This window comes from Streptomyces sp. NBC_01537 (assembly GCF_045040445.1).
Lineage (GTDB): Bacteria > Actinomycetota > Actinomycetes > Streptomycetales > Streptomycetaceae > Actinacidiphila.
Genome location: NZ_CP109392.1, coordinates 7,438,058 through 7,667,658, shown reverse-complemented (window position 1 = coordinate 7,667,658; position 229,601 = coordinate 7,438,058). Strand labels below are relative to the sequence as shown.

The window sequence follows — 229,601 nt, the reverse complement described above, 5'->3', positions numbered from 1 at the left end:
GGCTGCTGGAGCCCGCGTACCTGAGCGCCGGCACCGCCGAGGGCGGCTCCGGCTTCGGGGGCGGGCCGGCGGAGTGGCGGGCCCGCCGCGCGATGATCGTCGAGGGGCTGCACCGGGACGGCACCTTCCTGGACATCGGCTGCGCGAACGGCCTGCTGATGGAGTCCGTGCGGGAGTGGGCGGCCGAGCGGGGCCGGTCGGTGGAGCCGTACGGGATCGACATCGCCCCCGGGCTGGTCGCTCTGGCCCGGCGGCGGCTGCCGCAGTGGGCGGACCGGATCCAGGAGGGGAACGCGCTGGACTGGCGCCCGGCGGACGGGCGGCGCTTCACGTTCGTCCATGTGCTGGCCGACTGCGTGCCCCGGGCCCGGCTGGGCGAGCTCATACGGCACGTCCGGGAGCTGACCGAGCCGGGCGGGCGGGTGCTGCTGAGCGTCTACCAGCCCACCGGGGGCGGGGACGTGTCCGCCGCCGAGCGGATGGCGGAGGCGGGCATCTGGGCCACCGGCACGGCAACGGGAGACGGCCCTCCGGGAACGGCGACGACGGCCTGGATCGACGCGTAACCTCGAAGGCGGACGGAGCCGACGCCGGGGGAGGCGCAGGTGGCCCAGCAGTCAGACCCAGGCGGCCCAGGCAGCCCGGCAGCGAACCCGATCGTGCACGGCTTCCCGCACCTCGACACGATCCGGGCCGCGCTGACCGCGCTGTACAAACGGCTGTCGTCCGACATGGTGGACAGCTTCCCGGCGAGCGTGCGCCCGGAGGCGGTGGACTTCCCGCCGGAGGAGGATCTCTACCTGGGCGCGCAGCGCATGGCGCATGTCATGGTGCAGCACTTCCGGCTGCCGGAGGCCCGGATGGTGGTGAGCTTCCGGGACATGGTGCACGCGGGCAACGTGGAGCTGGCGGCCGGGCCGGAGTACTTCATCGAGCTGCACGCGCGCTTCAAGGAGGACCGCCGCGATGTGGGCGCGGCCCTGGCCCATGAGGTGATGCATGTCTTCCTGCACCGCCTCGATCTGGAATTCCCCGGCACGCGCGACAACGAGATCCTCACCGACACCGCCACCGCCTACCTGGGCGCGGGCTGGCTGCTGCTGGACTCCTACCGCGAGGAGCCGGCGCGGCGCGGTGAGCGGGTGCTGATGTCCGCGTCGAAGCTGGGCTATCTCACGCCCGAGGAGTTCGGCTACGTCCTCGCCAAGCGGGCGCTGGCCTTCGGCGACGACATCGAGCCCTGGCTGACCAGCGCCCAGGCCCGCGACGCCTACCGGGCCGGGCTGGCGGTCGCCCGGCAGGACCTGCGCCGCCCGCCGATGCTCGCCTGCGGGTGGGCCGGGCGGCGGCGTTACGCGAAGGACCGCCGCTCCGGCACCGCCCTGCCCTCCGCCGGTTACGCCTTCGAGGGCCGGGGGCTGTCCGGGCCGCTGCGGGTCTCGTTCCCCTGTCCGACCTGCCATCAGCGGATCCGGGTGCCGGTGCGGGGCCGGGTGAGGGCGCGGTGCGGGCTGTGCCGGACGGTACTGGAGTGCGACACCTGAGCGTTCCGGCCGAGCGCTCCGGCCGAGCGGCCTCAGAGCGAGCCGAGGAAGTCCAGCAGCGCCGCATTGACCTCGTCCGGCCGCTCCTGCTGGGTCCAGTGGCCGCACCCCGGCAGTATCACAGGCTCCCGCAGCGTCGGCACGAGCTGCGGGAGTACCGGGATCAGCTCCCGCATCCCGGGGAAGGCGGTGACCACGTCCCGGTCCCCGGCCACGTAGAGACCCGGGACCTGGAGGGCGGCGCCCGCCCAGGGGGCGGTCAGGGCCCAGTTGCGGTCGGCGTTGCGGTACCAGTTGAGGGGGCCGGTGAAGCCGGAGGCGGTGAACTCGGCGGCGTAGACGTCGAGATCGGCCTCGGTGAGCCAGGCAGGGAGTTTCCCGGGCTCGGGGTAGAGGTCGAGGAAGCCGGTGCCGGGCGGGATGAGGGGGACGGCGGGAGACTCATTCGCCGGGTTGTCGCCGGACAGGCCGTGGAGGAAGCGGCGCAGGGCGGCCCGTACGTCGGCGCCGAACTCGGCGTCGGACACACCCGGTGTCTCGATGTAGTTCCAGTAGAAGCGGCCCTCGTACAGCTCGCGGAACGCCCCCAGCGGCGGCCGGTCCCCCCGGAACGGGGGCGGCACGCTCAGCCCGGCCACCCCGCGTACGACATCGGGGCGCAGCAGCGCCGCGTGCCAGGCCACCGGCCCGCCCCAGTCGTGGCCGACGACGACGGCCTGCCGCTCCCCCAGCGCCTGGACCAGCCCGATGACGTCGCCGACGAGGCTGAGCAGGTTGTACGGCTCGACGCCTTCGGGCCGGTCGCTGCTCCCGTAGCCGCGCTGGTCCGGGCCGACCACGTGGTACCCGGCGGCGGCCAGCGGGGCGAACTGGTGCCGCCAGGAGTACCAGAGCTCGGGGAAGCCGTGCAGCAGCACGACCAGCGGTCCCTCACCCTCCTCCGCGATGTGCAGGAGCGTGCCGTTCGCTTCGACGGTGCGGTGGGTGACCATGGCGATGAGGCTAAGGGCGGGTCCACCACTTGCGCAGCACCCCCTCCGCCGGTTTGCCGTGCGGGGTGTACGCCAGGCTGGCGGGGGTCTCGCCGCTGCCGGGCCAGTCGTCCCACATCCACCAGTTGACGCCGGCCCACCAGCGCCGGCCGTCGAAGGCGGAGAACAACGCCTCGTAGGCGGCGGCCTGTTCGGCGGCGCCGCCGTGCCCGCTGACGGTCCAGGAGTACGGGGCCGTGGTGGCGCCGCGCTGGCTGACGTAGCCGGCCTCGGTGAACAGGATCCGGCGGTGGTGGCGGGCGGAGTAGGCGGCGAGTTCGCGGGCGATGGGCCGCCAGGCGCGGCGGAGCCGCCGTACGTCGGTCGTGGGGTGGTCGGCCAGCGGCCAGTAGGCGTCGATGCCGATGAGGTCGAGGGAGTCCCAGAAGGGGATGTGGCGGTATTCGTCGTAGTTGGCGGCGTAGGTGAGGGGGCCCTGGTAGACGGCGCGGACGGCGGCGATGACGGATCGCCAGTGGGCGCGGTCGCGGGAGGTGCCGGCGAGTTCGGTGCCGACGGCGAGCTGCTGGACGCCGAGTCGCTGGGCGAGGCGGGCGTAGTGGGTGATGAAGCGGGTGTAGGCGGCGAACCAGGCGGCGGGGTCGGCGGGCCGGATCTCGGCGCGGTCGAGGTCGCCGGGCAGGTCGACGTGTGGCTTGAGCTGGACTTTCAGGCCTGCGGCGTGGGCGAGGCGGATGACGCGGCGAAGGCTCGCGTCGTCGGCGGTCTCGCCGGTGGTGTGCATGGCGGGGTCGTGGATGCCGGTCTGGTACCAGGTGGGGGTGAAGGACACCCAGCGGGCGCCGGTGGCGGCGATCTGGCGCAGATAGGGCTCCGCGCGGGGGCTGTCGTAGTCGTGGACGTCCCAGGCGGGCAGGGCGATGCCGCGGATGCGGTCGTCCGGAGCCCAGTCCCTTCCGGAGGCCGACGTGCAGGCGGTGGCGAGCGCGAGGACGACCGCCGCAAGAGCCGCGGCGGTCGTCCTCCTGAGCGATGAGGTCACGAAACAGCCGTGGGGCTGACGAAGGTGTAGCCGAGGGCGCGGATGCCGTCGACGGTGTCCTTGAGCGGCTGGACCGGGTAGTAGGGGTGGTAGAAGAAGCTGGCGAAGCCGTCGCGCACGGCGAGGTTCGCCTTGGCGGAGGCGATCAGGTCGGCGGGCAGGCGCGCCGGGTGGTTGTTGTAGGCCTCGGCCTCGTAGTTGCCGATGTTCTCCGGGAGCACGGTGGTGCCGTACACGTCCTTGACGACGTAGGGGAAGAACTGGCCGATGAACTGGTTGGGGGTGGCCGTGCCGCCCAGGGTCCCGGAGAAGTAGAGCGAGCGCTCCAGCCGGGCGTTGAAGTTCTTGGCGAAGACCTTGTAGTCGGCCGCCGAGGCGGCGTAGTGCGGGGTGGTCCACAGCGCGGGCTTGGGCAGCCCGGCCAGGGTGAACTGGGTGAGGGCGGCGGTCACCCTGGTCTGCGCCCACAGGGCGGAGTCCTCGGCGACGGTGCCGTCGTAGACCACGTTGTTCGAGGCGTCGACGTGAGCGCGGTAGAACTCGAAGTCGTCACCGGTGACGCCGTCGTAGGGGTTGGCGACATTGCTGTACTGGTGCGTGTAGCCGTGGTCCATGAGGACGGCGCCGCGCGCCAGCATGTACTTCAGCGCGGACACGACCTGCGGGCGCTGGACCAGGGTGATGGTCTGGGCCGTGCCGTTGTTGTACGTCCCCTTGGGGTCCTTGTAGACGGGGATGACGTTGATGCCGTACGGGATCTTCTCCGAGTAGAGGTAGTCGGCGATGGCGCGCAGCTCGGCCGGGTCGGAGTCGGGGCTGATGTCCTCCAGGCGCATCATCGCCCGGTGCCGCTCGGCGGTGGCGGGGGCGAGGGCGTCGAAGAGCAGGTCCTCGAAGGCGATGACGCGGTCGCTCTCGGAGACGAAGGCGAAGGGGATCTCCCCGATGTACGTCAGGTTCGAGGAGCGGACCGCCCACGGGAAGGTCGTCCCGGTGGCGGAGTCCGTGGCCTGCGCGAGCGAGGTGACGGCCGGATAGCCGGCGCCGGTGAGGATGTTGGGGCGCAGCACGCCGCCGTCCTGGCCGGCCGGGATGTTCCGGGTGAGGTTCTGGTTCCGGTACGCCACCTGGTTGACGGTGCCGACGCCGCCGGCGGTGGTGAAGTACGAGGTGGTCGGGTCCCAGCCGTATTTCTGCTGGAACGCGGTGACGCCGGCGGCGTTGGCGAGCGACCAGATGTTGTCGCCGAGCCAGGTCACCGGGTGGGTGGTGGCGACGGCGTCGGTGTAGAAGGCGGCCGGGATGGCGTCGGGTGTGGAGCCGCCGTAGTAGGTCGAGCCGAGGTAGATCGTCGCCGTGTACTGGTTGACCAGGCCCGCGGTGTACTGCGAGACGGGCTTGGCGGCGACGGTGCCGAAGTGGCCGGCGAGGTTGGCGGCGGCCATGGCGTACAGCTCGCCGAGCTGGCCGTAGGGGCCCGCGGTGTCGTAGAGCACCAGTGCCGAGGTACCGGCCGCGGCGGCCTGCGGGGCCTTCACGGTCTGCACGGTCTGCGCCGCCCGTACGGTCTGCGCCTGCGCGACCGGCCGGACGTACGCCGCCTGCCGCACGGCCGCCTTCGCGACGGGGGCCTTCGCCCTGCGGGTCCTGTCGGCGGAGACCTGGGACGACGCCCAGCCCTTCAGGTCGACCTTGGCCACGCCGGACCGGTCGCGCAGGTCCTCGCCGTGGCGGTGGTGGCCACCGGCCGGTTTTCCGGCTCCAGCGCCGTTCGCGGTGGCCAGGAATACGCCGCCGAATAGCGCGGCGACCAGCGCGAGAATACTGGAGACCCGGAAGATCCGTGGCCTCCTCGATCGGGATTTCATGTTCCCCCCATTGGAGCGTATAGCGAAGGGCCGATTGTTCAGCCCCGTCAATCGCGGTGTCAACAGGGGAGGTTATTCATTTATATATTCGAATCCTTGTCAACATTTTCAAACATTTCACCATGCAGCACAACGCACCTCAGTACCTCACACGAGTGAACTTCCACTCACACAAGTCACTCCAGCAGCCCAATCGCCCCAACAGATCCGATCACCGGAGATGACCATCGAATACCCTCCGCTATCTTTCCCCATGCACCACTCATTGGGGGGAAACAACTCATGTACGGAAGACCCGCCCTGGGTACGATGCTGCCGTTGGCAGGAATGACCGGGGCGCCAAAAGTCATACCTGGAATTCCCTACGCCAAAGCGCTGCAAGCCACCGCCGGCGCAGGATTCATGCTCTATTGCCTGATCGCATTCACCCTCTTATTGGTCCGGATCTGGCTGCGCAGCACCAGCAGGAGCAGCAGGGACCGCCCGTGACCGAGGAACCGTTCCTGTGGGCCGCCATGGCCATCATCGTCATGGCCGGCTGCTACAACACCGTGCTCTTCACGCTCTCCCGGTTCCGGATCCGCCGCTCCCGCGTCCCCGGCACCGAGCGCTTCTACGTCTTCCTGCTGGCCTGCCTGAACGAGGAGAAGGTCCTCGCCGAGAGCCTGGCCCGCATCACCTCGCTGCCCATCGGCAACTTCGTCGCCCTCGTCATCGACGACGCCTCCGAGGACGGCACCGCCGACATCGTCCGCGCCTGCGACCACCCCCGCGTGCGGCTCTACCAGCGCCGCCTCCCCAACGCCCGGCGCGGCAAGGGCGCGGCGCTCAACGCCGGCGTACGCCACCTGCGCACGTCGGGGCTGCTCGGCTACCGCGACGCGCAGGACGTGATCCTGTGCGTCGTCGACGCGGACGGACGGCTGGACCCGCATGTCGTGCAGGCCGTCGACCCGTTCTTCGACGACCCGCGCACCGGCGGCGTCCAGATCGGCGTGCGCATGTACAACCGCACGCAGGGGCTGATCGCGCGGCTGCAGGACATGGAGTTCGTGGTCTACGGCGACGTGTTCCAGAGCGCGCGGCGCTTCCTGGGCAGCGTCGGCATGGGCGGAAACGGCCAGTTCATGCGACTGTCGGCGCTGGACTCGCTCGGCGGCGACGGCCCGTGGAGCGACAGCCTGACCGAGGACCTCGACCTCGGGGTCCGCCTCATCGCGCACGGCTGGCGCAATCAGTACTGCCCCACCGCCGCCGTCTCCCAGCAGGCCGTGCTCGACGTACGGCGGCTGGTCCGCCAGCGCTCCCGCTGGTTCCAGGGACATCTCCAGTCGGCCGGCCTCGTGCCGACCATCCTGCGCGACGTCCCCGGCCGGGCCGCGATCGACCTGCTCTACCACCTGTCCAGCCCGGTGCTGATCCTGCTGACCTCGCTGCTGCCGCTGTCGTTCCTGATCGCGCTGGGCGGCATCGTCGTGGCCTCGGTGCGCATCGGGCATCCGCTGGTCTCGCCGATGTGGCTGGCCGGGCCGTATCTGCTGTCGTTCACGGCGGCCTACACGTACGGATACGTCTACGCCCGGCGCGAGCGCAGCCTCGGCCTGCTGCGGTCGGTGCTGGTGGCCCACATCTTCATCTTCTACGGCTACATCTGGTTCGCGGCCGGCTGGTGGGGCCTGTGGCGGATGGTCACCGGCAAGCGGACCTGGCTGAAGACCGCCCGCACCTGACGCCCGCATCACTTCGCGTCACTTCGTATCGCTTCACTTTCCATCACCCCAGGGGGACCCGTCCATGTCCACAGCCATGCCCGCATCCGCCCAGGGCGCGATCCGCGCCATGCTCGTCCTCGGCACCCGCCCGGAGGCGATCAAACTCGCGCCCGTCGCCCGGGCGATGGGCGCCGCAGCCCTCTTCGAACCGATCGTGGTGACCACCGGCCAGCACCGCGAGATGCTGCACCAGATGCTCGGCCTCCTCCAGGTCCAGGTCAGGTCGGACCTCGACGTAATGCGCGACCGCCAGCAGCTCTCGGAGCTGACGGCCCGCCTGGTCGAGGGCCTGGGCGAGGTGATCCGGGCCGAACGCCCCGACCTCGTGGTCGTCCAGGGCGACACCACGACCGCGCTGGCCGGGGCACTGGCCGCCTTCTACGAACGCGTACCGGTCGCGCACGTCGAGGCGGGCCTGCGCACGGGCGTACTGGACAACCCCTTTCCGGAGGAGCTGAACCGCCGGCTCATCGGCCGTATCGCGCGCTGGCACTTCGCCCCGACCGCGCGCTCCGCCGGGCATCTCACCGCGGAAGGCACCCCCAGCGCGCAGGTGTTCACCACCGGCAACACCGTCATCGACAACCTGCTGTGGGTGCTGGAGGCCGGCGTCGGGCGCAGCGCCTTCCGCAGCGGCGCCGGGAGCGGCCTGCGCAAGGTGCTGCTCACCCTCCACCGCCGGGAGAACCAGGGCGACCGGATGCGGGCGATGGGCCGGTCGGTGCGGCGGCTGGCGGACCGGGGGGATGTGGAGATCGTGCTGCCGCTGCACAAGAGCCCCGCCGTCCGCGAGGCGCTGCTGCCCGAGCTGAGCGACCATCCCCGGATCACCGTGACCGAGCCGCTGGACTATCTCGACTTCGCCGCCACCCTCGCCGCCTGCGACCTGGTGCTCACCGACTCCGGCGGCATCCAGGAGGAGGCCCCCACCCTGGGCAAGCCCGCGCTGGTGCTGCGTACGACCACCGAGCGCCCGGAGGCGGTCGAGGTCGGGGCCGCCCGGCTGATCGGCACCGAGCCCGAGGCCGTGCTCAAGGCCGCCGGCCAGCTGCTGGACGATCCCGACGCCTACCGGCGGATGGCCGCGGCGGGCAATCCCTTCGGCGACGGGCGGGCCGCGGAGCGGATTCTCGCCCAGCTCGCCGAGGACTTCGCGGAGGATTTCGGGGAGGACATGGGCTCGTTGGCACCGCTTGCGGCATTCGTCCCCGAACAGGGCGGCCCGGGGACATACTGACCGGCATGGGGTCCCAGCGCCGCCGTCGTCGCGGTGTCGTCAGCCGCCGGACGGCGCTGCTCGCCGTACTCGCCCTGGGCATCGCCGTCACCGCGTACGCGTGCGGGCCGAGCAGCCCGGGAAGGGCATCGTGGGCGGACGGGTCCGTCCACGGCGCCTGGCGGTCGGTGTACGACGGCTACGGCGAGAACTCCGGCCACGACGGCACGCTGACCATCGCCCCGCAGGCGGCCCGCCTCCCGGAGGAGACGCACGCCGGGCTCATCGTCTCCACCGCCGTCTACGGGGACATGGTCTACTCGGCGCGGATGCGGGCCGTCGCCCAGCTGCGGACCCCGAGGCCCAACCCCTGGGAAGTGCCGTGGCTGCTCTGGTCGTACACCGACCCCGAGCACTTCTACTACGTCACCCTCAAGCCCAACGGCTGGGAGCTCGGCAAGCGCGACCCCGCCTACCCGGGCGGCCAGCGCTTCCTGGCCACCGGCCCGGCCCGCTTCCCCGTCGGCCGCTGGTACCAGGTGCTGGTCACCCAGCGGGGCGCGGCCTTCTCGGTGCAGGTCGGCGGCCGGGAGCTGACGTCGTACACCGACACGGAGCGGCCGTACGGCGGCGGCAGTGTCGGGGTCTATACCGAGGACGCCCGGGGGGAGTTCCGCGACCTGACGGCGCGGAACCTCCCCCCGGGCACTTGATTGGTTACACCTGCCGCTGGTGCGGGATGAGCGCGGCCGCCGGGGCCAGCCCGCGGTCGTAGCCCGCCGCGACCCGCACGGGGGCGGGCTGGTCGCGCAGCAGGGCGGCGGGCAGGAGGACGACGGCGGTGATGCCGCCGGCCCGGCTGTGGCGGAGTTCGACGTGGATGTCCTGGCGCTGGGCGAGGCGGTTGACGACGAACAGGCCGAGCTGCTTGGTGTCGAGGAGGTCGACGCGCTGGGACTGCAGCTTGCTGTTGGCGGCGGCCAGGGCGTCGTCCTTCATGCCGAAGCCGCTGTCCTCGATCTCCAGGAGCAGGCCGTCGTGGCCGACCTGCGCGCGCACCTCGACCTTGGTGCTGGGCGGGGAGAACGAGGCAGCGTTCTCGACCAGTTCGGCGAGCAGGTGGATGACGTCGGCGACGGCGGGCCCGGCCAGGGAGACCGGCGGGACCTCGCGGACCTGGACGCGGTTGATGTCCTCGATCTCCGCGACGGCCGCGCGCAGGACGTCCACCAGGAGGATGGGGTCGCGCCAGCCGCGCCCGGCGGGGATACCGGAGAGGATGAGCAGCGACTCGGAGTGCCGCCGCATGCGCGTGGTGAGGTAGTCCAGGCGGTACAGGTCCTCCAGCTCGACCGGGTCGTGGTTGCGGCGCTCCATGGTGTCGAGCAGGTCGAGCTGGCGGTGCAGCAGCACCTGGCTGCGGCGCGCGATGCTGACGTACACACCGGAGATGCCGCTGAGCAGCTCGGCGCGCTGCGAGGCGGCCTTGAGCGCCGCGCGCTGTACGGCGTTGAGCGCGGTGCCGACCTGCGCGAGCTCGTCGCCGATCAGCCTGCGCACTGGGGCTTCGGCGTCGATGTCGACGCCCTGGCCCGCGTGCAGGCGGCGCATGGCCTGGGGCAGGCGGCGGCCGGCCACGTCCAGGGCCGAGTTGCGCAGGTCGAGGAGTTCGACGATGAGGCCGCGGCCGACCTTCACGGAGACCAGCAGCGACAGCAGTACGCCGACCAGGCCCAGGACCACCGCGACTCCGGAGCCACCGAGCGTGGCCAGGCCGAAGGGATTGACGGCCGCGGCCGCCACGGTGCCGGCCGCGCTCTCGGCCCGGCCCAGGTCCTTCAGGACGGTGGCCGCCGAAGCGTCCCAGGTGGCCAGGGAACCGGCGGAGACGGCCGGGTCGCCGGGGCCCGCGCTCTGCACGCTGTTCTCGGCCGACCGCAGCTTCTTGAAGTCGTCGCCGGACAGGATCGCGTTGTACGTCGCCCGGTCGGCGGTGTGCAGGTCGGCGATGGCGGGCTGCAGGAGCAGCCGCTGGGTGGCGACGGCGCCGACGAAGATGCCGTACTGGTTCTTGGTGAGCGTCCCCTTCGCGCGGGCGGCGCCGAGCACCGCGTCCTCGCGGGCGATCGCCTCGCGGGCGCGGGAGAGTTCGAGGACGACGCGGGCCTCGGAGGTGACCTCGGTGTCCTGGAGGCCGGTGAGCGCGCCGGTGACGGCGAAGCCGTGCTCGATGACGGCGGTGTAGTCGGTGTACCGGGTGTCGAAGGAGGTGTCCGCGCGCAGCGTCGCGATCGCGCTGATGTCCTTGTCCAGCCGGCTGATCCGGCCGGGCAGGCTGGAGTCGAGCAGTCCGGCGTCGGCGCTACTGGCGTTGATGCCGTTCTGGAGGGCGGTCGCGGCGGCGTCGGTGGCCTTCTGGACGGCGGTCAGCTTCTTGCCCCCGCCCCGCAGAGCGGCGGCGCGCTCGGCCTGCAGGGCGGTGGTGAACGCGTCGAGCGGGGTCAGCAGTTGGGAGTTGACTTCCTTGAGCCGCTGCAGGTCGCCGATGTTGGAGGCGGTGTTGACGGCGGCGAATCCCCACAGCGCCATCAGGGACACGATGGGGAGCATGAGCAGGGAGACGATCTTCGCTCTGACCGATCTGGGGCGCAGCCGGTCGGCGTTACGGGTGCCACGCATGGGGGGACCTCGTTCGGTATGTCAGGCGGTGATGAGTTCGACCTCGCGGAGCAACTCCGCCGACAGGGCGGTGTCATGGCGCTTGCCGGTCGGGGAGAGCGCCACATACGCGGAGGTGAGGAAGAGGAACGAGCCGAGCAGCACGGCGAGCGGGAAGATGAACTCGGTGGCGGTGGCGCCCGGCAGGGAGGCGCTGCTCGGGTCGAGGACGATGCTGACCGCGTACATCGCGGTGTAGTGCATGCTGACCACGGCGATGCCCATGACCAGGGACGCGATGGTGGCGACGACCGGGCCGCGTACGGTCAGCGTGATCGCGAGCGCCGCGGTGGCGGCCACGACCGCGATCAGGACGGAGAGGGCGACCATCTTCGGGTCGTAGTTCACCTCGCCGTGCAGATTGAGGGCCGCCATGCCGATGTAGTGCATGGCCGCGACTCCGAGGCCGGTGCCCAGGCCGCCCATCAGCACGGCCCGTATGCGGGACTTGCCGAAGCCCGCCGTGAAGACACCGGCGCCGACGACCGCCATCGCGACGACCAGGCTGAGCGCGGTGAGCGGGACGTCGTACCGGATGGGGGTGCCGGTGACGCCGAAGCCGAGCATGGCGATGAAGTGCATGGTCCAGATGCCGGAGCCGATGGCGATGGACGCGAGGACAAGCCAGTTGCGCTTGGAGGGCCCGCTGGACTCCAGGGCCCGTACGGTGCAGCGCAGTCCGAGCGCCGCGCCGACGCAGGCCATCGCGAAGGACAGTACGGGGGTGACCCAGCCGGCGCTGAAATGATCGACATGACCCATGGGGGGATTCCTCTCAGGTACCACCGGTAACCCGGAAGGGGGATCATGTCACTTGCCCGGCGGGCCGAACACCGGGCGAAGCAGGCATCCCGGCGATGCCCGCACAATTGGCCACCGTGAAGTGGATAACACTTACGGGGTTCCGCATACACATTCACCGCATGCGCACATTGCGCATACGCGCACGTCACAGCGCCCGCCTCCGGTCGGGTGGAGGCGGGCGCTGTGCTTCCGTTCCGTACGCCGTTGTACGGGAACGCTTATGGAGGCGTCAGACCGTCAGCGGGCGGTCCGTCGGCCGGATCGGGGCCGGCAGGGTGCTGGCGCCGGTGAGGAAGCGGTCCACCGCGCGGGCGGCGGAGCGGCCCTCGGCGATGGCCCAGACGATCAGCGACTGGCCGCGGCCGGCGTCACCGGCGACGAAGACGCCGCCGACGTTGGTCGCGTAGTCGCCGTCGCGCGCGATGTTGCCGCGCGCGTCCAGCTGCAGGCCGAGCTGCTCGACCAGGCCGTTCTTCTGGTCGGTGCCGGTGAAGCCCATGGCCAGGGTGACCAGTTCGGCCGGGATGACCTTCTCGGTGCCCGGCTGCGGGACGAACTTCCCGTCCTCGAACTTGACCTCGACCAGGTGCAGCGCCTTGACGTTGCCGTCCTCGTCGCCCTCGAACCGCACGGTGTTGACGGCGTAGACCCGCTCGCCGCCCTCCTCGTGCGCCGAGGTGACCTTGTACGTCATCGGCATGGTCGGCCAGGGCTGGTTGGCCGGGCGGCTGTCGCTCGGCCGGGGCATGATCTCCAGCTGGGTGACCGAGGCCGCGCCCTGGCGGTGGGCGGTTCCGACGCAGTCCGCGCCGGTGTCGCCGCCGCCGATGACGACCACGTGCTTGCCTGCGGCGCTGATCGGCGGGGTGACGAAGTCGCCCTCCTGCACCTTGTTGGCCAGCGGCAGGTACTCCATGGCCTGGTAGATGCCCTTGAGCTCGCGCCCCTCGGCCGGCAGGTCGCGGGCCTGGGTGGCGCCGGCGGCGATGACCACGGCGTCGTAGCGCTTGCGCAGCTTGGCGCCGTCGAGGTCGGTGCCGATCTGGACGCCGGTGCGGAACCTGGTGCCCTCCGCGCGCATCTGCTCGATGCGGCGGTTGATGTGCCGCTTCTCCATCTTGAACTCGGGGATGCCGTAGCGCAGCAGCCCGCCGATGCGGTCGGCGCGCTCGAACACCGCGACCGTGTGGCCCGCCCGGGTCAGCTGCTGGGCGGCGGCCAGACCGGCAGGTCCCGAGCCGATGACGGCCACGGTCTTGCCGGAGAGGCGGTCCGGGGGCTGCGGGGTGACGTCGCCGCTGTCCCAGGCCTTGTCGATGATGGTGACTTCGACGTTCTTGATGGTGACGGCGGGCTGGTTGATGCCCAGCACGCACGCCGACTCGCAGGGCGCCGGGCACAGCCGCCCGGTGAACTCCGGGAAGTTGTTGGTGGCGTGCAGGCGCTCGGAGGCGGCCTGCCAGTCCCCGCGGTAGGCGTAGTCGTTCCACTCGGGGATCAGGTTCCCCAGCGGACAGCCGTTGTGACAGAACGGGATGCCGCAGTCCATGCAGCGGCCGGCCTGCTTGCTGATGATCGGCAGCAGCCCGCCGGGAACGTAGACCTCGTTCCAGTCCTTCTTGCGCTCGTCGACCGGGCGGGTCGGGGCCGTCTCGCGGGCCGTGGTGAGGAAGCCCTTCGGGTCAGCCATTTGCCGCCTCCATCATCTTCGCGGTGGTCTCGGACTCGCTGAGTCCGGCCTGCTCGGCGGCGTTCTTGGCGGCGAGCACTGCCTTGTAGTCCCTCGGCATGACCTTGCCGAAGCGGGTCAGGGTGTTACCCCAGTCGGCGAGGAGCCTGGTGGCCACCGTCGAGCCGGTCTCCTCCTCGTGGCGGCGCACCACGTCGTGCAGCCACTTGATGTCGTCCGCGTCCAGCGCCTCGACGTTCACCATGCCGGTGTTGACGTTGTCGGGGTTCAGGTCGATGACGTAGGCGATGCCGCCGGACATGCCGGCCGCGAAGTTGCGGCCCGTCTCGCCCAGCACGACCGCCCGGCCGCCGGTCATGTACTCGCAGCCGTGGTCGCCCACGCCCTCCGAGACGACCGTGGCGCCGGAGTTGCGGACGCAGAAGCGCTCGCCGGTGCGGCCGCGCAGGAACAGCTCGCCGCCGGTGGCGCCGTAGCCGATCGTGTTGCCCGCGATCGTCGAGTACTCCGCGAGGTGGTCGGCGCCCCGGTCCGGGCGGACGATGACGCGGCCGCCGGACAGGCCCTTGCCGACGTAGTCGTTGGCGTCGCCCTCCAGGCGCAGGGTCACGCCCTTGGGGAGGAACGCGCCGAACGACTGGCCGGCGGAGCCGACGAGGGTGATGTCGATGGTGTCCTCGGGCAGGCCCGCGCCACCGTACTTCTTGGTCACCTCGTGGCCGAGCATGGTGCCGACCGTGCGGTTGACGTTGCGCACCTTGACCTGGGCGCGGACCGGCTCGCCGTTCTCCAGCGCGTCGGCGGCGAGCTTGATCAGCTCGTTGTCCAGCGCCTTCTCCAGGCCGTGGTCCTGCTCGATGGTGCGGTGCAGCGAGGCGCCCTCGGGAAGCTCGGGCACGTAGAAGAGCGAGGACAGGTCCAGGCCCTGCGCCTTCCAGTGGTCGACCGCCTGAGTGGTGTCGATCAGCTCGGCGTGGCCGACGGCCTCCTCGATGGTGCGGAAGCCGAGCTCGGCGAGCAGCTCGCGGACCTCCTGCGCGATGAACTCGAAGAAGTTCACGACGTATTCGGCCTTGCCGGAGAAGCGCTCGCGCAGCTCCGGGTTCTGGGTGGCGATGCCGACCGGGCAGGTGTCCAGGTGGCAGACGCGCATCATGACGCAGCCGGAGACGACCAGGGGCGCGGTCGCGAAACCGAACTCCTCGGCGCCCAGCAGCGCGGCGATGACGACATCACGGCCGGTCTTGAGCTGGCCGTCGGTCTGCACGACGATGCGGTCGCGCAGGCCGTTGAGCAGCAGCGTCTGCTGGGTCTCGGCCAGGCCGAGCTCCCAGGGGCCGCCCGCGTGCTTCAGGCTCGTCAGAGGAGAAGCACCGGTGCCGCCGTCGTGGCCGGAGATGAGGACCACATCGGCGTGCGCCTTGCTCACACCGGCGGCCACGGTCCCGACGCCGACCTCGGAGACCAGCTTCACGTGGATGCGGGCGTCGGGGTTGGCGTTCTTGAGGTCATGGATCAGCTGAGCCAGGTCCTCGATGGAGTAGATGTCGTGGTGCGGCGGCGGCGAGATCAGGCCGACGCCCGGCGTGCTGTGCCGGGTCTTCCCGATCCACGGGTAGACCTTGTGGCCGGGCAGCTGACCGCCCTCGCCGGGCTTGGCGCCCTGGGCCATCTTGATCTGGATGTCGTCCGCGTTGACCAGGTACTCGCTGGTCACGCCGAAGCGGCCGGAGGCGACCTGCTTGATGGCGCTGCGCCGCGCCGGGTCGTAGAGGCGGTCCGCGTCCTCGCCGCCCTCACCGGTGTTGGACTTGCCGCCCAGCTGGTTCATGGCGATGGCCAGCGTCTCGTGCGCCTCCATCGAGATGGAGCCGTACGACATGGCGCCGGTGGAGAAGCGCTTGACGATCTCCGAGACCGGCTCGACCTCGTCGATCGAGATCGGGGTCCGCTCGCCGTCCTTGCCCCCCTGATCCTTGAAGCGGAACAGCCCGCGCAGGGTCATCAGGCGCTCGGCCTGCTCGTCGACCCGCGAGGTGTACTGCTTGAAGATGTCGTAGCGGCGCGAGCGCGTGGAGTGCTGCAGCCGGAAGACCGTGTCCGGGTCGAACAGGTGCGGCTCGCCCTCGCGGCGCCACTGGTACTCGCCGCCGATCTCCAGGCGGCGGTGCGCGGCGGCGATGCCGGAGGCCGGGTAGGCCTTGGCGTGCCGGGCGGCGACTTCCTGGGCGATGACGTCGAGACCCGCGCCGCCGATCTTGCTGTCGGTGCCGGTGAAGTACGTGTCGACGAACTCGGCGTCCAGGCCGATGGCCTCGAACACCTGCGCGCCGCGGTAGGAGGCGACGGTGGAGATGCCCATCTTGGACATCACCTTCAGCACGCCCTTGCCCAGTGCCTTGATCAGGTTGCGGATCGCGGCCTCGGGCTCGATGTCCTGGAGGAACGTTCCGGCCCGCAGCAGGTCCTCGACCGACTCCATCGCCAGGTACGGGTTCACCGCCGCCGCGCCGAAGCCGATCAGCAGCGCGACATGGTGCACCTCGCGCACATCGCCGGCCTCGATCATCAGGCCGACCTGCGTGCGCTGCTTCGTACGGATCAGGTGGTGGTGGACCGCCGAGGTGAGCAGCAGCGACGGGATCGGTGCGTGCTCGGCGTCGGAGTGCCGGTCGGACAGCACGATGAAGCGCGCGCCGTCCTCTATGGCCGTGTCCGCCTCGGCGCAGATCTCCGCCAGGCGGGCGGCCAGCGCCTCGCCACCGCCGGAGACCCGGTAGAGGCCGGACAGCGTCGCCGCCTTCAGGCCCGGCAGGTCGCCGTCGGCGTTGATGTGGATGAGCTTGGCCAGCTCGTCGTTGTCGATCACCGGGAAGGGCAGGGTGATGTTGCGACAGGACGCCGGGGACGGCTCCAGCAGGTTGCCGGACGGGCCGACGGCGCTGATCAGCGAGGTGACCAGCTCCTCACGGATGGCGTCCAGCGGCGGGTTCGTGACCTGCGCGAACAGCTGGGTGAAGTAGTCGAACAGCAGCCGGGGGCGGGCGGACAGGGCCGCGATCGGCGAGTCCGTGCCCATCGAGCCCAGCGGCTCGCCGCCGGTCTTGGCCATCGGCGCGAGAATGACGCGCAGCTCTTCCTCGGTGTAGCCGAAGGTCTGCTGGCGGCGGGTGACCGAGGCGTGGGTGTACGAGATGTGCTCGCGCTCGGGCAGGTCGTTGAGGTGGATCAGACCGGCTTCCAGCCACTCCGCGTACGGGTTCTCCGCCGCGAGCTGGGCCTTGATCTCGCTGTCCTCGATGATCCGGTGCTCGGCGGTGTCCACCAGGAACATGTGGCCGGGCTGCAGACGGCCCTTCTTGACCACCTTCTCCGGGGCGATGTCCAGCACACCGGACTCCGAGGCCAGGACCACCAGGCCGTCGTCGGTGACCCAGTAGCGGCCGGGGCGCAGACCGTTGCGGTCCAGCACCGCGCCGACCTGGACACCGTCGGTGAAGGTGACGCAGGCCGGGCCGTCCCAGGGCTCCATCAGGGTGGAGTGGTACTCGTAGAACGCGCGGCGGGCCGGGTCCATCGAGTCGTGGTTCTCCCACGCCTCGGGGATCATCATCAGCACGCTGTGCGGCAGCGACCGGCCGCCCAGGTGCAGCAGCTCCAGCACCTCGTCGAAGGTCGCGGTGTCCGAGGCCTCCGGCGTACAGATCGGGAAGACCCGCTCCAGGTCCCCGCCGAACAGCTCGCTCTTGAGCTGCGACTCGCGGGCCCGCATCCAGTTGCGGTTGCCCTTGACTGTGTTGATCTCGCCGTTGTGCGCGACGAACCGGTACGGGTGGGCCAGCGGCCAGCTCGGGAAGGTGTTCGTCGAGAAGCGGCTGTGCACCAGCGCGATCGCGGTCGCGATCCGGCGGTCGGACAGGTCCGGGAAGAAAGGCTCCAGCTGGCCGGTGGTCAGCATGCCCTTGTAGACGATCGTCCGGGCCGAGAGCGACGGGAAGTACACGTCGGCCTCGCGCTCGGCGCGCTTGCGCAGCACGAAGGCGGGCCGGTCAAGATCGATTCCGGCCTTTGCGGCGCCGTTCGCGTCCTCGACGAAGAGCTGCGAGAAGTACGGCATGGTGCTGCGCGCCGTGGCGCCCAGCAGCCCCGGAGCGACCGGCACCTCACGCCACCCGAGGACCTTCAGGCCCTCCTCGGCGGCGATCCGCTCGATCGACTCGACGGCCTTCGTACGGTCCTCGTCCTCGACGGGAAGGAAGGCGATGCCTACCGCGTAGTGGCCGGCGGCGGGCAGAGCAAACCCTGCCTCGGCCACGGCCTCGCGCAGAAACGCGTCCGGAACCTGGAGCAGGATGCCGGCGCCGTCGCCGGAATCTGGCTCGGAGCCGGTGGCCCCTCGGTGCTCCAGGTTGCGCAGTACAGTGAGCGCCTGCTCGACCAGCGCGTGATCAGCCTCGCCGGTGAGGGTGGCCACAAAGCCGACGCCGCATGCGTCGTGCTCGTTACGCGGGTCGTACATACCCTGCGGGGCGGGGCGCCCATCCATGTGGGCCCAGCGCGAGCCGGTGGGCTCGGGCTGCGTGGACGCGGAACGCATCGGCTCTCCCGTCGTCGTCAATTGGCATATGTCATGCGCATCTGGGACGACGTTGGCCCTCTGCGATTTCGTGCAGGTTACATGATGGCCGGATGGCCGAAAAGTGGATAGTCCGCTTCCATCATGTGGACAGAAAGGCGCTACGAGCAGGCAGGATGTGACCGGCGTCGCTCCCGTGAGACGCGGGCGGCTCTGCCCACGGCGCCACAGGGAGATGCCCTGCGTTGGCCGAGCTGAAACGCGCGGGTAACAAGAGGCTTGTGGCCGGTTCGCGTGTCACCCGAGGGCAGTGCCGAACAAAGCGCCCAGAACGAAGGTAACCCCCGCAGCCGCTCCGCCCAAGACCAGCTGCCGCAGCCCGCTGAACCACCAGCTCCGCGCCGTGACCTTCGACACCGCCGCCCCGCACGCGAACAACCCGACGAACGCCAGGATCAGCGCGGGCCACAGTGCCGTCGCCCCCAGCAGATACGGCAGCACCGGCAGCAGCGCCCCCAACCCGAACGAGACGAACGAGCTCAGCGCCGCCACCAGCGGCGACGGCAGATCCGTCGGATCCACCCCCAGCTCCTCGCGGGCGTGTATCTCCAGCGCCTGCTCCGGATCCACCGACATCTGCCGCGCCACCTCCTGCGCCAGCGCAGGCTCCACCCCGCGCGACACATACAGCGACGCGAGCTCCCGCAGCTCGTCATCCGGATTACGACTCAGCTCCAGCCGCTCCAGCGCCAGCTCCGCCTCCACCAGCTCCCGCTGCGACGCGACCGAGGTGTACTCCCCCGCCGCCATCGAAAACGCCCCCGCCGCGAGACCGGCGAAGCCGGTGATCACGATCATGCGCGGCGAGACGGCCCCTCCGGCCACCCCCGTGATCAGCGCGAGGTTGGAAACCAACCCGTCCATCGCCCCGAACACCGCCGGCCGCAGCCAGCCCCCGCTCACATCCCGGTGCTCGTGATGGCTCACATGCGTCACGCTGCGCTCGGCGGTCCCGGCGGTCTCGGCTGTCTCGATCGCCATTGACGACATGACGCACCTCTCCCCTCTCACCCAGGGCTCCGCCCTGGCTCCCACCCGAAAAACACCTTGACCGTACGCCGCGATTCCCTTCGTTTCCAGCAAGGAAAGCCTGCCTTACCTGCGAAAACGCTGCGCTTCAGCCCGTCCGGCGATTGAGGACACGCCCGAAGGGCGTTCGGGGGAAACAGCTCGGCCGCCGCACCCGGTGGGTGCGGCGGCCGTGAAAGGTGCTCGGCGCGTCAGGACTTCTTGGCAGGCGCTTCTTCTTCATCAGAGGCTTCCTCAGCCTCAGGCTCGGCCTCAGGCTCGGCGTCGGCAGCATCGGCGTCGGCGTCGGCCTTGGGCTCGGCCTCCTCCGGCTCAGCACCGTCACCCACGGCGGCTTCCGCCGCCAACGGCTCGACAACCTCTTCCCGCCCGGGCCGCCGCTTCGCCGAGATCACGAAGTAGGCCACGGCCCCCAGGAAGACGATGATCGACGTCCAGTCGTTCAGCCGCATGCCCAGGATGTGATGCGCGTCATCGACCCGCATGGACTCGATCCAGAACCGGCCAACCGTGTACGCGGCCACGTACACCGCGAAAGCGCGCCCGTGCCCGAGCTTGAAGCGCCGGTCTGCCCAGATCACCAGCAGGGCGACACCGACGCACCACAGGGACTCGTACAGGAAGGTCGGGTGGTAGGTGGCGAGGTCCGGCGAGTCGACCGGCCGGTGGGCGGGGTCGATCTTGAGGGCCCAGGGAAGGTCCGTGGGCCGGCCGTAGAGCTCCTGGTTGAACCAGTTGCCCCAGCGGCCGATTGCCTGGGCGAGGGCGATGCCGGGGGCGAGGGCGTCGGCCCAGGCGGGGAGGGGGATGCCGCGGCGGCGGCAGCCGATCCAGGCGCCGACGGCGCCGAGGGCGATCGCGCCCCAGATGCCGAGGCCGCCTTCCCAGATCTTGAAGGCGTTGACCCAGTCCTTGCCGTCGCCGAAGTAGAGCTCGTAACTGGTGATGACGTGGTAGAGGCGTCCGCCGACCAGGCCGAACGGCACCGCCCAGACGGCAATGTCGGCGACCGTGGTCTTCTGGCCGCCGCGGGCGACCCAGCGCTTGCCGCCGAGCCATACGGCTACGAAGACGCCGATGATGATGCAGAACGCGTAGCCGCGCAGCGGAACAGGGCCCAGGTAGAGCACTCCGCGCGACGGACTGGGGATGAATGCAAGGTTCATGGCAAAGTCCGACGCTACCCTGCCGGGCGGGCGAGCGGGCACCCGCCCGGCAACGGACGGATAACGCTCAGCCGGAGGCCGACGGACTCGGCGAGGCTGCGGACGCGGAAACACTGGGCGTCGCCGTCCCCGCAGGCTTCCCCTTGTTCGCCGTCGCCACCAGCTGCTTGAGCTTGTCCGGGGTCAGAGGGTTGTTGGTGTCGGCGTAGATGTTCTTGCCGTTCAGGAGCACGGTCGGGGTGGAATTGAAGCCGGACTTGCCGAAGGCGGTGTTGGAGGCCTTGATCCAGGCGTCGTACGTCCCGTCGTTCACGCACGCCGTGAAGGCGGCGGTCTTCAGCCCGGGCACCTTGCCGGCCAATTCCAGCAGGTAGGGCTTCTTGGCGAACTTGTCGTCGCTCTCGGAGGGCTGGTTCTCGTAGAGGACGTCATGGAACGCCCGGAACTTGTTCTGGTCCTGCGCGCATGCCGCCGCGTTGCCCGCGTTGAGCGAGCCGGTGCCGCCGAGGTTGCCGTCGATGATCCGGACGAGGTGGTACTCGACCTTGAGCTGGCCGCTGTCCTGGAGCCCGTGGATCGTGTCGCGGTAGTTCTTCTCGAACTGGCCGCACGCCGGGCAGCGGAAGTCCTCGTAGACGGTCAGGGTGGACGGCGCGTCGGTCGCGCCGCTGGGGATCACGAGCTTGTCGGTGCCGGTCGCGCCCGCCGGGGAGGCGGCCGCGCTGGTGCCCCCTGAGCCGCCACCGCTGTTGGCGGCCACGACGCCGATCACGGCGGCGATCGCCAGCACGGCGACCACGCTGCCGCCGACGATCAGCGCCCGCTTGCGCTTCTCACGCGCCTTGTCCTTCTCACGCTGTTCCTGCAGCCGCTCGCGGGCGGTGCGCTTGCCTTCACGGTTCTTCTCGCTCACACCCCTGCACAACGAACCGGGGGCACGCATGCGCGCACCCCCGGCCCGAATTCGCCCGTACGAGCTACTGCGGTGGCCGCGATCGTTCGCCGGGTTGCGCAGCCGGCCGGCTGTGCTGTGTCCTCAATCGCCGGACGGGCTGAATTCAGCCCGTCCGGCGATTGAGGACGGAACCGGCAACCGGACGGCCCCGGCGAATCCCGTTCCGGCCACCGCCCTAAGCGCCGCTAGGAGCGGCTCCGTACGCCCTTCGCCAGATCCGCGGCCAGCTCACGCACGCCCGCCAGCCCGGCCGCCTCGTCCGGCGCGTCCAGCATGCGCTTGACGAAGGCGGAGCCGACGATGACGCCGTCCGCGAAGCCCGCGACCTCCGCCGCCTGCTCGGCGTTGGACACGCCGAGGCCGACGCAGACCGGCAGGTCGGTGGTGGCGCGGGTGCGGCGGACCAGGTCGGAGGCCTGGGCACCGACGCTGACCCGGGTGCCGGTGACGCCCATCAGCGAGGCGGCGTAGACGAAGCCGGAGCCCGCCGCCGTGATCTTGGCCAGCCGCTCGTCCTGGCTGCTCGGCGCGACCACGAAGACCGTGGCCAGGCCGTGCTGCTCGGCGGCCTTGCGCCATCCCTCGGACTCCTGGACCGGCAGGTCGGGCAGGATGCAGCCCGCGCCGCCCGCCTCGGCCAGCTCGGCGGCGAAGCGCTCGGCACCGTAGCGGTCGACGGGGTTCCAGTACGTCATGACCAGGATCGGCGCCCCGGTCGCGTCATGCGCCTCGCGGACCGTGCGCAGCACATCCGCGATGCGCACGCCGCCGCGCAGCGCGATGTCGTCGGCGGTCTGGATGACCGGGCCGTCCAGCACCGGGTCGCTGTGCGGCAGGCCGACCTCGACGATGTCGGCGCCACCCTCCAGGGCCGCCTTGACCGCCGCGATGCCGCCGTCGACGGTCGGGAAGCCGGCCGGGAGGTAGGCGATGAGGGCGGCGCGGTTCTCGGCCTTGGCGTCCGCGAGCGCCTTGTCCAGCTTTTCGACGTTGCCGCTCACTTGCCCGCTCCCTTGCCCGCGTCGTCGTAGAGCCCGAAGTAGCGGGCCGCCGTGTCCATGTCCTTGTCGCCGCGCCCGGAGAGGTTGACCAGCAGCAGCCCCTCCGGACCCAGCTCGCGGCCGATCTCCAGGGCCCCGGCGAGCGCGTGCGCGCTCTCGATCGCCGGGATGATGCCTTCCGTACGGGACAGCAGGCGCAGCGCCTGCATCGCCTCGTCGTCCGTGACCGGGCGGTACTCGGCGCGGCCGGAGTCCTTGAGGTACGCGTGCTCCGGGCCGATGCCCGGGTAGTCCAGGCCCGCCGAGATCGAGTACGGCTCGGTGATCTGGCCCTCGTCGTCCTGGAGGACGTACGAACGCGAGCCGTGCAGGATGCCGGGCTCGCCGGCGGTCAGGGTCGCGGCGTGCTCGCCGGACTCGACGCCGTGGCCGGCGGCCTCCAGGCCGATCAGGCGGACACCGCCGTCCGGGATGAAGGCGTGGAAGAGGCCGATGGCGTTGGAGCCGCCGCCGACGCAGGCGGCGACCGCGTCAGGGAGCCGGCCGGCCCGCTCCAGGATCTGGCGGCGCGCCTCGACGCCGATGACGCGGTGGAAGTCCCGCACCATCGCCGGAAAGGGGTGCGGGCCGGCGACCGTGCCGAAGAGGTAGTGCGTCTCGTCGACATTGGCGACCCAGTCGCGGAACGCCTCGTTGATCGCGTCCTTCAGGGTGCGGCTGCCGGACTTGACCGCGATGACCTCGGCGCCCAGGATCCGCATCCGGGCGACGTTCAGCGCCTGGCGCTGGGTGTCGATCTCGCCCATGTAGATCGTGCAGTCCAGGCCGAACAGCGCGCAGGCGGTGGCCGTCGCCACGCCGTGCTGCCCGGCGCCGGTCTCCGCGATCACACGGGTCTTGCCCATCCGCTTGGTGAGCAGCGCCTGGCCCAGCACATTGTTGATCTTGTGCGACCCGGTGTGGTTCAGGTCCTCCCGCTTGAGGAACACCCGCGCCCCGCCCGCGTGCTCCGCGAACCGCGGCACCTCGGTGAGCGCGCTCGGCCGGCCGGTGTAGTTCACCAGCAGATCGTTCAGCTCGGCGGCGAACGCCGGGTCCGTCTTGGCCTTGTCGTACTCCGCGGCCACCTCGTCGACGGCCGCGACGAGTGCCTCGGGGATGAACTTGCCGCCGAAGGCACCGAAGTAGCCCTCGGCGCTGGGGATCCGGCCCTCGGGGTCCGGGATGAAGAAATCGTCGGATGACATGACGGTATTGGCTCCTCGCGTCCTTACGGAACGGATAAACGGTACGTATCGTCCGCGACGGCCCGCGCGAGAACGCACGCGAAAATCAGCAGCTCAGCAGCTCACTCGGTGCTCAGCGTGCGGTGACGGCCGTCGCAGGGCCGACGCGCCATCGGCGACCGTTCACCTGGCCCGGCTCGCACCCGATCACATACCGCACCCTGCGTCCCAGCACGCGCCTCGCCGGCGCGCGGCAACCGCGCGGGCGGCAGCCACGGCGCAGACGCGCATAGGCGTCCGGGGAGCCGAGGGCGGTGGACAGGGGCATGCCGCTCATCCTAGCCCCAGGCTTGGATGTAATCAGCCTCGGCCGTGCCGCAGCGCCGGGTGCGCGCCGGCGGCGACGAGATCGGCGACGGAGGCCTTGGGGTCGCGGCCGGTGACGAGGGACTCGCCGACGAGGACGGCGTCGGCGCCGTCGTTCGCGTAGGCGATGAGGTCGTGGGGGCCGCGTACGCCGGACTCGGCGATCTTGACGATGTGGTCGGGGATCTCGGGGGCGACCCGGGCGAAGGTGCCGCGGTCGACCTCGAGGGTCTTGAGGTTACGCGCGTTGACGCCGATGATGCGCGCCCCGGCATCCACCGCGCGGACGACCTCGTCCTCGTCGTGGACCTCGACCAGCGGGGTGAGGCCGATGGACTGGGCGCGCTCGATGAGCGAGATCAGCGCGTCCTGCTCCAGCGCGGAGACGATCAGCAGCGCCAGATCGGCGCCGTGCGCGCGGGCCTCCCACAGCTGGTACGCGGTGACGATGAAGTCCTTGCGCAGCACCGGGATGTCCACCTTGGCGCGTACCGCGTCCAGGTCGGCCAGCGAGCCGCCGAAGCGGCGCTGCTCGGTGAGGACGCTGATGACGGCCGCACCGCCCGCCTCGTAGTCGGCGGCGAGCCCGGCCGGGTCGGCGATGGCCGCCAGCGCGCCCTTGGAGGGGCTGGAGCGCTTGACCTCGCAGATGACCTTGACGCTGTCGCCGCGCAGCGCGGCGACCCCGTCCTTGGCCTCGGGGGCCTTGGCCGCCGCCTCCTTGAGCTCGTCGAGGGAGACTCGTGCCTGCCGCTCGGCGAGGTCTTCGCGGACTCCGTCGATGATCTCGTCGAGCACACTCACGCGAGCGGTCCCCTTCCATGAGCGAAATGATCAGGCCAGTGAAATAGGTGTTCCACCAGCAATGCGATGGTAACCGGCGGCGAGCGGAGGACCCGCATCCGGCAGGGCATAAGCCCACTACGTGGACATACCTACGGTGCCAGGGCCGCTCCGAACGGCAGGTTCCGGACAATCGTGAAAGCGATCACAACCGCCGCGACACCCCACACATAGGCGGGTTTCAGGCCCACCGTGAAGGGCCGCCCGCGGACCGTACGGGAGAACCAGACGACCCAGAAGACGGCGAAGGCGGCATAGCCGGCGACGGCCAGCGCGTTGAACCCGAACGCCGCGCCGAGGTCGCCGTGCGCGACGGCGTACGCACTGCGCAGGCCGCCGCAGCCGGGGCAGTAGATCCCGGTGTAGTGCAGCAGCGGGCACACCGGGTAGTGCCCGGGGGTGTTCGGGTCCACGGTCGCGACATAGGCGAAGGCGGCGGCCACCCCGCCGAGGACGGCGAGGGGCGTGGCGAGCGGTGCCGCGCGTGTGGCGGCGGTTGTCTTGGGCCTCACGGGCAGATTCTCCCCCGGAAACGGCGAACGGCGCAGCCGCGAGGCCACGCCGTTCGCGTGAACGAAAGTCCGGTCGGAACGAGTCCGGTCAGCCGTGCGCGGACGCCTTGGTGTCCTTGCCGAGGCCCGCCGCGCGCATGGCCATGCCGACGATGCCGCCCAGGCCGGCCACGATGAGCCCGGCGAACATGCCGAGCGGCTCTGCCAGGACGACGAAGGCACCGGCGATGCAGAAGCCGATGAAGGCGATGGTCACGCCGGTCCAGGCGGCAGGGGTGTGTCCGTGGCTGTTGCCCGCCATGAGTGCTCCCAAGTCGTTCTACAGGTTCTGAGGTTCAGAAGGTCGGCATCATTGTCCCCTGCTCACGCACTGTGCCGCGCAGGGGGGTCACCCGGCGCGTCAGCCGGCTTCGGTGGGGTCCTCGCCCCGGTCCAGCGCCTTCCACAGGTCCTCCGGCCGGTCGGGGTCCACGACCGGCTTGCGCTGCCTGCGCATGCCGGGTTCGGCCCCCTCGCGGTCGTACCGGCTGGACATGGCCGGCCAGGCCCGGCCGCGTACGAGAGCGATGATCCCGGCCGCGAGCAGCAGGGCCCCGCCCGCGGCGGAGAGCAGCGGCCAGGCGGTGGTGGTGTGCTCGCTGACGGTGGCATGGACCAGGGCGGTGGCCGTGGCGGCCGCCGCGTTCATCGCGGAGGGGTCGTCGAGCGAGGACAGCGCCGCGGCGACCGTGCCCGCGCCGCACAGCGCCAACAGCCCCGCCAGGGCCACCCGGCCCGCGCCGCGCACCGCGAACACCGCGACGAACGCCGCCATCGCCACCAGTGCCAGCGACCCCGGCAGCCCGCCCACCTGCTGCCCGGTGGCGCTCACCGACCGGATCCCGCCGGCGCCGATGTCGACGGTGCCGTTCATCCAGATCCGGCCTTTGGCGAGCAGCACGATCGTGGCGCCCGCCGCGCCGAGCAGCAGCGCGGCGGTGACGCTCCGGCGCGCTCCACCGCCACCGCCACCGCCCCGGGCAGCGGGCGGTACGGGGGCTTCGTCAGTACGGGGCTGGGTCACGGCAGTCACTCCACCACTATCGCCTATCGCCGCAGCGCGTTCGCGGTCGCCACCGCGCGCAGCACCGCCGCCGCCTTGTTCCGGCACTCGGTGTCCTCCGCGACCGGGTCGGAGTCGGCGACGACCCCCGCTCCCGCCTGCACGTACGCCGTGCCGTCGCGCAGCAGCGCCGTACGGATGGCGATGGCCGTGTCGGAGTCCCCGGCGAAGTCCAGATAGCCCACGCAGCCGCCGTACAGGCCGCGCCTGGTCGGCTCCAGCTCGTCGATGATCTGCATCGCGCGCGGCTTGGGCGCGCCGGACAGCGTCCCGGCCGGGAAGCACGCGGTCAGTACGTCGAAGGCCGTGCGGCCCGCGCCCAGGGTCCCCGTCACCGTCGAGACGATGTGCATGACGTGGCTGTAGCGCTCGACCGACATGAAGTCGACGACCTCCACGCTGCCCGGCTCGCACACCCGGCCCAGGTCGTTGCGGCCCAGGTCCACCAGCATCAGGTGCTCGGCCCGCTCCTTGGGGTCCGCGAGCAGTTCCTCGGCCAGCGCCTGGTCCTCCTGCGGGGTCGCCCCGCGGTGCCGCGTTCCCGCGATCGGGTGCACCATCGCGCGGCCGTCCTCGACCTTGACCAGGGCCTCCGGGCTGGAGCCCACCACATCGAAGCCGTCGAAGCGGAACAGGTACATGTAGGGCGACGGGTTAGTCGCGCGCAACACCCGGTACACGTCCAGCGCGCTCGCCGGGCACGGCGTCTCGAAGCGCTGCGACGGAACGATCTGGAACGCGTCCCCCGCCCGGATGTACTCCTTCGCCGTCTCCACCGCCGCCTGGTACACCGCCCCGCCCGAGCGGGACTCGATCTCCTCCGGCAGCTCCGACGGCGGCAGCTCCACCGCCCCCGAGTCGATCGGCCGCGCCAGATCCGCCGCCATGGCGTCCAGGCGGGCCACGGCGTCCGCGTACGCCTCGTCGATGCCGGTGTCCAGGTCGTTGTGGTTGATCGCGTTCGCGATCAACAGCACCGAGCCGTCCCAGTGGTCCAGCACGGCCAGGTCCGAGGTCAGCAGCATCGTCAGCTCGGGCAGGTGCAGATCGTCCTGTGCGTGGTCGCCGATCCGCTCCAGACGGCGCACGATGTCGTAGCCGAGGTAGCCGACCATCCCGCCGGTGAACGGCGGCAGCCCGGCGTCGTCATGCAGGTCCCGCGGGGTGTGCAGGGTCTCCACGGTCGCCCGCAGCGCGGCCAGCGGATCCCCGTGCTCCGGCACCCCCACCGGCGGCGTCCCGATCCAGTGCGCCTGCCCGTCCCGCTCCGTCAGCGTCGCGTCGCTGCGTACGCCCACGAAGGAATACCGCGCCCACGACTTCCCGTTCTCCGCCGACTCCAGCAGAAACGTCCCCGCGCGCTCCCCGGCCAGCTTCCGGTACAGCCCGACCGGCGTGTCCCCGTCCGCGAGCAGCCGCCGGCTCACCGGGATCACCCGGCGGTCCATCGCGAGCTTCCGAAACGTATCGAGGTCCGGCGTAACAGTGCCCCTGGCAGTGCCCCTGGTCATGGCGGCAGCCTAGTGGGTCAGCTCAGCGGCAGCGGATCCGCGTCGAAGCAGGTGCGGTCGCCGGTGTGGCAGGCCGCGCCGACCTGGTCGACCTTGACGAGAAGGGTGTCGCCGTCGCAGTCCAGGGCCACGGCCTTGACGTGCTGGACGTGGCCGGAGGTGTCGCCCTTGACCCAGTACTCCTGGCGGCTGCGGCTCCAGTAGGTGCAGCGGCCGGTGGTGAGGGTGCGGCGGAGCGCCTCGTCGTCCATCCAGCCGAGCATGAGAACTTCGCCGGTGTCGTACTGCTGGGCGATGGCGGGCACGAGGCCGTCGGGGTTGCGCTTGAGGCGGGCGGCGACGGCGGGGTCGAGCGGGGAGTTCATGGGTCCATTCTGCCGCCGTCAGCCCACCAACCGGAAAAGCCGTATAAGGCGCATAGGGCACAACTCGCCTGACCTGTCGTCAGCAAGTGGTCACCCCTGTCACGAGTTCGTATCCGAGTGAAGCTGACGTCACCCGTATGGGGCATGCTTCGTTCATGAGTTTTCCTCCGCCGCCACAGCCCGATCAGCCCCAGCCCGGCCAGGGCGGCGGCTACGGCTACGGACCACCGCAGGGCTTCGGACCGCCGCCCCCGCCGCAGGGCGGCGGCGGTTACGGCTATCCCGACCAGGGCCAGGGCGGCGGCTACGGCTACCCCGACCAGGGCCAGGGCGGCCAGGGCGGCTACCCGCCGCCGGGCGGGGGCGGCTACGGGGGCTACGGCGGCGGCCCCGGCGGCTACCCGCCGCAGCCGCCCCCGCCGCCGAGCGGTGGCAACGGCGGGAAGATCGCCGCGATCGTGATCGGCGCGGTGATCCTGGTCGCCGTCCTGGTCGGCGCCGCCGTGGTGGTCCTGGGCGGCAACGACGACGACACGACGACGACGGCGTCCGGCAGCGGCAGCCCGACCGCGTCCGGGTCGACTTCCGCGCCGACGCCCTCCGACGACCCCTCGTCCTCCGCGACCGGCGCAAGCTCGGACCCGACCGACAGCCTGGTCCCGTTCGTCGTCCTCGCCCCCGGCAAGTGCTTCGACCACCCCGGCCTGAACAGCCACGTCAAGGTCGTCACGACCCGTTCGTGCAGCACTCCGCACGACGGCGAGGTGATCGCCAACGAGACTCTCACCGGCAGCTTCACCACCGAGGCCGAGCTGCAGACCAAGGTCCTCAAGCTCTGCGAGAAGGACGCCAAGGCCCGGCTCGCCAAGATCTCGCCCGACGGCAGGACCTATTACTACTACGCCATCTACCCGTCGCTGGCGACGTACCAGATCCAGAACAAGGACACCATCTCCTGCTCCCTCACCCTCAGCAACACGGTGGACGGCAAGCAGCTCACCAAGGCCCTGCCGTAGGGGTGTCAGGGCGTGTCCGGCGGCCGGAGACGTACGCTTGACGGTATGTCGACTCATGCACAGCGTGAACGTCTGCTCCTCGCCGACCTGCTGGAAAGTGTCGGACCCGAGGCCCCCACCCTCTGCGAGGGCTGGACCACCAACGATCTGGCCGCGCATGTCGTGGTCCGCGAGCGCCGCGCCGACGCGTCCGCGGGCCAGCTGATCCCGCAGCTCGCGCCCCGCCTGGAGCGCGTGCGCAAGGAGTTCGCCGTCAAGCCGTACGAGGAGCTGATCCAGCTCATCCGCACCGGCCCGCCGCGGCTGTCCCCCTTCGCCCTCAAGCAGATCGACGAGGCGGCGAACACGGTCGAGTTCTTCGTCCACTCCGAGGACGTACGCCGTGCCCAGCCCGACTGGACGCCCCGCGAGATCGACCCGGTCTTCGCTGACACGCTCTGGTCCCGGCTGGAGCGCAGTGCCCGCCTCCTCGGCCGCAAGGCCCCCGTCGGCGTCGTCCTGCGCCGCCCCGACGGCCAGACCGCGGTCCTGCACCGCGGCACCCCGGTGGTCACGGTCACCGGGGAGCCTGCCGAGCTGGTCATGTTCGCCTTCGGCCGTACGGAGGCCTCGCGGGTGGAGACCGAGGGGGACAAGGCCTCGATCACGAAGCTGTACGAGGCGAAGCAGCTCGGGATCTAGCCTTCCGCCGTCCTCGCGGCGCGAACGTCACCGCACTAGCGCGGCAGCTCGGCGCGCCTGAGCGCCGGGGACGCCAGCCCGTACGCGCCCGCGAGCACCGACACGGCGGCGCTCACCGTGAAGACGGGCTCCAGCCCCCAGGCGGCGATCCCGGCGCCCATCAGCGGGTAGCTCAGCGGTGCGATGCCGACGGTGAAGAGGGTCATCACCGAGCCGACCCTGCCCAGGTACGCGGAGTCCGACGTGGCCTGGAGCAGCGCGCCCACCAGGGCGCCGCCCAGCCCTGCCAGCAGACCGATCACCACGCCCGCCCCGACGGCCAGTGGCAGCGACGGCACGTAGGCCATCGCACCGGCCGCGACCGCGCCCAGCGCGCTGCAGCAGGCCAGGACGAGCCCGGCGCGCGGCACCCGGCCGCGTACGGTCAGCAGCAGCGAGGCGGCGCCCGCGCCGGCCCCGAAGCCGCCGATGATCCAGCCGAGCCCGGCCGCTCCCCAGCCGCGCTCGTCGGACAGCAGGGTGACGCCGATGTTCAGCGGACCGGTCAGCCCCAGCTCGCCCACCGCCCCGACGATCACGAGGGAGGCGAGCACGCGGTTCCGCCGGATGTACCGGATGCCGTCCACCAGGTCGCGCCAGGCCGGCCTCCCCGGCCGCGTACGGTCGTCACCGGGCAGCGGCCCGACCCGCACCGCCACCAGCAGCCCCAGGGACACCGCGAACAGCGCGCCCGCCACCGCGAAGGCGCCGGCCTCGCCGCCGACAGCCATCGCCAGTCCGCCCAGCGGCGCCCCTGCGACCGTGGCGACCCTCACGGCCAGCCCCTTCATCCCCTGGACGCGGGCCAACTGGTCCGGGCCAGTGATGCGTGGCGGAAGGGCGCTCACAGCGGGCATGAACAGCGCGTCCACCGCGCCGAAGACCAGAGCCACCGCCACCAGGGCCCACAGTCCGGGCGTGGTGACCGCCAGCAGCCCTGCCATGGCCAGGATCACGACGCAGCGCGTCGCGTCGCTGCCGATCACCACCTTGCGCGGCCCGAAGCGGTCCGCGATCACTCCCCCGCCGAGCATTAACGCCGCCCTCGGCACCGACCCGACGGCCAGCACGAGACCCGCCTGCGCGGCGCTCCCGCTGCGGGCGGCCGCCCACGACAGGGCGAGGAAGTAGACGCTGTCGCCGATCAGCGAGGCGGCGAACGCGGCCAGCCAGCGCAGGACGTTGCCGTCCCGGTGCGCGTGCTTGGTGGTGGCTGTGACGGTGTTCGTGGGTATCCGGGTCGCCAGCATCGCGGCGTCCTCCTTCTTCAAGGTCTTCACAGGTCAGTCGCGGAAAGGGAATCCGTACAGGTGCAAGGCCACGTGCTCGCGGCCCTCGGCGTCGCCCGCCTCGTCGGCCGCGCGGCCACGGTCCTGCCAGCGGCGGGCCAAAGCCGCCATCTCATCGGCCAGTTGCCGCATCTCCTCCGAGGTCAGGCGGACCATGTACTCGGAGCTGAACGCCACGTCCTCCCACGCCTGCGGCCATGCGCCGTGCTGGTCGAGGTAGCGCGAGTAGCGCTCGTACCGGGTCGCCAGCACTTGGCGGTTCATCTCGCTCATCACCGCCGCGCCCTCCGGCTGCCCTGCGAAGTCCGAGCTGCGCACGCTGAAGCCGCGCTCCGAGGACGGCTGCCACCACCGCTCCCGCCCGTCCGAGCTCTCGCCGGGAGCCTCGACGATGAAGCCGTGCTCGGCGAGCTTGCGCAGGTGGTAGCTCACCAGCGACACGGCTTCGTCGACCTGTTCGGCAAGTTGGGAGGCGGTTGCCTTACGGGCGGTGTGGAGCGCCCGGTAGAGCTTGATGCGCAGGGGGTGGGTGAACACCTTGAGCGCCTTCACGTCGGTGATCCACCGGGTCTCATCGTTGGCCATGTCCACGACGATAGATAGGAAAGGGAAGTTGCGCAATAGATTTTGCGCAACTTCCCTTTCCTGTCTCTTCCTCTCCTCGCCGGCGCCACCCGCATCGGGGAGACCGGCACGGGCTGCGGGGTCGGCCTGGCATGGCTGGCCTCGGGCATGCGGCAGCCCGGGGCTGTCGCGGTGAGCGTCGAGCGGGACCCGGTGCGGGCGGCGGCCGCCGCGCAGGTGTTCCAGGGGCGCCCGGACATCACCGTCCTACGCGGCGACCGGACGGCGATCGCCGAGCACGGCCCGTACGACCTGCTGGTGCTCGACGGCGGGGGCCAGGGCGAGGGCGACGGGCTCCCGGCCGACCCCGAGCGGCTGCTGCTGCCGGGCGGGGTGCTGGTCGTGGACGACTTCACGCCCGCCGACACCTGGCCCCCGCTCCACGAGGGCCGCCCCGACGAGGCCAGGCTGCACTGGCTGACCCACCCCGCCCTGCGCACGCTGGAAATCCCCCTGGCCCCCGACCTCGCGGTCCTGGTCGCGACCCGGCGCTTCCCCGGTCAGCTCCCGTAGCCCCGTACGTCCCGTACGGCCAGCGGCGCGAGGCTGATGGCGACGTAGCCCAGCCCGACGTACAACAGGGTCCGGCGGACGCCCAGTTGAAGGGCGACGGGACCGGCCAGGGCCTGGCCGACCGGGGTGGCGGCGTAGGAGCCGAGCCATTCGTAGGCGCTGACCTTGGAGAGGGAGGAGGCGGGGATCTCGCGCTGGAGGACGGTCTCCCAGAGGGGGTTGAAGATCATCAATCCGACGCCGCTGAAGAAGGCCGCGATCGCGACGGGCACGGGAGAAGAGGCCTGTGACATCACCAGCATGGGTGTCGTGCACAGCGTGGCGACGAGCACCGCGAGCCGGAGCGGGCGGCGCGGGCGGATCCAGACGGTCAGCAGGCCGCCGGTCACCGCGCCCGCTCCGAGGGTCGCCATGATCGCGCCCCAGGCGCCCGCGCCGCCGAAGTCGCGGGCGCTGACCAGGGGGCCGAGTACGGACAGGACCGCGGCGCACATGTTCGTCAGCGAGGACATGAGGATCAGGCTCCACACCCACGTACGTGACCGGAACTCCCGCCAGCCGTCCCGCAGATCGGCCACGATGCGGCTGCCCACCGGTGTCCCGGTCCCGGCGGGCAGCCGCAGCCGGGCCAGGCAGGCCGCGCTGACGGCGAAGGTCGCGGCGTCGGCGGCGAGCGCCCAGCCGGACCCGACGGAGATGACGAGCAGGGCCGACACGAGCGGCCCCGCGACCATCGAGACGGAACGGGAGGCGGTGTGCAGGGCGTTGGCGGCCTGCCTGTGGTCCGTGGGCACGGTCTGCTGGATCAGCCCGGACACGGCGGGGGTGAACATCGCGCTCGCGGCGCCGTTGACGGCCTGGAGGGCCATGAGTTGCCAGATGTGGGCGTGCCCGGTGATCAGCAGCCCCGCGCAGCCGCCCTGCCCGGCCACCCGCACCAGGTCCGCGCCCAGCATCACCCGGTGCTTCGGCAGCCGGTCCGCGAGCACGCCGCCGAGCAGCATGAACGCCACGACCGGCACCGTGCGCGCGGCCAGCACCAGCCCGAGGTCCCCCGCCGAGCCGGTGAGGTCCAGCACCGCGAAGGCCAGCGCCGGGCCGACCAGGCAGTCGCCGAAGGACGAGGCGAACTGCCCGGCGAAGAACCACCGGAATGCCGGTATGCGCAGCACGCCCAGCCGGGGCGCCGCCTCCCCCGTGGTCACCGTCATGGCCGTCAACGTAGCGGCGGGGACGCCCCGACCGTCACAGAGGTTTCCCTACGCTTCCCGCGCAGCGGTCACCGCACCGGGTGACCCGCCTCGCGCAGTGCGCCCTTGACCTCGCCGATGCGCAGGTCGCCGAAGTGGAAGACGGAGGCCGCCAGCACGGCGTCGGCGCCCGCCGCGACCGCCGGGGCGAAGTCGCCGAGCTTGCCGGCCCCGCCGCTGGCGATGACGGGGACGGTGACGTGCGCCCGCACGGCGGCGATCATCTCGGTGTCGTAGCCGTCCTTGGTGCCGTCGGCGTCCATGGAGTTGAGCAGGATCTCACCGGCGCCGAGTTCTGCCGCGCGGTGGGCCCACTCGACGGCGTCGATGCCGGTGCCCCGGCGTCCGCCGTGTGTGGTGACCTCGAACGACCCGCTCTCGGTGCGGCGGGCGTCGACCGACAGGACCAGCACCTGGCTGCCGAAGCGCTCGGCGATCTCGCTGATCAGCTCGGGGCGGGCGATGGCGGCGGTGTTGACGCCGACCTTGTCGGCGCCGGCCCGCAGCAGCTTGTCGACGTCGTCCGCCGACCGGACGCCGCCGCCTACCGTCAGCGGGATGAAGACCTGCTCGGCGGTGCGGCGCACCACGTCGTACGTGGTCTCGCGGTCGCCCGAGGACGCGGTGATGTCCAGGAAGGTCAGCTCGTCCGCGCCTTCGGCGTCGTAGAGCTTGGCCATCTCGACCGGGTCGCCGGCGTCGCGGAGGTTCTGGAAGTTGACGCCCTTGACGACACGGCCGTTGTCCACGTCGAGGCAGGGGATGACTCGGACCGCGAGGGTCATTCGGGGGCTCCTCGGAATGCTTCTACTTCGACCTCGACCAGGACGCGCGAGTCGACGAAGCCGGCCACCACGACGATGGTCCCGGCCGGGCGTACGGCGCCGAACAGCTCCTTGTGGGCGCGGCCGACGTCCTCCGCGTCCCGGGCGTGGCTGAGGTACATGCGGGTGCGGATGACGCTCTCGGGCCCGAGGCCGAGCTTCTCCAGCGCGGCGAGCGCGTTGCCGAAGGCCAGCAGGGCCTGGTCGTACGGGCTGCCCTCGCCGCGCACCGCTCCGCCGACGAGCGGCATGGTGCCGCCGACGAGGACCCGGTCCCCGGCCGCGACGGCCCGGGCGAAGCCCATGGTCTCCTCCCAGGGGCTGTCGCTCTGCACGCGCTGTACTGCGGCTGCGGCTGCGGCGGGGGTTTCAGTCATCGTGATACGGCCTCCAACGCCTCTTCCAAGGTGAACGCCTTGGCGTAGAGAGCCTTGCCGACGATGGCGCCTTCGACACCCTCCGGAACAAGGGTCGCAATCGCACGCAGGTCGTCAAGGGAGGAAACGCCGCCGGATGCGACAACCGGCTTGTCGGTGGCCGCGCAGACGTTCTTCAGCAGCTCCAGGTTGGGGCCCTGCAGCGTGCCGTCCTTGGCGATGTCGGTGACGACGTAACGGGCGCAGCCCTCGCTGTCGAGCCGCGCCAGCGTCTCGTAGAGGTCGCCGCCGTCGCGGGTCCAGCCGCGGCCGCGCAGGGTCGTGCCGCGTACGTCCAGGCCGACCGCGATGCGGTCGCCGTGCTGGGCGATGACCTTGGCGACCCACTCGGGGGTCTCCAGGGCGGCGGTGCCGAGGTTGACCCGGGTGCAGCCGGTGGCGAGGGCGGCGGCGAGGGTGTCGTCGTCGCGGATGCCGCCGGACAGCTCGACCTTGATGTCCATGGAGCGGGCGACCTCGGCGATCTGCGCGCGGTTGTCGCCGGTGCCGAAGGCGGCGTCGAGGTCCACCAGGTGCAGCCACTCGGCGCCGGACTGCTGCCAGGCGAGGGCGGCGGCCAGCGGGTCGCCGTAGGACGTCTCGGAGCCGGACTCGCCGTGGACGAGGCGGACGGCCTGGCCGTCGCGGACGTCGACGGCGGGGAGGAGTTCGAGGCGGTTCGTGCTCATGGGTCGGGGCGTCCTAAAGGGTCTAAAGGGTGTCGAGCCAGTTGGTCAGCAGCTGGGAGCCGGCGTCGCCGGACTTCTCGGGGTGGAACTGGGTGGCCCACAGGGGGCCGTTCTCCACGGCGGCGACGAAGGGCTCGCCATGGGTGGCCCAGGTGACCTTCGGCGACCGGATGTTGGCGTTGGTCACCTCCAGCTCCCATTCGCGGACCGCGTAGGAGTGCACGAAGTAGTAGCGCTCGTCCGGGTCCAGCCCCGCGAAGAGCCGGGTGTCCTCGGGGGCCTTCACCGTGTTCCAGCCCATGTGCGGGACGATCGGCGCGCGCAGCGGCTCCACGGTGCCGGGCCACTCGTCGCAGCCGTCGGTCTCGACGCCGTGCTCGACGCCGCGCGCGAAGAGGATCTGCATACCGACGCAGATGCCCATCACGGGGCGTCCGCCGGCGAGGCGCCGGCCGATGATCCACTCGCCGCGTACGGACTTCAGGCCCGCCATGCAGGCGGCGAAGGCACCGACGCCGGGGACCAGGAGCCCGTCGGCGTTCATGGCCTTGTCGAAGTCGGCGGTGATCTCGACCTCGGCCCCGGCCCGGGCCAGGGCGCGCTCGGCGGAGCGGACGTTGCCGAAGCCGTAGTCGAGGACGACCACGTTCTTGGTCATGACAGCCCTTCCGTCCTTCCGTTACAGGCCTAGAGGCGTAGGAGACCGGCGGCCAGCGACATGGCGGAGCCGATGCCGAGCAGCACGATGACACCCTTCGGGAGCTTCTGCTTCCAGAAGGAGTAGACCCCGCCGGCGAGGAAGAGCCCCAGCAGGATGTAGAGCGTCGATGCCTTGTTCATCACAGGGCGCCCTTGGTCGAGGGCAGGATTCCCGCCGCGCGCGGGTCGCGTTCGCTGGCGTAACGCAGCGCGCGCGCGAGCGCCTTGAACTGGCACTCCACGATGTGGTGGGCGTTGCGCCCGTACGGGACGTGGACGTGCAGCGCGATCTGCGCCTGCGCGACGAAGGACTCCAGGATGTGCCGGGTCATCGTGGTGTCGTACTCGCCGATCATCGGCGCCATCTTCTCCGGCTCGGTGTGCACCAGGTAGGGGCGGCCGGACAGGTCGACGGTCACCTGCGCGAGGGACTCGTCCAGCGGGACGGTGCAGTTGCCGAAGCGGTAGATGCCCACCTTGTCGCCCAGCGCCTGCTTGAAGGCGGCGCCGAGGGCGAGGGCGGAGTCCTCGATGGTGTGGTGGGAGTCGATGTGCAGGTCGCCCTCGGTCTTGACGGTGAGGTCGAAGAGGCCGTGGCGGCCGAGCTGGTCGAGCATGTGGTCGTAGAAGCCGACGCCGGTCGAGATGTCGGTCCGGCCGGTGCCGTCGAGATCGATCTCGACGAGGACCGAGGTCTCCTTGGTGGTGCGTTCCACGCGGCCTACGCGGGTCATGGTGCCTAGCTCTCCTTCATGCTGTGCTCTTTGAACAGCGCGCGTGCCGCTTCCAGGAACGCGTCGTTCTCGGCCGGGGTGCCCGCGGTGACCCGCAGCCAGCCCGGTACGCCGTTGTCACGGACCAGGACGCCGTGGTCGAGGATCGCCTGCCAGGCGGCGTGGCTGTCCTCGAAGCGGCCGAACTGGACGAAGTTGGCGTCGGAGTCGGTGACCTCGTAGCCGATCGCGCGCAGCTCGTCGACCAGGCGGTCCCGCTCGGCCTTCAGCTGTTCGACGTACCCGAGCAGGGTATCGGTGTGCTCCAGCGCGGCGAGCGCGGTGGCCTGCGTGACGGCGGACAGGTGGTACGGCAGGCGTACGAGCTGCACGGCGTCCACGACCGCCGGGTCGGCGGCGAGGTAGCCCAGGCGCAGCCCGGCCGCGCCGAAGGCCTTGGACATGGTGCGGCTGACCACCAGGTTGGGGCGGCCCTCGATCAGCGGCAGCAGGGAGGGGCGGTGGCTGAACTCGCCGTACGCCTCGTCCACCACGACCAGGGAGGGGCGGGCGGCCTGCGCGGCCTCGTACAGCGCGAGGACGGTCTCGGCCTCTACCGCCGTGCCGGTGGGGTTGTTCGGGGAGGTGATGAAGACCACGTGCGGCCTGTGCTCGGCGATGGCTCGCGCGGCGGCGGTCACGTCGATCGTGAAGTCCTCGTTGCGCGGGCCGGAAAGCCACGCCGTGCCGGTGCCGCGCGAGATCAGCCCGTGCATCGAGTACGAGGGCTCGAAGCCGATCGCGGTACGGCCGGGGCCGCCGAAGGTCTGCAGCAGCTGCTGGATGACCTCGTTGGAGCCGTTCGCCGCCCAAACGTTGGCCATGCCGACTTCGTGCCCGGCGGTGCGCGTGAGGTATTGCGCGAGCCCGGTGCGCAGCTCGACCGCGTCCCGGTCCGGGTAGCGGTTGAGGTCCCGGGCCGCCTCGCGCACGCGCTCCGCGATGCGCTCGACGAGGGCCTCGGGCAGCGGGTACGGGTTCTCGTTGGTGTTCAGGCGTACGGGGACGTCGAGCTGGGGGGCGCCGTACGGGGACTGGCCGCGCAGTTCGTCCCGGATGGGGAGGTCGTCAATGCCGGTCACGAACCCGGTACCGTCCAATCGAATCGGGCCCTGACAGCGGCCCCGTGTGCAGGGAGGTCCTCGGCGTCGGCGAGGGTGACCACGGTCGCGGCGACCTCGGCGAGCGCCTCGCGGGTGTAGTCCACGACGTGGATGCCGCGCAGGAAGGACTGCACGGACAGCCCGGAGGAGTGGCAGGCGCAGCCGCCGGTGGGCAGTACGTGGTTGGAGCCGGCGGCGTAGTCGCCCAGTGAGACGGGGGCGAAGGCGCCGACGAAGATCGCACCGGCGTTGCGCACGCGGGCCGCGACGGCGGCAGCGTTCTCGGTCTGGATCTCCAGGTGCTCGGCGGCGTACGCGTCCACGACCGCGAGCCCCTGGTCGATGCCGTCGACCAGGACGATGCCGGACTGGCGGCCGGCCAGCGCGGGGGCGATCCGGTCCTCGACGTGCTTGCTGGCCGCGACCTGGACCGCGAGCTCCTTCTCGACCGCCTCGGCCAGGTCGAGGGAGTCCGTGACGAGCACGGCGGCGGCCAGCGGGTCGTGCTCGGCCTGGCTGATCAGGTCGGCGGCGACGTGCACCGGGTCGGCGGTGGCGTCGGCCAGGATCGCGATCTCGGTCGGCCCGGCCTCGGCGTCGATGCCGATCCGGCCCTTGAGCAGGCGCTTGGCGGCGGCCACGTAGATGTTGCCGGGCCCGGTGACCATGGTCGCCGGGCGGCACTCCTCGGTGCCGTACGCGAACATCGCGACGGCGGTGGCGCCACCGGCCGCGTACACCTCGTCGATGCCGAGCAGCTCGCACGCGGCGAGGATCGTCGGGTGCGGCAGTCCGCCGAACTCGGCCTGTGCGGGCGAGGCCACGGCCATCGAGCCGACCCCCGCCTCCTGCGCGGGCACCACGTTCATGATCACGGACGACGGGTAGACCGACCGACCGCCGGGCACGTACAGCCCGACGCGGTCGACCGGCACCCAGCGCTCGGTGACCGTGCCGCCCGGCACCACCTGCGTGGTGTGGTCGGTGCGGCGCTGCTCGCGGTGCACGATCCGGGCGCGCCGGATCGACTCCTCCAGCGCGGCGCGCACCTTCGGGTCCAGCTCCGCCAGGGCTCGCTTCAGCGCCTCGGCGGACACCCGGACCCGGTCGATGACGACTCCGTCGAACTTCTCCGCGTAGTGGATCAGCGCCGCCGTTCCGCGATGCTTCACGTCCTCGCAGATCGGGCGCACCTTCTCAAGGGCGGCCTCGACGTCGAAGTCGGCACGGGGCAGCAGGTCGCGGTCGATCCCGCCCTCGGGAAAGGCGGAGCCGCGCAGATCGATTCGGGAGATCACCCTCCCAAGTGTAGAGAAAGCCACTGACGGGCTGCTCGGAGTATCAGTCCCTGATACAGCCATACAGCCATACGGCCCCCATCGGATGATCATTGCCGATAGCGTTTCCGTCGCCGCTGTGAGCCACGGGAGGGAACCCCGGTGACCGAAGAGCCGCCGCAGGACTGGACGCCGGTGGAGCAGGACCTCTGGGAGGCCTTCCGCCGTGGCGAGTGGTGCGACCTGCGCACCGGCATCCCCGAGCGGGACGATCCCGCCGCCGACCGCTTCTGGGGCGCGGACCGGACCGTGCGCGCCGAGGTCATCGCCCGTCTGCTGCTGGACGGGCCGTCGGCCGTGCCCGGCCGGGTGTCGTGCGTCAAGCTGTCGGGCGCGCAGATCAGCGGGGAACTGCAGCTGTCCGGCGGCAACGTGGTGCCGTACGTCGAGCTGCGGGACTGCCGCTTCGAGCAGGTCGTGATGCTCTCGGAGTGCCAGTTCACCACCGTACGGCTCGTGCACTGCGCCATCCCGCGCCTGGAGGCCGCCCGCCTGCACACCACCGGCGACCTGCACCTGCCGCAGTGCACCGTCGAGGGCGGCATCCGGCTCACCGACGCCCACATCGGCACCGATCTCCTCCTCAACCAGCTCACCGTCCGCCGCGACCGGCACGGCCGCGCGATCGCCGCCGACGGGCTGAACGTCGCCCAGGACGTCGAGGCCGAGCTGATAGAGGCCACCGGCGAGATCAGCCTGCGCAGCGCGCGCATCGGCGGCCGGCTGAGCCTGCGCGGCAGCGTCCTGCACAATCCGTACGGGCGCTACGCGCTCAACGCCGCCCGGGTCCAGGTCGAGCACACCCTCTACCTGAGCGCGGGCTATGTCGGCTCGGGCAGCAACAGCGGGACCCCGCCGATGGGCGTGCGCACGCGGCATTTCACCTGCGAGGGCGGACTGCGGCTGGACGACGGCCGGTTCGGCAACGCGGTGATCATCAACCAGGCGCGCTTCCGGCTCACCGGCAACCAGCAGCTGTCCCTGCGCCGCGTCCAGACCCCCGAGCTGCGGCTCACCCTGGAGGAGCCGCCCAGCGGGCTGATCTCGCTGGCCGGGGCCCGGGTCGGCAACCTCACCGACACGCGCGCATGCTGGCCGGAGGCGGCGGGCGTGGACCTGACCGGCTTCACCTACGGCTCGCTGAGCCCCGAGGGGCCGTTCCCGCTGCGCGAGCGCATCGCGTGGCTCGCGGCGGCGACCCCCGAGTACAGCCCGGAGCCGTACGAGCACCTGGCGGCCGCGCTGCGCGTGAGCGGCGAGGACTCCGACGCCCGCGAGGTGCTGCTCGCCAAGCAGCGGCGGCGCCGCGAGACGCTGCCGGTGGCAGGCAAGCTGTGGGGCTACCTGCAGGAGATCATGGTCGGCTACGGCTACCGGCCCGGCCGCGCGGCGGTGTGGATGGCGCTGCTGTGGGCGGTCGGCGCGGTCTTCTTCACCTTCCACTACCCGCACAACACCGAACCCCCGCCGACGGACTCCGGCGCCTATCCGCACTGGGAACCGCGGCTCTTCGCACTCGACCTGCTCCTGCCGGTCATCAACCTGGGGCAGGACAACGCCTGGCGGCTCACCGGCTATGTGCAGTGGGTGGCGGCCGTGCTCACGATGCTGGGCTGGATCCTGGCCACCACGGTCGCGGCGGGCGCCTCACGGCTGCTGCGGCGCGGCTGACAAACCCGGACGGCAACCGGGCCGACCGCTCATAACCGGCCACTGACCACAGACAATTGCGTACAGATATCGAATCTTCACCGAAAGCACAGGCGACAGATCGATAAATGGCCGTTCAATGAGCCCATCATGCCTGTCCTACGCTCCCTGGTCGCCGCGTCGCGCATGCTGCGGCACACACCGCACATCGGTGCCGATCTGCCGCCCGATGACGCGGTGCTCCTCGACGCGCCCGACGACCGGCTCGCCTCGGCCGCCTCCTGCCTGCCCGCCGGTGACTTCAAGCCGGTCGCCGAACTGCTGGCCTGGACCCGCGACACCGCCTGGTGGGAGACCCGCGACCGCTACGTGGGCTGGCTCGCCCAGCAGCACCTGACCGACGGCTCGGACTGGCTGGAGAGCTGGCAGGACGCCGATCCCGCCAGCCCCGACCTTGCCCTGCTGCGCGCCGAGTCCGCCGTCCGCGGCGCCTGGCTGGCCTCCGGCCCCGGCCATCGCACCGCTCTGCTGCGCGAAGCCGGCCCCCTGGTCCGCGCCGCCGCCGACGCGGCTCCCGCCGACCCCGTCCCCTGGCGCATCGCCATCACCCGCGCACGCGGCCTGCGCGCGCAGCGCGAGGACTTCGACGGCCTCTGGGCCCAGGTCCAGTCCCGCTCCCCGCATCACTTCGGCTGCCATGTCAGCGCCCTGCGCTTCCTGCGCGCGCACGACGCGTCCCGCCCCAAGGAGTACCTGGCGTTCGCCGCCGACGCCGCCGACAGCGTCCTGCCCGGCTCCCTCGTGCTGGGCCTGCCGCTGGTGGCCGCGTACGAATACCTGCTGGCCGGCGGCCGGGAGGCGGACACCTACGTGGACACCGCCATCGCCGGCGCCCAGGAGCTGTCCGCCTGGCACCCCGCCGGCGACCGCGAGCCCGCCGAGGTGCGCAATGTCCTGGCCCAGATGCTGATGCTGCGCAAGCGGTGGCCCGAGGCCCTCGACCAGTTCCGGGCGATCGGCGTCCACGCGACCGGATTCCCCTGGTCCCGCCTCGGCGACGAGCCCCGGCGCGAATTCCTGGAGATGCGTACCGGCGTACGCGTCCAGCTGGCCTCCACCGTCCGCCTCTGGGCCAAGCCCGGCGGCCCTTACACATAGGCTTGCCGACTGTGACCGCTCGCATCCCGCTCTTTCCGCTCAATTCGGTGCTGTTCCCCGGCCTCGTGCTGCCGCTGAACGTCTTCGAGGAGCGGTACCGCGCTCTCGTACGCGACCTGATCGCCCTCCCGGAGGAGGCGCCCCGCCGCTTCGGCGTCGTCGCCATCCGCGACGGCCACGAGGTCGCGTCGAAGGACTCACAGGACGAGGGCGCGGCCGCCGGATTCGGGCCGGACCCGGCCCAGGCGCTGTTCACGGTGGGCTGCGCGGCCGAGGCCGCCACGATCGGCGAGCGCGAGGACGGCGGCTTCGAGATGGTCGCCAGCGGCACCACCCGCTTCCGGCTGCTCTCGGTGGACGCGAGCGGCCCGTACCTCGTGGGCGAGATCGAGGACCTGCCCGAGCAGCCCGGCGAGGGCTCCGGCGCCCTGGCCGCGGGGGTCGCCCGGGCCTTCCGTACGTACCAGAAGCGGGTTGCCGGAGCCCGCGAGCGCACCCTCGCCTCCGGCTCCGGCCGCGAGCTGCCCGACGAGCCGTCCGTGCTGTCCTTCCTGGTCGCCGCCGCAACCGTCCTGGACACCCCCGCCAAGCAGTCCCTCCTCGAAGCCCCGGACACCGCCACCCGCCTGACCGAGGAGCTGCGCCTGCTGCGCCGCGAGGCCGCCGTCATCGGTAAGCTCCGCACCCTGCCCGCCGTCGAGCTCACCCGGCAGGCCCCCAGCCCCAACTGACCAATTCCTACGGAACGCGTACCCATGGCCAAGAAGAAGTCCCCGTCGGGCTCCGGCGGCACCCCCGCCACCGTGGTTCTGGAGAAGGCCGGCACCGCCTTCACGCTCCATGCCTACGACCACGACCCCTCCGCCGCCCTCGGCTACGGCGAGGAGGCCGCCCAGGCCCTCGGCACCTCCCCCGAGCGGGTCTTCAAGACCCTCGTCGCCGACATCGACGGCTCCCTCACCGTGGCCGTCGTCCCCGTCGCCGGCTCGCTCGACCTCAAGGCCCTTGCCGCAGCCACCGGCGGCAAGCGCGCCGCCATGGCCGACCCGGCCGCCGCCGAGCGCACCACCGGCTACGTCCGGGGCGGCATCTCGCCCCTGGGGCAGCGCAAACGGCTGCCGACGGTCGTGGACGCCTCCGCACTGGGCCACGACACGGTGTTCGTGTCGGCGGGCAAGCGCGGCCTCGATGTGGAGCTCGCCCCGGCCGATCTGGTGGCGCTGACGGGGGCCGTGACGGCGCCCATCGGCCGGGCGTGACCTGACCGATCTGCCAGCTGACGCACAGACCGGTCAGGGCACCGGCACAGCCGGCTCGGCGAGGATTTCCCGTAACGCAGTTACATCGGAGTCACGCGGAAGGGAAGTCCGTCATGCGCAACCTCGGAATTGTCGCCAAGGTGCTGGCCGCCGTCGTCATCGGCCCCACCGCCACGCTCGCGGCCGCCCTCGACGAGGCCAACAAGGCCCCGGCTCACACGACTCACACGGCCGACGCCGCCTGAACCTGCCCGACCCCTGGACGCGCCCCGCAAGCGGGCGCACTCTGCGAAAGACGCGGGCGCATGCCCGCGAGGCAGGGGGCAGGGGGCAGGGGGCAGGGGGCAGTGTCCAAACGCACGCGCAAGCGCAAGTGGCGGCTCAGGAAGCGCCGGGCGAACCACGGCAGGCGCCCGGCGTAAGGGTCAGGCCTGCGGGGTGGTGTCCGTCGGTTCCGGGACGTCCCAGTCCGGCAGCGGCTCGGGGTCGCGGGGGCCGAAGGCCGTGGTGATGCCGAGGTGGGCCAGGGTGGACGCGATCGGCCAGACCAGCAGCGCGCCCTTGGCGTGCAGCTCCAGCGGTGCGTCGAAGACCTTGTTGTTCCCGACCGCCTTGGCCTGCGAGACGAGGTCCTCCGGTCCCAGCCAGATCCCGAGGCGCCAGCCGATGACCGCCCCGAGCAGCGAGCCGACCGCCAGGCCGATCACGACCGCCACACCGCCGGTACGGAAGCGCCAGAAGGCCAGAATCGCGCTGATCACCCCGAGGGCCAGCGACAGCAGCATGAACGTGCCGTCGATGCCCGCCACCTGCTCGCCCTCGGCGTCCTGCAGATAGACGGCGCCGTCGTTGGCGTACACGGGAACGCGCGGGGCCAGCCACAGCCACAGCAGCCCCAGCGCCACCCCGAAAACGACCGCCACCAGCGCGCTGAGACGCGCTGCGCGGAAGATCTCGACAGCCCTGCTGAGGAACGCGCTGGTCACATTGGCCCTCTCCGGCGCCGGTTCGCCAACGGGCTGCGGCCATGCGGCCTGGTCGTGGTCATGAGGGGTCAGTGGTGCGGTCACCTGGCCATCGTGCCAGGTTCTCCTGTGCGGCGTGTCACCGGCAGGCGGCCCGCCGGTACGCCCACGTGGCCACCGCCAGCGACACCGCGCCCACCGCCGCGCACACCGACAGGTCCCCGGCCATCGCGAGCCAGTCCGGATGCGGGTCGAAAGCGCGGGCCAGGGCCTCGACGCCGTACGTGGACGGCAGCAGATCCCGTACCCAGTCCACCGGCGCCGGCAGGTTCGCGGCCGGCAGCACGCCGAGCAGCAGCGCGGCGGACATGCCCAACTGGCCGAACAGCGTGGCCAGTTCCTGGCGCGGCGCCAGCAGCCCCAGCGCCGCCCCGAGCCCCGACAGCGCCGCCCCGGCCAGCGGGATCACCACCGCCAGCACCCACAGGTTCGCGAACGGCAGCTGGAAGAGCGCGCAGCCCACCGCCGCCGTCGCGACCGTCCCGGGCACGGTGAAGGACGCGTACGCCCCCGCCGCCCCCAGCACCACGGCCGCCGGCGGCACCGGCAGCGTCGCGTAGTGGTCCAGCCCGCCGGAGGCACGCAGCTGGCCGAAGTACTGGGCCAGCAGATTCAGCGCCACGAAGGCGACGACCAGCACGCTCGACCCGGCGACCACGGAGCGGGCCTCGCTGCCGCCGTCGACCACGCCACGCATGAGGATCATGATCCCAACGGACTGGAAGGTCGCCACGAACAGCAGCGGGATCCGCGCGACCTTCGCCCTCGACAGCTGCGCCCGGTACACCGCTCCCAGCGCGGGCAGCAGCCGCGCGCGCGGCGCGAGGGCCGCGGCAGCGCCGTCGGCCCAGGGGTCCGCCGCATCGGGTACGGGCAGCGCGACGGCGTTCGTTTCCGCTCCTGCGGAGGTCACAGTCATACCGCGCCGCTCCTCTCCGCCGGGTCCGCCGGGTGCCTGCTCACGCCTTGACCAGTCCCTTCTGGCGACCGCCCAGGGCCAGGTACACATCTTCCAGGCTCGGCGTCGCCAGCGTGAAATCGTCCAGCGCGGCGAACGCCGGACCGCCGGTCACCTCGGCCACCACCGCCCGGGCCCGCGCCTGCGGCAGCCGCAGCGTCCAGCGGCGGCCCGAGACGGCGGCGCTCTCGTGCAGCGCCGCGATCTCCGCCACCTGCAGCGGCGGCTCGTCCCGCCACACCAGGTCCAGCCGGACCTCGTCCGCGACCAGCGCCTTCAGCCCGGCCGGCGTGTCGCAGGCGATCACCCGGCCGCCGTCCATCACGGCCACCCGGTCGAGCACCGTCTCCGCCTCGATCACGTTGTGCGTGACCAGCAGCACCGTCGCCCCGCGCTCCGCCCGGCGCCGGTCCACCGCCGCCCAGACCGCCCGGCGGGCCACCGGGTCCATCCCCGTCGTCGGCTCGTCCAGCACCAGCACCGGCCGCTCCCCCACCAGCGTCGCCGCGAAGCACGCCAGCCGCCGCTGCCCGCCCGACAGCCGCTTGATCGGCCGCGCCGCGATCCCGGTGAGCCCCAGCTCCTCCAGTACGGCGTCCCGCTCGGCCCTCGCCGTCCGCGTGTCCAGGCCCCGCAGCCGGCCCGTCGTCTCCGCCGCCAGCGCCACCGTAAGCTCGTCCAGCGCGATCGATTCCTGGCCGAGGTATCCCATCAGGCGCGCGGCCCGCTCCGGATGCCGTACGAGATCGTGGCCGAGCATCGCGATCGCCCCCGCGTCCGGGCGCAGCAGCCCGGTCAGCTGCCGTACCAGGGTCGACTTCCCCGCCCCATTCGGCCCCAGCAGCCCGAAGATCTCCCCGCGCCGGACGTCCAGGTCGATCCCGTCGCTGGCGCGCACCGCGGCTGTCGCCGCGCCGCGGCGCCCGCGCACAGCCGGATAGCTCTTCACCAGCCCGCGCACACGGACCACCGTGTCGCGCGCGGCCGACGCCTGGTCCGTGCCCTTGCTCACGAGCACCGAGCCTACGCGCTCCGCGCGGGCCTTCTCCCCCGGACCCCGGGTTCCCGGGGTCCGGGGTTCCCGGTCAGGCGTCCGGGTTGGGGGCCGCGGGGGCGGGCGCGTGCTCCGCGACGGACCGCGCGTCGATCTCGCGCCAGAAGCCCGCGCGGATCGCATAGCGGTCGTGCTCGTCGATCTGGTCGTCCTTGTGCGCGAGGAGCCCGAAGCGCGCCGCGTACCGGAGCAGCTCGCCGTCGATCCGATGCGGGACGCGCGGGTACTCGACGGAGAGCTGCTGCACGAGCCCGGAGTCGGCCAGCCGCGCGATCCAGCGACGCGCGAAGACCTGGCCGACCTCGAAGGGGTCACCGGACACCGTGGTGATGTCCTCCTCGCGGTCCGCCCAGCGCTGCTCGGCCGTGGTGAGCTGGGCGAGCATGGGGAGGTTGCTGTCAGCGGTATCGGGGGCGCCGACCATGCCTTTGTCGGAGGACCAGCGCAGCGTGGCGCTGGGGGCTGCGGAGGCGGCGGGCGCGGGGTGGGGGGCGCGGAGGGCGGCTAGGTCCTTGGGAGTGGGGACGATCTTGCCGCCGTGGCCGGCCGGCGGCTGCTCCGTCGCGGCGGCACCGTTCTTCGAGGCCGCGGCGGGCTCGGCCGGGGCCGGCTCGGCGTGGCCTCGCGCGGAGTCGGGGAGCGGCGCGGAGAGGATCGCCGCGATCTCGGGCCTCGGCGAGGGCGGCGCGCACGCGCCGGCGACCTCGCGGGCCCGGATGGCCCGGATGATCCACTCGCGGTCCAGAACGCGCCGCTCGTCCGCCTCGGCGACCAGGTCCTCGGACTGGTTGTAGTCACCGTCCGCCGCCTGGACGGCCCACAGGTGCACCGCCACCCCGTGTTCCTTGGCGGACATCATGCCGGGCAGCAGATCCCCGTCGCCGGTCACCAGCACCACGTCCGAGCAGGCCCGGTTCCGGGCGAGCTCGGACAGCTCGGCGTGCATGGCCGCGTCGACGCCCTTCTGCGCCCAGCGTCCGTCCGTACGGGTGAGCGCGCCCAGCCGGACCGTGACCCGCGGCATGACCCGCAGCCGCCGGTGCTCGGGCTGCGGTACGCGGTCGGGGGCGCCGTCGAACCAGTAGATCCGCAGCAGCGGCTGCCCCGTCTCCAGCTCGGCCCGCTCCCGCAGCCCGGCCACCACGGCGGCGTGATCAACGGTGATCCGGGACCGTGAGGGCTCCCCGGCCAGCAGGCTCGCGGCGGCGCCCAGCAGGTAGCCGGCATCCACCAGGACGACGCAGCGGTCCATCGGTCTCACCCTCATTTCCGGTGTCCTGACGTCCCCCCGGAATGGATATTCCTACGAGTCTGCCCGAACCCGGTGGGGTTGGTAGCCGGAACTCGATCACCGGCGTGGCGGTCCAGGCGATTTCCGGCTATTCCCGGCGTCCTCACCAAGCGACTGCCCGAAATGCGACCTTCGTACTCACGTGGAAACGTGAGTGCTGCCCGTCATCCAAGGATTCCCCCAAGGAGGAACGATCATGGGCAAGAACAAGAACCGCGGCGAGCGCACCGGACAGCAGCACGGCCGCCATGCGGCCTCCACGCCGGCCGAGGATACGCAGAAATCCACCGCTCCCCAGGAGCAGACCGTGCCGGTCCCGGGCGCTGAGCAGCACGTCTCGCACAAGCGCAGCAAGAAGTTCGGCCACAACTAACAATCAGGATCAGGCATGACAGAGGGGCACGCCCAGCGCGCGGGCGTGCCCCTCAGACGTTTCAGCCCGCCTGTTGCTGCTGCTGTGCGACGCCCAGGCAGGTCGGCCCGAGCAGTTGCTTGAGGTCGCCGAAGAGCGCCGGGTCGGCGGTGACTCGGTGCCGGTCGAGGCGTAGGACCGTGGTCTTGCGGGCGCCCTGGAGGCGGACGCGGACCTCGGTGTTGCCCTTGTGGCTGGCGAGGACCTCGCCGAGGCGGGCGACCAGGGGCGGGGTGACCTTGACGGTGGGGATGGAGATGGTGACGGGGGCGTCCCTGCCGGCGTCGGTGAGGTCGGGGACCATCAGCTCCATGGCGACCAGGCGCGGGATGTCCTCGCGCTTGTCGAGGCGGCCCTTGACGAAGACGATCGAGTCCTCGACGAGCTGGGTGGAGACCAGCTGGTACGAGGCGGGGAAGAACATGCAGTCGATGGAGCCGGCCAGGTCCTCGACGGTGGCGATGGCCCAGGCGTTGCCCTGCTTGGTCATCTTGCGCTGCATGCCGGAGATGATGCCGCCGATGGTGACGATCGCGCCGTCGGAGTAGTCACCGCCGTTGAGCGCCGCGATGGCCGCGTCGGTCTTGTCGTTGAGGACGTGCTCGATGCCGAAGAGCGGGTGGTCGGAGACGTAGAGGCCGAGCATCTCCCGCTCCTGGGTGAGCAGGAAGCCCTTCTCCCACTCGTCCTCGCCGATCGGGGTGTCGAGGCCGAAGGTGGTGCCGGAGTCGGCGTCGTCGCCGCCGAGGTCGCCGAAGAGGTCGAACTGCCCCTCGGCCTCCTTGCGCTTGACCGCGACGACGTTGTCGATCATCGACTCGAAGACCGCCGACAGGCCCTTGCGGGTGTGGTTGAGCTCGTCGAAGCCGCCCGCCTTGATCATCGATTCGACGGTCCGCTTGTTGCAGACCACGACATCGACCTTGTCCAGGAAGTCGGGGAAGGACTCGTACTTCCCCTTCGACTTCCGGCAGCGCACGATCGACTCCACGACGTTCTGCCCGACGTTGCGGACCGCGGTGAGGCCGAAGACGATCGTGTCGTCGCCGCGCGGGGTGAAGTTGGCGTCGGACTCGTTGACGTCCGGTGGCAGGACCTTGATCTTCATGCGGCGGCACTCGTTGAGATAGAGCGCCATCTTGTCCTTGTCGTCCTTGACCGAGGTCAGGAGCCCGGCCATGTACTCGGCCGGGTAGTTCGCCTTCAGGTAGGCGGTCCAGTAGGAGACCAGGCCGTACGCGGCCGAGTGGGCCTTGTTGAAGGCGTAACCGGCGAAGGGGACCAGGACGTCCCAGACGGCCTGGATGGCGGCGTCGGAGTACCCGTTCTTCTTGCAGCCCTCCTGGAAGAAGGCGAAGTTCTTGTCGAGCTCCTCCTTCTTCTTCTTGCCCATGACGCGGCGCAGGATGTCTGCCTCGCCGAGCGAGTACCCGGCGAGGATCTGGGCGGCCTTCTGCACCTGCTCCTGGTACACGATGAGGCCGTAGGTGACGCCGAGGACCTCCTTGAGGGGCTCCTCCAGCTCGGGGTGGATCGGGGTGATGTCCTGCTGCTTGTTCTTGCGCAGGGCGTAGTTGATGTGCGAGTTCATGCCCATCGGGCCGGGCCGGTACAGGGCCGAGACGGCGGAGATGTCTTCGAAGTTGTCGGGCTTCATCATGCGCAGGAGGGAGCGCATGGGGCCGCCGTCGAACTGGAAGACGCCGAGGGTGTCACCGCGCCCGAGCAGGGCGTATGTGTTGGGGTCGTCGAGCGGGAGGGACAGCAGGTCGATGTCGATGCCCTTGTTGGCCTTGATCGACTTGACCGCGTCGTCCATGATCGTCAGGTTGCGCAGGCCGAGGAAGTCCATCTTCAGCAGGCCGAGCGACTCGCAGCTCGGGTAGTCCCACTGGGTGACGACCGCGCCGTCGTTCTTGGGCGAGAAGATCGGCACGTGGTCGATCAGCGGCTCGCTGGACATGATCACGCCGGCCGCGTGCACGCCCATCTGCCGGACCAGGCCCTCGATGCCGCGTCCGGCGTCGATGACCTTCTTCACGTCCGGCTCGTTCTCGTACATCCCCCGGACCTCGCCCGCCTCGCTGTAGCGGGGGTGGTCCTTGTCGAGGATGCCGGACAGCGGGATGCCCTTGCCGAGGACGTCGGCGGGCATGGCCTTGGTGATGCGGTCGCCGACCGCGTACGGGTAACCCAGCACGCGGGCCGAGTCCTTGATCGCGTTCTTGGCCTTGATGGTGCCGTAGGTCGCGATCTGGGCGACCTTGTCGGAGCCGTACTTCTCGGTGACGTAGCGGATCACCTCGGCGCGCCGGCGTTCGTCGAAGTCGATGTCGACGTCGGGCATGGAGATGCGCTCGGGGTTGAGGAACCGCTCGAAGATCAGCCCGTGCGGGACGGGGTCGAGGTCGGTGATACCCATCGCGTACGAGACGATCGAACCGGCCGCGGATCCTCGCCCGGGGCCGACGGCGATGCCGTTGTTCTTGGCCCACATGATGAAGTCGGCGACGACGAGGAAGTACCCCGGGAAGCCCATCTGGACGATGGTGTCCATCTCGTAGTCGGCGAGCTTCTGCCGGTCCTCCGGGATGCCGCCGGGGAAGCGGCGCTGCATGCCGCGCGCGACCTCCTCGCGGAACCAGCTGACCTCGGTGTACCCCTCGGGGACCTCGAAGCGCGGCATCAGGTTCTTCGACTCGAACATGCCCGAGATGTCGACCCGGTCGGCGATGAGGCGCTGGCTGTTGCGGCAGCCGTCCTGCCAGGCGTCGGAGGAGTCGATCGCGTACATCTCGGCGGCGGACTTCAGGTAGTAGCCGGAGCCGTCGAACTTGAAGCGGCCGGGGTCGGAGAGGTTCGAGCCGGTCTGGATGCACAGCAGGGTGTCGTGGGCCGCCGACTCGTGCGCGTAGGTGTAGTGCGAGTCGTTGGTGACGACGAAGGGCGCGCCGAGCTTCTTGGAGACCTCCATCAGGCCGTCGCGCGCGCGGCGGTCGATGTCGATGTCGTGATCCATGATCTCGACGAAGAAGTTCTCCTTGCCGAAGATGTCCTGGTACTCCCCGGCCGCCTTCAGCGCCTCGTCCATCTGCCCGAGACGGATGCGGGTGGACACCTCGCCGGACGGGCAGCCGGTGGTGCCCATCAGGCCCTCGGCGTACTGCGACAGCAGCTCGCGGTCCATGCGGGGCTTGCGGAAGTACCCCTCGAAGGAGGCGCGCGACTGGGCGCGGTAGAGGTTGTGCAGCCCGGTGACGTTGCGTGCCCAGATGGTCATGTGGGTGTACGCGCCGGCGCCGGAGACGTCGTCGCCCTTCTGGTGCGGCGCGCCCCACTTCACGGGCTTGGTGTAGTGCCGCGACTCGGGGGCGAGATAGGCCTCGATGCCCATGACGGGGGTGACCCCGGCGGATTTGGCCTGATGGAAGAAGTCGTACGACCCGTGGAGGTTGCCGTGGTCCGTGATGGCCACATGCGACATGCCCATCTCGTTGCAGGCCTTGAACATGTCCTTCAACCGCGCGGCGCCGTCCAGGAGCGAGTACTGCGTGTGGACATGCAGATGCGTGAACGGCTGGTCTGTCACGGGGAGTGACACCTCCGGGCGGCGTAGGTGAACTTCCAAGGGCGGCGATGGAAATCCTACGTCCCGCCACCGACAGTCGTGGGCACCTCCGCGTACGCTCACGCGTTGGTTCCGATGTTCCACGCACGTCCCGATCAGGAGGCACCCCACCCATGGCCATCGACCCGCGCGGCGAGCAGATTCTGGCGGTCTTCGACACCGCCTTCGGCGAGCTGCTGGCCGCAGACCCCGCCGCTTTCCGGGTCAAGTTCCGCAAGATGGCCGCCTCCGCCTTCGCCTTCTACCGGGGCACGGCCTGCCTGTTCTACGCGGACGTGGCGGACGGCAACGGCGACGCCGGCGGCAACGCCAACGGCCCGTTCCTGGACGAGCGCACCTCCCGGGTCTGGATCCACGGCGACCTGCACGCCGAGAACTTCGGCACCTACCTGGACGCCAACGGCCGGCTGATCTTCAACGTCAACGACTTCGACGAGGCCTACGTCGGCCCCTTCACCTGGGACCTCAAGCGCTTCGCCGCCTCCATCGCCCTCATCGGCTACACCAAGGCGCTCGCCGACGACGTCATCTCCGGCCTGGTGCGCACCTACGCCGCCGCCTACCGCGACCGCATCCGCGCCCTCGCCGCCGACAAGTCCGTCCCGGCCCTCACTCTGGACACCGCCCAGGGCCCGCTCCTGGACGCCCTGCGCAGCGCGCGCGCCGCCACCCGCGTCGGCCTGCTCGACTCCATGACCGACATCCGCGACTGGGACCGCCGCTTCTCCCCCGGCGGCGGCGCCATCGAGCTGGACCCGGCCACCCGCGCCAAGGTCCTGCGCGCCTTCGAGGCCTACCTGCACACCCTGCCGGAGACCAGCCGGATCAGCCCCGAGAGCCACCGCGTCAAGGACGTCGTGGGCCGGCGCGGGATCGGCATCGGCAGCGCGGGCCTGCCCTCGTACAACCTGCTTCTCGAAGGGCACACCGACGCCCTGGAGAACGATGTCGTGATCTACATGAAGCAGGGCCAGACCCCCGCCGTCTCCCGCCACATCACCGACCCCGCCGTGCGCGGCTACTTCCGCCACGAGGGGCACCGCACCGTCATCTCACAGCGCGCCCTCCAGGCCCACGCGGACCCGCACCTGGGCTGGACCGAGCTCGACGGCGTCGGCCAGCTGGTCGCCGAGGTGTCCCCGTACGCCGTGGACCTGGACTGGTCCGACCTCGACGACCCGGCCCAGATCGAGGCCGTCGTCGCGGATCTGGGCCGCGCCACGGCCGGGATGCACGCGGCGGCGGACGAGGACGAGAGCGGCCACTCGCTGGTGCCCTTCTCGACGGAGGACGCCATCGACGCGGCCATCGCGGCGGACGAGGACGGCTTCGCCGACATGCTGGTCGACTTCGCGCACTCCTACGGCGCGCAGGCCCGCGCGGACCACCAGACCTTCGTCGACCTCTTCCGCAACGGCCGGATCGTCGGGCTTTAACACCAGGCTTTAGGTACTACTTACACACCGGCGTGGCACACTCTGCCCCATGGAGGGGACCGGACCGATACTGAGGGCGCTGCGCGCGGCCCTCTTCGCAGCGCTGTGCGTCACGCTGTCGGTCACCTCCCATGTGCTGCTCTCCCATATGCCCCTGCCGCTCACCACTGTGGCGGGGGCATATGTGCTGGTCTTCACCGCCGCCTACGCCCTCGGCGGCCGCGAGCGCGGTTACTGGGCGATCGCCGCCCTCCTCGTCCCGCTCGAACTCGCCGCCGACACCGCCTTCACCGCCGGCCAGCACACCTGCTACGGCCCCGGCGGCGGCCCCGTCACCGGCTCCTGGCGCGCCCTGACCTGCCACGGCGGCGAGGTCGGCAGCCGGCTCGGCAGCTCCACCGCCGGGCACTCCGCCTCGCCCTGGCTGCTGCTCGCCGTCCACATCGGCGTCGGCCTGGCCGCCTCCCTGTGGCTGCGGCGCGGCGAGGCCGCCCTGCACCGGGTGCTGCGCACGGCCTTCCTGCCGCTGGCGGTCGCCATGGCCGCCCTGCGCACGACGCCGTACCGCCGGCCCTCTGCCCGTCCTGCACATGCGGCGCCGGCCACCGCCGCCCCCGCGCTGCCCCTGCTTCTGCACTCCGTCGTACGGCGTGGGCCGCCCTGCCCGGCGTAGCACCTGAGCCGCGCAAGCCCCCCACATTCACGTACACAGGTACACAGACGGAGAACGAACGATCATGAGCAAGAGAAACAGCCTCGCCGCCAAGACCGCTGCCCGCGAGCGGCTGCGCGCCGAGCGCGAGAAGCAGGCGAAGCGCGACAAGCTGCGCCGCCAGCTGCTCGTCGCCGGCGGTGTGATCGCCACCCTGGCGATACTCGCCGGCGTGGCCGTCGCCGTGGTGAAGATGAACCAGCCGAGCTACTGGGAGGCGGCCAAGGACAAGAAGCTGGTCAAGCCCGCCCACTCCTCCGGCACCAACGGCACGTCCATCCTCGTCGGCAGCGCGAGCGCCAAGCACACCCTGAAGGTGTACGAGGACCTGCGCTGCCCGTACTGCGCCCAGTTCGAGCAGACCTCGGGCGACACCATGGCGGCCGACGTGAAGGCCGGCACGTACAACATGTCGTACACGATGGGCGCCTTCCTGGACGACTCCCTCGGCCAGGGCCAGGGCTCCAAGAACGCGCTGAGCGCGCTCGGCGCGGCCCTGAACGTCAGCACCGACGCGTTCGTCACCTACCACAAGGTGCTCTACTCCAAGGCGATCCACCCGGAGGAGACCACCGACGCCTTCGGCAGCGACACCAACCTCATCAAGTACGCCCAGAAGGTCCCCGCCCTCAAGGACAACAAGGCCTTCCAGAAGGCGGTCAAGGACGGCACCTACGACAAGTGGGCGCTCACCATGGCCGCGCAGTTCGACAGCGACGGGATCACCGGTACGCCGACCGTCAAGCTGGACGGCACCGCCATCTCGAACCCGCAGTCCATGACCGCCGACCAGTTCGAGGCGGCGATCAAGGCGCAGCTCGCCAAGTAGCGGGCCCCGCAGGCCATCGCTGGTCCCCGGTCGTCGTCCGGCCGGGGACCAGCAGGCGAAGTTCCGTCGAACACTTCGGAACACCCTTGGCACAGGGGTTACTGGCGCGTAACTACGCGGGAATAATCTTCGCCCGTGACCTCATCGACCACATCTGTTCCCACCCGCCGCACAGTTGTCAAAGCTGCCGCCGCCGGGGCCGCGCTGATACCCCTGGCGGCGGCCACCGCCGCCCACGCGGACACCGCCGCCCCCGCCTTCCTGCACGGCGTGGCGTCCGGCGACCCACTGCCCGACGGGATCCTGCTGTGGACCCGGGTGACGCCGACCGCCGAGGCGGTCCCCGGCTCGGGTCTCGGCCCGGACACCGAGGTCGGCTGGACAGTCGCCACCGACAAGGCCTTCAACTCCGTTGTCGCGAGCGGCTCGACGACCGCCACGGCCGCCACGGACCACACCGTCAAGGCGGACATCCGCGGTCTGAAGCCGGCCACGGACTACTGGTTCCGCTTCTCCAGCGGCGGTACGCACTCCCCCGCCGCCCGGACCCGTACCGCCCCCGCCGAAGGCGCCACCGTCAGCGGGCTGCGGTTCGGCGTCGTGTCCTGCGCCAACTGGGAGGCGGGCTACTTCTCCTCGTACCGCCACCTCGCCGCCCGCACGGACCTGGACGCCTGGCTGCACCTCGGCGACTACATCTACGAGTACAAGACGGGCGAGTACGCCGCCCGGGGCACCGTGGTCCGCGAGCACGCGCCCGCCAACGAGATCATCACGCTCGCCGACTACCGCACCCGGCACGGCCGTTACAAGACCGACCCGGATCTGCAGGCGCTGCACGCCAAGGCCCCGGTCATCGCGATCTGGGACGACCACGAGTTCGCCAACGACGCCTGGTCCGGGGGCGCCGAGAACCACACCGAGGGCGCCGAGGGCGCCTGGACCGACCGCCAGGCGGCGGCGAAGCAGGCGTACTTCGAGTGGATGCCGGTCCGCCCCTCCATCGCGGGCACCACCTACCGCAGGCTGCGCTTCGGCAAGCTGGCCGACCTGTCGCTGCTGGACCTGCGCTCGTTCCGCTCGCAGCAGGCCACGACCGGCACCGGGGCCGTGGACGACCCGGACCGTACGATCACCGGCCGGGCGCAGCTCGACTGGCTGAAGGCCGGCCTGACCGCCTCCGACACCGCCTGGCGGCTGATCGGCAACTCGGTCATGATCAGCCCGGTCGCCTTCGGCTCCCTCCCCTCCTATCTCCTGGAGCCCCTGGACGAGCTGCTGGGCCTGCCCAAGGAGGGCCTGGCCATCAACACCGACCAGTGGGACGGCTACACCGACGACCGCCGCGAACTGCTCGCGCACCTCCACGACAACGGCATCGGCAACACCGTCTTCCTGACCGGCGACATCCACATGGCCTGGGCCAACGACGTCCCGGTGAAGGCGGCCACCTATCCGCTCTCGCCCTCCGCCGCCACGGAGTTCGTCGTGACCTCGGTGACCTCGGACAACCTCGACGACATCCTCAAGGTCGCCCCGGGCACGGTCTCCGTCATCGCCGCAGCCGCGATCCAGGCGGCCAACCGCCATGTCAAGTGGCTCGATACCGACTCCCATGGCTACGGCGTCCTCGACATCACCGCGGCCCGCGCGCAAATGGACTACTACGTGCTCTCCGACCGCACAGACCCCGCGGCCACCTCCACCTGGAAGCGCTCCTACCGCACCACAGCCGGCACACAGAAAGTCGAGCGGGTGTACACAGCCGTGAGCTGATCCTCCCAAGCCATCGATTTTCAGCCATTCCCAGCGTTAACCGAAGATCACGCGGGGCGGGTGACGGAGGCTTACGAGGCCTTGATTCCAGACATTTCGCCCGCCCCGTGTGTCAAAGCCATTGCATACCTAGGGATTACCCTCCCTTTGCCAATGGGCCGGTTCGGACCTGCACCGGTTCTGGCATGGACACATAACCTCCGGCGAACGGGAGGAAAACCTCTCCGTCAGCAAGCGAGGAGTGTCCCCCACATGTTCCGCACTGCCCGCACCACCCCCCACGTCTCAAGCCGCCCCCGCCGCCTCGTCGGTCTCGCCGCCATGGCAGGAACTCTTGCCCTGCTGCCGCTCTCCGGCGCCACGGCCACCGTCAGCAGCGCATCCGCGCAGACCAGAGCCACCGAGGCGGCTGCCTCCGCGGACTGCGCCACCGACGCCGACGCCGGGGCCCGCAAGCCCAAGGGCTCCACCGCCCACGAGCCCGGCGAGCTGACGGCGGCCCAGGTCAAGTCGATGAACGCCGACCTGGCCAAGCGCGTCGCCCAGGCCAAGGCCCGCGCCGCCCTCACCGCCGGCGCCAAGAAGTCCGCCATCACGGCCGCCGCCACCACGACCATCCCGGTCTACTGGCACGTCATCACCAGCGGCACCACCGGCTCGCTCACCGCCAGCCAGATAGCCGGCCAGATCTCCGTCCTCAACGCCGCCTACGCGGGCTCCGGCACCGGCAACGTCGACTCCGGCTTCCAGTTCAGCCTCGCCGGCACCGACTACACCAGCAACTCCACCTGGTACAACCTCACCGACGGCTCCACCGCCGAGAAGACCATGAAGTCCACCCTGCGCAAGGGCGGCGCCGGAGCCCTCAACATCTACTCCGCCAACCTCTCGGACGACCTCCTCGGCTGGGCCACCTTCCCCAGCTCGTACGCGTCCAACAAGACCTACGACGGCGTCGTCATCCTCAACACCTCCATCCCCGGCGGCTCCACCACCAACTACAACGAGGGCGACACCGCCACCCACGAGGTCGGCCACTGGATGGGCCTCTACCACACCTTCCAGGGCGCCTGCGGCTCCACCGGCGACTCCGTCTCCGACACCCCGCGCGAGTCCAGCGCCGCGTACGAGTGCCCGACCGGCCGTGACACCTGCACCTCGTACAGCGGTGTCGACCCGATCCACAACTTCATGGACTACACCTACGACTCCTGCATGTACCAGTTCACCGCAGGCCAGGTGTCCCGCATGGCAAGCCAGTGGAGCGCCTACCGCGCGAGCTGACGCACCCACCGCAGGGCCTCACGGGCACCAATGCCCGTCACCCCGCGTTCTCGTCCCGTGGAGAAGACCAAGGGGCGGGGACGCGGGGGCCGCATGCGCAAGGCCGTTCTGACCATCGCGCTGGTCGGCGGCCTGGTGCTGGCAGCCGTCGCCTGGCCAACGCTGCGGGCACAGGTCCGGGCCGCGAGCTGGGAGAAGGAGGAGCCCGAGGGCCCTGACCACATCACCCCCCGCATGAAGGCCGTCCGCGACGCCGTGGTCAAGGAGTTCGGCCTCAAGGGCACCCCCGGCTGCTACCGCAAGGACGGCGGCATACCCGGCGGCGGCGAGCATCCCCTCGGCCGCGCCTGCGACTTCATGCTCGGCCCCACCGGAAAGCGGGCGACCGGCGACGCGCACGCGCTGGGCGAGGAAATCGTCGCCTGGGTGCGCGACCACGCCGGCGAGTACGGCATCTGGTACGTCATCTACGAGCAGCACATCTGGTCCAGCCGGCTGCCGCAGCAGGGCTGGAAGCTCATGGAGGACCGCGGCTCGATCACCCTGAACCACTACGACCACGTGCACATATCCGTCTACTGACCGCTCTGCTGACCGTCCGCGTCCAGATCCGCCAGGAAGTCCAGCGCGATCGCCCAGGTCTGCTCGGCCGCCTCCGCGTCGTAGTCGTGCAGGTCCGGGTCGGTGTAGAGGTGGCCCGCGCCCCGGTAGCGGTGGATCTCGACATCGGCGCCCGCCTTGCGCATGCGCAGGTACCAGGCGTTCAGCCAGTCGTCGGACTCGAAGGGGTCCGGGTCGGCCACGTGCAGCTGGACGGGGATGTCCGTGGCGACGTCGTCGGCGATGTCCGAGGTGCCGTGCAGGAGCAGCAGCCCGCGCGCGTTGGTGTCGGCCAGGGCGAGGTTCTGGGCGATGGAGCCGCCGAGTGAGAAGCCCGCGTAGACGAGCCCCTGGTCCGAGAGAGGACCGGAGACGGTGACGGCCCGCATGAGCAGTTCGTCGCGGCCGATCTCGTCCTTGACGGCCATGCCCGCCTCCACGGTCTCGGTGGTGCGGCCCTCGTAGAGATCGGGCACGTGCACCTCGTGACCGGCCGCGCGCAGCCGGTCGGCGGCGGCGTGCACGGCGGGGCGCAGACCGTAGGCCGAGTGGAAAAGGACGATATTCACAGGGCTGCCTCCGGCAGGGGTCGGGTACGCGACCATGGTGCCAGCTACCGTCATAGCCATGGAAAACGTCATCCGCCCGCTCATCGTGGCCGGTGGCGCCGTCGTCATCACCCTGGCCGCCGGCTGGGCGGTCGACCAGACGGTGCGCCGCATCGGCAGACGGCACCCGGAGTCCCCGCTGTGGGGCCTGCTGCGGCGCTGCCGCGTCCCCTTCCAGCTCGCGCTGTGCGCCGCGCTCCTGCGGGGTGCCTACGGCTACGCGCACATCGCCCGCGACCACCGGGCGGCCGTCGGGCAGGCCCTGGTCCTCTTCCTGATCGCGGCCTGCGCATGGCTCGCGGTCCGGGTCGCCGCGGCGGTGGTGGAGTCCTCGTACGCCCGCTTCGCGTCCGCGACGCCGGACGCGGCTCGGGTCCGCCGGGTCCGTACGCAGGTGACGCTGATCCAGCGGGTCGTCTCGGTGACCGTCGGGGTGGTGGCGGTGGCGGCGATGCTGCTGACGTTCCCCGCGATGCGGACCGTCGGCGCCTCGCTGCTGGCCTCGGCCGGCGTCATCGGCATCGTCGCCGGTGTCGCGGCCCAGTCGACGCTGGCCAACGTCTTCGCCGGGCTGCAGATCGCCTTCGGCGACATCGTGCGGATCGGTGATGTCGGAGTCTTCGAGGGCGAGTGGGGCACGGTGGAGGAAATCACGCTCACCTATCTCGTGGTGCGCACCTGGGATGAGCGGCGGATCACCATGCCCGTCTCCTACTTCACCAGCAAGCCGTTCGAGAACTGGTCACGCAACAACCCCCGCATGACCGGCACCGTCTTCTTCCACCTCGACCACGCCACCCCCATCGACCTCATGCGCGAGCATCTCCACGACGTCCTCAAGGACTGCGCCGAGTGGGACGGCCGCGCCTGGGGCCTCGTCATCACCGACACCACCCCCTCCACCATCCAGGTCCGCGCCCTCGCCACCGCCAAGGACGCCGACGACATCTGGAACCTCCGCTGCATCATCCGCGAACAGCTCATCGCCTGGCTCCGCCACGAGCACCCCTACGCCCTCCCCCGCATCAACACCGCCCCCGCCCCGGGCCTCGCCGAGGCCCCGGACCGTGAGGCCGCGGTGCCGCGCAGCAACGACATGGGACCCGGCCCCGGCAACCGCTGAGCACAGGCAGCACCCCGTCCGACGGCCGGAGGCCGGCGCAGCAGCCCGAAGCAAACGAAGCGCCCGCGAGGGCCGCCAAAAAGAGGGGCCGACATGGGCCCGGGCCCCGGCAACCGCTGAACGCACCCGGCACCCCGCCCGACGGCCGGAGGCCGGCGCAGCGACCCGAAGCAAGCGAAGCGCCCGCGAGGGCCGCCAAAAAGAGGGGCCTACGCCTGCCGCGGGGCTGACCTGAGGCTGCGCAGGTCGAGCTGGCGCAGCACGCGGTCGACGACCTCGGGGTCGTATCCCGGCTCGCTCCGGGCGGCCAGCACTTCGTGGCGTGCGGCGGACAGCATCTCGTTCTGGATCCGCTGCATGGTCCTGGTGCGCCCGATGCGCTGCTTGTGCGATTCCCGCCGCTCGTCGTCGAGGATGTCGGGGCAGATCCTCACCCCCACGTCGACCGCGCGCCGTTGGAGCAGCTCCTCCACCTCCTCCGGCAGGTGCTCGGCATCGCCGATCTCCCGGAGCCGGTGCTTAGCGGCCAGCATGGCGCGCAGGGCGAGCATCCGCTCCAGGTCGTGCTCGGCCTCGATGTCGCCGCTGACGCCGAGCCGCTTGACGAGGAAGGGCAGGGTGAGCCCCTGCAGCACGAGGGTCGTCAGGACCACCACGAAGGCGATGAACAGAATCTCGCCGCGTGCGGGGAAGGAGCCGCCGGCGTCCGTGCGCAGCGGAATGGCCAGGGCGAGGGCGATGGAGGCCACCCCGCGCATGCCGGCCCACCACATCACGACGGTCTCGCGCCAGGTCATGGGGATGTCCTCGTCGAGATCCCGTTTGCGGTGCAGCCGCTTGGTGACGTACGAGGCCGGCAGCAGCCACAGCAGCCGTACGCCGATGACCACCGCCACCACCGCCCCCGCGTGGGCGGCCATCGTGCCCCAGCGGCCGGAGCCGACCTCGAAGACGTTGTGGAGCTCCAGTCCGATCAGGCCGAAGGCCAGGCCGGTGACGAGGGTGTCGACGATGTCCCAGAAGGTGCTGCCCGCGAGCCGCCCGGACACGTCGTCGGCGTCGGAGGCGTACTCGCTCAGGAAGAGGGCTGTGGTGAGGACGGCGAGCACTCCGGAGCCGTTGGCCTCGTCGGCGATCGCGTACGAGGCGAAGGGGACGAGGAGGGTGAGCCCGATCTGGAGGGTCGGGTCGTCGACCATCCCCATGAGCTTGCCTGCGCCCCAGCCCAGTGCGAGCCCGACGGCCACGGCGACGACCGCGGAGAGCACCAGCTCGCCGATGGCGTGCGGCCAGGAGAAGCTGCCGGTGACGGCGGCGGCGATCGCCACGTTGTACAGGACGATCGCCGTGACGTCGTTGAACAGCCCCTCCCCCTCCAGGATCGACACCATCCGGCGTGGCAGCCCCAGCTTCCCCGCGACCGCCGTCGCCGCGACCGGGTCGGGCGGCGCGACCAGCGCGCCGAGCGCGACGGCCGCGGCGAGCGTGATGCCGGGTACGACGGAGTGCGCGACGGCCGCGACTCCGGCCGTCGTGATGAAGACCAGGGCGACGGCCAGCAGGAAGATGGGCCGTTTGTTGGCGGCGAACTGCCGCCAGGACGTGCGCTGTACGGAGGCGTAGAGGAGCGGCGGGAGCACCAGGGGAAGGATGAGCTCGGGGTTGATCTCGACGTTCGGGACGAACGGCAGCAGTGCCATCGCGATCCCCAGCAAGGTCATCAGCACCGGCGCGGGCAGTCCCAGCCGGTCCCCCAGGGGCACCATCACGATCGCCGCCAGCATCAGGGCGAAGAAGAGCGCGAGTTGATCCACGCCCTCAGCGTCGCATGCGCATGCGGCTCAGAAGCAGCGACCTCTTACAACGCGCAGCTCATCGACCGGTGCGCGATGCCCGCTTCCTCGTACTCCGGGCCGTATGCCACATACCCCAGCCGCTCGTAGAAGCCCAACGCATGCGTCTGCGCATGCAGCTCGACGACCGACAGCCCGAGCCGCCGCGCCTCGTCCTCGATCGCGCGCACCAGCGCCACGCCGATACCGAGGCCTCGTGCGGCACGCGTGACGGCGAGGCGGCCGAGAATGCCGGCCCCTGCATCGCCCGGAATCAGCCGTCCGGCCCCGAGCGGCCCGTCCGGGCCGACGGCCAGAACGTGCACGGCCTTGGCGTCGGGTCCGTCGTGCTCGTCGTACTCCAGCTCGGCCGGGACCTGCTGCTCGAGGACGAAGACCTCGCGCCGTACGGCGAAGCACGCCTCCAGGTCCGCCGGGGCCGCCGCGACCCGGATCTCGTACGCGTCAGGCACTGTCCGCCCGCACCGTGTCGAGGGCGTGCTGCAGGTCGTCCGGGTATTCGCTCGCGAACTCGACCCAGCGGCCGTCCTCGGGGTGCTCGAAGCCGAGCCGGACGGCGTGCAGCCACTGCCGCGTGAGCCCGAGCCGCTTGGCGATCGTCGGGTCGGCGCCGTAGGTGAGGTCGCCGACGCAGGGGTGGCGGTGGGCGGACATGTGGACGCGGATCTGGTGCGTGCGCCCGGTCTCCAGCTTGATGTCGAGCAGGGAGGCGGACCGGAAGGCCTCGACCAGGTCGTAGTGGGTGATGCTGGGCTTGCCCTCGGCGGTGACGGCCCACTTGTAGTCGTGGTTGGGGTGCCGCCCGATCGGCGCGTCGATGGTGCCGCTCATCGGGTCCGGGTGGCCCTGCACGAGCGCGTGGTAGCGCTTGTCGACGGTCCGCTCGCGGAACTGCTGCTTGAGCAGGGTGTACGCGATCTCCGACTTGGCCACGACCATCAGCCCGGAGGTGCCGACGTCGAGCCGGTGCACGATGCCCTGGCGCTCGGCGGCGCCGGAGGTGGAGATGCGGTAGCCCGCGGCGGCCAGGCCGCCGATGACGGTGGTGCCGGTCCAGCCGGGGCTGGGGTGGGCGGCGACGCCGACGGGCTTGTCGATGACGACGACGTGATCGTCCTCGTACACGATCGTCATGCCGGGGACGGGTTCGGCGACGATCTCGACCGGCCGCGGCGGGGCCGGCATCTCGACCTCCAGCCAGGCGCCGCCGCTGACGCGGTCGGACTTGCCGGCGGCGCTGCCGTCGATGGTGACCTTCCCGGTGGCGGCCAGCTCGGCCGCCTTGGTCCGCGAGAATCCGAACATGCGTGCGATGGCAGCGTCCACACGCTCGCCTTCGAGGCCATCGGGTACGGGCAGGGTGCGGATCTCGGGGCTGCTCTGGGGAAGGGTGCTCACCTGAACGAGTATGCCGGACGCCGGATACGGTTCAGTCCTCGTTGAGCCCTCGTTCAGCCCTTGTGGACGGTCCCGTCCGGGTCCAGGCCCTTGAAGGACAGCAGCACGATCAGGATGCCGCCGCAGACGATCGCCGAGTCGGCCAGGTTGAAGACGGCGAAGTGGGTGGGTGCGATGAAGTCCACCACATGCCCCTCCAGGAAGCCCGGAGCCCGGAACACGCGGTCCGTGAGGTTGCCGAAGGCCCCGCCCAGCAGCAGGCCCAGCGCGACGGCCCACGGCAGGCTGTAGAGCTTGCGGGAGATCCGCGCGATCACGCCGATCACGGTCAGCGCGATGAGCGTGAACACGATCGTCATGCCCTGGCCGAACCCGAAGGCCGCGCCCGCGTTGCGCACCGCCTCCAGGCGCAGGTACGACCCGATCACATCGATCGGCGCGCGTCCTTCGAGGCGGGTCACCACCCAGAGCTTGCTGAGCAGGTCCAGGGCGTACGCGAGCGCCGCCACGCCCAGCAGCACGGCGATCCGCCGCGAACGGGAGCCCTGGCGGGCGGGCTCGGTCGCCTCGTCCTGAGTGCTTATGGTGTGCTCCGCGTTCGCCATGTACGTACGTCCCTTCCTGACGAGGACGAGGTTACGGCACAGCGTTGCGGACCGGACCGGCGGTCAGCGGCGTTCCTGCTTCTGCTTGCAATCCATGCACAGGGTTGCCCGCGGAAAGGCCTGCATCCGGGCCTTTCCGATCGGATTGCCGCAGGATTCGCACGCCCCGTACGTACCGGCGTCCAGCCGCTCCAGCGCGTGCTCGGTCTGGGCGAGCATCTCGCGGGCGTTGGCGGCCAGCGCCATCTCGTGCTCGCGCGTGATGTTCTTCGTACCGGTGTCCGCCTGGTCGTCGCCCGCTCCGTCGCCCGAGTCGCGCATCAGTCCCGCGACCGCCGCCTCCGAGGCCGCGATCTCCGACTTCAGTCTGACCCCCTCGACCTGCAGCTCCTCACGCGCCTCCGCCACCTCGGCCGCCGTCCAGGGGTCCTCCCCCGGCCGTACGGGCAGTTCCCCCGGCACCGCGACGCGGGGCGTGGGCACGGCTGTCGCCTCCGGCGCGGCCGTCCGCGCCGCGGTCTTCTTAGCAACCACCTTTTGGGCTCCCGTCTTCTTCGCGGTCGTCTTCTTCGCGGCAGCCGTCTTCGTGGCCGTCGTCTTCGTGGCTGTCGCCTCGGTCGCGCTCGCCCTCTTCGCAGGTGGTCTCTTCGCCGCCGGCCCCTTCGCGGCTGCCTTCTTCGCGACCGCGGTCTTCGCGATCGTCGCTTTGGAAGCGGGCGGCGCCTTGCTCGCGGCGGGCGCCGTCTTCTTCGCGGACGCAGCCCTCTTGGCCGGGGTTGCCTTCCTGGCGGAAGCCGTCTTCTTCGCGGCGGCAGCCTTCTTGGCAGCACCGCCCGGCGCAGCCGTTGTCTTCACTGTTTTCGCCACCATTGCCGCGGCCCCTTCACATATTGTGATCTTGCGCGCGAATCGTCCCGGAACGATAAATCGACTCCGGACCCGCGGCAACGGGGCACGCCGCCGGATTCGCCCGCCACGCCCGGTCGGGAGGCAGGTCTGCATCCGTTGTGCCCAGCTCACCGCCAGGTATTCCGGTACTTCCGGGTAGGTCGGAGCAGAACGGGCCATTCGGGTCAGGGTCCGGCAGCCGGAAACCCGGCCGACAGGCCCCCTCGCTTCCCCGTACACTGGCCGGAGCGAAAGGCGTGGAAGGGGACGAGTAGCGCCGCACGCAGCCAGTAGCGACCCGGGGACGGTGGAAGCCCGGGGGTGTGCGCGACGTGAAGATCACCCCGGAGCCGCCGGAGGAAAGCCCCGCGTGCCCAGTGGAGCGAGTAGAACCGGCAGCGCGACCCCAATGAGGGGGCCGTGGGCGAACCCGTCCGCGGTCAAGGAGGGTGGTACCGCGGGAGCGGCGCGAACGAAGCGCTCTCGTCCCTCCGACGGAAAACGCTCATGACGTGTCCGCCGGAGGCAGAATCCGATGTCGCAGTACCGCCAGGTCCCCGCCCAGGTCGACCTGCCCGCGCTTGAGCACGAGGTGCTCGCGTTCTGGCAGGAGAACAAGGTTTTCGCCCGCTCGGTCGCGCAGACCGAGGGCAAGCCCGAGTGGATCTTCTACGAGGGTCCGCCGACCGCCAACGGCATGCCCGGCGCGCACCACATCGAGGCCCGCGTCTTCAAGGACGTGTTCCCCCGCTTCAAGACCATGCAGGGCAACCATGTGACCCGTAAGGCCGGCTGGGACTGCCACGGCCTGCCGGTCGAGCTCGCGGTGGAGAAGGAGCTGGGCTTCTCCGGCAAGCAGGACATCGAGAAGTACGGCATCGCCGAGTTCAACGCCAAGTGCCGCGAGTCCGTGACCCGGCACACCGACGCCTTCGCCGAGCTGACCACCCGCATGGGCTACTGGGTGGACCTGGACGACGCCTACCGGACCATGGACCCGGAGTACGTCCAGTCCGTCTGGTGGTCGCTCAAGCAGATCTTCGACAAGGGCCTGCTGGTCCAGGACCATCGCGTCGCCCCCTGGTGCCCGCGCTGCGGCACCGGCCTGTCCGACCACGAGCTGGCGCAGGGCTACGAGACGGTCGTCGACCCGTCCGTCTTCGTACGCTTCCCGCTCACCTCCGGCCCGCTCGCGGGCGAGGCGGCGCTGCTGGTCTGGACGACGACCCCCTGGACCCTGGTCTCCAACACCGCCGTCGCCGCGCACCCGGACGTCACGTATGTCGTCGCCACCGACGGCCAGGAGAAGCTGGTCGTCGCCGAGCCGCTGCTCGGCAAGGCGCTCGGCGAGGGCTGGACGGCCACCGGCGTCTCCTTCACCGGCCGCGAGATGGAGCGCTGGACGTACGAGCGCCCCTTCGACCTCGTGGAGATCCCGGACGCCCACTACGTCGTCAACGCCGAGTACGTCACCACCGAGGACGGCACCGGCCTCGTCCACCAGTCCCCCGCCTTCGGCGAGGAGGACCTCAAGGTCTGCCGCGCCTACGGCCTCCCGGTCGTCAACCCGGTCCGCCCCGACGGCACCTTCGAGGAGGACGTGCCCCTGGTCGGCGGCGAGTTCTTCAAGAAGGCCGACGAGAAGCTGGTCGCCGACCTCCAGGCGCGCGGCCGGCTCTTCAGGCACGTCCCGTACGAGCACAGCTACCCGCACTGCTGGCGCTGCCACACCGCGCTGCTCTACTACGCGCAGCCGTCCTGGTATGTCCGTACGACCGCCGTCAAGGACGCCCTGCTGCGCGAGAACGAGCGCACCAACTGGTACCCGGAGTCCGTCAAGCACGGCCGCTTCGGCGACTGGCTGAACAACAACATCGACTGGGCGCTGTCCCGCAACCGCTACTGGGGCACCCCGCTGCCCATCTGGCGCTGCGAGGAGAACCACCTGACCGCCGTCGGTTCCCTCGCCGAGCTCTCCGAGCTCACCGGCACCGACCAGTCCGGCCTGGACCCGCACCGCCCGTACATCGACGCGGTCACCTTCGACTGCCCCCAGTGCGCCGGCACGTCGACCCGCGTCCCCGAGGTCATCGACGCCTGGTACGACTCCGGGGCGATGCCCTTCGCGCAGTGGGGCTACCCGTACCGCAACAAGGAGCTGTTCGAGCGCACGTACCCCGCGCAGTTCATCTCCGAAGCCATCGACCAGACGCGTGGCTGGTTCTACACCCTCATGGCCGTCGGCACGCTGGTCTTCGACCGCAACGCCTACGAGAACGTCGTCTGCCTCGGCCACATCCTCGCCGAGGACGGCCGCAAGATGTCCAAGCACCTCGGCAACATCCTCCAGCCCATCCCGCTGATGGACCAGCACGGCGCCGACGCCGTGCGCTGGTTCATGGCCGCCGGCGGCTCCCCCTGGGCCGCGCGGCGCGTCGGTCACGGCACGATCCAGGAGGTCGTCCGCAAGACCCTCCTGACGTACTGGAACACCGTCGCCTTCCAGGCCCTGTACGCCCGCACCTGCGGCTGGGCGCCGTCCGCCGCCGACCCTGCGCCCGCCGACCGCCCGCTGCTCGACCGCTGGCTGCTGGGCGAACTGAACGCCCTCGTACGGGATGTGACGGACTCCCTGGAGTCCTACGACACCCAGCGCGCCGGCAAGCTCCTCTCCTCCTTCGTGGACGACCTGTCCAACTGGTACGTGCGCAGGTCGCGCCGCCGCTTCTGGCAGGGCGACGCGGCCGCGCTGCGCACGCTGCACGATGTCGTCGAGACCGTCACCCGGCTGATGGCCCCTCTGACGCCCTTCATCACCGAGCGCGTCTGGCAGGACCTGGTCGCGCCCGTCGTCCCCGGCGCGCCCGACTCCGTCCACCTCGCGTCCTGGCCGACGGCCGACGCGGCGTTCATCGACCCCACCCTGTCCGAGCAGATGGCCCTGGTCCGGCGGCTGGTCGAGCTGGGCCGCGCCACGCGCGCCGAGTCCGGCGTCAAGACCCGCCAGCCGCTCTCGCGTGCGCTCGTCGCCGTCGCCGGCTTCGACGCCCTGGGTGAGGAACTGCGCGCCCAGATCGCCGAAGAGCTGAACGTCGCCGGGCTCGCCTCGCTGAGCGAGGTCGGCGGCTCCCTCGTCGACACCACCGCCAAGGCCAACTTCCGCGCCCTCGGCAAGCGCTTCGGCAAGGGCGTCCAGGCCGTTGCCAAGGCCGTCGCCGAGACGGACGCCGCCGCCCTCTCCGCCGCCCTCCGCGACGGCACGGCCTCAGTCGACGTGGACGGCGAGCCGGTGTCCCTCTCCCCCGACGAGGTCATCATCACCGAGACCCCCCGCGAAGGCTGGTCCGTCGCCTCCGACTCCGGCGCCACGGTCGCCCTCGACCTGGAGATCACGCCGGCCCTACGCCGGGCCGGTCTCGCGCGGGATGCCATCCGTCTCATCCAGGAGGCCCGCAAGAACTCCGGCCTCGACGTCGCCGACCGCATCGCCCTGCGCTGGCGCTCGTCCGACGCCGAGCTGTCCTCGGCCCTGGCCGAGCACGCGTCGCTGGTCTCCGACGAAGTCCTCGCCACGGACTTCGCCGAAGGCGAGGCCGACGACTCGTACGGGGCCGCATTCGCGGACGAGGCGCTCGGGCTCACCTTCCGCCTCCGCAAGCGCTAGCCCCACTGGGCCTCCGCCCCGGACCCCGGTCCTCAATCGCCGGACGGGCTGAATTCAGCCCGTCCGGCGATTGAGGACACGCCCGAAGGGCGTTCGGGGTCCGGGGCGGAGCCCCGGCGACAGGCATGACAAAGGGCCGGGGCCTGAGGAAGCGATTCCTCAGGCCCCGGCCCTACGTGGTGGAGATCACACCACCGGAACGACTAGTTGTCGTCCTCATCGATCAAGAAACCCCGCATCGGCGTCGGCGCCTGCTGCAGCGGCGCGGGCCCCTGCGGCCGGACCGGAGCCATCGGCTGGGTCATCGCGGGCGACATCTGCTGCTGGCCACCGTAGGTCGGGTTGGGGCCCATACCGCCGCCGCCCATGCCCTGGCCGCCGTAGGACTGGCCGCCGCCCATCGTGCCGGCACCCATGGCGCCTGCGCCGGCGGGGGCCATGCTGCCGCCCATCGTGCCGCCGCCCATGCCGGAGGACGAGAGGGAGGCCGCAGCAGGAGTACGAGGCGGGGCGAGGGAGTCGTCGGCCTGGTTCTCCAGCTGACGGAGCTGGCTCTCCAGGTAGGACTTCAGTCGCGTCCGGTACTCGCGCTCGAAGCCGCGCAGGTCCTCGACCTTGCGCTCAAGCGTGGCGCGGGCGGACTCCAGGGAGCCCATCGCGACGCGGTGCTTCTCCTGGGCGTCCCGCTCAAGGGCGTCCGCCTTCGCACGGGCATCGCGCTCAAGGCCCTCGGCGCGGCTGCGTGCCTCGCCGACGATCTTGTTGGCCTCGGAACGGGCCTCGGCGATCGCCTGGTCAGCGGTCTGCTGGGCAAGGGAGAGGACACGGGCGGCACTGTCGCCGCCGGGGCCCTGCTGCTGCATGGGGTGGCCGCCCATGGTGCCGGGACCCTGCTGCATGGGGTGCTGACCCATCGGGCCGGGACCCTGCTGCATCTGCCCCATCTGCTGCATCTGCCCCATCTGGCCCATGGGAGCGCCCTGGCCCATGGTGCCGGGACCCTGCTGCATCTGGCCCTGCTGCATGGGGTTGCCCTGCTGCATGGGGTTGCCCTGCTGCATCGGACCGCCCTGGCCCATCGCGCTGGGACCGGCAGGCAGCGCGAGACCGCTGCCGGGACCCTGCTGCGGCGGGCCCATCTGCTGCGGCGGCACCGGCTGCGGGCCAGATATGGCGGCGGGCACCGGGGCACCGGGGCCGCCACGGCCGTCCTGCTGCTCGGGCTTGCGCATGCCCTGCTGCTGGTTCTGAGCGGCGGCTCGGGTGGCCGCGGCCAGTTTGGCGCGCAAGTCCTCGTTTTCTCGGAGGAGCCTGGTCAGCTCCGCCTCCACCTCGTCGAGGAAGGCGTCGACCTCGTCCTCGTCATAGCCTTCTCGGAGGCGGACGGTCGTGAACTGCTTGTTACGAACGTCCTCAGGGGTCAGCGGCATCTCTTCACCTCAACGTGATCGTCGGCATATCGGGAGCCCGCATCGGCCATCACAGACTCCCTACGACGGAGATCAGGATGTACACGATGATCATCAATACGAAGAAGGACAGGTCGAGCGCCACGCCCCCGAGACGCAGCGGCGGAATGAAACGCCGCAGAAGCTTGAGTGGCGGATCGGTGACAGTGTAGGTGGCCTCGAGCACCACCACCATCGGCTTGCCAGGCTGCCACGAACGGGCGAACTGGAAGACGTAGTCCATCACCAGCCGGAAGATCAGCACGACCAGGAAGGACAGCAGCACGAACTGGATCACATCAAGTGCGATGCCCATCGTGCTTCCCTCTCCCCTGCTCGTTCCGTGACCGTTCGGCCGGTTTCCTGCGGTTGCGTATCTCAGCTCTGATTGAAGAACCCGCCCTCGGCGATGCGGGCCTTGTCCTCCGCCGTGACATCGACGTTAGCAGGCGACAGGAGGAAGACCTTCTGCGTAACCCGCTCGATGCTGCCATGGAGCCCGAAGACCAGACCCGCGGCGAAGTCGACAAGACGCTTTGCGTCCGTGTCGTCCATCTCCGTCAGATTCATGATCACCGGGGTTCCCTCGCGGAAGTGTTCCCCGATCGTACGGGCTTCGTTGTACGTCCGGGGGTGAAGCGTCGTGATCCGGTACGGCTCTCGTTCGGACACGACCTTAGGCATGATCACCGCTGCGTTCTTCTCCAGGCTATGACGTTCTTGTGTGATTGATGCCACTGGGGCGATCCGTGGTTCCCGGGGGGCGGGAGCGTGCACGATACGCGCAGGTTCGTCCTGTTGCGTCGCTTGATGTGACTGGTGGGACTGATGAGACTGGTGCGGTCGGCGGGGACGCTCAGGCTCAGGCTCGGGTTCGAACTCGTCGTCCGGGTCGAAGCCCGGGCCGTCGTACCCGTCGTCCTCCACGAGGCCGAGGTAGACCGCCATCTTGCGCATCGCGCCGGCCATGCTCTGCGTCCTCTCAGCGGGGTTACGATCCTCGGCCGCCCTCGGGGGGCGGCCGCCACACCATATTTGTGCTGTGGTCTGACTTGTTCGGTGACGTTACCCGAGCCCGGCACGGACTCCGAGCACCGCACTGCCGACGCGCACATGTGTCGCACCGGCCGCCACCGCATCCTCGAGGTCCGAACTCATCCCTGCCGAGACCATGTTCGCAGCAGGATGGGCCTCGCGCAGCAAGGATGCGATTTCCGCCAGCCGATCGAATGCCGCCCGGGGCCGGCCCGCGTACGGCCCGGCCAGCGGCGCCACCGTCATCAGTCCGTCAAGACGCAGCGCCGGGGCCGACGCGATCGCTTCGGCGATCCCTTCGACGGCATCGGGTGCGATTCCGCCCCGGCTGCCCTGTGCGCCCGCCTCGGCGTCCAGGGCGACCTGGACCAGGCAGCCGAGCTCGCGGTCGGGGCGGTCGGACTTCAGGACGGCGGCGGACAGCGAGTCGACCAGCCGGAGCCGGTCGACCGAGTGCACGACATCGGCGTAACGAAGCACCGAACGCACCTTGTTGGTCTGCAGCTGGCCCACGAAGTGCCAGGTCAGGGGGAGATCGGCGCAGGCGGCGGCCTTGGGGGCGGCGTCCTGGTCGCGATTCTCGGCGACATGGCGGACGCCGAGTTCCGAGATGATCATCACATCGCTGGCGGGGTAGGTCTTGGTGACCACGATCAGCGTCACCTCGTCCCGGTCCCGCCCGGCGGCCTCGCACGCGGCGGCGATCCGCGCCTCGACCCGGGCCAGGTTCCGGGCGAGTTCGGTCTTCCGGTCGGCCGTTTCGGTCATGACGCGTCGCCGTCCAGCCAGACATATCCCGCGAGTCGCCCTGTCGAGCGCTCGCGGCGGTACGAGAAGTGATCGCCGGATTCCATGGTGCAGATGTGCGATTTCTCGCACATCTGCACACCGAGCCGGGCGAGTTGGGCATGCACCCCGGCGGCGACATCCACCGAAGGGGTGCCCCAGCTCGTGGTCGCCCGGGCCTGCGGGACGGTGGCGGCGACATCGTCGCGCATCGCCTCCGGCACCTCGTAGCAGCTGCCGCAGACCGAGGGACCGGTCACCGCGGTGATCCGGTCCGGGCGCGCGCCGAGGCCGACCATGGCCTCCACGGCGGCGGGTACGACGCCGGCGACGAGGCCGGGCCGTCCGGCGTGCGCGGCGGCGGCGACCCCGGCGACGGGATCGGCCAGCAGGACCGGCACGCAGTCGGCGGTGAGCACGGCCAGGGCGAGGCCCGGCCGGGTGGTGACGATGGCGTCGACCTCCGGCACCGGGCGGTCCTCCCACGGGGCGGCGACGATGGCGACCTCGTTGCCGTGCACCTGGTTCATCCAGACGACCTTCGCCGCGTCCAGGCCCAGGGCCCTGGCCGCGTACTCGCGGTTGGCCCGTACGGCGCCGGGGTCGTCGCCGACCGCGCCGCCGAGATTGAGGCTGTCGTACGGAGCGGCGCTCACCCCGCCCCACCTGTCGGTGAAGGCGAAGTGCGCGCCGCCGGGTACCGCGTGGCTCTGGCCGATCACAGGGCTCCTCCTGATGACGAGACCCTGATGCTGCGTATCGGGCTGTTCATGCTGTGCTGATGTCGCCTACTCGTCGACCGGTGCCTACTTGAGGAAGTCGGGTACGTCCAGTTCCTCGGCCGTGGTGTCCTGGTACGGACGGGCCGGGGGAACGTGGGGCGCGATCGGGGCGGCCGGGGCCTCCACGACCGGCTCCGGCTCCTCCTCACGCGGGGTGAGGCTGCCGTACGTGGAGCGCGGGGCCTCGATGCGCGGCGGGGTGGGGTGCGCCGGCGTCGAGCCTCCCTCGTCCCGCGAGCCGTACGCGCCGAGCACCTTGTCGCGATTGCGGGTCGGCGGCTGGCCGCCGTCGAAGCCCGCCGCGATGACGGTGACCCGGACCTCGTCGCCGAGCGCGTCGTCGATGACCGCGCCGAAGATGATGTTGGCCTCGGGGTGGGCCGCCTCACTGACCAGCTGGGCCGACTCGTTGATCTCGAACAGACCGAGGTCGGAGCCGCCGGAGATCGAGAGCAGCACCCCGCGGGCACCGTCGATGGACGCTTCCAGCAGGGGCGAGGAGATGGCCATCTCCGCGGCGGCGACCGCCCTGTCGTCCCCGCGGGCCGAACCGATGCCCATGAGGGCCGAACCCGCCTCGGACATCACGGACTTCACATCCGCGAAGTCCAGGTTGATCAGGCCCGGGGTGGTGATCAGGTCGGTGATGCCCTGGACACCGGACAGCAGGACCTGGTCCGCCGAACGGAACGCGTCCAGAACGCTGACCTGGCGGTCGGAGATCGACAGCAGTCGGTCATTGGGGATCACGATGAGGGTGTCGACATTCTCGCGGAGTCCCGCGATGCCGTCCTCGGCCTGGTTGGCGCGGCGGCGGCCCTCGAAGGTGAAGGGACGCGTCACCACACCGATCGTCAGAGCGCCCAGCGAGCGGGCGATGTGCGCGACGACGGGGGCGCCACCGGTGCCGGTGCCGCCACCCTCACCCGCGGTGACGAAGACCATGTCGGCGCCCTTGAGCACCTCTTCGATCTCCTCGCGGTGGTCCTCGGCGGCCTTCCGGCCGACATCGGGGTTCGCGCCGGCGCCCAGACCACGGGTGAGTTCGCGGCCGACGTCGAGCTTGACGTCGGCGTCGCTCATCAGCAGGGCCTGCGCATCGGTATTGATCGCGATGAACTCGACGCCCTTGAGACCGACCTCGATCATCCGGTTGATGGCGTTCACGCCACCGCCGCCGATGCCGACGACCTTGATGACTGCGAGGTAGTTCTGCGGTGCTGCCACGTCGAAGGCCTCTCGCCTCGAGTTACGTATGCCTGTGGGACGGGGACGGTCCAACGCCAGCCAGCCGACCCGAACCCTAACCCTGAGGTTTAGGGTTACCAGTGTGCCTGTCCCGCACGTTCCTTGGGACGAGACACTAAATCGACAAGCGGTTCGCGTTCAACGAACACGCCGAACCCTCCCGTTTTTCTTTTGACCCTATGTGATCACGCACCCATCGGACCAACCAGGGTACGGGGCTCGTCAACAGGTCCGTCAACTGCTTGATGCCGCCGGGGACGTGGGAGCGCTTACATCGAAGTTGTCCGCGCCTTTGGCGGCTTTCATCAGCGCGGTCAGCGCCACCGCTTTCTCCTCGCCGTTCTCCGCGCTCCCCCACACGACCGTGCGGCCCTGCGTCAGCCGGATGGCGATCCCGTCGTAGGAACGGACCCGGATCACGCGCGCCTGGCGGCGTACGGCGTCCGGGAGATCCCCCGCGACCTCGACTGCCGACTTCAGCAGTTGCTTTGTCCCGAAATGGCGGTAACTGGCGCCTTGAACGGGCATCAATTCGACGAGAGGGACTCCTCTCGGGGCGGTATCCACCGTCGCAAAGCGCAGACCGTCCGCGTCCACTTCGATGAACTTTCCGTCATTTTCGACAATGGCAGCGGGAGTTCTCTCGGTCACTTTCAGCTCGATCGTGTGCGGCCATGACCGCGAGATGTCCACGCTCTCGATCCGGCTCAGACGTTTTACGAGCCGGCTCTCGATCGCCCCCGTGTCCGCCGACGCCAGCGGACCGCCCAGCGGGACGGCTGCGGCTTCCCTGACCTGGGCGGGGGTCAGCACCTGCGTGCCGGTGATTTTCACGCGGGTGACGCGCAGCCACGAGGAACCGTAGAGCAGCCAGGTGCTGGCGGCCGTGAGCACGGTTGCCGCGATCAGGGCCAGCAGTACGGCCCTGCGGCGGCGGACGGCGCGCGGCAGCGGCGCCGGTGCCGGTGCCGGCGGCTGCTCGGTGGTCGTCGGTGCGGCCATCTCTCGTCTCCGGTGATCTCGCGGGCCCTCATTGCCGGACAGACCCTAGCCCTCAGGCGCCGGACGGGCTGATCCCGAACGCCCTTCGGGCGTGTCCTCAGGCGCCGGACGGGCTGATTCCGCCCGTCCGGCGCCTGAGGACACCGTGGTTCAGCCGCGGCGGGCGGCAATCGCTTCGTAGACCATCCGTACCAGCAGGTCGTCCGCGTCCCGGCGGCCGAATTCCGAGGCCGCGCGCGACATCTCGTAGAGGCGGTGCGGGTCGGTCAGGACCGGCAGGACGTTGCCGAGGAGCCATTCCGGGGTGAGTTCGGCGTCGTCGACGAGGAGGCCGCCACCGGCCTTGACGACGGGCTGGGCGTTGAGGCGCTGTTCGCCGTTGCCGATGGGGAGCGGGACGTAGGCCGCGGGAAGCCCGACGGCGGAGAGCTCGGCGACGGTCATGGCGCCGGCGCGGCAGAGCATCATGTCGGCGGCGGCGTAGGCGAGGTCCATGCGGTCGAGGTAGGAGACCGGGAGGTACTGCGGCATGCCGGGCATGTTGTCGGCGTGCGGGAGCTCGTTCTTGGGGCCGACGGCGTGCAGGATCTGGATGCCGGAGCGCTGGAGGCGGGGGGCGACGGTGGCGATGACCTCGTTGAGGCGGCGCGCGCCCTGGGAGCCGCCGGAGACCAGGAGGGTGGGCAGGTTCTGGTCGAGGCCGAAGGCGTGCCGGGCCTCGGCGCGCACGGCGGCGCGGTCGAGGGTGGCGATGGAACGGCGCAGCGGGATGCCGATGTAGCGGGCGTCGCGCAGCTTGCTGTCGGGGGTGGAGACGGCGACGGCGTGGGCGTAGCGGGAGCCGATCTTGTTGGCCAGGCCCGGGCGGGCGTTGGCCTCGTGGACGACGATCGGGACGCCGAGCCGCTTGGCGGCGAGGTAGCCGGGCAGGGCGACATAGCCGCCGAAGCCGACGACGCAGTCGGCCTTGGTGCGCTCAAGGATCTGCTCGGCGGCCTTGATCGTGCCGCGCAGCCGTCCGGGGACGGTGATGAGCTCGGGCGTGGGCTTGCGCGGGAGCGGGACGGCCGGGATGAGTGCCAGGTCGTAGCCGCGTTCCGGGACCAGCTTGGTCTCCAGGCCGCGCTCCGTGCCGAGCGCCGTGATGCCCACGGTCGGGTCCTGCCTGCGCAGGGCATCGGCGAGCGCGAGCGCGGGCTCGATGTGGCCGGCGGTCCCCCCACCGGCGAGTACGACATGCACCGAAATTCACCGCTCTCCGGACGGCCGCCGTCGGGCGAACCGTCTCATCGTCCGTTTCATGGCCCCCGTGAGGAAGCCGGGTCCCCGCGCGGCCAGGGCCGCTCGCGCGGCGGGCTCACTTCGAGCGAAGCAGATCAGCAGCCCGATCGCGAACATGGTCGGCAGCAGGGCCGATCCTCCGTAGGAGAACAGCGGGAGCGGGACGCCGGCGATCGGCAGCAGGCCGAGCACCGCACCGATGTTGATCACGAACTGCGCCATGATCCACGTCGTCACGCCTCCCGCGGCAAACCTGACGAAAGTATCGTCCGTACGGCCGGCCACGCGGATACCCGCATAGCCTAGAGCCGCGAAGAGGGCGAGCACCGACAGCGTCCCCGCCAGGCCCAGTTCCTCGCCGGTCACCGCGAAGATGAAGTCGGTGTGCGGCTCGGGCAGTTGTCCCCATTTTTCCACACTCGCGCCGAGCCCCGCGCCGAACCAGCCGCCGGAGGCGAGGGCGTAGATTCCGTGCACGGCCTGCCAGCAGCCGCCGCCGGGGGTCACATCAGTGGCGCCGATGCAGGCGAGCCGTTCCATGCGGTTGCCGCTGGTCTTGATCAGCAGGAAGCCGATGGCCCCGGCGAATCCCAGCACCCCGGCGAACAGCCGGGTGGGGGCCCCGGCCAGCCACAGCAGGCCGAAGAGGATCGCGGTGAGGATGATCGCGGTGCCCATGTCGCCGCCGAGCATGATCAGGCCGAGGATCATGAACGCGACCGGGACCAGCGGCACCAGCATGTGCTTCCACTGCAGGAGCAGCTTCTTGGAATCCTTGCGCGCGAGCAGGTCCGCGCCCCACAGGACCAGCGCGAGCTTGCCGAATTCGGACGGCTGGAGCTGGAAGGGGCCCCCGAGATAGAGCCAGTTCTGGTTGCCGCCGACCGACTTCCCTATCCCCGGCACCTGGACCAGGGCCATGAGGAAGCAGGCCCCCGCGAGGAGCGGGTACGCCAGAGCCCGGTGCACACGTACCGACAGCCGCGAGGCGGCCACCAGCAGCCCGGTGCCGAGGACGGCGGCGAAGAGCTGCTTGCGGAAGTAGTACGTGGACGGCAGGCCGTACTCCAGCGCCTTGATCTGGGAGGCGGAGTAGACCATGACCAAGCCCAGCGCGGTGATCAGCAGGCTGCTGCCCAGCAGCACGTAATACGCCGTCAGCGGCCGGTCCCAGGCCCGCTTCGCCTTCTCGAAGGCCGTACGCGCTCCGCGCAGGGCGCTCGGGCGGCGCGGGTCCGGCGGGTAGGGGGCCCGTGCGCGGCCCCCTGGCCGGGGTACTGGCGCCCGGGACCCCCGTGGGGGGCGAGGGGTCGCCGGAATGCGTACGGACCGGTCTGAGCCCGCCATGTCCCCTCCTCGATGCCTGCTGCGATGCGGCGATGCCTACCGCATGTCCCGTACGGCCTCGGCGAAGGCATCACCGCGCGCGTTGTAGTTCACGAACATGTCCATCGACGCGCAGGCCGGGGCCAGCAGGACCGTGTCGCCGGGCTGGGCGAGGCGGGCGGCCTCGGCGACCGCCGCCGCCATCGCACCAGTGTCGGTGCGTTCGAGGTCGACGACCGGGACCTCGGGCGCGTGTCGCGCGAGCGCTTCCCCGATGAGCACCCGGTCGGCGCCGATCAGGACGACGCCCCGGAGCCGCTTGGCGGCGCCCGTCACGAGGTCGTCGAACGTGGCGCCCTTGGCGAGGCCGCCGGCGATCCAGACGATCGGCTCGTACGCCGCCAACGAGGCTTCGGCGGCGTGGGTGTTGGTCGCCTTGGAGTCGTCGACGTACGAGACTCCGTCGATCGTCGCGACCTGCGCGATGCGGTGTGCGTCCGGCTTGAACGCGCGCAGGCCGTCGCGCACGGCGGTCGGCGGTACGCCGTAGGCGCGGGCGAGCGCGGCCGCGGCGAGGGCGTTGGCGACGTTGTGCGGGGCCGGCGGGTTGATGTCGGAGACCTCGGCCAGCTCCTGGGCGCTGCTCTGCCGGTTCTCGACGAATGCCCGGTCCAGCAGGATGCCGTCCACGACCCCGAACTCGGAGGGGCGCGGGCTGCCGAGCGTGAAGCCGATGGCGCGGGCGCCCTCTTCGACGTCGGCCTCGCGCACGAGCGCCTCGGTGGCCGGGTCGGCCAGGTTGTAGACGCACGCGACCTGGTTGCCCTGGTAGATCCGGCCCTTGTCGGCGGCGTACGCCTCCATGGAGCCGTGCCAGTCCAGGTGGTCCGGCGCGAGGTTGAGGACGGCGGCGGAGTGGGCGCGGACGGAGGGCGCCCAGTGGAGCTGGTAGCTGGACAGCTCCACTGCCAGGACGTCGTACGGCTCCTCGCCGAGCACGACGTCCAGGAGCGATACGCCGATGTTGCCGACCGCTGCCGTGCGCAGGCCTGCCGCGCGCAGGATGCAGGCCAGCATCTGGACGGTCGTGGTCTTGCCGTTGGTGCCGGTGACGGCCAGCCAGGGGGCCGCGTCCGGCTTGCGCAGGCGCCAGGCGAGTTCCACGTCGCCCCAGATGGGGACGCCGGCGGCTTGCGCGGCTGCGAACAGCGGGCTGCTGGGCTTCCAGCCGGGGGTCGTGACGATGAGGTCGGTGCCCTTGGGGAGGGTCGCGCCGTCGCCGAGGCGGACGGTGATGCCGAGGGCTTCCAGCTCGGCGGCTTGCGCATGCGCCTTTTCGTGGTCGGCGCCGTCGACGACGGTGACGTGCGCACCGAGGGCGCGCAGCGCCTTGGCGGCGGGTACGCCGCTGACGCCCAGCCCGGCGACCGTGGCGTTTCGGCCTTGCAGGCCGAGCCCCGCTGCGGTTTCTTCGTTCACGGTTCCCAATCTTTCACGTTCCCCGGCTTCGCCGGGAGCGGTGCCCCGCCTGGGAGCGCGCCGCCGTTGCCGACCGCACGCCGGCGGTGGCTTGTCGCGCAGTTCCCCGCGCCCCTGACGTGCGCCCCTGGCGGGGCGCCCGCAGGGCGCTGGTCACTTCGCCGCTACCCAGCCCGCGTAGAACAGGCCGAGGCCTACCGCCATGCACATGCCCTGGATGATCCAGAAGCGGACGACGACGAGGACTTCGCCCCAGCCCTTGAGCTCGAAGTGGTGCTGGAGGGGGGCCATGCGGAAGACGCGCTTGCCGGTGAGGCGGAAGGAGCCGACCTGGATGACGACGGACATGGTGATCAGGACGAAGAGGCCGCCGAGGATGGCGATGAGGAGCTCGGTACGGGAGAGGATGGCGAGGCCGGCGAGGGCGCCGCCGAGCGCCAGCGAACCCGTGTCGCCCATGAAGATCTTGGCGGGCGAGGTGTTCCACCAGAGGAAGCCGAAGCAGGCGCCCATGAGGGCGGCGGCGACGACGGCCAGGTCGAGCGGATTTCGGACCTCGTAGCAGGCGCCGTCGGCGACGAGGGGGTTGCCGCACCACTGGCCGTACTGCCAGACGCCGATGACGGTGTAGGCGGCGAAGACCATGACGGAGGCGCCGGTGGCGAGGCCGTCGAGGCCGTCGGTGAGGTTCACGCCGTTGGACATGGCGAGGATCATGAACAGCGCCCAGACGACGAAGATCACCGGGCCGAGCTTCCAGCCGAAGTCCTGGGTGAAGGAGAGCTTCGTGGAGGCGGGCGTCTGGCCGCGGGCGTCGGCGAACTGGAGCGAGAGGACGGCGAAGGTGATACCGACGATGAGCTGGCCGGACATCTTGGCCTTGGCGCGCAGGCCGAGGCTGCGCTGCTTGACGATCTTGATGTAGTCGTCGAGGAAGCCGACCAGGCCCATGCCGGCGAAGAGGAAGAGCACCAGCAGGCCGGAGATGGTCGGCCGCTCGGAGGTGATCACCTTGGTGACGGCGTACGCGACAAGGGTGGCCAGTATGAAGGCGATGCCGCCCATCGTGGGCGTACCGCGCTTGCTGTGGTGTTCCTTGGGGCCGTCGTCGCGGATGAACTGGCCGTAGCCCTTGCGGGCCAGCAGCTTGATCAGCAGCGGGGTGCCGACCAGCGACAGGAACAGGCTGATGACACCGGAGATGAGGATCTGCTTCATCAGGCGGTGACCCCGCCCTCAGCGCCGTCGAGAAGCGCGGCCGCGACCCGCTCCAGGCCCGCTGACCGCGAAGCCTTCACCAGCACGACGTCACCCGGCCGCAACTCGCTGCGCAACAGGTCGATCGCCGCCTCAGCGTCGGACACGTGCACCGACTCCTCACCCCACGAACCCTCGTTATAGGCGCCCATTTGCAGCCAGGCGGCCTCACGACCGCCCACCGCCACGAGCTTGCTGACGTTGAGCCGGACGGCGAGCCGCCCGACCGCGTCGTGCTCGGCGAGTGACTCCCCGCCGAGCTCGGCCATCTCGCCGAGCACCGCCCACGTGCGATGCCCGCGACCCATGGCGGCGAGCGCGCGCAGGGCGGCCCGCATGGAGTCGGGGTTCGCGTTGTAGGCGTCGTTGACGACTGTCACGCCGTCCGGCCGCTCGGTGACCTCCATACGCCAGCGCGAGAGCGTACCGGCCTCGGAGAGCGCGGTGGCGATCTCCGCTACGGGCATGCCCAGTTCGCGGGCGACGGCGGCCGCGGCGAGCGCGTTCGACACGTGGTGCTCACCGTACAGGCGCAAGGTCACTTCGCTGCACCCGGTAGGTGTAACGAGTGTGAATACCGCCTGACCTCGCTCGTTGAGCCGGACATCTCGTGCCTGTACGTCCGCGTCCGGGGCCTCGCCGAAGAGCACGACGCGGGCCTTGGTGCGGCTCGCCATGGCGCGTACGAGGGGATCGTCGGCGTTGAGGACGGCCACGCCGCCGGCTTCGGCTTCGGGAAGGGCCTCGACCAGTTCGCCCTTGGCCTGGGCGATCTGCTCGCGGCCGCCGAACTCGCCGATGTGGGCGGTGCCGACGTTGAGCACGATGCCGATCCGGGGCGGGGTGAGGGCGGCGAGGTAGCTGATGTGGCCGATGCCGCGGGCGCCCATCTCCAGGACGACGTGCCGGGTGTCCTCGGCGACCAGGAGCGCGGTGAGCGGCAGCCCGATCTCGTTGTTGAGGTTGCCGGGCGGCCAGACGGTCGGGCCGAGGCGCTGGAGGAGCTGGGCGATCAGGTCCTTGGTGCTGGTCTTGCCGACCGAGCCGGTGAGGCCGACCGTGGTGGCGCCCAGCCGTTCGACGACATGCTTGGCCAGGGCCCCCAGGGCGGCCTGTACGTCGTCCACGACGATCGCGGGCACACCGTCGACCCGCCGGGCGGCCAGGACCGCCACGGCGCCCGCCTGGACGGCCCGCGCGGCGTAGTCGTGGCCGTCCACGTGTTCCCCGGCGAAGGCCACGAACAGGCCGCCGGGCTCGACCTTGCGGGAGTCGATGACCACGGGCCCGGTGACCAGGGCCTGCGGGTCCGGTATGTCGTACGTGCTCCCGCCGACCGCGTGCGCGACCTCGGCGAGGGTGAGTGGGATCACAGCTGGTCCTGGTCCTTCTCGTGCTGGATGGCCGCACGGACCGCGTTGCGCAGGACGTCCCGGTCATCGAAGGGCCTGACGGTCCCGGCGATGTCCTGGCCCTGCTCATGGCCCTTGCCCGCGACCAGCACGGCGTCCCCGGGACGGGCCAGGGCGACGGCGGCGGCGATGGCGGCGGCCCGGTCGGGCTCGACGATGACATGGCCGCGCTCGCCGGCAGGGACCTCGGCGGCCCCGGTCAGCATGGCGGCGAGAATGGCGAGGGGGTCCTCCGAGCGCGGGTTGTCCGAGGTCAGTACGGCGGTGTCGGCGAGGCGGGCGGCCGCCGCGCCCATGGGGCCGCGCTTGGTGGTGTCGCGGTCGCCGCCGCAGCCGATGACGATGTGCAGGCTGCCTTCGGTGACCTTGCGCAGCGTGCGCAGGACGGATTCCACGGCGTCGGTCTTGTGGGCGTAGTCCACGACCGCCAGGTACGGCTGGCCGATGTCCACCCGCTCCAGGCGGCCCGGGACGCCGGGCACGGCGGCGACGCCGTCGGCGGCGTGCTGCGCGTCGATCCCGGCGGTGACGAGGGCGGTGATCGCCGCGAGGGAGTTGGCGACGTTGAACAGGCCGGGCAGCGGCGCCTGGGCGGGGATCCGCTCGCCCTTGGGGCCGACGGCGGTGAAGCGGGAGCCCAGCGGGCCCGCCTCGACGTTCTCGGCGCGCCAGTCGGCGTCGGGGTGGCCCTCGGCGGAGAAGGTGGTCACCGGCACCTCGGCCTCGGCGGCGAGCCGGCGGCCGTAGGCGTCGTCGATGTTCACCACGCCCAGGCGGGAGCGGCCGGGGGTGAACAGCTGCGCCTTGGCCTGGAAGTAGTCCTCCATGCCGGTGTGGAATTCCATGTGCTCGGGGCTGAGGTTGGTGAACACGGCGACGTCGAAGACCGCGCCGTCCACCCGGCCGAGCACCAGGGCGTGGCTGGAGACCTCCATGACGACCGACTCGACACCGCGCTCGCGCATGACGGCGAACAGCGCCTGCAGGTCGGTGGCCTCGGGGGTGGTGCGCTCGCTCTTGATCCGCTCGTCGCCGATGCGCATCTCGACCGTGCCGATCAGCCCGGTGGCCGTGCCGTGCACCGCGCGCAGGCCGCCTTCGGCCAGATACGCGGTGGTGGTCTTGCCGGAGGTGCCGGTGATGCCGATCTGGAGCAGACCGTCGCCCGGCCGGTCGTAGATCATGGCGGCCAGATCGCCCATGCGCGCGCGGGGGTCGGCGACCGCGAGCACCGGCAGGCCGGTGGCGGCGGCGCGCTCGGCGCCCGCCGGGTCGGTGAGGATCGCGACCGCGCCGAGCCCGGCGGCCTGGTCGGCGAAGTCGGCGCCGTGCAGGCGGGCGCCGGGCAGGGCGGCGTACAGGTCGCCTGGGCGGACGGCGCGGGAGTCGTGGGTGATGCCGGTGACCTCGGCACCGGTGGCAGGCTGCAGGCCGAGCCGGTCGGCCAGTTCCGCAAGTGGCTTGGGGCGGACCCGGGACGGGCGGGGTTTACCGGAGGACTGATCAGCGTGTGGCACGGCGGTGAGAGTACCCGCCGGGCCGGGCCCGGGGCCAAAACGGATCCCCTTTACCGGGGTTCCGGCTCCCGGCGCACCGGCGGGTGTGATCCCTGTCACGGCGGTCATGATTTCGACGGATTCCACTCGACCGGCAGGCTCGGCGCCTTGGTGCCGGTCGGCGGGACCTGCAGGGATTTCAGGGCGAATTCCATGACCTTCTTGAAGACCGGACCGCAGATCTGGCCGCCGAAGTAGCTGCCCCTGGTCGGGTTCTGGATCACGCACGACACCGTGACCCGGGGCTTGTCGGCGGGCGCGAAGCCCATGAACGAGGCCGTGTAGCCGCTGTAGAGACCTGTCTCCGGGTCCACCCGGTTGGCCGTGCCCGTCTTGCCGGCGACGCGGTAACCGGCGATCCGGGCCTTGATGCCGGTGCCCTGCTCGTCGCCCACGACCGACTCCAGCATCCGGGAGAGGGTGGTGGCGGTCTGCTCGCTGACCACGCGGGTCTGCTTGGGCGTGGCGGTCGGCACGAAGCGGCCGTCGGCGCCGGTCGTGCCGCGTACGAGGGTGGGGGCGATGCGCACGCCGCCGTTGGCGATCGTCGAGTAGACCGAGGTGGCCTGCAGCGCGTTCAGGGACAGGCCCTGGCCGAACGGGATCGTGTACTGCTGCGAGGCGTTCCAGTCCTGCGGCTTCGCCAGGATGCCCGCGGTCTCGCCGGGGAAGCCGAGGCCGGTGTGCTGACCGATCCCGAACTTGCTCAAGTACGAGTAGAGCACCGAGTTCGCCTGCTTCTGGGTCTTGCCGAGTTGTTCGGCCGCGAGGATCGTGCCGATGTTGCTTGACTTGGCGAGTACCCCGTTGAGCGTCAGATGCCACGTTCCGTGGTCCACGTCGTCGTGGAAGACGCGGTCCGCCCTGGGCAGGGTTCCCGGGACCGTGACATGGGTGGCGGCGGTGGCCGCGCCGGTGTCCAGTACGGCCGCCATCGACATCAGCTTGCTGACGCTGCCGGGCTCGTACGCGTCCGTCAGCGCGGCGTTGCCGAGAGCGGAGGAGTACGCCTTGCTCAGGTCGTTCGGGTCGTACCCGGGGGCGTTCGCCATGGCCAGGATCTCGCCGGTCTGCGTGTCCTGGACGATCACATAGCCCCGGTCGGCGTCCGACTCCTGGACCTGCTCGGTGATCGCCTGCTGGGCCGCCCACTGGATGTCCCGGTTCAGCGTCAGCTCCACCGTCGCGCCGGGCTCCGCGGCCTTCTCCCGTACGCCTGCGGTCGGGATCCGGCGGCCGCCGGACTGGGCGTAGGTGATCGTGCCGTCCTTGCCCGCGAGCTCGGTGTTGAACTGCTGCTCCAGGCCGCCGCTGCCCTTGCCCTCGGCGTTGACGAAGCCGATGACGCCCGCGGCGAGGTCCCCGTTGGGGTAGACCCGCTTGCTGTGCGCCTGGCGGAAGATCCCGAGCAGGACGTTCGCGCCGTCGCCCTTGGCGGCCTTGTCCGCGAGCGCGCTCTGCAGGTCCTTGATCTGGTTCCAGACCTGCGGCGACTGCTGCTTGGCGATGATCTCGTTGCGCGAGGCCGGATAGTTCGCCAGCTGCTTGGCGATCGTCTTCTCGTCGCCGTTCACGATGGGCGCGAGCAGTTCCGCCGCCTGCTGCGGGGCGTCGTCCACGTCCGTCTCCGTCGGCGTGAACAGCATCGGGTCCGCCAGGATGTCGTACGCGTCCACGGTGTTCGCCAGGTCCACGCCGTCGCGGTCGGTGATCGTGCCGCGCTCGGCCGCCAGCGTCGCCGTGAGGTAGCGGTTGGCCTCGGCCTTCGTCGCGTACGCCGACGCGTCCACGGCCTGCACCTGGAGGAGCCGTACGACGAACGTCAGCATGACGAGCGTCAGCGCGAGGCTCACCAGCCGCAGACGGGGGCGCGGCTTCCCCAGGCGCAGCGTCGCGCCTCCGGCGGGGGTCACGGGCCGCGCCGGCCGCCTGCGCGGTGCAGGCGGCCTCTGCGGGGGCCGCCTGCGCGGCGGCACGTTGCTGCTCATGGCGTCGTCCCGAGGGGTGTGGCTGACGGTGAGATGACCGGGGATACGGACGGGGAGACCGATACGGACGGGGAGGCCTGCGCGGATGCGCTCGGCGTCGGCGTCGGTGTCGGTGTCTCGGACGGCTCCGGCAGCGGCTCGGCCGTCGCCACGTCCGGCGAGCCCTTCACCTTGCCGTCAGGCGACAGGAACGCCGGATTGCCCCCCGGCACCATCCCCAGCTCCCGGGCCCGCTTGTCCAGCTCGTCCGGCGCCGAGTACTCGTCCACGTCCTGCTGGAGGGCCTGCTCCTCGTCCGTGAGCTGCTTCGTCTGCTTCTGCAGGTCATCCAGTTTGAAGGAGTCCTTCACGACGGCCGAGTTCAGCAGGAGCAGGCCGAACAGGCCTCCCGCGAGCAGCAGCACGATCAGCAGGACGAAGGGCGACCGTGCGGCCGGCTGCGCCCCCGGGCGCCGCGGGGCCGGACGGGCTGAACTCACCGCTCCACCTCCGCGCGGATCCGTTCCGCGCCCCGCAGCCGGGCCGGCGCCGCGCGCCGGTTCTCCGCGATCTCGTCCTCGGTGGGAAGCTCCGCGCCACGCGTCAGCAGCTTCAGACGCGGCTGGTACTTCTCGGGAACCACGGGCAGCCCGGGCGGAGCCGTGTTCGCCGCGCCGGCAGCGAGGACCTGTTTCACCAGCCGGTCCTCAAGGGACTGGTACGACAGGACGGCGATCCGGCCGCCGACCGCGAGTGCGGCGACCGCGGCGGGGATGGCGCGCTCCAGGACGGCGAGCTCGCCGTTGACCTCGATCCGCAAGGCCTGGAAGGTGCGCTTGGCGGGGTTGCCGCCGGTTCGCTTGGCGGCTTGCGGGAGGGCGGCGCGGATGAGGTCGACGAGGCGGGCGCTGTTGGTGAAGGGTTCTTTGGCCCGCTCTTTCACGACCGCGTCGACGATCTTGCGGGCGAACTTCTCCTCGCCGTAGTTCCGGAGGATCCGGACGAGATCACCGGGGGGATAGGTGTTGAGGACCTCGGCGGCGCTGATGCCGGTGCTCTGGTCCATGCGCATGTCGAGGGGGGCGTCCTGGGCATAGGCGAAGCCGCGGTCGGCCTCGTCGAGCTGCATGGAGGAGACGCCGAGGTCGAACAGGACACCCTGCACCTGTGAGATGCCGAGACGGGCCAGGACCTCGGGGAGCTCGTCGTAGACGGCGTGGACGAGGGTGGCGCGGTCGCCGTAGGGGGCGAGGCGGTCGGCGGAGAGCTTGAGGGCGGCGGGGTCGCGGTCGATGGCGACGAGGCGGCTGCCGGGAAACTCGGACAGGAGCGCTTCGCTGTGGCCGCCGAGCCCGAGCGTGGCGTCCACCACGACCGCGTCCGGGCCGGACAGCGCGGGCGCCAGCAGGTCGAGGCAGCGCCGCAGCATCACGGGGACATGGGAGGGGGTGGTGCTCATCGGGCCCTTCTCGGATGACTCAGACGGAGGACGTACCACTTGGTCCCCGCCCGCTCTGGAGGGCCGGCTGGCACCGGGGAAGTAGTGCCAGCGAGTCCGGATCCGTGAGCGGGAGGAGGCCGAGCGTCACGTACGCGTACGTGAGACAGCAGGCTACGGGCGGCTGGGGGTACCCCCGGACGGAGTCTGGGGGAGTCAGAGTAAGCCGGGCGGCACCTCCTGCGACAACGCGGGGAAGACATCCTCCTGCGCGGCCAGATACCGGTCCCAGGCGGTCGCGTCCCACACCTCGACCCGGTTGTTGGCGCCGATCACGGCGCAGTCGCGGCGCAGTCCGGCGTATTCGCGCAGGGCCTGTGGGAGGGTGACGCGGCCCTGTTTGTCGGGGATCTCGTCGTGCGCGCCGGCGAACAGCACGCGCATGTAGTCCCGCGCGGGCTTGGATGTGACGGGGGCCTCGCGCAGCCGCTCGGTCACCGTCCGGAACTCGGCCAGCGGCCATACGTACAGGCAGCGCTCCTGCCCCTTGGTGATGACCAGGCCGTCGGCGAGTTGCTCGCGGAACTTCGCCGGCAGTACGAGCCGGCTCTTCTCGTCGAGCCGCGGCGCGTACGTCCCGAGGAACATCCGCACCTCCCGCAGCTGATCAGGGAAAATCAGGGGCAACCCACTTCGCGCCACTTTACTCCACTAAGCCCCACGGTCAACGAAAGGCCGTCACTCCCCGGGAGAAAACAGCACCCACTTGGGTGAGCCGCTGTGGCGCCTGTGGGTTACCTCACATACCACTCGATTGACCAAGATTTGTCGGATCTCACAGCAGGTCGGAGGCCCATGTGCCCTCTAAGTTCGTGTCATGTCGATATTCGAGCAGCAGCCCGCCGGCACTGGCTCTGTCACCGACCGGCTCGTCGAGGCGAACCGGCACTACGCAGAGCAGTTCCGCGACCCCGGCATGGACGCCCATCCCGTCCTGCAGGTGGCGATCGTCGCCTGCATGGACGCCCGTATCGACCTGCACGCGGCACTGGGCCTGGAGCTCGGCGACTGTCATACGATCCGCAACGCGGGTGGAGTGGTCACCGATGACACGATCCGGTCGCTCACGATCAGCCAGCGCGCGCTGGGCACCCGCTCGGTCGTGCTGATCCACCACACCGGCTGCGGCCTGGAGACCCTCACCGAGGACTTCCGCACGCACCTGGAGGATGAGGTCGGACAGCGGCCGACCTGGGCTGTCGAGTCGTTCCGGGACGTGGACCAGGATGTACGGCAGTCGATGGCCCGGGTGCGGACCTCGCCGTTCCTAGCACATACGGACGATGTCCGTGGCTTTGTCTTCGATGTCCATACCGGTCTGCTGCGGGAAATCACGACTGAGTAACAGAAGGCGAGTGACGCGGAGCATAGTTGAAGGAAGAATGCTTCATGCGCGCCGCCTCACCCGAGGTCAGGGCCGCGGACTGAATGTTGGGCCGAGGAGGGCCGGGTGACGACCTATGACGCACGAGCGAGCCTCAGCGATCTGACCACCACAGTGGAGCGGGTCCGCCGTTCGGTGGAGAACGTGATCGAGGGCAAGCCCGAGGTCGTACGGCTTTCGCTGACTGTGCTGCTCGCCGAGGGACATCTACTGATCGAGGATGTCCCCGGCGTGGGCAAGACCATGCTGGCCAAGGCGCTGGCACGGTCGATCGACTGTTCGGTGCGCCGGATCCAGTTCACGCCGGATCTGCTGCCGTCGGACATCACGGGCGTGAGTGTCTTCGACCAGCAACGGCGGGACTTCGAGTTCAAGCCGGGCGCGATCTTCGCGCAGATCGTGGTCGGCGACGAGATCAACAGAGCATCGCCGAAGACCCAGTCGGCGCTGCTGGAGTCCATGGAGGAGCGGCAGGTCACCGTCGACGGAACGACGTACGAGCTGCCGAGCCCCTTCATGGTCATCGCCACCCAGAACCCGGTGGAGATGGAGGGCACCTATCCGCTGCCCGAGGCGCAGCGGGACCGCTTCATGGCCCGGGTGTCGATCGGCTACCCGAGCGCCGAGGCCGAGCTGCAGATGCTGGATGTGCACGGCGGCGCCCCGGCGCTGGACGACGTACAGCCCGTCGCGCACGCCCACGAGATCGTGAAGCTGGTGGAGGCGGTGCGCACGGTGCATGTGTCGGTGCCCGTGCAGCGGTACGCGGTGGCGCTGGTCAGCGCCACGCGCCAGCACGCCGACCTGCGCCTGGGCGCTTCGCCGCGCGCGACGCTGCACCTGGTGCGCGCCGCGCGTGCGGCGGCGGCGCTGGACGGGCGGGACTTCGTGCTGCCGGACGATGTGCAGACGCTGGCGTCGTCGGTGCTGGCGCACCGTCTGCTGCCCACCGCGCAGGCGCAGTTGAACCGTCGCACGCCCGAGCAGGTGGTGGCCGAGATCCTGCAGCGCACGCCGGTTCCGGACCCGTACGGCAGCCAGCCGCCCGGCAGCGTGCGGGGGCTGTGATGCCGGGCGCCGAGGGCGGCTCGGGTGATCCGGGCAACGGCCTGCGGGCGGCCCTGTCCGGCCTCACCACCCGCGGGCGGTCATTCCTGGCCGCCGGTGTGGCGGCGGCGGTGTGCGCGTACGTGCTGGGGCAGCCGGATCTGCTGAGGGTCGGGCTGCTGCTGGCCGCGCTGCCGCTGGTGTGCGTGGTGGTGCTCTACCGCACGCGCTACCGGGTGGCGGGCGGACGGCGGCTGGCGCCCTCGCGGGTGCCCGCGATGGCCGAGGCCCGGGTGTTCCTGCGGGTCGACAACGTGTCGCGGATACCGACCGGGATGCTGATGCTCCAGGACCGGGTGCCCTACGTGCTGGGGCCCCGGCCTCGTTTCGTACTGGACCGGGTGGAGCCGGGCGGGCACCGGGAGGTGTCCTACCGGGTGCGCTCGGACCTGCGCGGACGGTATCCGCTGGGGCCGCTGCAGCTCCGGCTGACGGATCCTTTCGGCATGTGCGAACTGACCCGCTCCTTCAGCGCCTTCGACACCTTGACCGTGGTGCCCAAGGTCACGCCGCTGCCGCCGGTGCGCCTCGCCGGCGAGGCCTCGGGCTACGGCGACAGCCGGACCCGGGCGCTGTCCCTGGCCGGTGAGGACGATGTCATCCCGCGCGGCTACCGCCACGGCGACGACCTGCGGCGGGTGCACTGGCGGTCCACCGCCAAGTACGGCGAGCTGATGGTCCGCCGCGAGGAGCAGCCGCACAAGGCCCGCTGCACGGTGCTGCTCGACACCCGGCGGGAGGCCTTCTACGGGGCCGGGCCCGACTCGGCCTTCGAGTGGGCGGTGTCCGGGGCGGCCTCGGTGGCGGCGCACATGCTGGAGCGCGGCTTCTCGGTGCGGCTGCTGATGGACAACGGCAGCACGGTGCCGGGTCCCGACGGGGCGGGCGGCTTCGGCGGGAACGATTCCTCCGACGCGGCCGGGGTGCTGCTCGACACCCTCGCGGTGGTCGACCACTCCGAGGAGCTTGGGGCCGGCCTGTCGCTGGCCCACGATGTGCTGCGGGCCGGGAGCGAGGGGCTGCTGGTGGCCTTCCTGGGCGAGCTGGACGAGGAGCAGGCCGCGATCGTCGGCCGGATGCGGCAGCGGGCGGGCGGCGCGGTGGCGTTCGTGCTGGCCGGCTCCGGGTGGACGTCGCGGGAGGCCGGTCCGTATCCGGCTGTGCCCCCTGGCGGCGCGCCCGCCCCCGGGGAGCAGGACGACGAGGACGGCGCGCAGCGCTCGGTGCGCATGCTGCGCGAGGCGGGCTGGACAGTACTGCCGGTGTCGGCGGGCGACGGGCTCGCCGAGCTGTGGCAGCGCGCCGACCGTTACCGGTCGCGTGAGGAGGCGGGAGCCCGATGATCAGCGGACGTGGCCGGCTGGCGGTGTGCGCGGCAGCGGCGTCGGTCATGGCGGCCTGCTCGATGCTGCCGCTGACGGACAGCAGCGCGTGGCTCCTGCAGGCCGCCCTGCTGGTGACCCTGCAGAGCTCGGTGGGAGCGCTGGCCCGGCGGGTGCCGCTGGCCAGACCGCTGACGATCCTGGCGCAGGCGGCGGCTTCGCTGCTGCTGCTCACGCTGATGTTCGCGCGGCAGCAGGCCTACGTGGGCATCCTGCCGGGGCCCGGCGTGTTCCGGCACTTCGGGGCCCTGCTGACCGCCGGTGTGCAGGATGTCAGCCAGTTCGCCATCCCGGCCCCGGTGACCTCGGGCATCCGGCTGCTGCTCGTCGGCGGGGTGCTGCTGATCGCGCTGGCGGTGGACGCGCTGGCGGTGACGTACGGCAGCGCGGCCCCGGCGGGGCTGCCGCTGCTGGCGCTGTACTCGATCGCGGCGGGCCTGGCGGGCGGCGGCAGCCGCTGGCTGTGGTTCGTGATCGCCGCGGCCGGCTATCTGCTGCTGTTGCTGGCCGAGGGCCGCGACCGGCTGTCGCGCTGGGGGCGGGTCTTCGGCGGCCCCGGCGGCGTCTCGCCCAGCGGCTACGCGGGCGGTACCGCCGCCTTCTCGGGCGGCGGCGCATCGGCGCTGGCCCCGGTGCGTACCGGCCGCCGGATCGGGGCGATGGCCCTGGGCATCGCGCTGATCGCCCCGGCCGCGCTGCCCTCGCTGAGCGGCGGCCTGCTGGCCGCGACCGGCGCGGGCAACGGCTCGGGACGCGGCGGCTCGATCCTCGCGGTCAACCCGCTGGTCGCCCTCACGGACAATCTCAACCAGCCCGACAACCGCGAGGTCCTCACCTACCGGACCACCGCCGCGAACAACTCGGACCTGTATCTGCGGATCGTCTCCCTGGACGAGTTCAACGGCGAGCAGTGGCAGTCCTCCAAGCGGTCCCTCACCGCACTGCCCTCGCAACTTCCCACCGCGCAGGGCCTCACGGCCGCCGTGAAGACCGAGCAGGTCAACACCAGCGTCGTCGCGGCCAGGGACTACGGGCAGCTGTGGCTGCCACTCCCCTACCCGGCCACCCGGGTCGACCTGAGCGGCGGCCGCTGGCGGTACGAGCCGATCGGCCGCACCGTCATCGGCGACCGGGGGCAGACCACGTCCGGCGCGGTCTACCAGGTGTCCAGCCTGCAGGTGGAGCCGACCGCCGCCCAGCTGGCCGCCGCGCCGGCCGCCTCGGCGAACCTGGTCCGCGAGTACACCCAGGTGCCCGACTCACTGCCTGACGTGGTCGCCACGACCGCGCAGAACGTGACGAAGAACGCCACGAACGACTACGAGAAGGCCGTGGCCCTGCAGCGCTGGTTCACCAACGGCCAGTTCTCATACAGCACTTCGGTCTCCTCCGGCACCGGGGTCGACGCGATCGCGAAGTTCCTGAAGAACAAGGAAGGCTTCTGCGTCCACTTCGCCTTCACGATGGCGGCGATGGCCCGCACCCTCGGCATCCCGGCCCGGGTCGCCGTGGGCTTCACCCCCGGCACGGCTCAGGCCAACGGCACCTACACGGTCGGCCTCAAGGACGCCCACGCCTGGCCCGAGCTGTACTTCGAGGGGATCGGCTGGACCCGCTTCGAGCCCACCCCGACCCGGGGCAGCCAGCCCGAGTACACCCAGGAGACCTCGTCCTCCAGCACCGACCCGGCCACGCCTGACACACCGGCCCGCAACGACACCGCGGCCCCCAGTGCCAGTGCCTCCGCCTCCTCGACCTGCACCGCGAAGCAGGCCCAGCAAGGTGACTGCGACCCCCTGACCCCCTCGTCGAGCGGCGGCGCCGGAGGCGGCCGCCTGTGGTCCGCGGTCGGCGGCCTGCCCGGTGTGCTTTTGCTGCTCCTCGGCGGGGCGCTGGTGGTCTTCCTGCCGCTGCTGCCCATGCTGTGGCGGCAACGGATCCGGGCCCGGCGGCTCCGGCACTCCGATGTGCTCGCCGCGTGGCAGGAGCTGGTGGACACCGCGTGGGACTACGGCATCCTGCCGGACGAGTCCGAGACCCCGCGCCGCGCCGTCGCCCGGCTGATCCGCGCCGGGGGACTGGACGACACCTCCTCCGCGGCGGCGGGCCGCATCGCCTCGGCGGTCGAACAGACGCTCTACGCGCCCGAGCCCCGGCACCCCGCCTCCGGGCTGGCCTCCGACGTCCACCGCATCCGCCTCGGCCTCCACGACGCCGCCGACCGGGTGACCCGATTCCGCGCCACCCTCGCCCCCCGCTCCGCGGTCCGGCTGGCCTGGGCGTTCTCGCTGCGCCGGGCCGCGATCACGGCCTCCTGGGCGGCGGGTATCCGCCGGGCGGGCTCAGTGCTTCGGCGGCGTCCCGCCTAGCGCACCCGGCGACGGCGTGTACCTCGACGGTGGGTGGCCGAGGGTGCGTCGGCGGCCTTGCGTCCGTGGCCGGCTTGTGCCCACCCGTTCCGCCGTGCGGAACGCCTGCCCACAAGCCGACAGGGCGCGGGCTTCCCGATGGGAAGCCCGCGCCCTGGTTCTGGTGAACGCTACTGGCCCTGCTCGTCGCGGCGCCGCTGCCACCGCTCCTCGATGCGGTCCATCATGCGGCCGCGGCGCCGCGGCTGATGCCGCTGGCCGCGTACGTGGGGATGGTGCCGGCCCTGGGGGCCGGAGGGTGGCTGTTCGCCGGGTTTGAGAGCGCGACGCCAGCCGGTGACGGCGAGAACGGCGCAGCCGAGCATGACGAGGAAACCGACCACACTGATCCAGGGCTGCTTGGCGATCATGCCTGCCATGAGCAGCGCGATACCGACAAGGAAGCCTGCCACCGCCAGGTAGACGCGCCGCCTGGTGTAGGTGCGCAGCCCGCTTCCCTCAAGCGCCGACGCGAACTTGGGATCTTCGGCGTACAGCGCTCGCTCCATCTGCTCGAGCATGCGCTGCTCGTGCTCCGAGAGCGGCACGGAGACCTCCTACTCGTCGGTCGCGGGGTAGCGACCGGTACGACCCTTCCAGGATAGGCAGGGATTCGCCCCCGTGAAACCCGCCCCACGGCGCCAAACCGGCACCAGCCTGACTGGGGTTTCTTTCCCCGCCCCTGGTTACGTCATGCCAGCATAAGGCCCTGAGAGCCGCATCGGGGGGCGTGTGACGGACTACCCGCACCGGCTCCGGTCAGCCGCGCTCCGCGAGGACGTGCAGTTGGGTGGCGATGGAGTGGAAGGCGGGCTGCTCGGCGGCGGCCAGTTCGAGCCGCAGAAGAGCCTCCAGGGCGCCGGGCTCGGTGTCGACCAGGACGCCGGGGACGAGGTCGGCGAAGACCCGGACGCCGTGGACGGGGCCGACCCGCAGTCCGGCGTCGGCGGCGAGTCGGGTGAGCTCGTCGGCGGTGAAGCGGCGGGGGACGGGGTCGCCGGCGCCCCAGCGGCCGTCGGGGTCGGTGAGGCCGTGCTGGGCCTCGGCGAAGTGGCCGGCGATGGCGCGGGCGAGCACGGCGCCGTGGCGGCTGGCGGCGAGCAGGCTGAGGGTGCCGGAGGGCCGCAGGGTGCTCACGGCGTTGCGCAGGCCTTCGGCGGGGTCGTCGACGTACTCCAGGACGCCGTGGCACAGGACGGCGTCGTAGCCGCCGGCCTCCACGACGTCGAGCAGGCCGTGGGCGTCGCCCTGGACGCCGCGTACCCGGTCGGTGACGCCGGCCTCGGCAGCCCGGCGCTCCAGGGCGAAGAGGGCGTCGGGGCTGGGGTCGACGACGGTCACACGGTGGCCGAGGCGGGCCACGGGCACCGCGAAGTTCCCGGTGCCGCCGCCGGTGTCGAGTACGTCCAGCACATCCCTGCCACTGGCCTTGGCCTGCCGGTCCAGGGCGTCGGACAGGACCTCCCAGACCACGGCGGTACGCAGGGACGCGCGGGGCCGAATCGAGTCGGCCCCTCCTTCACGGGACATGCGGACGGCTCCTCGGTGGTGGTCGTTCTCGTTCTATCCGGCGCGGCCCACTCTAGGGCCTGTCCGGCGGATCTCCGCGGCGTCGCGTGCCCTGGCACCAGCACTCGCGGCGTTGCCGAAATACCCCCGTAGCTCCGCTACGAGGGCATCCCGGCGCCTTGCGATCGCAGGCACCAGACCCCGCTCCTTCATCCACGGAGATCCGCCGGACAGGCCCTAGCCGTCAGCATCCGCTCGACCAGGCGCAGGAACATCCCCGCCGCCCGCACCAGATCGTCCGCCTCCCGCCAGGTGGCAGCCCCCTGTATGCCGGCCTCGCAGCGGGCGCGCCGCTGGGCTCCGGCCTCGAACAGCGCGCCCCACTCGGCGAGTTCGGGCGCCACCTCGGGCAGCACCTCCCAGGCGGTGCGGATCCGCTGCCGCCGTCGTCCGTTCGGCTCGGGCCTGCCCCGCACGGCGAGCACGGCGGCCGCGGTGCGCAGCGCGGCGAGGTGCGCGGTGGCGTACCGCTCGTTCGGGGTTTCCAGGACGGCGGCCTCGGCCAGGCCGCGTTTCGCCTGGCCGAGCAGGTCGAGGGCGGCGGGTGGGGCGGCGGCACGGCGCAGGACTGGGTGGGCATCGAACGATGCGGTCATCACAGCGACCTCCTGTCGGGCTGTCAGGGCCCTTGCTTTGACCTCATGGTGGGGCAGGCCACTGACAATCGGGCTGACCTGCTGTGCCATACTGTTTTTGTACTGACCAGTCAGTTCAGTCCACAGGGAAGGTGGCGGACGAAGCCGTGATCACCACGGAGGGGTTCGGGCTCAAGGGCCCGCGTGGCTGGGTGTTCCGGGAGGTCACCTTCAGCGCGCCCGAGGGCGGCCTGGTCGCGATCGAGGGACCGTCCGGCTCGGGCCGGACCTGCCTGCTGCTCGCGCTCAGCGGCCGGATGCGCGCCACCGAGGGCCACGCCGAGATCGCCGGGCACCGGCTGCCCAAGCGCGCGGCGGCGGTCCGCAGGATCGCGGCCCTGGGGCCGGTGGCGGGGGTCTCCGAGCTGGACCCGGCCCTGACGGTCGGCGAGCACCTGCGCGAACGCGTCCTGCTCCAGCGCCGGTTCACCGACTCGCTCCGCGACCTCGTCTACGTACGCCGTGATCCCACCGGGGACCGGCAGCGCATCGGCGAGGCCCTGGCCGCCACCGGGCTGGACCCGGAGCGCCTCGTCAAGGGCCCGCGCACCGCCGCCCGGGACCTGGAGCGGCTGGAGGCGCTGCGCCTGGGCACCGCGCTGGCGCTGCTGGGCCGGCCGAGGGTGCTGGCGGTGGACGACGTGGACCACAAGCTGTCGGACGCCGAGCGCGAGGAGGCCTGGGCGATGCTGCGGGCGATCGCGGCGGGCGGGACGACCGTGCTGGCGGTGTGCAGTGAGGCGCCGGAGGGCGCGATATCGATTCGTGCGACGCGGAAGGAGACGGCCACCGATGCGTACGCGGACGCTGGCGGCGTTTGAGCTCAAGAGGTTCGGCCGGGGGCGGCTGCCGCGCGCGGCGATGGTGGCGGTCCTGCTGCTGCCGCTGCTGTACGGCGCGCTGTACCTGTGGTCGTTCTGGGACCCGTACGGGCGCCTCGACAAGCTCCCCGTCGCGCTGGTGAACTCCGACAAGGGCAGCGCGGGCGACACGATCGTCAGCGGGCTCAGGTCCAGCGAGACCTTCGACTGGCAGCAGACCAGCGCCGCCGAGGCCGCCAAGGGCGTCGAGAACGGCACGTACTACCTGTCGCTCACGATCCCGGCCGACTTCACCGCCAGGGTCTCCTCCAGCTCGGGCGAGCACCCGGAGACCGGCGCACTGAAGGTGCGCTCGAACGACGCGAACAACTACATCGTCGGGCAGATCTCCCGCACCGTCTTCAACGAGGTCCGGGCCTCGGTCTCGGCCAAGACCTCCCGTAAGTACTACGACAAGATCTACGTCTCCTTCTCCGACCTCCACGACCAGACCCAGAAGGCCGCCGACGGCGCCGACGACCTCACCACCGGCGCAGGCAAGGCCGAGGACGGCTCCGCGACCCTCGGCGAGGGCATCGACACCGCCAAGGACGGCGCCGACGAGCTCGCGAGCGGCCTGAAGACGGCCAAGGCGGGCGCCCGCTCCCTCGCCACCGGCCTCGGCACGCTCGACACGGGCGCCGGAAAGGTGGCCACCGGGGCCAAGCAGGTCGCCGCCGGGACGCAGGTCCTGGCGGACCGGGTGAACGGGGCCTCCGACGAGATCGCGTTCGTGAAGAAGCACGCCAAGGAGATCAACGCGGCGGCGAAACTGGTCGCCGACGGCTCCCAGGCCATCCGCGACGGCCTGGGCACGCTGCCGGCCGACACCGCGAAGGCGGTCAGGGAGGCCAAGGCGGCAGCGGCGCAGCTGCGGAGCACGTACGACGCGCAGTGCCCGCTCGGCGCGGTCACCTCGCAGTGCAAGGCGCTGAAGACGGCCGCCGACACCGCCGATGACGTGGCGGACCTGACTGTCCAGCTGCAGACGTACGTCAGGAACAGCAGCACCGCGATCGACACCCTGCGCGACGACCTGGGCACCGTCCACTCGCTCGCCCAGCAGCTGGCGACCGCGGACATCCCCAAGGAACTGGACGCAGTCGTCACCAAGGTCAACGACCTCAACGACGGGGCCCACCAGGTCGCCACGGGAGCCCGGCAGGTCTCGACCGGGCTGCACACCGCCACCGGCGGCGCGGACTCGCTCGACACGGGCATCAGCGCGGCCTCCAGTGGCGCCACCGAGCTGGCCGGAGGCATGTACAAGCTGTCCACCGGTGCCAACAGCCTCACCACCGGCCTGGCCACGCTCACCGACGGCAGCGGGCAGCTCGCGAGCGGCCTGCACGACGGCGTCGCGAAGATCCCGGACTACGGCACCAAGGCCCGTGACGCCCGCACCGAGGTGATGGCCGACCCCGTCCAGCTCGCCTCGCAGAACCTGCACAAGGCCCCGAACTACGGCACCGGCTTCGCCCCGTACTTCATCCCGCTATCGCTCTGGGTGGGCGCGATGGTCGCCTACATGCTGCTCCAGCCGCTCAGCAAGCGCGCCCTGGCCACCGGGGCGCCCGCCTGGCGGATAGCCGTCGCGGGCTGGCTGCCGGTCCTGGCGATCGGGATCGCCCAGGTGCTGGCGCTGCTGGCCGTCCTGCACTGGGCGCTGGGCCTGCAGATGGTCCGGGCGGCGGGCACGGTCGGCTTCCTGCTGCTGGTCACGGCCTGCTTCGGCGCGATCGTGCAGTGGCTCAACGCCCGCTTCGGCCCGGCGGGCCGGGTGCTGGTGCTGGCGCTGCTGATGCTGCAGCTCACCTCCGCGGGCGGCACCTACCCGGTGCAGACCAGCCCGGAGTTCTTCAACGTGCTGCACCCGCTGCTGCCCATGACGTACGTGGTCGAGGGGCTGCGCCACCTGATCTCGGGCGGCGGGCTGTGGCCGGTGTGGCGGGCCTGCCTGGTTCTCAGTGTCTTCACAGCGGGCGCCCTTACCCTCACCGCTTGGTCGGCCCGTCGTAAGCAGGTCTGGACACTGGACCGGCTGCACCCCGAGCTGTCGCTGTGAGCCGGAACCCCGTTCGGCAGGGAGAATCAGACCCCATGAGCACCCCACGACGCCAGGCCACCCGGCAGAAGCTCTACGAGGCAGCGGTCACCCTCATCGCCGAGCAGGGCTTCTCCGCCACGACGGTGGACGAGATCGCCGAGCGCGCCGGGGTCGCGAAGGGCACCGTCTACTACAACTTCGCGAGCAAGAACGAGCTGATGGAGGAACTGCTCCGGCACGGCGTCGGGCTGCTCACCACTTCGCTGAGCGAGGCCGCCGCCGGGGCCGCCGCACGCGGCGGCAGGAAGATCGACGGAATCGACGCGATGATCCGGGCCGGGCTGGCCTTCATCGCCCGCTATCCGTCCTTCACGCAGCTGTACGTCGCCGAACTGTGGCGCACCAACCGGGCATGGCAGGACACGCTGCTCGTCCTGCGCATGGAGGTCATCGCGGTCGTCGAGCGGGCTCTGCGCGACGCGGTCGAGGCGGGCGAGCTGAGCGACGAGATCGACATCCCGCTCACCGCGGCCGCGCTCTTCGGGATGGTGCTGGTCGCGGCGCTCGACTGGCTGTCGTTCCAGCCCGAGCGCAGCATCGACGACGTCCACTCGGCGCTGTCGCGGCTGCTGCAGGGACGAGTCGCAGGGACCGGAGCGCGCGCGAACACGTAAGCGCGCTGCCCCGGTACGGTCCGATCCCCCGTCGGGCCGTACCGGGACAGCGCTACCCCCCGTTCCCCCGTGCCCGGTCGGGCCGCCCCGGTTCCGCCGCCCCGTGTCGGCGGTACCGGCGCCGCGCCCGTCCGTTGCCTCTACCTTGGCGTCTACGCGGGTGGATGCCCATCCGCTCGCCTACTTATCTGCGGCTGTAGGTACACGTACTCAGAGCCGGTACGGTTCAGCCCATGTCGGTACTTCCGCTCGTTTTCACCAGCGGCTGGGCGAGCGGGATCAACGCCTACGCCGTCGTCTTCCTGCTCGGCCTCATGGGCGTCACCGGGGTCGGTGACGGGGTGCCGGCCCAATTGGAGCGCACCGACGTCATGGTCGTCGCCGGTGTGCTGTTCCTGGTCGAGGCGGTCGCCGACAAGATCCCGTACGTCGACACCGCATGGGACGCCGTCCACACCGTGATCCGCCCGATCGCGGGTGGCGTCGTCGCCGCGCTCATCGCGGGGCAGAACGGTTCGCTGCCCCAGCTCGCCGCCGCGGCCGTCGGCGGCACGACGGCGCTCGCCAGCCACCTGGTCAAGGCCGGCGTGCGCATGGGCGTCAACACCTCGCCCGAGCCCGCCAGTAACATCATCGTCAGCCTCGCCGAGGATCTGGGGGTGTCGGGGATCATCGTCCTCGCGCTTTTCCATCCGCTCCCGGCCGCGATCATCGCGGCGGTCGCGCTGGTGCTGGGCGTGGTCACGGTGATCTTCATAATGTCCCGGATCCGCCGCTACTGGCGACGCTGGCAGGCCCGGCGGGCAGCCCGGCGGAGCGGTCTGGCGCAGTCCCTATAGAGTCCTGCGCATGGCAGGAATCGCGGTGATCGGCGCGGGTATGGGCTCTCTCGCGGCGGCGGCCCGGCTGGCCACGGCCGGCCACCGGGTGACGGTGTACGAGCGCTCCACGACGTACGGGGGCGGCGTCGCGCGGTTCGAGCGGGACGGCTTCGGCTTCGACACCGGGCCGGGGTTGCTGCACCTCCCGGCGGTCTACCGGGACCTGTTCATCAAAACGGGGAAGGGCGGCAAGGAGCCTCTCGAACAGTGCGTCTCCCTGACCCAGGTCGATCCCGCGAGCCGTCATGTCTTCGCCGACGGCACCGCGGTCTCCCTCCCCAACGCCTCCCGGGGCGGTGTCGCCGCCGCCCTGGACGCCGCCCTCGGGCCCGGCGCGGGCGAGCGCTGGAACGGCCTGCTCGGCCGCGCCCGCGAGGTCTGGGAGGCCACGCGGCGGCCGCTGCTCGAAGACGCGCTCGCGCAGGACGTGTTGCCGCTCGGCCGCGATCCGTATCCCGCGCTGCGCAGGCCGCTGCGGCGCAGGCCCACGACCCTGGCCGAGGTCGGGCGGCGCGAACTGCGCGATCCGCGGCTGGCCGCGCTGCTCGGGTCCTACGCGCAGGCGTACGGCTTCGACCCGGGCACCGTTCCGGCGAGCGCGGCCGTACTGCCGTACATGGAGCAGACCTTCGGCACGTGGTACGTCGGCGGGGGCATGCGGGCGCTTGCGGACGCGGTGTACGAGCGGTGCGTCGCGCGCGGCGTCGAGTTCCGTTTCGGGGCGGAAGTGGCCGGTGAGGTGCTGGAGAAGGCGGGGCGGGCGGCCGGGGTCGAACTGGCCGACGGGACGCGGGTGGAGGCGGATGCCGTGGTTTCCGGTGTCCCGCCGCGCGAGCACAGCGGGACGGGGACGGGACGGCTGGTCGTCTGCCTCGCGCTGCGCGGCGCGCGGGGCGCGGACGCGGTCCACCGCACCGTGGTGCACGACGAGCGGCATGTGGTGACCGTGCTGCGCCCCGACGACCCTGCGCTCCGCCCCGACGAGGGGCACGAGGCGGTGACGCTCACGGTGACCGTGCCATGGGCGGTGCCGGTGCCGTCCTCGGCCGCGGTGGACGCGGACCATCTCCTCGCCGTCGCGGAGGCCGCCGTCCCGGAGCTCCGGCTCGGCGAGCGACTGCTCTGGCGCGAGCTCCGCCCCTCCCCCGGCCCGGTGTCCCGCCCCGCCCTCGCGGGTGCCGGCGGCGCGTTCCTCCACCCGGCCAACCGCTCGCCTCTCCCCGGCCTCTACCGCGTCGGCGGCTGGTCCCACCCCGGCGGCGGCCTCGCCCACACCGGCATGTCCGCGGCGATCGTCGCCGACCTCATCGCCGGCGGGCCGGGCGGCAGCCGCTAGGACGGGCTGAAATGTCTCAGTAGCGGTACGGGTCGTACGGGTCGGCGTACTGCGGCTGGTCGGGCTGGGGCTGCTGCTGCGGGGGGATGTAGGGCTGCTGCTGCTGTTGCTGCTGCTGCCCGGGGTCCTGCTGGGGGGCCCAGACGCCGTCGGCGGGGGTGTCGTAGCCGTAGGACTGCTGCTGGGCGTAGGGGTCGGCGTAGCCGTAGGTCTGCTGGGAGGAGTCCCAGGCGGCGGTCTGGGGCTGGGGCTGCTGCTGCCAGTCGTTGCCGTAGCCCTGGACGCCGTAGCCCTCGTAGCCGCCGCTGGTGTAGGGGTCGGGGGTGTAGGAGGACTGGCCGTCGTAGACGGGGAACTCGCCGCTGTCCTCGAGCAGGGGGACGGGCTGGTAGACCTGGGTGGAGTCGAAGACGGAGGCGTCGTACTCGTAGTTGTAGGCGGCGGTCTGTTCGGCCAGTTCCTCTGCCTGCGCCTCGGACTCGACGGACAGCTCCTGCTCGACCGGCAGCGGCTCGGCGGCGGCAGCGCCGCCCTTGGCACGGCGCCTGCTGCGGCCCGCGGGCGCCGCGGCCGGTTCGGCCGGTGCCTCCTCCTCCGTCTCCTCGCCCGCGTCGCCGCCGCGCCGGATCGCCCAGCCGGTGGAGAAGCCCTTGCGGTAGGAGAGGGTGACGAAGGTCTGCCCGGTGGCGAAGGCGACCGCGCCCGCGCCGATGACGATGACCGACGGGAGGTAGACGCCGAGCACGACGCCCAGGAAGCCGGCGAAGGCGAGCAGGCGCCAGCGCAACCGCGCCTTGTACTGCAGCAGCACCTCGCCGAGCAGCCATAGCGCGACCACGCCGAACGCGATGTAGAGCACCGTGTAGCCCATGTCGCACTTCCTCACCGATACCGTCGACGGCCCTACGACCTCTGGTGCAGTCCCAGATTCTCGTAGATTTCCAGCGACGCCGTGGAGTGATTCAGGGTGATGAAGTGCAGTCCCGGGATCTCCTCGGCCATGAGCCTTCGGCACATCTCGGACGCGTACTCCACCCCGATCGCCCGCACCGCAGCCGGATCGTCCTTGACCGCGAGGATACGGTCCGCAAGCTCCGCTGGGAAAGGCGCGTTCCCCAGCTGGGCAAAGCGCTCGATCTGCTTCACGTTCGTGACGGGCATGATCTCGGGGATGATCGGGGTGACGCAGCCTGCCGCATCGACCCGGTCACGCAGGCGCAGGTAGTCGTCGGCGCGGAAGAACATCTGCGTGATCGCGTAGTCCGCACCCGCCCGGCATTTGTCGACAAAGTGACGGGTGTCACTCTCCCAGTCCGCCGAGCGCGGGTGCATCTCGGTGAACGCGGCCACGCCCACGCAGAAGTCGCCGGACTCCTTGATGAGCCTCACCAGGTCTGCGGCGTAGGTGACCCCGCTGGGGTGCGGGACCCACTCCCCCATCGGGTCGTCCGGCGGGTCGCCGCGCACCGCGAGCAGGTTGCGGATCCCGGCGTCGGCGTACTGGCCGATGATGTTGCGCAGCTCGGCGATGGAGTGGTTGACGGCCGTCAGGTGCGCGACGGGGGTGAGCGTGGTGTCCGAGACGATCCGCTCGGTGGCCCGCACCGTGCCCTCGCGTGACTTGCCGCCGGCGCCGTAGGTGACGGAGACGAAGGTCGGCGCGACCGCCTCGATCCGGCGGATGGCGTTCCACAGGGTGCGCTCGCCCTTGTCGGTCCGGGGCGCCATGAACTCGAAGGAGTACGAACGCTGACCGGAGGCGAGCAGCTCACGAATGGTGATTGCTCGGTCGGTCCTGGTGGAAGCTGTACCAAGGGCCATGCCGTTCAGGCTAACGGCGCTTGTGTGATCGCCCAACCAGCAGCGACCGTTTGTCCATCTTTTGGGACCATGATCTCGTCCCAGGGCAGGCCTCAGCCACGGTCCCGTACCCGTTTGGCGAGCTCGGCGGCCGCCGCACCCGGTTCCGCCGCCTCAGTGATCGCCCGTACGACGACGATCCGCCGGGCCCCGGCGTCCAGCACCTGATCGACGTTCGTCAGGTCGATGCCGCCGATCGCGAACCACGGCCGTGCGGTGCCCAGCCCGGCCGCGTACCGCACCAGCTCCAGGCCCGGCGCGTGCCGTCCCGGCTTGGTGGGGGTCGGCCAGACCGGCCCGGTGCAGAAGTAGTCCGCACCGGGCTCGGCGGCGGCCGCGGCCGCCTCGGACTCGGCATGACAGGACCGTCCGATGATCACCCGGTCACCGAGGATCGCGCGGGCGGCCGGCACCGGCAGGTCTCCCTGCCCCAGGTGCAGTACGTCCGCGCCCGCCGCGTGCGCGACATCCGCCCGGTCGTTGACCGCGAGCAGCCTGCCGTGCCTGCGGCACGCGTCGGCGAGGACCGCGAGGTGTTCCAGCTCCTCGCGGGCCTCGATCCCCTTGTCGCGCAGCTGGATGACGTCCACGCCCGAGCCGAGCACCTCGTCCGCGAAAGCGGCCAGGTCGCCCTGCCGCTTACGGGCGTCGGTGCACAGGTAGACGCGGGCGTCGGCGAGCTGCGCGCGGGTGGTCATACGGAAGGTCCCCTGGGGTTCGCTCTGGGCGGCGGGCTAGAGGGCGAGCGCCTGGGCGCGGCGCTTCACCTCGGTCCCGCGATTCTCGCGCAGCGCCTGCACCGGCGTGCCGGGCAGGGTGGGGTCAGGGGTGAAGAGCCATTCGAGGGCCTCTTCGTCGTTGAACCCGTCGTCCTTGAGCAGGTTCAGCGTTCCGGCGAGGCCCTTCACGATCTTGTCTTCGCCGAGGAAGTCGGCGGGAACCATCAGGACCCGGTTCTCACCGCGGCGCACCGCGATCAGCTGACCTTCCTTGATCAGCGGCCGGATGCGGGTCACCTCCAGGCCGAGCCGCTCCGCGACATCGGGGAGCGTCAGCCAGGACGGTACGAGGGCGTCAATCTTTGCGTCGATCTCGGTCACAGGCACAAGCCTGCCATCCCGGACCGACAGTGCGATACCGCACCGCTCATTGAGCGCCTACCGAGCCGCCGCCTTGAGGGGAACGGCCGGGTCCGCTGCCGCCGCCGTATCCAGCCGGGCGCCGCGCTCGATGAGCTTACGTCCCTGCGCGAGGTCCCGCGGGCGGCCCACGGCCAGCAGCGCCGTCAGCGCCCCGTCGCGCAGCCAGCACACCGACCACGCCGGGCCGTCCGGGTCGCCGCGCCACAGCACCGTGTCGGCCGGGGAACGGTGCCCCGCGTACTGCACGAAGCGGCCGAACTGCTCGGACCAGAAGTACGGCACCGGGTCGTAGCGCTCGTCCTCGCCCAGCAGGTTCGCGGCGGCGGTCCTCGGGCCCTGGAGCGCGTTGTCCCAGTGGTGGATCAGCAGCCGCGTCCCGTAGCGCGCCGACGGGAACGACGCGCAGTCCCCGACCGCGTACACCTCCGGCACGGACGTACGCAGCCGGTCGTCCGCCAGCACCGAGCGGTCCCCCGGGTCCAGCGCCACGCCCGAGCCGGCCAGCCAGCCCGTGGCGGGGCGCGCTCCGACGCCCACCACGACCGCCCCGGCGGGCAGCCGGGTCCCGTCCGCCAGCAACACCGCCCCGGGCTCCACGCCCGCCACGGCGGTGCTCGTCCGCAGCTCCACGCCCGCCTCGGCGTACCAGCCGCGCATGCGCTCGCCGATCTCCGCCGGCAGCGCGCCGGCCAGCGGCCGGTCCGCCGCTTCCACCACGGTCACCGCGCAGCCCGCCTGGCGTGCCGCCGTGGCGAACTCCGCGCCGATCCAGCCGGCGCCGACCACGACGATGTCGCGCTTCGCCTCCAGCACGGGGCGCAGCGCGGCCGCGTCGTCCAGCGTGCGCAGCGCGTGCGCGGTCTCGGTCCCGGGCAGGGTCACCGGCTGCGCGCCGGTCGCGATCACCAGGTGGTCGTACGGGATCGCTTCCCCGTCGGCCGTCGTGACGGTGCGCTCCGCCGGGCTCAGCGTCGCGGCCTCGCGGCCCAGCAGCAGCTCGACGTCGAGCGCCCTGAAGTCCACGTCGAAAGCCGCCGTCGTCACGCCCTTGGACAGCGGCGGCCTGTCGTACGGCGCGTGCGGCTCCTCCCCGAGGAGCGTGATCGCCCCGCCCCAGCCCTGTTCCCGTAGGGACACCGCTGTCTGGACCCCGGCCATTCCGGCCCCGACGATGACGGTTCGCCGCGCGCTGTCGCTGCTGCTCACGGTTCACGGTAACCCCGCGGGGTCCGTCGTCGCGTGCGGCCCGCCCTGCCCGGTCCGAGGGTTGTCGCGCTAGGGTGGCAACGCGAAAACGCACTCGCGGGAGCCCGGCGGACCGGGCTGAGAGGGCGGCTGACCGGCCGCCGACCGTACGAACCTGATCCGGGTCATGCCGGCGAAGGGAGCAGAAGCAGATGCATCGCTATGACGTCGTCGTCGTGGGCGGCGGCCTCATCGGCCTGGTCACGGCGTGGCGGGCGGCCCAGCAGGGCCTGCGCACAGCCGTGGCGGACCCGGAACCGGGCGGCGGAGCCGCGCACGTGGCGGCGGGGATGCTGGCCGCCGTGACGGAGCTGCAGTACGGGGAGCAGACCCTCCTGGACCTCAACCTCGCCTCCGCGCGCCAGTACCCGGCCTTCGTCGCGGAGCTGACCGAGGCGACGGGCCTGGAGCTCGGCTATCGCCGGTGCGGCACGCTCGCCGTGGCGCTGGACTCGGACGACCGCGCGCATCTGCGCGAGCTGCACGCGTTCCAGCATTCCCTGGGCCTGGAATCGCAGTGGCTCAGCGGCCGGGAGTGCCGCCGTCTGGAGCCGATGCTCGCGCCGGGCGTACGAGGCGGCCTGCGCGTGGACGGGGACCATCAGATCGACCCGCGCCGCCTCGCGAAGGCGCTGCTGCGCGCGGCGGACAGGGCCGGCGTGGCGTTCCACCGCCGGCAGGTCGCCCGCGTCGATCTCGGGCTCGACGGCCGGGCCAGGGGCGCCACGCTGGCCGACGGGACGACGCTCACGGCCGGGCAGACGGTGCTCGCCGCGGGCAGCCGCAGCGGCAGTGTCGAGGGGCTGCCGGAGGACGCGCTGCCGCCGGTGCGCCCGGTGAAGGGGCAGGTGCTGCGCCTGCGCATACCGGCGGACTACGCGCCGTTCCTCTCCCGCACCGTACGGGCCGTCGTGCGCGGCGGGCACGTGTATCTCGTGCCGCGCGAGAACGGTGAGCTGGTCGTCGGCGCGACCAGTGAGGAGCTGGGCTGGGACACCACGGTCACCGCGGGCGGGGTGTACGAGCTGCTGCGGGACGCTCACGAACTCGTACCGGGTATCACCGAGCTCCCGCTGACCGAGACCCTCGCGGGCCTGCGCCCCGGCTCGCCGGACAACGCGCCGATGCTCGGGCATGCGCGCACCGTGCCGGGGCTGCTGCTGGCGACCGGGCATCACCGCAACGGCGTGCTGCTCACGCCCGCGACCGGCGACATCATGGCCGAGCTGCTGACCGGCGGCGAAGTCCCCGCGTACGCCCGGCCCTTCTCCCCCGACCGCTTCCACTCCCCGTCCCTGCTGGAGCAGCCCGCATGACCGCCTCCGTCTCCGCCTCCGCCTCCGCCTCCGCCTCCGTTTCAGTCTCGGTGAACGGCGAGCCGCGCGAACTCGCGCCCGGGCTCACCCTCGACCGCCTTGTCGCGGCCTTCACCACCGCGCCCTCCGGCGTGGCGGCCGCTCTCAACGAGACCGTCGTACCGCGCGGCCAGTGGCCGGCGACAGCCCTGCGGGACGGCGACCGCGTAGAGGTCCTGACCGCGGTCCAGGGAGGCTGACCCGGCACCATGGCCGACGACCTCTTCACCATCGCCGGTACGGGCTTCACCTCCCGGCTCATCATGGGGACCGGCGGCGCGCCGAGCCTGGAGATCATGGAGCAGGCGCTGATCGCCTCCGGCACCGAGCTGACCACCGTCGCCATGCGGCGGCTGGATCCGACGGTCAAGGGCTCGGTCATCTCCGTCATCCGCAAACACGGCATGCGCGTGCTGCCCAACACCGCGGGCTGTTTCACCGCCGGTGAGGCGGTCCTCACCGCCCGCCTCGCGCGCGAAGCGCTCGGCACGGACTGGGTGAAGCTGGAGGTGGTCGCGGACGAGCGCACACTGCTGCCGGATCCCATCGAACTCCTCGACGCCGCGGAGACCCTGGTGGACGACGGTTTCACCGTCCTGCCGTACACGAACGACGATCCCGTGCTCGCGCGCAAGCTGGAGGATGTCGGCTGCGCCGCGATCATGCCGCTCGGCTCGCCCATCGGCTCGGGGCTGGGCATCCGCAATCCGCACAACTTCCAGCTGATCATCGAGCGGGCCGGCGTCCCGGTGATCCTCGACGCGGGCGCGGGGACGGCGTCCGATGCCGCTCTCGCGATGGAACTGGGCTGCGCGGGCGTCATGCTGGCCTCGGCCGTCACGCGCGCGCAGGAGCCGGTTCTGATGGCCGCGGCGATGCGGCACGCGGTGGAGGCGGGCCGGCTCGCGTACCGCGCGGGCCGGATTCCGCGGCGGCACTACGCGCAGGCTTCGTCGCCGTCGGCGGGGGTGGCCGCGTTCGACCCCGAGGCACCCGCCTTCTCCGCAGGCTCCTCCGCCGCCCTTTCCGCTCGTACGAGTGAAAGTGCGGGCCCAACGTCCCCATGATCCCGGGGAATTCACGGACCGACCCATCCCTGGTGTGACGGGTATCACGCTAGCGTTGCCGCAATGTCAACGTAGACAAAAGGGAGAGATCCATGCGGGTCGGAGTACTGACCGGCGGCGGTGACTGCCCCGGGCTCAACGCGGTCATCCGCGGCATCGTCCGCAAGGGCGTCCAGGAGTACGGCTACGACTTCATCGGCTTCAGGGACGGCTGGCGGGGCCCGCTGGAGGGCGACACCGTGCCGCTGGACATCCCGGCCGTGCGCGGCATCCTGCCCCGCGGCGGCACGATCCTCGGGTCGTCGCGCACGAACCCCATCAAGGCGGAGAACGGCATCCGGCGGGTGAAGGAGAACCTCGCCAAGTACGAGGTGGACGCGCTGATCGCGATCGGCGGCGAGGACACCCTCGGCGTGGCGACCACCCTCGCCGACGAGTACGGCATCGCGTGCGTCGGCGTCCCGAAGACCATCGACAACGACCTGGCGGCCACCGACTACACCTTCGGCTTCGACACCGCCGTCAACATCGCGACCGAGGCCATCGACCGCCTCCACACCACCGCCGAGTCGCACATGCGCGTGCTCGTCGTGGAGGTGATGGGCCGGCACGCGGGCTGGATCGCGCTGCACTCCGGGCTCGCGGGCGGCGCCAACGTCATCCTCATCCCGGAGCAGCGCTTCGACGTCGACCAGGTCTGCGCATGGGTCGAGAGCCGCTTCAAGATCCGTTACGCGCCCATCGTCGTGGTCGCCGAGGGCGCCATGCCCAAGGACGGCGACATGGTCCTCAAGGACGGCACCCTCGACTCCTTCGGCCACGTACGCCTGTCCGGCGTCGGCGAGTGGCTCGCCAAGGAGATCGAGAAGCGCACCGGCAAGGAGGCCCGCACCACGGTGCTGGGCCACATCCAGCGCGGCGGGACGCCGAGCGCGTTCGACCGCTGGCTGGCCACCCGCTTCGGGCTGCACGCGATCGAGGCGGTACGGGACGGGGACTTCGGGAAGATGGTCGCGCTGCGCGGCACGGACATCGTGCGGGTGCCTCTCGCCGCCGCGACATCCCACATCAAGACGGTCGATCCGAAGCTCTACGCCGAGGCCGGCGTCTTCTTCGGCTGACCGCCGCGACGAGCGGGGTGCCGTCTCCGGCGCCCCGTTCGGTAAACACAACGTTTCCTCGGCGCCTTCACAGCTTTCCCTGCTTGCCATCGGAGATCAGGCGGCCTTACATTCCCTCCACCCGGCTTGTCCGGCCGCTTCGTAAACCCCCCATGAGCAGCTGAGGAGCGCCCGGATGACGGGTGTACTGGCGGTCGCAGGCGGCACCGCATCCGGCAAGTCCACCCTTGCCGAAGCGCTGTCGCTGCACCATCCCGAGACCATCGCGCTGGTCCACATCGATGACTTCTACGTGCCCGCGGAAGACCGGCTGCGCGGCGTGTGGACGGTCAGCGCGAACGGCTATCCGGTGCTCGACTGGAATCATCCTGGCTCGATCGACGAGACGGCGGTGTCCGACGCGATCGACGCCGCGCGGCTGCGCACGGGCGTGCGCGTGGTCGTGGTCGAGGGGCTGTTCGCGCTCACCCTCCGGTCGGTGGCCGCTCGCGCGGACTGGCGGGTGTACGTGGACACCCCGGACGATGTGCGGCTCGCGCGCAAGATCCTGCGCAAGATCGAGGTCCAGCGGCAGGATCCGCGCCTGTCGCTGATGAACTACCTGTCGACGGGCCGCCAGCGGCACGCGGAATACGTGGCGCCTTCACGGGCCGCCGCCGACATCGTCGTGGACGGGGCCGCGCCGGAGACCGAGATGCTGGCCGCCGTGATGCCGCTGATCGGGCCGGCTCTCGCCGAGCCGGCCCGATCCGAGTCGCCGCCGTTGGCCGCGTCAGCGGTCTAGGGCCTGTCCGGCCGATCTCGGTCGGACAGGCCGCGGCGTCTGGTGCGGTGCATCGCAAGGCGCCGGAGCGCCCTCAGGGTGGTTTCCTGAGGGCGTTTCGGCAACGCCGCGAGGTGCCGCGCCAGGCGTCGCGGACCCGGGCAAGATCGGCCGGACAGGCCCTGGGGCCTGGCCGACGGTGAGCCCGGCCAGCGCCTCGGCCACGATGGCCGGGCCGTTCATCGTCAGTACCGACTCGGGATGGAACTGCAGGCCGAAGAAACCCGGCCCGCGCATGGCGTGCACGTCGCCGGTCGCGGGGTCGCGGCTCAGCTCGATGCCGTGCATGGCCAGCTCCTCGGCGGTGGCGTCGTCGGCGCGGGCGGTGAAGGAGTTGTAGAAGCCGACCGTCTCGCTCCGCCCGAAGAGGTCGATCGTCTTCTGGGCGCCCTGGTACGGCTCGTCCTTGCGGACGATCTCCATCCCCAGCTCCGCCGCGAGCAGCTCCTGGCCCAGGCACACCCCGAGCAGCCCATGCGCATGCCCGCGGACCAGATCGGCGGCCAGCGCGCGCAGGAAGCGCATCTTCGGGTCCCCGGCATCGTTCGGGTCCCCCGGGCCGGGGCCCAGGACGACCGGGCCCGCATGCGCGAGCGCGGTTTCGCGCAGCCCCGGCTCGTCGTAGCGCCGTACGGTCACCTCGAAGCCGGACGAGCGCAGGACGTGCGCGAGCATGGCCGTGAAGGTGTCCTCGCCGTCCACTACGAGGGCGTGGCCCTGCGGCCCGGGGTGGGCGGTCTGCATCCGCAGCCAGAAGGGCGCCAGGTTCGCCCGTCGCGCGTCCAGCGCCGCCCGTACCCGGATGTCCTGCGCGAGGCGCGGACGGGGCCCCCCGGCGTCGCGTACGGGCGCCTGGCGGACGCCCAGGGCGGTGAGCACGCCGGCCGCCTTGGCGTGGGTCTCGGCGACCTCCGCGTAGGGGTCGGAGTGCCGTACGAGCGTCGCGCCGACGGGCACCTTCAGCCTGCCGTCGGGTGCGATGTCCGCCGTACGGATGAGGATGGGCGAGTCCAGGGTCTGCGCCCCGCCCTCGTCGCGGCCGATGAGGGCGAGCGCTCCGGCGTAGTAGCCGCGGCCGCCGGGCTCGTAGCGCTCGATGACGCGGCAGGCGTTCTGCACGGGCGATCCGGTGACGGTGGCGGCGAACATCGTCTCGCGCAGCACGTCCCGTACGTCCATGTCGCTGCGGCCGCGCAGCTCGTACTCGGTGTGCGCGAGGTGGGCCATCTCCTTCAGGCGCGGCCCGACCACGACGCCGCCCAGGCTGCAGACGGCCGACATCATCTTCAGCTCCTCGTCGACCACCATCGTCAGCTCCTCCACCTCCTTGGTGTCGTGCAGGAACTCCAGCAGGCCCTCGGCGTCCGGCCCGCCGGCCGGATAGCGGTAGGTCCCGCTGATCGGGTTCATCACGACCGTCCCGCCCGACATGCGCACGTGGACTTCGGGGCTGGCGCCCACCAGGGTCCGGTCCGGGGTGTGCACGACATAGGTCCAGTAGGCGCCGCGCTCGCCGCTCAGCAGCCGCCGGAACAGGGCCAGCGCGTCGGCGGTGCCGAAGCCGGGGATGTCGCCCGTGAAGGTCCGCCGGATCACGAAGTTGGCGCCCTCGCCCTGTCCGATCTCGTCCTCGATGACGCGGCTGACGATCCCGGCGTAGGTGTCGTCGTCGATGTCGAAGGCGCCGCCCTCGACCTGGACGTCATGAGCGGGGAGGGTTTCCAGAACGGCGGCGAGCGGCAGCTCGTAGGTCTCCTCGGGGAGCAGCACGGCGAGCGGCGTGCCGTCGTCGCGGACGTCGAAGCCGCGCTCCCGGATCTGGCGGAAGGGCACCATGGCCAGCGCGGCCGGGAGGAGCGGGATGTCCGCCAGCCGTTCGGCTGTCGTGACCGGTCCGATCAGCACCTCGACGGTGCCGGTGTCCCGGCCCGGCGTACGGCGGCGGATCAGGGCGAACGGCGGGCAGGAGGGGGAGAGCAGGCGCTCCATGAGAGCGGTGGGGTGCACGGCGGTTCCTTCCGGTCGGGGAAACGGGAGGAGCGGCCGCGGAAAACGCCGAAGGCCGCCCCTGGGGCGGCCTTCGCGTTCAGTGCTGGTGTGCGCGCGAGTCAGTGGGCCGCCGGATGAGCGGTCCACCACCAGTTGAGGTGCGTCTGCAGCGCGAACATGCCCGTACCTTAGCGCACGTCCACGAACACCGGGTTGGTTTGACCTCCTCGCCCCGTGAATGGGGGCGATTCCCTCCCTGGCGTCCCGTTGTCACGGGTGGCCTTGAGTCGGGTTCCTGGTTCCTTCCCACGCTGGTGGGGGTTGTGCGCGCTGCCGGGGCAGGCCCTGGTCTTACATGCGCTCCGCAGGCGTTTACCTTGCTGGTCGCCCGGTAAGGGCCCCCGGTCCGGGGGTGGGTGGTACAGCTTTATGCGGCGCGGATGCGTCGCCCTTCATCGCGCACGTTGGTCGCCGCGTTGTGGTCGCGGTCGTGTCGGGTGCCGCAGGCGGGGCAGCTCCATGTCCGGATGTGCAGGGGCTTGGGACCGTCGCGGTGCCCGCAGGCGGAACACACTTGCGAGGACGGGAACGCCCGGTCCACCTTGGTCAAGGTGCGGCCGTACCGGGCGGCTTTGTACTCCAGCATGGACACGAACGCCGACCATCCCGCATCGTGCACGGACTTGGCCAGCCGGGTACGGGCAAGACCCTTCACATTCAAGGTCTCCACACTGACCGTTTGGTTCTCGCGGATCAGCCTGGTGGAGAGCTTGTGGTGGAAGTCCTTGCGCGCGTCGGCCACCCTGGCGTGAGCGCGGGCGACCTTGATCCTGGCCTTGTCGCGGTTGTTCGAGCCCTTGGCCTTGCGGGACAGGCGGCGCTGCTCACGGCGGAGTTTTTTCTCCGCCCTGCGCAGGAAGCGCGGGGACCTGACCCGGGAGCCATCCGCCATGACGGCGAAGTGGGTCAAGCCCAGGTCGATGCCCTGATCCTCTCCGGCCGGGGGCCGGATCTCCTTGTCCGGGTCGGTCTCCACAATGAAGCTCGCCCAGTACCGGCCGGACGCGTCCTTGATCACGGTCACCGTGGACGGCACGGACGGCAGCGCACGCGACCAGCGCACCCGCACCGGGCCGATCCTGGGAAGGTTCAGTTTCCCGTCCGCCGTGATCGACCAGCGGGCATTGGCGGTGAACCGCACGGCCTGCCGGCTGTCCCGCTTGGACTTCATGCGCGGCTCACCGATCCTCGGCCCCTTGCGGATGCCCTTGCAGCTCGCAAAGAAATTGGCGTACGCGGCATCCAGGTCACGCAGGGACTGCTGCAACACCACCGCGGACACCTCCCCGAGCCAGGAACGCTCCGGGGTCCGCTTCGCCTCGGTGATCAACCGCTTCGACAGTTGCGCCGACGTCGGATACGGCAAACCCGCAGTGCGCGCGTCCCGCCGCGCCCGCAGGCCGTCGTTCCACACCACCCGCGCACAGCCGAACGCCCGGCCCAGCGCGATGCGCTGACCGGGCCTTGGCTCGATGCGGAAGGCGTAACGAAGCTGCACGCCGATCACCGTAATACAGTTGATTTATGGCCGAATACGGAGAGATCAGAACTGGCAGACACTGCACGTTCCTCATGCACGCACATTTGGTCTCGTGACCAAATACCGGCACAACGTGTTCACCGGTGGGCATCTGACGTGGCGTCAGGAGGTCAGGCGCGCGGTATGCAAGGACTTCGAGACCGAACCGACCGAGTTCAACGGCGAGGCCAACCACGTCCACCGCCGGGCTGAAACCCGGCGCACTGGACGGCGGCCTGGGTCGCCCCCAGGATCCCGGCTGCGGCGAATCCGGCACCGAACAGACCGGCCCGGCGCAGTAGTCCGCGCCGCGGCGGATGGCCGGGGAGTGAAGTCGGCGCGCGACGGCCGTTCACTCCTGCTCGCAGACCCGGAAGCGGCGCAGCAGTTCCTTCCCTGGCGTGCTGTCCGGGTCGAAGAGCTGGATGCCGCGCAGGTCTTCGGGAATGTCCGGTCCGAGCAGGAGCGCGCCGTTGCACGCGAAGCAGAAGGCGATCTCGAAGAGGGGCCAGTCGGGCAGGTCGGCGCCGTGGGCGCGGATGCCGTAGCCGGGGGTGAAGCAGCGCATCCGTATCCCCGCGGGCGCCTCGCGGATCAGGTCGAGGATCTGCTCGATGTCCTCCCCTGCCCAGAGCCCGATCTCCTCGCCCGGCACGCTCCGGGGGAAGGGCGACATCGTCCAGGAGGTGATGCGGACGGCTTCGATCAGCTCGGTCTGGCCGGCGACGGCGGGGAGCAGCATGGGTGACAGCATCGCTCAGGGACTTATTGGCGCGCGACCTCACGACCCGGCTTGTTATGTTCAGCGGCGGAATCCGGGATTGCCATACACGCACAGGGAGTTGCATGTCCCAGCAGCAGTGGTCCGCCGTCGACGCCTACTTCACCGAGCTCCTCGCCCCCGCCGACGAGGCCCTGGAAGCCGCCCTGCGCGAGAGCGACGCGGCCGGTCTCCCGCCCATCAACGTCGCCCCGAACCAGGGCAAGCTGCTCCACCTCATCGCGCAGATCCAGGGCGCCCGCCGCATCCTGGAGATCGGCACCCTGGGCGGCTACAGCACCATCTGGCTGGCCCGCGCCCTGCCCGCCGACGGCCGGCTCGTCACGCTGGAGTACGACCCGGAGCACGCCGACGTTGCCCGCGCGAACCTCGCCCGTGCCGGGCTCGCCGCCGTCACGGAGGTCCGCACCGGCCCGGCGCTGGACAGCCTCCCGAAGCTGGCCGCCGAGGAGCCGGAGCCGTTCGATCTGGTGTTCATCGACGCGGACAAGGTCAACAACCCGCGTTACGTGGAGTGGGCACTCAAGCTCACCCGCCCCGGCAGCGTCATCGTCCTGGACAACGTCGTACGGGGCGGCGCGGTCGCCGACCCGTCCCGCACCGACCCGTCCGTCGTCGGCACCCGCGAAGCGCTGGAGCTGTTCGCCCGTCACCCCCGGCTCACGGCGACCGCCGTCCAGACGGTCGGCAGCAAGGGCTACGACGGCTTCGCGCTGGCCCGCGTCAGCTGAACCCGGCTCAGCCGGCGTTGGGGCGGGCGAGCCCCAGGTCGTAGGCGAAGATCACGGCCTGGATGCGGTCGCGGGCGCCGATCTTGGCGAGGACGCGGCCGACGTGGGTCTTGACCGTGGACTCGGACAGGACGAGGCGCGCGGCGATCTCGCCGTTGCTCCAGCCCTGGCCGATGGCGACGAGGATCTCGCGCTCGCGGTCGGTGAGGGAGCCCAGTCTCGGGTCCTCCGCGGAGTCGACGGGATCGACGGCGCGGCGCGGCAGGTGGTGGGCGTACTCGTCGAGGAGACGGCGGGTGAGGGCGGGGGCGATGACGGCGTCGCCGACCGCGACGGCGCGGATGCCGGCGAGGAGTTCCTCGGGGCGGGCGTCCTTGAGGAGGAAGCCGCTGGCGCCTGCGCGCAGCGCGGCATGGGCGTATTCGTCCAGGTCGAAGGTGGTCAGGACGAGGACGCGGGAGCGGCCGCCGGAGGCGACGATGCGGCGGGTGGCCTCGATGCCGTCCATGCCGGGCATGCGGACGTCCATCAGGACGACGTCGGGGCGCAGTTCGGCGGCCATGCGGACGGCCTCGGCGCCGTGGGCGGCCTCGCCGACGGCCTCGGTGTCGGGGACGCTGTCCAGGAGCATGCGGAAGGCGAAGCGCTGCAGCGACTGGTCGTCCACGATGAGCACGGTGGTCACGATGTGCCGCCTCGGGAACTGCTCTGGGAACTGCTCTGCGGACCGCTTTGGGGACCGATGTCGAGGGTGGCGTGTACGGTCCATCCTCCGCCGGGTGCGGGACCCGCGCTGACCTTCCCGCCGTACAGAGCCGCTCGTTCGCGCATGCCCGCCAGACCGTGCCCTTCCTCGTTCGGGGGCCCGGCCGGGCCGCCCGACCCGGTGTCCTGGATCCGGATGCTCACTTCGGTGCCCTCCAGGGCGACCGCGAGGTGGACCCTGGTCCCGGTGCCGGCGTGCTTGAGGGTGTTGGTGAGCGCCTCCTGCACGATCCGGTAGACCGTCAGCTGCACCCCGCTGTCCAGGGCGTCCACCTCCCCGCCGGTCCGGTACACGACCTCCGGCCCGGCCGAGCGTACGCGGCCGCACAGCGCGTCGATGTCGGCGATCCCGGGCTGCGGGCTGAGCTCGGGGGCGTCCGTCGCCTCCCGCAGGACGCCCAGCATGCGCCGCAGCTCGCCCAGCGCCTGGCGGCCGCTGTCGCCGATGAGCTCCAGCGCCTCCTTGCCCTTGTCGGGGGCGATGCCGACGGCGTACGCGCCCGCGTCGGCGAGGCTGATCATGACGGACAGGTTGTGGCCGACGATGTCGTGCATCTCGCGCGCCACCCGGGTGCGCTCGGTGGCCGCGGCCAGCCTGCTGCGCTGGTCCCGTTCGATCTCCAGGCGGGCCGCCCGCTCCCGCAGCCCGGCGAGCTGGGCCCGCCGGATCCGTACCGCCAGGGCCAGCGCGACGGCCGCGAGCGCGGTGCTGAAGAGGAAGAACAGCGAGTCCCAGACGGAGATCGCGGACGAGATGCGCACCGCTATCAGCACCAGCGCGCCCGCCATGATCCCGCACGCCCACGGCAGCCGCCGCAGCCGCTCGTGCAGCGCCAGGCTGTACAGGGCGATGAACAGGGCGATGTCCGCGCGCAGCGTCACCAGCAGCGACCACTGGAGTACGAACACGGCCGCGATGACGCCGAAGGCCACCGAGGGCTTGCGCCGCCGCCAGAGCAGGGGCAGCACCAGCCCCACCTGCAGCGCCAGCACCCCCGGCAACGGCAACTGGGTGAGCGCGAGGTGGAGCCCGTGCCGGGCATCGCCGTCCCCGTCGCCGTCCCCGTGCCCGTGCACCAGGTCCGGCAGGCAGAAGACCAGGAAGACCAGCACCACCACCGCTGTGTCCAGCACCCACGGATGCGCCCGGTCCGCCTGCCGCAGCCGCTGGCTTCCCCGGGCCAGGCGGGCGGCCGCCGGGCCCAGGGCACCCATGCCGGTGAAGTCGCCGGTGTCGTCGCTGGTCACAGAGGTCACCTGTCCATCCTCCCTTGCCGCCGTCAGGCGTCGCTGCGCACCAGCCGGTACGCCGCCCCTGCCAGCGCCAGCGCCGTCCAGCCGAGGAATACCAGCAGCCCGGCCGCCGGCGACAGGGTCGTGGCGTCATGGGTCAGGGCGAACATGGACTCGCCCGCGTTGCTGGGCAGGTACGGGCTGATGTTGTCCTGCCACGAGCTGGGCAGCAGCGAGATCAGCCCCGGGATCAGCATCAGCGCGCCGACCAGCACCGAGATGCCGCCCGCCACCGACCGCAGCAGCGCGCCCAGGGCCGCCCCGATCACCCCGACCAGGCCGAGGTAGAGCCCCGCGCCCAGCAGGCTGCGTACGACACCCGCGTCCGAGAAGGACATGGCCGCGTCCGTGCCGGACACGATGCCGCTCGCGAAGAGGAAGGTGACGAGCGCGCCGGCCGTCCCGGTCACCAGCGCGACGATCCCGAACACGGTCGCCTTGGACCACAGCACCGGCAGCCGGCGCGGCACCGCCGCCAGCGTCGAGCGGATCATTCCGGTCGAGTACTCCCCCGCCGTGACCAGCACGCCGAGCACACCCAGCGCGAGCTGCGCGAAGTTCGTGCCGAAGAGGGAGAGGCTCACGGCCGTGGAGTCGGCGAAGTCGCCGCGCATGGGCTCGCCGGAGGTGATCCTCGACTTGTACTGGGCCGCTCCGATGAGCCCGAAGGCCACCAGGAACAGCAGGGCCAGGCCCAGCGTGATCCACGTCGAGCGCAGCGACCACAGCTTGGCCCACTCCGAGCGCAGTACGCGCAGCCCGGTCACCCGGTATTCGGGGCGTGCCGCGGGCGCGGGGGCGGCCTCGGTGTCCTGTGTCGCGGTGATGGTGCTCATGCGGCCCTCCCGGGGGTCTCGATGCCGGCCGTCGAGCCGTGGTACTCCACCGCGTCCCTGGTCAGGTCCATGAACGCCTCCTCCAGCGACACCGTCCGCGCGCTCAGCTCGAACAGCGCGATCCCGTGTTCCGCCGCCTTCAGCCCGATCTCCCGGGCGGTCGTACCGGACACCTGCAGCTCCTCCGAGCCCGCCCGGCCGGTGATCTCGACGCCGGGCCCCGCCAGCACCTCGCGCAGCCGCGCCGGGTCGGCGGTGGCCACCTTCACGGTGTCGCCGCCCACCTCGCGGATCAGGTCCTGCACGGTCGTGTCCGCCAGCAGCCGCCCGCGCCCGACGATGATCAGGTGGTCCGCCACCAGCGCCATCTCGCTCATCAGGTGCGAGGACACAAAGACCGTCCGGCCCTCGGCCGCCAGGCCCGTGAGGAGATTACGGATCCACAGCACGCCCTCCGGGTCCAGCCCGTTGACCGGCTCGTCCAGCATCACCGTCTGCGGATCGCCCAGCAGCGCCGCCGCGATGCCGAGCCGCTGGCCCATGCCGAGCGAGAAGGCTCCGGCGCGCTTCTTCGCCACGCTGCCCAGCCCGGCCAGGTCGATGACCTCGTCCACCCGCCGCCGCGGAATCCCGTGGGTGAGCGCGAGCGCGTTGAGGTGGTTGTACGCGGAGCGGCCCGGGTGGATCGACTTCGCCTCCAGCAGTGCGCCGACCTCCTGCAGGGGCGCCCGGTGCTGGGCGTAGTGCCTGCCGCCGACCGTCACCGAGCCGCTCGAAGGGGCGTCCAGCCCGACGATCAGCCGCATGGTCGTGGACTTGCCCGCGCCGTTCGGCCCCAGGAAGCCGGTGACCGTGCCCGGCTTCACGACGAAGTCCAGTTGGTCGACCGCCGTCTTCTCCCCGTACCGCTTGGTCAGCTGCTGTGCCTCGATCATCGCGCTCTTCCCCTCGGTCGCCGGCTCCAGGCCTGCCTGGACACCTCCCGGCCAACGCTAGGATCCGGGCCGCGCCGATCCGTCGTACCGGGGTCTGAACCGGGCCGGGGGCGTAGTACCGCGGTACCACCCGCCGTCTCATCCATTGGGCACGCGAAAAACCGTGGACATGACCCCGTAATGTGGGAACCGTGACCGTGAACGCTGAAACCCACGCCGGTGGCAACACCTGGCGAGACCTGCCCGCGGCGCAGCAGCCCGAGTACCCCGATGCCGAGGCTCTGCGCGATGTGATCGCGGACCTCGAATCGTATCCGCCGCTCGTCTTCGCGGGCGAGTGCGACCAGCTGCGCGACCGACTGGGGGCCGTGGCCCGTGGTGAGGCGTTCCTGCTGCAGGGCGGCGACTGTGCCGAGGCCTTCGACGCCGTGTCGGCGGACCAGATCCGCAACAAGCTGAAGACGCTGCTCCAGATGGGCGCGGTGCTGACGTACGCGGGCTCGGTGCCCGTGGTGAAGGTCGGCAGGATCGCCGGCCAGTACAGCAAGCCGCGCTCGAAGCCGACGGAGACCCGGGACGGGGTCACCCTCCCCACCTACCGGGGCGACTCGGTCAACGGCTTCGAGTTCACCGAGGCGGCCCGGATCCCGGATCCGGAGCGCCTGAAGCGGATGTACAACGCTTCCTCGGCGACCCTGAACCTGGTGCGCGCCTTCACCACCGGCGGCTACGCGGACCTGCGCCAGGTGCACGCCTGGAACCAGGACTTCGTCAAGAGCAGCCCCTCCGGGCAGCGCTACGAGGCGCTGGCCAAGGAGATCGACAACGCGCTGAACTTCATGAAGGCGTGCGGCACCGACCCGGCCGAGTTCCGGACCGTGGAGTTCTACGCCTCGCACGAGGCGCTGCTGCTGGACTACGAGTCGGCGCTGACGCGCACCGACTCCCGCACCGGCAAGCTCTACGACGTCTCGGGCCACATGGTGTGGATCGGCGAGCGCACCCGGCAGCTGGACGGCGCGCACATCGAGTTCGCGTCGCGGATCAGCAACCCGATCGGCATCAAGCTGGGCCCGGGGACGACGCCGGAGGAGGCGCTGACGTACGTCGAGCGCCTGGACCCGGACCGGGAGCCGGGCCGGCTCACCTTCATCGTGCGAATGGGCGCGGACAAGGTCCGCGACAAGCTGCCGACGCTGGTGGAGAAGGTCACGGCGTCCGGCGCCCAGGTGGCCTGGGTGTCCGACCCGATGCACGGCAACACCTTCGAGGCGGCGAGCGGCCACAAGACGCGGCGCTTCGACGACGTGCTGGACGAGGTGAAGGGCTTCTTCGAGGTCCACCACGGGCTGGGCACGCACCCGGGCGGCATCCACGTGGAGCTGACCGGCGACGACGTGACGGAGTGCGTGGGCGGCGGCGACGAGATCTTCGTCGACGATCTGCACCAGCGCTACGAGACGGCCTGCGACCCCCGGCTGAACCGCAGCCAGTCGCTTGACCTGGCGTTCCTGGTGGCGGAGATGTACCGGGGCTAGTACGTACCGGGCAGTAGGCGCGAGAGGGGCACGGATCACAGTGATCCGTGCCCCTCTCCACTTTTCACCCTCACGGACCACGGGTAAGGTTAGGTTAACCTCACGTCGGGACACGGGAAGGGGTCAATCAGCATGTACGTCTGCTCGTGCTTCGGCATTACCGAAGAGCAGGTCAAGCAGCATGCGGACTCCGGCCGCTGCACCCCCCGCGCGATCGCCTCGGCCTGCAAGGCGGGCACGGACTGTGGTTCCTGCGTACGCCGGATCCAGGCACTGCTGGGCCGCGGCGCCGACTGCGCCACCCGTACGGAGATGGCCGAAGCGGAGCCTTTCGCGCCGGCGCAGGCCGCTTAGCAGGCGGCCTAGCTCTCCGGCTGCTCGATCAGCTGGGCGATGTACAGCGGCTCACCGAGCTTCTCGACCAGCTCCAGCTGGGTGTCGAGATAGTCGATGTGGTGCTCCTCGTCCGCCAGGATCGACTCGAAGATGTTGGCCGAGGTGATGTCGCCCTTGGCCCGCATCACCTCGATGCCGCGCTTGAGGCGGTCGATCGCCTCGACCTCGACCTGGCGGTCGGCCTTGAACATCTCGGTGACGGTCTGGCCGATGCGGACGTGGAAGAGCCGCTGGTAGTTCGGCAGCCCGTCGAGGAAGAGGATGCGGTCGGTGAGCACCTCTGCGTGCTTCATCTCGTCGAACGACTCGTGACGCGTGTACTTCGCGAGCTTCGTCCAGCCGAAGTTCTCCTGCATCTTCGCGTGCAGGAAGTACTGGTTGATCGCGGTCAGCTCACCGGTCAGCTGCTCGTTCAAGAACTCGATGACCTCGGGGTCGCCCTGCATGGCAGACTCCGTCCTTCCTCAGGTGGTTCGACAAGTTGCGCCGCATCATGGCACCGCTCGCCGCACCGTTCCAGTAAGTGCAGGCTTAGTCCGGTGGCCCGGGTTGTCACCCTTTGCGGGGATCCTGGTCGGTAGCACGGCATCCGGTCTGTCACCATGGAGTCATGGGTCAGTCGGAACGCCGCGAAGGAGAGCCAGGGGCGCTTCCTCCGGGGCAGCGGCTTCAGCGCGGCTGGCCGGTGACGCATTACGGACCGGTCCCGCGATTCAAGCCGGACCGCTGGGAATTCAGGGTCTTCGGCGCCACCGCCGACGGTGACAAGCACTGCTGGAATCACGAGGAGTTCGCGACGCTGCCGTATTCGACGGCCGTCGGCGACTTTCACTGCGTGACGAAATTCAGCATGCTCGGCGTGGAGTGGGGCGGGGTCTCGACCTCGGTGATCCTGCAGCTCGCACCGCCCGCATCCGATGTCACCCACGTGATGGTGTGGGCAGAGTACGGCTTCAGCTCCAATCTGCGGCTCGCCGATTTCGCCGACGCGAAATCGATGTTCGCCACCCATCGCGGCGGCGAACCGCTCACCGCCGAACACGGATTCCCCGTACGGCTGGTCGTCCCCCACCTGTACGCCTGGAAGGGCCCCAAATGGGTCCGCGGCGTGGAATACATGACGGCCGACCGGCGCGGCTTCTGGGAGGAGCGCGGCTACCACAACCTCGGCGACCCCTGGGCCGAGCAGCGCTACTCGTACCAGGAGGAGCCCGGGGACGGCCCGGAGCTCTAGTGCGGTGACCGCGTACTTCGCCGGGTTGCGCAGCCCGCCGGATGCGCTTTGTCCTCAATCGCCGGACGGGCTGAGTTCAGCCCGTCCGGCGATTGAGGACGGAACCGGCCGCCGGACGGACCCGGCGAACCATTCCGGTCACCGCGCTACGCGCCCGCGCAGCTGCTTGAGCCGGGCCACGTCGGCGGCGTGGCCCTCCGGGCCGCCCGGGGTCTCGATGATCAGCGGTACGCCGGCTGTGGCGGGGTGGGTGAAGAGGTCGCCGAAGGGCTCGGCGCCGATGTGACCGGTGCCGATGTTCTCGTGGCGGTCCTTGTGGGCGCCGGCGACGTCCTTGGAGTCGTTGGCGTGGATCAGCTGGAGCCGTCCCTCGCCGACGGTGTCCACGAGCTCGTCCAGCAGCAGCTTCATGCCGCCGGGGGCGGCCATGTCGTGGCCGGCGGCGAAGGCGTGGCAGGTGTCGAGGCAGACGCCGAGCCTGGGGTGGCGGTCGAGGACGTCGAAGTACGGGCCGAGATCCTCGGCCAGGGAGCAGAGGGAGAAGCCCTGGCCGGCGGTGGGCTCCAGGAGGAGCGCGGGGTCGTCGTCGTGGGTCAGCTCGTCGAGGAGGGGCAGCATGTACCGCCCGGCCTGGGCGAGAGCGGCGGCCCGGGGGCGGCCGCCGGTCGCGGAGCCGGTGTGGACGACGACGCCGAGGGCGCCGATCTCGCGGGCACGGCGCAGCGAGTGGCGCAGCGACTCGACGGACTTCTCAACAGTGGCCTCGGTGTGCGAGCCGAAGTTGATCAGGTAGGGCGCGTGCACGTACGCCGGGATGCCCTCGGCGGCGCAGCGCTCGCGGAAGGCCTCGTCCTGGGCGGGGTTTCCGGGCGGGGTGGCCCAGCCGCGCGGGTTGGCGCAGAAGACCTGGACGGCCTCGGCGCCCATCGTGGCGGCGTACGACAGCCCGACGGTGGCGAGGCCGCCGGCGACGGGGACGTGGCCGCCGACGGGGTTGCGGAGGCGCGCGGCGTCGTCCGTCGTCATCGTCAGCTCACCCACAGGGTGATCGTGCTGCCCTTGGCCGCGCTCTCGCCGGCGCCCGGGGACTGGCTGGTGACCTTGCCGGTGATGAAGTAGCGGATCACGCGGACGTCGAACCCGGCGTCCTGGAGGATCTGCTTGGCCTCGTCCACGTCCTTGCCCTCCACGTCCGGGACCACGATCATCTCCTGGCCCTTGGAGAGGGTCAGGGTGACCGTGTCGCCCCGCGCCAGCTGGGTGTCCGCGGCGGGGTTCTGCTCGGCGACGGCCCCGGCGTCGGCCTCGTCGGAGTAGACCGGCGTGGCGGCGACCTTGAACTTGAGCCCGGCGTCCGTCAGCGTCTGCTCGGCGTCGGCTTGGAGATCGCCGACCACGTCCGGCGCGTCCACCGGCTCGCCCTTGCTGACGGTGAGCGCGATCGCGCTGTCCGGCGAGCGGGTCGTCCCGGACTTCGGGTCGGTGGAGATCACCTCGCCCGCGTCCACCTCGTCGCTGAACACCCGGGTGACCGTGCCCGGGGTGAGCCCGGCCTTGCGGAGCTGCGCCCTGGCGACGGCCAGGGTCTTCCCGGTGACGTCGGGGACGCGTACGCGCTCCGGCCCCTTGGAGACGTTGAGGGTGACGGTGCCGTTCTCCCGGACGCGGCCGCCGGGACCCGGGTCGGTCCCGATCACCCTGCCCCTGGCGACGGCCTCGCTGAAGTCCTGGGTGATCGTGACCTCGAGTCCCGCCGCCCGCAGCTCCCTGACCGCCTGCGCCTGCGGCTCGCCCAGGACCGCCGGGGTCCTGGTGAACTGGCCGTCGGCGATGTACCAGACGGCGCCTGTGCCGAGGCCGAGGACCAGCAGCACGGCGGCCACGAGGGCCACGACCCGCCGGTTGCCGCGATCGGCCCGGGGGCGGCGTCGCGTATCCGGGACCGGGCTCTGCAGGAGGCTCGTACGGTGCGCATCCGGAGCCGAAGCCGGAGCTCGACGCTGCGGGACCACCGCGGTCAGCTCCTCGGAGGCGACACCCGTGGCGGGCGGCACCGCGTCCAGCTGCTCCGGCGTCAGCGTCTGCCGGGCGGTGTGCAGTCGTGCCAGCATCTCCACCGCGTCGGCCGGCCGCAGCCCGGCGTCCCGCGCGGCGGCGGCCGCGACCAGCCCGTCCAGCGCGTGCGCCAGCCCCGGAACGGTGGCGGACGGCGGGGCGATGTCCTCGTTCAGGCGCTGGTAGATCACCTGCATGGCCGTCTCGCCGCCGTGCGGCTTGCTGCCCGTCAGCATCTCGTACAGGACCAGCCCGCACGCGTACACATCCGTACGGGCGTCCGTCGTGCCGCTCTCGATCTGCTCCGGTGCCATATACGAGGCCGTACCGAGGATGCCTCCGCCCACGACCCCGGTCGTCTGCGTGTCCACGCCCCTGACCAGGCCGAAGTCCACCACCTTCACCCGGCCGTCATCCCCGATCAGCACGTTCTCCGGCTTCACGTCCCGGTGCACCAGCCCCGCCCGGTGCGCGGCCCCCAGGCCCGCCAGCACCGGCTCCATGATGTCCAGCGCCGCCCGCGGCTGGAGCGCGCCGCGCTCGCGCAGCACGTCGCGCAGGGTGCAGCCCTCCACGTACTCCATCGCGAGGAACACATACGTCCCGTTCGGGGTCTGGTCGAACCCCTGGTCGTACACCCCCACCACATTCGGGTGCGCCAGGCGCGCGACCGCCTTCGCCTCCCGGATGAACCGCTCCACGAAGCCCCGGTCCGCGGCGAGCCCCGGGTGCATCACCTTCAGCGCCAGCACACGGTCCAGCCGGGTGTCCACGGCGCGGTACACCGTGGCCATTCCGCCGACCGCGATCCGGGTCTCCACCCGGTAGCGGCCGTCGAGCGTGTACCCGACGAGCGGGTCCTGAAGGGTCGTGTCCACGGTTCAGGAGTCTACGAGCCGCGCCCCACCCGGTCGGCCTAACGGGGCCGGACTGTGGCGCGGCTGTGAACTACCGGAACCGAACCGTGACCCTCCCGCCCGCGAGGACTCGCCCTGCCGCACGACGCTGCCGGAGAGTCAGTCCTCACCGAGGTCGATGATGCGACCCGGGATGAACTCCGGCCGAGCGGTCGGGAAATCGTCGGGGAAGAAAGGACATTTCAACACCCCTTCCAGGAGTTGAAGCACCACCTCGGATGATCGCTTGAAGAGCACCATGAAATCGAGTTGCCCCGCTTCAACAACAATGGTGGGCCAGTCCTCCGGCGGGCCGGCAGGTACCCAATAAAACGAATCGGCATTATCAGTCCCACCCCACTGAACAAGATTCTCCGGAAGCACTCCGAACTCGGCGAGGACTCGGCGCAAAGCAGGGACCGATTTGGGAGCCATAAAAGCAGCCGAGGCCCGGGTGTTCTGGTCGATGTCTAGGTGGCGGTTGGGGAAATGAAGCGCATAGACCAAGAGGAAGTCGTCAAAACTTCCGGCGCCATAGAGATCGGTCATGGCGGCATGATCGACCGGGATGATCCGAGCCGCAGCCTCACTGTGCCACGGCTTCCGCGCCAGGACATCCACCGCCAGGGGCGGAGGGCACAGCGCTGCAAGCCTGGAAAGCGATTCCACTATATCCCTCTAGAAGTTCGCGAGCGTCCGGGCAAACGACCATCCCGAGTCGTCAACGGCCTCGATAAGGACGTGACTGGCGAGCGTACCGCCATTCCTGTAAAGAGGAGTCACACTCATAGTTATAGTGTTTCCTGAATTTCTCACGTGCGCTGCGATCAGATTTTCGGCATCTGCAATGGCGCCATTGTTCTGGGTTGCCCCCTGCGTAATGATATTCCTCATGTCTCGACCGTCACCGCCAAACTGACGTCCGATGAGATGTCCACGAGAATGACCCGCACCCTTCACGAATCCGTCCGGAGTGTTCCTGGCTCCACGCCCTGGCTCGCTACCGATCAACCCGTTCTGCGCGTCATCAAGGGTCTGCGGGGAGACCTCGGCGTAGGCTGGTCCGCGCTGTCCGTTCTGGATTTCGGAATAGCTGGGGCTGCAGTTGTGGACCAGGACCGGCGTGTTTCCGGCTTCCACATAGTACGTGTGGAGGTCACCGATGGTGAGGTCGTACGTGGTGGTGTTCGCGTGGAAGAGGCGGACCTCGGTGACCTCGGCCGACCCCGTCGGCGTCTGGAGGAGGTCGCCGGGGTGGAGGTCCTTGGCGTCGGTGAAGGACTGCTGGGTCTCGTCGTAGAAGGGGTGGTGGTAGGTGGTGGTCAGGGTCGCCGTGGTGTCGGCGGCGGTGCCGTGGGCGGAGGTCGTGGAGACGACCTTCGCGGCCGGGGCGATGTCCTGGCCCGAGGCGTGGTGACCGAGGCCGAGGAGGGCGCCGATACCGGCGACTGAGGCGGCGAGGCCGAGGGCGGCCTTACGGGCCACCTTGGCCTTCAGGGACGGGGCCTTGATGGTGACCTTGACGAAGTCGTGGTCGGTGTGGGTGACGATGACTTTGGTGACGGCGTGGGTCTCGGTGCCCTTCTGGCCCGGGACGGCGTTGGTGATCTTGTCACCGACCTTGATCTGGTCGATGGCCTTGGCGGAGCCGTCGGCCATCAGGACCTTGGTGGAGCCGGTGAAACTGTGCACCGAGCAGCCGGGAGAACTGCTCTCGGCTTCCCGCGTGACCTGGGAGGCGACGTCGTCCTCGGCCTCCGTCGCGCCCTTGGAGAACAGGCCGCCGACGGCCTCCATGGCCTTGGGGGCGAGCTTGCCCATGACCTTGCCGCCGAGGGAGCCGAGGGCTCCGCCGAGGGCGCCGCTGACGCCGCCTTCGACTGCGGACTCGGCGAAGGCGGAGGCGCTGCAGGCGTCGCCGCCGTCGTCGGCGCACTTGAAGCCCTGGTCGACGAGGGCACCGACGGCTCCGGCGGCCGCGGCGCAGCCGATGGTGCCGATGCCGGCGGTGAGGGCCTCGCAGCCGGCGAAGACCGCGGTGGAGACGACGAAGGAGGTGATCGCGGCGGCGTGGTGCTTGACGTAGGTGCCGGCGGTCTTCAGGGCCTTGCCGGTCGCCCGCAGGGCGGACTTGGTCTTGGCCTTGATGGCGTTGCCGAGCCGCGCGGCGGCCTTGCGGGCGTGATGGTATTCCTGTTTCGCCCGTTTGACCGCGGTTTTGACGTACGTCCTGGCGGCCCGGTAATACCGCCGGACGTGACGGGAGACGTAGTTGGAGACGCGTCTCTTCAGCCGCAGACCGGCACGGTAGGCGTCCTGGACATGGTGCTTGAGGCGGCTGCCTTCGCGTTTGGCCGCCTTGACCAGGCGGTGGACGACCTTCTTCGCCTTGTTGTAGTAGGACTTGGCCGCCCTGCCGACGGAGGAGTGGGAGACGGCATGGCGGACCCTCTTGGCCACGTGCTTCACCGCGCTGACGTCGCAGGACCAGGACCACATGCTGCAGTGGCCCGAGGGGTCCTCGTCGTCCAGGGGGTTGTCACCGACGTAGGCGTAGGGGTTGGCCTCGGCCTCGTCGGGGACGGGGTTGACGGAGACGGTGTCCTTGTTGAGGAACTGGCCGTCGGCGGGGTTGTACCAGCGGGCGGCCATGTCGACGTTGCCGGTGTTGGGGTCGGTCCAGCCGGACTGGAAGCCCAGGGAGCCGGTGAGGCTGGAGGTCGAGGTGACCTTGCCCAGGGGGTCGTAGGTGACCGAGCCGGCCAGGGCCGTGGCGCCGGAGGTGAAGTCGCCGACGACGTCGTCGTGCTGGTCGGTCAGGGCGAGCACGCCGGTGGCGGTGGTGCCGCCGACGCTGTTGATGCCGATCACGCCGTCGGCGGGATCGTAGGAGTACGTGTGCGAACCGTCGGCGGCGATGGTGTTGCCCTGGCCGGAGAAAGACAGGGTGCGCACCGAGCTGGTGGTGTTGCCGGAGCTGTCGGTGGTGGTGCCGGTGATGACCCGGCCCAGCGCGTCCAGGCCGTAGGTCTGGTTGCTCGCGGTGACCTGCTGCCCGTAGGCGTCGGCGGTGTACGTGGTGGTGGCGCTGGTGGTGCTGTCCACCGACATCGTGCCGCGTGCGGTGTAGCTGTAGGAGTGCACGCCGTCCGAGGTCAGCTCGTCGCGGGCGTCGTAGGTGTAGACGTTCGAGCCTGCCTGGATGCGGTTGCCGGAGGCGTCGTAGGCGTAGGTCGTCGTCGCGGTGCCGTTGTTCCACGTCTTGAGCCGGTTGGCCCAGTCGTAGGTGTAGGTGTTCGCCGAGGCGCCGTTCACACCGGTCGTCGTCTTCGACGTCAGGTTGCCGTTGCCGTCGTAGCCGTAGGCCATCGAGGCCAGCGTCGTGGTGCTCTGGAGCAGGGCGTCGCCGGTCAGTTCGTGCAGCGAGTTGTAGGAGAAGGTGCGGGTCTGGCCGCTGCTGCCGTACTTGATCGTCTTGAGGTCCTCCAGCTGGTCGTAGGTGTACGTCAGCTGGGTGCCGGTGGCCGCGTCGGCGAGCTGGTAGAGCCGGTCGGCGGTGTCGTAGGTGTAGCCGGTCGTGCCCGCCGCGTCGGTGCGCGAGGACAGCAGGCCGTCCTTGGTGTACGCGAAGGAGCTGCTGTTCCCGGCGCCGGTGCCGGTGAGCAGGTCGCCGCGGTCGTCGTAGGTGAAGTTCTCGCTGGTGGCGGCCTGGTAGCCGGCCTTGCCCGCGGTGCCGGCCGCGGTGGTGGTGGCGGAGGTGAGCTGGCCGAGGGCGTCGTAGCCGAAGTTGCGGGTCGCGGTGGCCGCGTCGGCGGCGCTGCCGGACTGCTGCTTGAGGTTGCCGACGGTGTCGTACTGCATCGACTCGGTCACGCCGCCCGGCTGGGTGAGCGCGGTCAGCTGGCCGTCACCGTTGTAGGTGTACGAGGTCGTGGAGTCGGCGGCCGAGGTGTACTGGCCGGTGGCCGGGGCGGTGACCGTGGCGACCTGACCGGACGGGGTGTAGGAGTACTTCCAGGAGTTCGCCCGGCCGTCGGTGTAGCGGGTCCGCTGCCCGGCGGCGTCGTACCCGAAGGAGGTGGTCACCGAGGTGGACGCGTCCACCGGCTGCACCTCGTTGGTGACCATGCCGGTCGCGTCATAGGTGAACGTCGTCGTGTGCTGGTTGCCGTCCTTGGTGGACAGGACGTTGCCGACCCCGTCGTAGGTGTTCGAGGTCGTCGACAGGAGCGTGCTCGACGCGTCGTACTGCTTGGTGGTGACCGGCAGTTGCAGGGCGTTGTAGTCGGTCTGGGTCCAGGTGCTGTCCGGGTAGGTCGTCTTCTGGAGATCGCCCTGGTAGTCGTACGTGTAGTGGGTGGTGTTGCTCGCCGCGTCGGTCACCGAGGTCTGTTCGCCCAGGTTGTCGTAGCCGTAGGAGGCCTTGACGCCCAGCGGTGTGGTGGTCGAGGCCAGGAAGGCGCCGCCGGGGTTGGTGGCGGAGGAGGCGTAGGAGTTGATGGTGGTCAGGGTCTGGGCGCTGGGGTAGCGCTCCAGGACCGTGGAGGTCAGCTGCCGGCCGAGCCAGTCGTAGGTGGCCTGGGTGACCGCCCCGTTGCCGTCGGTGACCTGCTGGGGACGGCCGTCGGCGTAGTACAGGGTGTGGGTCGTGGACCCGTCGGGGGCCTTGACCTGTGCCAGGTCGCCGAGCTGGTCGTAGGTGAAGTTGGTGGTCTCCTGGTCCGGCGAGGTCTCGGCGGTCATGTTGCCCGCCGAGTCGTAGGTGTAGACCGTCACCGGTGTGATGGAGGTCGACGAGCCCGGCGGGGTGTAGGGCGACTGGGTCTCGGAGACCTTGTTGCCGTCCGCGTCGTACGCGGTGGTGCTCTCGTTGGAGTCCGCGTCGATTTCCTTCACCGGCTCGCCGAAGGTGTTGTAGCCGGTTGTGGAGAACGGGCGCTCCTGCGACGCGGTGCCGCCGACCGTCTCGACCGACGCCACCGGCTCGGTGGTCAGCGTCAGTTCGCCGGCCTCGTCATAGGTGTAGTTCGTGGTGTTGGTGTCGGCGTCCGTCATGGACGTCTCCAGGCCACGCTGGTCGTACGTGTGCTTGGTGGTCAGCTGGTCGGAGGAGCCGACGGTGCCGCCGCTGCGGCCCTTGCCGTACAGCGAGGTGATCTCGGTGGCGGACAGGGCCCGCTGGTAGGTCTGCACATCGCCGACCGAACCGGCCACCACGTTGCTGACGGTGCCTCCGGCCGTCTGGGCACCGCCGATCGACAACGGTCCCGAACCGGTCCACGGCGTGGAATCGGTGCCGGAACCGGCCAGCGTGCCGTTGACGTAGAGCTTGATCGCGCCGGTGGTGGCGTCGAACACACCCACCAGGTGGGTCCAGGTGTTCAGCGTCGGGGCCGAGCTCGCGGACGCCGTGTAGTACGCGGTCGGGGCGCCCGAGGAGTCCTCGCTGGGGGCGATGAGCCGGTAGACGCCCGTGGTCGAGGCGTACTGGAGGTAGAAGGCCGACCGGTTGGTGCCGCCCTGGGCGACGAAGGTGCGGAAGGTCGAGGTGTCGGTCAGGTTGACCCAGGCCGAGACGGTGTACGAGGCGCTGGTGTCCAGGACCGGTCCGTTGGTGGCGATGTCGCTGCCGGTCCCGGTGGTGGTCCCGGCGAACTTGGCGGCCCCGTCCGACCAGGTCACGCCCGAGCCCGCGGTGGCGGTGTTGCCGGTGCCGGAGGAGTCGGTGACCGAGCTGCCGGAGGTCTGGTCGAGCTTCCACCAGCCCGCCGGGTGGCCGGAGGCGTCGCCGTAGGCGGTCTCGGAGGTCTCGTTGCCCATCGCGTCATAGGTCGCGGTCGTCGTCCGGTCGTAGCCCGACGAGTCGGTTTCCCTGGAGCTGGCCACCAGGTCGTCGGGGGTGTACGAGACCTGGGTGACCCGGTTCAGGCCCGACGGGTCGTCCGTGCTGGTCGTCGTCCGCGAGGCCGCGTCCACGACGTTGTTGGTGACGGTCGCCCCGTTGTTGGTGGCGGTCGAGATGGTGTTGCCGGCCGCGTCGTAGGTGTCGGACTCCACGACGAACGGGTTGTTGCCCGAGGAGTCGGTCTTGGTGACCGTCGCCGTCAGACCGTCGTCGGTGTAGGTGTACGACGTCTTGTTGCCCATCGCGTCGGTCACCGACGCCAGCCGCCCGGCGGGGTCGTAGGCCCGCGAGGACTCCGTCAGGAAGGTCGCCGAGGACGGGTTGACCGGGTCGCCCGTGTACTGGATGCCCTGGGTGAGCAGGTGCCCGTTGTCGTCGTAGGTGTACTTGGTGACATTGCCCTGCTGGTCGGTCTCCTGGCTCAGGTTGCCCGAGGAGTCGTACGCATAGGTCGTCGTCGCGCCGTTGGACGCGCCCGCGTTGCCGTTCGCGTCGGTGCGGGTCGCCACCTGGTCGTAGGCGTTGTACGTCGCCGAGGTCGTACGGGAGGCGTCGCCGCCGGAGGCGTCGGCCACCGTCTGGGAGGTGACATCGCCGTCGTAGTCGTAGACCGTCGAGGTCACCGCTGTGTGGGTCGCGCTGGTTGTCCGGTCGGTGACCGGCGGGGCGGTCTCCGTGGTGACCTCGCCCAGCTCGTCGTAGACATAGCTGGTCTTCAGACCCGCCGGATAGGCGTCCGAGACCTCGGTCTTGGTCAGTACCCGCCCGAGCTTGTCGTACGTGTACTTGGTCACCAGGCCGGCGGCGTCCGTGGTCTGGGCCACGTCGCCGGTGCTCAGATACGCGATCGAGTTGACCGCGCCGCCCGGCGAGGTCGTCCTCACCGGAAGGCCCTTGGGCACATTGCCGGTGTCGGTGGCCGGGTAGGTCGAGGTGCCGTCGCTGTAGACCGTGGTGGTGGTCCGCCCGGAGGGGAACCCGGGCACCGCCGGGGTGGTCACCGTCGTCTGGTCGCCGGCGGTGTCGTAGCCGTACGAGGTCAGATAGGTGGTGTCGGTCGCCGAGGACGAGCGGCCGTCGCGCTGGGTGAGCAGCAGGTCATTGCGCGCGTCGGCGGTGGTCAGCTGCGCGGTGGTGTCGTCGGGGTAGTAGGTGAAGTACTGGCTGGAGCACTTGTTGGCCACCTGGTTCTGGCAGGTGGTCACCGAGACGGTGTTGCCGCGCACATCGTGGCCGGTCACCGTCGTGTCACCGTCCGGGTCGGTGACGGTGTGCTCGAAGCCGCCGGTGTCGTAGCCGTACGAGGTCTTGTTGCCGAGCCCGTCGGTCTCCGACAGGATCCGGCTCCCGTTCTCCGGGTCGTAGGTGTACGTCGAGGTCTTGCCGGCCGGATCGGTGACCGTGGAGGTCTCCACCGGGGCTACGCCACCGGAGTTCTGGGCCGCCGCGTAGTGGGCGGCGACGTCCTGCGCGGTCAGGGCCTGGTGGTAGACGGCGGCTTCGGCGATCGAGCCGTTGAACCAGCTGACCTCGCCGGGTGTGTTGACCCAGCTCTTGGCGAAGCCGGCGCCTATGTAGACGTGGGTGTTGGCCTGGTCGTTGGGGGCGCCGGAGTACGTGGCCTGCTGCACGCCGTCGAGGTACATGATCTGGGTGCTGCCGGACACCGTGAGCACTACGTGGTGCCAGGTGCTGTCGTTGACCGTACTGGTGGAGCCGAAGGCGGTGGAGCCGGTGCCGCTGCCGCTCCAGAAGTGGCCGTGCAGTTTGTAGTCGGCGCCGACGTAGAGGACCGGGGTCCAGGAGCCGGAGGCGGCGGTCGCTCCGGCGATGGCGACGGACTGGTCGCCCATGAGGACGCCGGAGGTCGCGGTCTTGAACCACAGTTCGACGCTGCGGTCGCTGGTGGAGTGCAGGGTGGCGGCGGGCACCTCGACGTATGAGCTGCTGCCGTTGAAGGTCGCCGCCGAGTTGTCGGAGAAGGGTCCGGTGGCGCCGAGCGTCACATTGGCGTAGGTGCCGGAGCCGCCCTTGACCTCGTCCACCGCGGAGGCCGAGCCCGCCGCGTCGCCCAGGCGCCAGTAACCCGAGGGCGCGCCGCCCATGATCGCGGACTTGTAGACCTGGCTGGAGCCGGTCACGGTCGGCGCGGGCAGCGTCCAGGACCCGCCGCTCTCGTCGGTCAGGTGGGTGACCGCAGTGCTGACCGGGTCGTAGGTGACGGCCGCGTAGGCCTTGCCCGAGGGACGGGTCACCGAGGTCAGCAGGCTGGCGGCCTGGGTACCCGAGCCGTACAGGGCCGTCACGTCGGCCTGGGTGAGCGCGGAGCCGTAGACGGCGGCGTCCGCGATCGAGCCCTTGAAGTAGGTCGCGTACCCAGTGTTGCCGCTGGCGCCGGCGTGCGGCTCGTCGGGCCAGCCGCCGCCCAGGAAGCCGGCGCCCAGGTAGTCGCGGGACTGCAGGAAGGTGGAGAAGCCGCCGCCCCAGGAGATGGAGCCCGACTTGCTGCCGACCGCCGCGCCGTCCAGGTACAGGGTCTGGGAGTTGCCGGCTCCGGACAGCACCACGTGGTGCCAGTTGCCGTCGGCCACCGAGGCGCTGGAGACGATGGGGGCAATGCCGCCCGCGTACCAGAACTCCGCGTTGAGCTTGCCGTCCGTGCCGACGTACATCGACGGGGTGTACTGCCCGGATGTGGTGGCGTTGTCCATCGAGGAGTCGGAGTACGACCACAGCACACCGGGAGCGGTCGCGGTCTTGAACCACAGGGAGACCGATATCGACGTGGCGGCCGTCGCCAGGCTGTTGGGCAGCTGGACGTAGGAGGTCGTGCCGTTGAAGCCCGCGGCTGTGGTGCTGCTGCCGGCCAGGGGGCCGCTCTGGCCGAGGGTGACATTGGAGTACGTGGCGTTGTCGGAGCCCTCGTTGGTGAGCACCTGGCTGGCGGCGGTGGTGCCCGAGGACTCCGACAGCGGCCAGAAGGAGTCCGGCGAGCGGTCCATGGACTGGTTCAGGTAGCCCGAGGACGAGGCGTAGCCGTACTGGGTGCAGTGGGACCAGGTGGTGGGGGCGCACACCGTGGTGAGTGCGTCACCGGTGTAGAGGTACTCCCAGTCCTCGGTGGTGGAGCTGTCGGTGGGGTCGGCGGCCTGGGTGAACACGTACTTGACGTGCGCGGCGGTGGCGCCGGTGGGGGTGGACCACTGGAGTTCCAGGGTCCGGCCGGAGACCGCCGACGTCATCAGGGTGATGTGGCCCAAGGTCCAGGTGAAGCTGACCGCACGGCCGTCCGCGTCGGTCACCGAGTTGATGCCGTACACACCGGAGCTGAGCAGTTTGGTGAAGGTGTAGACGGTGTCGTTCTTGTCGGTGAGCGTGTAGCCGGGGTCAGGGGTGCTGACGCTCTTCAGCGTGGCGAACCGGCCGGAGGAGGCGGAGAAGGTGCCGTCGGAGTTCTTGCCGTAGCCGACCTCGGAACCGTCCGGATAGGTGACGTTGACGCTGGTCACCGTCCCGGAGGCGTTGGTCACCTCGGTGGCCCTGGAGTCGAAGACCGAGGACCACCCTGCTCCGAAGGCGCCGGTGATGCGCGGGTCACGCGAGTTGTAGCTGCGGTCCACGTCCAGCGCCGGGCCGACCGTGGAGACCGACGCGTCGGTGTCGGAGGTCGTGTAGTTGCCGATCGACGGGTCGAAGCCGTGGTCGCTGCTGTTCTGCGACAGCGACGAGGTGATCGCGGGCTGCGGCACCTGCACGGTCAGGCTGGACCAGGAGCCGGCCGCCGAATACAGCGCTCCGTCGTAGGCCTGCACCGCCCAGTAGTACGTCTGCCCCCACTTGAGCTTGCCCGACGGCACGGTCCAGTTGCCCGAGGAGACCAGACCCGAGTCGGAGACCAGGGTGCCGGACGGGTCGTAGACCTTGAAGTCGTACTTCAGGCTGGTGTTGGGCGAGCCGTCGTCGGCGGCCGCCCCCTCCAGCTCGGGGGTGAGGGTCTGGGCGGTGGTGTTGTTGCCCGGGTAGCGAGTGATCATCTCCGGGGCGGCATTGCCGGTGTACGTGTACGTCAGGTACGGCTCGTAGCCCGAGTCGTTGACGGAGCCGAACTGCTTCCAGTGCAGGGCGTCGGTGGTCGAGGCGTAGACCGCGACGCCGTAGTCGGCGAGGGTGCCGCTGGCCCACTTCTGGATCGCGCTGTTGGCCAGGGTCACGGACACCCAGTCGCCGACGGTGCGGTCCGCCGCGGTGTTGGCGCAGGCGTTGGCGACGGTGGGCGTGGTGTTGCCGATCGAGGAGCCGTAGGCCGGGCCCGGGTAGGTGTAGGTGGAGGTCGCGAAGGGCGACCAGGAGGTGCTGATCTGGGCGACGTCGAAGCGCTCGGCGGTGCAGGTCGAGGCCCAGGTGTCGAACAGGTGCATGGAGGCGGCGGTCACCGTGACGTTGGAGCCGTCGAACGGCTTGTACCAGGTGTTCTCGAAGGCGTTCGCCTTGTGGGTCCCGGAGTCGTAGGAGCCGACCTTGATGGTCTGCTCGCCGGAGTGGTCGGCGACGTTGTTCGTCTCCGCGTACGTGGTGTTGGACCAGGTCGTGATGGTCGGGTCCACGGTCACCGGGAAGACCCGGGCGGCGTCGTGCAGCCACGCCGGGTTCAGGGTGACCGTCAGCTGCGGCACACCGGAGACCGTGGACAGGGCGTACGTCACCGCGTGGGTGGTGGCCGGTTCGCCGGAGTGCGGGTCGACCTTGGAGTCGTAGGCGTACGCGGGCGGGATCACCTCGACGGTCTTGCCCGCGGCGTTGACCAGGTCGATCCGGCCGGATTCGGCCGCGACCGGCCGCAGGCCCTTGAGGTCCAGCGGGAAGACCCAGGTGTTGGCGGCCTGGGCCGAGTGCAGCACGATGGCTTCCTTGAGCCCGGTGGCGACCGGGGACAGGGACACATCGGTGTGGGGCAGGACACCGGGGTAGGTCGTCTTCGCTCCGGACACCCGGGCGGTCACCTTCGCGGCGCCCCGCAGGCCGTAGGACAGGCTGTGCTTGGCGTCCACCGCGAAGGAGGCCAGCGCGGGGTCGGCGGCCTGCGCGGCGAAGTCGACGGTGAGGGAGTTGGCGTCCTCGTGCCAGCGGCCGTCGGCGCCCTTGCTCACGCGGGTGTCGATCGGCCGCCAAGTGCCCGAGGAGTCACGGTAGTTGACGGTCCCCTCGGATACCTTGCGGGTGAAGGACCCGTCCGAGTTCCGGAACAGGGTCGAGGTCGCGCTCGACTTGGCCGGGACCCGCTTGCTGGTCTTCGCCGAGAAGCCGGTGACCTTGGCGCTGCCGCCCCGCTTGAAGGTCTGCTTGTAGGGCGTGTAGGTGGCGAGCTGTCCCTTGCCCTTGCCGGGCTTGCGCCCCGAACCGCCGCCCGCCCGCGTGGAGGCCGCGGAGGCGCGATGACTGTGCCCCGCGGCGGTGCCCGCCTTCTCCTGTGGCAGCTTGCCCCAGTGCGGGTCGGTGAACCACCGTCCGACCGAGGACAGATCGGGCATCGACAGCGCCGGCAGCGTCGCCCCGGCCGCCACCGCCTCCTGCGTCGTCCACATCAGGGCCATGCAGGTGACCAGAAGCATCGCAGTCGCCCGGAACCAACGCTTCCGCGAGGCGGCACGGCGGGCAGAGCGGTGGAACGGTCTGACAGTCACAGCACAGGCCCCCGACAAGATCGGCACAGAATCGCTCGATCATGCGGGGAACCCGAACGCAAGAGCCATACTTCTCAGATTAGCTTTACCTCGCACAGACATACTGTTGACTTGTCGGACCGTCTGATCTTGAGATGTTCATCTGCCGGGCAAAGCATGTTCATTGACGAGCCGTCCGCCCAGCCGGACGGGTCTCAGTCGTCCAGGCCGCGTTCTATCGCATAACGGACCAGCTCGACGCGGTTGTGGAGCTGGAGCTTGCCGAGGGTGTTCTGGACGTGGTTCTGGACGGTCCGGTGGGAGATGACGAGACGCTCGGCGATCTGCTTGTAGCTGAGGCCCTTGGCGACAAGGCGGAGGACCTCGGTCTCCCGGTCGGTGATACGGGGGGCCTCGGGCTCGTCGGGGGCGGCCGGGGCGGGGTCGGAGGCGAGGCGGCGGTATTCGCCGAGGACGAGACCGGCGAGGCCGGGGGTGAAGACGGGGTCGCCGACGGCGGTGCGGCGGACGGCGTCGAGGAGCTCGTCACGGCCCGCGGACTTCAGCAGATAGCCCGTGGCGCCGGACTTGACGGCTTCCAGGACATCGGCGTGCTCGCCGCTGGCGGACAGCACGAGGACGCGCAGGGCCGGGTTGTCGCCGATGACAGCCTTGCAGACCTGGACACCGGACAGGCCGGGGAGGTTGAGGTCGAGGACCAGCACCTGGGGCTGGGCGGCCTTGGCACGGCGTACGGCCTCCGGGCCGTCACCGGCGGTGGCGACGACCTCGAAACCGCCCTCGGTCAGGTCACGGGCGACCGCGTCGCGCCACATGGGGTGGTCGTCGACCACCATCACCTTCACGGTCGTGCTCACGGCACCGTCCGTCATTTCTTCAGCCTCATTTCGACTTCCGCTCCCTGCCCCGGCACCGAGACGACCTCCACCGTCCCGCCGAGGTCCCGCAGCCGGCCGCGGATCGACTGGGCGACCCCGAGCCGGCCTTCCTTCTCCGCGTCGGCGAGCCGGCCCTCGGGGATCCCGGGCCCGTTGTCGCGGACGCTGACCAGCACGGCGTCCGGCTCGTCCTCCAGCAGGATCCAGGCGTGGGCGCCGTCCCCGGCGTGCCGCGCCACGTTGTCCAGGGCGGCCCGCACCGCCGCGACCAGCTCGCCGGCGGCGTAGGTCGGCAGCATGACGGCGGTGCCGGGGGCGGCGACGGTGACCCCGGACGAGGCGAGGGAAGCGAGCAGCGCGGACAGGTCCAGGGGGGCGTCCGGCTCACGGTCCAGGCTCTGCAGCGGGACCACGGTACGTACGAGGTCATCGGCGACCGAGGCCGAGGCCGGGACCGGGGCCGGGCCGGCGGCCACCAGGGCGCGCAGGGCGACCTCCTGCTCACCGGCCATCCGGCCGAGCGCCTCCGCCTCGCCGCCGATCTCGGCACCGCGCCGCTGGACCATGGCCAGCACCTGCAGGACGCCGTCGTGAATGTCACGGGCGAGCCGCTCGCGCTCCCGGGTGGCGGCCTCGATGCGCAGGGCACGGGCGAGGACGCGCTCGCTGGTGCGGGCGACCTCGACGACATAGCCGATGGCGATGCTGGCGATGCACACCAGCAGGACGTTGTGCACGGTGTCCCGGGACAGCCCGCCCCGCTCGATGACATTGGCGACGCCGACCAGCGCGGAGGTGACCGCGGCCCAGCGCCAGCCGCCCTTGATGGCGAAGGCCAGGACGGCGCCGGCGGTCCATATCGACGGGAGCGTGGGACCGCCGTCGAGGATCCGCTGGTGGGTGGCGACGAGCGGGGTGAGCAGGATGCCGCCGAGCGCGACGCTGATGTCGGCGACCAGGAAGCGCTTGGTACAGCGCTGCGCCGAGCTCACCCGGCCGAGCGTGACCAGCGTCCACACGGCGAGCAGCGCGAGATAGGCGACTCCGGCCCAGGGGCGCTGGTACTCGTCCTCGTCCCAGCCGATGGCGAAGAGGCCGATGGCGTACACGAGCGTCAGCAGCCGGTAGGCGGTGAGCGCGCGCCAGAGCGGCTGCTCGACCGACATCCGCACGACCCGTGGTGGCCGGGTTCTGATCCGTACGGCCTTGCTCTTGTCCCCCATGTCCCCTCGCCCCTGCCGAGTTACTCGGCTTGCTTCTTCGCCTCAGCGATCTGCCGCTTCGCGGCGGTCGCGTAGATGTCCTCGTACTCCTGGCCGGAGAGCTTCATGATCTCGTACATGACCTGGTCGGTCACCGCGCGCAGGATGAAGCGGTCGCCGTCCATGCCGTGGTAGCGGCTGAAGTCCAGCGGCTTGCCGATCCGGATGCCGGGCCGCATCAGCCTGGGCATGACCTTGCCGGGCGGCTGGATCTTCTCGGTGTCGATCATCGCGACCGGGATCACGGGCGCGCCGGTGGCCAGCGCGATCCGGGCGAGGCCGCCGGGCTTGCCGCGGTAGAGGCGGCCGTCGGGCGAGCGGGTGCCCTCGGGGTAGATACCGAAGAGCTCACCGGACTCGATGACCCTTATCCCGCTGCGGATCGCGGCCTCACCGGCCCCGCGCGCGCCGGAGCGGTCCACGGGGAGCTGGCCGACGCCCTTGAAGAAGGCGGCGGTGAGCTTGCCCTTCACGCCGGGGGAGGTGAAGTACTCCGCCTTGGCGATGAAAGTGACCTTGCGGTCCAGCACCGCCGGAAGGAAGAAGGAGTCGGAGAAGGACAAGTGGTTGCTCGCAAGGATCGCGCCCCCCTCCTCGGGGATGTTCTCCAGCCCCTCCACCCATGGCCGGAAGGCGGCCTTGAGAGGCGAGCCGATAGCGACCTTCATCACGCCGTACAACAACCCATGACCTCCTGTGTCTGACGGAAAGACCTTAACGCCAGATCGCCCGGGGCTCTCCCCCGGCGCAGGCCGTCCGCGTACTGTGAGGTAATCCATCGCGAACAGGAGACACACGGTGCCGCTCATGCCCGGAGCCGAGCCCTTCCGCCATGACGGCGGCGAGATCGGCGTGCTGCTCTGCCACGGCTTCACCGGTACGCCGCAATCGCTGCGCCCCTGGGCCGACCATCTCGCCGCGCGCGGCCTGACGGTCTCGGTCCCGCTGCTGCCCGGCCACGGCACCCGCTGGCAGGACATGCAGCTCACCGGCTGGCAGGACTGGTACGCCGAGGTGGACCGCGAGCTGCGCTCCCTCAGCGCCACCTGCTCCCAGGTCTTCGTCTTCGGCATGTCCATGGGCGGGGCTCTCACCCTGCACCTCGCCGCGCAGCACGGCGACGCGATCAGCGGCATCGTCCTGGTCAACCCCTCGGTGAAGGCCGACGGCATCCCGATCAAGGCCGTGCCGGTGCTCCGGCACCTCGTGCCGTCCGTGCCGGGCATCGCCAGCGACATCGCGAAGGAAGGCGTGACGGAGACCGGTTACGACCGGACCCCGCTGCACGCGGTGTACTCCCTGAGCCGCTTCTGGAAGCTCGTACGGGCCGAACTGCCGCAGGTCACGCAGCCGCTGCTGCTTCTGCACAGCCGCGTCGACCATGTCGTGCACCCCTCGAACTCGGCGATCGTGCTGGGCCGGGTCTCCTCCGCCGACGTGTCGGAGCGGGTCCTTGAGCGCAGCTACCACGTCGCGACCCTGGACCATGACGCCGAGCAGATCTTCGAGGAGTCGTACGGGTTCGTCCAGCGGCTCGCGAAGGAGGAAGCGCCCAGTGGCTGAGCGCGAAGACGGCCCCGATCCGGTCGACGAGGACGCCGCCTGGGCCGAGATCGTCGCCGGCTTCGACGCCGAGCCGGAGCCCGGCACGGGCTCCTGGCCGGCGGCGGAGGACATCGACGCGGGCGCGGACGTGGACGTACGGGACGAAGAGGCCGGGGAAGAAGCCGGGGAAGAAGCCAAGGACGCTACGGAGGAACCGCCTCCGGCGGCGACCCGCAGCATCGTCATCCACCCCGTCATCTCCGGTCCCCGCGACTACGAGATCGAGGAAGAGGACGAGGGCCACTTCGAGCCCCCCGAGCCGCCCCCGCTCCCCCAGGCCGACGCCACCACCAAGTTCGCCTGGCTTGCCGTCCTCGGTGGGCCCGCGCTGATTTTCGTCTACATCCTCCTCCAGCAGGAGATGCCCTGGTGGGCCATCACCGTCGGCATCGGCGGCTTCCTCGGCGGCTTCGCCACGCTCGTCGCGCGCATGCGGCCGGGCGGCGACGATGACGACGACCTCCCGGGCGGCGGCGCGGTCGTCTGACCGGTTTGTGGGCAGGCGTTCCGCACGGCGAGCGCAGCGAGGTGGGGTCCCCCCACGCGAAGCTGTGGGGGAGGGTGGGCACAAACCGGACGCAGCGGCGAGGCCGCCCACGCACCCCCGCCACCGTCAGCCTTCGGCGGGCGGCACGCGCAACGCGGCCAGCACTGGTAGATGGTCGGTCGCCGCCCTCAGGTCGGCGTCCGTGATACCGGACAGCCCCGCCGGGACCCCGCACCCCAGCACCTCGATCCCCGGGGTCGCGAAGATCGCGTCGATGCGCTGGTGCGGCCGCTCCGGGACGGAGGTGTACTCGCCGCCCCACGGCTTCATGGCCCAGCCGTCCTGGAGCGATGCTGTGAGGCGGCGGAAGGCCCGGCCGTCCGGGCGGTCGTTGAGGTCACCGCCGACCACGGAGTGCGGTTCGCCCATTGCGGCGAGGCGGTCGAGGAGCAGTCCGGCCTGCGCATGACGCTCTTGGGCGGAGAGGCTGAGATGGCAGCTCAGCACGGAGAGCCGGGCCCTGCCGACCCGGACGACGGCGGTGGCCACCCCCCGCCGGTGCAGCGGGGGGTGGTGGGGCAGCAGCAGATCCTCGGTCCGCTCCACACGCACCCGGAGGGAGGAGAGGATCATCGGCCCGGTCGTGGTCGCCCCGCCCGTGACCCACACCAGCTCGGTGGCCCGCGCCAGGCGGGCCGCTGCCTTACGCCATCGGAAGAAGCGCGGCGCCTCCTGAATGAGCGCGAGGTCCGGCGCACAGGCGCGGATGACGCGGGCGAGGGCGGCCTCGTCGTCGCGCAGGGAGCGGACGTTGTAGCTCAGCACGCGGATGACGGCGGAGCCGTCTCGCTCCGTGCGGGACGCGGGGAGATCTGCCAGCAGCACGGAGGGGTTGTCCCCCACCCCGCCCCTTCCCGAAACCGGGGGCTCCGCCCCCGGACCCCGGTTGGGCGCCATCGTGTGCGGCCCGTCGCCGAGTGCGGGCCGTGGCCGGCTGGTCGCGCAGTTCCCCGCGCCCCTAAGGGCACCGTCCTGCCCCTCGGCCGCCAAGAGGCGGTGCCCACGGCACGCCGGACGAGGGCGGCGTCAGAAACTCAGCCCTGGCGGGCCAGGTCCGCCGCGCCGACGAGGCCCGCCTTGCCGCCCAGCTGGGCGGCAAGGACCTGGGCGTGGGGCCGGTACTGGCCGCCGACGAGCCAGCGGCGGAAGGACTTGCGGATGGGTTCGAGGACGAGCTCGCCCTCGTCTGAGACGCCGCCGCCGACGATGAAGGCGGAGGGGTCGAAGAGGGAGGCGAGGTCGGCGAGACCGGCGCCGGCCCAGCGGGCGAGTTCGCGGAAGGAGTCGACGGCGACCTTGTCGCCGCCACGGGCGGCGGCGCTGATGTGCTGGCCTTCGATGCCGTCGGCGGTGCCGTCGCCGAGGGAGAGGAGAAGGGCCGCGTTCTCGGGCTGGGCGACGGCACGCTGCTTGGCGTACCGCACGAGCGCCCGCCCGGACGCGTACTGCTCCCAGCAGCCCTGGCTGCCGCAGCCGCAGAGCAGGCCGTCGGGGACCATCCGGATGTGGCCGAACTCGCCGGCGACGCCGAAGCGCCCGCGGCGGAGCTTGTTGCCGATGATGATGCCGCCGCCGAGACCGGTCCCGAGGGTGATGCAGATGACGTCTTCGTGGCCCTGGCCGGCGCCGAAGCGGTACTCGCCCCAGGCTGCGGCGTTGGCGTCGTTCTCGACGACGACGGGAAGGCCGACGCGCTGCTCGACCTTGTCCTTGAGCGGCTCGTGACGCCAGTTGATGTTGGGGGCGAACAGCACGGTGGCGCGCTTGTCGTCCACGTAACCGGCGGCGCCGATGCCGACGGCCTCGACGGCGTGGTTCACGCTGACATCGCGGACCGCGGCGGCGATGGCGTCGACCACCCCTTCGGGGGTCGGCGGGGTCGGCACCTTGACGGTCTCGAGAATCGAGCCTTCTTCGTCGACCACACCGGCCGCGATCTTGGTGCCGCCGATGTCGACGCCGATGGTGAGTCCCATGTGTCCCTCAGTATTCGGTCGATCCCCGCTGCGTCCAACCGTACCGGAGTGAATCGTCAGTCCAGGTCAATGTGCTCGGTAGGGCTTGCGGGCCGCTTGGCCGTCCAGCGGGCCTCCTGACCTGCGACAGCCGAGCGGTAGGCGGCCAGCAGTTCGGAGCCGGCCGTGGCCAGGTGGTCGAAGACCTCGGGATTGCGTTCCCTTATCGGCTCGACGACCTGTTTGACCTGCGAGATGACGGTCTCGGCGGCGATCGTGACGGCCGGGCTGCGCAGCACGGCGATCCGGTCGGCCACTGCCTCCGCGAGCCGGCGCAGTTCGTCGGCGGCGCTGCCGGGGCCCTGACCTGCCTGTTCGCGACGGCGTGCGTTCTCCGCCGCGATGTCCTCGGCGCTGGCCTTGGCCCAGGCGTCGGTGTCGATGCGTTCGGTGGATTCGCTGCTCATGTATCGACGTTACCGGGTCAGCGGGGCCACAGGCTCGGGTCGGGTTCGAACCGGACGCTCAGAGCCCCCTCGCGCAGCGAGGCTCCGGCGACCGTGCAGCGGCGCAGCGCGGAGGGCAGCGGCAGGATGCGGCGGAAGCCCTCGGCGTCGACGACGAGTTCGTCGCCCCGGCGGACCAGGTCCAGGCGCTCGCGGGTCGCGCCGGGCAGTGGGAGCCGCCAGAGGAAGTGGCCGTCGGATGCGAGGCGGTCCTCGACCGTCCAGGGCTTCGCACGACGGTCACCGGCGAGGCCGGGAAGCTCCTCTGGCAGGGCAAGCTCCGGCAGGTCCAGTGCCGCCAGGTCGTCGGCGCTCAGCGGCTCACGGCCCAGGTGGGGCACCGCATGGAGCGGCGTCTGCGCCAGCTCCGCGCGCAGGGCGCGCAGCTCCTTGTGCTGCTGTGCGGACAGCTCGGCCAGCCAGGGATCCGGCGAGGCGGCCGGGAGCAGCCGGTTGGCGATCACGGCCTCCAGGCGGTGGCCGTACAGGGCCAGCCCGGTACGCGCATGCCGGATCGCGTCGGCGGCATGCGCACCGGGCTCCACGACCAGCCGTACGGTCGTGCCGGGGTCCTCGATCACGGCCTGCGCGGCGGCCAGTTCCACATCCGCCCGCCCGGCGGCTTCGTAGAGCCGCTCCCCCGGCATGGGGACGCCCGCGAGCTGGGCGAGCACCGGGCGCAGTGCGCGTGCCGCCTGCCGTTCGGCGGGGACGAGCCGGCCGAGGTAGCGGCGCAGCTGCTCGGGGAGCGCGAGGGCGGCGAGGGCCTCGTGGACGGGCGGGAGGTCGGCCACGACGAGATCCCAGGTGTCCTCGGAAGCCGCGTCGCGCAGGGCGCGCAGCAGGGCGAGGGTGTCGGCGCCGGGCAGCTCGGTGAGCTCCTCGGGGTCGAGCGGGGCGGCGCCGAGGAGGTCGAGGACCGAGCCGAGGCGGCCCTGCACGTCCAAGGCGTCGGCCCGGAAGGACGCGGCCGGGTCGGTGCGGATGACGCGGACGCCGGGCAGGTCGCCGGAGAAGGCACCACCACGCTGGGCGGGGAGCAGCAGGACGCGCCGGCCCCGCCGGGCCTCGGCGACTGCGGTCGCCGCGGCGATCGTGGTGCGGCCGGAGCCGCCGGGGCCGGTGACGAGGAGTGTGCGCACCTCAGGCCTGGGACGCGGACTTGGGCGGGGACTGGGACTCGACGCGCTTCTTCAGTCCGGCCAGAGCGCGGTCGATGATGACCTTCTCCGCCTTGCGCTTGATCATCCCGAGCATCGGGATCTTGACGTCCACGGTCAGCTGGTAGGTGACCTCGGTGCTCTTGCCGCCGTCCAGCGGCGCGAGCACGTAGGCGCCGTCCAGCGTGCGCAGCATCTGGGACTTGACCAGCGACCAGCGGACCTCGTTGCCGCCCACCCAGCTGTACGCGAGCGTGTGGTCGTCCTTGATCGCGCCCGCGTCCAGCAGCAGGCGGACCTGCTCGGCGCGGCCCTGGGCGTCGGCGGAGAGCACCTCCGCCTCCTTCACCTCACCGGTCCACTCGGGGTACCGCGCGAAGTCGGAGATGACTCCCATGACGTCGGCCGGGGCCGCGTCGATCGTGATGCTCGACTTGGTGTGTTCCGCCATCGCCGTGGCCCCTCCGGGACTTCGCATGAATCGTGACCTGAATCGCGACCTGAACCGTGACTTGCGTGCTGTTGTTGCAGGCTACCGCCTGTGCCCCGAAGCCATCCCCGCCGGGATGCCCTCACCACTCCAGGACCCAGGGTGTCCGGGTGGCATTGAAGTGCCCCACGTTGACGCACTCCGTGGTCCCGATCCGCATACGCCGGGCGAGCGGCTGGTGGACGTGCCCGAAGAGGGCGTATTTGGGGCGGGTTTCGTTGATCGCGTCGAGCAGTGCCTCGCTGCCTCGCTCGAAGCGCCGCGCGACGGTGTCGTAGCAGAGCTCGGGGACGGCGGGCGGGATGTGCGAGCAGAGCACGTCGACCGGGCCGAGTGCGGCGACCTTCTCGGCGTAGGTCTCGTCGTCGACCTCGTACGGGGTGCGGTACTGCGTGCGCAGGCCGCCGCCGACGAAGCCGAAGACCAGGCCGCCGATCTCGGTGGTGCCGCCGTCGAGCACGGTGGTGCCGGGGGCCGCGTACTCGGGCCACAGGGCAGGAATGTCGACATTGCCGTAGGTGGCGTACGTGGGAGCGGGGAAGGCGGCGAAGAGCTCGGCGTACTGCTTGCGGACGGCGCTTTCGATGGCGGTGCGCTTGTCGAGGCCGGACCAGAGCTCGGCGTCGAGGGCACGGGCGTCGTCGAAGCGCTTGGCCGTGCGCAGGGCGACCATGCGGGCGGCGTTCTCGGCGCCGAAGAGGTCGGGGAAGATGCCGCGCGAGTGGTCGGCGTAGTCGATGAAGAGCACGAGGTCGCCGAGGCAGACCAGGGCGTCGGCGCCGTCCCCCGCCTTCCTGAGAGCCTCGACCGCACCGTGGACATCGCTGACGACATGGACCCGCATGGCGATCACCCTATCGCTCGTTACCGACGGGTCACCGGGGATCTGGATTAAGCTTCGCGCAGTGGGTGCCGGTCGTGTGACACACAAAACATCTACACGGCACCCCCTATCGCAGGTGCTTTACCGATGGGTAACGTCCGGTCAGTCCGATCCACTCCTTGATGCATGTATGTGACATGAAGACATGAAGAGTGGGCCGCAGCCAGCACCGCCGCCGGCGCCGATGAGGAGCAGCAGTCTTGCGTGAGTTCAGCCTTCCGGCCCTTTACGAGGTCCCCGCGGACGGCAACCTGACGGATCTCATCCGCCGCAACGCCGCGCAGCATCCCGATGTTGCCGTGATCGCCAGAAAGACGCCTTCCGGCGACTGGCAGGACGTCACCGCCACCGCCTTCCTCGCCGAGGTGCGCGCCGCCGCCAAGGGCCTGATCGCCTCCGGCGTCGAGCCCGGCGACCGGGTCGCCCTGATGTCCCGCACCCGCTACGAGTGGACGCTGCTGGACTTCGCGATCTGGAGCGCCGGCGCGGTCACCGTGCCGGTGTACGAGACCTCCTCGGCCGAGCAGGTCGAGTGGATCCTCGGCGACTCCGGCGCGGTCGCCGCCATCGTGGAGACCGATGTCCACGACAAGACCGTGGAGTCGGTGCGCGAGCGGCTGCCGCAGCTCAAGCACCTCTGGCGGATCGAGGGCGGCGCCGTCGACACGCTCGACGCGGCGGGCAGCGACATCTCCGACAAGGTCGTGGACGAGCGCAGCGCCACCGCCAAGGCGGACTCCCCCGCGACCATCGTCTACACCTCGGGCACCACCGGCCGCCCCAAGGGCTGTGTGATCAGCCACCGCGCCTGGTTCGCGGAGTGCGGCAATGTCGTCGAGCGGCTCAAGCCGCTCTTCCGCACCGGCGAGTCCTCGATCCTGCTCTTCCTCCCCTTGGCGCACGTCTTCGGCCGCCTGGTGGAGGTGGCCGCCGTCATGGCGCCGATCAAGCTCGGCCACGTCAGCGACATCAAGAACCTGACCGGCGAGCTGGCCGCCTTCCGGCCCACGCTGATCCTCGGCGTCCCCCGGGTCTTCGAGAAGGTCTACAACTCCGCGCGGGCGCAGGCCCAGGCCGGCGGCAAGGGCAAGATCTTCGACAAGGCCGCGGACACCGCGATCGAGTACAGCCGTGCCCTGGACAGCGCCGGCGGCCCGTCGGTCGGCCTGAAGTTCAAGCACAAGGTCTTCGACCGGCTGGTCTTCAGCAAGCTCCGCACCGTCCTGGGCGGCCGCGGCGAGTACGCCATCTCCGGCGGCGCGCCGCTGGGCGAGCGCCTCGGGCACTTCTTCCGCGGCATCGGCTTCACGGTGCTGGAGGGCTACGGCCTCACCGAGTCGACCGCGGCCACCGCCTTCAACCCCTGGGACCGTACGAAGATCGGCACCGTCGGCCAGCCGCTGCCCGGCTCCACCGTGCGGATCGCCGACGACGGCGAGGTGCTGCTGCACGGCGAGCACCTGTTCACGGGCTACTGGAACAACGAGAAGGCCACCGCCGAGGCGGTCTCCGACGGCTGGTTCCACACCGGCGACATCGGCACGGTGGACGAGGACGGTTATCTGACGATCACCGGCCGCAAGAAGGAGATCATCGTGACGGCGGGCGGCAAGAACGTCGCCCCCGCGGTGATCGAGGACCGGATCCGCGCGCACGCGCTGGTCGCCGAGTGCATGGTGGTCGGCGACGCCCGGCCCTTCATCGGCGCCCTGATCACGATCGACGAGGAGTTCCTGCCCCGCTGGGCCGAGCAGCACGGCAAGCCGGCCGGTGCGACGGTTGCGGAGCTCAGGGACGACCCGGACCTGATCGCGGCCGTCCAGCAGGCCGTCGACGACGGCAACGCGGCGGTCTCGCACGCGGAAGCGGTGAAGAAGTTCCGGATCCTCACCAACCAGTTCACCGAGGAGTCCGGTCACATCACGCCCTCGCTGAAGCTGAAGCGCAATGTCGTACTGAAGGACTTCGCCGCCGACATCGAGGCGATCTACGCGAAGAAGTAGGCCAGGTCGCGAGCCGGGTGGTCCAGGGTGCTGCGCCCCTGGACTCCTGTGCTCAGGTCAGGCCGTCCTGCGCCAGTACCTGCGCCATGTTGCGTTCGGCGAGAGCCGTGATCGTGACGAACGGGTTGACACCGGTGGAGCCCGGGATCAGGGCTCCGTCGGTGACGTACAGGCCTGAGTAGCCGGAGGCGCGGCCGTAGATGTCCGTGGCCTGGCCGAGGACGCAGCCGCCCAGCGGGTGGTAGCAGAAGTCGTCGGCGAAGGCCCGGGTGTCGCCGAAGAGGTCGTACCGGTAGATGGTGCTGTTGGCCGAGTTGATCCGGTCGAACAGGGTCTTGGCGGCGGTGACGGACGGCTGGTTCTGGGAGCGGGCCCAGTTGAGCACCGCGGCGTCGGTCGCGGCGTTGTACGTGAAGTTGCCGCGCTCGGCGTTCTTGGTGATCGCGAGGTAGAGGCTGGCCCAGGTCTCGGTGCCGGCCGGGAGCGGCGCGATCTCGGCGAAGACCGGGTTGGCGGCGTTGGCCCAGTCGTCGATGGCCATGGCCGGGATCGTGGACTGGTTGGCGCCGGTCGGATTCCAGGTGTAGTTGGCCCGGCCGAGCATGATGTTGCCGTTGCCGCCCCACCCGGCGCCGACCTTGCTGCTGAGGTTGGGCAGGGTGCCGGTGTCGCGGGCCCGCAGCAGCAGTTCGGTCGTGCCGAGGCTGCCCGCGCCGAGGAAGAGATGGGCGCAGCCGATCTCGCGGGTCTCCACGACCGCCCCGGTGGTGTCGATCCGGTCGACGGTGACGATGTAGGTGCCGTCGGTGTCCCTGCGGATCTTCTTCGCTCTGGTGAGCGTCTGGATGGTGACGTTGCCGGTGCCGAGCGCCGCGGCGAGGTAGGTCTTGTCGAGGCTGCGCTTGCCGTAGTTGTTGCCGTAGATGACCTCCGTCGCGAGGGCGGACTTGGTCGCCGTGCCGGCCGCCTCGCGCTGCATGTAGGCGAAGTCGTACACGTTCGGGACGAAGGTCGTCTTGAGGCCGGTCTTGACCGCCTGGTCCCGGGAGACCCGGGCGTACTGGTACCACTCGGTGGACTCGAACCAGGTCGAGGAGATGTTGTTGACGCCGAGCATGGCGTTGGCGCGCGGGAAGTACGTCCCGTACATCGCGTCGGCGTCGACCTGCGGCAGGATCTCCTGGAAGTAGGAGCGGGAGGGGGTCACGGCCATGCCGCCGTTGACCAGCGAGCCGCCGCCGACGCCCCGGCCGACGTACACGGACATGTCGGTGTACTTGACCTTGTCCAGGACGCCGGGGTAGGCGGTGATGTTCTTGTTGATGACGTCGAGCCACAGGAAGGTGGCCAGCGGCGCCTCGGTGCGGGTCTTGAACCACATCGAGCGCTTGTCGGGCGAGGTCATGTTGCAGAAGATCTTGCCGTCGGAGCCCGCGGTGTTCCAGAGCTGCCCCATTTCCAGGACGAGGGTCTGTACGCCTGCCTCGCCGAGGCGCAGGGCGGCCACGGCGGCTCCGTAGCCGGAGCCGATGACGATGGCGGGGGTGTAGTCGGCCGCGGCCGCGGGGGTCGCGGCCGTCGCGGTGGAGAGACCGATGCGGGTGATGCCCAGGGCCGCGGCGGCCTGGAGGGCGGCGGCGCCTAAGATCTGGCGACGCGTCAAGGTTGTTGTCATGAACGCATCATGAGAGCACTTCCGGCATAAGCCCAGACCTAGTGGACACCGTTTCCCCGAGCGTTACAAGAACGACAAAGGTGCAAGAAACGCATGTGGCGAATGAGGTGCCAGGGGGCGCCCTGTGGATCAGGCCGGATCAGGTCGGATCAGGTAGCGGCGTCCGGCGCGGCGCAAGGCGGAGGATGGAAGCGACACGGAGCATCGTTGGCCGACGACAACGCCGCGAACCAAGCCGAGTTTGAGGTCGCATCCGACATAAATCCACAAAGTCGCGCCAGTGCGCCCGACACGGTGTCCATTTCTTCACATCTTGACCATGTCTTCCGTCGTCTCTTAGGAAAATCTTTAGCCGAGCACTGGAGCCCAGGCCGCGCATCGCCCATCAGGTCGGCGGTGGCCAATCGGGCAATCGTTGTGCCTCGGACAGCCCAATCAGGTGGGCCAGCCACCCTGTGAACACCCTTTGACCTTGCTATGAGTTTGCCCTGACGAGTTTTTTACGACCCACGAATCCGCCCCTCCGAGCCCCTGTGAAGATCGACCCGCTCTGTTGATCTTCGGAGTACGGGAGGGAATTGAACATGCGTCACAGACCAAGAGCCAAGGTGGGGGCACCCCAGTCGGCACGATGGCTGCGTCAAGTGGCCACGGGCGTAGCGCTGTTGCTGGCGGCGGAAACCGCGCTGGTCGCAGCGGAGAGCGGACAGGCATTCGCCGCCGAAAGCATGAAAACGACCGCAGCCGCCAAGCCGGCCTCGTCGCAGACAAAGCACACGTTGGGCCCTGCGGAGGCGCAGGACGAGGCGTCCGCCGTGTTGATGGCGCGGCTGCAGAAGCGGGAAATCGAGGTGCTGTCGGAGCGTACGGCGGCTTCGACTACGTACGCCCTGCCGAGCGGCGAGATGCGCACGGAAGCGTATGCCGGTCCGGTGCGGGTAAAGCAGGACGACGGCACCTGGAAGGACGTCAACACCACGCTGTCGGACACCGGGTCGGACCTCACCCCGGGCGCGACGACCGCGGACATCACGGTCTCGGACGGCGGGGACAGCCGGCTGGCGTCGGTGACCAAGGGCAAGGAGTCCTTCGGGCTCGGCTGGTCCGCCAAGCTCCCCACGCCGACGGTGAAGAAGAACACCGCCTCGTACGCTCTGGGCAGCGGGCAGACGCTGTCGGTGAGCGCGCTGGCGCAGGGCTTCTCGGAGAACATCAAGCTGACCCAGCAGCCGGACAGTGACAAGGTCACCTACCGGATCCCGATGAACCTGAACGGGCTGAAGCTTTCCCAGGCCAAGTCCGGGCACCTGTTGCTGAAGAGCAAGGCCGGCACGCTGGTGGCCGAGGCCCCGGCGCCGATGATGTGGGACGCCGGCAAGGACCCGGCCTCCGGTGAGTCGGCGAACGCCGCGCGGGTGGCGACCAGGGTCGAGACGGCCAAGGACGGGTCGCAGACCCTGGTGCTGACCCCTGACGCGCACTTCCTGGCCACGGCGCAGTACCCGGTCACCGTCGACCCGACGACGACGTTGGCGGTGACCACCGACACCTGGCTGCAGACCCCGGACTACACCGACTCCCAGGTCTCCTCCGAGGAGCTGAAGTCGGGCACGTACGACTCCGGCAGCGACCTGGCACGCGCCTACCTGAAGTTCGACGTGTCGAAGTTCACCGGCAAGCACATCACGTCCGCCACGATGTCGCTGTACAACTACTACTCGGCGACCTGCTCCACCTCCGGTGCGCCCACCGACGCCCGCCGGATCACCACCTCGTGGTCGTCCACGTCGGTGACCTGGGCCACCCGGCCCTCCTCCACCGGGACCGGCGCGGCCACCAACACCGGCCACTGGGGCTACAGCTCCTCCTGCCCGGCGAACTGGTCGAACTGGAACCTGCAGACCATCACCCAGGCCTGGGCCGACGGCACCGCCAACTACGGCGTCATGGTCTACGGCGAGGACGAGACCGACTCCACCACCTGGCGGCGGTTCCGCTCGGCGAACTACAGCACCAGCGGCTACGCGCCCAAGCTGGTGGTGACCTACAACTCCTACGCCACCACCAGCTCCGCGGCGATATCGCCGTCGGTGGTGAACGCCTACAACGGCAAGCGGTACGTCACCTCGCTGACCCCGACTCTGTCGGCCAAGGTCACCGACGCCGACGGCGGCAACGCCCAGGCCCAGTTCGAGGTCACCGCCGACCCGGCCTACGCGGACACCACCTACACCGACACGGCGTACGGCAAGACGGTGGCGTCCGGGTCCACCTCCACCTTGACGATCCCGTCAGCCTCGGCCTTTCCCTCGGGAGCGCACCTGCGCTACCGCCTGCGGGCCTACGACGGCACCGACTACAGCACCTGGTCGGGCTACACCACCTTCACGATGAACACCGCGCTGCCCGTCGCGCCCACCATCGCCTGCGGCACCTACACCCAGGACACCTGGACCGCCAAGGCGTCCGGATCGGTGACCTGCACCCTGGACACGACGTCCACGGACGGACAGGGCTTCTACTGGGGCCTGGACGACTCCACCACCCCCAAGAGCGTCTACGACACCACCGACGGCACCGGCGGCGACCCGCTGACCATCAGCATCACCCCCGGCGACGGCTGGCACACCCTCTACGCCAAGACCATCGACTCCGGCGGCAACCTGTCCACCTCGACGACCGCCTACAACTTCGGCGTCGGCGCCGACGGGGCCGGCCTGCTCACCCCCGGCAACGGGGACAGCACCGCCCGCCGCGTCAGCCTGACCTCCACCGGCAAGACCACCTACACCGGGGTCACGTACCAGTACCGGCGCGGTGAGACCGACACCTGGACCAACGTCCCGGTCGCCGACGTCACCAAGACCTCCGACGGCTCCGCCGTCAGCGCCTGGCCGGTCACCGTCACCAGCGGCGCCCCGGCCCCGCTGACCTGGAACGTCACCTCGTCGCTGTCCGCGGACGGGCCGATCGACATCCGGGCTGCCTTCACCGACGGCACCACCACCGGCTACAGCCAGCTCAACACCGTCACCGTGGACCGCAACGCCGGCACCGCGCCCTCGCAGAGCGTCGGCCCCGGCTCGGTGAACACCCTGACCGGTGACTTCACGCTGTCGGCCACCGACGTCTCGACGTTCGGGATGTCGGTGTCGCGCACCGCGTCCTCCCGCCGGCCGACCGCCGGATCGGACGCCACCGGCCAGGCGGCGATCTTCGGTCCGCAGTGGACGTCCGGGGTCACCGCAGAACTCACCGACTCCGACTGGGCGTACGTCAAGCAGACCTCCAGCACCTCGGTGGCGCTGGTGGACGTCGACGGCAACGAAACCGGCTTCACAGCGACTTCTGCCAGCGGCTGGAAGCCCGAGCCGGGTTCGGAGGATCTGACCCTCACCGGGTCACTGTCCACCACCTTCACCCTCAAGGACGACGGGGGTACCACGACCACGTTCGTGAAGGCGGGTTCGACCGCCACGACCTGGCAGGTCTCCACCACGTACCTGCCGACGGACAACTCCACCACCAAGGTGGTCTCCGAGCTGGCGCCGGGCAGCACCACGCTGGCCCGACCGACCTACCTGATCGCGCCCACCTCGGCCGTCTCGCAGTCGACCTGCCAGGCCACGCCGTCGACGGCCGGCTGCCGGGTGCTTCAGTTCGTCTACTCCACCTCCACCACGGCCACCTCCACCAGCTACGGCGAGTACGCCGGGACGGTGAAGGCGATCAAGGAGTGGTCCACGGAGCCCGGCGCCAGCGCGGCGACGGCGAAGACGGTGGAGTACTACCAGTACGACAACTCCGGCCGTCTGGCCGGCTCCTGGCAGTACGCCGTCGACGCGGCGACGTACACCGCCTACACCTACGACAGCGCGGGCCGCATCGCCACCTACGCCGACCCGGGCCAGCTGGCCTGGACCTTCACCTACGGCACGGCGGGCAACGCCGCCACGGCCGGCGCCGGCATGCTGCTCTCGGCCTCGCGCAAGAACCTGACCCAGGGCACCGCGAGCACCCTGGACGGCACCACTGCCACCACCTCGGTCGTCTACGACGTACCGCTGTCCGGCAGCAGCGCCCCCAACGCCATGGGCACCTCCAACGTGGCCACGTGGGGCCAGACCGACGTCCCGGCCGACGCCACGGCGGTCTTCCCGCCGGACTCGGTCCCGACCTCCAACACCGGCTCGGACCTGTCGGCCTCCGCCTACACCCGGGCCACCATCACCTACACCGACGCCTCCGGGCGGGAGGTCAACACCGCCTCCCCGGGCGGGCACATCACCACCACCGAGTACGACCGGTTCGGCAACACCGTCGGGAGCCTGACGGCGGACAACCGCGAGTTGGCCCTGGCCACCTCCGGCGCCCAGCTGACCGAACTGACCGAGCTCGGCATCGACGGCCTGTCCACGGCCGACCGTGCCGAGCAACTGTCCACCAGTTCCGTCTACTCCTCCGACGGGCTGCGGAAGACCGACGAGTACGGTCCCCTCCACCAGGTCACCCTGACCTCGGCCCTTGCGGCTGGATCCGGCGGCACCGACCTGCCGGCCGGAACCGTCATCCCGGCCCGGCAGCACACCGCCAACACCTTCGACGAGAACCGCCCGACCGACGGCACCGCAACCGTCGCCAACCAGATCACCACGGCCAAGGTAGGCGCCTACGTCGGCGGCTACCCGTCCGACGCCGATGTGCGCACCAGCACCACTGCGTACGACTGGGTCAAGGGCCTGCCCACCACGCAGGTCACCGACCCAAGCGGCCTCGCGATCACCACGACGACGTCCTACGACTCGCAGGGCCGGGTCATCAAGACCACCCAGCCCAAGTCCAGCGGCACCGACGCCGACACGACGGTGACCACCTACTACTCCGCCACGGGTACAGGCACCTGCAACGGCCGCCCGGAGTGGGCCGACCAGGTCTGCTCCATCGGCCCCGCGGGCGCCATCACCGGCGGCGGCACCAACCCCACCCAGCTGCCCACCAAGACCACCCAGTACGACTGGTGGGGCAACGACGCCATCGTCTCCGAGACCGCCAACTCCGTGACCCGCACCACCACCACGACCTACGACTCCTACGACCGCGTCAGCACGGTCGCGGTCAGCGGCGGCGTGGGCACAGGGGTCCCGACCACGACCACCACGTACGACACCACGTACGGCAAGGTCGCCACGGTCGCCACCAGCGCGGGCACCGTCAGCTACGGCTACGACAAGCTCGGACGCCAGATCTCCTACAGCGACGGCGCCGGAAACACGGCCACCACGGCGTACGACGCCCTGGACCGCCCGGTGAAGACCACCGACTCCGCGCCCTCCACGACCACCTACACCTACGACACCACGAAGGACCCACGGGGCCTGGAGACCTCCCGCACCGACTCCGTCGCCGGAACCTTCTCCGCCACGTACGACAGTGACGGCGACCCGGCCACCGAGGCCCTGCCGGGCGGCTACACCCTCACCATCAGCCAGGACGAGACCGGCACCGAGACCTCCCGGGTCTACACCAAGGACAGCGACAGCACCGTCGTCGCCTCCGACACCGCCGACCACTCCGTCCAGGGCCAGATCGTCGCCGACACCGACAGCAACGGCCAGACCCGCGCCCGTGGTTACACCTACGACGCGGCCGGCCGCCTGACCCAGGCCGACGACACCGCCGCCGACAACTCCTGCACCCGCAGGGGCTACACCTTCGACAGCAACACCAACCGCACCGCCCTGGCCACCTCCACCAGCGACGTCGGCTCCGCCTGCACCAGCACCGGGGCCACCACGACGTCGTCCACCTACGACAGCGCCGACCGGCTCACCACCAGCGGCACGGTCTACGACGCCTTCGGCCGCACCACCACCCAGGCCTCCGGCGCCACCGTCGTCTACTACGCCAACGACCTCGTCCGCCAGCAGACCGCCGGCACCAACCGGCAGACCTGGACCCTGGACGGGGCCGGCCGCCTCGCCGCCTGGACCACAGAGAGCAACGCCAGCGGCACCTGGACGCAGACCGCGTCCAAGACCAACCACTACGGGGCCGACGGCGACAGCCCCGACTGGACCGCCGAGGACACCACGGGCACCATCACCCGCAACGTCCAAGGCACCGGCGGAGACCTCGGCGCCACCACCAGCGCCACCGGCAGCACAGTCCTCCAGCTGACCGACATCCACGGCGACGTCACCGTCCAGCTCCCACTGGACACGTCCGTCTCCCCGACCGCCCAGTCCTACGACGAGTACGGCAACGCCGAGGACAGCACCGCCGCCACCCGCTACGGCTGGATCGGCGGCAAGCAGCGCTCCAGTGAGACGATCACCGGCGCAACCCTCATGGGCGTCCGCCTCTACGACCCGACCGCCGGACGCTTCCTGTCCGTCGACCCGGTCCCGGGCGGCAACGCCAACGCCTACGACTACGTCAACGCCGACCCGCTCACCGGCTACGACCTCGACGGCAAGTGGGGTTGGCATCACCACTTCAGCCGCTGGAGTCCTCTGCACGGCTGGTACCACCGAGCTCGAAGTGCGTACCGGTCGGCCTCGCGCCACGTTCGACGGCGTTGGTCGAGAATCCGGCACTGGGGAGGGTGGCACCGCATCAGCCACAACCACTACTTCAGGGCCTGTACGGTATGGGGCGGTGGAAGTGGGGGAACAGTCATCGTCTATGGCTGGTTCTTCGGCCCCGTCGACTGGGGTCTCGCGGGGATAAGTGGAGCCTTCGGATGTGGGGCAGGGATGCTGGGGTACGCATGGAACTGAGAGGCAGCGACCCCCAAAAGGACACCTCCGCTCGCAAACCCGACCGTATCGGTGGCGTCATAGCAGCCGTTGCCGGTGTGAGTACCCTGTTCATCGCGCACTTGGCAGCCCCAAAAGTGTCAATCTGGCTGCTCCTTGTCCCGTCGATGGTCATCGGTGCAGGGATCGCGGTGGCAGTGCGCCGGGCAACGCGAAGGCAATAGCGGCTGGAAGCCGTAAGGCGGCTGACGCCTGACTGACGGATGGCCGAGGGGACTTCCCCTCGGCCATCCGGCTAAAGAAGGTCCCGCAGCCGCTCGGCGAGATGGTCCCAGCGCCAGGCCTCCTCGACCCACTGCCGTCCGCGCTCCCCCATCCGGCGCCGCAGCCCCGGATCGCCCAGCAGCGTGCCTATCCGGTCGGCCGCCTGCTCGGGCGAGCCGCCCCCTACCACCCAGCCGGTCTCGCCCTCCAGCACCGCGTCCGGGGCGCCGCCGGAGTCACCGGCCACGACCGGCAGCCCGGTGGCCGAGGCCTCCAGATAGACGATGCCGAGCCCTTCGACGTCCAGCCCGCCGCGCCGGGTCCGGCAGGGCATCGCGAAGACGTCACCTGCCCCGTAGTGCGCGGGCAGCTCGGCCCAGGGCACGGCGCCGGTGAAGTGCACGGAGGCGTCGACCCCGGTCCGTACGGCGAGCTTCTTCAGCTCGTCCGCGTAGGGACCGCCGCCGACGATCAGCAGAACCGCGTCCGGCACCTCGCGCAGGATCCGGGGCATGGCCAGGATCAGTGTGTCCTGGCCCTTGCGCGGAACGAGCCGCGATACGCAGACCACCACCGGGCGGTCGGTGAGCCCCAGCCTGGCCCGTACCGCGTCGCCGCCCGAGGCCGGGTGGAAGGTCTTCTCGTCCACGCCGGGCGGGAGCCGGACCATCCGGGCGGCGGCGGCCGGGGTGAGGGCGGCGGCGATCCGGGAGCGGGTGTACTCGCCGAGATAGGTGATCGTGTCCGTGCCCTCGCCGATCCGGCGCAGCAGCTGCCGGCTGGCCGGGAGCTGCGCCCAGGCGGCCTCGTGCCCGTGGGTCATGCCGACCAGCCGCCGGGCGCCCGCGCGCCGCAGGGCGGGGGCCATCAGGGCGAGCGGGGCGGCCGCCCCGAACAGCACCGAGGTGCATCCGTGCTCGCGCAGCAGCTCCGCCGCCCGCCGGGTCACCCTCGGGGTCGGCAGCAGCATCGAGGTACGGTCCCGCACCACCGGGAAGGGCTGCTCGGCGTCGAACGCCGCGACCTCGGAGCCGTCCTTCCACGTCGAGGCGTATACGACGACCTGGCCGGGGTCCATGCGCACCGCCATGCTGTGCACGAAGGCCTGGATGCCGCCGGGCCGGGGCGGGAAGTCGTTGGTCACGATCAGGGTCTTGTCCATCGCGGCCGACATTACCGGGCGGCATTACCGGGCGGCCGGCGTGGGGAACCTCTCAGCCCTTTAAGGCTGTCCTCATCCGTGACCGGCATCATGCATCATCACAGCAGGTACAGAAGGACAAGACAGGGGTGCACATGGCAGGCACAGCCGGCAGGCTGATCCCGATCGGGGTCTGGGCGGCCACCCGGGTCTTCCTGTTGCTGTTGGTGTTCAAGGTGCTCAGCATCTCGCCGCTCGACGTCACCACCGACGTCTCCTCGATCTACCACGGCTGGTACCAGGTCCTGACGACCGGCAGCTTCCCCTCCAGCGACGTCACCTGGCAGTATCCGCCCGCCGCGGCGCTGGCCATCCTCTCCCCCGCCCTGCTGCCCTTCCTCTCCTACACCACGGCCTTCTTCTGGCTCTGCTTCGCCGCGGACGCCGTGACCTTCGCCCTCCTGCTCCGCGCCGGCCGCCGCGAAGGCGGCGCCGGCACCCAGGGCGCCTGGGTCTGGATCGGCGGTGTCGCCCTGCTCGGCCCCACGGCCTACGCCCGCTACGACCTCATGGTCACCGGCGTCGCCGTCGCCTGCATGCTCTCCCTGGCCCGGGCCCGGCGCCCCCAGGTCGCCGGCTTCCTGGCCGGTCTCGGCGCGATGCTGAAGGTCTGGCCGCTGCTGCTGCTCCTCGGCACCCCGCACGGCCGCGTCACCCGGCGCGTCTGGGGCGCGGCCATCGCCTCCATCGCCTCCATCGCCCTCGGCTTCTGGCTCTTCATGCCCGGCGCCTTCGCCTTCCTCGGCTTCCAGAGCAGCCGCGGCACCGAGGTCGAGTCCCTCGGCTCCCTGGTCTTCCACATCGCCCGCCACCACGGCTGGCAGGGCCAGGTCCTGCTCAACTACGGCTCCGTGGAATTCCTCGGCCCGTACGTCGACCTCGTCAGCAGCATCGCTCTCGGCCTGACCGGGGCCGCCTTCGGCTGGCTGCTGCTCTGGCGGATCATGGCCCGTACCTTCACCGTCGCGACGCCGCTGGACGCGGCCTTCACCGCCGTCCTTCTCTTTGTCATCACCAGCCGGGTCATCAGTCCCCAGTACACGATCTGGCTGGTCGGCATGGCCGCCGCGTGCATGACCCTGAGGGCCAGTGTCATGGCGGTGCCGGCCGTGCTCGTCCTGGTCGCGACCGGCATCACGATGTACGAGTTCCCCGTCCACTTCGCGGATGTGGTGAACAGCACGAACCTCGGCATCACGCTGCTCGTCGTGCGCAACGGCCTGCTGGTCGCCGCCGCGCTCATCGCCTGCCGCCGCCTGTGGGTGGCGTACGCGCGCCCCGTCCCCGCCGAGGAGGCGGCAGAGGCGGAGGAATCCGGCACCGCCGAGCCGGAGAGCGAGCGGCTGCTCACCTGGTGAGCCCCCGGTGAGCCCGCGCCCTCACAACATCATTTCGTCGTCGTAGCACCCTCACCTCCAGTAGCGTTCTGCCCATTGCCGTCGTGCCTGGGGGGTCCCAACCGCGTGAGTACGTCCCGTCGTTCCATGTTGAAGTCCGTGGCTTCCGCCGGAGGCGCCGCCCTTGGGGTCGGCGCGGCAACCGCCACGACCGCCACCTCCGCCGAGGCGGCCGAGAGCACGGTGACCCCGGTCGCCCCGGCCACCCAAACCGACGGCCCGAACAACGTGAAGGGCACGGTCTCGCTCGACCTCTCGACCGGGATCGGGACGTTCATCTGCACCCTCACCGGGGACACGGTCTTCGAGTTCGTCAACTGGCCCAGCGGGATGGCGATGGAGCCCACCGTCATCGCGACGCAGGACAGCACCGGCGGCCACAGCATCACCTACACGAACGTGACCTGGCTGCCGAGCGGCACCGTGCCCTTGTACGAGACCGGGGCCGGCCAGGTCAACATCAACTCCTTCTTCAGCGACGACGCGGGCGTCACCGTCTACGGCCAGGGCGGCACCTCGGCCGGCGGCGGCTTCGGGGTCTACGGCGACGGCAGTGACGGCGCGGTCGTACTCGACGGCACCAACACCTACTCGTTCCTCGGCTACAAGAACGGCTACTACTGGCCGACGCGCGACCTCTTCCTGTCCGCGCTCGCTGTCACCTCGGGGATCACGCTCCAGCTCTCCGGCGGCACCACGCCCGCCTTCAAGGTGTTCTGCTCGGGCCTGGCCAGCATCGCCTCGGGCGGCCAGATCGTGACGTACGTCAACACCGCCTCCAGCGGAGCCGCCGGTGGCTCCAACCTCGCCACCGGCTCGCTCGCCCCCGGGGCATCGGCTCCCAGCGGCGTTACGGGGGCGGGCGCGGCCGGGACCACGGTGCTCGGGCAGAGCGGCAAGGCGGCGGGGGCCGGCGGGGCCGCGGGTTCGGGGACGGCGGGCGGGGCGGGCGGGAAGTCGGTGCTGAAATCCGGCTACAGCCTGCCCCGGGCGCTGCCGTGGGCGGCGACGATGGCGGCGTACGCCCCCAATGTCACCAACGGCACCGAGTTCTTCCCGGGCGGCGCCAGCGGCGGAGCGGGGGCCGGCGACGGCACCAAAGAGGGAGGCGCGGGCGGGGTCGGCGGCAATCCGCTCTTCCTGTCGGCGTACAGCATCGTGAACAACGGCACGATATCCGCCAAGGGCGGCAGGGGCGGCGACTCCTCAGGTGGCAACGCCGGGGGAGGCGGGGGCGGCCAGGGCGGCCCGGTGATGCTCATCTACAGCGCCTACAGCGGCAGCGGCGCCATCACTTCGGCCGGTGGGGCGGGTGGCGCGGCCGCCGGCTCGGGCACGGCCGGCTCCGCCGGTGAGGCCGGCTGGATCATCAAGCTGGTGAACTGACCGATGGTGCGCAGATTCTCCTCCCCCGGCTGGGCACGGGCCAAGGCCGCGGATGCCAAGCGCGGCAACCTGGCCATCGGCATCGCCCTCGGCTCCGGCTACCAGAACCACTTCGCCGCGCTGTCCCCGTCGGAGCAGCAGTCCGAGATCACGAAGATGCGGGCAGCCGGCATCACCTGGATCCGGATGGACGCCGAGTGGTGGACCGTCGAGAAGACCCAGGGCACCTTCGACTGGTCGGTGCCCGACGTCACCGCCGATGCCATGCTCGCGGGCGGCATGAACCTGGTGGTCCTGCTCAACAAGTCGCCGGTGTGGGCCCGCCAGGCCGCGGGCTCCGCCCCGCTCGAATCCCCCTGGCCGACGCCGGTCCCGGCCCGGTACGCGGACTACTGCGCGGCGGCGGCCACCCACTACAGCGCGAAGGGCGTCCACGTCTTCGAGCTGTGGAACGAGCCCAACCTCGACTCCGGCGTGGACACCGCCGCCGGCTGGGGCCACCTGTCCCCCTGGGGGTTCGCCGACCTCGCGGTGGCCGCTTATCCGGCGATCAGGACCGCCGATCCCAAGGCGTACGTCCTGGGCGGCACCCTGGCCACCAACAACGAGTTCGGCACCGGAGGCACCGTACGCACCGCCTCCTGGGCGGCGGTCCCCGCCGGGGCCACCTCGGCGACGATCACGTGCACGGGGGCCGTGGCCTCGGACGCGTACGGAATCCTCACCGACACGGCCGACGGCTGGCCGATCGGCACCGTCATCACCCAGGCCACGGCGGGCACCGGCTACACCGTCATCCCGCCTGTCTGGCTCGACGGCTTCCCCGCCATCAGCGCGGCCAGTGGGCGTTCGGTGCGCCGGTCCGGTCTGCAGTACCCGCCGGACGTGTTCCTGAAGCAGGCGTACGCGCGCGCCGACGGGGATCCGATGTGGGACGCGCTGGCCATCCACCCCTACACGTATCCCGTCCTGCCGGCCACGCAGGAGGCGGTCTACGGCGGCTGGGCCACCGTGCCGGCCCTGCGTCAGCTCATGAAGGACAACGGCGAGGGCGCGAAGCCGATGTGGATGACCGAGGTGGGCGCCCCGACCGGAACGGCGACCGTGTCCTGGCCGACGACAGCCGCCTCCGCGACCACCATCACGCTCAGCGGCAGCACCGCCGCCACCGCCGACGAGGGCTACACGGTGACGGCGCCCTCGGGCGAGCTGCCCGCGGGCAGCTACGTGACCGCGGTCAGCAAGGGCAGCAGCTGGACGGTCGTGCCGCCCGTCGGCGCGATCGCGGCCGCCATCACCAAGGGCACGGCCATCAGTTCCGTCTCCCTCAAGGCCACGGCGACCGCGCTGACCATCCCGTCGGGCACCACGCTCACCATCGTGTCCGCGCCGGTGACGCTGACGGTCACCACGAGCGGTGCGGTCACCACCTCGACCAGTGCCGCCACCACGGTCCCGGTGGCGAGCGTCACCCCGGACCAGAGCTATGCCGCGGGCTGCCCGGTGCGGGGCTCGGTGGGCCAGACCTGGGGGGCCGCGATCAGCGCGGCGTCCGCACTGGCCGTCAGGCTCACTCCGCCCGCAGCGGCCACGGTGTGGGGCCAGATCAGCGAGGACCTCCAGGCGGCGATCATCCGCGAGGTCTTCCGTGCCATCACGGTCGGCGTCCCCGCCGGCACCGCTTCCCTCGGCTCCGCGCCCTGGCCGTACGTCGGCCCGGTCTTCCTCTTCACCTGGAGCGACGCCGGAGGCACGGCCGGGCCCTTCGGCCTCGTCCGCGCGGACGGCACCCCCAAGGCAGCCCTCGCGGCGCTCACCACCGCCTCCCTCACCGGCGGGCCGTGACGCCTGCCCCGCCTGCCTCACGGGCCGCCGCGATGCGCTCGGCGGGGGTCGGATGCGTGCCGAACAGCACGTGCAGCAGGCGCGGAGGCGAGGGGTCGCCGACGTTGGCGACGGTGAGGCGGCGCTGCATCGCGATGAAGTGAGCGGGGTCGGCGGTGAGTTCGAGCGCGTGGACATCCGCGCGGCGCTCGATGCGGCGGCTGAGGGCACAGCCGAAGGGACCGGCTGCCGCGGAGCCGACGGCGGCGACGGCCGCCAGGAGCCACATCGAGCGGGGGTCGGCGAAATCGCCTACGTCGGCGAGGTCCAGAAGGGGCTGCCAGGAGACGACCGCCGCTAGGACGCACACACCCGCAGCGGCTCCCAGCGCGCCGAGCAGCGTGCCGTGCAGGACGTCGCGGTGCTTGACGTGCCCGAGCTCGTGGGCGACGACGAGCTCGACCTCGCGCGGCTCCGCCGTCGAGAGCAGGGTGTCGTAGGCGACGATCCGGCGGGTGCGGCCGAAGCCGGAGACGTAGGCGTTCAGCGCGGTCGTGCGCCGGGAGGCGTCGGCGACCAGGACCTGGCGTACGGGGATGCCGTCGCGGTCGGCGAGGGCGAGGAGGGCATCGCGCAGCGGACCCGGTTCCATGGGCGTGAAGCGGTTGAAGAGAGGTTCCAGGAGCACCGGGGCGAGCCAGGACAGCACGACGGCGGCCAGGGCCGCGCCGAGGGCGGACCAGGCAAACCACCAGCGGGTGACGCCGGCGAGGGCGTAGACGGCGTACAGGGCGGCCAGGGCCAGCGGTACGGAGACGAGCAGCCCCCGCAGCACATCGACGGCCCAGCCGGCCCAGCCCTGGGTGACCAGGCCGAAGCGGACGCGGACGACCCGCACGCGCGCGGCGAAGGGCAGCGAGAGCAGCGTGCTCAGCAGGACGAGGAGCAGGCCGCCGCCCAGGACCCGCAGGGCCCAGCTGTCCCCGAACAGGGCCGTCAGGCGGGCTCCACCGGGGGTGAGGCCGAGGGCCAGGAGCAGGGCGAGCCCCGCCACCCGGCCGCCCAGGACGGCGGGGAGTTGGGCCCGCCGCAGGGCCCGGGCCCGGGCGACCTGCTCGGGCGTGAAGTCGGCGACAGCCGTACCGCCGTCTGTGGACGTCATCCCAACTCCCGCTGTACGTAAGCGCGCCAGCGCGCCGTGAACTCCCCGGTGCCGATCCCCAGCGTACGGCGCATGGCCGCGTCGGCCGTGGCTCCGTCGTCGGCCGCGCGGTAGAGGGCGAGCAGCTTCGCGTCGCCCCACCGGTCGGCGATGAGGCGGCAGGCGAGCCAGGCTCCCTCGTAGGACTGGGCGAGGCCGTTGGCCGTGGTGCCGAAGTCGGCGTCCGAGGGCAGGGCGTCGGGGAGGCGGCCGGCGGCGACGTCGCGGCTGAGCTCGGGGGCCACCTCCTTGGCCGTCTGCCCGGTGCCCCGGTAGCCGATCCAGTCGGCGAGACCTTCTGAGAGCCAGAGCGGGGTGCGGGAGGTGGTGGCGGCGCGGGTGGCGACATGCGTGGTCTCGTGGGTCAGGACGACCCGCCGCCCGAGCGGCGAGAGCTCGCCGAAGGCCTCGGGGTTGACGACGACCCGGTCCGCCGGGACCGCCGTGGTGGAGCCCCGCAGCTCGGCCGTCGTCACGGCCGCGATGCCCTCGTACGCCGTCGGCGAGGCGTCCAGCAGCGCCGCCATGTCGTCCAGCGAGCCGGGGACCTCAACCACCACCCGCCGCGCCCAGCTGTTGCCCCACACCCCGGTCACGGCCGTCACCGCGCGGTCCACATCGGCCGCGTACGCCTTCAGGGAGGCCTCGCCGCCGGGTCCGAGCACCAGGCTGTGCGCGCCCCGCGCGACCCGGACCGGGCCCTGGTCCCACAGCTGGGCAGTGTTGTCGGTGGCCGCCGCGATGCGCCAGCGGCTGCCGTTCCCGGCGAGCGTCATCGCGATGTCGGAGGTCACGGGAGCGGTGTCGTACCCCTTGAACCGGTACCGCAGCTGGACCTTGGCGTCGCCGCCGCTGCGCCCTTCCAGGCGGTACGACCACGAGGCGAGCGGTACGTCGGCCAGATTCCGGAACACCCGCCGCTGCGCGGTCCGCTCCCCCGGCGTCACGTCGGCCAGGAAGGCCGCCTCGTCGTGCCCGAGCACGGCCGCCGCGTGCCGGTCGAGCATGAGCTGGACGCTTTCGCGCTGCTGCTGCGCCTGGCACCCGGAAGCGACGAGAACAGCTGCCGCCACCGCCACCAGGATTCGCCTCACGCGCCCGATCGTAGGCCAGGGTCAGGGTCGGGTGACCGCCGAGATCGGCATCATGCCGACCGGGTCGTAGCGCACCCGCGCTCCCGGGTACGGGGCGTGCACGACCCGGCCGCCGCCGACGTACATGCCGACGTGGCTGGCGTCGCCCCGGTAGATGATCAGGTCGCCGGGCCTGGCCTGGTCGAGCGGGACCCGCCGGCCGGCGTGCATCTGGGCCTGGGAGGTGCGCGGGAGGGCGATGCCGGCGTGGCGGTACGAATAGACCATCAGGCCGGAGCAGTCGAAGCCGGAGGGGCCCGTGGAGCCCCAGACGTAGGGGGCGCCGACGGCGGCACGGGCGGCGGCGACGGCCATGGCGGCCCGGCCGGAGGCGGGGCCGAAGTCGGGGAGGTGGAGGTCCATGGCGCGTCCGGAGCGCGAGGCACGCTCCTGGAGGTGGGCGGCGAGCCCGGCGCGCTGGGCGGCGTTCAGCGAGTTGACCAGGCGCTGTGCGGTGGCGAGTTTGCTCTGCACGGTGCGCTTGCGCGCGTTCAGCGCGGTGCGCGCCCGGTCCAGTTCGGCGAGCTTGTCCGCGGCCTCGGAGCGCTTCTGGTCCAGCCCGCGCTGGGCGTTCCGCAGTTCCCGCAGCTGCGCGGTCTCGCGGTCGCCGATCCGGTCCAGGGCCGCCGCCTTGTCCAGGTAGTCGTCCGGGTCGGCGGACAGCATCAGCGCCAGCGTCGGGTCGACGCCCCCGCTGCGGTACTGCGCTCCCGCGAGTGTGCCGAGCCCGGCCCGCATCGCGTTGACCCGCTCCTGGCCGCGCGCCGCCTCGTCCTGGAGAGTGCCCACCTCGCGGCGAAGCCGCTTCGAGCGGTCCTGGGCGGCGTTGTACTGCTCGGTGGCCCGCTCCGCCTGCTCGTAGAGCCGGTCGACCCGGGTGGCGACATCGGCCGGCTGGTCCGCCGGCTGCGCCACGGCGGGCGCGGCTGGTGCGGCCACCGCGGCCGCCGCAGCGGCCGCCGACAGGGCCGTGACGCGAGAGGTACGGGCGGCGAGGCCCGGCTGCGAGGTGCGTCGATGGGAAGCCACGGGGGCTGACAGTAGTCAGCCGCACACGGCGAGTTCAAAGACCTCGGGGACACGGAAGACGCGTACGCGCCAGCTTCCCCAGGTCACCGCGTTCCGGCCACAGCCCGTCATCACCCGAAAGGACCCATGCGCCTGGCGGCGGGTGACCCCGCCGCCGCTGGAAGCAAGCGAAGCGCCCGCGAGAGGGGCGTCGAATCAGATCCGGACGCCGAACTGGAACGGCATGTCGCCGATCGACTCGTACTTGACGCTCTCGCCGGTGCGCGGCGCGTGCAGCACCATGCCGTTGCCCGCGTACAGGCCGACGTGGTGGTAGTCGCTGTAGAAGATGACCAGGTCACCGGGCTTGAGCTGGCTCTGCGAGTAGATCCGCGTGCCCGCGCTGGCCTGGGACTCCGAGGTCCGGGGTATGGAGACACCGGCCTGGGCGTACGCCCAGGAGGTGAAGCCGGAGCAGTCGAAGGAGTTCGGGCCCGAGGCGCCGTAGACGTACGGCGAGCCGATCTTCGTCTTGCCCGCAGCGAGGGCCTCGGCGGCACGCGCGGTGGCGGCGGTGTCGTCGCCGAGGTCGACCCGGCTGGCGGCCCGGCTCGCGGCGCTGGCGTTCGAGGCGGCGATGGAGGCCCGCTGCGCGGCGGTGAGGCTGTTGAGGAGCTTCGTGGCCTTGGCGAGCTTGGCCTGGATTTCCTTCTTGCTCTTGGCGAGCTCGGCGCGGGTGTCGTCCAGCTCCTGCAGCTTGGTGGCGGCTTCCGCCTTCTGCTGGTCCAGGGAGCGCTTCTTCGCCGCGATCTGCTCCAGCGCGTCGGCCTGCTTGCTGCTCAGCTGGTCGAGCGTGGAGGCCTTGTCCAGGTAGTCGTCCGGGTCCGCGGACAGCAGCAGCTGTACGGACTCGTCGATGCCGCCGCTGCGGTACTGGGCGCTGGCGAGCGCACCGAGCTGGTCCTGGAGGTCGTTCAGCTCGCCCTGCTCGCGGGCCACTTCGTCCTGGATCTCGGAGACCTGCTTCTGCAGCTTCTTCTGCTTCTCCTGGGCACCGTCGAGCTTCTCGGTGACCTGCTCGGTCTCGTCGTAGATCGCGGTGACCTGCGCCTTGACGGACTTCAGAGTCTGCTTGGCCGGGGCTGCCTGCGCGGCCTGGGACGAGATGGCGACGGCTGCTGCGGCGGTCGCGGTGAGCACGGTGACCCGTGTGCGACTGGCCGGCTTGGGACGACGGTGGGACGCCACGAAGGCGAGCTCCTTCTTCCTCCAGCCGCCTGCCCAAGCGCGCTTGCGCGGCGCTTCGGACCCGGCGGGACCCCCGCCACCATCCTGGCTGGATGATCGAACTCGCGGAGGTACAAGCCCTGACCCTAGTGACCATCCTGTGATCGGTTCAAATCAAAGTATGTAAAAACTCAGATGCAACGTGTTTTCTTTGCCAACATCACACGAGCAGTAACAGCCACTTGACGCTCAGTTCGCATCATGCGCCTCATAGGCGACTCACACACGCGCAAGCCGCTTCAGCAGCAGCGTGGAAGCCACCGGCCGCGCCCCCGCCTTCGCGACGCCGTCCGCCACCTCACGGTCGGCCGAAACGACCACAACGGGACGACCGGGAGGTTCCGCCCGAACCAGGCGCCGGATCAACTCGTCAGCCGTCTCACCGGCCTTGCTGAACAGCACCCGCACCCCGCGCGGCGGAGCCAGCAGCACCGGGGCGTCCAGATCCGCCCCGTCGAAGACACACGTCATCTCCGCCCCGCTCTGCGCGGCGAGCACCGACAGGCCGCCCAGCAGCCGCAACCGCTGCTTCTCCAGCGGCAGCGCCGGATACCCCGTCTTGGTGACGTTGTAGCCGTCCACGACCAGATGCGCCTGCGGCAGCGCCAGCAACTGGTCCAGCAGGGCCGGGTCATTCTCGGACAAAGCGCGCCGCGCGATGTCCTTCGGGCTGAACGCGCCCGGCTTCACCGCGTCCACCGTGTCGGCCGGCAGGATCCCCATCGTGTCGCGCGGCGGCAGCGCCAGCTCCCGGCGCAGCCCCGACGCCGCGTCAAGGACCGTGTCCAGCAGCAGCCGCAGCCGTACGTCCTCCACGCTGCGCCCCTCGCGCACCGCCCTGCGGCCCGCCTCCACCGCCGACTCGGCCTCCGCCAGCCGCGACTTCAGCCGGCGCGCCTCGCTCTCGGCGGTGGCCCGGTCGGACGCGGCGGTGGCCCTGGTCTCCTCCAGCTCGTTTTCCAGCTTGCGCAGGGCGGCCTCGGCCCGCTTCACATCACTGGACGCGCTGCGCAGCTTGCGCTGCAGCGACTCCGCCTCCTTGCGCGCGGCCTCCAGCTCACCGCGGGCCCTGACGCCCTCCGCCCGGACCTGCTCACGGGCGGCCGCCAGTTCCTCCCGCAACTGCGCCAGCTCACGGGCGGCCTCCTCGCCGGCCCGCTCCGCATGCGCACGCTGCGCTTCCTCCCCCGCCGCCGCGACCAGCTTCGACCAGCCCGGCGGGCGCAGCAGATACGCCGCCGCCGCCACATCCAGCGGATCCACCGCCGGCGGCGGCGTCCCCGCCTCCAGCGCCTCGCACAGCTCCGGCTGCGCCTCTCTCAGCCGCGCCGCGATCCGCTGCCGGAAGGCCGGATCCCCCTCCAGCGCCGTCGCCAGCGCCGTCGCCGCGAACTTCGCCCGGCGGGTCGGCGTGAAACGCGCGTACGGCCGCAGCTGCGACGGCAGCTCGGCATGCGTCAGCCCGCCGAACGCCTCCGCCGCGAGAGCCACCACCCGGTGCCGTACGCCCTCCGGGAGCGGGCGGTCCAGGGCCTCGGCGGACGGCTCGACGGACGACTCGGCAGCCGACTCAGCGGATGACTCGACGACCTCACCGCCCTCCGCACCCCGCGGGTTACCGCCGGTCCCATCCACCAGTCACTCCCGTCCACGCCGCACGACGTACGACGCCGTTCGCCGCCGTACGCCTCTATTGTCCCGCGTCCGGACGGTCGACCAGCTCGATCTGATCCAGCGCGTTGCACCAGCGGCAGCGCACCGACTCGACGGTCTCGCTGACCACCTCGGTCTCCTCGACCTTCGGCTCGCCCGCCAGGTCCAGGTGGACATACTCCACGACCCTGCTGGAACGCGTCACATCGAACCGGGTCAGATTGCCGCACAACGTGCAGCGCCAGCGGGTGGTGGCCGTCGGCATGGGAACCGGCATCGGGCAGACCTCTTTCGGACTCGGCTCTGGGTCTTGGGCGCGTTCCGGCCAACCCTAAGGCCTGGCATGCCACCCCGCTGCGGCGAGGCGGCCTATGCCCCTTAAGCCCGTTCCGTCATGATCGCTGCATGGTCATCCCGGTGTACGACAAGAACCCGGCCCGCCGCACACCCGTGGTCACTTACACCCTCATCGGGATGTGCGCCCTCGTCTTCCTCATCGGCCCCGCGTCCGGCTTCAACCCGGCCTACGGCACCGGCTACCGCCACCTGCTGTGCGAGCAGAGCGCCTACTTCGCCCACTGGGGCGTCATCCCCGACGAGCTCTGGCACGGCCGCCTCCCCAGCGGCCGCCTTTCCCTCCCCCGCCACTGCACGGCCGCGCCCTTCACCAAGTCGCCGTTCCTCTCGGTCCTCACCGCCCTGTTCGTCCACGGCAGTTGGGTGCACCTGCTCGGCAACCTGCTCTTCCTCTACGTCTTCGGCGACAACGTCGAGGCCCGCATGGGCCGTGCCCGCTTCCTCCTCTTCTACGTCGTCGCCGGCTACCTCGCCACATACGGCTTCGCCGCCGCCCACGCCGGCTCCGCCCAGACCCTCGTCGGCGCCTCCGGGGCGATCTCCGGTGTCCTCGGCGCCTACCTCTTCCTCTATCCCAAGGCCCGGGTCACCAGCCTCTTCCCGTTCCTCTTCTTCCTCCCCCTGCGCTTCCCCGCCTGGATGGTCCTGTGCTTCTGGTTCGCCCTCCAGTGGCTCGCCTCCCAGACCACCCGCTCCGGCCCCGACGTCGCCTACCTGGCCCACATCGTCGGCTTCCTCTTCGGCTTCCTCTGCACCTGGGTGTGCTTCCGCCGACCCCCTAAGCTTGAGCCCGCGCCCGCCCCGCCGGGCACGACCCAGGCCACCCAAGGAGAACCTCAGCCGTGATCACCGCGATCGTCCTCATCCAGACCAGCGTCGACCGGATCCCCGAAATCGCGGAATCCATCGCCGCCCTCGACGGCGTCAGCGAGGTCTACTCCGTCACCGGCACCTACGACCTCGTCGCCATGGTCCGGGTCGCCCGCCACGACGACCTCGCCGATGTCATCCCCGGCCGCATCAGCAAGATCCCCGGCGTCGAGGCCACGGACACCCACGTGGCGTTCCGCACCTACTCCCAGCACGACCTCGAGGCCGCGTTCTCCATCGGCCTGGACGCGTAGCGTCCCTTCAGGTCCCTGTCAGTCCTGGGCCGGAACGCAGCGGCCGTTCTCCGTGCGGTAGTTCCACTTCGCACCGTCCCGCACGAGCTCGGCGACGGCCGCCAGAAAGCGGTCGACGTGCTCATCGGGCGTACCCGCGCCGAAGGAGACCCGGATGGCGTTCAGCGAGGCGTCTCCACCACAGTCCCCGGGCTCCTGGCGGTCGTCACCGAGCAGCGTACGAACCAGCGGGTGGGCGCAGAACAGACCGTCCCGCACACCGATGCCGTATTCAGCCGACAAAGCAGCGGCGAAGTGCGAGCTGTTCCAGCCCCGCACCACGAACGAGATGACACCGACCCTCGGAGCGTCATCCCCGAAAAGCGAGAGCACCTTCACCTCGGGCACCTCCGCCAGCCCGGCCCGCACCCGCCCCACCAGCTCCTGCTCCCGCTCCACCAGCCGGTCGAACCCGGCCTCGGTCAGCGCGCGGCACGCCGAAGCGATCGAGTAGACCCCGATCACATTGGGCGAACCCGCCTCATGCCGGGCAGCCGTCTCGTGCCACTCCACATCCACGCCACCGTCACCGCGCCGCGCCACCTTCCGCGAAGCGCCGCCGCCCGCCAGATACGGCTCGGCCTCCCGCAGCCAGTCCGCCCGCCCCGCCAGCACGCCCGACCCGAAGGGCGCGTACAGCTTGTGCCCGGAGAAAGCGACCCAGTCCACATCCAGCTCGGCGACATCCACCGGGTGATGCGGCGCCAACTGCGCCGCGTCGAGCACGATCCGCGCCCCATGCGCATGCGCGGCCGCCGCCAGCTCCCGTACGGGCCAGATCTCGCCGGTGACATTCGAAGCACCCGTCACACACACCAGCGCCGGACCCGGCTCCCGCCCCGCCAGCGCCGCGTCCAGCGCGGCAACCGCCTCGCCCGGGCTGCGCGGCGCGCTCAGGTACGTGACATCCGCGTCCCGCCACGGCAGCAGCGAGGCATGGTGCTCGGTCTCGAACACGTACGCCTTCGTGCCCGCCGGAACGGCCCCGGCCAGCAGGTTCAGCGAATCCGTCGTGGACCGCGTGAACACCACCTGGTCATCCGCCCGGCACCCCAGGAACTCCGCGACCGTGACCCGGCTCTGCTCGAACAGATCCGTCGACAACTGCGACAGATACCCCGCCCCCCGGTGCACGCTGCCGTAGTACGGCGCGTAGGCGGCCACGTCGTCCCACACGCGCTGCAGCGCGGGCGCGCTGGCGGCGTAGTCCAGGGCCGCGTAGGTGACCTCGCCACCGGTCACGATCGGCACGAGGACATCCCGGCCGAGAACGGGCAGAGGCGCACAAACAGACTGGTCGACAGACATGGCGAAGCTCCTGTGGGCAAAGCGGAGAAAAACACGAAGGACGAGGATTTGGGCCGAGCGGCCCTATCGCATTCGCTTGCTCATCGGAGAACTCCCGGATCGATCCGCGCTTGCCGTGAGCCTTGCTGCTCACAGCCTGGTCATCACCCGGGGCACCCCGCCGCAGAAGGAGGGTTGCCGGACAGCGAGCCGGGGCCTTTGCGCTGTCACTCGTGACCTGACGAGAAGTATGCCACGCGCTGCCGCGCGGGCAACCGGGGCGTCCGCATCCCGGACGGCCCGCCCCTGGGGCTCCGCCCCAGACCCCGAACGCCCTCCGGGCGTGTCCTCAATCGCCGGACGGGCTCAATAGGTGCCCCACGACGGCGGGAAAGCCACCGACGAACGGGAGGGCCGGCGTCGCAGGGGTGGGGGACTCCTATCCCGGACGCCCCCTCGCGGGCGCTGCGCTGGCTTCGAGCGGCTGCGCCGGACTCCGTCCGCCGACAACGAACGGGAGGGCCAGGGTCGCAGGGGTGGGGGATTCCTATCCTGGACGCCGCCCTCGCGGGCGCTGCGCTGGCTTCGAGCGGCTGCGCCGGACTCCGTCCGCCGACAACGAACGGGAGGGCCGGGGTCGCAGGGGTGGGGGACTCCTATCCCGGACGCCGCCCTCGCGGGCGCTGCGCTGGCTTCGGACGGCTGCGCCGGACTCCGTCCGCCGACAACGAACGGGAGGGCCGGGGTCGCAGGGGTGGGGGATTCCTATCCTGGACGCCGCCCTCGCGGGCGCTGCGCTGGCTTCGAGCGGCTGCGCCGGACTCCGTCCGCCGACAACGGACGGGAGGGCCGGGGTCGCAGGGGTGGGGGTCCTGGACGCTCCGCATATTTGCGTGCGGCATGCCGGGCAAGGCTGCGAACTGCCCGTCACGCACGTAAATATGTCGGTCCAGGACCCCCACCCCGGAGGCCCCGGACCGGCACCGTCAAACCGGGCCTACGCCTGCGTGGCCGCAGCCCACCGCTCCAGCGTCTTCGCGGCCGACCCGGAGTCGATCGACTCCTTCGCCCGCTCGATCCCAGCCGCGATCTGCTCGGTGAGCGTCCCCCCGCCCGGCTCGAACGCCACAAGCGCCGCAGCCGAGTTGAGCAGCACCGCGTCCCGCACCGGACCGGCCTCGCCGGCCAGCACACGCCGCGCGACATCCGCGTTGTACTCCGCGTCGGCGCCCCGCAGTGCCTCCACCGGCACCAGCTCAATCCCCACGTCCCGCGGGTCGAAAGGCACCTGCTCGACCTCGCCGCCCCGCACGACCCACACCTGGGAGGTGGCCGTGGTGGTCAGCTCATCAAGCCCGTCGTCACCGCGGAAAACCAACGCAGACGAACCCCGCCGCGCCAGGACGCCCGCGATCAGCCCCGCCATCCGGGTGTCGAAGCACCCCACCGCGGACGAGGTGACGCGGGCGGGATTGGTCAGCGGCCCAAGCAGATTGAAGGTCGTCGGAATACCCAGATCGCGCCGCGTCGGGGCGGCGAACCGCATCGCGGGGTGGAACTTCGCCGCGAAGCAGAACGTGATGCCGACCTCCTCGGCGACCGCGGCGACCCGCGCCGGGGCCAGGTCGAGGTTGATCCCGAGCCGCTCCAGCACATCCGACGAACCGCTCGCGGAGGACGCGGCGCGGTTGCCGTGCTTGACGACCTTCACACCGGCACCGGCGATGACGATCGCGGACATGGTCGAGATGTTCACCGTCTTGGCGCGGTCGCCGCCCGTCCCGACGATGTCGACGGCCGGGCCGGGGATGTCCAGCGGCTCGGCGTGCGCGTACATCGAGTCGACGAATCCGAGCACCTCCTCCACCGTCTCGCCCTTGGCGCGCAGCGCCACCATGAAGCCGGCGATCTGCGCGTCCGTCGCCTCACCGTTCATGACCCGGTCCATCGCCCACGCCGTGTCGGCCGCGTTCAGGTCCTGTCCGGACAACAGCGCGCTCAACAGGTCGGGCCAGTTCATGAACCGCTCCTCGGTCGTAGGTCTTGGTACCTGCGAAGCCTATCCATGCCGGGGCACGGGAAAGGGCCCCGTCCATTCGATGGACGAGGCCCTTCCCGGTGGCGTAGCTCAGCGGTCAGTGATGACCGTGACCGCTCTGGATCTCCTTGAACTCCTCCGCGTCCGGCTTGGGGATCTGCGTCCCCTCGCCGTAGAGGCCCTGCGAGAGCTTCGTACGGAGCTTGGTGATCCGTCCGGCCTTCCGCTCGACGCCGTTCTTGTCGACCGTGGGGCCGATTTCGAGCGGCTTGGGCTGCTCGTGAGCGGTGAGCGTGTGCAGCGCGCCCTGCGGGAGCGGCTCGTGGATCTCGATGAACTCACCGTGCGGGAGCCGCTTGATGATGCCGGTCTCGCGGCCGTGCAGCACCTTGTCGCGGTCGCGCCGCTGCAACCCGAGGCACCAGCGCTTGGTGACGACGAAGACGATCACCGGGATCACGAAGACACCGATCCGGACGAACCAGGTGATCGTGTTGATCGACAGGTGGAAGCGGGTCGCGAAGATGTCGTTGCCGCCACCCAGCAGCAGCACGCAGTAGACAGCGATCCACGCCGCACCGATGCCCGTACGGACCGGCTTGTTGCGCGGGCGGTCCAGCAGGTGGTGCTCACGCTTGTCGCCGGTGGCCCAGGACTCGATGAACGGCCAGGCGCCCATGAAGGCCATGACGAGCGGGAAGACCGTCAGCGGGATGAACACACCCAACTGGAGGGTGTGGCCCCAGGCGTTGATCTCCCAGCCCGGCATGACGCGGATCAGGCCTTCGGCGAAGCCCATGTACCAGTCTGGCTGGGCGTCGGTGGAGACCTGGTCCGGCCGGTACGGCCCGTAGGACCAGACCGGGTTGACGGAGACCAGCGCGGAGATGGCCGCGATGACGCCGAAGACCAGGAAGAAGAAGCCGCCGGCCTTGGCCATGTACACCGGGAGCAGCGGCATGCCGACGACGTTCTTGTTGGTCTTGCCGGGACCGGCGAACTGGGTGTGCTTGTGGTAGAAGACCAGGATCAGGTGGGCCACCAGCAGGCCCAGCATGATGCCCGGGATCAGCAGCACGTGGATCGTGTAGAACCGCGGCACGATGTCGTGGCCGGGGAACTCGCCGCCGAAGAGGAAGAACGAGATGTACGTGCCCACGATCGGCACGGACAGCACGGCACCCTCCATGAACCGGATACCGGTACCCGACAGCAGGTCGTCGGGGAGCGAGTAGCCGAGGAAGCCGTCGAAGAAGCCGAGGAACAGCAGCAGGAAGCCGAAGAGGTAGTTGATCTCGCGCGGCTTGCGGAAGGCGCCGGTGAAGAAGACGCGGAACATGTGGACGAACATGCCCGCGACGAAGACCAGCGCCGCCCAGTGGTGGATCTGCCGCATGAGCAGGCCGCCGCGGACGTCGAAGCTGATGTGCAGCGTCGAGGCGTAGGCGTCGGACATCTTGATGCCCTGCAGCGGCGCGTACACGCCGTCGTAGGTCACCTCGCTCATGCTCGGGTGGAAGAACAGCGTCAGATAGACACCCGTGAGGATGACGATGATGAAGCTGTAGAGGCAGATCTCGCCGAGCATGAAGGACCAGTGGTCCGGGAAGATCTTGCGCATGTTGGCCTTGGCCAGGCTGTAGATGCCCAGCCGGCCGTCGGCCCAGTCGGCGACGCGCTCACCCGCGGGTGCCTTGCCGCGCGGCTTGGCGCCGGCGCTCTCAGTCGTGGTAGCCATCAGCCACGCTCCCAGAAGCTCGGGCCCACGGGCTCCGCGAAGTCGCCGAGCGCTTCGAGGTAACCCTCGTCATTCACGCTGATCCGCAGCTGCGGCAGGGCGTGGCCGGCCGGGCCGAAGATCACCCGGGCACCGTCGGACAGGTCGAACGTCGACTGGTGGCACGGGCACAGCACGTGGTGCGTCTGCTGCTCGTAGAGACTGATCGGACAGCCGACGTGGGTGCAGATCTTGGAGTACGCGAGGATGCCCTGGTGGGCCCACTCACGCGCCTGCTTGTCCTTGATGTTCTCCGGGGCGATCCGGACGATCATCAGAGCCGCCTTGGCGATCTGCTCCTGGTAGTCCTCCTGCTCCTGCTCCAGGCCCTCGGGCACGGCGAAGGTGAGGGAACCGACCTGGACGTCCTCGGGACGCAGCGGCTTGTTGGTGTTCTGGTTGATCAGCAGCTTGCCCTTGGCCCACAGGGTGTGCCGGAGCTTGTCCTCCGGCAGCGGCCCCAGGTCGCGGAGCAGTACGACGCCGGAGAGCGGCACCAGGGCCAGCGCGCCGAACATCGTGTTGCGGATCAGCTTGCGACGGCCGAGCTGGCTCTCCCGGGCACCGTCCGCGAAGTCGGCCAGAACCTGGGCCTTGACCTCGGGCTCGGCCTCGATCGGGTGGCGCTCGGCGGGCATCTCGACATCGGACATCAGGGTGCGGGCCCAGTGGACCGCGCCCGCGCCGATGGCGAAGAGGGCTACGCCGAGCGTCATGCCGAGGGAGAAGTTCAGTGCGCTGATGTGCCCGATCGGCCAGATGTAGACGATCTGGTCGACCGGGAAGATCACAAAGCTGGCGATGAAGGCGACAGTGGCCAGCATCGACAGGGTGAACAGCAGCGCCACGGTCCGCTCGGAACTCCGGGCGGCCTTCTCGTCGATGTCCTGACGACGTGGCTGGTGCGGCGGCAGGCCGGGATCCGCGAACGGATTCTCCGCCAGCTCGCCCGCGTGAGCATCCCGCTCACTTGGCAGGGTTTCTTCTGACATGTCCTTGCTCACGACTTCTTGGCCTTGGTGGTGTGGGCGGCGACCCAGATGGCAACGAAGATCAGGGCCCCCAGGCCGAAGATCCAACCGAACAGACCCTCGGTGACCGGACCGAGGCTGCCCAGCGAGAAACCACCGGGGCTGGGAGAGTCATCGCTGTTCACCTCCTTCAGGTAAGCGATGATGTCCCGCTTGTTGTCCTCCGTGAGCGTGCTGTCGGGGAAGGAAGGCATGTTCTGCGGGCCGGTGAGCATGGCCTCGTACATGTGCTTGGCCGAGACACCCGTCAGGTCGGGCGCGTACTTGCCGTTCGTCAGCGCGCCGCCCTTGCCCTGGTAGTTGTGGCACGAGGCGCAGTTCGAACGGAACAGATCGCCGCCGTTGGCGATGCTCGCGTCCGTCGTGCTGACCTGGTCCTTGCTCGGCGTGACCGGGCCGGGGCCGAGCGAGGCGATGTACGCGGCCAGCTGGTCGATCTCGGCCTGGGTGTACGCGACCTTCTTCTGCGGCACCTGGGCGCCGGGCTGCTGGGCAGGCATGCGGCCGGTGCCGACCTGGAAGTCGACGGCGGCGGAGCCCACACCCACCAGGCTCGGGCCGTCGGCCTTACTGCCCTGGCCGGACATACCGTGGCAGCTTGAGCAACCTACGGAGAACAGCTTCTTGCCCTCTTCGATGGCAAGTGACTGCTGCGTGTCATCGGCTACGGCCTTCTGCGGGGCGAGCGCGGCGTACAGCCCCCCGGTGGCCGCGAGCGCGAGAAGTAGGACGACAAGCGCCGCCAGCGGGTGGCGCCGTCGTGCGGAGAGCTTTTTCACGGATTACCCCGGTGTCAGGATCTCTTGCGTCGATGGTTCTGAATGTGTGCTCGGAGCGGAGTCCGGCTACTTGATCATGTAGATCGTGGCGAAGAGGCCGATCCAGACCACATCGACGAAGTGCCAGTAATAGGACACGACGATGGCCGCAGTGGCCTGTTCGTGGGTGAACCTCTTGGCCGCGTAGGTCCGTCCCAGGACCAGCAGGAAGGCGATCAGACCGCCCGTCACATGCAGACCGTGGAAGCCGGTGGTCAGGTAGAAGACCGAGCCGTACGGGTCGGAGGAGAGCGAGAGGCCGTCCTCCTTCACCAGGCTGGTGTACTCGTAGATCTGACCGCCGATGAAGATCGCGCCCATGATGAACGTCACGATGAACCAGGAGCGCAGCTTCTTCACATCGCCGCGCTCAGCGGCGAACACGCCCATCTGGCAGGTGAAGGAGGAGAGCACCAGGATCGTGGTGTTCGTCGCGGAGAACGGGACGTTCAACGCCGAGGCGTGTTCCTTCCAGAACTCGGCACCCGTGACCGAGCGAAGGGTGAAGTACATCGCGAAGAGGGCCGCGAAGAACATCAGCTCGGAACTCAGCCAGATGATGGTTCCGACGCTGGTGAGGTTCGGCCGGTTGACCGACGGGTGCGCGTGCCCGGTTTCTACTGCTGTTGCTGTCGCCACGACCGACATTATGTCGGTCCCTTATCTCGCGCTCACTCCGGGGGGTGCCATTCGGTGTGTCAGCGAGTTGAGGGCGACCCTCGTGGCCTATCCGGCGGATGCCGGGAGGTTCCCCGCAGGTTCCCCCGAAGGAGCTAGCTCCTTCACCACGGCGCCCTGATCAGGAGTAAGCTCCGCCAGCAGTCAGGCGACTCCACGACGGCGAGGAGGCACGATGCAGACGACCGCCACGGTGCTGGTCTACAGCGACGACGCGAACACCCGGGAACAGGTCCGGATGGCCGTCGGCCGCCGCCCCGCGAGCGATGTGCCGCCGGTGGAGTTCGTCGAGTGCGCGACCCTGCCCGCCGTGATCAAAACCCTTGAGCAGGGCGGCATCGACGTCTGCGTCCTGGACGGCGAGGCCACCCCGGCCGGCGGCATGGGCGTCGCCCGCCAGCTCAAGGACGAGATCTTCGACTCCCCGCCCGTCCTGGTCCTCATCGGCCGCCCCCAGGACTCCTGGCTCGCCACCTGGAGCCGCGCCGAGGCCGCGGTCACCCACCCCGTCGACCCCGTCGAGCTCGCCTCGGCCCTGGCCGGCCTCCTGCGCCAGCGGCTCGCCATCGACGTGTAGTCACGCCTCGGGCTGCAGCCGGGCCGCCGTGGCCGGTTCCTGCGAGAGGGCCGGAGCCCAGTCGGCCTTCTGCGGACCGGCGGCGCTGCCCTTCTTCCACTGGTCCCAGGTGAGGTTCCAGTCGCCGAAGCCGTTGCCGAAGGGTTCCATGGTGGCGCCGAGGCTGTGGACGACGTGGACGATGTCGCCGCGGCGGACCTGGTCGAAGAACCACTTGGCGTCGCTCATGCTCATGCCCGTGCAGCCGTGGCTGACGTTGGCGCGGCCCTGGGAGGCGACGGACCAGGGGGCGGCGTGGACGTACTCGCCGGACCAGGTGACGCGGGTCGCCCAGTGGACGTCGAGGTCGTAGGCCTCCTGGCTGCCCTTGGCTATGCCGACCGTGGTGCTGTTCATCCGTACGAATGACTCCTGGCCGAGGACGACCTTGAAGCCGTTGCGGGTCGAGAAGCCGGGCTTGCCGGTGGTGACCGGGAGGGTGCGGACGGTGCGGCCGTTGCGCATGAAGGTCATGTGGTCCGTGGCGGCGTCGGTGACGGCCTCGACCCGGTCGCCGGTGCGCAGCGTGAGCGGCATGGCGGGGCCGCCATAGAGGCCCTTGCGGACGTGGACGCCGTCCAGGGTGCTGGTGACGTCGATACGGGCGTGGGCCGGCCAGTAGAAGCGGGGGCGGTAGTGCAGGGTGCGGCTGTCGACCCAGTACCAGGCACCCTCGACGGCGGCCGGGGCCGAGGCGACGTGCAGGTTGCTCTCGACCAGGGCACGGGCGTCGTGGCCCTGGACGGGGGCGCTGAGCTCGGCGGTGAGGGGCTGGCCGACGCCGTAGGTGCCGGTGTCGGGGCCGAAGGAGACCCGGAGCCGCTTGTCGGCGGTGGCGGTGTCGAAGCCGAGGACCTTGCGGCCGGGGTGGCCCTTGCTGTCCTCGGTGCTCACCCAGACCGTGTAGTGGGCGCCTGCGGCGAGCCCGGAGGTGCTGCGCCAGTGCGTGCCGTCGGCGGAGAGTTCGCCCCGCACATGGCGTCCTGCGGCGTCCGCGGCCGTGACGTCGGTGATGCGGTGGCCGCCGCCCTTGACCGTGATCTCCAGGGGCTTCTTGGGGTCGACCGCCTTCTTGGATGCCGAGCCCGTGTACGAGACGTGGCTGCTGGCGTCGTAGGGGGTCGCGGCGAGCGGGTCGCCGCCGCCCCCACAGGCGGCGAGGGGGGCCGCTGCCGCGGCTATCACCAGGGCGATCGTGTTCCGGCGCAGATGATTTTGGCCCATGGCCACACGCTAGGGAGGTGCCCCGGCGGGCGCCCGTCCAGCGCGTGCGAACGGGCGACACGAACGGGCGAAACACGAAGGGGCCCGGACACCTCGCGGTGTCCGGGCCCCTTCGCTCCTGATTACTGCGTGCGGCTCTCACCGCGGTAGTACTCGAAGACCCACCCGAACAGGGCGCACGCGATGATCGGCGCCGCGAAGTAGGCCAGCCACCAGCCGAAGATGATCGCGAGGAAGAAGACCGCGCCACCGGAGGCGAGGAAGAGCGGCTGCCAGCTGTGCGGGGCGAAGAAGCCCAGCTCGCCCGCGTCGTCGGCGACGTCGGCGTCCTCACGGTCCTGGGCGCCGGTGTCGGCCCGGCGGGCGGTGAAGGCCAGGTAGAACCCGATCATCACGCTGAGGCCGAAGGACATGAAGAGCGCGGTCGTGCCGACGGCTTCCTTGGACCACACGCCGTAGACGATGGCCATGACCAGGATGAACAACGACAGCCACAGGAACATCTTGCCCTGGAACTTCACTTCTGGACCTCCTTGGCGGCAGCGCCCTCGCCGACGTTCTCCAGCTGGTCCAGCGCGGCGATCTCCGGGTGGTGCAGATCGAACGCGGGGGATTCGGACCGGATCCGCGGCAGGGTGAGGAAGTTGTGCCGCGGCGGCGGGCAGGAAGTCGCCCATTCGAGCGAACGGCCGTAGCCCCACGGGTCGTCGACCTCGACCGGCTTACCGTACTTGGCGGTCTTCCAGACGTTGTAGAGGAACGGCAGGATCGACAGACCGAGCAGGAACGAGCTGATGGTCGAGATGGTGTTCAGCGTGGTGAAGCCGTCCGCCGCCAGGTAGTCCGCGTAGCGGCGCGGCATGCCCTCGACGCCCAGCCAGTGCTGGATGAGGAAGGTGCCGTGGAAGCCGATGAACAGCGTCCAGAAGGTGATCTTGCCGAGCCGCTCGTCGAGCATCTTGCCGGTCATCTTCGGCCACCAGAAGTGGAAGCCGGAGAACATCGCGAAGACGACGGTGCCGAAGACCACGTAGTGGAAGTGGGCCACGACGAAGTACGAGTCCGAGACGTGGAAGTCCAGCGGCGGGGCCGCCAGGATGACGCCGGTCAGACCGCCGAAGGTGAAGGTGATCAGGAAGCCGATCGCCCACAGCATCGGGGTCTCGAAACTCAGTGACCCCTTCCACATCGTGCCGATCCAGTTGAAGAACTTCACACCGGTCGGTACCGCGATGAGGAAGGTCATGAAGGAGAAGAACGGCAGCAGCACACCGCCGGTGACGTACATGTGGTGCGCCCACACCGTCACCGAGAGGCCGGCGATGGAGATCGTCGCCGCGATCAGCGAGACATAACCGAACATCGGCTTTCGGCTGAAGACCGGGATGACCTCACTGATGATGCCGAAGAACGGCAACGCGATGATGTACACCTCCGGATGCCCGAAGAACCAGAAGAGGTGTTGCCACAGCAACGCCCCTCCGTTCGCGGCATCGAAGACATGCGCTCCGAACTTGCGGTCCGCCTCCAGCGCGAGCAGCGCGGCGGCGAGCACCGGGAAGGCGAAGAGCACGAGCACACCGGTGAGCAGGACGTTCCAGACGAAGATCGGCATCCGGAACATCGTCATGCCGGGGGCACGCATGCAGATGATGGTGGTGATGAAGTTGACCGAGCCGAGGATCGTGCCGAAGCCGGAGAAGGCCAGACCCATGATCCACATGTCGCCGCCGATGCCCGGCGAGCGGATCGCGTCGGTGAGCGGGGAGTACGCGAACCAGCCGAAGTCGGCCGCGCCGCCCGGGGTGAGGAATCCGCCCACCGCGATCAGCGAGCCGAACAGGTAGAGCCAGTAGGCGAACATGTTCAGCCGCGGGAAGGCGACGTCGGGGGCGCCGATCTGGAGCGGCATGATCCAGTTCGCGAAGCCCGCGAAGAGCGGGGTCGCGAACATCAGCAGCATCACGGTGCCGTGCATCGTGAAGGCCTGGTTGAACTGCTCGTTCGACATGATCTGCATGCCCGGCCGGGCCAGCTCGGCGCGCATCAGCAGCGCCATGATGCCGCCGATGATGAAGAACGCGAACGAGGTGACGAGGTAGAGCGTGCCGATCGTCTTGTGGTCGGTGGTGGTGAGCCACTTGATGAGCACAGCGCCGGGCTGCTTGCGCCTTACGGGGAGTTCGTCCTCGTAGGCGTCTTCGGCGGCTGCCGCGGCAGCGCCACCCTGGGGTTCGTTGAGAATGCTCACTGGGTCTTGGTCTCCGCATTCTTGGCGTTGCCCGTGGTGGCAATGCCTGCCGGGACGTAACCGGTCTGCCCAGCCTTCGCCAGTTCGTTCAGGTGCTCCTTGTACCGCTCAGGGGAGACGACCTTGACGTTGAAGAGCATCCGGGAGTGGTCCGTGCCGCACAGTTCGGCGCACTTGCCCATGTAGGTGCCCTCCTTGGAGGGGGTCACCTGGAAGACGTTGGTGTGGCCGGGGATGACGTCCATCTTCATCAGGAAGCTGACGATCCAGAAGGAGTGGATGACATCACGCGAGGTGAGGACGAACCGTACGGTCTCGCCCTTGGGGAGCCACAGCGTCGGGCCGGGGTTGCCGGTCTGGGGATTCTTCGACGCCGGCGTACCGACGTCGTAGACGCCGTTGGCGTTGGCCGGGGCGTCCAGCTTCTTCGCCGAGATCGTGGAGAGCTCGCTCATGTCGACGGGCGACTTGTTCGCGTCCACGTGCTCGACGTAGTTGAAGGCCCAGCTCCACTGGAAGCCGACCACGTTGACGACGTGGTCCGGCGTCTTGGAGGTCTCCAGGATCTTGGACTCGTCCCGGGCGCTGAAGTAGAACAGCACCGAGATGATGACCAGCGGCACCGTGGTGAACAGCGCCTCGATCGGCATGTTGTAGCGGATCTGGGGCGGAACCTCGACCTTGGTCCGGCTGCGCCGGTGGAAGATCACACTCCAGATGATCAGGCCCCAGACAAGCACGCCGACCGCGAGAGCGGCGGCCCAGGAGCCCTGCCAGAGCGAAAGGATTCGCGGTGCCTGCTCCGTGGCGGGCGTGGGCATGCCGAGGCGGGGAAAGTCCTCGTATGTGCAACCGGTGGCGGTCGCAAGGACCAGGCCCGCAGCCAGCGCCTGCGGCAGCTTCCGCCGCATCGGGCGCCGCGACGAGCGGTCGGAGCCGTTGGGACTCACGTAGCGCCTTCCCGAGAGTCTCGCCCGCGCGCCTCCGGGATCTCGGCCCGGCCTGTGCTGGTCGGTCCGCCCTGGCGCGGGCGCAGTGGTGTGGATGTTTATGCGGACCAAACCCTACTGGACGCTATTTGGGGTCGCGCGGGGAGGGGGTCCAACGCGCCGGGGCGGCCCCCGAAGGGATGGAAAGCGGTGGCCAAAGGCTTGTCTGACGCAGCGCCGGACGCACTGCGGGCACGGCCATGGGGTGCGGAGTTACCGTTCCGGTGTGCCCTCCTCCTTCTCGTACTTCGACGCCGCCACCGCCGCCCCGCTGCACCCCGTCGCCCGGCAGGCGCTGCTCGCCGCCCTCGACGACGGCTGGGCCGACCCCGGGCGGCTGTACCGGGACGGGCGCCGGGCCCGGCTGCTCCTGGACGCCGCCCGGGAGGCCGCCGCGGAGGCCGTCGGGTGCCGTCCGGACGAGCTGGTTTTCACTCCTTCGGGGACGGCCGCGGTGCGTTCGGGAGTGGCGGGGGCGATGGCGGGGCGGCGGCGGACGGGGCGTCACGCCGTGGTCTCGGCGGTGGAGCACTCCAGCGTGCTGCACGCCGTCGCCGACTTCGACGTGACGGAGGTCAGGGTCGACCGGGAGGGCCTGGCCGACGCGGAGGCGTTCGGCGCCGCTCTGCGCGGTGACACCGCGCTGGCCTGCCTGCAGTCCGCCAACCACGAGGTCGGGACGCTCCAGCCGGTCGCCCGGGCCGCCGAACTGTGCCGCGAGGCCGGCGTGCCCCTGCTGGTCGACGCCGCCCAGTCCCTGGGGTGGTCCGCCGTGGACGGCCCCTGGTCCCTGCTCGCCGCCAGCGCCCACAAGTGGGGCGGCCCGCCCGGGGTGGGCCTGCTGGCGGTCCGCAAGGGGACGCGGTTCGTCCCCCAGGGGCCGGTCGACGAGAACCTCCCCGCGATCGTGGCCGCGGCCGCCTCCCTGCGGGCCGTACGCGCCGAGGCGCAGGCCGAGGCGGCTCGCCTGTCCCGCCTCGTAGACCGCGTCCGGACCCGGGTGCCCCAGCTCGTGCCCGACGTGGAGGTCGTCGGCCACCCCGCGCTGCGGCTGCCCCACATCGTCACCTTCTCCTGCCTCTACGTGGACGGCGAGGCCCTGTTGCACGAGCTCGACCGGGCCGGCTTCGCCGTCTCGTCCGGTTCCTCCTGCACGTCCAGCACGCTCGTGCCGAGCCATGTGCTGCGCGCGATGGGGGTGCTGAGCGAGGGGAACGTGCGGGTGTCGCTGCCGCGTGGGGCGGCCGAGGAGGACGTGGAACGGTTCCTGGAGGTGCTTGCGGGGGTTGTGGCGGGCGTACGGGGCCATCTCGCGGCGGACGTACGGCCGACGACCACGTCCTCCGCCACGGAGGGTCCGGCGCTCGTCGTCGATTCACTGGGCAAGCGGTGCCCGATCCCGGTGATCGAGCTCGCCAAGGTGATCGGGGATGTGCCGGTCGGGGCGATCGTGTCGGTGCTGTCCGACGACGAGGCCGCGCGGCTGGACATCCCGGCCTGGTGCGACATGCGGGGGCAGGAGTACGTCGGCGAGCGGGCCGCTCCGCGGGGGGCGGCGTACTGGGTGCGCCGGACGGGCTGAGATTCGGCCCGTCCGGCGCCTCGGGCCCTACGGGAGGCGGGGCTGGACCTCGGCCGCGGCGTCGTCACCGTAGGCCTTGGTGAAGCGCTCGATGAAGTGCGCCCGGCGCAGGGTGTACTCCTGGGTGCCGAGGGTCTCGATGACGAGGGTGGCGAGCATGCAGCCGACCTGGGCGGCGCGTTCGAGGCTGACGCCCCAGGAGAGGCCGGAGAGGAAGCCTGCGCGGAAGGCGTCGCCGACGCCGGTGGGGTCGACCTTGGCGTCCTCGTCGGGGCAGCCGACGACGATGGGGGCCTCGCCGACCCGGTCGATCCGGACGCCGCGCGAGCCGAGGGTGGTGACGCGGTGGCCGACCCGGCCGAGGATCTCGGCTTCGTTCCAGCCGGTCTTGGACTCGATGAGCCCCTTCTCGTACTCGTTGGAGAAGAGGTAGGTGGCGCCGTCCAGCAGTATCCGGATGTCGTCGCCGCTCATGCGCGCGATCTGCTGGGAGAAGTCCGCGGCGAAGGGGATGCCGCGCGAGCGGCACTCCTCGGTGTGGCGGAGCATCGCCTCGGGGTCGTCGGCGCCGATGAGGACGAGGTCGAGGCCGCCGACACGGTCGGCGACGGACTTGAGCTCGATCTGGCGGGCCTCGCTCATGGCGCCGGTGTAGAAGGAGCCGATCTGGTTGTGGTCGGCGTCCGTCGTACAGACGAAGCGGGCGGTGTTGAGGACCTCGGAGATGTGCACGGAGGACGTGTCGACGCCGTGGCGGTCGAGCCAGGCGCGGTACTCGTCGAAGTCACGGCCGGCCGCGCCGACGAGGACCGGCCGGGTGCCGAGCTGGCCCATGCCGAAGCAGATGTTGGCGCCGACGCCGCCGCGCCGTACGTCGAGGGCGTCGACGAGGAAGGAGAGGGAGACCGTGTGCAGCTGATCGGCGACCAGCTGGTCGGCGAAACGGCCGGGGAAGGTCATGAGGTGGTCGGTGGCGATGGAGCCGGTGACTGCGATACGCACGACGGAGTGCTCCTGCGGAGGGGCGGCGGAACGGGACCTGCCAACGCTACCGGGTGTGGCGCGGCGATGCCGACACTCTGAAACTACCCAATAGTAGGGCTTTCTCGCAGGTCCCGAGGTGCTTAGTGTCGGAAGCATGACCACTGCCGAACCTGAATCACTCGCCCAGCTGATCGGTGACTGCCACGAGATGGCCGCCCAGTGGGAGGTACCGGCCCCGGACCGCTCCGCCGCGCCCGCGGTGGCCCCGTCGAGCCTGCACGGCATCACCGTGTCGGCCGCGTCCTCGCACGTCGTGGACGGCATGGCCGAGTACGGCGACTAGGCCCTGTCCGGGGACCTGTCCGCGGGCCTGTCCCCCGGACGGCTGATCCCTGGAACCGCCTGAGGCTCAGCTCCGTCGAACCGGCATGAACGAACGTACGGAGGATCAGCCCCGGCGCAGGTCCCCTTTGTTCGTCGCCGGGGTCGCCATGGCGGTCCTGCTGGCGGGCGGCGGCGGAGCGTACTGGGCGACGGCATCGTCGGGCGGCGGCACCGCGCGGTCGTCCTCGGGCAGTAGCGGTAACGATTCCTCGCCGTCGCCGTTGCCGCTGGACCTCGGCGGAGTGGCCACGGGCGGGGTGAATCTGACCACGCCCGACGCCGGTGTCCTGCCGGACGGGCCGGGCTCGGCCGCGGTCCTGAAGCCCGGGAGCGTGTCGCGCACGGCCGCCGAGAAACTGGCGAAAGCGCTCGGCGTGCCGGGCGGGGTGCGGTCGGACGAGGGGTACTGGCGGGCGGGCGGCGGCAAGGGTCCCACGCTCCAGGTGCTCAAGGACGCGCCCGGCACCTGGTCGTACGCCGCCGAAGGCATGTCTCCGCTGATGGACTACGGCTCGGCGGTGTCGGAGCGGAAGGCGCTGGCCGTGGCGAAGCCGCTGCTGGCCGCGCTCGGCCTGGGCGATGCCGCCGTGAACGCGAGTGAGGTCGTCGGCGGGGTCCGCGTCGTGAACGCCGACCCGGTGGTGGCGGGCCTGCCGACGTACGGCTGGCGCACGAGCCTGCGGGTCCGGGCGGACGGCGTGGTGGGCACCGCCGCCGGCCGGCTGGCGCCGCTGGCCAAGGGCGCCACGTACCCGGTGGTCACCGCTGCGCAGGCGCTCAGGGACCTGCGCGGTTCCGGGGGCACGGGCGGCGACTACGGGATCGGGAGCTGCCCGACCATCCAGCCGAAGGAGTCGAAGTCCCCCGGCGACGACCCGGTGCTGCCGTCGATCATGCCGTGCGTGCCGACGAAGACCCAGCCGCTGGAGGTGCGCAAGGCGGTCTTCGGCCTGTCGTCGCAGCTCGTGGCGAGCCGGCAGACCCTGGTGCCGTCCTGGCTGTTCGAGGTGGCCCAGGCCGGGGTGCGGAAGACCTCGACGCTGGCGCAGCCCGCGGTGGACCCGGCGTACATCAAGAAGACGTCCACGCCCTCGGCCTCGCCGACGCCCACCATGACCACGGCGCCCGACACCGTCCGGATGAAGGTCACGTCGTACGCCGTCTCCGGGAAGAGCCCGAAGAGCCTGGAGCTGAACTTCTGGGGCGGGGTGTGCAGCACCTACTCGGCGTCGGCCGATGAGTCGGGCACCGAGGTGATGGTGCAGGTCACGGCCAAGAAGGAGGACCCGGAGAAGGTGTGCATCGCGATGGCCAAGGGCTTCACCGAGACCGTGCCGCTCGACAAGGCGCTCGGGGGCCGGAAGGTCATCGACCTGTCGGACGGCACCACGGTGCCGAAGGAGTGACCGAACGTAAGCGGCGGCACCATCCGAACGGATGGTGCCGCCGCTTACGTGATGCTCAGTGGAACGAGTCGCCGCAGGCGCAGGAGCCGGTGGCGTTCGGGTTGTCGATCGTGAAGCCCTGCTTCTCGATGGTGTCCACGAAGTCGATGGAGGCTCCGCCCAGGTACGGCGCGCTCATGCGGTCGGTGACGACCTTCACACCGCCGAAGTCCTTCACGACGTCGCCGTCGAGCGAGCGCTCGTCGAAGAAGAGCTGGTACCGCAGGCCGGAGCAACCGCCGGGCTGGACGGCGACGCGCAGCGCGAGGTCTTCACGGCCTTCCTGCTCCAGCAGGCCCTTGACCTTGGCGGCCGCCGCGTCGGACAGAAGGATGCCATCCGTGCTGGTCTCGTCCTGAACCGTCATCTGCTTCTCTCCCGGGTTGTACGGACTGCTACCACCGACCTTTAACCGGTGGCACTCCGGATTCATTCCGGATCCGGTACGTCGTTCTGTGATGTTCTGCGATCCATGCTCGCACACCGCGCTCGACTCAGGGAATGCGTCACATTGACGCGAGGGCCATCGTCAGGCTGACGCGAACGGGTTATGATAGATAGCGTCAAACAGACGATAAAGGTTGAGCCGCCAGAGAACCGCAGAGAAAGGGCTCCGGCCCGTGACCACCACAACCGAACCGCTGGACGTCCAGCCCACCCCGCTCGCGCTTCTGTTGCTGGGCCGTGAAGCCGACCCGCGCAGCGAGCGCGGCGTGGACTGCCCCGGTGACCTGCCCGCCGCGTCCGACCCGGATCTGGTCGAGCGTGCGCGTGCCGCGAAGGCCAGACTCGGGGAGAAGGTCTTCATCCTCGGCCACCACTACCAGCGTGACGAGGTCATCGAGTTCGCCGATGTGACCGGCGACTCCTTCAAGCTCGCCCGTGACGCGGCCGCCCGGCCCGAGGCCGAGTACATCGTCTTCTGCGGCGTGCACTTCATGGCGGAGTCCGCCGACATCCTCACCTCCGACGACCAGGCCGTCATCCTTCCCGACCTCGCCGCGGGCTGCTCCATGGCCGACATGGCCACCGCCGAGCAGGTCGCCGAGTGCTGGGACGTCCTGACGGACGCCGGTGTCGCGGATGTCACGGTCCCCGTCTCGTACATGAACTCCTCGGCCGACATCAAGGCCTTCACCGGCCGGCACGGCGGCACGATCTGCACCAGCAGCAACGCCAAGCGCGCGCTGGAGTGGGCCTTCGAGGAAGGGCAGAAGGTGCTGTTCCTGCCCGACCAGCACCTCGGACGCAACACCGCCGTGCGCGACATGGGTTTCTCGCTCGACGACTGCGTCCTGTACAACCCGCACAAGCCGGGCGGCGGCGTCACGCCCGAGCAGCTGCGCGCCGCCAAGATGATCCTCTGGCGCGGCCACTGCTCGGTGCACGGCCGCTTCTCGCTGGAGTCGGTCGAGGACGTACGGGCCCGCATACCCGGCGTCAACGTGCTGGTGCACCCCGAGTGCAAGCACGAGGTGGTCGCCGCGGCCGACCAGGTCGGCTCGACGGAGTACATCATCAAGGCGCTGGACGCCGCCCCGGCCGGGTCTGCGTGGGCGATCGGCACCGAGCTCAATCTCGTACGGCGGCTTGCCAAGGCCCACCCGGACAAGCAGATCGTCTTCCTCGACAAGACGGTGTGCTTCTGCTCGACCATGAACCGCATCGACCTCCCGCACCTGGTCTGGACGCTGGAGTCGCTCGCGGACGGCAAGGTCATCAACCGCATCCAGGTCGACGAGGAGACCGAGCGCTTCGCCAAGCTCGCCCTGGAGCGGATGCTCGCGCTTCCGTAGTGTGGCGGGGTGCTGCTGCGCCCTTTACGCGATGACGAAGAGGACGCCGAAGCGGTGCGGGTCGTGTCCGCCGCCGCCTTCGGCCCCTCGCGGGTGTTCCCCGCGCCGGACGATCCCGCCCGTGCCGCCCGCCACCACCGCCTGCGCGAGCGCAACCGGCACCTCGCCCGGACCGATCCCGGCGGCTGCTGGCTGGCCGTGGACGAGGTCTCCGGCATGCCGGTGGGGGCTGCTCTGTCCCTGCGGCGCGAGGGCACCTGGGGGCTGTCCGCCTTCGCCGTACTGCCCGAGGCCCAGGGGCGGGGTGTCGGCCGCGAGCTGCTGGCCGCCGCGATGCTCTACGGCCGCGGCTGTCTGCGGGGGATGATCTGCGGCTCGCGGGATCCGCGCGCCGCCGCGACGTACCGGCAGGCCGGTTTCGCCCTGCACCCCGCCATGCGGCTGTCCGGCCCCGTCGACAAGTCCCGTCTCCCCGCGCCCGACGGCGCCGTCCACGAGGGCTCCGCGAAGCACCGTGACCTCATGGACTCCGTCGCCCGGCGCACCCGGGGCGGCGCCCACGGGCCCGACCACGATCAGCTGCTGCGGGACTGCGCGCTCCTCGTCGCCGACGACCTGGCCGGCAGCGGCTACTGCTACGTCCAACCGGGCGGACGGGTCGAGCTGCTCGCGGCCACGTCACGCCGGCTGGCGACGCGGCTGCTGACCGCCGCGCTGCTCAGCCTTCCGGAGGGCGTGGTGGCGGAGGTCTCCGACCTGACGGCCGAGCAGCAGTGGGCGCTCGATGTCGGTATCGCAGCAGGGCTCGACATCACGAACGCGGGATATGTGTGCCTGCGGGGGATGCGGCCGCCGACGCCGTACGTTCCGTCGGCGGCATTTCTGTAGAGGGGCTGGGGTCAGCCCGGGATCAGGCCGTCGTCGCGGAGCATCGCCCGGACTTCCTCAAGCGTGGCGTCGGGGTTGGGCAGGATCAATTCGGAGGGCTCCAGGGAGTCGTCCGGCAGGGGGGCGCCAAGCGACCGCACGGCGCCGAGCAGCGCGTGAAGCGTGCCGCGGAAGGCCGCCTCGTCGCCCTTGTCCATCGCGGCGAGCAGCTCGTCGTCGAGCTTGTTGAGGTCGGCGAGGTGGCTCTCGTCCACCGTCACCTGGCCCTCCCCCATGATCCGTACGATCATGACGCCCTCCTGCCTTCCTACTTCTCGAAGCGCGGCTTGTCCGTGGGCTCCTGCTGGCCGCTCTCGATGGCCTGCTTCGGGGAGCCGCCGGCCAGCTCGGCCTTCATGCGCTGCAGCTCCAGTTCCACATCACTACCACCGGAGATGCGGTCCAGCTCGCTCTGGATGTCGTCCTTGGCGATCCCGGTGGGGTCGTCGAGGGCTCCGGAGGCCAGCAGCTCGTCCAGGGCACCGGCCCGGGCGCGCAGCTGCTCGGTCTTGTCCTCGGCACGCTGGATGGCCATGCCGACGTCGCCCATCTCCTCGGAGATGCCGGAGAAGGCCTCGCCGATCTGGGTCTGGGCCTTGGCCGCGCTGTAGGTGGCCTTGATGGTCTCCTTCTTCGTACGGAAGGCGTCGACCTTGGCCTGCAGCCGCTGGGCCGCCAGGGTGAGCTTCTCCTCCTCGCCCTGCAGGGTCTGGTGCTGCGTCTCCAGGTCGGTGACCTGCTGCTGCAGGGCCGCCTTGCGCGACAGCGCCTCGCGCGCCAGGTCCTCACGGCCCAGGGCGAGCGCCTTGCGCCCCTGGTCCTCGTACTTCGCCGACTGCTGCTGCAGCTGGTTGAGCTGCAGTTCCAGCCGCTTGCGCGACGTGGCCACATCCGCGACGCCCCGGCGTACCTTCTGCAGCAGTTCCAGCTGCTTCTGGTACGAGTAGTCCAGGGTCTCGCGCGGATCCTCGGCCCGGTCCAGGGCCTTGTTGGCCTTCGCGCGGAAGATCATCCCCATCCGCTTCATGACACCGCTCATGGGCCTCGCGCGCCCCCTTCTACCGATTCAGCTCGCCAGCACACCTCTACAGACCCCACAGTACGGGGCCTGGTTCCATTACCCCACTGTTCGTGCCCTGATGCGCTCCTCCTCCAGGACGATCACAGTTCGGTGTCCTACGGCCCTGGGATGACAGGGAGGCTGGGGGACGGCTCGGGGACCACGTAACCTGGGGGTTGTGTTCCGACGTCGTTCCGAAGATGAGCAGGCCGCCAAGGCCTCGACCACCACGGTCGAGGACGAGCGCCAGTCCCGCGATCCGCAGGCTCCCAAGGGTCGCCCCACGCCCAAGCGAAGCGAGTCCCAGACCCGCCGCCGCACAGTGGTGTCCGTTCCGACCGACCGCAAGGCGGCGTCCAAGCAGGCCAGGGAGGCCCGGCGGGCCGAGATGGCCAAGCGGCAGAAGGCGCTGGCGGGAGGCGACGAGCGCTACCTGCCGGCTCGCGACGCGGGCCCGGTGCGCAAGTTCGTGCGGGACTACGTCGACGCGCGGTTGCGGGTGGCGGAGTTCTTCCTGCCGATCGCCGTGCTCATCCTCGTCATGAGCATCGTCAACAACACGGCGCTGAAGAACCTGGCGCTGCTGCTGTGGCTGGTCGTGATCGTGCTCATCGTGGTCGACTCCTTCGTCACGGCCTTCACGCTGCGCCGGCAGCTGCGGATCCGGTTCGCGGACAAGCCGACCAAGGGCGCGGTCGCCTACGGTCTGATGCGGACCCTGCAGATGCGCCGGCTGCGGCTTCCGAAGCCGCAGGTCAAGCGCGGCGCGAAGCTCTGAGCGGGTTCGCCGGCGCGGCCGACGACTGGCTGAGCAAGCTGGGCGGACTGCGGAACACCGTGCGCCAGGAACTCGTGGCCAGGCAGCTCGACGAGCAGATCACCTCCCGCTTCCCGGTAGGGCAGCGGCTGCGGGTGCTGGACGTCGGCCCCGGCCAGGGCACCCAGGCCCTGCGGCTGGCCCGCGCCGGGCATCTGGTCACCGGCCTGGAGTCCGATCCGGCCATGCTCGGCGCCCTGCGCGACGCGCTCGCCGCCGAACCGGAGGGCATACGCGACCGCGTCACCCTCGTGGAAGGCGACGGCCGCGAGACCGGCCGTCATTTCGGGCCCGGCAGTTTCGACGTGGTGCTGTGCCACGGCGTCCTGATGTACGTCCCCGAGCCCGACCCGATGCTCGCCGCCCTGGCGCGCGTGCTCGCCCCCGGCGGGCTGCTCTCCCTGCTGGTGCGCAATGGCGACGCGCTCGCCATGCGGCCCGCCCTCCACGGCGACTGGGCGGGCGCGGTCGCCGCCTTCGGCTCGAACGCGGCCACCTACACCAACCGGCTGGGCCTGACGGTTCGCGCCGACCGCCGGGAGGCGCTTGCCGCGACCCTCACCGGGATCGGCGTTCCGCTGCGGGCCTGGTACGGGGTGCGGGTCTTCACGGACGGCGTCGGTGACGACGTGCGGGTGGAGTCCCCGGAGGCGCTGGAGGAGCAGCTGCTGGCGGCGGAGGAGCTGGCCGGGCGGACGGATCCGTACCGGGCGGTGGCGGCGCTGCTGCATCTGTGCGGGGTGCGGGACTAACGCACCCGGGTCCGTGACGAGCGCCGGGTCCATCCGGCTCCCGGTTCCGTCCTCAATCGCCGGACGGGCTGAATTCAGCCCGTCCGGCGATTGAGGACAAAGCGCAGCCGACGGGCTGCGCAACCCGGCGCCCCCTCGCGGCCTAGTCCTCCGTGCCGTGCAGGCTCATCGGGCCGTAGATCTTGGTGTCGTCCTCGGAGAGCACGACCTGGTCGGTGCCGCCCTGCAGCAGGTCCTTCCAGACCTCACCGAGCCAGGACTCGGCGTCCCCCTGCGTGGTGAACTCCTCCGGCTCCACAGCGGGCTGAACCTCGGTGCCGTCGGCCTTCTCGAACCGCCACGTCCACGCCATGTCCGTACTCCTCGTCCCTCGGGGTGCCTGCCCGGCAGCGTAGCGTGCACCGACGAGGGAGGATCGTTACGTGGAACTCACTCTCCTCGGTACCGGAGGCCCCGAGGGCCTGCCCGTCCCCGGCTGTCCTTGCGCCGCATGCGCATGCGCGACAGGCGATCAGGCACGTGCCGCGACGGCGGTCCTCGTGGACGGCACGCTGCTGCTCGACCTCACTCCCGGCCTGGCTTTTTCCGCCGCACGGGCGGGGCGTTCGCTCACCGGGGTGCGTCAGGTGCTGCTCTCCCACCCGCACGACGGCCCCGCCGTCGAGATCCCGGCCGGGCTTCCGGCACCCGCGCGGGTGCTGGCGGGCCAGGAGCTGGCGCTGATGTCCGGGCACCGGGTGACGGCCGTGCCGGTGGACGCGCCGGGCTCCGGTTACGTCGTCGAGGGGCCGGGCGGCGAGCGGCTGCTCTATCTGCCGCCCGGGTGCGGGCCGGCGGGGCTGGCCGGGCCGGTGGAGGGCTCGTACGCGTACGAGATGGTCCTGCTCGACGCGGTGGCGAGGCCGGACGCCCTGGCCCGGCTGCGCGCGGCGGGCGCGGTCGACGGGACGACGGATGTCATCGCCGTCCACCTCGGCCACTCCGTACCGCCCGGCGCCGAGCTGCGCCGGCGGCTGGCGGCGCTGGGCGCGCGGGCCGTGCCGGACGGGACGAGCCTGTCCGCCGGCGAGTACGCGGAGGTGCCGGACCTGCCGCGCCGCACCCTGGTGCTCGGCGGGGCCCGGTCCGGCAAGTCCGTCGAGGCGGAGCGACGGCTCGCGGCCTCCCCTGCCGTCCTGTACGTCGCGACGAGCGGCAATCGGGGCGGCGACGCCGAGTGGGCGCAGCGGATCGCGCTGCACCGCGAGCGCCGTCCGGGGTCCTGGCAGACCGTCGAGACCTGCGACCTCGTCCCGCTGCTCGCGGGTGGCCAGGATGAGCCGGCCCTGCTCATCGACTGCCTCGCACTGTGGCTCACCGATGCCATGGACGCCGTCGGCGCCTGGAACGATGAGGTGTGGGCCAACGGCGGCCAGCGCGAACTGCGCGCCCGCGTGGATGAGTTGGCGGCGGCCTGGCGGGCCACCCGGCGTACCGTCGTCGCCGTCAGCAACGAGGTGGGATCGGGCGTGGTGCCGGCGTCCGCGAGCGGGCGGCGCTTCCGCGACGAGCTGGGGCGGCTCAACGCGGCCATCGCGGACGAGTCCGAGCATGTGCTGCTGGTCGTGGCCGGACAGGCGTTGCCCCTACGGCCCGCAAGGTAGTGTTCGGGCCGTGAGCAGCCTGAATCTTGAAGAGTTCGGCTCCCGCGTGGAGCGCCCAGACGCCGGCATCCGGCGCGACGCGCATGACCGGTGGGAGCACCTGGTGCGCCCACCGCTGGCGCTGGGGAAGCTCGCCGAGCTCGCGGACTGGCTGGCGGCGGCTCAGGGGCAGGTGCCGGTGCGGCCGGTGAGCCGGCCGAAGGTGGTGCTGTTCGCGGCGGACCACGGCGTCGCGGCGCTGAAGGTGTCGGCGAATCCGGCGGGCGGCGCCGCGGATCTCGTACGCAACGTCCTGGAGGGCGGCTCGGCCACGAACGTCCTGGCCCGGCTGTACGGGGCCCAGATCCGGGTCGTGGACGTGGCCCTGGACACGGACGCGGAGGGCCTCCCGGCGGAGGTCACCGCGCACCGGGTGCGGCGGGGCTCGGGCCGGCTGGACGTGGAGGACGCGCTGAGCGTGGAGGAGGCCGAGCAGGCCTTCCGCGTCGGCGTGGCGATCGCGGACGAGGAGGCGGACTCGGGCACGGATCTGATCCTGCTCGGGGATGTGAGCGTCGGCGGCACGACGGCCGCCGGTGTGCTGATCGCGGCCCTGTGCGGCACGGACGCGTCCGTGGTTACCGGCCGGGGTTCCGGCATCGACGACATCACCTGGATGCGCAAGTGCGCCGCGATCCGGGACGGCCTGCGCCGTGCCCGCCCGGTGCTCGGCGACCAGCTCGAACTGCTGGCGGCGGTGGGCGGCGCGGATCTGACCGCCCTGACCGGTTTCCTGCTGCAGGCGGCCGTGCGCAAGCTCCCGGTGATCCTCGACGGCGTCGTCACCGCCGCGGCGGCCCTGGTCGCCCAGCGGGTCGCCTTCCGGGCGCCCGACTGGTGGCTGGCCGGGCAGGTCAGCGGTGAGCCGGGCCAGGCGAAGGCGCTGGACCGGCTGTCCATCGAGCCGCTGCTCGACCAGGGCATCACGGCCGGCGAGGGCACGGGCGCGCTGCTGGCGCTGCCGTTGCTGCGGGGCGCGGCGGCGATGGCCGCGGAGCTGCCGGAACGTTTCTGAGGGATCGGCCCAGTCCACTACCGGCCCAGGCCACCATCGGGCGGGCCCGCACCCTGCCGCGCGCCTCACTGGTCGGGCGCGCCGCCCAGCCAGTCCTGGAGACGTCGGCGGGGACCGGCCCAGCGGGCGTCGTGCCGGGCGGCGCGTCTGAGGGCGCGGCGGCGGGCGCGGGGGCGGCGGGCGTAGAGGTGCTCGTCCCAGAAGGAGCCGGGGCGGGCGAGGCGGACGGCGGCCACGAAGGCGACGAAGGGGATGAGGACGCCCAGGACGCCCATGCGCGCCTTGCCCTTGAACAGGGCGATGAGGGAGAAGAGAAGACTGACGAGCACTGAGACGATCAGGGCGGCGCGGTCGTGCTGCTCCTCGTCGGTGAGGGAGTTGACGCCGAACGGGAGGAAGCCGCAGAGCAGCAGACCGGCGAGCGAGGCGGTGAGCACGACGGCCTCGGTGCTCTTGCGGCCGCGCTCGGTCCAGTACACGTCGTCCAGGTAGAGGATGAGCGCGAACTCGTCCAGCACCAGGCCCGCGCCGATCCCGAAGAGCACCGCGCTGATCCCGGCCCACCAGCCCGTGCTGCCGCTGCCCACGGCCCCGAAGCCGCCGATGACGCTGAGGACCACCCCCGGCACGACATGGTGGATGTGCACCCCGCCCGAGCCGCTGATGTTGCGGAAGGGGCCCTTGCCGGCCCGGATGAGGCGGGTGATCAACCGGGTGATGAGAAAGGTCAGCACGAAGGACGACAGGGCGAGGAGCAGCGGCAGCTTGCCCGGCTCGATGATGTTCCGGTACCACCAGTCACTCATGCCACCTCACCACCCATATCCGTAAATCTACCTATCCGCGGCCCGGATACGCTGCACGCCATGAGCATGGCCAAGGATCTGGATGACGGTGTGCGCTTCGCCTTCGGCACATTGACGGTGCTACGGGTCCGGGTCACCCGCTGGGACCGGGACGCCGCCCGCACCGGCATGCTCTGCGCGCCCCTCATTGGGCTGGTGGTGGGGCTGTTCGCGGCCTTCGGGGCCGGGGTGCTGATGCTGCTCGGGGGCAGCCCGCTGCTGGCGGCGGTCGCCACGGTCGCGGTGCCCGCCGCGCTCACCCGGGGGCTGCACCTGGACGGGCTCGCCGACACGGCGGACGGGCTGGGCAGCGGCAAGCCCGCGGAGGACGCGCTGCGCATCATGAAGCAGTCCGACATCGGGCCGTTCGGCGTGCTGGTGATCGTGTTCGTGATTCTGGGTCAGGTCGCCGCCCTGACCTCCCTGTACGGGCAGTCCTGGGCGGCCGGCGCCGTCGGTGCCGCCGTGGCCGCCGCCGTCGGGCGCGGCGCCATGACGCTGGCCTGCCGCGACGGGGTCCCCCCGGCCCGGCCAAAGGGGCTCGGCGCGGCGGTCGCGGGGACCGTTCCGGTCCGCGTCGCCTGGGGCGTGGGAGCGGGCCTCGTGGTCCTGTCCGCTGCCTGCGGCGCGCTGTTCGGGGCCTGGGGGGTCCTGCGGTTCGGGGCGGCCGCGGTGATCGGGCTGGCAGCGGGCGAGTTGCTGCTGCGGCGGTGCCGGGAGCGGTTCGGCGGGGTGACGGGGGATGTGTTCGGGGCGCTGTGCGAGACGGCGGTGATTGCCGCGCTGGTGGTATCGGCCCTTGGGTAGGGTCCGACTCTGTGCGGCAGCCCCGCGCCTGGCGGTGCGGTTGCGGTGCCGTTGGCCATGGCTGGCGGTTCCGTCCTCAAGCGCCGGACGGGCTGGGTTGGCCTGGGGGTCGGTGCCACCACCGGGGATCTCTCCTCGGCGCGGAGCGGACGGCGCCGCCTGCACCGGTGTCGTTGCGGTGCCGTTGGCCATGGCTGGCGGTTCCGTCCTCAAGCGCCGGACGGGCTGGGTTGGCCTGGGGGTCGGTGCCACCACCGGGGATCTCTCCTCGGCGCGGAGCGGACGGCGCCGCCTGCACCGGTGTCGTTGCGGTGCCGTTGGCCATGGCTGGCGGTTCCGTCCTCAAACGCCGGACGGGCTGGGTTGGCCTGGGGGTCGGTGCCACCACCGGGGATCTCTCCTCGGCGCTCGCGACTCTGGCGCCTTCATGTCGGACCCGGGATCCTCGCTCGTCGCGCTGCGGGAGAACCCCGGCGTGTCCCCTCCCGGCCGGAAGCAGGTTCAACCCGTCCGGGCTTGAGGACCCGCACCCCCACCGGCCGGTGGCCGCGTACGGGCGGAAGGGGTCGGTGGAGGGATGCGCCCGGAAGCGACGAGAACCGGCCCACGGCAAGGACATGGACAGCCCAAGGTTCGAGCGCTGAGGACGCAGTCCCGGCAGGCGGCCCCGACCAGACCACCAACGGCAGGCGCACAACGGCCGACCCAGCCCGTCCGGCGCTTGAGGACGGAACCAGCACCCCCTACCGACGGCACCGCAACCGCACCGCCGCGTGGTTCGCCGCCGCCCGGATCAGTACGGACGCGGCGGCGGCCCTGTGGGCCGCGCTCGCCTGCGCCAACGTCCTTCTGGCGGTCGGCCAGTTCATCTCCTTCCGCCACCACAGCGCGCGGCTCGCGGCGCCGGAGCCGCCTCCGGTCGGGGCCGGGGCCGGGGAGCCGGTTCGCCCCTGAGGGGCGAGGGCGAGGGGAAACCCCCGCTTTCGGGGCTGTGGGCGGCTGCCACGGGCGGAAGCGGCACTACTGAGCGTAAGGTCGGTCCTGAACGCCGCCCGCCGCCCGCTGCAGGCGAGACATGGGCCCCGAGGAACAGGACCTTCAATACCGTGACTGCACTGACTCTCAGCACTTCCTCCGCCGCAGCGCTGCGCGCGGACGCCGTCGTCGTCGGCGTGGCCAAGGGGACGAAGGGCCCCGAGGTCGCGCCGGGCGCGGAGGCGGTTGACAAGGCGTACGACGGCAAGCTGGCGGCGACTTTGGAGACGCTCGGGGCGTCGGGCGGCGAGGGCGAGGTGACGAAGCTGCCGGCGCCGGAGGGAGTGAAGGCGCCGGTGGTCGTCGTGGTGGGCCTCGGGGAGCCGCCGGCGGACGGCGAGGCGTATGACACGGAGACGCTGCGCGCGGCGGCCGGGGCAGCCGCCCGGGCGCTGTCCGGGGCGAAGAAGGCCGTGTTCGCGCTGCCGACCGCGGACGCGGAGGCGGCCGGGGCGATCGCGGAGGGCGCGCTGCTGGGGGCGTACGCATACACGGCGTACCAGCAGAAGAGCAACGGCCGTGGCCCGCTGGCGGAGGTCGCGCTGGTCGGGGCGAAGCCGCGCGACAAGGCGTACAAGACGGCCGCGGAGCGGGCGATCGCGCTGGCGGCGGAGGTCAACCGGGCGCGTGACCTGATCAACATGCCGCCGAACGACCTGCACCCGAAGGAGTTCGCGACGGTCGTGCAGACCGCGGCCAAGGAGCTCGGCCTGAAGGTCGAGGTGCTGGACGAGAAGGCACTGGCCAAGGGCGGCTACGGCGGCATCCTGGGTGTCGGCAAGGGCTCGGCGAACCCGCCGCGGCTGGTGAAGCTCTCGTACACCGCGGCGAAGGCGCAGAAGCACCTGGCGTTCGTGGGCAAGGGCATCACGTACGACTCGGGCGGCATCTCGCTGAAGCCGGCCGGGCACAACGAGACGATGAAGTGCGACATGAGCGGCGCGGCGGCGGTCTTCGCGGCCGTGGTGACCGCGGCGAAGCTCGGCCTGGACGTCAATGTCACCGGCTGGCTGGCGCTGGCGGAGAACATGCCGTCGGGCACCGCGACCCGCCCCGGCGACGTGCTGCGGATGTACAGCGGCAAGACCGTGGAGGTGCTGAACACCGACGCCGAGGGGCGGCTGGTGCTGGCGGACGCGCTCACCCGCGCCTCGGAGGAGAAGCCGGACGCGATCGTGGACGTCGCGACGCTGACCGGCGCGATGGTGCTGGCGCTGGGCAACCGGATCTTCGGCATCATGGCCAACGACGACGAGTTCCGCGGCGCGATCCACGAGACGGCGGCCGAGGCGGGCGAGCAGTCCTGGCCGATGCCGCTGCCGGAGGAGCTGCGCAAGGGCATGGACTCCTCCACCGCCGACATCGCGAACATGGGCGAGCGGATGGGCGGCGGCCTGGTGGCCGGACTGTTCCTGCGGGAGTTCGTGGGCGAGGGCATCACCTGGGCGCACCTGGACATCGCGGGCCCGGCCTTCAACGAGGGCGGTCCCTTCGGCTACACCCCCAAGGGCGGCACGGGGTCCGCGGTGCGGACGCTGGTCGCGCTCGCCGAGAAGGCCGCCGCGGGCACCATTCTGTGATCGCCGCGTGATCGCTTCGGTGATCCGTCACTGATCCGTTCGTCACACACGGACCGGCCCCGGGCATACAACCCGGGGCCGTTTCGTTCGCCCTGAGCGAGATACCGACCAGTAGCCAGGAGCTGGGGCGTTCCCTTCGTCTCAGAGCCCGGCCCGGTGGCCCGTCCGCCCCGAACAAGTGCGAAGATGTTGTCTCGGCACGACAGGGCCCCCTTTTAAACAAAGCGGCCGAACTTAAAGCCGCCGCCCGGTCACGGCAGACCGGCTCCGGCGTATCCATGCATGGAGGACGTGACGTGGCGAACGACGCCAGCACCGTTTTCGACCTAGTGATCCTCGGCGGCGGCAGCGGCGGCTACGCCGCGGCACTGCGCGCGGCTCAGCTCGGTCTGGACGTCGCCCTGATCGAGAAGAACAAGCTCGGCGGCACCTGCCTGCACAACGGCTGCATCCCCACAAAGGCTCTGCTGCACGCGGGCGAGATCGCGGACCAGGCGCGCGAGGCCGACCAGTTCGGCGTGAAGGCGACCTTCGAGGGCATCGACATCGCCGGGGTCCACAAGTACAAGGACGACGTGATCGCGGGCCTGTACAAGGGCCTGCAGGGCCTGGTGGCCTCCCGCAAGGTCACGTACGTGGCGGGTGAGGGCCGGCTGTCCTCCCCGACCAGCGTCGACGTGAACGGCCAGCGCTACACCGCCCGGCACATCCTGCTCGCGACCGGCTCCGTGCCGAAGTCGCTGCCGGGTCTGAACATCGACGGCGACCGCATCATCTCCTCGGACCACGCGCTGGTCCTGGACCGCGTCCCGAAGTCCGCGATCGTGCTGGGCGGCGGCGTCATCGGCGTCGAGTTCGCCTCCGCGTGGAAGTCCTTCGGTGTGGACGTCACCGTCATCGAGGGCCTGCCGCACCTGGTGCCGGTCGAGGACGAGAACAGCTCCAAGCTGCTGGAGCGGGCCTTCCGCAAGCGGGGCATCAAGTTCAACCTGGGCACCTTCTTCTCCAAGGCCGAGTACACCGCGGACGGCGTCAAGGTCACGCTGGCGGACGGCAAGGAGTTCGAGGCCGAGCTGCTGCTCGTGGCCGTCGGGCGCGGCCCGGTGTCGGCCGGTCTCGGCTACGAGGAGTCCGGTGTCGCGATGGACCGCGGCTATGTCCTCGTCGACGAGTACATGCGGACGAACGTGCCGACGATCTCGGCGGTCGGTGACCTGGTCCCGACGCTGCAGCTCGCGCACGTCGGCTTCGCGGAGGGCATCCTGGTCGCGGAGCGGCTGGCCGGTCTGAAGACCGTGCCGATCGACTACGACGGCGTGCCGCGCGTGACGTACTGCCACCCGGAGGTCGCTTCGGTGGGTATCTCCGAGGCGAAGGCCAAGGAGCTGTACGGCGCCGACAAGGTCGTCACCCTGAAGTACAACCTGGCCGGCAACGGCAAGAGCAAGATCCTCAAGACCGCGGGCGAGATCAAGCTCGTCCAGGTCCGCGACGGTGCGGTGGTCGGCGTCCACATGGTCGGCGACCGTATGGGTGAGCAGGTCGGCGAGGCCCAGCTGGTCTACAACTGGGAGGCCCTGCCTGCCGAGGTCGCGCAGCTGATCCACGCGCACCCGACGCAGAGCGAGGCGCTCGGCGAGGCCCACCTGGCGCTCGCGGGCAAGCCGCTGCACTCGCACGACTGACCCACGACACGCTGAACCATTCCGCACAGATCGTTAGGAGCAACCGAAACCATGGCGGTTTCCGTAACCCTGCCGGCGCTCGGCGAGAGCGTGTCCGAGGGCACTGTCACCCGGTGGCTTAAAGCCGAAGGTGAGCGCGTAGAGGCCGACGAGCCGTTGCTCGAGGTCTCGACCGACAAGGTCGACACCGAGATCCCGGCGCCCGCGTCCGGCATCCTCGCCTCCATCAAGGTGGCCGAGGACGAGACCGTGGAGGTCGGCGCCGAGCTGGCCATCATCGACGACGGCACGGGCGCGCCCGCTGCCGCGCCCGCCCCGGCTGCCGAGCCTGTCGCGGCCCCCGCCCCGGCCCCCGTGGCCGAGGCTCCGGCCGCCCCTGCTCCGGCTCCCGCTCCGGCCGCCCCGGCTGCCGCCCCCGCGGGTGGCGCCACGGGTACGCCGGTGCTGCTGCCGGCGCTCGGCGAGTCCGTGACCGAGGGCACCGTGACCCGCTGGCTGAAGTCGGTCGGCGAGGAGGTGGCAGCCGACGAGCCGCTGCTGGAGGTCTCCACGGACAAGGTCGACACCGAGATCCCCTCCCCGGTCTCCGGCACCCTGCTGGAGATTCTGGTGGGCGAGGACGAGACCGCCGAGGTCGGCTCCAGGCTCGCCGTCATCGGCGCCGCCGGTGCCGCCCCCGCTCCGGCGGCCGCCCCGGCCGCCCCGGCCCCCGTCGCGGCTCCGGCTCCTGCCCCGGCTCCCGTGGCCGCTCCGGCCCCGGCTCCGGTCGTGCAGGCGCCTCCGGCCCCCGTAGCCCCCCCGGCCCCGGCTCCGGCCCCTGTGGCGGCTCCGGTCGCCCCGGCGGCTCCCGCCCCGGCTCCGGTCGCCACTTCCGGTGACGACGGCGCGTACGTGACCCCCCTGGTGCGCAAGCTCGCCGCCGAGAACGGCGTCAACCTGGCCACCGTCAAGGGCACCGGCGTCGGCGGCCGTATCCGCAAGCAGGACGTCATCGCCGCCGCCGAGGCCGCCAAGGCCGCTGCCGCGGCTGCTGCCGCCCCGGCTCCGGCTGCCGCCAAGGCCGCCGCTCCGGCCGCCGTCTCGCCGCTGCGCGGCCAGACGGTCAAGATGACCCGCATCCGCAAGGTCATCGCGGAGAACATGATGAAGGCGCTGCACAGCCAGGCGCAGCTGTCCTCCGTGATCGAGGTGGACATCACCAAGATCATGAAGCTCCGCGCCCGCGCGAAGGAGACCTTCCTGGCCACCGAGGGCGTCAAGCTCTCCCCGATGCCCTTCTTCGTCAAGGCCGCGGCCGAGGCGCTGAAGTCGCACCCGTCGATCAACGCCAAGATCAACGACGACGGCACCATCACCTACCACGACGTCGAGAACATCGGCATCGCGGTCGACTCGGAGTCGGGCCTCATGGTCCCGGTCATCAAGGGCGCGGGCGACCTCAACATCGCCGGCATCGCCAAGAAGACCGCCGAGCTGGCCGGCAAGGTCCGCACCAAGAAGATCAGCCCCGACGACCTCGGCGGCGGCACGTTCACGATCAGCAACACCGGCTCGCGCGGTGCGCTGTTCGACACCATCATCGTGAACTACCCGCAGGTCGCCGAGCTCGGCATCGGCGCCACCGTGCGCCGCCCGGTGGTCATCAACCACCCGGACCTCGGCGAGACCATCGCCATCCGCGACATGGTCTACCTGACCCTGTCCTACGACCACCAGCTGGTCGACGGCGCGGACGCCGCCCGCTACCTGACGGACGTCAAGGCCCGTCTGGAAGCCGGCGAGTTCGAGGGCGACCTCGGGCTGTAATCGGCGGTACGCACGCCTGAAAACGGTTGTGCCCCGGCACCGGTTCTCCGGTGCCGGGGCACAACCGTTTTCGGTCCCATACGCGACCCGTCGCGCCCATTTCCCAGTGGTCACCGAGTAATCGGGATCCCAGTAACTCGCACAGCTGACCTTCGGTGCACTGAAGGGCGTCGAGCACCCCGCCTCCGCCACCGGAGTCGACTACGGCACCTACACCGCACTACGCAACACCTGACGGAGCTCTGACCAAGGAACTCGCACCTCACGAGCACGCACCCTAGCTAGTGCTCCAGTTGGAGATCGTGATCTTGCTGGTCGGATGTGCCGAAGCACGATAGTTGGCACAACAGCAGGATTGTTGTCACCTGGGCTGCCGGCAGGACCTACGGTGACGGGGATGAGTGACGATCCCGTGATATTGCGTCCAGTGGTCGAGGATGACCTGTCGGTACTCGAGCGGTTCCTGACAGATCCGGAGGCAACCGGGCCGTTCCAATGGCTGGGCTGGTCAGATCCGGGGCGCTGGCGACGCCGCTGGGCGCAGGATGGTCTGCTGAGTGATGACGGCGGCCAGCTGATGGTGGTGACCGGCACCGACCGGCTCGGCTTCGTGGCATGGCGGAAGGTCGTGACCTCGCGGAGCTCGTACTGCTGGAATATCGGGACCCAGTTGCTGCCGGGCGGCCGGGGACGTGGTGTCGGCACGCAGGCGCAGCGGTTGCTGGTGCGCTATCTGTTCGCGCACACTCCTGTGGTCAGACTCGAGGCGGACACCGAGACGGAGAACATCGCCGAGCAGCGCGCACTGGAGAAGTCTGGCTTCGCACGTGAGGGCGTGCTGCGCAGCACCGTGTTCCGGGACGGGCAGTGGCGGGACATCGTGCGCTATAGCGTGCTCCGCGACGAAATCGCCTCGGACAAGTCCCTGGAAGGGTCCCGCACCAGAGGCGGGCAACTGGCCTGACCCGGGGCCGGCTCAGCGCACCAGAGGCGATGCGAGGCCGGTGACAGCAACCCTGCCGATCCTGCGACTGGTGACAAGCGGTGTGCCGCTTGGGTGACAACTACCGTGCCTCGAACCCACAGAACCCGCAGTTGCGTCGCTCTCCCTGGTACCAACTATCGTGCTTCGGCACATCGGAGCTGGTCCAGGAACGGGTGCGGCCATCCGCCGACGCCGCGATCGGCGCGACGAAGACGGCACTGATCGAGATGGGCCGCAAGCACGGGCGCACCGTGCACCTGGTACACCCCGCGCGCACCACTATGGATTGCGCGCACTGCGGAGCAAGAGCCAAGCACGCACTACCTCTCTCGGAACGAACGTATACGTGCACCGCGTGCGGAACTGTCTCCCCCAGGGACAAGAACTCCGCTCGTGTGATGCTCGTCCGGGCTGGTCTCAACCCGGCTGGTGCTGATTGCGGAAGACCTGGCGGACAGCCTGTCCGCCAGGCTGCATGAGCTAGAAATCCCCCTCATTCGTGAGGGGGAGGATGTCAAAGATGAATCACGGCACACGTTGAACACATCCCGCACAGCCCTCGTACATACGGGCGCAAGGCCATGCAACGCCCGTGTGGGGCCAGACGGGCGCGACCTATAGCCGGATTCATCGTCAAGGAGATCAGATGTCGCGTGCCCTTCGGTCCTTCAATGGGCGACGTGTCGTCGTCGCAGGTGTGGTCGGCGGCGTGTTGGTGTCGGGTGTGGTCGTGGTGGGAGCCGCCATGGCGGGGCAGAGCAAGACGACGGCGACGAACGCCACGACCAAGGCGGCTGTGTCGACGGTCAACTGCCCGGACGTGAAGAGCAAGTTGCCCGCTATTCCGGCGCAGTCGCAGGCCGAGGTCGACCGCAATCTCACGTTGCTGAACACGCAGATCGCGGAGGCGAACAAGCGCCTGGTCGACACGGTCGGGCAGGGCGGCCCGAACTTCGTCAACAACGCGATCCTGGGCCCGCTGAAGGACAAGCGGACCTCGACGATCGACCGGATCGTCATCTCGATCGGCCGGCACGCGGCCAAGCCGACGGGGCTGGACTCGCTCGCGGCGTGCTCGCTGAACGCGGCAGGTACGGGCGCCGGCACGGGTACGGGTGCCACGGCGACCGCCACAGCGACCGCGGCCGCGACGGCGGCTGCCACGGCGGCGACGGGGACGACCGGGGGCAGCGCGGCCGCGGCCGCCGCCGCGTCGGCGGCCACCGGGAAGGCCATCGTGTGCCCGGATGTCGCACCGCTGATCACCAATGTGCCGGCTTCGGCGCAGGCGGGGGTGGCGAGCGAGCTGGCGCTGCTGCAGAAGCAGATCGACGAGGCCAACACGCGCCTCGTCACCAGCCTCGGGCAGGGCGGTCCGAACTTCGTGAACAACGCGATCCTCGGCCCGCTGACGAGCAAGCGCCAGGCGGTCATCGACCGCATCGTGCTGGACTTCACCCGCACCGGAGCGGCGGCCCCTGCGGGGGTCAACTCGTCGCTCGCGGCCTGCAAGCTGGCGTAGGCAGGAACAGGCACAGGGCCGGGAAACGTACCGGGGACTGAGAGGGGCCTCTCATGCGTGAGACACGTGAGACACACGAGATGCGGCTGGTCGCCACGGAGCCCTCGGGCGCCGAGGAATGGTTCTGTCCGATGTGCCAGCGGCGGATCCTGATGCAGTGGCCGCCGCACTACGAGGTCGTCGTGCTGGAGCGCGGCGACGACACCGTCGCTCACGCAGGAGGCGGTCCCGCGCCGGAGGACCTGAGGTGGCTCAGGGAGATCGGCATCAAGTGGGACGGGTACTACGGGGATTCGGCCGCGTAGACCGCGGTGACCGTGTCCGGGAGTGGCCGGACACGGTCACCGCGGCACCGGAATCCCCTCAGGGTGCGTATCGTTCCCGTCGGAGCGCGGGAACGATACGCACCCTGGAGGTCCCATGCGCGCGGCGCGCCTCATTCATCTGGTGCTGCTCCTGCAGACCCGGGGCTCGATGACGGCCACTGAGCTGGCGGCCAAGCTCGAGGTCTCCGAGCGCACGGTCGGGCGGGATGTCCTCGCGCTGTCCGAGGCCGGCGTTCCGGTCTACGCGGAGCGTGGCCGGGCCGGTGGGTACCGGCTTGTGGAGGGTTATCGCACCCGCCTGACCGGCCTGGGCCGGGACGAGGCGGAGGCGTTGTTCCTGTCCGGGGTGCCGGCGGCGTTGCGCGCCATGGGCCTGCAGGACGCGGCCTCGGCCGCCCGGCTCAAGGTGTCCGCGGCGCTGCTGCCCGAGTTGCGCGACGCGTCGGACTCGGCCGCCCAGCGCTTCCATCTCGACGCCCCGGGCTGGTGGCAGGAGCCCGAGACCCCGAAGCTGCTGCCGCCGGTCGCCGAGGCGGTTTGGGGCGATCTGCGGCTGCGCGTCCGCTATCAGTGTGAGAACGCCGTTGTGGAGCGGGAGTTGGAGCCGTACGGGCTCGTGCTCAAGGCCGGGGTCTGGTATTTGGTCGCCCGGTCCGATGGGGAACTGCGGGTCTACCGGGTGGACCGGGTCGTCGAGGCGGAAGCCGTGCCGGGGTCGGGTTCGGGCTCGGGTTCGGGTGGTGCTCGCTTTGAGCGCGACCCCGGGGTCGACCTGCCGGCTTTCTGGGCGCGGCACGCGGCGGAGTTCGCCCGCTCGATCCTGCGCGCCGAGGCCGTCGTACGGCTCTCGGCGGACGGTGCTCGCCGGCTTCCGCATGTCACCGACCGGGCGGCGGCCCACGAGGCCCTCGCGGCGGCGGGCCCGCCGGACGGTCAGGGGTGGGTGACGGTGACTCTGCGGGTGGAGGGACTCGACGTCGCGTACGACCAGCTGCTCGCGCTCGGCCCGGAGGCGGAGGTGGTCGGTCCGGCGGACTTGCGGGAACGTTTCACCACCGCGGTGGAGCGGCTTGCGGCAATCTACGCATAGGCGCGTCAACGACACGCGTGCATATGGGCCGCCCCGCGTGCGGGTGGGCCCGGCGAAGCGGATGCTGGAGCGGTGATGGACGAGACGGAGTTCTGGGAGATCATCGACAACACGCGGGACGCCGCGGGCGGCGATCCGGAGGACCATGCCGATCTGCTGGTCGAGCGGTTGACGCAGCTCGACCCGGAGTCGGTGGCCGACTTCGCCCGCCACTTCGAGAACCGTTTCAACCGCGCCTACCGCTGGGATGTGTGGGCGGCGGCCGACATCATGCTGGGCGGCGCGAGCGACGACGCCTTCGACTTCTTCCGCTGCTGGCTGATCGGCCAGGGCCGCCATGCCTTCGAGGGCGCCCTCCACGAGCCCGACGACCTAGCCGGGCTCGTGGACGTCTTCGACCCCGAGACGGACGGGGACGCCGAGGATCTGGGCTATGCCGCGGACGAGGCCTACGAGGCGCTCACCGGTGTCCGGCTGCCGGATCTCGCCCTCGCCGAGCCTCCGGCGGAGCCGGAGGGCACATACGTCGACTTCGAGGACGCCGGCGCGATGGGTGAGCGCTTCCCGAAGCTCTGGGCGCGCTTCACGTAGCCGGCCCCCGGTCAGTTTCTACGCGGCCACCGCCTCCTCGCCCTCCGCACCCTCCGCACCCGCGTGGCCCGGCCGTACGCCGAAGTCGCGCATGGCCTGGTACGCCGCCCGACGCCCCGACAGCAGGGCGCCCTGGACGCTGCTGGTGCCCCGGTGGTCACCGCAGACGTAGAGCCCCTGGAGCACCCGTACCGGCCGCCGTACGTCGTGTGGTGCGGGCATGGCGGGGACGGCTTCGGGGTCGTGGTGGACGGCGAGGAGCTCCCAGTCGCGGGTGGGGACGCCGTAGAGGTCGGCGAGGTGGTCGCGGACGAGGGTGTCGGGGGCCGGGGGGCCGAGGAGGACGGAGGTGACGAGGGCGCGGCCGGCCGGGGCGCGGGAGGGGTCGACGAGGCTGGCGGGGAGGGTGTGGGAGACGGGGCCGCGGCGGTCGGCGTCGAGGACGAGGGAGGGCTCGCGCAGCGGCGCGGCGGGGGCAGCGTGGTGGACGACGGTGACGCCGTGGAAACCCGGCATGCGCAGGCCGGGCAGCAGCTCGCCCGCCGCACGGGCGCCGGTGGCGACGACGACCGCCCGGCAGGCGAGGAAGCCGCCGCCCTCCAGCACGACGCCGTTCGTGGCCACCGCGACGCCCCGCACCCCCAGCCGTACCGTCCCCGGCGGCAAGGCGTCGGCGAGCCGCTCGGGCACTGCGCCGGCGCCGCCGGCCGGCAGGCACGTACGGCCGCGGGCGAAGCCCCGCAGGGCGAGGTCGGCGCAGCGGCTGGAGGTACCGAGTTCGGCGTCGCAGAGCAGGGCGGCGAGCAGCGGGCGCAGGAAGCCGTCGACCGCGCGCGGGGCGAAGGCGTTGGAGAGTGCGGCGGCGGCGGTGGTCTCGGGGCGGGTGAGGAGCTGCTCGGCGGGCGTGGCGGCGAGCCGGTTGAGGCCGGAGCGCAGCCGGGCCCGGTCCAGGGCGCGCGCGGCGCGGCCGGCGCCGGCACGGACCACGGCGCCGGGCGCGAAGGGCCGCAGCTGCAGGCCGTGGAGCCCGGGCGTCCTGCGCAGTTCGGGGTACGAGGTGTTGAGGAGCTGCGGGCCACGGTCGAGGCGGAAGCCGTCCACCTTGTCGGTGGCCATCCGCCCGCCGACCCGGTCGGCGGCTTCAAGGACCGTGACGCTCACTCCGGCGCCGGTCAGATGTTGTGCCGCGGCCAGACCGGCGAGGCCGGCACCGATCACGCATACGTCAGTCACGTTCTCGTGCGTTGGGCGTGCCGTTGAGAGCACTATGCCCCTCCCGGAGGTCGGCATGGTTCCCCGCTCGCGTCAGCTGCGCTGGAACCGTCATGCCCACAACCAGGGTGCTTGAAGCGGGGGTTATCGGCCGAGCGCCGCTCGAATCGCGCCGTCGATCTCCGGGAAGGCGAAGGCGAATCCCGAATCCAGCAGCTTCCCGGGCCGGACCCGGAAACTGCCCAGCACGTCGTCCGCGAACTCGCCCAGCACCGCCTTGAGCACGGGCGCGGGCACCGCGAAGAGCGCCGGGCGCCGCAGCACCCGGGCCATGGCGGCGTTGACCTCGCGGTTGGTGATCGGCTCAGGGCCGGTCAGATTCACCGGGCCGGAGAGCTCGGGGGTGTCGATGATGTGGCGCAGCGCCGCGATGTGGTCGTGCAGCGCGATGAAGCTCCAGTACTGCCGGCCGTTGCCCAGCCGTCCGCCCAGACCCGCCTTGTACAGCGGGAACAGCCTCCCCCACGCTCCGCCGTGCTGCGCCACGACCAGCCCGGTGCGCACGTGCGCCGTGCGCACGCCCGCCTCCTCCGCCGCGCCCGTCGCCTCCTCCCAGGCCTGGCAGACCTCGGCGAGGAAGCCGTCGCCCGGCGGGTCCTTCTCATCCACCGCGCGGTCGCCCGTGTCCCCGTAGAAGTTGACTCCCGACCCGCTGATCAGCACCCGTGGCGGCGTGGCCATCGACGCCACCGCCTCGGCGATCGCCGCCGTCCCCAGCACGCGGCTCTCGCGGATCTGCTTCTTGTACGCCGCCGTCCACCGGTGATCACCGACTCCCGCGCCGGCCAGGTGGACCACCGCGTCACACCCGATGAGCCCGGCCGTGTCGACATATTGACGATCCGGATCCCACCGGACCTCGTCCGGCGCGGAGGGCTCGCTGCGCACGAGGCGTACGGCCTCATGGCCGTCGGTGCGCAGCGAGCGTACGAGAGCGGAGCCGATCAGACCGGAGGAGCCGGTGACTGCGATGCGCATGCGGCAATACTGCCTCGCGCCGCGGCGGCCCGTCCTGGCAGGGTGACCGCATGTCCGACATAAGCATCCGGCCGGCCGCGCTCTCCGACGACGCGGAGCTCGCCGGCGTCGACCGCGACGCCTGGTCCACCCTGCACGCCGTCCAGCCCCGGCCCGCGGCCGACGACGCCTTCTTCGACGACGGCCACACCCCGGCCCCCTGCCTCGTCGCCGAGGCCGACGGGCGCCTCGCCGGCTACGTGCGTGTCGTCCCGCCCACCCCGCTGGCCTGCAACGCGCACGTCCGCCAGATCCAGGGCCTGGCCGTCGCTCCCCGGGCTCGCGGGCGCGGGGTCGCGCGGGCCCTGCTGGAAGCGGCGATGGACACGGCCCGCGCGCAGGGCGCCTGCCGGATCACGCTGCGCGTGCTGGGGCACAACGAGCCCGCACGGCGGCTCTACGAATCCCTCGGCTTCGTGGTGGAGGGCGTGCTGCCGGGCGAATTCCTGCTGGAGGGGGCGCTTGTGGACGATGTGCTGATGGGTCGGCCGCTTTAGGGTCTGTCCGGACGGGCTGGATTTCAGCCCGTCCGGGGTCCGGGGCGCGGCCCCGGGACCGTCACATCGACAGCACCCCCAGCGAGGCCGCGCGGTCGTGGAAGGCCCGCACCGCGGGTGCGTCGCGGTGGGCTTCCAGACGCCGGGCGAAGTCGCGTACGTATTCCGTCGCGCGCAGCGAGCGCATGTCGGCCGCCTGCTGCATGGCCTCGGCGCCGAGGGCGCAGGCCGCGTCGAGCTCGCCGAGGCCGAGGCGGGACGAGGCCAGGACGACGCGGCAGAAGAGCCGTGAGCGGGCGTAGGCGGCGCCGCGCAGCTGAAGGGAGCGCTCGGCGTGCTGGACGGCGGCGCGGTACTGCTGGAGGTCGCGGTGGCAGTGGCCGAACTCGTCGGCGAGCTGGGCCTCGTCGAAGAAGCGGGCCCAGTGGGGGACGTCGTCGCCGCGGGCGGCCTCCAGGGCCCGTTCGGCGCGGACGAGGGCGGCGGTGCAGGCGCGGACCTCGCCGAGGAGGCCGTGGCCGCGGGCTTCGGCCGCGTGGAGCAGGGCCTGGACGACGGGGGCGGCGCCGGAGCCGACGCCTTGCTGGGCCACCCGGGCCAGTTGGACGGCCTCGCGGCCGTGGCCGAGGTAGACGGCCTGGCGGCTCATCGTGACGAGCACGTAGGCACCGTAGACGCGGTCGGCGGCGGCCTGGGCCAGGCGCAGCGACTGGACGAAGTAGCGCTGGGCGAGGCCGTGGGAGCCGATGTCGTAGGAGGTCCAGCCGACGAGGCGGGTGAGGTCGGCGACGGCGGCGAAGAGACGGCGGCCGAGGGCTTCACCGTAGGAGCCGCGGAGCATGGGCTCGGCCTCGTACTCGAGGTAGCGGACGAGGGCCTGGCGGGCGTGGCCGCCGCCGTAGGCGTTGTCGAGGGAGCGGAAGAGCTCGCCGACGGAGCGGAGGGCGGCGATGTCGCCCATGGTGACGCGCTGGCCGGTGGCCCGGGGCGGGGAGGCGGACCCGGACCCGGACGGCGAGAGGGAGTGCGCCGGCCCCGGGCCCCGGGTCTGGGCGGGCACGCGCATGCCGGATCCGGGCGCGGGATCGGCGGCCGGGCCGCGGGCGACCCGGTCGTCGGCGCGGCCGATGAGCCAGTCGCGGCTGGGGACGACGAGCCCGGCCGGGGTGAAGGCGATGCGGCGGCCGTCCGTCTGGCCGCCGGTGTCCTTGCGCCAGAGCCCGGCGACGATGTCGATGGCCTCCTCCGGGGAGCCGGCGAACTCCAGGCCCGCGTAGACGGGCGCGACGGCGTCGAGGCCGAGGTCCTGCGCGGACAGGCGGCGGCCCAGCCTGCGCGTGAAGACCTCGGCGATGAGGGCGGGCGTGGTGCCGCGCGGCTGCTGACCGCGCAGCCAGCGGGTGACGGAGGTCTTGTCGTAGCGGAGATCGAGGCCGTGTTCTATGCCGAGCTGGTCCACGCGGCGGGCGAGCCCTGCGTTGGAGAATCCGGCCTCAGCGATGAGGGCGGCGAGCCGACGGTTGGGCGAGCGCTGCGTGGATCGGTCGGTCATCGGCGGTGCGGTCCCCTGCCTTCCAGGTATTCGTCCAGAACGGCGCGAATGTAACGTTCTGTGGCGACCCGCTCACTACCTGAGCCTCGCATTCGCCGAAACGGGTGAATTTCCCCGGGCTGTGCACCCGGAATCCTTCCCTCCACTCCGTACGCCTGGTATGTCGCGGCCGTCAGGGGCGTCCGCAGACCCCCGTACCCCCGGACGTACAGTTGTGCAGAGCGCGTGAGGCAGCGCATGAGGCGACGAGGGCGACACACCAAGGAGCAGCCGTGAGTGACCTGCGTTTCGTCCACCTGGGTTTCGGCGGGGAAGCCGTGGAGTACCAGGAGGCATGGCAGGAGCAGCGGCGGGTGCACGCGGCCCGCTTCGCGGACGAGATCCCCGACACGTGCCTGCTGCTGGAACACCCGGCGGTCTACACCGCGGGGCGGCGTACGCAGGACAACGAGCGCCCCCTGGACGGCACCCCCGTGGTGGACGTCGACCGCGGCGGCAAGATCACCTGGCACGGCCCGGGCCAGCTCGTCGGCTACCCGATCCTGAAGCTCCCCCGCCCGGTGGACGTCGTGGCACACGTACGACGCCTTGAGGACGCCCTGATCGGCGCCTGCGCGGAGTTCGGCCTGGAGACCTCGCGGGTCGAGGGACGGTCCGGCGTCTGGGTCCTGGGCGACCCGGTCCAAGACCGCCCCGCCGTGATCCCCGGGCTCACCCTGGACTTCGACCCGCGCCTGCACGACGAGGAGTTCGACCCCCGCCTCAGCGGCCCCGAGTACGCCCCCTCCAACGCCGGCCAGCGCCGCGAGGACCGCAAGCTCGCCGCGATCGGCATCCGGGTCGCCAAGGGCGTGACGATGCACGGCTTCGCGCTCAACTGCGACCCGGACAACACCGCGTACGACCGGATCGTGCCGTGCGGCATCCGGGACGCGGGCGTCACCTCGCTCAGCAACGAGTTGGGCCGCGATGTCTCCGTGCGGGAGGTGCTGCCGGTGGTCGAGAAGCATCTGCGGGCGGTCCTGGACACGGCGGCACCCCTCCCCCGGGCCGTATAGAGCCGGTCCCTGTTTAGGAATGCACGGGCGTACCCTGGTGTTCGCCATGGAAACGAAGTCTGCGAATTCGCAAGAGGGAGTCGGACGTGTCCGCTGTCGCACCTGAAGGCCGCAAGATGCTGCGTCTGGAGGTCCGCAACAGCCAGACCCCCATCGAGCGCAAGCCCGAGTGGATCAAGACCCGGGCGAAGATGGGTCCCGAGTACACCAAGATGCAGGCGCTGGTGAAGAGCGAGGGCCTGCACACGGTGTGCCAGGAGGCCGGCTGCCCCAACATCTTCGAGTGCTGGGAGGACCGTGAGGCCACCTTCCTCATCGGCGGCGACCAGTGCACCCGGCGCTGCGACTTCTGCCAGATCGACACCGGCAAGCCGGAGGCCCTGGACCGCGACGAGCCGCGCCGGGTCGGCGAGTCGGTCGTCACCATGGACCTGAACTACGCCACCATCACCGGCGTCGCCCGCGACGACCTGGAGGACGGCGGCGCCTGGCTCTACGCCGAGACCGTGCGCCAGATCCACGCCATGACGGCGGACCGGGCCGACGGCCGCACCAAGGTCGAGCTGCTCATCCCCGACTTCAACGCGGTCCCCGAGCAGCTCGCCGAGGTCTTCGGCGCCCGTCCCGAGGTGCTGGCGCACAACGTGGAGACGGTCCCGCGGATCTTCAAGCGGATCCGCCCGGCCTTCCGCTACGAGCGGTCGCTGGAGGTCATCACCCGGGCCCGGGAAGCCGGTCTGGTGACCAAGTCCAACCTCATCCTCGGCATGGGCGAGGAGCGCGAGGAGATCAGCCAGGCCCTGCAGGACCTGCACGACGCCGGCTGCGAGCTGATCACGATCACCCAGTACCTGCGGCCGACCGTGCGGCACCACCCCGTCGAGCGCTGGGTGAAGCCGCAGGAGTTCGTGGAACTGAAGGAGGAGGCCGAGGAGATCGGCTTCGCGGGTGTGATGTCGGGGCCGCTCGTGCGCTCCTCGTACCGCGCCGGACGGCTCTTCCAGCAGGCGCTCGCGGCTCGCGGCTGATCTACTGCTGTCCTGTGGATCCGGTCACGTCAGGGTTTTCCGTTCGGAGCCCTGACGTGGTCGGTCAGCGTAGAAGACTCGCTTGGCCTTCATGCGAGTTTGACCGACCGGTCACGGACTGGTAACACAATGTGGTGACCCTGGATTCACGCACATCCTTGCGATTCTGAGCGTCCTTAGGGGGACCCACATGCAGGCCGCCGCCTCAACCTTCCCCGCCACCTCCGTCACGGGCGCGCTGCGCGTCGTCGAATCGTTCCTGCTGCGCGGCGCGGAGCAGACCGCCCGCCGCAACGCGTGGTCCGCCGTCCTGGAGGACCGCAAGCGGGCGAAGGACCGCCACGAGGCCCAGCACGTCCTTGACGCCATGGGCTCGCGCTAGCCCCTGGCCCCACACCGGTAGCACTTCCAGCCGTTCGGACACGTATCCTGTCCGGCATGGCGAGGGAATCTTCCGAGAGCAGCACCCCTGGGCGACTTAAGCAGATCGTCCAGACGTACAAGATGACCAGGCGGGTCGACTCCAAGGTCGGTCTCGTCCTAGCGGCTGTGGGCATCGTCACCTTCGGTGTCGTCCTCGCTATCGGTTTCTTGATCGGTCACCCCATCTACGCGGGCATCCTGGGCTTCCTCCTGGCATTCCTCGCGATGGCGGTCATCTTCGGGCGCCGGGCCGAACGGGCCGCCTTCGGGCAGCTCGAAGGCCAGCCGGGCGCGGCCGCGGCGGTCCTTGAGAACGTCGGACGCGGCTGGTCCGTCACCCCGGCGGTGGCGATGAACAAGAGCCAGGACCTCGTGCACCGCGCGGTCGGCAAGGCCGGCATCGTGCTGGTCGGCGAGGGCAACCCGAACCGGGTGAAGTCCCTGCTGGCGGCCGAGAAGCGCAAGATGGCGCGCGTCGTGCTCGACGTGCCGGTCACCGACATCATCGTCGGCACCGGCGAGGGCGAGGTGCCGCTGAAGAAGGTGCGTACGACGCTGCTGAAGCTGCCGCGCGTACTGCCCGGCCCCAAGGTCACCGAGGTCAACGACCGGCTGCGCGCGCTGGGCGACCTGATGAAGAACATGCCGGTTCCGAAGGGCCCGATGCCCAAGGGAATGCGGATGCCGAAGGGGCGCTGAGCGGCCCGAAATCGCATACGAAATGACGATGGGCCCGGAGGCAGAACCTCCGGGCCCATCGTCGTTCCTCTGTCGTCGTTCCCCTGTCACTCCACATTCCTCACAGCCGGACCTGCACCGCGCCCACCGCCTTGTCGTGCAGCCCGCGGGTGTCGCGGTCCCAGACCGCCGCCGGGATCACCAGGAGCAGCAGCAGCGTGCGCAGCACGACCGCGCCGAACCCGAGCCTGGTGCCGTCCAGCCGGACCACGCGCAGGCGCAGCAGCCGCTTGCCGGGCGTCATGCCGATGGTGCCGAGGGTGAGCACGCTGAGTACGGCGAAGACCACCGTCGTCCATTGGTTGGCGCCGCGTGCGTCACCCTGCGCGATCAAGCCGTATGCGATCACCAGGCACAGGAACCAGTCGATGAACAGCGCTCCGATCCGCCGCCCCACCGGCGCGATCGAGCCCGACCCCTCCTCCGGCAGCCCCAGCCGCTCGCCCCGGTAGCCGAAGTCGACGCCTGCCTGCTCGGCCGCCGCCTTGGGGCCGTCCAGCCATGATCCGATCGCATCCCTGTTTTCCACGTGTCCACCGTACTGCGCTGTACGGATCAGTCCCCCCTTGCCCCTTCACTCTCCAGGGGTCGCGGTTAACCTCTAAGAAACAAATGGGTCATGATGGGGAAATCCCTGATCCCTAAGGTCAGGTCCAACGTGTGCCACCGCACTGGTCGCACGTAAAAGCCGCAATCCGGTCGCCGCAGGCCGGGCCAAGGAGGAGTTGGATGTCTTTCCAGAACGCCGACGAGGTGAACAAGTTCATCTCTGATGAGGACGTCAAGTTCGTGGACGTCCGGTTCTGCGACCTGCCCGGTGTCATGCAGCACTTCACCGTTCCGGTCGGCTCCTTCGACCCGGACGAGGAGCTCGCCTTCGACGGTTCGTCGATCCGCGGCTTCCAGGCCATCCACGAGTCGGACATGGCCCTGCGCGCGGACCTGTCGACGGCGCGCGTCGACCCGTTCCGCAAGGACAAGACGCTCAACATCAACTTCTTCATCCACGACCCGATCACCGGCGAGCAGTACAGCCGTGACCCGCGCAACGTGGCCAAGAAGGCCGAGGCCTACCTCGCCTCCACCGGCATCGCCGACACCGCGTACTTCGGCCCCGAGGCCGAGTTCTACGTCTTCGACAGCGCCCGCTTCGCCACTGGCCCGAACGAGTCCTTCTACCACATCGACTCCGAGGCCGGCGCCTGGAACACCGGTGCGCTGGAGGACAACCGCGGCTACAAGGTCCGCTACAAGGGCGGCTACTTCCCCACCCCGCCGGTCGACCACTTCGCCGACCTGCGCGCCGAGATCTCCCTGGAGCTGGAGGCCTCCGGCCTCCAGGTCGAGCGCCAGCACCACGAGGTCGGCACCGCCGGCCAGGCCGAGATCAACTACAAGTTCAACACGCTGCTCGCCGCCGCCGACGACCTGATGCTCTTCAAGTACATCGTGAAGAACGTCGCCTGGCGCAACGGCAAGACCGCCACCTTCATGCCCAAGCCGATCTTCGGTGACAACGGCTCCGGCATGCACTGCCACCAGTCCCTCTGGCAGGGCGGCCAGCCCCTCTTCTACGACGAGCAGGGCTACGCGGGCCTCTCGGACACCGCCCGCTACTACATCGGCGGCATCCTCAAGCACGCCCCCTCGCTGCTGGCCTTCACCAACCCGACGGTGAACTCCTACCACCGCCTGGTCCCCGGCTTCGAGGCCCCGGTCAACCTGGTCTACTCCCAGCGCAACCGCTCCGCCGCGATCCGTATCCCGATCACGGGTGCCAACGCCAAGGCCAAGCGCATCGAGTTCCGCGCCCCCGACCCGTCCAGCAACCCGTACCTGGCCTTCTCGGCCCTCCTGCTGGCCGGCCTCGACGGCATCAAGAACAAGATCGAGCCCGCCGAGCCCGTCGACAAGGACCTCTACGAGCTCGCCCCCGAAGAGCACGCCGGCGTCCCCCAGGTCCCCACCTCCCTCCCGGCCGTCCTCGACGCCCTCGAGGCCGACCACGAGTTCCTGCTCGCGGGCGGGGTCTTCACCCCGGACCTCATCGAGACCTGGATCGACTACAAGCGGGTCAACGAGATCGCCCCGATCCAGCTGCGGCCGCACCCGCACGAGTTCGAGCTCTACTTCGACATCTAAAAGCGGCCCTGCGTCCTCAGCCCCGCCGCTTTCCTTCACGGAAAGCGGCGGGGCTGCTTGCTGACCGCGTCTGGTTCGATGGGGGCTCACGCTGCCGCCGCCTGCAAGGAGTGGATCCTGAACACCTCGCTCGCGGAGATCCTTTCCGTGGCCCTGCTGGTGCTGGTGCTGGTCTGTGCGGTGGTACGTCCCTTCGGCTGGCCGGAGGCGGTGGTCGCTGTTCCTGCGGCGGCGGTGGTGATCGGCACCGGGGCGATCTCGTTGGCGGACGCCCGGGCCGAGGCGGGGCGGCTGGGGCCGGTGATCGGGTTTCTGGCGGCAGTGCTGGTGCTGGCCCAGTTGTGCGACGAGGAGGGGCTGTTCGACGCGTGCGGGGCGTGGATGGCGCGGACGGCGGCGGGGCGGCCGCGGCGGCTGCTGGTCCAGGTGTTCGTCAGCGCGTCGGTGATCACGGCGGTGCTGAGCCTGGACGCCACGGTGGTGCTGCTCACGCCGGTGGTGTTCGCCACCGCCGCGCGCATCGGCGCCCGGCCCAAGCCGCATATGTACGCGTGCACGCATCTGTCGAACACGGCCTCACTGCTGCTGCCGGTCTCCAACCTCACGAACCTGCTGGCGTTCGCGGCGAGCGGGCTGAGTTTCACCCGGTTCGCCGCGCTGATGGCGCTACCGTGGCTGGTTGCGATCGCCGCCGAATACGCGGTGTTCCGCAGGTTCTTCGCCACTGATCTGGACGCCGGTGCGCAGGCGCCGCCCGCTGCTGACGCGGCCGGGCTGCCGGTGTTCGCGCTGGCCACGGTGGGGGGCACGCTGGCCGGTTTCGTAGTGACCTCGGCGCTGGGGATCGACCCGGCATGGGCGGCGATGGCAGGTGCGGTGGTCCTGGCGGCCAGGGCGCTGGCCCGGCGCCGGACGAGCCCGAGCGCGATCGTGCGTGCGGCGTCCGTGCCGTTCCTGGCCTTCGTGCTGGCGCTGGGGATCGTGGTGCAGGCGGTCGTGGACAACGGGCTGGACGGGGCGCTGGGCGGGCTGATCCCGGGCGGTACGGGGCCGGCCGCGCTGCTGGGCCTCGCGGCGGTGGCCGCGGTGCTGGCGAACGTGATCAACAACCTGCCCGCTGTGCTGGTACTGCTCCCGTTGACGGCCCCGTCGGGAGCCGGCGCCGTACTCGCCGTGCTTGTGGGGGTGAACATCGGACCGAACCTCACCTACGCCGGATCGCTGGCCACCCTGCTGTGGCGGCGCATCGTGCACGCGCACGACGGTGAGGTGGAGCTGTGGGAGTTCACCCGGCTCGGACTGCTCGCCGTACCCGCGAGCCTTTTCCTCGCCGTACTGGCACTGTGGGCTTCGCTGACCGTGCTCGGAGGAGGCTGAAGCGATGGCCGTCGTCGTCTGGATCGTCGAAGGCACCTGGCCCGCGTGCGTCGACGCCGCCCGGGCACACGCGCCCCGGGACGCCGAGGTCGTCCTGCTCCATGTCACCGGCAGCGACATCCCCGGCGCCGCACATGGCGCCTACGCCGGGCTGCTCGGCCGCGCGCACCACAAACGTGACCCCGGCGAACGGGTCACCGCCCTGGCCGCCGCGTCCGCCCGGGAGCTGCTCCAGGCCGCCGCCGAGCGCCTGGGCGGCCCGTGCACCCGCCTGGAGCGGGTCGGACGGATCGAGCGGGAGGTCGTCGCGGCCACGGAAGGTGCGGAGCTGCTCATCCTCGCCCGCGACGGCGACCGTACACACCTGGGACCGCGTAGCCTCGGGCCGGCCAGCCGCTTCGTCGTCGACCACGCCCCCTGTCCCGTCCTGCTCGTCTGGCCCGAGCCGGCGCCTGCGGTGGCGACCATCCCGCCGCACCACCCGTAGGTTCAGCGGAACGTGCGGACGACTTCTCTGATCTCTGTCAGGCAGTCCGCCACCGCGCCGAAATGGGCGACCACGCTGAGGAGTTCGCGCAGGTGCAGCAGCGGCATGCGTTCCTGCCAGCCGTCGGCGAGTGGCGAGATCTCCTGATAGGCACGGAAGAAGCACTCCGGAGGAGGAGCGACGCAGTACATCATGCTGAGTTCGGATTCGGCCCACGTCCAGCACACCGCCGGGTCGATGAACACCGGCGCGCCGGCGGCGTCCGCGACAACGTTGCCACGGTACAGATCCCCGTGATTGAGCACGCTCGGCGCGGACGGGACGAGCAGGTGAAGGCGGTCGCAGATCCTTTCCAGGCCTGCCAGATCGGCGGCGTCCAGGGCCCGTCGGACCTTGGGCTCCCGCAGGTAGCGGCGGATCCTGTGCTCGGCGAAGAACTCGTGCCCGTCCTCGGTCCAGGTGTTCTCCTGGCGGAGGAGGCCCAGCCATCCGTCGCGGTGCCAGCCGAACCGGTCTCCGCGCACCGCGTGCAGACCGGCGACTGCCCGGCCGGCCGCTTCCCAGAACGCGTCGGTGCCGGGGAGGGCTTCCATCGACTCCATGAGGAGGTGGCTGGAACTGACCTCCAGCACACGGGGCGTTCGGAGTCCGCCCTGATCGCGCAGGGCGCGCAGTCCGTCCGCCTCGAAGGGGAACAGGTCGGACGGCACCTGGGCAGAGCCCTTGAGGACAAGCCGGGTTCCGCCTGCGAGGGTCAGGCGCCAGACGTCGTTGACCGCTCCTCCGGAGAGCGGTTCGGCGTCGGTCACATCGGCGAGCACGGCGCTGGGCAGGCCCTTCCAGCGGGCGAGGTCGTTCATGATGGTTTCCCCGAAGCTGTGGTTCGCCGGCCAGAAACGAGACACCGTGATCATAACTTCCGCTCGACCGGAGGATCTGGCGAGGCTGCTGGCCTTCCGGGAGGAGGCGGCGGCCTGGCTGGCCCTGCTCGGCACCGACCAGTGGGGGCGTCCGTATCCGGCGGACCGGTTGCTGGCCGCCGTCCGTCGCGGAACCGTGTTCATGGTGCGCGACGGGGACGTGACCGCGGCCACGATCACCGTCACCCCGGATGCCGGGGAGGGGCTGTGGACGGCGGCCGAGGCGAGCGAGCCCGCCAAGTACGTCAGCAAGCTCACGGTCGCCCGCACCCATGCCGGTCAGAACCTCGGGGGGCGACTGCTGGACTGGGCGGGCGACCGCGCGTACCGCGCCTCGGCGAAGTGGCTGCGGCTCGATGCCTGGACCACGAACCGCCGGCTGCAGGACTACTACCTGAGCCAGGGATTCCGGCACGTGCGCACCGTCCGGGAGGGCGAGGCACTGTACGGCGGACCGCGGGTGTCCGGGTGGCTGGCGCAGCGCGAGGCGCGCCCGGTCCGCCCGGGGGACCTCGGGCTCGTGGACGGGACGCCCGATGTCAAACCGTCGGTGAGTGAGGACTCGGAACTGTGACGGGAGCGACCCGCCGTGGTGTCATGCGGGCGGCCAGCCACTCCAGGTCCTCGTAGAGCCGGGGTTCGCCCCGCCTCTCCCGCTGGCTGTCGATCCAGGGCCGGTAGTTCCCGTGCACGGCGAGGATCAGGCCGCCCCATGCCTGGTCGATGACGGCCGGATCGAAGGCGTCGGACTGAGCGGCGACGCCGAGGAAATTGAAGATCGTCAGATATTCGACGATGAGCTTGGTCGCCTGCGCGTCTCCGGCGACGCTGCGGTCGATCAGTGCCGTCAGCTCGGCGGAGTCCCGGTCCTCGGGAATGCCCCGCTCGCGCAGGCTGCTCCGGCGGTCCATGGTGGCGCTGAGGTACTCCATGGTGGCCTGCGTACGCCGCCGGGCGTGATCGAGCCGCGTCGACTGAGCGAGCATCAGAAGCTGCCACAGCAATGCCCCGAAGCCCGTGATACTGAGGGCCAGCGAGACGAACGAGACGATGAGGGACCAGTGTTCATACGACGTCACGGGCGCTCATCGTATGGCAACCGTGCGGGAGAGACGATGCTCAAAGGTGTACTGATCGCCGAAAGCCTGCGTATCGGGGCCGAGTTGGACGGTGTCCCGCTCACGCTGGCGAAGATGTCGCGGATCGAGGCGGGCACCGCGGCGGACGGCCAGCCGCGCCACTGGACGCTCCTGGAGTTCGAGGCGGCGCAGAGCGACGCCGGGCCGCTGGCGGAGGCGCTCGCGGGATGCCTGGCGCCGACGGGCGGCTGGTATGTCAACTTCAACACCTCGGCCGAGGCGTTCGTGGTCTTCGCCGGCCAGGTGTTCCGCTATCCGCGCGGTGACGCGGCGGGCCGGGACAAGGCGAAGGAGTACGCCCGCTCGGCCGGTGTCCCCGAGGCCCAGCTGGACTGGGAGGACTAACGCCTGTCCGGCCCTCACCCGTGCGGCGGCCCCGTGGCGCGGGCGGCCCCCCGCATGGAGCTGGTACAACGAGAAGGACCCCGCCCCGTCCGAAGGGACCGCCCCGATGCCCGTACCGCCGCTGACCGAAGACGAGCTCGCCGGAGCGCTCCGGGACCTGCCCGGCTGGACGGTGAAGGACGGCGAGCTGACCGCCACGTACAAGGCGGGCCGGGCCGCCGTCCCGCCGTTCTACGCGGCGGTGGCCGCCGCCGAGGACGAGGCGGACCACCACGCGCGGATCACGATCCTGTACGGCACGATCACCTTCGCCGTGAACACCCATGACGCGGGCGGCGCGATCACCGCGAAGGACACCGCGCTCGCCGCGCGGATCTCCGCGCTGGCCGCCGAACGCGACATCACGGACCGGGGTTGACGGCGCGCGGGAAGCGCCGGTAGGTGTTGCGGCGCTCGCCCCGGCGGACCGGGGGCAGGGTCACGGGGTTGCCGGCCAGGGCCTGCCGCCGCTTCTCACCGGCACAGAAGAGGCACTCCTCCCCTGGCGGCGCATCGGGGTCGAGCGGGGCGCCGGGGTGCTTGGCGCAGCCGGAGACGTTGCGCGGGCGGGCCAGCTCCCTGGCCACGCAGAAGGCTTCGTGGAGCCGGTCAGCAACCGTGGCGTACGCGGATGTGGGTGAGGTCAGTTCGAGGGAGAACGCGAGTTCGTTCAGCTCGCGCATGCACTCGACGAGGCGCTCCAGCGTGAACGGGGGCTCCGGCACCGGATACCCGCCGCGCCGCTGCGCACCCGTGCCTGCCGACGGGAGGACGCTGGCACCCTGGCGGCGTCGGTCGTTGCAGATGAGGCAGAGCCCCCAGCCGTCAGGCGCTTCGGGGTCCAGGGCGCCGTTGGGGTGTTCGGTGCAGCCCGTGTAGCTCTTCTGCGGCGCCAGATTGCTCGCGGTACGGAACACCGCGTACAGGCCGTCGGCGATCTCCTCGTATTCGAGCGGGTGGGCACCGTCCCAGAGATTCGCCACCTGGTCGCTCAACGGGGCGAGCTTGCTGTGCAGTTCGCTGCGAAGGTACGGCCGGCGGGCTGGGATCGGCTGCGAGCGATTACGGTCCGGAGCGCTCATGGTCAGCAGCCTGCCACTTGATGTGATCTCCGGGCAATACGGGCGTGGACCAGCCTGTGGACCAGCCAGCCGAGTGCGGCGCCCACGGCGTACCAGAACAGGTCGGGCGGATTGAAGGTGGAACCCAGGACCAGCCGCGCGATGACGCTCCGCGCGGACAGCTCCGCGGGCACCCCGCTGAGCTGCCACAGCTCGATCGCCCAGCTGATCCCCAGCGCGGTCCCGGCCGCCGCGACCGGCTTCACCCTGGGGACGGCCAGGACGACCAGCGCCTGGAGCAGAACGGTGTAGAGCGCGTCCCCGGCGTATTTGGCGACGTCTCCTGCCGCTGCCGCCCTGATGCCCAGCCCCAGGGCAAGCGTCAGCGCCGCGGCCACGGTGGCGCCGGCTCTGCTACGGGAGCGGCCGGAGCTCATGCCGGCGGCCGGAACTCATGAACGACCTCGATGGTGCCGACGATGTGGCCGTTGAACTCCGCCAGTTCCTCCGCCGGGACCCAGAGTTCCAGAATCGTCCTGCCGCCGGCCTGCCGGACCGGGTAGCGGGTGAGGAACTCGCTGTCGGCCTCGAACCGGGTCACGTAGCCGACGCCGGAGGCGGGGACGTTCCAGTCCCTGGCGATGCGGATCGCGTAGTCCTCGTTGAGCACCGGGTAGAAGATGGGCTGCTCGGGCAGCCGCGGCGGCCAGGCCCGCCAGCCCGACGCCTCGACGAGGGCGAGTTCCTCCGGGCCGACCGGCCGCCACAGCGTCGTCGTGCCGGTCCCGGTGGTCCCGGTGCGGGGCATCGCAGTCTCCTCGGCGGATCCGTGGGTCGGCTGCCCACCGTAATCGGCCTCCGGGCCGGGGACGACCGGATATCCGCGGGCCCGTTGTCAGTGCCTCCCGTTACCTTCGGATCATGTCGACAACGGGGATCGAGTACGTACGGGGGGACGCGACCACGCCCCTGGGCAAGGGCCCGAAGGTGATCGCACACGTCTGCAACGACCTGGGCGGCTGGGGCAAGGGCTTCGTGCTGGCCGTGTCGCGGCGCTGGAGCGAGCCGGAGGCGGCGTATCGGCGCTGGCACCGGGAGCGGGCGGGGAACGACTTCGGGCTGGGCGCCCTGCAGATGGTGCAGGTGGAACCGCTGGTGTGGATCGCGAACATGGTGGGGCAGCACGGGATACGGACGGGAAGCAAGGGTGTCCCGGTGCGTTACGAGGCCATCGACACCGCGCTGGGCGCGCTGGCCGACCGGGCGGCGGAGCTGGGCGCGTCGGTTCACATGCCGCGTATCGGCTGCGGGCTGGCCGGGGGCCGGTGGGAGCGGGTCGAGCCGCTGGTGGTGGCACGGCTGACGGGCAAGGGGATAGCGGTGACCGTGTACGACCACGGGTGAGCTGAGCCGAGCTGATCCGAGCTGACCGAAAACAAGATCCGCCGGGCGCGCCCCCGGCGGATCCTTGAGGTGGTGCGGTGCGACGGCGGGCGTCAGTGGACGGCGGCCGCCTGCGTGGCCGTGCTGTTGTCCGTGCCCGGCGCGGCGTCCGCGGCGGGCCTGGGGTTGAGGACGCGCTCGGCGAGGGTGCCGAAGATCACGCCGAAGGAGGACCAGAGCAGGGCCTGGATGCCGAGGGAGGCGAGGCGGAACTGCCAGAGGGTGGTGGCGGGGAAGCCGTCGGGGACCTCGTTGATGGCAGGGAGGAAGACCATGGCGACGGTGATGACCGCGATGAAGGCGATCAGGGCGGCGATGGTGGCGTTCCAGTTGCCGAGGCGGCCCGCCAGGCGGCGGCCGAGGATGGTGGCGCCGATCGCGAGGAGGACGGTGAGGGCGATCATCAGGAAGTACAGGGTGGTCCGCTTGCCGATGGTGTCGGGGTTGCCGACGGCGGGCGGGTTGGCCGGGTACTTCAGGGAGGGCACCAGGTAGACGGTGGCGAAGGCGGCCCCGGCGAGCAGGGCTGCCGTGGCGCGCGGGCTGAAGCGTCCGAGGCGGCCGAGGGCGAAGCAGAACGCGAGGGCGGCGATGCCGCCCACCGCGGTGCCGAAGACCAGGACGGCGGTGGCGAGGCCGGCGGTGGACTGGAGAGCACGGCTCACGAGTTCCATCTCGTGCTCGTGGGAGTGGCTCTCCTCGTAGGAGATGGCCGCGTCCACGTTGGGCTCACCGATGAGGTAGGCCAGGCCGAAGGCGAGCAGCCCGGCGGCCAGGCCCGCGAGCATGCCGCGGACCAGAAGGTTTCTGACGACTGCGGAGTTCATGTGTGTGGGTCCCCCTGGTCTCGTCAGTGGCAGGGGAAGCCGAGGAGGTGCCGGCCGTCGTGCACCCACTCGTGGACGCCCTCGCCGGAGATGAGGGAGGTGGCGCCCTGCTCGGCGCCGACGAAGTACAGCAGCACGAGCATCAGCAGGCCGAAGAACACCGCCCAGGGCAGGATCGCCCGGATCGGGAGAGGGGCCGTGGCGGTCGGGGAAACCGGAGCTACGGTGGCAGGGGCGATGGCGGACTGAGCCATGGCGAGACCTCCTCGGGAACACGCGTCCCGCGTTTGTTTGGAGCACGCGACGACGAATGCGCGGGTCTGACTCACCGGCGGCCGCTCCCCGGGAGGGGCCGGCTGCCGGATACACAGTGGCGCGACCGTGCCGGGATCTCACCGGACTTCCGTCGCACCGTCGTCCTATCGGACAAGACGTTAGCGGTCGGGCGGCCCCCGGCCAAGGTCGCGCCCGGTCACAGACCCGGCGCACGGAGCGCCTTGGCGGCGCAGACCGCCGTAGCGGCACGGGCCGGGCCGGTTCAAGGGCGTGTCGCCGAGTCCAAGGTCACAGCCCTTGCCTCTGCTGCTCCTTTGTGCGTCTGTCCTAGCATCGGAGCATGACGGTCCTGCCTGATGACGGGCTTTCGCTGGCCGCCGAGTTCCCTGATGCGACCCATGATCAGTGGCAGCGCCTTGTCGAGGGCGTACTGCGCAAATCGGGCAAGGACGCCTCTGGGACCGCGGCTGAGGAAGCACTGTCCACCGCGCTCGAAGACGAGCTCACCGCCCGCCCCCTCTACACGGCCGGGGACACCGGACACACCGGGGACACCCCTGCCGACCTCGGATATCCCGGCTTCGCGCCGTACGTCCGGGGCGGCCGGCCCGGGGGCGCCGCGGCGGGCGGCTGGGACGTACGCCAGCGCCATGCGCGCACCGAGCCGGACCGCACCAACGAGGCCGTGCTCGCCGACCTGGAGAACGGGGTCACCTCGCTCTGGCTGACCGTCGGCGCCTCCGGCGTGCCGGTGGACGCTCTGGCGGCGGCGCTGGACGGGGTCTATCTGGATCTGGCTCCCGTGGCGCTGGACGCGGGCGGCGAATTCGACGCCGCCGCCCGTGCGTTGCTGCGCCTGTACGAGGAGCGCGGCGTGCCCCGGGATGGGGCGCGCGGCAACCTGGGCGCCGACCCGCTGGGGTACACGGCCCGCACGGGTGAGGTCATCGGCATGGCCGAGGCCGTCGAGCTGGCCCGGCTGTGCGACCGCGACTGGCCGGGCCTGCGGGCCCTCGTCGTGGACGCCATGCCGTATCACGAGGCCGGGGCCTCGGCCGCGCAGGAGCTGGGCGCTTCGCTCGCCACCGGCGTCGCGTACCTGCGGGCCCTCACCGAGGCCGGGCTGTCGGTCGACGCGGCCTGCGGGCAGCTGGAGTTCCGGTACGCGGCCACCGCGGACCAGTTCCTCACCATCGCCAAGCTGCGGGCGGCCCGCCGCCTGTGGGCCCGGGTCGCCGAGGTCAGCGGGGTGCCGGACGGGGGCACCGCGCAGCTGCAGCACGCCGTGACCTCGCCGGTGATGATGAGCCGCCGCGACCCCTACGTGAACATGCTCCGCACCACCCTGGCCTGCCTGGCCGCCGGTGTCGGCGGCGCCGAGTCCGTCACCGTGCTCCCCTTCGACCACGCCCTCGGCCTCCCGGACGCCTTCGCCCGCCGGATCGCGCGCAACACCTCCACCGTCCTGCTGGAGGAGTCCCACCTGGCCCGCGTCATCGACCCGGCCGGCGGCTCCTGGTACGTCGAGCAGCTCACCGACGAACTCGCCCACGCCGCCTGGTCCTTCTTCCAGGAGCTGGAGCGTGCCGGCGGGCAGTCCGCCGCCCTCGCCTCCGGCTTCGCGGCCGACCGGATCGCCGCGACCTGGCAGGACCGTAAGAAGAAGCTCGCCCGGCGCCGCGAACCCATCACCGGCGTCAGCGAGTTCCCCAACCTGGCCGAAAAGCCCGTGGAGCGCGAGCCGCTGCCCGCCGCCCCCACCACCCCCGGCGGCGGTCTCCCCCGCGTGCGCCGCGACGAGGCGTACGAGGCGCTGCGCGCCCGTTCCGACGCCCACCTCGCCGCGACCGGCGCCCGGCCCAAGGTCCACCTCGCCGCTCTCGGCCCGGCCGCCGCGCACACCGCGCGCCTGTCCTTCGCCGCGAACCTCTTCCAGGCGGGCGGCATCGAGCCGGTCGACGACCCGTCCGGAGCTGTCGTCGCCTGTCTGTGCTCCAGCGACGCGCTGTACGAGGAGCAGGCCGGGCCCGCGGCGCAGGAGCTCAAGTCGGCAGGCGTCCAGCGGGTGTTCCTGGCGGGACGCCCGGGCTCGTACGCCGGAGTGGACGACTACGTCTTCGCGGGCTGTGACGCGGTGGCCGTGCTGTCCTCCGTACTCGACCACATCGGAGTGGCCTGATGCCTCCCATCCCGGACTTTTCCCACGTGGACCTCGGCGCCGGTGCTCCCTCCCCCGACGTCACCGACGAGCAGTGGCGCGCCGCCGTCAAGGAGTCCACCGGCACCAGCGACGGCGACCTGCTCTGGGAGACCCCCGAGGGCATCGCCGTCAAGCCGCTCTACACCGGCCGTGACCTGGAGGGCCTGGACTTCCTGGGCACCTACCCCGGCATCGCGCCCTTCCTGCGCGGGCCGTATCCCACGATGTACGTCAACCAGCCGTGGACGATCCGCCAGTACGCGGGCTTCTCCACCGCCGAGGAGTCCAACGCCTTCTACCGGCGCAACCTCGCCGCCGGCCAGAAGGGCCTGTCGGTCGCCTTCGACCTGCCCACCCACCGGGGCTACGACAGCGACCACCCGCGCGTGACGGGCGATGTCGGCATGGCGGGCGTGGCCATCGACTCGATCTACGACATGCGCCAGCTCTTCGACGGCATCCCGCTGGACAAGATGACGGTGTCGATGACGATGAACGGCGCCGTGCTGCCGGTCCTCGCGCTGTACATCGTGGCGGCTGAGGAGCAGGGGGTGCCGCCGGAGAAGCTGGCCGGGACCATCCAGAACGACATCCTCAAAGAGTTCATGGTCCGCAACACCTACATCTATCCGCCCAAGCCCTCGATGCGGATCATCTCCGACATCTTCGCGTACACCTCGCAGAAGATGCCGCGCTACAACTCCATCTCGATCTCCGGCTATCACATCCAGGAAGCGGGCGCGACGGCCGACCTGGAGCTGGCCTACACCCTGGCCGACGGCGTCGAATACCTGCGGGCGGGTCTCGAAGTCGGCCTGGACGTCGACGCGTTCGCGCCCCGGCTGTCCTTCTTCTGGGCCATCGGCATGAACTTCTTCATGGAGATCGCCAAGCTGCGCGCCGCCCGGCTGCTCTGGGCCCGCCTGGTCAAGCAGTTCGACCCGAAGAACCCCAAGTCGCTGTCCCTGCGCACCCATTCGCAGACCTCGGGCTGGTCGCTGACCGCGCAGGACGTGTTCAACAACGTGACCCGTACGTGCGTCGAGGCGATGGCCGCCACCCAGGGCCACACCCAGTCCCTGCACACCAACGCCCTCGACGAGGCGCTGGCCCTCCCCACTGACTTCTCCGCCCGCATCGCCCGCAACACCCAGCTGCTGCTCCAGCAGGAGTCCGGCACCTGCCGCACGATCGACCCCTGGGGCGGCAGCGCGTACGTCGAGAAGCTTACGTACGACCTCGCGCGTCGCGCCTGGCAGCACATCCAGGAGGTCGAGGCGGCGGGCGGTATGGCGCAGGCCATCGACGCCGGCATCCCGAAGCTGCGGGTGGAGGAGGCGGCGGCGCGGACGCAGGCGCGGATCGACTCGGGGCGGCAGCCGGTCATCGGCGTCAACAAGTACCGCGTCGAGACGGACGAGCAGATCGACGTCCTGAAGGTCGACAACTCGTCGGTGCGCGCGCAGCAGATCGCCAAGCTGCGGCGGCTGCGGGAGGAACGGGACTCGGCGGCCTGCGAGGCGGCCCTGGAGGCCCTGACCGCGGCCGCAGCGAGCGGGGAGGGCAATCTCCTCGCCCTGGCCGTGGACGCCGCCCGCGCGATGGCCACCGTCGGCGAGATCTCCGACGCCCTGGAGAAGGTGTACGGGCGGCACGCCGGCCAGATCCGTACGATCTCCGGCGTGTACCGCAACGAGGCAGGTGAATCCCCCACCGTGGACCGCACCCGCGCCATGGTCGACGCCTTCGAGGAGGCGGAGGGGCGGCGACCGCGCATCCTGGTCGCCAAGATGGGCCAGGACGGACACGACCGCGGCCAGAAGGTGATCGCCACCGCCTTCGCCGACCTGGGCTTCGATGTCGATGTCGGCCCGCTCTTCCAGACCCCGGGCGAGGTCGCCCGGCAGGCGGTGGAGGCCGACGTCCATGTCGTGGGCGTGTCCTCGCTCGCCGCCGGGCACCTCACCCTCGTACCGGCGCTGCGCGAGGAGCTCGCCGCCGAGGGCCGGGAGGACATCATGATCGTCGTGGGCGGCGTCATTCCCCCGCAGGACATCCCCGAGCTGCACGAGGCGGGCGCCACAGCGGTCTTCCCGCCGGGGACGGTGATCCCGGACGCGGCGTACGACCTGGTGAAGAAGCTGGGCGTCGTCCTGGGCCACGACCTGTAGCCCATGGGGATCGACCTCGACACCTACGTCAAGGGGGTACTCGACGGCAGGCGCGCGCACATCGCCCGCGCCATCACCCTCGTCGAGTCCACCCGCCCCGACCACCGCGCCCTGGCCCAGCGGCTGCTCACCGAGCTGCTCCCGCACTCCGGCCGGGCG

208 protein-coding genes, 2 pseudogenes and 2 riboswitches (2 of these 212 running past the window's edge) are annotated in these 229,601 nt (G+C 70.8%); of the genes and pseudogenes, 87 read left to right on the top strand and 123 right to left on the bottom strand.

The window, feature by feature from the left end; all coding sequences use genetic code 11:
- Positions 1-566, top strand: partial view of a serpin family protein gene (locus tag OG607_RS35260; protein ID WP_405732236.1) — the 3' portion only. It extends 1,558 nt beyond the left edge of the window; the window shows 566 of its 2,124 coding nt (coding positions 1,559-2,124); its start codon lies off the left edge, out of view; the stop codon is at positions 564-566.
- 39 nt (positions 567-605) lie between these two features.
- Positions 606-1,544, top strand: coding sequence for a hypothetical protein (locus OG607_RS35255; protein ID WP_405732234.1), 939 nt, complete (start codon positions 606-608; stop codon positions 1,542-1,544).
- Between the two features lie 32 nt (positions 1,545-1,576).
- Here the strand turns inward: OG607_RS35255 and OG607_RS35250 are convergent, their stop codons facing one another.
- The 3 genes from OG607_RS35250 to OG607_RS35240 are packed head-to-tail and all read right to left on the bottom strand — an operon-like array spanning position 1,577 to position 5,446.
- Positions 1,577-2,536, bottom strand: a complete 960-nt coding sequence (locus OG607_RS35250) for an alpha/beta fold hydrolase (RefSeq protein ID WP_405732231.1) — start codon at positions 2,534-2,536, stop codon at positions 1,577-1,579.
- Between the two features lie 10 nt (positions 2,537-2,546).
- Entirely contained in the window at positions 2,547-3,578 is a 1,032-nt protein-coding gene (locus tag OG607_RS35245; RefSeq protein ID WP_405732228.1) for a glycoside hydrolase family 113, read from the bottom strand.
- Positions 3,575-5,446, bottom strand: coding sequence for a DUF2334 domain-containing protein (locus OG607_RS35240; protein ID WP_405732225.1), 1,872 nt, complete (start codon positions 5,444-5,446; stop codon positions 3,575-3,577). The genes OG607_RS35245 and OG607_RS35240 overlap by 4 nt, the downstream gene beginning before the upstream one ends.
- A 485-nt stretch (positions 5,447-5,931) precedes the next feature.
- On the opposite strand from OG607_RS35240, the gene OG607_RS35235 reads away from it, so the two are divergent.
- From OG607_RS35235 to OG607_RS35225, 3 genes are all read left to right on the top strand, one after another.
- A complete protein-coding gene (locus OG607_RS35235) occupies positions 5,932-7,176 on the top strand; it encodes a glycosyltransferase family 2 protein (RefSeq protein WP_405732222.1) in 1,245 nt (414 codons plus the stop codon).
- Positions 7,177-7,240: 64 nt separating this feature from the next.
- Positions 7,241-8,455: a non-hydrolyzing UDP-N-acetylglucosamine 2-epimerase gene (gene wecB / locus OG607_RS35230; protein ID WP_405732219.1), complete on the top strand. Its 1,215-nt coding sequence runs from the start codon at positions 7,241-7,243 to the stop codon at positions 8,453-8,455.
- A 5-nt stretch (positions 8,456-8,460) separates the two neighbouring features.
- Entirely contained in the window at positions 8,461-9,147 is a 687-nt protein-coding gene (locus OG607_RS35225; protein ID WP_405732216.1) for a family 16 glycoside hydrolase, read from the top strand.
- Positions 9,148-9,151: 4 nt separating this feature from the next.
- Here the strand turns inward: OG607_RS35225 and OG607_RS35220 are convergent, their stop codons facing one another.
- From OG607_RS35220 to hisI, 16 genes are all read right to left on the bottom strand, one after another.
- Complete coding sequence (locus tag OG607_RS35220) at positions 9,152-11,113, bottom strand: nitrate- and nitrite sensing domain-containing protein (protein WP_405732213.1); 1,962 nt, start codon at positions 11,111-11,113, stop codon at positions 9,152-9,154.
- A 21-nt stretch (positions 11,114-11,134) separates the two neighbouring features.
- Positions 11,135-11,914, bottom strand: coding sequence for an MHYT domain-containing protein (locus OG607_RS35215; RefSeq protein ID WP_405732210.1), 780 nt, complete (start codon positions 11,912-11,914; stop codon positions 11,135-11,137).
- Positions 11,915-12,185: 271 nt separating this feature from the next.
- Positions 12,186-13,646, bottom strand: a complete 1,461-nt coding sequence (locus tag OG607_RS35210) for a glutamate synthase subunit beta (protein ID WP_405732207.1) — start codon at positions 13,644-13,646, stop codon at positions 12,186-12,188.
- On the bottom strand, positions 13,639-18,243 hold the full coding sequence (gene gltB / locus OG607_RS35205; protein WP_405732204.1) for a glutamate synthase large subunit: 4,605 nt from the start codon (positions 18,241-18,243) through the stop codon (positions 13,639-13,641). Before gltB ends, OG607_RS35210 begins: the two co-directional genes overlap by 8 nt.
- Before the next feature lie 276 nt (positions 18,244-18,519).
- Positions 18,520-19,263, bottom strand: coding sequence for a VIT1/CCC1 transporter family protein (locus tag OG607_RS35200; RefSeq protein ID WP_405732202.1), 744 nt, complete (start codon positions 19,261-19,263; stop codon positions 18,520-18,522).
- A 239-nt stretch (positions 19,264-19,502) separates the two neighbouring features.
- A complete protein-coding gene (lgt, locus tag OG607_RS35195; protein WP_405732199.1) occupies positions 19,503-20,477 on the bottom strand; it encodes a prolipoprotein diacylglyceryl transferase in 975 nt (324 codons plus the stop codon).
- 67 nt (positions 20,478-20,544) lie between these two features.
- Positions 20,545-21,390: a thioredoxin domain-containing protein gene (locus OG607_RS35190; protein ID WP_405732196.1), complete on the bottom strand. Its 846-nt coding sequence runs from the start codon at positions 21,388-21,390 to the stop codon at positions 20,545-20,547.
- A gap of 227 nt (positions 21,391-21,617) precedes the next feature.
- Positions 21,618-22,433: a tryptophan synthase subunit alpha gene (trpA, locus tag OG607_RS35185; protein WP_405732193.1), complete on the bottom strand. Its 816-nt coding sequence runs from the start codon at positions 22,431-22,433 to the stop codon at positions 21,618-21,620.
- Positions 22,430-23,680 (bottom strand): tryptophan synthase subunit beta, encoded by a 1,251-nt coding sequence (gene trpB, locus OG607_RS35180; RefSeq protein WP_405732190.1) that lies wholly within the window; start codon positions 23,678-23,680, stop codon positions 22,430-22,432. The genes trpA and trpB overlap by 4 nt, the downstream gene beginning before the upstream one ends.
- 112 nt (positions 23,681-23,792) lie before the next feature.
- Entirely contained in the window at positions 23,793-23,996 is a 204-nt protein-coding gene (gene trpM, locus OG607_RS35175) for a tryptophan biosynthesis modulator TrpM (RefSeq protein ID WP_405732187.1), read from the bottom strand.
- A 23-nt stretch (positions 23,997-24,019) separates the two neighbouring features.
- Positions 24,020-24,829: an indole-3-glycerol phosphate synthase TrpC gene (gene trpC / locus OG607_RS35170; protein ID WP_405732184.1), complete on the bottom strand. Its 810-nt coding sequence runs from the start codon at positions 24,827-24,829 to the stop codon at positions 24,020-24,022.
- A 131-nt stretch (positions 24,830-24,960) separates the two neighbouring features.
- Complete coding sequence (locus OG607_RS35165; RefSeq protein ID WP_405732181.1) at positions 24,961-25,380, bottom strand: DUF2752 domain-containing protein; 420 nt, start codon at positions 25,378-25,380, stop codon at positions 24,961-24,963.
- A gap of 88 nt (positions 25,381-25,468) precedes the next feature.
- On the bottom strand, positions 25,469-25,681 hold the full coding sequence (locus OG607_RS35160) for an HGxxPAAW family protein (protein ID WP_405732178.1): 213 nt from the start codon (positions 25,679-25,681) through the stop codon (positions 25,469-25,471).
- Between the two features lie 99 nt (positions 25,682-25,780).
- A complete protein-coding gene (locus tag OG607_RS35155) occupies positions 25,781-26,452 on the bottom strand; it encodes a TIGR02234 family membrane protein (protein ID WP_405732175.1) in 672 nt (223 codons plus the stop codon).
- 14 nt (positions 26,453-26,466) lie between these two features.
- Entirely contained in the window at positions 26,467-27,993 is a 1,527-nt protein-coding gene (locus tag OG607_RS35150; protein ID WP_329319243.1) for an anthranilate synthase component I, read from the bottom strand.
- Between the two features lie 17 nt (positions 27,994-28,010).
- Positions 28,011-28,358, bottom strand: coding sequence for a phosphoribosyl-AMP cyclohydrolase (gene hisI, locus OG607_RS35145; RefSeq protein ID WP_405732172.1), 348 nt, complete (start codon positions 28,356-28,358; stop codon positions 28,011-28,013).
- 155 nt (positions 28,359-28,513) lie between these two features.
- Between hisI and OG607_RS35140 the strand changes: the two genes are divergently transcribed.
- Positions 28,514-29,374, top strand: coding sequence for a hypothetical protein (locus OG607_RS35140; protein WP_405732169.1), 861 nt, complete (start codon positions 28,514-28,516; stop codon positions 29,372-29,374).
- A gap of 45 nt (positions 29,375-29,419) precedes the next feature.
- On the top strand, positions 29,420-30,055 hold the full coding sequence (locus tag OG607_RS35135; RefSeq protein WP_405732167.1) for a TIGR03085 family metal-binding protein: 636 nt from the start codon (positions 29,420-29,422) through the stop codon (positions 30,053-30,055).
- Between the two features lie 35 nt (positions 30,056-30,090).
- On the opposite strand, the gene OG607_RS35130 is transcribed toward OG607_RS35135, so the two are convergent.
- Both OG607_RS35130 and OG607_RS35125 read right to left on the bottom strand, forming a co-directional pair.
- Entirely contained in the window at positions 30,091-31,344 is a 1,254-nt protein-coding gene (locus OG607_RS35130; protein ID WP_405737251.1) for an MFS transporter, read from the bottom strand.
- Between the two features lie 33 nt (positions 31,345-31,377).
- Complete coding sequence (locus tag OG607_RS35125) at positions 31,378-31,968, bottom strand: winged helix-turn-helix domain-containing protein (RefSeq protein ID WP_405732164.1); 591 nt, start codon at positions 31,966-31,968, stop codon at positions 31,378-31,380.
- 42 nt (positions 31,969-32,010) lie between these two features.
- Here OG607_RS35125 and OG607_RS35120 point away from each other — a divergent pair, with 42 nt between their 5' ends.
- On the top strand, positions 32,011-32,520 hold the full coding sequence (locus OG607_RS35120) for an O-methyltransferase (protein WP_405732162.1): 510 nt from the start codon (positions 32,011-32,013) through the stop codon (positions 32,518-32,520).
- On the opposite strand, the gene OG607_RS35115 is transcribed toward OG607_RS35120, so the two are convergent.
- The 9 genes from OG607_RS35115 to hisD all read right to left on the bottom strand — a co-directional run bounded on the left by OG607_RS35115 (position 32,508) and on the right by hisD (position 39,572).
- Positions 32,508-33,731: an MFS transporter gene (locus OG607_RS35115; protein ID WP_405732159.1), complete on the bottom strand. Its 1,224-nt coding sequence runs from the start codon at positions 33,729-33,731 to the stop codon at positions 32,508-32,510. The two genes, OG607_RS35120 and OG607_RS35115, sit on opposite strands and share 13 nt — an antisense overlap.
- A 68-nt stretch (positions 33,732-33,799) precedes the next feature.
- Positions 33,800-34,555: an imidazole glycerol phosphate synthase subunit HisF gene (hisF, locus tag OG607_RS35110; RefSeq protein WP_405732156.1), complete on the bottom strand. Its 756-nt coding sequence runs from the start codon at positions 34,553-34,555 to the stop codon at positions 33,800-33,802.
- Positions 34,552-34,971: a RidA family protein gene (locus tag OG607_RS35105; RefSeq protein ID WP_405732153.1), complete on the bottom strand. Its 420-nt coding sequence runs from the start codon at positions 34,969-34,971 to the stop codon at positions 34,552-34,554. Before OG607_RS35105 ends, hisF begins: the two co-directional genes overlap by 4 nt.
- Positions 34,968-35,699: a bifunctional 1-(5-phosphoribosyl)-5-((5-phosphoribosylamino)methylideneamino)imidazole-4-carboxamide isomerase/phosphoribosylanthranilate isomerase PriA gene (gene priA, locus OG607_RS35100; protein WP_405732150.1), complete on the bottom strand. Its 732-nt coding sequence runs from the start codon at positions 35,697-35,699 to the stop codon at positions 34,968-34,970. The genes OG607_RS35105 and priA overlap by 4 nt, the downstream gene beginning before the upstream one ends.
- A gap of 22 nt (positions 35,700-35,721) precedes the next feature.
- On the bottom strand, positions 35,722-36,357 hold the full coding sequence (gene hisH, locus OG607_RS35095; protein WP_405732148.1) for an imidazole glycerol phosphate synthase subunit HisH: 636 nt from the start codon (positions 36,355-36,357) through the stop codon (positions 35,722-35,724).
- Between the two features lie 29 nt (positions 36,358-36,386).
- Complete coding sequence (locus OG607_RS35090; RefSeq protein WP_329319228.1) at positions 36,387-36,539, bottom strand: hypothetical protein; 153 nt, start codon at positions 36,537-36,539, stop codon at positions 36,387-36,389.
- Positions 36,539-37,132 (bottom strand): imidazoleglycerol-phosphate dehydratase HisB, encoded by a 594-nt coding sequence (gene hisB, locus OG607_RS35085; RefSeq protein ID WP_329319227.1) that lies wholly within the window; start codon positions 37,130-37,132, stop codon positions 36,539-36,541. The genes OG607_RS35090 and hisB overlap by 1 nt, the downstream gene beginning before the upstream one ends.
- 5 nt (positions 37,133-37,137) lie before the next feature.
- Positions 37,138-38,253, bottom strand: a complete 1,116-nt coding sequence (locus tag OG607_RS35080; RefSeq protein WP_405732143.1) for a histidinol-phosphate transaminase — start codon at positions 38,251-38,253, stop codon at positions 37,138-37,140.
- Positions 38,250-39,572, bottom strand: a complete 1,323-nt coding sequence (gene hisD, locus OG607_RS35075; protein WP_405732140.1) for a histidinol dehydrogenase — start codon at positions 39,570-39,572, stop codon at positions 38,250-38,252. The genes OG607_RS35080 and hisD overlap by 4 nt, the downstream gene beginning before the upstream one ends.
- Positions 39,573-39,713: 141 nt before the next feature.
- On the opposite strand from hisD, the gene OG607_RS35070 reads away from it, so the two are divergent.
- The 5 genes from OG607_RS35070 to OG607_RS35050 all read left to right on the top strand — a co-directional run bounded on the left by OG607_RS35070 (position 39,714) and on the right by OG607_RS35050 (position 43,923).
- Positions 39,714-41,282, top strand: a complete 1,569-nt coding sequence (locus OG607_RS35070) for an oxidoreductase (RefSeq protein WP_405732137.1) — start codon at positions 39,714-39,716, stop codon at positions 41,280-41,282.
- 129 nt (positions 41,283-41,411) lie between these two features.
- A complete protein-coding gene (locus tag OG607_RS35065) occupies positions 41,412-42,419 on the top strand; it encodes a hypothetical protein (RefSeq protein ID WP_405732134.1) in 1,008 nt (335 codons plus the stop codon).
- Positions 42,420-42,430: 11 nt separating this feature from the next.
- On the top strand, positions 42,431-43,150 hold the full coding sequence (locus OG607_RS35060; protein ID WP_405732132.1) for an LON peptidase substrate-binding domain-containing protein: 720 nt from the start codon (positions 42,431-42,433) through the stop codon (positions 43,148-43,150).
- A gap of 24 nt (positions 43,151-43,174) precedes the next feature.
- On the top strand, positions 43,175-43,678 hold the full coding sequence (gene ybaK, locus OG607_RS35055) for a Cys-tRNA(Pro) deacylase (protein WP_405732129.1): 504 nt from the start codon (positions 43,175-43,177) through the stop codon (positions 43,676-43,678).
- Positions 43,679-43,791: 113 nt separating this feature from the next.
- The gene (locus tag OG607_RS35050) at positions 43,792-43,923 is read left to right on the top strand and encodes a hypothetical protein (RefSeq protein ID WP_405732126.1); all 132 of its coding nucleotides are present in this window, start codon (positions 43,792-43,794) and stop codon (positions 43,921-43,923) included.
- A gap of 180 nt (positions 43,924-44,103) precedes the next feature.
- Here OG607_RS35050 and OG607_RS35045 read toward each other — a convergent pair whose 3' ends face one another.
- The 4 genes from OG607_RS35045 to OG607_RS35030 form a co-directional block, all read right to left on the bottom strand.
- A complete protein-coding gene (locus tag OG607_RS35045; RefSeq protein WP_405732124.1) occupies positions 44,104-44,748 on the bottom strand; it encodes a hypothetical protein in 645 nt (214 codons plus the stop codon).
- Positions 44,749-44,782: 34 nt separating this feature from the next.
- Complete coding sequence (locus tag OG607_RS35040) at positions 44,783-45,622, bottom strand: ABC transporter permease (protein WP_405732121.1); 840 nt, start codon at positions 45,620-45,622, stop codon at positions 44,783-44,785.
- A 40-nt stretch (positions 45,623-45,662) separates the two neighbouring features.
- Positions 45,663-46,673, bottom strand: a complete 1,011-nt coding sequence (locus tag OG607_RS35035) for an ABC transporter ATP-binding protein (protein WP_405732119.1) — start codon at positions 46,671-46,673, stop codon at positions 45,663-45,665.
- Between the two features lie 73 nt (positions 46,674-46,746).
- Positions 46,747-47,967, bottom strand: a complete 1,221-nt coding sequence (locus OG607_RS35030; RefSeq protein WP_405737248.1) for an NYN domain-containing protein — start codon at positions 47,965-47,967, stop codon at positions 46,747-46,749.
- 235 nt (positions 47,968-48,202) lie between these two features.
- Between OG607_RS35030 and OG607_RS35025 the strand changes: the two genes are divergently transcribed.
- Positions 48,203-48,379 carry a hypothetical protein gene (locus OG607_RS35025; RefSeq protein WP_405732116.1) on the top strand — a complete coding sequence of 59 codons (177 nt, stop codon included), beginning with the start codon at positions 48,203-48,205 and terminating at the stop codon, positions 48,377-48,379.
- Between the two features lie 61 nt (positions 48,380-48,440).
- Here the strand turns inward: OG607_RS35025 and dnaE are convergent, their stop codons facing one another.
- The gene (gene dnaE, locus OG607_RS35020; RefSeq protein WP_405732113.1) at positions 48,441-52,007 is read right to left on the bottom strand and encodes a DNA polymerase III subunit alpha; all 3,567 of its coding nucleotides are present in this window, start codon (positions 52,005-52,007) and stop codon (positions 48,441-48,443) included.
- Between the two features lie 152 nt (positions 52,008-52,159).
- Between dnaE and OG607_RS35015 the strand changes: the two genes are divergently transcribed.
- From OG607_RS35015 to OG607_RS34990, 6 genes are all read left to right on the top strand, one after another.
- The gene (locus OG607_RS35015) at positions 52,160-53,482 is read left to right on the top strand and encodes a DUF2252 domain-containing protein (RefSeq protein WP_405732111.1); all 1,323 of its coding nucleotides are present in this window, start codon (positions 52,160-52,162) and stop codon (positions 53,480-53,482) included.
- A 49-nt stretch (positions 53,483-53,531) separates the two neighbouring features.
- Positions 53,532-54,155: a hypothetical protein gene (locus tag OG607_RS35010; RefSeq protein WP_405732108.1), complete on the top strand. Its 624-nt coding sequence runs from the start codon at positions 53,532-53,534 to the stop codon at positions 54,153-54,155.
- A 64-nt stretch (positions 54,156-54,219) separates the two neighbouring features.
- Entirely contained in the window at positions 54,220-55,023 is an 804-nt protein-coding gene (locus OG607_RS35005) for a thioredoxin domain-containing protein (RefSeq protein ID WP_405732105.1), read from the top strand.
- A gap of 135 nt (positions 55,024-55,158) precedes the next feature.
- Positions 55,159-56,799, top strand: coding sequence for an alkaline phosphatase D family protein (locus tag OG607_RS35000; RefSeq protein WP_405732102.1), 1,641 nt, complete (start codon positions 55,159-55,161; stop codon positions 56,797-56,799).
- Between the two features lie 252 nt (positions 56,800-57,051).
- Positions 57,052-58,083, top strand: coding sequence for a zinc metalloprotease (locus OG607_RS34995; protein ID WP_405732099.1), 1,032 nt, complete (start codon positions 57,052-57,054; stop codon positions 58,081-58,083).
- Positions 58,084-58,176: 93 nt separating this feature from the next.
- Positions 58,177-58,665 carry a hypothetical protein gene (locus OG607_RS34990; protein WP_405732096.1) on the top strand — a complete coding sequence of 163 codons (489 nt, stop codon included), beginning with the start codon at positions 58,177-58,179 and terminating at the stop codon, positions 58,663-58,665.
- Here the strand turns inward: OG607_RS34990 and OG607_RS34985 are convergent.
- Entirely contained in the window at positions 58,659-59,288 is a 630-nt protein-coding gene (locus tag OG607_RS34985; RefSeq protein ID WP_405737246.1) for a dienelactone hydrolase family protein, read from the bottom strand. The two genes, OG607_RS34990 and OG607_RS34985, sit on opposite strands and share 7 nt — an antisense overlap.
- A 22-nt stretch (positions 59,289-59,310) precedes the next feature.
- Between OG607_RS34985 and OG607_RS34980 the strand changes: the two genes are divergently transcribed.
- Positions 59,311-60,414 carry a mechanosensitive ion channel family protein gene (locus tag OG607_RS34980; protein WP_405732094.1) on the top strand — a complete coding sequence of 368 codons (1,104 nt, stop codon included), beginning with the start codon at positions 59,311-59,313 and terminating at the stop codon, positions 60,412-60,414.
- Positions 60,415-60,623: 209 nt separating this feature from the next.
- Here the strand turns inward: OG607_RS34980 and OG607_RS34975 are convergent, their stop codons facing one another.
- From OG607_RS34975 to OG607_RS34955, 5 genes are all read right to left on the bottom strand, one after another.
- On the bottom strand, positions 60,624-62,228 hold the full coding sequence (locus OG607_RS34975) for a Na+/H+ antiporter (RefSeq protein ID WP_405732091.1): 1,605 nt from the start codon (positions 62,226-62,228) through the stop codon (positions 60,624-60,626).
- Between the two features lie 44 nt (positions 62,229-62,272).
- Positions 62,273-62,719 (bottom strand): GNAT family N-acetyltransferase, encoded by a 447-nt coding sequence (locus tag OG607_RS34970; protein WP_405732089.1) that lies wholly within the window; start codon positions 62,717-62,719, stop codon positions 62,273-62,275.
- The gene (locus OG607_RS34965; protein ID WP_405732086.1) at positions 62,712-63,665 is read right to left on the bottom strand and encodes an RluA family pseudouridine synthase; all 954 of its coding nucleotides are present in this window, start codon (positions 63,663-63,665) and stop codon (positions 62,712-62,714) included. The genes OG607_RS34970 and OG607_RS34965 overlap by 8 nt, the downstream gene beginning before the upstream one ends.
- A 53-nt stretch (positions 63,666-63,718) precedes the next feature.
- Complete coding sequence (lspA, locus tag OG607_RS34960; RefSeq protein WP_405732083.1) at positions 63,719-64,270, bottom strand: signal peptidase II; 552 nt, start codon at positions 64,268-64,270, stop codon at positions 63,719-63,721.
- A gap of 63 nt (positions 64,271-64,333) precedes the next feature.
- Positions 64,334-64,753: a TraR/DksA family transcriptional regulator gene (locus tag OG607_RS34955; protein ID WP_405732080.1), complete on the bottom strand. Its 420-nt coding sequence runs from the start codon at positions 64,751-64,753 to the stop codon at positions 64,334-64,336.
- On the opposite strand from OG607_RS34955, the gene OG607_RS34950 reads away from it, so the two are divergent.
- Entirely contained in the window at positions 64,746-65,318 is a 573-nt protein-coding gene (locus OG607_RS34950; protein WP_405732077.1) for a hypothetical protein, read from the top strand. The genes OG607_RS34955 and OG607_RS34950 overlap by 8 nt on opposite strands.
- A gap of 375 nt (positions 65,319-65,693) precedes the next feature.
- A complete protein-coding gene (gene ileS / locus OG607_RS34945) occupies positions 65,694-68,822 on the top strand; it encodes an isoleucine--tRNA ligase (RefSeq protein WP_405732074.1) in 3,129 nt (1,042 codons plus the stop codon).
- A 203-nt stretch (positions 68,823-69,025) separates the two neighbouring features.
- Here the strand turns inward: ileS and OG607_RS34940 are convergent, their stop codons facing one another.
- The 17 genes from OG607_RS34940 to mraZ all read right to left on the bottom strand — a co-directional run bounded on the left by OG607_RS34940 (position 69,026) and on the right by mraZ (position 87,487).
- Entirely contained in the window at positions 69,026-70,252 is a 1,227-nt protein-coding gene (locus OG607_RS34940) for a DivIVA domain-containing protein (protein WP_405732071.1), read from the bottom strand.
- Positions 70,253-70,301: 49 nt separating this feature from the next.
- Positions 70,302-70,586: a YggT family protein gene (locus OG607_RS34935; protein WP_405732069.1), complete on the bottom strand. Its 285-nt coding sequence runs from the start codon at positions 70,584-70,586 to the stop codon at positions 70,302-70,304.
- 62 nt (positions 70,587-70,648) lie between these two features.
- A complete protein-coding gene (locus OG607_RS34930) occupies positions 70,649-71,239 on the bottom strand; it encodes a cell division protein SepF (protein ID WP_405732066.1) in 591 nt (196 codons plus the stop codon).
- 96 nt (positions 71,240-71,335) lie between these two features.
- On the bottom strand, positions 71,336-72,073 hold the full coding sequence (locus OG607_RS34925) for a YggS family pyridoxal phosphate-dependent enzyme (RefSeq protein WP_405732063.1): 738 nt from the start codon (positions 72,071-72,073) through the stop codon (positions 71,336-71,338).
- A complete protein-coding gene (pgeF, locus tag OG607_RS34920) occupies positions 72,070-72,813 on the bottom strand; it encodes a peptidoglycan editing factor PgeF (protein ID WP_405732060.1) in 744 nt (247 codons plus the stop codon). Before pgeF ends, OG607_RS34925 begins: the two co-directional genes overlap by 4 nt.
- An 84-nt stretch (positions 72,814-72,897) precedes the next feature.
- Positions 72,898-74,100, bottom strand: a complete 1,203-nt coding sequence (gene ftsZ, locus OG607_RS34915; protein ID WP_405732057.1) for a cell division protein FtsZ — start codon at positions 74,098-74,100, stop codon at positions 72,898-72,900.
- Positions 74,101-74,355: 255 nt separating this feature from the next.
- Positions 74,356-75,123, bottom strand: a complete 768-nt coding sequence (locus OG607_RS34910; protein WP_405732054.1) for a cell division protein FtsQ/DivIB — start codon at positions 75,121-75,123, stop codon at positions 74,356-74,358.
- Between the two features lie 150 nt (positions 75,124-75,273).
- Positions 75,274-76,365: an undecaprenyldiphospho-muramoylpentapeptide beta-N-acetylglucosaminyltransferase gene (murG, locus tag OG607_RS34905; protein ID WP_329319171.1), complete on the bottom strand. Its 1,092-nt coding sequence runs from the start codon at positions 76,363-76,365 to the stop codon at positions 75,274-75,276.
- 6 nt (positions 76,366-76,371) lie between these two features.
- Positions 76,372-77,751, bottom strand: coding sequence for a putative lipid II flippase FtsW (gene ftsW, locus OG607_RS34900; protein ID WP_405732050.1), 1,380 nt, complete (start codon positions 77,749-77,751; stop codon positions 76,372-76,374).
- Between the two features lie 36 nt (positions 77,752-77,787).
- Positions 77,788-79,209, bottom strand: coding sequence for a UDP-N-acetylmuramoyl-L-alanine--D-glutamate ligase (murD, locus tag OG607_RS34895; RefSeq protein ID WP_405732047.1), 1,422 nt, complete (start codon positions 79,207-79,209; stop codon positions 77,788-77,790).
- Between the two features lie 153 nt (positions 79,210-79,362).
- Positions 79,363-80,427, bottom strand: a complete 1,065-nt coding sequence (gene mraY, locus OG607_RS34890; protein WP_405732044.1) for a phospho-N-acetylmuramoyl-pentapeptide-transferase — start codon at positions 80,425-80,427, stop codon at positions 79,363-79,365.
- Positions 80,427-81,839, bottom strand: coding sequence for a UDP-N-acetylmuramoyl-tripeptide--D-alanyl-D-alanine ligase (murF, locus tag OG607_RS34885; protein WP_405732041.1), 1,413 nt, complete (start codon positions 81,837-81,839; stop codon positions 80,427-80,429). Before murF ends, mraY begins: the two co-directional genes overlap by 1 nt.
- Positions 81,836-83,494 (bottom strand): UDP-N-acetylmuramoyl-L-alanyl-D-glutamate--2,6-diaminopimelate ligase, encoded by a 1,659-nt coding sequence (locus OG607_RS34880; protein WP_405732039.1) that lies wholly within the window; start codon positions 83,492-83,494, stop codon positions 81,836-81,838. The genes murF and OG607_RS34880 overlap by 4 nt, the downstream gene beginning before the upstream one ends.
- Positions 83,495-83,499: 5 nt before the next feature.
- Positions 83,500-85,422, bottom strand: a complete 1,923-nt coding sequence (locus tag OG607_RS34875) for a peptidoglycan D,D-transpeptidase FtsI family protein (RefSeq protein WP_405732036.1) — start codon at positions 85,420-85,422, stop codon at positions 83,500-83,502.
- Complete coding sequence (locus OG607_RS34870) at positions 85,419-85,901, bottom strand: septum formation initiator family protein (protein WP_405732033.1); 483 nt, start codon at positions 85,899-85,901, stop codon at positions 85,419-85,421. The genes OG607_RS34875 and OG607_RS34870 overlap by 4 nt, the downstream gene beginning before the upstream one ends.
- On the bottom strand, positions 85,898-86,860 hold the full coding sequence (rsmH, locus tag OG607_RS34865; protein ID WP_405732030.1) for a 16S rRNA (cytosine(1402)-N(4))-methyltransferase RsmH: 963 nt from the start codon (positions 86,858-86,860) through the stop codon (positions 85,898-85,900). The genes OG607_RS34870 and rsmH overlap by 4 nt, the downstream gene beginning before the upstream one ends.
- A gap of 195 nt (positions 86,861-87,055) precedes the next feature.
- Positions 87,056-87,487: a division/cell wall cluster transcriptional repressor MraZ gene (gene mraZ / locus OG607_RS34860; RefSeq protein WP_405732027.1), complete on the bottom strand. Its 432-nt coding sequence runs from the start codon at positions 87,485-87,487 to the stop codon at positions 87,056-87,058.
- Positions 87,488-87,716: 229 nt separating this feature from the next.
- Here mraZ and OG607_RS34855 point away from each other — a divergent pair, with 229 nt between their 5' ends.
- From OG607_RS34855 to OG607_RS34840, 4 genes are all read left to right on the top strand, one after another.
- Complete coding sequence (locus OG607_RS34855) at positions 87,717-88,244, top strand: beta-class carbonic anhydrase (protein WP_405732025.1); 528 nt, start codon at positions 87,717-87,719, stop codon at positions 88,242-88,244.
- 105 nt (positions 88,245-88,349) lie between these two features.
- Positions 88,350-89,351 (top strand): AAA family ATPase, encoded by a 1,002-nt coding sequence (locus tag OG607_RS34850; protein WP_405732022.1) that lies wholly within the window; start codon positions 88,350-88,352, stop codon positions 89,349-89,351.
- Positions 89,351-90,733 (top strand): DUF58 domain-containing protein, encoded by a 1,383-nt coding sequence (locus OG607_RS34845; RefSeq protein WP_405732019.1) that lies wholly within the window; start codon positions 89,351-89,353, stop codon positions 90,731-90,733. Before OG607_RS34850 ends, OG607_RS34845 begins: the two co-directional genes overlap by 1 nt.
- A complete protein-coding gene (locus OG607_RS34840) occupies positions 90,730-93,141 on the top strand; it encodes a DUF3488 and DUF4129 domain-containing transglutaminase family protein (RefSeq protein ID WP_405732016.1) in 2,412 nt (803 codons plus the stop codon). Before OG607_RS34845 ends, OG607_RS34840 begins: the two co-directional genes overlap by 4 nt.
- A 170-nt stretch (positions 93,142-93,311) precedes the next feature.
- Here OG607_RS34840 and OG607_RS34835 read toward each other — a convergent pair whose 3' ends face one another.
- The 3 genes from OG607_RS34835 to OG607_RS34825 form a co-directional block, all read right to left on the bottom strand.
- On the bottom strand, positions 93,312-93,728 hold the full coding sequence (locus OG607_RS34835) for a DUF3040 domain-containing protein (protein WP_329319147.1): 417 nt from the start codon (positions 93,726-93,728) through the stop codon (positions 93,312-93,314).
- 211 nt (positions 93,729-93,939) lie between these two features.
- The gene (locus tag OG607_RS34830; protein WP_405732013.1) at positions 93,940-94,710 is read right to left on the bottom strand and encodes a methyltransferase; all 771 of its coding nucleotides are present in this window, start codon (positions 94,708-94,710) and stop codon (positions 93,940-93,942) included.
- A 188-nt stretch (positions 94,711-94,898) separates the two neighbouring features.
- Positions 94,899-95,345: an SAV_6107 family HEPN domain-containing protein gene (locus tag OG607_RS34825; RefSeq protein ID WP_405732011.1), complete on the bottom strand. Its 447-nt coding sequence runs from the start codon at positions 95,343-95,345 to the stop codon at positions 94,899-94,901.
- A 146-nt stretch (positions 95,346-95,491) separates the two neighbouring features.
- Between OG607_RS34825 and OG607_RS34820 the strand changes: the two genes are divergently transcribed.
- From OG607_RS34820 to OG607_RS34800, 5 genes are all read left to right on the top strand, one after another.
- Positions 95,492-96,205 carry an ATP-binding cassette domain-containing protein gene (locus OG607_RS34820; RefSeq protein WP_405732008.1) on the top strand — a complete coding sequence of 238 codons (714 nt, stop codon included), beginning with the start codon at positions 95,492-95,494 and terminating at the stop codon, positions 96,203-96,205.
- Positions 96,177-98,309, top strand: a complete 2,133-nt coding sequence (locus tag OG607_RS34815; RefSeq protein WP_405732005.1) for a YhgE/Pip family protein — start codon at positions 96,177-96,179, stop codon at positions 98,307-98,309. Before OG607_RS34820 ends, OG607_RS34815 begins: the two co-directional genes overlap by 29 nt.
- A gap of 35 nt (positions 98,310-98,344) precedes the next feature.
- Positions 98,345-98,965 carry a TetR/AcrR family transcriptional regulator gene (locus tag OG607_RS34810; protein ID WP_405732002.1) on the top strand — a complete coding sequence of 207 codons (621 nt, stop codon included), beginning with the start codon at positions 98,345-98,347 and terminating at the stop codon, positions 98,963-98,965.
- 233 nt (positions 98,966-99,198) lie between these two features.
- Positions 99,199-99,804, top strand: coding sequence for a DUF4126 domain-containing protein (locus OG607_RS34805; protein ID WP_405731999.1), 606 nt, complete (start codon positions 99,199-99,201; stop codon positions 99,802-99,804).
- A 10-nt stretch (positions 99,805-99,814) separates the two neighbouring features.
- Entirely contained in the window at positions 99,815-101,182 is a 1,368-nt protein-coding gene (locus tag OG607_RS34800) for a phytoene desaturase family protein (protein ID WP_405731997.1), read from the top strand.
- A gap of 16 nt (positions 101,183-101,198) precedes the next feature.
- On the opposite strand, the gene OG607_RS34795 is transcribed toward OG607_RS34800, so the two are convergent.
- From OG607_RS34795 to OG607_RS34775, 5 genes are all read right to left on the bottom strand, one after another.
- Positions 101,199-102,053 (bottom strand): hypothetical protein, encoded by an 855-nt coding sequence (locus OG607_RS34795; RefSeq protein WP_405731994.1) that lies wholly within the window; start codon positions 102,051-102,053, stop codon positions 101,199-101,201.
- Between the two features lie 32 nt (positions 102,054-102,085).
- Positions 102,086-103,003, bottom strand: a complete 918-nt coding sequence (gene metF, locus OG607_RS34790) for a methylenetetrahydrofolate reductase [NAD(P)H] (RefSeq protein WP_405731991.1) — start codon at positions 103,001-103,003, stop codon at positions 102,086-102,088.
- Positions 103,004-103,095: 92 nt separating this feature from the next.
- Positions 103,096-103,740 (bottom strand): thiamine phosphate synthase, encoded by a 645-nt coding sequence (gene thiE / locus OG607_RS34785; protein ID WP_405731988.1) that lies wholly within the window; start codon positions 103,738-103,740, stop codon positions 103,096-103,098.
- A gap of 36 nt (positions 103,741-103,776) precedes the next feature.
- Complete coding sequence (locus OG607_RS34780) at positions 103,777-104,142, bottom strand: Rv2175c family DNA-binding protein (protein WP_405731985.1); 366 nt, start codon at positions 104,140-104,142, stop codon at positions 103,777-103,779.
- Positions 104,143-104,199: 57 nt separating this feature from the next.
- Positions 104,200-105,390, bottom strand: a complete 1,191-nt coding sequence (locus OG607_RS34775; protein ID WP_405731983.1) for an NAD(P)/FAD-dependent oxidoreductase — start codon at positions 105,388-105,390, stop codon at positions 104,200-104,202.
- 86 nt (positions 105,391-105,476) lie between these two features.
- A riboswitch (TPP riboswitch) is annotated at positions 105,477-105,589 on the top strand.
- Here OG607_RS34775 and thiO point away from each other — a divergent pair.
- From thiO to OG607_RS34750, 5 genes are all read left to right on the top strand, one after another.
- Positions 105,582-106,745, top strand: coding sequence for a glycine oxidase ThiO (gene thiO, locus OG607_RS34770; protein ID WP_405731980.1), 1,164 nt, complete (start codon positions 105,582-105,584; stop codon positions 106,743-106,745). It overlaps the preceding riboswitch by 8 nt.
- Positions 106,742-106,984, top strand: a complete 243-nt coding sequence (gene thiS, locus OG607_RS34765) for a sulfur carrier protein ThiS (protein ID WP_405731978.1) — start codon at positions 106,742-106,744, stop codon at positions 106,982-106,984. The genes thiO and thiS overlap by 4 nt, the downstream gene beginning before the upstream one ends.
- A 9-nt stretch (positions 106,985-106,993) precedes the next feature.
- Positions 106,994-107,851, top strand: a complete 858-nt coding sequence (locus tag OG607_RS34760) for a thiazole synthase (protein WP_405731975.1) — start codon at positions 106,994-106,996, stop codon at positions 107,849-107,851.
- A gap of 92 nt (positions 107,852-107,943) precedes the next feature.
- A complete protein-coding gene (locus OG607_RS34755; protein ID WP_405731972.1) occupies positions 107,944-108,972 on the top strand; it encodes a 6-phosphofructokinase in 1,029 nt (342 codons plus the stop codon).
- A 175-nt stretch (positions 108,973-109,147) separates the two neighbouring features.
- The gene (locus tag OG607_RS34750; RefSeq protein WP_405731969.1) at positions 109,148-109,756 is read left to right on the top strand and encodes a uridine kinase; all 609 of its coding nucleotides are present in this window, start codon (positions 109,148-109,150) and stop codon (positions 109,754-109,756) included.
- On the opposite strand, the gene OG607_RS34745 is transcribed toward OG607_RS34750, so the two are convergent.
- The 3 genes from OG607_RS34745 to OG607_RS34735 all read right to left on the bottom strand — a co-directional run bounded on the left by OG607_RS34745 (position 109,745) and on the right by OG607_RS34735 (position 113,351).
- On the bottom strand, positions 109,745-111,784 hold the full coding sequence (locus tag OG607_RS34745; RefSeq protein ID WP_405737243.1) for an anthranilate synthase family protein: 2,040 nt from the start codon (positions 111,782-111,784) through the stop codon (positions 109,745-109,747). The genes OG607_RS34750 and OG607_RS34745 overlap by 12 nt on opposite strands.
- A gap of 119 nt (positions 111,785-111,903) precedes the next feature.
- Positions 111,904-111,963 (bottom strand): trp operon leader peptide, encoded by a 60-nt coding sequence (locus OG607_RS34740; RefSeq protein WP_405737240.1) that lies wholly within the window; start codon positions 111,961-111,963, stop codon positions 111,904-111,906.
- A gap of 248 nt (positions 111,964-112,211) precedes the next feature.
- The gene (locus tag OG607_RS34735) at positions 112,212-113,351 is read right to left on the bottom strand and encodes an RNA-guided endonuclease InsQ/TnpB family protein (RefSeq protein WP_405731966.1); all 1,140 of its coding nucleotides are present in this window, start codon (positions 113,349-113,351) and stop codon (positions 112,212-112,214) included.
- Between the two features lie 85 nt (positions 113,352-113,436).
- On the opposite strand from OG607_RS34735, the pseudogene OG607_RS34730 reads away from it, so the two are divergent.
- A pseudogene (locus OG607_RS34730) lies at positions 113,437-113,553 on the top strand (IS200/IS605 family transposase); the annotation flags it as partial.
- Positions 113,554-113,715: 162 nt separating this feature from the next.
- Here OG607_RS34730 and OG607_RS34725 read toward each other — a convergent pair.
- Positions 113,716-114,105 (bottom strand): hypothetical protein, encoded by a 390-nt coding sequence (locus OG607_RS34725; RefSeq protein WP_405737517.1) that lies wholly within the window; start codon positions 114,103-114,105, stop codon positions 113,716-113,718.
- Between the two features lie 104 nt (positions 114,106-114,209).
- Here OG607_RS34725 and OG607_RS34720 point away from each other — a divergent pair, with 104 nt between their 5' ends.
- Positions 114,210-114,875, top strand: a complete 666-nt coding sequence (locus OG607_RS34720) for an O-methyltransferase (RefSeq protein WP_405731963.1) — start codon at positions 114,210-114,212, stop codon at positions 114,873-114,875.
- 7 nt (positions 114,876-114,882) lie between these two features.
- Here the strand turns inward: OG607_RS34720 and OG607_RS34715 are convergent, their stop codons facing one another.
- From OG607_RS34715 to OG607_RS34700, 4 genes are read right to left on the bottom strand one after another with little or no spacing between them, the layout of a single operon-like run.
- Positions 114,883-115,560, bottom strand: coding sequence for a response regulator (locus OG607_RS34715; protein WP_405731960.1), 678 nt, complete (start codon positions 115,558-115,560; stop codon positions 114,883-114,885).
- Positions 115,557-116,897 (bottom strand): sensor histidine kinase, encoded by a 1,341-nt coding sequence (locus OG607_RS34710; protein ID WP_405731957.1) that lies wholly within the window; start codon positions 116,895-116,897, stop codon positions 115,557-115,559. Before OG607_RS34710 ends, OG607_RS34715 begins: the two co-directional genes overlap by 4 nt.
- A 23-nt stretch (positions 116,898-116,920) precedes the next feature.
- Positions 116,921-117,769, bottom strand: coding sequence for an ABC transporter permease (locus OG607_RS34705; protein ID WP_405731954.1), 849 nt, complete (start codon positions 117,767-117,769; stop codon positions 116,921-116,923).
- Positions 117,766-118,704, bottom strand: coding sequence for an ATP-binding cassette domain-containing protein (locus OG607_RS34700; RefSeq protein WP_405731951.1), 939 nt, complete (start codon positions 118,702-118,704; stop codon positions 117,766-117,768). Before OG607_RS34700 ends, OG607_RS34705 begins: the two co-directional genes overlap by 4 nt.
- Before the next feature lie 191 nt (positions 118,705-118,895).
- On the opposite strand from OG607_RS34700, the gene OG607_RS34695 reads away from it, so the two are divergent.
- Positions 118,896-120,242, top strand: coding sequence for a class II 3-deoxy-7-phosphoheptulonate synthase (locus tag OG607_RS34695; protein WP_405731948.1), 1,347 nt, complete (start codon positions 118,896-118,898; stop codon positions 120,240-120,242).
- Positions 120,243-120,374: 132 nt separating this feature from the next.
- Positions 120,375-120,596 carry a bacterioferritin-associated ferredoxin gene (locus OG607_RS34690; protein ID WP_405731946.1) on the top strand — a complete coding sequence of 74 codons (222 nt, stop codon included), beginning with the start codon at positions 120,375-120,377 and terminating at the stop codon, positions 120,594-120,596.
- A gap of 8 nt (positions 120,597-120,604) precedes the next feature.
- On the opposite strand, the gene bfr is transcribed toward OG607_RS34690, so the two are convergent.
- Positions 120,605-121,084, bottom strand: a complete 480-nt coding sequence (gene bfr / locus OG607_RS34685) for a bacterioferritin (protein ID WP_405731943.1) — start codon at positions 121,082-121,084, stop codon at positions 120,605-120,607.
- Between the two features lie 164 nt (positions 121,085-121,248).
- Between bfr and OG607_RS34680 the strand changes: the two genes are divergently transcribed.
- Positions 121,249-121,872, top strand: a complete 624-nt coding sequence (locus OG607_RS34680) for a sulfite oxidase-like oxidoreductase (RefSeq protein WP_405731940.1) — start codon at positions 121,249-121,251, stop codon at positions 121,870-121,872.
- Positions 121,873-122,010: 138 nt separating this feature from the next.
- Here the strand turns inward: OG607_RS34680 and OG607_RS34675 are convergent, their stop codons facing one another.
- The 7 genes from OG607_RS34675 to OG607_RS34645 all read right to left on the bottom strand — a co-directional run bounded on the left by OG607_RS34675 (position 122,011) and on the right by OG607_RS34645 (position 139,232).
- Positions 122,011-122,898 (bottom strand): deoxyribonuclease IV, encoded by an 888-nt coding sequence (locus OG607_RS34675; RefSeq protein ID WP_405737238.1) that lies wholly within the window; start codon positions 122,896-122,898, stop codon positions 122,011-122,013.
- Between the two features lie 2 nt (positions 122,899-122,900).
- Positions 122,901-124,805 carry a Stk1 family PASTA domain-containing Ser/Thr kinase gene (gene pknB / locus OG607_RS34670; protein WP_405731937.1) on the bottom strand — a complete coding sequence of 635 codons (1,905 nt, stop codon included), beginning with the start codon at positions 124,803-124,805 and terminating at the stop codon, positions 122,901-122,903.
- 138 nt (positions 124,806-124,943) lie between these two features.
- A complete protein-coding gene (locus tag OG607_RS34665; protein WP_405731934.1) occupies positions 124,944-125,372 on the bottom strand; it encodes a hypothetical protein in 429 nt (142 codons plus the stop codon).
- 129 nt (positions 125,373-125,501) lie between these two features.
- Entirely contained in the window at positions 125,502-136,337 is a 10,836-nt protein-coding gene (locus OG607_RS34660; RefSeq protein ID WP_405731931.1) for a LamG-like jellyroll fold domain-containing protein, read from the bottom strand.
- Positions 136,338-136,603: 266 nt separating this feature from the next.
- The gene (locus OG607_RS34655; protein ID WP_405731928.1) at positions 136,604-137,281 is read right to left on the bottom strand and encodes a response regulator; all 678 of its coding nucleotides are present in this window, start codon (positions 137,279-137,281) and stop codon (positions 136,604-136,606) included.
- Positions 137,278-138,510 carry a MacS family sensor histidine kinase gene (gene macS, locus OG607_RS34650; protein WP_405731925.1) on the bottom strand — a complete coding sequence of 411 codons (1,233 nt, stop codon included), beginning with the start codon at positions 138,508-138,510 and terminating at the stop codon, positions 137,278-137,280. The genes OG607_RS34655 and macS overlap by 4 nt, the downstream gene beginning before the upstream one ends.
- Before the next feature lie 20 nt (positions 138,511-138,530).
- Positions 138,531-139,232: a lysophospholipid acyltransferase family protein gene (locus OG607_RS34645; RefSeq protein ID WP_405731922.1), complete on the bottom strand. Its 702-nt coding sequence runs from the start codon at positions 139,230-139,232 to the stop codon at positions 138,531-138,533.
- 115 nt (positions 139,233-139,347) lie between these two features.
- Here OG607_RS34645 and OG607_RS34640 point away from each other — a divergent pair, with 115 nt between their 5' ends.
- On the top strand, positions 139,348-140,112 hold the full coding sequence (locus OG607_RS34640) for an alpha/beta hydrolase (RefSeq protein WP_405731919.1): 765 nt from the start codon (positions 139,348-139,350) through the stop codon (positions 140,110-140,112).
- Positions 140,105-140,641: a hypothetical protein gene (locus OG607_RS34635; protein WP_405731916.1), complete on the top strand. Its 537-nt coding sequence runs from the start codon at positions 140,105-140,107 to the stop codon at positions 140,639-140,641. The genes OG607_RS34640 and OG607_RS34635 overlap by 8 nt, the downstream gene beginning before the upstream one ends.
- 126 nt (positions 140,642-140,767) lie before the next feature.
- On the opposite strand, the gene OG607_RS34630 is transcribed toward OG607_RS34635, so the two are convergent.
- The 6 genes from OG607_RS34630 to OG607_RS34605 form a co-directional block, all read right to left on the bottom strand.
- Positions 140,768-141,544: an endonuclease/exonuclease/phosphatase family protein gene (locus tag OG607_RS34630; RefSeq protein WP_405731913.1), complete on the bottom strand. Its 777-nt coding sequence runs from the start codon at positions 141,542-141,544 to the stop codon at positions 140,768-140,770.
- A 191-nt stretch (positions 141,545-141,735) separates the two neighbouring features.
- Positions 141,736-142,677 (bottom strand): ROK family glucokinase, encoded by a 942-nt coding sequence (locus tag OG607_RS34625; protein ID WP_405731910.1) that lies wholly within the window; start codon positions 142,675-142,677, stop codon positions 141,736-141,738.
- Positions 142,678-142,733: 56 nt separating this feature from the next.
- Entirely contained in the window at positions 142,734-143,123 is a 390-nt protein-coding gene (locus OG607_RS34620) for a DUF5304 family protein (protein WP_405731907.1), read from the bottom strand.
- 17 nt (positions 143,124-143,140) lie between these two features.
- Positions 143,141-144,304 (bottom strand): ArsA family ATPase, encoded by a 1,164-nt coding sequence (locus OG607_RS34615; protein ID WP_405731904.1) that lies wholly within the window; start codon positions 144,302-144,304, stop codon positions 143,141-143,143.
- Between the two features lies 1 nt (position 144,305).
- Positions 144,306-144,773, bottom strand: a complete 468-nt coding sequence (locus OG607_RS34610) for an SRPBCC family protein (protein ID WP_405731901.1) — start codon at positions 144,771-144,773, stop codon at positions 144,306-144,308.
- 121 nt (positions 144,774-144,894) lie between these two features.
- Positions 144,895-145,656 carry a metallophosphoesterase gene (locus OG607_RS34605; RefSeq protein ID WP_405731898.1) on the bottom strand — a complete coding sequence of 254 codons (762 nt, stop codon included), beginning with the start codon at positions 145,654-145,656 and terminating at the stop codon, positions 144,895-144,897.
- A gap of 239 nt (positions 145,657-145,895) precedes the next feature.
- On the opposite strand from OG607_RS34605, the gene OG607_RS34600 reads away from it, so the two are divergent.
- The gene (locus OG607_RS34600; RefSeq protein ID WP_405731895.1) at positions 145,896-147,698 is read left to right on the top strand and encodes an AMP-dependent synthetase/ligase; all 1,803 of its coding nucleotides are present in this window, start codon (positions 145,896-145,898) and stop codon (positions 147,696-147,698) included.
- A 52-nt stretch (positions 147,699-147,750) separates the two neighbouring features.
- On the opposite strand, the gene OG607_RS34595 is transcribed toward OG607_RS34600, so the two are convergent.
- Entirely contained in the window at positions 147,751-149,373 is a 1,623-nt protein-coding gene (locus OG607_RS34595) for a GMC oxidoreductase (protein WP_405731892.1), read from the bottom strand.
- A gap of 644 nt (positions 149,374-150,017) precedes the next feature.
- Between OG607_RS34595 and OG607_RS34590 the strand changes: the two genes are divergently transcribed.
- The gene (locus OG607_RS34590) at positions 150,018-156,152 is read left to right on the top strand and encodes a DNRLRE domain-containing protein (protein ID WP_405731890.1); all 6,135 of its coding nucleotides are present in this window, start codon (positions 150,018-150,020) and stop codon (positions 156,150-156,152) included.
- 274 nt (positions 156,153-156,426) lie between these two features.
- On the opposite strand, the gene OG607_RS34585 is transcribed toward OG607_RS34590, so the two are convergent.
- The gene (locus OG607_RS34585; protein WP_405731887.1) at positions 156,427-157,557 is read right to left on the bottom strand and encodes a glycosyltransferase family 4 protein; all 1,131 of its coding nucleotides are present in this window, start codon (positions 157,555-157,557) and stop codon (positions 156,427-156,429) included.
- Between the two features lie 134 nt (positions 157,558-157,691).
- Here OG607_RS34585 and OG607_RS34580 point away from each other — a divergent pair, with 134 nt between their 5' ends.
- From OG607_RS34580 to OG607_RS34570, 3 genes are all read left to right on the top strand, one after another.
- A complete protein-coding gene (locus OG607_RS34580; RefSeq protein ID WP_405731885.1) occupies positions 157,692-158,954 on the top strand; it encodes a glycosyltransferase 87 family protein in 1,263 nt (420 codons plus the stop codon).
- A gap of 138 nt (positions 158,955-159,092) precedes the next feature.
- Positions 159,093-160,379, top strand: a complete 1,287-nt coding sequence (locus OG607_RS34575; protein ID WP_405731882.1) for a hypothetical protein — start codon at positions 159,093-159,095, stop codon at positions 160,377-160,379.
- A gap of 3 nt (positions 160,380-160,382) precedes the next feature.
- Positions 160,383-162,224 (top strand): cellulase family glycosylhydrolase, encoded by a 1,842-nt coding sequence (locus tag OG607_RS34570; protein WP_405731879.1) that lies wholly within the window; start codon positions 160,383-160,385, stop codon positions 162,222-162,224.
- On the opposite strand, the gene OG607_RS34565 is transcribed toward OG607_RS34570, so the two are convergent.
- The 6 genes from OG607_RS34565 to OG607_RS34540 all read right to left on the bottom strand — a co-directional run bounded on the left by OG607_RS34565 (position 162,208) and on the right by OG607_RS34540 (position 168,762).
- Positions 162,208-163,365 (bottom strand): M48 family metalloprotease, encoded by a 1,158-nt coding sequence (locus tag OG607_RS34565; protein WP_405731877.1) that lies wholly within the window; start codon positions 163,363-163,365, stop codon positions 162,208-162,210. The two genes, OG607_RS34570 and OG607_RS34565, sit on opposite strands and share 17 nt — an antisense overlap.
- The gene (locus tag OG607_RS34560) at positions 163,362-164,498 is read right to left on the bottom strand and encodes a peptidase MA family metallohydrolase (RefSeq protein WP_405731873.1); all 1,137 of its coding nucleotides are present in this window, start codon (positions 164,496-164,498) and stop codon (positions 163,362-163,364) included. Before OG607_RS34560 ends, OG607_RS34565 begins: the two co-directional genes overlap by 4 nt.
- Positions 164,499-164,519: 21 nt before the next feature.
- Complete coding sequence (locus tag OG607_RS34555) at positions 164,520-165,566, bottom strand: NlpC/P60 family protein (RefSeq protein ID WP_405731870.1); 1,047 nt, start codon at positions 165,564-165,566, stop codon at positions 164,520-164,522.
- Between the two features lie 195 nt (positions 165,567-165,761).
- Positions 165,762-166,793, bottom strand: coding sequence for an NlpC/P60 family protein (locus OG607_RS34550; protein WP_405731868.1), 1,032 nt, complete (start codon positions 166,791-166,793; stop codon positions 165,762-165,764).
- Positions 166,794-167,051: 258 nt separating this feature from the next.
- Positions 167,052-168,362 carry an NYN domain-containing protein gene (locus OG607_RS34545; RefSeq protein ID WP_405737236.1) on the bottom strand — a complete coding sequence of 437 codons (1,311 nt, stop codon included), beginning with the start codon at positions 168,360-168,362 and terminating at the stop codon, positions 167,052-167,054.
- Between the two features lie 160 nt (positions 168,363-168,522).
- Complete coding sequence (locus tag OG607_RS34540; RefSeq protein ID WP_329319062.1) at positions 168,523-168,762, bottom strand: hypothetical protein; 240 nt, start codon at positions 168,760-168,762, stop codon at positions 168,523-168,525.
- Positions 168,763-168,890: 128 nt separating this feature from the next.
- Between OG607_RS34540 and OG607_RS34535 the strand changes: the two genes are divergently transcribed.
- Both OG607_RS34535 and OG607_RS34530 read left to right on the top strand, forming a co-directional pair.
- On the top strand, positions 168,891-169,688 hold the full coding sequence (locus OG607_RS34535; RefSeq protein WP_405731864.1) for a rhomboid family intramembrane serine protease: 798 nt from the start codon (positions 168,891-168,893) through the stop codon (positions 169,686-169,688).
- Entirely contained in the window at positions 169,685-169,966 is a 282-nt protein-coding gene (locus OG607_RS34530) for an Lrp/AsnC family transcriptional regulator (protein ID WP_405731861.1), read from the top strand. The genes OG607_RS34535 and OG607_RS34530 overlap by 4 nt, the downstream gene beginning before the upstream one ends.
- Before the next feature lie 18 nt (positions 169,967-169,984).
- Here OG607_RS34530 and OG607_RS34525 read toward each other — a convergent pair whose 3' ends face one another.
- The 6 genes from OG607_RS34525 to OG607_RS34500 form a co-directional block, all read right to left on the bottom strand.
- Positions 169,985-171,313: an aminotransferase class V-fold PLP-dependent enzyme gene (locus OG607_RS34525; protein ID WP_405731858.1), complete on the bottom strand. Its 1,329-nt coding sequence runs from the start codon at positions 171,311-171,313 to the stop codon at positions 169,985-169,987.
- 101 nt (positions 171,314-171,414) lie between these two features.
- Positions 171,415-171,531, bottom strand: a riboswitch (SAM riboswitch).
- A 758-nt stretch (positions 171,532-172,289) separates the two neighbouring features.
- Positions 172,290-173,312, bottom strand: coding sequence for an anthranilate phosphoribosyltransferase (gene trpD / locus OG607_RS34520; RefSeq protein WP_405731855.1), 1,023 nt, complete (start codon positions 173,310-173,312; stop codon positions 172,290-172,292).
- Positions 173,313-173,427: 115 nt separating this feature from the next.
- Positions 173,428-175,068, bottom strand: coding sequence for a cytochrome bc complex cytochrome b subunit (locus OG607_RS34515; RefSeq protein WP_405731852.1), 1,641 nt, complete (start codon positions 175,066-175,068; stop codon positions 173,428-173,430).
- Positions 175,068-176,099 carry a Rieske 2Fe-2S domain-containing protein gene (locus tag OG607_RS34510; protein WP_405731849.1) on the bottom strand — a complete coding sequence of 344 codons (1,032 nt, stop codon included), beginning with the start codon at positions 176,097-176,099 and terminating at the stop codon, positions 175,068-175,070. Before OG607_RS34510 ends, OG607_RS34515 begins: the two co-directional genes overlap by 1 nt.
- 8 nt (positions 176,100-176,107) lie before the next feature.
- Complete coding sequence (locus OG607_RS34505; protein WP_405731846.1) at positions 176,108-176,917, bottom strand: c-type cytochrome; 810 nt, start codon at positions 176,915-176,917, stop codon at positions 176,108-176,110.
- Between the two features lie 66 nt (positions 176,918-176,983).
- The gene (locus OG607_RS34500; protein ID WP_405731843.1) at positions 176,984-177,604 is read right to left on the bottom strand and encodes a heme-copper oxidase subunit III; all 621 of its coding nucleotides are present in this window, start codon (positions 177,602-177,604) and stop codon (positions 176,984-176,986) included.
- A gap of 205 nt (positions 177,605-177,809) precedes the next feature.
- Here OG607_RS34500 and OG607_RS34495 point away from each other — a divergent pair, with 205 nt between their 5' ends.
- The gene (locus OG607_RS34495; protein ID WP_405731840.1) at positions 177,810-178,211 is read left to right on the top strand and encodes a hypothetical protein; all 402 of its coding nucleotides are present in this window, start codon (positions 177,810-177,812) and stop codon (positions 178,209-178,211) included.
- Here OG607_RS34495 and OG607_RS34490 read toward each other — a convergent pair whose 3' ends face one another.
- From OG607_RS34490 to coxB, 4 genes are all read right to left on the bottom strand, one after another.
- Positions 178,212-179,474 carry an Ig-like domain-containing protein gene (locus OG607_RS34490; RefSeq protein WP_405731837.1) on the bottom strand — a complete coding sequence of 421 codons (1,263 nt, stop codon included), beginning with the start codon at positions 179,472-179,474 and terminating at the stop codon, positions 178,212-178,214.
- A gap of 122 nt (positions 179,475-179,596) precedes the next feature.
- Complete coding sequence (locus OG607_RS34485) at positions 179,597-179,995, bottom strand: cytochrome c oxidase subunit 4 (RefSeq protein WP_405731834.1); 399 nt, start codon at positions 179,993-179,995, stop codon at positions 179,597-179,599.
- Positions 179,992-181,725 (bottom strand): cytochrome c oxidase subunit I, encoded by a 1,734-nt coding sequence (gene ctaD / locus OG607_RS34480; protein ID WP_405731831.1) that lies wholly within the window; start codon positions 181,723-181,725, stop codon positions 179,992-179,994. The genes OG607_RS34485 and ctaD overlap by 4 nt, the downstream gene beginning before the upstream one ends.
- A complete protein-coding gene (gene coxB, locus OG607_RS34475) occupies positions 181,722-182,675 on the bottom strand; it encodes a cytochrome c oxidase subunit II (protein WP_405731828.1) in 954 nt (317 codons plus the stop codon). The genes ctaD and coxB overlap by 4 nt, the downstream gene beginning before the upstream one ends.
- A gap of 265 nt (positions 182,676-182,940) precedes the next feature.
- Between coxB and OG607_RS34470 the strand changes: the two genes are divergently transcribed.
- Complete coding sequence (locus tag OG607_RS34470) at positions 182,941-184,296, top strand: cysteine desulfurase/sulfurtransferase TusA family protein (protein WP_405731826.1); 1,356 nt, start codon at positions 182,941-182,943, stop codon at positions 184,294-184,296.
- A 27-nt stretch (positions 184,297-184,323) separates the two neighbouring features.
- Here OG607_RS34470 and OG607_RS34465 read toward each other — a convergent pair whose 3' ends face one another.
- Complete coding sequence (locus OG607_RS34465; RefSeq protein WP_405731823.1) at positions 184,324-185,298, bottom strand: carbohydrate kinase family protein; 975 nt, start codon at positions 185,296-185,298, stop codon at positions 184,324-184,326.
- Between the two features lie 136 nt (positions 185,299-185,434).
- Between OG607_RS34465 and OG607_RS34460 the strand changes: the two genes are divergently transcribed.
- A complete protein-coding gene (locus OG607_RS34460; RefSeq protein WP_405731820.1) occupies positions 185,435-185,623 on the top strand; it encodes a hypothetical protein in 189 nt (62 codons plus the stop codon).
- Positions 185,624-185,708: 85 nt separating this feature from the next.
- Positions 185,709-187,070 (top strand): hypothetical protein, encoded by a 1,362-nt coding sequence (locus OG607_RS34455; protein ID WP_405731817.1) that lies wholly within the window; start codon positions 185,709-185,711, stop codon positions 187,068-187,070.
- 55 nt (positions 187,071-187,125) lie between these two features.
- Here the strand turns inward: OG607_RS34455 and OG607_RS34450 are convergent, their stop codons facing one another.
- Positions 187,126-187,476, bottom strand: coding sequence for a HesB/IscA family protein (locus tag OG607_RS34450; protein ID WP_405731815.1), 351 nt, complete (start codon positions 187,474-187,476; stop codon positions 187,126-187,128).
- Positions 187,477-187,729: 253 nt separating this feature from the next.
- On the opposite strand from OG607_RS34450, the gene nadA reads away from it, so the two are divergent.
- Together nadA and OG607_RS34440 are read left to right on the top strand one after the other, a co-directional pair.
- Entirely contained in the window at positions 187,730-188,905 is a 1,176-nt protein-coding gene (gene nadA, locus OG607_RS34445; RefSeq protein WP_405731812.1) for a quinolinate synthase NadA, read from the top strand.
- 9 nt (positions 188,906-188,914) lie between these two features.
- A complete protein-coding gene (locus OG607_RS34440; protein WP_405731809.1) occupies positions 188,915-189,793 on the top strand; it encodes a GNAT family N-acetyltransferase in 879 nt (292 codons plus the stop codon).
- A gap of 11 nt (positions 189,794-189,804) precedes the next feature.
- Here OG607_RS34440 and OG607_RS34435 read toward each other — a convergent pair whose 3' ends face one another.
- Positions 189,805-190,083, bottom strand: coding sequence for a hypothetical protein (locus OG607_RS34435; RefSeq protein ID WP_405731806.1), 279 nt, complete (start codon positions 190,081-190,083; stop codon positions 189,805-189,807).
- Positions 190,084-190,100: 17 nt separating this feature from the next.
- Positions 190,101-190,871, bottom strand: a complete 771-nt coding sequence (locus OG607_RS34430; RefSeq protein ID WP_405731803.1) for a PspA/IM30 family protein — start codon at positions 190,869-190,871, stop codon at positions 190,101-190,103.
- A gap of 199 nt (positions 190,872-191,070) precedes the next feature.
- On the opposite strand from OG607_RS34430, the gene OG607_RS34425 reads away from it, so the two are divergent.
- Positions 191,071-191,670: a DUF3043 domain-containing protein gene (locus OG607_RS34425; RefSeq protein ID WP_405731801.1), complete on the top strand. Its 600-nt coding sequence runs from the start codon at positions 191,071-191,073 to the stop codon at positions 191,668-191,670.
- A gap of 47 nt (positions 191,671-191,717) precedes the next feature.
- Positions 191,718-192,461: a class I SAM-dependent methyltransferase gene (locus OG607_RS34420; protein ID WP_405737234.1), complete on the top strand. Its 744-nt coding sequence runs from the start codon at positions 191,718-191,720 to the stop codon at positions 192,459-192,461.
- 142 nt (positions 192,462-192,603) lie between these two features.
- On the opposite strand, the gene OG607_RS34415 is transcribed toward OG607_RS34420, so the two are convergent.
- On the bottom strand, positions 192,604-192,813 hold the full coding sequence (locus OG607_RS34415) for a hypothetical protein (RefSeq protein WP_405731798.1): 210 nt from the start codon (positions 192,811-192,813) through the stop codon (positions 192,604-192,606).
- A 70-nt stretch (positions 192,814-192,883) separates the two neighbouring features.
- Between OG607_RS34415 and OG607_RS34410 the strand changes: the two genes are divergently transcribed.
- On the top strand, positions 192,884-194,104 hold the full coding sequence (locus tag OG607_RS34410) for a bifunctional adenosylcobinamide kinase/adenosylcobinamide-phosphate guanylyltransferase (protein WP_405731796.1): 1,221 nt from the start codon (positions 192,884-192,886) through the stop codon (positions 194,102-194,104).
- 10 nt (positions 194,105-194,114) lie between these two features.
- On the top strand, positions 194,115-195,158 hold the full coding sequence (gene cobT / locus OG607_RS34405) for a nicotinate-nucleotide--dimethylbenzimidazole phosphoribosyltransferase (RefSeq protein ID WP_405731793.1): 1,044 nt from the start codon (positions 194,115-194,117) through the stop codon (positions 195,156-195,158).
- Positions 195,159-195,223: 65 nt separating this feature from the next.
- On the opposite strand, the gene OG607_RS34400 is transcribed toward cobT, so the two are convergent.
- Positions 195,224-195,964 carry a hypothetical protein gene (locus OG607_RS34400; RefSeq protein ID WP_405731791.1) on the bottom strand — a complete coding sequence of 247 codons (741 nt, stop codon included), beginning with the start codon at positions 195,962-195,964 and terminating at the stop codon, positions 195,224-195,226.
- A 66-nt stretch (positions 195,965-196,030) separates the two neighbouring features.
- Here OG607_RS34400 and OG607_RS34395 point away from each other — a divergent pair, with 66 nt between their 5' ends.
- The 11 genes and pseudogenes from OG607_RS34395 to OG607_RS34345 all read left to right on the top strand — a co-directional run bounded on the left by OG607_RS34395 (position 196,031) and on the right by OG607_RS34345 (position 207,430).
- Positions 196,031-196,810, top strand: coding sequence for an adenosylcobinamide-GDP ribazoletransferase (locus tag OG607_RS34395; RefSeq protein WP_405737231.1), 780 nt, complete (start codon positions 196,031-196,033; stop codon positions 196,808-196,810).
- 516 nt (positions 196,811-197,326) lie between these two features.
- Positions 197,327-197,764 carry a hypothetical protein gene (locus tag OG607_RS34390; RefSeq protein ID WP_405731789.1) on the top strand — a complete coding sequence of 146 codons (438 nt, stop codon included), beginning with the start codon at positions 197,327-197,329 and terminating at the stop codon, positions 197,762-197,764.
- 152 nt (positions 197,765-197,916) lie between these two features.
- Positions 197,917-199,425: a leucyl aminopeptidase gene (locus OG607_RS34385; RefSeq protein WP_405731786.1), complete on the top strand. Its 1,509-nt coding sequence runs from the start codon at positions 197,917-197,919 to the stop codon at positions 199,423-199,425.
- A 296-nt stretch (positions 199,426-199,721) separates the two neighbouring features.
- The gene (gene lpdA, locus OG607_RS34380; protein ID WP_405731783.1) at positions 199,722-201,110 is read left to right on the top strand and encodes a dihydrolipoyl dehydrogenase; all 1,389 of its coding nucleotides are present in this window, start codon (positions 199,722-199,724) and stop codon (positions 201,108-201,110) included.
- A 51-nt stretch (positions 201,111-201,161) separates the two neighbouring features.
- Positions 201,162-202,916, top strand: a complete 1,755-nt coding sequence (gene sucB, locus OG607_RS34375; RefSeq protein WP_405731780.1) for a 2-oxoglutarate dehydrogenase, E2 component, dihydrolipoamide succinyltransferase — start codon at positions 201,162-201,164, stop codon at positions 202,914-202,916.
- A gap of 397 nt (positions 202,917-203,313) precedes the next feature.
- Positions 203,314-203,880 carry a GNAT family N-acetyltransferase gene (locus tag OG607_RS34370; protein ID WP_405731777.1) on the top strand — a complete coding sequence of 189 codons (567 nt, stop codon included), beginning with the start codon at positions 203,314-203,316 and terminating at the stop codon, positions 203,878-203,880.
- A 197-nt stretch (positions 203,881-204,077) separates the two neighbouring features.
- Positions 204,078-204,380, top strand: a pseudogene (locus tag OG607_RS34365) (zinc ribbon domain-containing protein); the annotation flags it as partial.
- A 167-nt stretch (positions 204,381-204,547) separates the two neighbouring features.
- The gene (locus tag OG607_RS34360; protein ID WP_405731774.1) at positions 204,548-205,423 is read left to right on the top strand and encodes a hypothetical protein; all 876 of its coding nucleotides are present in this window, start codon (positions 204,548-204,550) and stop codon (positions 205,421-205,423) included.
- Positions 205,424-205,476: 53 nt separating this feature from the next.
- Positions 205,477-205,728 carry a hypothetical protein gene (locus tag OG607_RS34355; RefSeq protein ID WP_329318995.1) on the top strand — a complete coding sequence of 84 codons (252 nt, stop codon included), beginning with the start codon at positions 205,477-205,479 and terminating at the stop codon, positions 205,726-205,728.
- Between the two features lie 115 nt (positions 205,729-205,843).
- Entirely contained in the window at positions 205,844-206,839 is a 996-nt protein-coding gene (locus tag OG607_RS34350; RefSeq protein WP_405731771.1) for a helix-turn-helix transcriptional regulator, read from the top strand.
- Positions 206,840-206,914: 75 nt separating this feature from the next.
- Entirely contained in the window at positions 206,915-207,430 is a 516-nt protein-coding gene (locus tag OG607_RS34345) for a DUF4240 domain-containing protein (RefSeq protein ID WP_405731768.1), read from the top strand.
- A gap of 18 nt (positions 207,431-207,448) precedes the next feature.
- Here OG607_RS34345 and OG607_RS34340 read toward each other — a convergent pair whose 3' ends face one another.
- Positions 207,449-208,720, bottom strand: coding sequence for an NAD(P)/FAD-dependent oxidoreductase (locus tag OG607_RS34340; protein WP_405731765.1), 1,272 nt, complete (start codon positions 208,718-208,720; stop codon positions 207,449-207,451).
- A gap of 66 nt (positions 208,721-208,786) precedes the next feature.
- Positions 208,787-209,680: a TIGR01777 family oxidoreductase gene (locus tag OG607_RS34335; protein WP_405731763.1), complete on the bottom strand. Its 894-nt coding sequence runs from the start codon at positions 209,678-209,680 to the stop codon at positions 208,787-208,789.
- Between the two features lie 50 nt (positions 209,681-209,730).
- Here OG607_RS34335 and OG607_RS34330 point away from each other — a divergent pair, with 50 nt between their 5' ends.
- Complete coding sequence (locus OG607_RS34330; protein ID WP_405731760.1) at positions 209,731-210,216, top strand: GNAT family N-acetyltransferase; 486 nt, start codon at positions 209,731-209,733, stop codon at positions 210,214-210,216.
- 61 nt (positions 210,217-210,277) lie between these two features.
- Here OG607_RS34330 and OG607_RS34325 read toward each other — a convergent pair whose 3' ends face one another.
- On the bottom strand, positions 210,278-211,768 hold the full coding sequence (locus tag OG607_RS34325) for a regulator (RefSeq protein WP_405731758.1): 1,491 nt from the start codon (positions 211,766-211,768) through the stop codon (positions 210,278-210,280).
- Between the two features lie 272 nt (positions 211,769-212,040).
- On the opposite strand from OG607_RS34325, the gene lipB reads away from it, so the two are divergent.
- From lipB to OG607_RS34305, 4 genes are all read left to right on the top strand, one after another.
- Complete coding sequence (gene lipB, locus OG607_RS34320) at positions 212,041-212,826, top strand: lipoyl(octanoyl) transferase LipB (RefSeq protein ID WP_405731755.1); 786 nt, start codon at positions 212,041-212,043, stop codon at positions 212,824-212,826.
- An 86-nt stretch (positions 212,827-212,912) separates the two neighbouring features.
- Positions 212,913-213,854: a lipoyl synthase gene (gene lipA, locus OG607_RS34315; RefSeq protein ID WP_405731752.1), complete on the top strand. Its 942-nt coding sequence runs from the start codon at positions 212,913-212,915 to the stop codon at positions 213,852-213,854.
- A 190-nt stretch (positions 213,855-214,044) separates the two neighbouring features.
- Positions 214,045-214,236: a hypothetical protein gene (locus tag OG607_RS34310; RefSeq protein ID WP_405731749.1), complete on the top strand. Its 192-nt coding sequence runs from the start codon at positions 214,045-214,047 to the stop codon at positions 214,234-214,236.
- 56 nt (positions 214,237-214,292) lie between these two features.
- On the top strand, positions 214,293-214,976 hold the full coding sequence (locus OG607_RS34305) for a DUF4191 domain-containing protein (protein ID WP_405731746.1): 684 nt from the start codon (positions 214,293-214,295) through the stop codon (positions 214,974-214,976).
- Between the two features lie 100 nt (positions 214,977-215,076).
- Here OG607_RS34305 and OG607_RS34300 read toward each other — a convergent pair whose 3' ends face one another.
- Positions 215,077-215,544, bottom strand: a complete 468-nt coding sequence (locus OG607_RS34300; RefSeq protein WP_405731743.1) for an RDD family protein — start codon at positions 215,542-215,544, stop codon at positions 215,077-215,079.
- A gap of 200 nt (positions 215,545-215,744) precedes the next feature.
- Between OG607_RS34300 and glnA the strand changes: the two genes are divergently transcribed.
- From glnA to OG607_RS34285, 3 genes are all read left to right on the top strand, one after another.
- A complete protein-coding gene (gene glnA, locus OG607_RS34295; protein WP_405731740.1) occupies positions 215,745-217,157 on the top strand; it encodes a type I glutamate--ammonia ligase in 1,413 nt (470 codons plus the stop codon).
- Between the two features lie 78 nt (positions 217,158-217,235).
- Positions 217,236-218,534 carry an SLC13 family permease gene (locus OG607_RS34290; RefSeq protein WP_405731737.1) on the top strand — a complete coding sequence of 433 codons (1,299 nt, stop codon included), beginning with the start codon at positions 217,236-217,238 and terminating at the stop codon, positions 218,532-218,534.
- 4 nt (positions 218,535-218,538) lie between these two features.
- A complete protein-coding gene (locus tag OG607_RS34285; RefSeq protein WP_405731734.1) occupies positions 218,539-219,021 on the top strand; it encodes a universal stress protein in 483 nt (160 codons plus the stop codon).
- Positions 219,022-219,023: 2 nt separating this feature from the next.
- Here OG607_RS34285 and OG607_RS34280 read toward each other — a convergent pair whose 3' ends face one another.
- Complete coding sequence (locus tag OG607_RS34280) at positions 219,024-219,881, bottom strand: fructosamine kinase family protein (RefSeq protein WP_405731731.1); 858 nt, start codon at positions 219,879-219,881, stop codon at positions 219,024-219,026.
- 46 nt (positions 219,882-219,927) lie between these two features.
- Here OG607_RS34280 and OG607_RS34275 point away from each other — a divergent pair, with 46 nt between their 5' ends.
- Positions 219,928-220,515 carry a GNAT family N-acetyltransferase gene (locus OG607_RS34275; protein WP_405731728.1) on the top strand — a complete coding sequence of 196 codons (588 nt, stop codon included), beginning with the start codon at positions 219,928-219,930 and terminating at the stop codon, positions 220,513-220,515.
- On the opposite strand, the gene OG607_RS34270 is transcribed toward OG607_RS34275, so the two are convergent.
- Positions 220,481-221,020 carry a DUF4760 domain-containing protein gene (locus OG607_RS34270; RefSeq protein ID WP_405731725.1) on the bottom strand — a complete coding sequence of 180 codons (540 nt, stop codon included), beginning with the start codon at positions 221,018-221,020 and terminating at the stop codon, positions 220,481-220,483. The two genes, OG607_RS34275 and OG607_RS34270, sit on opposite strands and share 35 nt — an antisense overlap.
- Before the next feature lie 36 nt (positions 221,021-221,056).
- On the opposite strand from OG607_RS34270, the gene OG607_RS34265 reads away from it, so the two are divergent.
- Together OG607_RS34265 and OG607_RS34260 are read left to right on the top strand one after the other, a co-directional pair.
- A complete protein-coding gene (locus OG607_RS34265; protein WP_405731722.1) occupies positions 221,057-221,425 on the top strand; it encodes a hypothetical protein in 369 nt (122 codons plus the stop codon).
- A gap of 106 nt (positions 221,426-221,531) precedes the next feature.
- A complete protein-coding gene (locus OG607_RS34260) occupies positions 221,532-221,843 on the top strand; it encodes a 4a-hydroxytetrahydrobiopterin dehydratase (protein ID WP_405731719.1) in 312 nt (103 codons plus the stop codon).
- On the opposite strand, the gene OG607_RS34255 is transcribed toward OG607_RS34260, so the two are convergent.
- From OG607_RS34255 to OG607_RS34245, 3 genes are read right to left on the bottom strand one after another with little or no spacing between them, the layout of a single operon-like run.
- Complete coding sequence (locus OG607_RS34255; protein ID WP_405731718.1) at positions 221,827-222,546, bottom strand: hypothetical protein; 720 nt, start codon at positions 222,544-222,546, stop codon at positions 221,827-221,829. The genes OG607_RS34260 and OG607_RS34255 overlap by 17 nt on opposite strands.
- A gap of 2 nt (positions 222,547-222,548) precedes the next feature.
- Positions 222,549-222,962 carry a DUF2809 domain-containing protein gene (locus tag OG607_RS34250; protein ID WP_405731715.1) on the bottom strand — a complete coding sequence of 138 codons (414 nt, stop codon included), beginning with the start codon at positions 222,960-222,962 and terminating at the stop codon, positions 222,549-222,551.
- Positions 222,959-223,333 (bottom strand): ADP-ribosylation/crystallin J1, encoded by a 375-nt coding sequence (locus OG607_RS34245; protein WP_405731713.1) that lies wholly within the window; start codon positions 223,331-223,333, stop codon positions 222,959-222,961. The genes OG607_RS34250 and OG607_RS34245 overlap by 4 nt, the downstream gene beginning before the upstream one ends.
- Before the next feature lie 113 nt (positions 223,334-223,446).
- Here OG607_RS34245 and OG607_RS34240 point away from each other — a divergent pair, with 113 nt between their 5' ends.
- Positions 223,447-223,929, top strand: coding sequence for a macro domain-containing protein (locus OG607_RS34240; protein ID WP_405731710.1), 483 nt, complete (start codon positions 223,447-223,449; stop codon positions 223,927-223,929).
- A gap of 92 nt (positions 223,930-224,021) precedes the next feature.
- Here the strand turns inward: OG607_RS34240 and OG607_RS34235 are convergent, their stop codons facing one another.
- Together OG607_RS34235 and OG607_RS34230 are read right to left on the bottom strand one after the other, a co-directional pair.
- Entirely contained in the window at positions 224,022-224,795 is a 774-nt protein-coding gene (locus tag OG607_RS34235) for a CbtA family protein (RefSeq protein WP_405731707.1), read from the bottom strand.
- A 23-nt stretch (positions 224,796-224,818) separates the two neighbouring features.
- Positions 224,819-225,049, bottom strand: coding sequence for a CbtB-domain containing protein (locus tag OG607_RS34230; protein ID WP_405731704.1), 231 nt, complete (start codon positions 225,047-225,049; stop codon positions 224,819-224,821).
- Positions 225,050-225,411: 362 nt separating this feature from the next.
- Between OG607_RS34230 and OG607_RS34225 the strand changes: the two genes are divergently transcribed.
- The 3 genes in view from OG607_RS34225 to meaB are tightly spaced (at most 3 nt apart) and all read left to right on the top strand, a layout consistent with a single transcriptional unit that may run on beyond the window.
- Positions 225,412-227,250, top strand: coding sequence for a methylmalonyl-CoA mutase family protein (locus OG607_RS34225; protein WP_405731701.1), 1,839 nt, complete (start codon positions 225,412-225,414; stop codon positions 227,248-227,250).
- A complete protein-coding gene (gene scpA, locus OG607_RS34220; RefSeq protein WP_405731698.1) occupies positions 227,250-229,442 on the top strand; it encodes a methylmalonyl-CoA mutase in 2,193 nt (730 codons plus the stop codon). The genes OG607_RS34225 and scpA overlap by 1 nt, the downstream gene beginning before the upstream one ends.
- A gap of 3 nt (positions 229,443-229,445) precedes the next feature.
- A protein-coding gene (gene meaB, locus OG607_RS34215) for a methylmalonyl Co-A mutase-associated GTPase MeaB (protein ID WP_405731695.1) crosses the window boundary here: on the top strand, positions 229,446-229,601 show its 5' end (the start). It continues 828 nt past the right edge of the window; 156 of the gene's 984 nt are visible here — the first part of the coding sequence; it begins with the start codon at positions 229,446-229,448; its stop codon lies off the right edge, out of view.

Excerpts from the sequence above, each read along its gene's own strand:
- OG607_RS35250 (WP_405732231.1), bottom strand. The coding sequence starts at position 2,536 with ATGGTCACCCACCGCACCGTCGAAGCGAACGGCACGCTCCTGCACATC.
- OG607_RS35240 (WP_405732225.1), bottom strand. The coding sequence starts at position 5,446 with ATGAAATCCCGATCGAGGAGGCCACGGATCTTCCGGGTCTCCAGTATT.
- wecB (WP_405732219.1), top strand. The coding sequence starts at position 7,241 with ATGTCCACAGCCATGCCCGCATCCGCCCAGGGCGCGATCCGCGCCATG.
- OG607_RS35225 (WP_405732216.1), top strand. The coding sequence starts at position 8,461 with ATGGGGTCCCAGCGCCGCCGTCGTCGCGGTGTCGTCAGCCGCCGGACG.
- OG607_RS35220 (WP_405732213.1), bottom strand. The coding sequence starts at position 11,113 with ATGCGTGGCACCCGTAACGCCGACCGGCTGCGCCCCAGATCGGTCAGA.
- OG607_RS35215 (WP_405732210.1), bottom strand. The coding sequence starts at position 11,914 with ATGGGTCATGTCGATCATTTCAGCGCCGGCTGGGTCACCCCCGTACTG.
- OG607_RS35210 (WP_405732207.1), bottom strand. The coding sequence starts at position 13,646 with ATGGCTGACCCGAAGGGCTTCCTCACCACGGCCCGCGAGACGGCCCCG.
- gltB (WP_405732204.1), bottom strand. The coding sequence starts at position 18,243 with ATGCGTTCCGCGTCCACGCAGCCCGAGCCCACCGGCTCGCGCTGGGCC.
- OG607_RS35200 (WP_405732202.1), bottom strand. The coding sequence starts at position 19,263 with ATGGCGATCGAGACAGCCGAGACCGCCGGGACCGCCGAGCGCAGCGTG.
- lgt (WP_405732199.1), bottom strand. The coding sequence starts at position 20,477 with ATGAACCTTGCATTCATCCCCAGTCCGTCGCGCGGAGTGCTCTACCTG.
- trpB (WP_405732190.1), bottom strand. The coding sequence starts at position 23,680 with ATGTCATCCGACGATTTCTTCATCCCGGACCCCGAGGGCCGGATCCCC.
- trpM (WP_405732187.1), bottom strand. The coding sequence starts at position 23,996 with ATGAGCGGCATGCCCCTGTCCACCGCCCTCGGCTCCCCGGACGCCTAT.
- OG607_RS35160 (WP_405732178.1), bottom strand. The coding sequence starts at position 25,681 with ATGGCGGGCAACAGCCACGGACACACCCCTGCCGCCTGGACCGGCGTG.
- OG607_RS35150 (WP_329319243.1), bottom strand. The coding sequence starts at position 27,993 with ATGACCAGGGGCACTGCCAGGGGCACTGTTACGCCGGACCTCGATACG.
- hisI (WP_405732172.1), bottom strand. The coding sequence starts at position 28,358 with ATGAACTCCCCGCTCGACCCCGCCGTCGCCGCCCGCCTCAAGCGCAAC.
- OG607_RS35140 (WP_405732169.1), top strand. The coding sequence starts at position 28,514 with ATGAGTTTTCCTCCGCCGCCACAGCCCGATCAGCCCCAGCCCGGCCAG.
- OG607_RS35135 (WP_405732167.1), top strand. The coding sequence starts at position 29,420 with ATGTCGACTCATGCACAGCGTGAACGTCTGCTCCTCGCCGACCTGCTG.
- OG607_RS35130 (WP_405737251.1), bottom strand. The coding sequence starts at position 31,344 with ATGCTGGCGACCCGGATACCCACGAACACCGTCACAGCCACCACCAAG.
- OG607_RS35125 (WP_405732164.1), bottom strand. The coding sequence starts at position 31,968 with ATGGCCAACGATGAGACCCGGTGGATCACCGACGTGAAGGCGCTCAAG.
- OG607_RS35115 (WP_405732159.1), bottom strand. The coding sequence starts at position 33,731 with ATGACGGTGACCACGGGGGAGGCGGCGCCCCGGCTGGGCGTGCTGCGC.
- hisF (WP_405732156.1), bottom strand. The coding sequence starts at position 34,555 with ATGACCCTCGCGGTCCGAGTCATCCCCTGCCTCGACGTGGACAACGGC.
- OG607_RS35105 (WP_405732153.1), bottom strand. The coding sequence starts at position 34,971 with ATGACTGAAACCCCCGCCGCAGCCGCAGCCGCAGTACAGCGCGTGCAG.
- priA (WP_405732150.1), bottom strand. The coding sequence starts at position 35,699 with ATGAGCACGAACCGCCTCGAACTCCTCCCCGCCGTCGACGTCCGCGAC.
- hisH (WP_405732148.1), bottom strand. The coding sequence starts at position 36,357 with ATGACCAAGAACGTGGTCGTCCTCGACTACGGCTTCGGCAACGTCCGC.
- OG607_RS35090 (WP_329319228.1), bottom strand. The coding sequence starts at position 36,539 with ATGAACAAGGCATCGACGCTCTACATCCTGCTGGGGCTCTTCCTCGCC.
- hisB (WP_329319227.1), bottom strand. The coding sequence starts at position 37,132 with ATGACCCGCGTAGGCCGCGTGGAACGCACCACCAAGGAGACCTCGGTC.
- OG607_RS35065 (WP_405732134.1), top strand. The coding sequence starts at position 41,412 with ATGCCTGTCCTACGCTCCCTGGTCGCCGCGTCGCGCATGCTGCGGCAC.
- ybaK (WP_405732129.1), top strand. The coding sequence starts at position 43,175 with ATGGCCAAGAAGAAGTCCCCGTCGGGCTCCGGCGGCACCCCCGCCACC.
- OG607_RS35050 (WP_405732126.1), top strand. The coding sequence starts at position 43,792 with ATGCGCAACCTCGGAATTGTCGCCAAGGTGCTGGCCGCCGTCGTCATC.
- OG607_RS35040 (WP_405732121.1), bottom strand. The coding sequence starts at position 45,622 with ATGACTGTGACCTCCGCAGGAGCGGAAACGAACGCCGTCGCGCTGCCC.
- OG607_RS35030 (WP_405737248.1), bottom strand. The coding sequence starts at position 47,967 with ATGGACCGCTGCGTCGTCCTGGTGGATGCCGGCTACCTGCTGGGCGCC.
- OG607_RS35025 (WP_405732116.1), top strand. The coding sequence starts at position 48,203 with ATGGGCAAGAACAAGAACCGCGGCGAGCGCACCGGACAGCAGCACGGC.
- OG607_RS35015 (WP_405732111.1), top strand. The coding sequence starts at position 52,160 with ATGGCCATCGACCCGCGCGGCGAGCAGATTCTGGCGGTCTTCGACACC.
- OG607_RS35010 (WP_405732108.1), top strand. The coding sequence starts at position 53,532 with ATGGAGGGGACCGGACCGATACTGAGGGCGCTGCGCGCGGCCCTCTTC.
- OG607_RS35005 (WP_405732105.1), top strand. The coding sequence starts at position 54,220 with ATGAGCAAGAGAAACAGCCTCGCCGCCAAGACCGCTGCCCGCGAGCGG.
- OG607_RS34995 (WP_405732099.1), top strand. The coding sequence starts at position 57,052 with ATGTTCCGCACTGCCCGCACCACCCCCCACGTCTCAAGCCGCCCCCGC.
- OG607_RS34990 (WP_405732096.1), top strand. The coding sequence starts at position 58,177 with ATGCGCAAGGCCGTTCTGACCATCGCGCTGGTCGGCGGCCTGGTGCTG.
- OG607_RS34985 (WP_405737246.1), bottom strand. The coding sequence starts at position 59,288 with ATGGTCGCGTACCCGACCCCTGCCGGAGGCAGCCCTGTGAATATCGTC.
- OG607_RS34980 (WP_405732094.1), top strand. The coding sequence starts at position 59,311 with ATGGAAAACGTCATCCGCCCGCTCATCGTGGCCGGTGGCGCCGTCGTC.
- lspA (WP_405732083.1), bottom strand. The coding sequence starts at position 64,270 with ATGGCGAACGCGGAGCACACCATAAGCACTCAGGACGAGGCGACCGAG.
- ileS (WP_405732074.1), top strand. The coding sequence starts at position 65,694 with ATGTCGCAGTACCGCCAGGTCCCCGCCCAGGTCGACCTGCCCGCGCTT.
- OG607_RS34940 (WP_405732071.1), bottom strand. The coding sequence starts at position 70,252 with ATGCCGCTGACCCCTGAGGACGTTCGTAACAAGCAGTTCACGACCGTC.
- OG607_RS34935 (WP_405732069.1), bottom strand. The coding sequence starts at position 70,586 with ATGGGCATCGCACTTGATGTGATCCAGTTCGTGCTGCTGTCCTTCCTG.
- OG607_RS34930 (WP_405732066.1), bottom strand. The coding sequence starts at position 71,239 with ATGGCCGGCGCGATGCGCAAGATGGCGGTCTACCTCGGCCTCGTGGAG.
- OG607_RS34925 (WP_405732063.1), bottom strand. The coding sequence starts at position 72,073 with ATGACCGAAACGGCCGACCGGAAGACCGAACTCGCCCGGAACCTGGCC.
- OG607_RS34910 (WP_405732054.1), bottom strand. The coding sequence starts at position 75,123 with ATGGCCGCACCGACGACCACCGAGCAGCCGCCGGCACCGGCACCGGCG.
- ftsW (WP_405732050.1), bottom strand. The coding sequence starts at position 77,751 with ATGGCGGGCTCAGACCGGTCCGTACGCATTCCGGCGACCCCTCGCCCC.
- mraY (WP_405732044.1), bottom strand. The coding sequence starts at position 80,427 with ATGAAGCAGATCCTCATCTCCGGTGTCATCAGCCTGTTCCTGTCGCTG.
- OG607_RS34875 (WP_405732036.1), bottom strand. The coding sequence starts at position 85,422 with ATGAGCAGCAACGTGCCGCCGCGCAGGCGGCCCCCGCAGAGGCCGCCT.
- rsmH (WP_405732030.1), bottom strand. The coding sequence starts at position 86,860 with ATGAGCACCACCCCCTCCCATGTCCCCGTGATGCTGCGGCGCTGCCTC.
- mraZ (WP_405732027.1), bottom strand. The coding sequence starts at position 87,487 with ATGTTCCTCGGGACGTACGCGCCGCGGCTCGACGAGAAGAGCCGGCTC.
- OG607_RS34855 (WP_405732025.1), top strand. The coding sequence starts at position 87,717 with ATGTCGATATTCGAGCAGCAGCCCGCCGGCACTGGCTCTGTCACCGAC.
- OG607_RS34845 (WP_405732019.1), top strand. The coding sequence starts at position 89,351 with ATGCCGGGCGCCGAGGGCGGCTCGGGTGATCCGGGCAACGGCCTGCGG.
- OG607_RS34840 (WP_405732016.1), top strand. The coding sequence starts at position 90,730 with ATGATCAGCGGACGTGGCCGGCTGGCGGTGTGCGCGGCAGCGGCGTCG.
- OG607_RS34830 (WP_405732013.1), bottom strand. The coding sequence starts at position 94,710 with ATGTCCCGTGAAGGAGGGGCCGACTCGATTCGGCCCCGCGCGTCCCTG.
- OG607_RS34825 (WP_405732011.1), bottom strand. The coding sequence starts at position 95,345 with ATGACCGCATCGTTCGATGCCCACCCAGTCCTGCGCCGTGCCGCCGCC.
- OG607_RS34815 (WP_405732005.1), top strand. The coding sequence starts at position 96,177 with ATGCGTACGCGGACGCTGGCGGCGTTTGAGCTCAAGAGGTTCGGCCGG.
- OG607_RS34810 (WP_405732002.1), top strand. The coding sequence starts at position 98,345 with ATGAGCACCCCACGACGCCAGGCCACCCGGCAGAAGCTCTACGAGGCA.
- OG607_RS34805 (WP_405731999.1), top strand. The coding sequence starts at position 99,199 with ATGTCGGTACTTCCGCTCGTTTTCACCAGCGGCTGGGCGAGCGGGATC.
- OG607_RS34800 (WP_405731997.1), top strand. The coding sequence starts at position 99,815 with ATGGCAGGAATCGCGGTGATCGGCGCGGGTATGGGCTCTCTCGCGGCG.
- OG607_RS34795 (WP_405731994.1), bottom strand. The coding sequence starts at position 102,053 with ATGGGCTACACGGTGCTCTACATCGCGTTCGGCGTGGTCGCGCTATGG.
- metF (WP_405731991.1), bottom strand. The coding sequence starts at position 103,003 with ATGGCCCTTGGTACAGCTTCCACCAGGACCGACCGAGCAATCACCATT.
- thiE (WP_405731988.1), bottom strand. The coding sequence starts at position 103,740 with ATGACCACCCGCGCGCAGCTCGCCGACGCCCGCGTCTACCTGTGCACC.
- thiO (WP_405731980.1), top strand. The coding sequence starts at position 105,582 with ATGCATCGCTATGACGTCGTCGTCGTGGGCGGCGGCCTCATCGGCCTG.
- thiS (WP_405731978.1), top strand. The coding sequence starts at position 106,742 with ATGACCGCCTCCGTCTCCGCCTCCGCCTCCGCCTCCGCCTCCGTTTCA.
- OG607_RS34760 (WP_405731975.1), top strand. The coding sequence starts at position 106,994 with ATGGCCGACGACCTCTTCACCATCGCCGGTACGGGCTTCACCTCCCGG.
- OG607_RS34755 (WP_405731972.1), top strand. The coding sequence starts at position 107,944 with ATGCGGGTCGGAGTACTGACCGGCGGCGGTGACTGCCCCGGGCTCAAC.
- OG607_RS34750 (WP_405731969.1), top strand. The coding sequence starts at position 109,148 with ATGACGGGTGTACTGGCGGTCGCAGGCGGCACCGCATCCGGCAAGTCC.
- OG607_RS34745 (WP_405737243.1), bottom strand. The coding sequence starts at position 111,784 with ATGGAGCGCCTGCTCTCCCCCTCCTGCCCGCCGTTCGCCCTGATCCGC.
- OG607_RS34725 (WP_405737517.1), bottom strand. The coding sequence starts at position 114,105 with ATGCTGCTCCCCGCCGTCGCCGGCCAGACCGAGCTGATCGAAGCCGTC.
- OG607_RS34720 (WP_405731963.1), top strand. The coding sequence starts at position 114,210 with ATGTCCCAGCAGCAGTGGTCCGCCGTCGACGCCTACTTCACCGAGCTC.
- OG607_RS34705 (WP_405731954.1), bottom strand. The coding sequence starts at position 117,769 with ATGAGCACCATCACCGCGACACAGGACACCGAGGCCGCCCCCGCGCCC.
- OG607_RS34700 (WP_405731951.1), bottom strand. The coding sequence starts at position 118,704 with ATGATCGAGGCACAGCAGCTGACCAAGCGGTACGGGGAGAAGACGGCG.
- OG607_RS34690 (WP_405731946.1), top strand. The coding sequence starts at position 120,375 with ATGTACGTCTGCTCGTGCTTCGGCATTACCGAAGAGCAGGTCAAGCAG.
- bfr (WP_405731943.1), bottom strand. The coding sequence starts at position 121,084 with ATGCAGGGCGACCCCGAGGTCATCGAGTTCTTGAACGAGCAGCTGACC.
- OG607_RS34680 (WP_405731940.1), top strand. The coding sequence starts at position 121,249 with ATGGGTCAGTCGGAACGCCGCGAAGGAGAGCCAGGGGCGCTTCCTCCG.
- OG607_RS34675 (WP_405737238.1), bottom strand. The coding sequence starts at position 122,898 with ATGACGACGGACGACGCCGCGCGCCTCCGCAACCCCGTCGGCGGCCAC.
- OG607_RS34665 (WP_405731934.1), bottom strand. The coding sequence starts at position 125,372 with ATGACCGATCTCTATGGCGCCGGAAGTTTTGACGACTTCCTCTTGGTC.
- OG607_RS34660 (WP_405731931.1), bottom strand. The coding sequence starts at position 136,337 with ATGCTTCTGGTCACCTGCATGGCCCTGATGTGGACGACGCAGGAGGCG.
- OG607_RS34655 (WP_405731928.1), bottom strand. The coding sequence starts at position 137,281 with ATGACGGACGGTGCCGTGAGCACGACCGTGAAGGTGATGGTGGTCGAC.
- macS (WP_405731925.1), bottom strand. The coding sequence starts at position 138,510 with ATGGGGGACAAGAGCAAGGCCGTACGGATCAGAACCCGGCCACCACGG.
- OG607_RS34625 (WP_405731910.1), bottom strand. The coding sequence starts at position 142,677 with ATGGGACTCACCATCGGCGTCGACATCGGCGGCACCAAGATCGCGGCC.
- OG607_RS34620 (WP_405731907.1), bottom strand. The coding sequence starts at position 143,123 with ATGAGCAGCGAATCCACCGAACGCATCGACACCGACGCCTGGGCCAAG.
- OG607_RS34610 (WP_405731901.1), bottom strand. The coding sequence starts at position 144,773 with ATGGCGGAACACACCAAGTCGAGCATCACGATCGACGCGGCCCCGGCC.
- OG607_RS34605 (WP_405731898.1), bottom strand. The coding sequence starts at position 145,656 with ATGCGGGTCCATGTCGTCAGCGATGTCCACGGTGCGGTCGAGGCTCTC.
- OG607_RS34595 (WP_405731892.1), bottom strand. The coding sequence starts at position 149,373 with ATGACAACAACCTTGACGCGTCGCCAGATCTTAGGCGCCGCCGCCCTC.
- OG607_RS34585 (WP_405731887.1), bottom strand. The coding sequence starts at position 157,557 with ATGGACAAGACCCTGATCGTGACCAACGACTTCCCGCCCCGGCCCGGC.
- OG607_RS34580 (WP_405731885.1), top strand. The coding sequence starts at position 157,692 with ATGGCAGGCACAGCCGGCAGGCTGATCCCGATCGGGGTCTGGGCGGCC.
- OG607_RS34570 (WP_405731879.1), top strand. The coding sequence starts at position 160,383 with ATGGTGCGCAGATTCTCCTCCCCCGGCTGGGCACGGGCCAAGGCCGCG.
- OG607_RS34565 (WP_405731877.1), bottom strand. The coding sequence starts at position 163,365 with ATGACGTCCACAGACGGCGGTACGGCTGTCGCCGACTTCACGCCCGAG.
- OG607_RS34540 (WP_329319062.1), bottom strand. The coding sequence starts at position 168,762 with ATGCCGGTTCCCATGCCGACGGCCACCACCCGCTGGCGCTGCACGTTG.
- OG607_RS34535 (WP_405731864.1), top strand. The coding sequence starts at position 168,891 with ATGGTCATCCCGGTGTACGACAAGAACCCGGCCCGCCGCACACCCGTG.
- OG607_RS34525 (WP_405731858.1), bottom strand. The coding sequence starts at position 171,313 with ATGTCTGTCGACCAGTCTGTTTGTGCGCCTCTGCCCGTTCTCGGCCGG.
- trpD (WP_405731855.1), bottom strand. The coding sequence starts at position 173,312 with ATGAACTGGCCCGACCTGTTGAGCGCGCTGTTGTCCGGACAGGACCTG.
- OG607_RS34515 (WP_405731852.1), bottom strand. The coding sequence starts at position 175,068 with ATGGCTACCACGACTGAGAGCGCCGGCGCCAAGCCGCGCGGCAAGGCA.
- OG607_RS34510 (WP_405731849.1), bottom strand. The coding sequence starts at position 176,099 with ATGTCAGAAGAAACCCTGCCAAGTGAGCGGGATGCTCACGCGGGCGAG.
- OG607_RS34500 (WP_405731843.1), bottom strand. The coding sequence starts at position 177,604 with ATGTCGGTCGTGGCGACAGCAACAGCAGTAGAAACCGGGCACGCGCAC.
- OG607_RS34495 (WP_405731840.1), top strand. The coding sequence starts at position 177,810 with ATGCAGACGACCGCCACGGTGCTGGTCTACAGCGACGACGCGAACACC.
- OG607_RS34490 (WP_405731837.1), bottom strand. The coding sequence starts at position 179,474 with ATGGGCCAAAATCATCTGCGCCGGAACACGATCGCCCTGGTGATAGCC.
- OG607_RS34460 (WP_405731820.1), top strand. The coding sequence starts at position 185,435 with ATGACCACTGCCGAACCTGAATCACTCGCCCAGCTGATCGGTGACTGC.
- OG607_RS34455 (WP_405731817.1), top strand. The coding sequence starts at position 185,709 with ATGAACGAACGTACGGAGGATCAGCCCCGGCGCAGGTCCCCTTTGTTC.
- OG607_RS34450 (WP_405731815.1), bottom strand. The coding sequence starts at position 187,476 with ATGACGGTTCAGGACGAGACCAGCACGGATGGCATCCTTCTGTCCGAC.
- OG607_RS34435 (WP_405731806.1), bottom strand. The coding sequence starts at position 190,083 with ATGATCGTACGGATCATGGGGGAGGGCCAGGTGACGGTGGACGAGAGC.
- OG607_RS34430 (WP_405731803.1), bottom strand. The coding sequence starts at position 190,871 with ATGAGCGGTGTCATGAAGCGGATGGGGATGATCTTCCGCGCGAAGGCC.
- OG607_RS34415 (WP_405731798.1), bottom strand. The coding sequence starts at position 192,813 with ATGGCGTGGACGTGGCGGTTCGAGAAGGCCGACGGCACCGAGGTTCAG.
- OG607_RS34400 (WP_405731791.1), bottom strand. The coding sequence starts at position 195,964 with ATGAGTGACTGGTGGTACCGGAACATCATCGAGCCGGGCAAGCTGCCG.
- OG607_RS34395 (WP_405737231.1), top strand. The coding sequence starts at position 196,031 with ATGGCCAAGGATCTGGATGACGGTGTGCGCTTCGCCTTCGGCACATTG.
- sucB (WP_405731780.1), top strand. The coding sequence starts at position 201,162 with ATGGCGGTTTCCGTAACCCTGCCGGCGCTCGGCGAGAGCGTGTCCGAG.
- OG607_RS34370 (WP_405731777.1), top strand. The coding sequence starts at position 203,314 with ATGAGTGACGATCCCGTGATATTGCGTCCAGTGGTCGAGGATGACCTG.
- OG607_RS34360 (WP_405731774.1), top strand. The coding sequence starts at position 204,548 with ATGTCGCGTGCCCTTCGGTCCTTCAATGGGCGACGTGTCGTCGTCGCA.
- OG607_RS34355 (WP_329318995.1), top strand. The coding sequence starts at position 205,477 with ATGCGTGAGACACGTGAGACACACGAGATGCGGCTGGTCGCCACGGAG.
- OG607_RS34350 (WP_405731771.1), top strand. The coding sequence starts at position 205,844 with ATGCGCGCGGCGCGCCTCATTCATCTGGTGCTGCTCCTGCAGACCCGG.
- OG607_RS34345 (WP_405731768.1), top strand. The coding sequence starts at position 206,915 with ATGGACGAGACGGAGTTCTGGGAGATCATCGACAACACGCGGGACGCC.
- OG607_RS34340 (WP_405731765.1), bottom strand. The coding sequence starts at position 208,720 with ATGCCGACCTCCGGGAGGGGCATAGTGCTCTCAACGGCACGCCCAACG.
- OG607_RS34335 (WP_405731763.1), bottom strand. The coding sequence starts at position 209,680 with ATGCGCATCGCAGTCACCGGCTCCTCCGGTCTGATCGGCTCCGCTCTC.
- OG607_RS34330 (WP_405731760.1), top strand. The coding sequence starts at position 209,731 with ATGTCCGACATAAGCATCCGGCCGGCCGCGCTCTCCGACGACGCGGAG.
- OG607_RS34325 (WP_405731758.1), bottom strand. The coding sequence starts at position 211,768 with ATGACCGACCGATCCACGCAGCGCTCGCCCAACCGTCGGCTCGCCGCC.
- OG607_RS34310 (WP_405731749.1), top strand. The coding sequence starts at position 214,045 with ATGCAGGCCGCCGCCTCAACCTTCCCCGCCACCTCCGTCACGGGCGCG.
- OG607_RS34305 (WP_405731746.1), top strand. The coding sequence starts at position 214,293 with ATGGCGAGGGAATCTTCCGAGAGCAGCACCCCTGGGCGACTTAAGCAG.
- glnA (WP_405731740.1), top strand. The coding sequence starts at position 215,745 with ATGTCTTTCCAGAACGCCGACGAGGTGAACAAGTTCATCTCTGATGAG.
- OG607_RS34290 (WP_405731737.1), top strand. The coding sequence starts at position 217,236 with ATGGGGGCTCACGCTGCCGCCGCCTGCAAGGAGTGGATCCTGAACACC.
- OG607_RS34285 (WP_405731734.1), top strand. The coding sequence starts at position 218,539 with ATGGCCGTCGTCGTCTGGATCGTCGAAGGCACCTGGCCCGCGTGCGTC.
- OG607_RS34280 (WP_405731731.1), bottom strand. The coding sequence starts at position 219,881 with ATGAACGACCTCGCCCGCTGGAAGGGCCTGCCCAGCGCCGTGCTCGCC.
- OG607_RS34265 (WP_405731722.1), top strand. The coding sequence starts at position 221,057 with ATGCTCAAAGGTGTACTGATCGCCGAAAGCCTGCGTATCGGGGCCGAG.
- OG607_RS34260 (WP_405731719.1), top strand. The coding sequence starts at position 221,532 with ATGCCCGTACCGCCGCTGACCGAAGACGAGCTCGCCGGAGCGCTCCGG.
- OG607_RS34255 (WP_405731718.1), bottom strand. The coding sequence starts at position 222,546 with ATGAGCGCTCCGGACCGTAATCGCTCGCAGCCGATCCCAGCCCGCCGG.
- OG607_RS34250 (WP_405731715.1), bottom strand. The coding sequence starts at position 222,962 with ATGAGCTCCGGCCGCTCCCGTAGCAGAGCCGGCGCCACCGTGGCCGCG.
- OG607_RS34245 (WP_405731713.1), bottom strand. The coding sequence starts at position 223,333 with ATGCCCCGCACCGGGACCACCGGGACCGGCACGACGACGCTGTGGCGG.
- OG607_RS34240 (WP_405731710.1), top strand. The coding sequence starts at position 223,447 with ATGTCGACAACGGGGATCGAGTACGTACGGGGGGACGCGACCACGCCC.
- OG607_RS34235 (WP_405731707.1), bottom strand. The coding sequence starts at position 224,795 with ATGAACTCCGCAGTCGTCAGAAACCTTCTGGTCCGCGGCATGCTCGCG.
- OG607_RS34230 (WP_405731704.1), bottom strand. The coding sequence starts at position 225,049 with ATGGCTCAGTCCGCCATCGCCCCTGCCACCGTAGCTCCGGTTTCCCCG.
- OG607_RS34225 (WP_405731701.1), top strand. The coding sequence starts at position 225,412 with ATGACGGTCCTGCCTGATGACGGGCTTTCGCTGGCCGCCGAGTTCCCT.
- scpA (WP_405731698.1), top strand. The coding sequence starts at position 227,250 with ATGCCTCCCATCCCGGACTTTTCCCACGTGGACCTCGGCGCCGGTGCT.